At 72.6% G+C, this 223,071-nt stretch carries 204 protein-coding genes and 4 pseudogenes (1 of these 208 only partly in view); 105 read left to right on the top strand and 103 right to left on the bottom strand.

The window, feature by feature from the left end; genetic code table 11:
- The 3 genes from ABZ883_RS08435 to ABZ883_RS08425 all read right to left on the bottom strand — a co-directional run.
- Window positions 1-4 carry the beginning of an alpha/beta hydrolase gene (locus tag ABZ883_RS08435; protein WP_360903583.1) on the bottom strand. The gene continues 785 nt to the left of window position 1, outside the view, so 4 of the gene's 789 nt are visible here — the first part of the coding sequence; the start codon lies at window positions 2-4; its stop codon lies beyond the left edge, outside the window.
- Window positions 5-94: 90 nt separating this feature from the next.
- A complete protein-coding gene (locus ABZ883_RS08430; RefSeq protein ID WP_360903580.1) occupies window positions 95-670 on the bottom strand; it encodes a GNAT family N-acetyltransferase in 576 nt (191 codons plus the stop codon).
- A gap of 27 nt (window positions 671-697) precedes the next feature.
- Window positions 698-1,936: an MFS transporter gene (locus ABZ883_RS08425; protein ID WP_360903577.1), complete on the bottom strand. Its 1,239-nt coding sequence runs from the start codon at window positions 1,934-1,936 to the stop codon at window positions 698-700.
- A gap of 134 nt (window positions 1,937-2,070) precedes the next feature.
- Here ABZ883_RS08425 and ABZ883_RS08420 point away from each other — a divergent pair, with 134 nt between their 5' ends.
- Complete coding sequence (locus ABZ883_RS08420; RefSeq protein WP_360903574.1) at window positions 2,071-3,030, top strand: LysR family transcriptional regulator; 960 nt, start codon at window positions 2,071-2,073, stop codon at window positions 3,028-3,030.
- 12 nt (window positions 3,031-3,042) lie between these two features.
- On the opposite strand, the gene ABZ883_RS08415 is transcribed toward ABZ883_RS08420, so the two are convergent.
- Window positions 3,043-3,261, bottom strand: a complete 219-nt coding sequence (locus tag ABZ883_RS08415) for a hypothetical protein (protein ID WP_360903571.1) — start codon at window positions 3,259-3,261, stop codon at window positions 3,043-3,045.
- Between the two features lie 314 nt (window positions 3,262-3,575).
- Here ABZ883_RS08415 and ABZ883_RS08410 point away from each other — a divergent pair, with 314 nt between their 5' ends.
- Window positions 3,576-4,238 (top strand): methyltransferase domain-containing protein, encoded by a 663-nt coding sequence (locus tag ABZ883_RS08410; protein ID WP_360903568.1) that lies wholly within the window; start codon window positions 3,576-3,578, stop codon window positions 4,236-4,238.
- Between the two features lie 188 nt (window positions 4,239-4,426).
- On the top strand, window positions 4,427-5,593 hold the full coding sequence (locus ABZ883_RS08405) for a CapA family protein (RefSeq protein ID WP_360903565.1): 1,167 nt from the start codon (window positions 4,427-4,429) through the stop codon (window positions 5,591-5,593).
- Between the two features lie 6 nt (window positions 5,594-5,599).
- Here the strand turns inward: ABZ883_RS08405 and ABZ883_RS08400 are convergent, their stop codons facing one another.
- From ABZ883_RS08400 to ABZ883_RS08390, 3 genes are all read right to left on the bottom strand, one after another.
- Window positions 5,600-6,559 carry a GNAT family N-acetyltransferase gene (locus ABZ883_RS08400; RefSeq protein WP_360903562.1) on the bottom strand — a complete coding sequence of 320 codons (960 nt, stop codon included), beginning with the start codon at window positions 6,557-6,559 and terminating at the stop codon, window positions 5,600-5,602.
- Window positions 6,560-6,617: 58 nt separating this feature from the next.
- Complete coding sequence (locus ABZ883_RS08395; protein WP_360903559.1) at window positions 6,618-7,703, bottom strand: hypothetical protein; 1,086 nt, start codon at window positions 7,701-7,703, stop codon at window positions 6,618-6,620.
- 103 nt (window positions 7,704-7,806) lie between these two features.
- Window positions 7,807-8,589 (bottom strand): DUF899 domain-containing protein, encoded by a 783-nt coding sequence (locus ABZ883_RS08390; RefSeq protein WP_360903556.1) that lies wholly within the window; start codon window positions 8,587-8,589, stop codon window positions 7,807-7,809.
- Window positions 8,590-9,056: 467 nt separating this feature from the next.
- On the opposite strand from ABZ883_RS08390, the gene ABZ883_RS08385 reads away from it, so the two are divergent.
- The 3 genes from ABZ883_RS08385 to ABZ883_RS08375 all read left to right on the top strand — a co-directional run bounded on the left by ABZ883_RS08385 (window position 9,057) and on the right by ABZ883_RS08375 (window position 12,861).
- On the top strand, window positions 9,057-11,078 hold the full coding sequence (locus ABZ883_RS08385) for an ABC transporter ATP-binding protein (protein ID WP_360903553.1): 2,022 nt from the start codon (window positions 9,057-9,059) through the stop codon (window positions 11,076-11,078).
- 98 nt (window positions 11,079-11,176) lie between these two features.
- On the top strand, window positions 11,177-12,328 hold the full coding sequence (locus tag ABZ883_RS08380) for an NUDIX domain-containing protein (protein WP_360903550.1): 1,152 nt from the start codon (window positions 11,177-11,179) through the stop codon (window positions 12,326-12,328).
- Between the two features lie 38 nt (window positions 12,329-12,366).
- A complete protein-coding gene (locus ABZ883_RS08375) occupies window positions 12,367-12,861 on the top strand; it encodes an NUDIX hydrolase (RefSeq protein WP_360903547.1) in 495 nt (164 codons plus the stop codon).
- A 661-nt stretch (window positions 12,862-13,522) separates the two neighbouring features.
- On the opposite strand, the gene ABZ883_RS08370 is transcribed toward ABZ883_RS08375, so the two are convergent.
- The 3 genes from ABZ883_RS08370 to ABZ883_RS08360 form a co-directional block, all read right to left on the bottom strand.
- A complete protein-coding gene (locus ABZ883_RS08370; RefSeq protein ID WP_360903544.1) occupies window positions 13,523-13,969 on the bottom strand; it encodes a nitroreductase family deazaflavin-dependent oxidoreductase in 447 nt (148 codons plus the stop codon).
- Window positions 13,970-14,111: 142 nt separating this feature from the next.
- On the bottom strand, window positions 14,112-15,140 hold the full coding sequence (locus tag ABZ883_RS08365; protein WP_360903541.1) for a hemolysin family protein: 1,029 nt from the start codon (window positions 15,138-15,140) through the stop codon (window positions 14,112-14,114).
- Window positions 15,137-16,438, bottom strand: coding sequence for a hemolysin family protein (locus tag ABZ883_RS08360; protein ID WP_360903538.1), 1,302 nt, complete (start codon window positions 16,436-16,438; stop codon window positions 15,137-15,139). The genes ABZ883_RS08365 and ABZ883_RS08360 overlap by 4 nt, the downstream gene beginning before the upstream one ends.
- Before the next feature lie 288 nt (window positions 16,439-16,726).
- On the opposite strand from ABZ883_RS08360, the gene ABZ883_RS08355 reads away from it, so the two are divergent.
- Entirely contained in the window at window positions 16,727-17,797 is a 1,071-nt protein-coding gene (locus tag ABZ883_RS08355) for a sporulation protein (protein ID WP_360903535.1), read from the top strand.
- A gap of 68 nt (window positions 17,798-17,865) precedes the next feature.
- On the opposite strand, the gene ABZ883_RS08350 is transcribed toward ABZ883_RS08355, so the two are convergent.
- Window positions 17,866-18,129 carry a GlsB/YeaQ/YmgE family stress response membrane protein gene (locus ABZ883_RS08350; protein WP_360904050.1) on the bottom strand — a complete coding sequence of 88 codons (264 nt, stop codon included), beginning with the start codon at window positions 18,127-18,129 and terminating at the stop codon, window positions 17,866-17,868.
- A 197-nt stretch (window positions 18,130-18,326) separates the two neighbouring features.
- Between ABZ883_RS08350 and ABZ883_RS08345 the strand changes: the two genes are divergently transcribed.
- Window positions 18,327-19,292: an amidohydrolase family protein gene (locus ABZ883_RS08345; RefSeq protein WP_360903532.1), complete on the top strand. Its 966-nt coding sequence runs from the start codon at window positions 18,327-18,329 to the stop codon at window positions 19,290-19,292.
- Window positions 19,293-19,337: 45 nt separating this feature from the next.
- Here ABZ883_RS08345 and ABZ883_RS08340 read toward each other — a convergent pair whose 3' ends face one another.
- A complete protein-coding gene (locus tag ABZ883_RS08340; RefSeq protein ID WP_360903529.1) occupies window positions 19,338-19,997 on the bottom strand; it encodes a hemerythrin domain-containing protein in 660 nt (219 codons plus the stop codon).
- Between the two features lie 806 nt (window positions 19,998-20,803).
- Here ABZ883_RS08340 and ABZ883_RS08335 point away from each other — a divergent pair.
- The 5 genes from ABZ883_RS08335 to ABZ883_RS08315 all read left to right on the top strand — a co-directional run bounded on the left by ABZ883_RS08335 (window position 20,804) and on the right by ABZ883_RS08315 (window position 24,647).
- Complete coding sequence (locus ABZ883_RS08335; protein ID WP_360903526.1) at window positions 20,804-21,376, top strand: hypothetical protein; 573 nt, start codon at window positions 20,804-20,806, stop codon at window positions 21,374-21,376.
- Between the two features lie 160 nt (window positions 21,377-21,536).
- The gene (locus ABZ883_RS08330; protein WP_360903523.1) at window positions 21,537-22,274 is read left to right on the top strand and encodes a VOC family protein; all 738 of its coding nucleotides are present in this window, start codon (window positions 21,537-21,539) and stop codon (window positions 22,272-22,274) included.
- Window positions 22,275-22,285: 11 nt separating this feature from the next.
- Window positions 22,286-23,035, top strand: coding sequence for an SDR family NAD(P)-dependent oxidoreductase (locus ABZ883_RS08325; protein ID WP_360903520.1), 750 nt, complete (start codon window positions 22,286-22,288; stop codon window positions 23,033-23,035).
- Between the two features lie 104 nt (window positions 23,036-23,139).
- A complete protein-coding gene (locus ABZ883_RS08320; protein ID WP_360903517.1) occupies window positions 23,140-23,712 on the top strand; it encodes a TetR family transcriptional regulator in 573 nt (190 codons plus the stop codon).
- A 134-nt stretch (window positions 23,713-23,846) separates the two neighbouring features.
- The gene (locus ABZ883_RS08315; RefSeq protein ID WP_360903514.1) at window positions 23,847-24,647 is read left to right on the top strand and encodes an SDR family NAD(P)-dependent oxidoreductase; all 801 of its coding nucleotides are present in this window, start codon (window positions 23,847-23,849) and stop codon (window positions 24,645-24,647) included.
- Window positions 24,648-24,711: 64 nt separating this feature from the next.
- Here ABZ883_RS08315 and ABZ883_RS08310 read toward each other — a convergent pair whose 3' ends face one another.
- Both ABZ883_RS08310 and ABZ883_RS08305 read right to left on the bottom strand, forming a co-directional pair.
- The gene (locus ABZ883_RS08310) at window positions 24,712-25,554 is read right to left on the bottom strand and encodes a prephenate dehydratase (RefSeq protein ID WP_360903511.1); all 843 of its coding nucleotides are present in this window, start codon (window positions 25,552-25,554) and stop codon (window positions 24,712-24,714) included.
- A gap of 190 nt (window positions 25,555-25,744) precedes the next feature.
- The gene (locus ABZ883_RS08305) at window positions 25,745-26,446 is read right to left on the bottom strand and encodes an SDR family NAD(P)-dependent oxidoreductase (RefSeq protein ID WP_360903508.1); all 702 of its coding nucleotides are present in this window, start codon (window positions 26,444-26,446) and stop codon (window positions 25,745-25,747) included.
- A gap of 205 nt (window positions 26,447-26,651) precedes the next feature.
- Here ABZ883_RS08305 and ABZ883_RS08300 point away from each other — a divergent pair, with 205 nt between their 5' ends.
- A complete protein-coding gene (locus ABZ883_RS08300) occupies window positions 26,652-27,542 on the top strand; it encodes a helix-turn-helix transcriptional regulator (protein ID WP_360903505.1) in 891 nt (296 codons plus the stop codon).
- A 42-nt stretch (window positions 27,543-27,584) separates the two neighbouring features.
- Complete coding sequence (locus tag ABZ883_RS08295; protein WP_360903502.1) at window positions 27,585-29,597, top strand: prolyl oligopeptidase family serine peptidase; 2,013 nt, start codon at window positions 27,585-27,587, stop codon at window positions 29,595-29,597.
- A gap of 6 nt (window positions 29,598-29,603) precedes the next feature.
- Here ABZ883_RS08295 and ABZ883_RS08290 read toward each other — a convergent pair whose 3' ends face one another.
- Entirely contained in the window at window positions 29,604-30,167 is a 564-nt protein-coding gene (locus ABZ883_RS08290; RefSeq protein ID WP_360903499.1) for a TetR family transcriptional regulator, read from the bottom strand.
- A 263-nt stretch (window positions 30,168-30,430) separates the two neighbouring features.
- Here ABZ883_RS08290 and ABZ883_RS08285 point away from each other — a divergent pair, with 263 nt between their 5' ends.
- Window positions 30,431-30,832 (top strand): VOC family protein, encoded by a 402-nt coding sequence (locus ABZ883_RS08285; RefSeq protein WP_360903496.1) that lies wholly within the window; start codon window positions 30,431-30,433, stop codon window positions 30,830-30,832.
- 50 nt (window positions 30,833-30,882) lie between these two features.
- Here the strand turns inward: ABZ883_RS08285 and ABZ883_RS08280 are convergent, their stop codons facing one another.
- Entirely contained in the window at window positions 30,883-31,773 is an 891-nt protein-coding gene (locus ABZ883_RS08280) for an alpha/beta hydrolase (RefSeq protein WP_360903493.1), read from the bottom strand.
- Between the two features lie 84 nt (window positions 31,774-31,857).
- Window positions 31,858-32,844, bottom strand: coding sequence for a sigma-70 family RNA polymerase sigma factor (locus ABZ883_RS08275; RefSeq protein ID WP_360903490.1), 987 nt, complete (start codon window positions 32,842-32,844; stop codon window positions 31,858-31,860).
- 453 nt (window positions 32,845-33,297) lie between these two features.
- On the opposite strand from ABZ883_RS08275, the gene msrA reads away from it, so the two are divergent.
- Window positions 33,298-33,813, top strand: coding sequence for a peptide-methionine (S)-S-oxide reductase MsrA (gene msrA, locus ABZ883_RS08270; RefSeq protein ID WP_360903487.1), 516 nt, complete (start codon window positions 33,298-33,300; stop codon window positions 33,811-33,813).
- Between the two features lie 106 nt (window positions 33,814-33,919).
- On the top strand, window positions 33,920-34,486 hold the full coding sequence (gene mug / locus ABZ883_RS08265) for a G/U mismatch-specific DNA glycosylase (RefSeq protein ID WP_360903484.1): 567 nt from the start codon (window positions 33,920-33,922) through the stop codon (window positions 34,484-34,486).
- Between the two features lie 12 nt (window positions 34,487-34,498).
- Here mug and ABZ883_RS08260 read toward each other — a convergent pair whose 3' ends face one another.
- Both ABZ883_RS08260 and ABZ883_RS08255 read right to left on the bottom strand, forming a co-directional pair.
- Window positions 34,499-35,110, bottom strand: a complete 612-nt coding sequence (locus tag ABZ883_RS08260; protein ID WP_360903481.1) for a hypothetical protein — start codon at window positions 35,108-35,110, stop codon at window positions 34,499-34,501.
- 259 nt (window positions 35,111-35,369) lie between these two features.
- Window positions 35,370-35,936: a cysteine hydrolase family protein gene (locus ABZ883_RS08255; protein ID WP_360903478.1), complete on the bottom strand. Its 567-nt coding sequence runs from the start codon at window positions 35,934-35,936 to the stop codon at window positions 35,370-35,372.
- A gap of 316 nt (window positions 35,937-36,252) precedes the next feature.
- On the opposite strand from ABZ883_RS08255, the gene ABZ883_RS08250 reads away from it, so the two are divergent.
- From ABZ883_RS08250 to ABZ883_RS08230, 5 genes are all read left to right on the top strand, one after another.
- A complete protein-coding gene (locus ABZ883_RS08250; RefSeq protein ID WP_360903475.1) occupies window positions 36,253-37,365 on the top strand; it encodes a right-handed parallel beta-helix repeat-containing protein in 1,113 nt (370 codons plus the stop codon).
- Window positions 37,366-37,481: 116 nt separating this feature from the next.
- A complete protein-coding gene (locus tag ABZ883_RS08245; RefSeq protein WP_360903472.1) occupies window positions 37,482-38,066 on the top strand; it encodes a CGNR zinc finger domain-containing protein in 585 nt (194 codons plus the stop codon).
- A gap of 255 nt (window positions 38,067-38,321) precedes the next feature.
- The gene (locus ABZ883_RS08240; protein WP_360903469.1) at window positions 38,322-39,338 is read left to right on the top strand and encodes an alcohol dehydrogenase catalytic domain-containing protein; all 1,017 of its coding nucleotides are present in this window, start codon (window positions 38,322-38,324) and stop codon (window positions 39,336-39,338) included.
- A gap of 137 nt (window positions 39,339-39,475) precedes the next feature.
- Window positions 39,476-40,420, top strand: coding sequence for a hypothetical protein (locus ABZ883_RS08235; protein ID WP_360903466.1), 945 nt, complete (start codon window positions 39,476-39,478; stop codon window positions 40,418-40,420).
- Window positions 40,421-40,765: 345 nt separating this feature from the next.
- Entirely contained in the window at window positions 40,766-41,533 is a 768-nt protein-coding gene (locus tag ABZ883_RS08230; RefSeq protein ID WP_360903463.1) for an NPP1 family protein, read from the top strand.
- A gap of 70 nt (window positions 41,534-41,603) precedes the next feature.
- Here ABZ883_RS08230 and ABZ883_RS08225 read toward each other — a convergent pair whose 3' ends face one another.
- A complete protein-coding gene (locus tag ABZ883_RS08225; protein ID WP_360903460.1) occupies window positions 41,604-42,461 on the bottom strand; it encodes an aldo/keto reductase in 858 nt (285 codons plus the stop codon).
- A gap of 171 nt (window positions 42,462-42,632) precedes the next feature.
- Here ABZ883_RS08225 and ABZ883_RS08220 point away from each other — a divergent pair, with 171 nt between their 5' ends.
- Together ABZ883_RS08220 and ABZ883_RS08215 are read left to right on the top strand one after the other, a co-directional pair.
- A complete protein-coding gene (locus ABZ883_RS08220) occupies window positions 42,633-43,508 on the top strand; it encodes a LysR substrate-binding domain-containing protein (RefSeq protein WP_360903457.1) in 876 nt (291 codons plus the stop codon).
- Between the two features lie 35 nt (window positions 43,509-43,543).
- The gene (locus tag ABZ883_RS08215; protein ID WP_360903454.1) at window positions 43,544-43,939 is read left to right on the top strand and encodes a TraR/DksA C4-type zinc finger protein; all 396 of its coding nucleotides are present in this window, start codon (window positions 43,544-43,546) and stop codon (window positions 43,937-43,939) included.
- A 142-nt stretch (window positions 43,940-44,081) separates the two neighbouring features.
- Here the strand turns inward: ABZ883_RS08215 and tkt are convergent, their stop codons facing one another.
- Window positions 44,082-46,304, bottom strand: coding sequence for a transketolase (tkt, locus tag ABZ883_RS08210; protein ID WP_360903451.1), 2,223 nt, complete (start codon window positions 46,302-46,304; stop codon window positions 44,082-44,084).
- Window positions 46,305-46,526: 222 nt separating this feature from the next.
- Between tkt and ABZ883_RS08205 the strand changes: the two genes are divergently transcribed.
- Window positions 46,527-49,019, top strand: a complete 2,493-nt coding sequence (locus tag ABZ883_RS08205) for an excinuclease ABC subunit UvrA (protein WP_360903448.1) — start codon at window positions 46,527-46,529, stop codon at window positions 49,017-49,019.
- 106 nt (window positions 49,020-49,125) lie between these two features.
- Entirely contained in the window at window positions 49,126-50,865 is a 1,740-nt protein-coding gene (gene poxB / locus ABZ883_RS08200) for a ubiquinone-dependent pyruvate dehydrogenase (protein ID WP_360903445.1), read from the top strand.
- A gap of 15 nt (window positions 50,866-50,880) precedes the next feature.
- Here the strand turns inward: poxB and ABZ883_RS08195 are convergent, their stop codons facing one another.
- The gene (locus ABZ883_RS08195) at window positions 50,881-52,878 is read right to left on the bottom strand and encodes a BTAD domain-containing putative transcriptional regulator (protein WP_360903442.1); all 1,998 of its coding nucleotides are present in this window, start codon (window positions 52,876-52,878) and stop codon (window positions 50,881-50,883) included.
- Window positions 52,879-53,041: 163 nt separating this feature from the next.
- On the opposite strand from ABZ883_RS08195, the gene ABZ883_RS08190 reads away from it, so the two are divergent.
- The 3 genes from ABZ883_RS08190 (at window position 53,042) to ABZ883_RS08180 (ending at window position 58,759) form a co-directional block, all read left to right on the top strand.
- On the top strand, window positions 53,042-53,923 hold the full coding sequence (locus ABZ883_RS08190; protein WP_360903439.1) for an alpha/beta hydrolase: 882 nt from the start codon (window positions 53,042-53,044) through the stop codon (window positions 53,921-53,923).
- Between the two features lie 521 nt (window positions 53,924-54,444).
- A complete protein-coding gene (locus ABZ883_RS08185; protein WP_360903436.1) occupies window positions 54,445-54,828 on the top strand; it encodes a VOC family protein in 384 nt (127 codons plus the stop codon).
- Between the two features lie 244 nt (window positions 54,829-55,072).
- A complete protein-coding gene (locus ABZ883_RS08180; RefSeq protein ID WP_360903433.1) occupies window positions 55,073-58,759 on the top strand; it encodes a S8 family serine peptidase in 3,687 nt (1,228 codons plus the stop codon).
- Window positions 58,760-58,912: 153 nt separating this feature from the next.
- On the opposite strand, the gene ABZ883_RS08175 is transcribed toward ABZ883_RS08180, so the two are convergent.
- Both ABZ883_RS08175 and ABZ883_RS08170 read right to left on the bottom strand, forming a co-directional pair.
- Window positions 58,913-59,839: an ADP-ribosylglycohydrolase family protein gene (locus ABZ883_RS08175; protein ID WP_360903431.1), complete on the bottom strand. Its 927-nt coding sequence runs from the start codon at window positions 59,837-59,839 to the stop codon at window positions 58,913-58,915.
- 146 nt (window positions 59,840-59,985) lie between these two features.
- Window positions 59,986-63,228 carry a family 78 glycoside hydrolase catalytic domain gene (locus ABZ883_RS08170; protein WP_360903428.1) on the bottom strand — a complete coding sequence of 1,081 codons (3,243 nt, stop codon included), beginning with the start codon at window positions 63,226-63,228 and terminating at the stop codon, window positions 59,986-59,988.
- 320 nt (window positions 63,229-63,548) lie between these two features.
- Here ABZ883_RS08170 and ABZ883_RS08165 point away from each other — a divergent pair, with 320 nt between their 5' ends.
- Together ABZ883_RS08165 and ABZ883_RS08160 are read left to right on the top strand one after the other, a co-directional pair.
- Window positions 63,549-63,977 carry a MerR family DNA-binding transcriptional regulator gene (locus ABZ883_RS08165; RefSeq protein WP_360903425.1) on the top strand — a complete coding sequence of 143 codons (429 nt, stop codon included), beginning with the start codon at window positions 63,549-63,551 and terminating at the stop codon, window positions 63,975-63,977.
- Between the two features lie 49 nt (window positions 63,978-64,026).
- On the top strand, window positions 64,027-64,782 hold the full coding sequence (locus ABZ883_RS08160; RefSeq protein ID WP_360903422.1) for an SDR family oxidoreductase: 756 nt from the start codon (window positions 64,027-64,029) through the stop codon (window positions 64,780-64,782).
- Window positions 64,783-64,876: 94 nt separating this feature from the next.
- Here the strand turns inward: ABZ883_RS08160 and ABZ883_RS08155 are convergent, their stop codons facing one another.
- Window positions 64,877-65,377, bottom strand: coding sequence for a hypothetical protein (locus ABZ883_RS08155; protein WP_360903419.1), 501 nt, complete (start codon window positions 65,375-65,377; stop codon window positions 64,877-64,879).
- Window positions 65,378-66,361: 984 nt separating this feature from the next.
- Between ABZ883_RS08155 and ABZ883_RS08150 the strand changes: the two genes are divergently transcribed.
- From ABZ883_RS08150 to ABZ883_RS08120, 7 genes are all read left to right on the top strand, one after another.
- Complete coding sequence (locus tag ABZ883_RS08150; protein WP_360903416.1) at window positions 66,362-66,874, top strand: hypothetical protein; 513 nt, start codon at window positions 66,362-66,364, stop codon at window positions 66,872-66,874.
- A gap of 143 nt (window positions 66,875-67,017) precedes the next feature.
- Window positions 67,018-68,856 (top strand): S8 family serine peptidase, encoded by a 1,839-nt coding sequence (locus ABZ883_RS08145; protein ID WP_360903413.1) that lies wholly within the window; start codon window positions 67,018-67,020, stop codon window positions 68,854-68,856.
- 156 nt (window positions 68,857-69,012) lie between these two features.
- The gene (locus ABZ883_RS08140) at window positions 69,013-70,290 is read left to right on the top strand and encodes an aromatic acid exporter family protein (RefSeq protein WP_360903410.1); all 1,278 of its coding nucleotides are present in this window, start codon (window positions 69,013-69,015) and stop codon (window positions 70,288-70,290) included.
- A gap of 119 nt (window positions 70,291-70,409) precedes the next feature.
- Window positions 70,410-71,663 (top strand): SpoIIE family protein phosphatase, encoded by a 1,254-nt coding sequence (locus tag ABZ883_RS08135; protein WP_360904047.1) that lies wholly within the window; start codon window positions 70,410-70,412, stop codon window positions 71,661-71,663.
- Window positions 71,664-71,727: 64 nt separating this feature from the next.
- The gene (locus tag ABZ883_RS08130; RefSeq protein ID WP_360903407.1) at window positions 71,728-72,165 is read left to right on the top strand and encodes a MerR family transcriptional regulator; all 438 of its coding nucleotides are present in this window, start codon (window positions 71,728-71,730) and stop codon (window positions 72,163-72,165) included.
- The gene (locus ABZ883_RS08125; RefSeq protein ID WP_360903404.1) at window positions 72,162-73,148 is read left to right on the top strand and encodes an NAD-dependent epimerase/dehydratase family protein; all 987 of its coding nucleotides are present in this window, start codon (window positions 72,162-72,164) and stop codon (window positions 73,146-73,148) included. Before ABZ883_RS08130 ends, ABZ883_RS08125 begins: the two co-directional genes overlap by 4 nt.
- Window positions 73,149-73,380: 232 nt before the next feature.
- Window positions 73,381-74,250 (top strand): hypothetical protein, encoded by an 870-nt coding sequence (locus ABZ883_RS08120; RefSeq protein WP_360903401.1) that lies wholly within the window; start codon window positions 73,381-73,383, stop codon window positions 74,248-74,250.
- Window positions 74,251-74,304: 54 nt separating this feature from the next.
- Here the strand turns inward: ABZ883_RS08120 and ABZ883_RS08115 are convergent, their stop codons facing one another.
- The gene (locus tag ABZ883_RS08115; protein ID WP_360903398.1) at window positions 74,305-74,907 is read right to left on the bottom strand and encodes an ABATE domain-containing protein; all 603 of its coding nucleotides are present in this window, start codon (window positions 74,905-74,907) and stop codon (window positions 74,305-74,307) included.
- A 77-nt stretch (window positions 74,908-74,984) separates the two neighbouring features.
- Between ABZ883_RS08115 and ABZ883_RS08110 the strand changes: the two genes are divergently transcribed.
- Complete coding sequence (locus ABZ883_RS08110) at window positions 74,985-75,776, top strand: MBL fold metallo-hydrolase (protein ID WP_360903395.1); 792 nt, start codon at window positions 74,985-74,987, stop codon at window positions 75,774-75,776.
- A 114-nt stretch (window positions 75,777-75,890) separates the two neighbouring features.
- On the opposite strand, the gene ABZ883_RS08105 is transcribed toward ABZ883_RS08110, so the two are convergent.
- The gene (locus ABZ883_RS08105; protein WP_360903392.1) at window positions 75,891-76,148 is read right to left on the bottom strand and encodes a helix-turn-helix transcriptional regulator; all 258 of its coding nucleotides are present in this window, start codon (window positions 76,146-76,148) and stop codon (window positions 75,891-75,893) included.
- Complete coding sequence (locus ABZ883_RS08100; protein ID WP_360903389.1) at window positions 76,148-76,639, bottom strand: DUF2975 domain-containing protein; 492 nt, start codon at window positions 76,637-76,639, stop codon at window positions 76,148-76,150. The genes ABZ883_RS08105 and ABZ883_RS08100 overlap by 1 nt, the downstream gene beginning before the upstream one ends.
- Window positions 76,640-76,766: 127 nt before the next feature.
- Between ABZ883_RS08100 and ABZ883_RS08095 the strand changes: the two genes are divergently transcribed.
- Window positions 76,767-77,555 (top strand): hypothetical protein, encoded by a 789-nt coding sequence (locus ABZ883_RS08095; RefSeq protein ID WP_360903386.1) that lies wholly within the window; start codon window positions 76,767-76,769, stop codon window positions 77,553-77,555.
- Here ABZ883_RS08095 and ABZ883_RS08090 read toward each other — a convergent pair.
- Together ABZ883_RS08090 and ABZ883_RS08085 are read right to left on the bottom strand one after the other, a co-directional pair.
- On the bottom strand, window positions 77,542-77,970 hold the full coding sequence (locus ABZ883_RS08090; RefSeq protein ID WP_360903383.1) for a DUF6210 family protein: 429 nt from the start codon (window positions 77,968-77,970) through the stop codon (window positions 77,542-77,544). The two genes, ABZ883_RS08095 and ABZ883_RS08090, sit on opposite strands and share 14 nt — an antisense overlap.
- Window positions 77,971-78,036: 66 nt before the next feature.
- Window positions 78,037-78,564 (bottom strand): hypothetical protein, encoded by a 528-nt coding sequence (locus ABZ883_RS08085; RefSeq protein ID WP_360903380.1) that lies wholly within the window; start codon window positions 78,562-78,564, stop codon window positions 78,037-78,039.
- Window positions 78,565-78,666: 102 nt separating this feature from the next.
- Here ABZ883_RS08085 and ABZ883_RS08080 point away from each other — a divergent pair, with 102 nt between their 5' ends.
- Together ABZ883_RS08080 and ABZ883_RS08075 are read left to right on the top strand one after the other, a co-directional pair.
- A complete protein-coding gene (locus tag ABZ883_RS08080; protein ID WP_360903377.1) occupies window positions 78,667-79,170 on the top strand; it encodes a GNAT family N-acetyltransferase in 504 nt (167 codons plus the stop codon).
- A 103-nt stretch (window positions 79,171-79,273) separates the two neighbouring features.
- A complete protein-coding gene (locus tag ABZ883_RS08075) occupies window positions 79,274-79,711 on the top strand; it encodes a hypothetical protein (protein ID WP_360903374.1) in 438 nt (145 codons plus the stop codon).
- 828 nt (window positions 79,712-80,539) lie between these two features.
- Here the strand turns inward: ABZ883_RS08075 and ABZ883_RS08070 are convergent.
- Window positions 80,540-81,010, bottom strand: a pseudogene (locus ABZ883_RS08070) (IS982 family transposase); the annotation flags it as partial.
- Between the two features lie 730 nt (window positions 81,011-81,740).
- Window positions 81,741-82,262: a hypothetical protein gene (locus tag ABZ883_RS08065; protein WP_360903371.1), complete on the bottom strand. Its 522-nt coding sequence runs from the start codon at window positions 82,260-82,262 to the stop codon at window positions 81,741-81,743.
- A 184-nt stretch (window positions 82,263-82,446) separates the two neighbouring features.
- Here ABZ883_RS08065 and ABZ883_RS08060 point away from each other — a divergent pair, with 184 nt between their 5' ends.
- Entirely contained in the window at window positions 82,447-82,731 is a 285-nt protein-coding gene (locus ABZ883_RS08060; RefSeq protein ID WP_360903368.1) for a hypothetical protein, read from the top strand.
- 690 nt (window positions 82,732-83,421) lie between these two features.
- Here the strand turns inward: ABZ883_RS08060 and ABZ883_RS08055 are convergent.
- Complete coding sequence (locus ABZ883_RS08055) at window positions 83,422-83,817, bottom strand: restriction endonuclease (RefSeq protein WP_360904044.1); 396 nt, start codon at window positions 83,815-83,817, stop codon at window positions 83,422-83,424.
- A gap of 318 nt (window positions 83,818-84,135) precedes the next feature.
- A pseudogene (locus ABZ883_RS08050) lies at window positions 84,136-84,594 on the bottom strand (tyrosine-type recombinase/integrase); the annotation flags it as partial.
- Window positions 84,595-84,664: 70 nt separating this feature from the next.
- On the opposite strand from ABZ883_RS08050, the gene ABZ883_RS08045 reads away from it, so the two are divergent.
- The 3 genes from ABZ883_RS08045 to ABZ883_RS08035 all read left to right on the top strand — a co-directional run bounded on the left by ABZ883_RS08045 (window position 84,665) and on the right by ABZ883_RS08035 (window position 86,549).
- Entirely contained in the window at window positions 84,665-84,973 is a 309-nt protein-coding gene (locus tag ABZ883_RS08045) for a transposase (RefSeq protein WP_360903365.1), read from the top strand.
- Entirely contained in the window at window positions 84,970-85,581 is a 612-nt protein-coding gene (locus ABZ883_RS08040; protein WP_360904095.1) for a hypothetical protein, read from the top strand. The genes ABZ883_RS08045 and ABZ883_RS08040 overlap by 4 nt, the downstream gene beginning before the upstream one ends.
- A gap of 224 nt (window positions 85,582-85,805) precedes the next feature.
- The gene (locus ABZ883_RS08035) at window positions 85,806-86,549 is read left to right on the top strand and encodes a hypothetical protein (protein WP_360903362.1); all 744 of its coding nucleotides are present in this window, start codon (window positions 85,806-85,808) and stop codon (window positions 86,547-86,549) included.
- Between the two features lie 118 nt (window positions 86,550-86,667).
- On the opposite strand, the gene ABZ883_RS08030 is transcribed toward ABZ883_RS08035, so the two are convergent.
- The 4 genes and pseudogenes from ABZ883_RS08030 to ABZ883_RS08015 form a co-directional block, all read right to left on the bottom strand.
- Window positions 86,668-87,906: an IS256 family transposase gene (locus ABZ883_RS08030; protein WP_360903359.1), complete on the bottom strand. Its 1,239-nt coding sequence runs from the start codon at window positions 87,904-87,906 to the stop codon at window positions 86,668-86,670.
- Between the two features lie 526 nt (window positions 87,907-88,432).
- Window positions 88,433-89,363 (bottom strand): annotated as a pseudogene (locus ABZ883_RS08025) (IS5 family transposase).
- Window positions 89,364-89,573: 210 nt separating this feature from the next.
- Window positions 89,574-91,118: a phospholipid carrier-dependent glycosyltransferase gene (locus ABZ883_RS08020; protein WP_360904041.1), complete on the bottom strand. Its 1,545-nt coding sequence runs from the start codon at window positions 91,116-91,118 to the stop codon at window positions 89,574-89,576.
- A 187-nt stretch (window positions 91,119-91,305) separates the two neighbouring features.
- Window positions 91,306-91,473: a hypothetical protein gene (locus ABZ883_RS08015; RefSeq protein WP_360903356.1), complete on the bottom strand. Its 168-nt coding sequence runs from the start codon at window positions 91,471-91,473 to the stop codon at window positions 91,306-91,308.
- Window positions 91,474-91,635: 162 nt separating this feature from the next.
- Between ABZ883_RS08015 and ABZ883_RS08010 the strand changes: the two genes are divergently transcribed.
- Complete coding sequence (locus tag ABZ883_RS08010) at window positions 91,636-92,208, top strand: CGNR zinc finger domain-containing protein (protein WP_360903353.1); 573 nt, start codon at window positions 91,636-91,638, stop codon at window positions 92,206-92,208.
- A 28-nt stretch (window positions 92,209-92,236) separates the two neighbouring features.
- Here the strand turns inward: ABZ883_RS08010 and ABZ883_RS08005 are convergent, their stop codons facing one another.
- Complete coding sequence (locus ABZ883_RS08005; RefSeq protein WP_360903350.1) at window positions 92,237-92,647, bottom strand: SsgA family sporulation/cell division regulator; 411 nt, start codon at window positions 92,645-92,647, stop codon at window positions 92,237-92,239.
- Window positions 92,648-92,853: 206 nt separating this feature from the next.
- On the opposite strand from ABZ883_RS08005, the gene ABZ883_RS08000 reads away from it, so the two are divergent.
- The gene (locus ABZ883_RS08000) at window positions 92,854-93,315 is read left to right on the top strand and encodes a DUF5709 domain-containing protein (protein WP_360903347.1); all 462 of its coding nucleotides are present in this window, start codon (window positions 92,854-92,856) and stop codon (window positions 93,313-93,315) included.
- 16 nt (window positions 93,316-93,331) lie between these two features.
- On the opposite strand, the gene ABZ883_RS07995 is transcribed toward ABZ883_RS08000, so the two are convergent.
- On the bottom strand, window positions 93,332-94,213 hold the full coding sequence (locus ABZ883_RS07995; protein WP_360903344.1) for an SDR family oxidoreductase: 882 nt from the start codon (window positions 94,211-94,213) through the stop codon (window positions 93,332-93,334).
- A gap of 214 nt (window positions 94,214-94,427) precedes the next feature.
- Here ABZ883_RS07995 and ABZ883_RS07990 point away from each other — a divergent pair, with 214 nt between their 5' ends.
- Window positions 94,428-94,853, top strand: a complete 426-nt coding sequence (locus tag ABZ883_RS07990; RefSeq protein ID WP_360903341.1) for an ATP-binding protein — start codon at window positions 94,428-94,430, stop codon at window positions 94,851-94,853.
- On the opposite strand, the gene ABZ883_RS07985 is transcribed toward ABZ883_RS07990, so the two are convergent.
- The 3 genes from ABZ883_RS07985 to ABZ883_RS07975 form a co-directional block, all read right to left on the bottom strand.
- A complete protein-coding gene (locus ABZ883_RS07985) occupies window positions 94,816-95,577 on the bottom strand; it encodes an NUDIX hydrolase (protein WP_360903338.1) in 762 nt (253 codons plus the stop codon). The genes ABZ883_RS07990 and ABZ883_RS07985 overlap by 38 nt on opposite strands.
- 29 nt (window positions 95,578-95,606) lie before the next feature.
- Window positions 95,607-96,380 (bottom strand): hypothetical protein, encoded by a 774-nt coding sequence (locus ABZ883_RS07980; protein WP_360903335.1) that lies wholly within the window; start codon window positions 96,378-96,380, stop codon window positions 95,607-95,609.
- 497 nt (window positions 96,381-96,877) lie between these two features.
- Window positions 96,878-98,185 (bottom strand): PP2C family protein-serine/threonine phosphatase, encoded by a 1,308-nt coding sequence (locus tag ABZ883_RS07975; protein ID WP_360903332.1) that lies wholly within the window; start codon window positions 98,183-98,185, stop codon window positions 96,878-96,880.
- Window positions 98,186-98,359: 174 nt separating this feature from the next.
- Between ABZ883_RS07975 and ABZ883_RS07970 the strand changes: the two genes are divergently transcribed.
- On the top strand, window positions 98,360-99,916 hold the full coding sequence (locus tag ABZ883_RS07970) for a N,N-dimethylformamidase beta subunit family domain-containing protein (RefSeq protein ID WP_360903329.1): 1,557 nt from the start codon (window positions 98,360-98,362) through the stop codon (window positions 99,914-99,916).
- Between the two features lie 20 nt (window positions 99,917-99,936).
- On the opposite strand, the gene ABZ883_RS07965 is transcribed toward ABZ883_RS07970, so the two are convergent.
- Complete coding sequence (locus ABZ883_RS07965; protein ID WP_360904038.1) at window positions 99,937-100,818, bottom strand: ion transporter; 882 nt, start codon at window positions 100,816-100,818, stop codon at window positions 99,937-99,939.
- Window positions 100,819-101,020: 202 nt separating this feature from the next.
- Here ABZ883_RS07965 and ABZ883_RS07960 point away from each other — a divergent pair, with 202 nt between their 5' ends.
- From ABZ883_RS07960 to ABZ883_RS07945, 4 genes are all read left to right on the top strand, one after another.
- Window positions 101,021-101,899, top strand: a complete 879-nt coding sequence (locus ABZ883_RS07960; RefSeq protein WP_360903326.1) for an alpha/beta fold hydrolase — start codon at window positions 101,021-101,023, stop codon at window positions 101,897-101,899.
- Window positions 101,900-101,989: 90 nt separating this feature from the next.
- Window positions 101,990-102,868 (top strand): helix-turn-helix transcriptional regulator, encoded by an 879-nt coding sequence (locus tag ABZ883_RS07955; protein WP_360903324.1) that lies wholly within the window; start codon window positions 101,990-101,992, stop codon window positions 102,866-102,868.
- A 94-nt stretch (window positions 102,869-102,962) separates the two neighbouring features.
- A complete protein-coding gene (locus tag ABZ883_RS07950) occupies window positions 102,963-103,496 on the top strand; it encodes a cupin domain-containing protein (RefSeq protein ID WP_360903321.1) in 534 nt (177 codons plus the stop codon).
- Window positions 103,493-104,266, top strand: coding sequence for an SDR family oxidoreductase (locus ABZ883_RS07945; RefSeq protein ID WP_360903317.1), 774 nt, complete (start codon window positions 103,493-103,495; stop codon window positions 104,264-104,266). Before ABZ883_RS07950 ends, ABZ883_RS07945 begins: the two co-directional genes overlap by 4 nt.
- Before the next feature lie 27 nt (window positions 104,267-104,293).
- Here ABZ883_RS07945 and ABZ883_RS07940 read toward each other — a convergent pair whose 3' ends face one another.
- A complete protein-coding gene (locus ABZ883_RS07940) occupies window positions 104,294-106,213 on the bottom strand; it encodes an FHA domain-containing protein (protein WP_360903314.1) in 1,920 nt (639 codons plus the stop codon).
- 507 nt (window positions 106,214-106,720) lie between these two features.
- A complete protein-coding gene (locus ABZ883_RS07935) occupies window positions 106,721-107,311 on the bottom strand; it encodes a TetR/AcrR family transcriptional regulator (RefSeq protein WP_360903311.1) in 591 nt (196 codons plus the stop codon).
- Window positions 107,312-107,456: 145 nt separating this feature from the next.
- On the opposite strand from ABZ883_RS07935, the gene ABZ883_RS07930 reads away from it, so the two are divergent.
- The 3 genes from ABZ883_RS07930 (at window position 107,457) to ABZ883_RS07920 (ending at window position 110,001) form a co-directional block, all read left to right on the top strand.
- The gene (locus ABZ883_RS07930) at window positions 107,457-108,356 is read left to right on the top strand and encodes an NAD(P)-dependent oxidoreductase (RefSeq protein ID WP_360903308.1); all 900 of its coding nucleotides are present in this window, start codon (window positions 107,457-107,459) and stop codon (window positions 108,354-108,356) included.
- Window positions 108,353-109,219 carry a hypothetical protein gene (locus ABZ883_RS07925; RefSeq protein WP_360903305.1) on the top strand — a complete coding sequence of 289 codons (867 nt, stop codon included), beginning with the start codon at window positions 108,353-108,355 and terminating at the stop codon, window positions 109,217-109,219. Before ABZ883_RS07930 ends, ABZ883_RS07925 begins: the two co-directional genes overlap by 4 nt.
- Window positions 109,220-109,503: 284 nt before the next feature.
- On the top strand, window positions 109,504-110,001 hold the full coding sequence (locus ABZ883_RS07920) for a hypothetical protein (RefSeq protein WP_360903302.1): 498 nt from the start codon (window positions 109,504-109,506) through the stop codon (window positions 109,999-110,001).
- A gap of 159 nt (window positions 110,002-110,160) precedes the next feature.
- Here the strand turns inward: ABZ883_RS07920 and ABZ883_RS07915 are convergent, their stop codons facing one another.
- A complete protein-coding gene (locus ABZ883_RS07915) occupies window positions 110,161-111,135 on the bottom strand; it encodes an NAD(P)-dependent alcohol dehydrogenase (RefSeq protein ID WP_360903299.1) in 975 nt (324 codons plus the stop codon).
- 124 nt (window positions 111,136-111,259) lie between these two features.
- Window positions 111,260-111,877 (bottom strand): TetR/AcrR family transcriptional regulator, encoded by a 618-nt coding sequence (locus ABZ883_RS07910; RefSeq protein WP_360903296.1) that lies wholly within the window; start codon window positions 111,875-111,877, stop codon window positions 111,260-111,262.
- 209 nt (window positions 111,878-112,086) lie between these two features.
- Here ABZ883_RS07910 and ABZ883_RS07905 point away from each other — a divergent pair, with 209 nt between their 5' ends.
- Genes ABZ883_RS07905 through ABZ883_RS07895 form a run of 3 tightly spaced genes read left to right on the top strand, consistent with a single transcriptional unit; the run spans window position 112,087 to window position 113,731 of the window.
- Window positions 112,087-112,704, top strand: a complete 618-nt coding sequence (locus ABZ883_RS07905; RefSeq protein WP_360903293.1) for an isochorismatase family cysteine hydrolase — start codon at window positions 112,087-112,089, stop codon at window positions 112,702-112,704.
- Between the two features lie 49 nt (window positions 112,705-112,753).
- Entirely contained in the window at window positions 112,754-113,434 is a 681-nt protein-coding gene (locus ABZ883_RS07900; RefSeq protein WP_360903290.1) for a flavodoxin family protein, read from the top strand.
- A gap of 42 nt (window positions 113,435-113,476) precedes the next feature.
- Entirely contained in the window at window positions 113,477-113,731 is a 255-nt protein-coding gene (locus ABZ883_RS07895) for a YciI family protein (RefSeq protein WP_360903287.1), read from the top strand.
- A gap of 93 nt (window positions 113,732-113,824) precedes the next feature.
- On the opposite strand, the gene ABZ883_RS07890 is transcribed toward ABZ883_RS07895, so the two are convergent.
- Both ABZ883_RS07890 and ABZ883_RS07885 read right to left on the bottom strand, forming a co-directional pair.
- Window positions 113,825-114,694 carry an alpha/beta hydrolase gene (locus ABZ883_RS07890; RefSeq protein WP_360903284.1) on the bottom strand — a complete coding sequence of 290 codons (870 nt, stop codon included), beginning with the start codon at window positions 114,692-114,694 and terminating at the stop codon, window positions 113,825-113,827.
- Window positions 114,695-114,720: 26 nt separating this feature from the next.
- Window positions 114,721-115,113, bottom strand: a complete 393-nt coding sequence (locus tag ABZ883_RS07885; protein ID WP_360903281.1) for a hypothetical protein — start codon at window positions 115,111-115,113, stop codon at window positions 114,721-114,723.
- 344 nt (window positions 115,114-115,457) lie between these two features.
- Between ABZ883_RS07885 and ABZ883_RS07880 the strand changes: the two genes are divergently transcribed.
- The 3 genes from ABZ883_RS07880 to ABZ883_RS07870 all read left to right on the top strand — a co-directional run bounded on the left by ABZ883_RS07880 (window position 115,458) and on the right by ABZ883_RS07870 (window position 117,510).
- The gene (locus ABZ883_RS07880; RefSeq protein ID WP_360903278.1) at window positions 115,458-116,663 is read left to right on the top strand and encodes a helix-turn-helix domain-containing protein; all 1,206 of its coding nucleotides are present in this window, start codon (window positions 115,458-115,460) and stop codon (window positions 116,661-116,663) included.
- 108 nt (window positions 116,664-116,771) lie between these two features.
- On the top strand, window positions 116,772-117,014 hold the full coding sequence (locus ABZ883_RS07875) for a DUF2180 family protein (RefSeq protein ID WP_360903275.1): 243 nt from the start codon (window positions 116,772-116,774) through the stop codon (window positions 117,012-117,014).
- 40 nt (window positions 117,015-117,054) lie between these two features.
- Window positions 117,055-117,510 (top strand): Fur family transcriptional regulator, encoded by a 456-nt coding sequence (locus ABZ883_RS07870; RefSeq protein ID WP_360903272.1) that lies wholly within the window; start codon window positions 117,055-117,057, stop codon window positions 117,508-117,510.
- A 26-nt stretch (window positions 117,511-117,536) separates the two neighbouring features.
- On the opposite strand, the gene ABZ883_RS07865 is transcribed toward ABZ883_RS07870, so the two are convergent.
- Entirely contained in the window at window positions 117,537-118,451 is a 915-nt protein-coding gene (locus ABZ883_RS07865) for an AraC family transcriptional regulator (RefSeq protein WP_360903269.1), read from the bottom strand.
- A 71-nt stretch (window positions 118,452-118,522) separates the two neighbouring features.
- On the opposite strand from ABZ883_RS07865, the gene ABZ883_RS07860 reads away from it, so the two are divergent.
- Together ABZ883_RS07860 and ABZ883_RS07855 are read left to right on the top strand one after the other, a co-directional pair.
- Window positions 118,523-119,893, top strand: coding sequence for an FAD-dependent oxidoreductase (locus ABZ883_RS07860; protein ID WP_360903265.1), 1,371 nt, complete (start codon window positions 118,523-118,525; stop codon window positions 119,891-119,893).
- Window positions 119,894-120,050: 157 nt separating this feature from the next.
- Entirely contained in the window at window positions 120,051-122,189 is a 2,139-nt protein-coding gene (locus ABZ883_RS07855) for a SpoIIE family protein phosphatase (protein ID WP_360903262.1), read from the top strand.
- A 288-nt stretch (window positions 122,190-122,477) separates the two neighbouring features.
- Here ABZ883_RS07855 and ABZ883_RS07850 read toward each other — a convergent pair whose 3' ends face one another.
- The 3 genes from ABZ883_RS07850 to ABZ883_RS07840 form a co-directional block, all read right to left on the bottom strand.
- Window positions 122,478-123,464 carry an alpha/beta hydrolase gene (locus ABZ883_RS07850; protein WP_360903259.1) on the bottom strand — a complete coding sequence of 329 codons (987 nt, stop codon included), beginning with the start codon at window positions 123,462-123,464 and terminating at the stop codon, window positions 122,478-122,480.
- A 100-nt stretch (window positions 123,465-123,564) separates the two neighbouring features.
- A complete protein-coding gene (locus ABZ883_RS07845) occupies window positions 123,565-123,879 on the bottom strand; it encodes a hypothetical protein (RefSeq protein WP_360903256.1) in 315 nt (104 codons plus the stop codon).
- Window positions 123,880-124,010: 131 nt separating this feature from the next.
- Window positions 124,011-124,847 carry a polysaccharide deacetylase family protein gene (locus tag ABZ883_RS07840; protein WP_360903253.1) on the bottom strand — a complete coding sequence of 279 codons (837 nt, stop codon included), beginning with the start codon at window positions 124,845-124,847 and terminating at the stop codon, window positions 124,011-124,013.
- A 119-nt stretch (window positions 124,848-124,966) separates the two neighbouring features.
- Between ABZ883_RS07840 and ABZ883_RS07835 the strand changes: the two genes are divergently transcribed.
- From ABZ883_RS07835 to ABZ883_RS07825, 3 genes are read left to right on the top strand one after another with little or no spacing between them, the layout of a single operon-like run.
- Window positions 124,967-125,491: a PadR family transcriptional regulator gene (locus ABZ883_RS07835; RefSeq protein WP_360903250.1), complete on the top strand. Its 525-nt coding sequence runs from the start codon at window positions 124,967-124,969 to the stop codon at window positions 125,489-125,491.
- Entirely contained in the window at window positions 125,488-126,174 is a 687-nt protein-coding gene (locus ABZ883_RS07830; RefSeq protein WP_360903247.1) for an ABC transporter ATP-binding protein, read from the top strand. Before ABZ883_RS07835 ends, ABZ883_RS07830 begins: the two co-directional genes overlap by 4 nt.
- Window positions 126,171-128,513, top strand: a complete 2,343-nt coding sequence (locus ABZ883_RS07825) for an ABC transporter permease (RefSeq protein WP_360903244.1) — start codon at window positions 126,171-126,173, stop codon at window positions 128,511-128,513. Before ABZ883_RS07830 ends, ABZ883_RS07825 begins: the two co-directional genes overlap by 4 nt.
- A 42-nt stretch (window positions 128,514-128,555) precedes the next feature.
- Here ABZ883_RS07825 and ABZ883_RS07820 read toward each other — a convergent pair whose 3' ends face one another.
- Complete coding sequence (locus ABZ883_RS07820) at window positions 128,556-129,590, bottom strand: alpha/beta hydrolase (protein WP_360903241.1); 1,035 nt, start codon at window positions 129,588-129,590, stop codon at window positions 128,556-128,558.
- A 239-nt stretch (window positions 129,591-129,829) separates the two neighbouring features.
- Here ABZ883_RS07820 and ABZ883_RS07815 point away from each other — a divergent pair, with 239 nt between their 5' ends.
- Complete coding sequence (locus ABZ883_RS07815) at window positions 129,830-130,513, top strand: histone-like nucleoid-structuring protein Lsr2 (RefSeq protein ID WP_360903238.1); 684 nt, start codon at window positions 129,830-129,832, stop codon at window positions 130,511-130,513.
- Window positions 130,514-130,548: 35 nt separating this feature from the next.
- Here ABZ883_RS07815 and ABZ883_RS07810 read toward each other — a convergent pair whose 3' ends face one another.
- The 6 genes from ABZ883_RS07810 to ABZ883_RS07785 form a co-directional block, all read right to left on the bottom strand.
- Complete coding sequence (locus tag ABZ883_RS07810; protein ID WP_360903235.1) at window positions 130,549-131,289, bottom strand: class I SAM-dependent methyltransferase; 741 nt, start codon at window positions 131,287-131,289, stop codon at window positions 130,549-130,551.
- Between the two features lie 493 nt (window positions 131,290-131,782).
- Entirely contained in the window at window positions 131,783-132,793 is a 1,011-nt protein-coding gene (locus tag ABZ883_RS07805; RefSeq protein WP_360903232.1) for a LacI family DNA-binding transcriptional regulator, read from the bottom strand.
- A gap of 65 nt (window positions 132,794-132,858) precedes the next feature.
- Complete coding sequence (gene yicI / locus ABZ883_RS07800; RefSeq protein WP_360903229.1) at window positions 132,859-135,138, bottom strand: alpha-xylosidase; 2,280 nt, start codon at window positions 135,136-135,138, stop codon at window positions 132,859-132,861.
- A gap of 176 nt (window positions 135,139-135,314) precedes the next feature.
- Window positions 135,315-136,079, bottom strand: a complete 765-nt coding sequence (locus ABZ883_RS07795) for a carbohydrate ABC transporter permease (RefSeq protein ID WP_360904035.1) — start codon at window positions 136,077-136,079, stop codon at window positions 135,315-135,317.
- Window positions 136,080-136,132: 53 nt separating this feature from the next.
- The gene (locus ABZ883_RS07790; protein WP_360903226.1) at window positions 136,133-137,035 is read right to left on the bottom strand and encodes a sugar ABC transporter permease; all 903 of its coding nucleotides are present in this window, start codon (window positions 137,033-137,035) and stop codon (window positions 136,133-136,135) included.
- The gene (locus tag ABZ883_RS07785; RefSeq protein WP_360903223.1) at window positions 137,032-138,327 is read right to left on the bottom strand and encodes an extracellular solute-binding protein; all 1,296 of its coding nucleotides are present in this window, start codon (window positions 138,325-138,327) and stop codon (window positions 137,032-137,034) included. The genes ABZ883_RS07790 and ABZ883_RS07785 overlap by 4 nt, the downstream gene beginning before the upstream one ends.
- 128 nt (window positions 138,328-138,455) lie before the next feature.
- Between ABZ883_RS07785 and ABZ883_RS07780 the strand changes: the two genes are divergently transcribed.
- Entirely contained in the window at window positions 138,456-138,653 is a 198-nt protein-coding gene (locus tag ABZ883_RS07780) for a hypothetical protein (protein ID WP_360903220.1), read from the top strand.
- A gap of 340 nt (window positions 138,654-138,993) precedes the next feature.
- Here ABZ883_RS07780 and ABZ883_RS07775 read toward each other — a convergent pair whose 3' ends face one another.
- Complete coding sequence (locus ABZ883_RS07775) at window positions 138,994-140,094, bottom strand: NADH:flavin oxidoreductase/NADH oxidase (protein ID WP_360903217.1); 1,101 nt, start codon at window positions 140,092-140,094, stop codon at window positions 138,994-138,996.
- A 184-nt stretch (window positions 140,095-140,278) separates the two neighbouring features.
- Complete coding sequence (locus ABZ883_RS07770) at window positions 140,279-140,902, bottom strand: TetR family transcriptional regulator (protein ID WP_360903214.1); 624 nt, start codon at window positions 140,900-140,902, stop codon at window positions 140,279-140,281.
- A gap of 118 nt (window positions 140,903-141,020) precedes the next feature.
- On the opposite strand from ABZ883_RS07770, the gene ABZ883_RS07765 reads away from it, so the two are divergent.
- From ABZ883_RS07765 to ABZ883_RS07750, 4 genes are all read left to right on the top strand, one after another.
- Window positions 141,021-141,614, top strand: a complete 594-nt coding sequence (locus ABZ883_RS07765; protein ID WP_360903211.1) for an ester cyclase — start codon at window positions 141,021-141,023, stop codon at window positions 141,612-141,614.
- 85 nt (window positions 141,615-141,699) lie between these two features.
- Entirely contained in the window at window positions 141,700-142,164 is a 465-nt protein-coding gene (locus ABZ883_RS07760) for a MarR family transcriptional regulator (protein ID WP_360903208.1), read from the top strand.
- 174 nt (window positions 142,165-142,338) lie between these two features.
- Entirely contained in the window at window positions 142,339-143,358 is a 1,020-nt protein-coding gene (locus tag ABZ883_RS07755) for an aldo/keto reductase (RefSeq protein WP_360903205.1), read from the top strand.
- A gap of 71 nt (window positions 143,359-143,429) precedes the next feature.
- Window positions 143,430-143,849, top strand: a complete 420-nt coding sequence (locus ABZ883_RS07750) for an SRPBCC family protein (RefSeq protein WP_360903203.1) — start codon at window positions 143,430-143,432, stop codon at window positions 143,847-143,849.
- 81 nt (window positions 143,850-143,930) lie between these two features.
- Here the strand turns inward: ABZ883_RS07750 and ABZ883_RS07745 are convergent, their stop codons facing one another.
- Window positions 143,931-144,938: an aldo/keto reductase gene (locus tag ABZ883_RS07745; RefSeq protein WP_360903200.1), complete on the bottom strand. Its 1,008-nt coding sequence runs from the start codon at window positions 144,936-144,938 to the stop codon at window positions 143,931-143,933.
- 69 nt (window positions 144,939-145,007) lie between these two features.
- On the bottom strand, window positions 145,008-146,234 hold the full coding sequence (locus tag ABZ883_RS07740) for an MFS transporter (RefSeq protein ID WP_360903197.1): 1,227 nt from the start codon (window positions 146,232-146,234) through the stop codon (window positions 145,008-145,010).
- Between the two features lie 289 nt (window positions 146,235-146,523).
- Here ABZ883_RS07740 and ABZ883_RS07735 point away from each other — a divergent pair, with 289 nt between their 5' ends.
- Window positions 146,524-147,360, top strand: a complete 837-nt coding sequence (locus tag ABZ883_RS07735) for an aldo/keto reductase (protein WP_360903194.1) — start codon at window positions 146,524-146,526, stop codon at window positions 147,358-147,360.
- A gap of 120 nt (window positions 147,361-147,480) precedes the next feature.
- Here the strand turns inward: ABZ883_RS07735 and ABZ883_RS07730 are convergent, their stop codons facing one another.
- Window positions 147,481-147,750, bottom strand: a complete 270-nt coding sequence (locus tag ABZ883_RS07730; protein ID WP_360903191.1) for a hypothetical protein — start codon at window positions 147,748-147,750, stop codon at window positions 147,481-147,483.
- Window positions 147,751-147,951: 201 nt separating this feature from the next.
- Here ABZ883_RS07730 and ABZ883_RS07725 point away from each other — a divergent pair, with 201 nt between their 5' ends.
- Window positions 147,952-148,908: a YihY/virulence factor BrkB family protein gene (locus tag ABZ883_RS07725; protein WP_360903188.1), complete on the top strand. Its 957-nt coding sequence runs from the start codon at window positions 147,952-147,954 to the stop codon at window positions 148,906-148,908.
- Here the strand turns inward: ABZ883_RS07725 and ABZ883_RS07720 are convergent.
- Window positions 148,823-149,275: a DUF3662 domain-containing protein gene (locus tag ABZ883_RS07720; protein WP_360903185.1), complete on the bottom strand. Its 453-nt coding sequence runs from the start codon at window positions 149,273-149,275 to the stop codon at window positions 148,823-148,825. The genes ABZ883_RS07725 and ABZ883_RS07720 overlap by 86 nt on opposite strands.
- Before the next feature lie 94 nt (window positions 149,276-149,369).
- Window positions 149,370-150,506: a PP2C family protein-serine/threonine phosphatase gene (locus tag ABZ883_RS07715; RefSeq protein ID WP_360903182.1), complete on the bottom strand. Its 1,137-nt coding sequence runs from the start codon at window positions 150,504-150,506 to the stop codon at window positions 149,370-149,372.
- 151 nt (window positions 150,507-150,657) lie between these two features.
- On the opposite strand from ABZ883_RS07715, the gene ABZ883_RS07710 reads away from it, so the two are divergent.
- Window positions 150,658-151,326 (top strand): response regulator transcription factor, encoded by a 669-nt coding sequence (locus ABZ883_RS07710; RefSeq protein WP_360903179.1) that lies wholly within the window; start codon window positions 150,658-150,660, stop codon window positions 151,324-151,326.
- Window positions 151,327-151,342: 16 nt separating this feature from the next.
- On the opposite strand, the gene ABZ883_RS07705 is transcribed toward ABZ883_RS07710, so the two are convergent.
- Window positions 151,343-152,614 carry a DUF418 domain-containing protein gene (locus tag ABZ883_RS07705; protein ID WP_360903176.1) on the bottom strand — a complete coding sequence of 424 codons (1,272 nt, stop codon included), beginning with the start codon at window positions 152,612-152,614 and terminating at the stop codon, window positions 151,343-151,345.
- Between the two features lie 144 nt (window positions 152,615-152,758).
- Here ABZ883_RS07705 and ABZ883_RS07700 point away from each other — a divergent pair, with 144 nt between their 5' ends.
- On the top strand, window positions 152,759-153,535 hold the full coding sequence (locus ABZ883_RS07700) for an MBL fold metallo-hydrolase (RefSeq protein ID WP_360903173.1): 777 nt from the start codon (window positions 152,759-152,761) through the stop codon (window positions 153,533-153,535).
- A 218-nt stretch (window positions 153,536-153,753) separates the two neighbouring features.
- Here the strand turns inward: ABZ883_RS07700 and ABZ883_RS07695 are convergent, their stop codons facing one another.
- The 3 genes from ABZ883_RS07695 to ABZ883_RS07685 form a co-directional block, all read right to left on the bottom strand.
- Window positions 153,754-154,020 (bottom strand): DUF4235 domain-containing protein, encoded by a 267-nt coding sequence (locus ABZ883_RS07695; RefSeq protein ID WP_360903170.1) that lies wholly within the window; start codon window positions 154,018-154,020, stop codon window positions 153,754-153,756.
- Window positions 154,021-154,029: 9 nt separating this feature from the next.
- Window positions 154,030-154,359 carry a hypothetical protein gene (locus tag ABZ883_RS07690; protein ID WP_360903167.1) on the bottom strand — a complete coding sequence of 110 codons (330 nt, stop codon included), beginning with the start codon at window positions 154,357-154,359 and terminating at the stop codon, window positions 154,030-154,032.
- Window positions 154,360-154,507: 148 nt separating this feature from the next.
- The gene (locus tag ABZ883_RS07685; RefSeq protein WP_360903164.1) at window positions 154,508-154,756 is read right to left on the bottom strand and encodes a hypothetical protein; all 249 of its coding nucleotides are present in this window, start codon (window positions 154,754-154,756) and stop codon (window positions 154,508-154,510) included.
- 140 nt (window positions 154,757-154,896) lie between these two features.
- Between ABZ883_RS07685 and ABZ883_RS07680 the strand changes: the two genes are divergently transcribed.
- From ABZ883_RS07680 to ABZ883_RS07670, 3 genes are all read left to right on the top strand, one after another.
- A complete protein-coding gene (locus ABZ883_RS07680) occupies window positions 154,897-155,217 on the top strand; it encodes a hypothetical protein (protein WP_360903161.1) in 321 nt (106 codons plus the stop codon).
- Between the two features lie 27 nt (window positions 155,218-155,244).
- Window positions 155,245-156,174 carry a M48 family metalloprotease gene (locus tag ABZ883_RS07675; RefSeq protein WP_360903158.1) on the top strand — a complete coding sequence of 310 codons (930 nt, stop codon included), beginning with the start codon at window positions 155,245-155,247 and terminating at the stop codon, window positions 156,172-156,174.
- A 257-nt stretch (window positions 156,175-156,431) separates the two neighbouring features.
- Window positions 156,432-157,958 (top strand): glycosyltransferase family 39 protein, encoded by a 1,527-nt coding sequence (locus ABZ883_RS07670; protein WP_360904032.1) that lies wholly within the window; start codon window positions 156,432-156,434, stop codon window positions 157,956-157,958.
- A 44-nt stretch (window positions 157,959-158,002) separates the two neighbouring features.
- On the opposite strand, the gene ABZ883_RS07665 is transcribed toward ABZ883_RS07670, so the two are convergent.
- The 6 genes from ABZ883_RS07665 to ABZ883_RS07640 form a co-directional block, all read right to left on the bottom strand.
- Window positions 158,003-158,926 carry an SAM-dependent methyltransferase gene (locus tag ABZ883_RS07665; RefSeq protein ID WP_360903155.1) on the bottom strand — a complete coding sequence of 308 codons (924 nt, stop codon included), beginning with the start codon at window positions 158,924-158,926 and terminating at the stop codon, window positions 158,003-158,005.
- Window positions 158,927-158,982: 56 nt separating this feature from the next.
- Complete coding sequence (locus ABZ883_RS07660) at window positions 158,983-159,987, bottom strand: MerR family transcriptional regulator (protein WP_360903152.1); 1,005 nt, start codon at window positions 159,985-159,987, stop codon at window positions 158,983-158,985.
- A gap of 33 nt (window positions 159,988-160,020) precedes the next feature.
- Window positions 160,021-160,557 (bottom strand): GNAT family N-acetyltransferase, encoded by a 537-nt coding sequence (locus tag ABZ883_RS07655; RefSeq protein ID WP_360904029.1) that lies wholly within the window; start codon window positions 160,555-160,557, stop codon window positions 160,021-160,023.
- Between the two features lie 817 nt (window positions 160,558-161,374).
- On the bottom strand, window positions 161,375-163,027 hold the full coding sequence (locus ABZ883_RS07650; protein WP_360903149.1) for a GMC family oxidoreductase: 1,653 nt from the start codon (window positions 163,025-163,027) through the stop codon (window positions 161,375-161,377).
- Window positions 163,024-163,713, bottom strand: coding sequence for a DUF5987 family protein (locus tag ABZ883_RS07645; protein WP_360903145.1), 690 nt, complete (start codon window positions 163,711-163,713; stop codon window positions 163,024-163,026). The genes ABZ883_RS07650 and ABZ883_RS07645 overlap by 4 nt, the downstream gene beginning before the upstream one ends.
- Window positions 163,714-163,715: 2 nt before the next feature.
- A complete protein-coding gene (locus ABZ883_RS07640; RefSeq protein ID WP_360903142.1) occupies window positions 163,716-164,294 on the bottom strand; it encodes a hypothetical protein in 579 nt (192 codons plus the stop codon).
- Between the two features lie 207 nt (window positions 164,295-164,501).
- On the opposite strand from ABZ883_RS07640, the gene ABZ883_RS07635 reads away from it, so the two are divergent.
- The 4 genes from ABZ883_RS07635 (at window position 164,502) to ABZ883_RS07620 (ending at window position 167,103) form a co-directional block, all read left to right on the top strand.
- On the top strand, window positions 164,502-165,194 hold the full coding sequence (locus ABZ883_RS07635; RefSeq protein ID WP_360903139.1) for an FCD domain-containing protein: 693 nt from the start codon (window positions 164,502-164,504) through the stop codon (window positions 165,192-165,194).
- A gap of 63 nt (window positions 165,195-165,257) precedes the next feature.
- Window positions 165,258-166,145 (top strand): DUF3626 domain-containing protein, encoded by an 888-nt coding sequence (locus tag ABZ883_RS07630; RefSeq protein WP_360903136.1) that lies wholly within the window; start codon window positions 165,258-165,260, stop codon window positions 166,143-166,145.
- Window positions 166,146-166,264: 119 nt separating this feature from the next.
- Window positions 166,265-166,735 (top strand): VOC family protein, encoded by a 471-nt coding sequence (locus ABZ883_RS07625; protein WP_360903133.1) that lies wholly within the window; start codon window positions 166,265-166,267, stop codon window positions 166,733-166,735.
- Between the two features lie 173 nt (window positions 166,736-166,908).
- Window positions 166,909-167,103 (top strand): DUF4236 domain-containing protein, encoded by a 195-nt coding sequence (locus ABZ883_RS07620; protein WP_360903130.1) that lies wholly within the window; start codon window positions 166,909-166,911, stop codon window positions 167,101-167,103.
- 5 nt (window positions 167,104-167,108) lie between these two features.
- On the opposite strand, the gene ABZ883_RS07615 is transcribed toward ABZ883_RS07620, so the two are convergent.
- On the bottom strand, window positions 167,109-167,711 hold the full coding sequence (locus ABZ883_RS07615) for a GNAT family protein (RefSeq protein WP_360903127.1): 603 nt from the start codon (window positions 167,709-167,711) through the stop codon (window positions 167,109-167,111).
- 152 nt (window positions 167,712-167,863) lie between these two features.
- Here ABZ883_RS07615 and ABZ883_RS07610 point away from each other — a divergent pair, with 152 nt between their 5' ends.
- Complete coding sequence (locus tag ABZ883_RS07610; RefSeq protein WP_360903124.1) at window positions 167,864-168,607, top strand: beta-phosphoglucomutase family hydrolase; 744 nt, start codon at window positions 167,864-167,866, stop codon at window positions 168,605-168,607.
- Window positions 168,604-170,946 carry a glycosyl hydrolase family 65 protein gene (locus tag ABZ883_RS07605; protein WP_360903121.1) on the top strand — a complete coding sequence of 781 codons (2,343 nt, stop codon included), beginning with the start codon at window positions 168,604-168,606 and terminating at the stop codon, window positions 170,944-170,946. The genes ABZ883_RS07610 and ABZ883_RS07605 overlap by 4 nt, the downstream gene beginning before the upstream one ends.
- A gap of 15 nt (window positions 170,947-170,961) precedes the next feature.
- On the opposite strand, the gene map is transcribed toward ABZ883_RS07605, so the two are convergent.
- Window positions 170,962-171,729, bottom strand: a complete 768-nt coding sequence (map, locus tag ABZ883_RS07600; protein ID WP_360903118.1) for a type I methionyl aminopeptidase — start codon at window positions 171,727-171,729, stop codon at window positions 170,962-170,964.
- 74 nt (window positions 171,730-171,803) lie between these two features.
- Here map and ABZ883_RS07595 point away from each other — a divergent pair, with 74 nt between their 5' ends.
- Window positions 171,804-172,088, top strand: a complete 285-nt coding sequence (locus tag ABZ883_RS07595; RefSeq protein ID WP_360903115.1) for a helix-turn-helix transcriptional regulator — start codon at window positions 171,804-171,806, stop codon at window positions 172,086-172,088.
- A 116-nt stretch (window positions 172,089-172,204) separates the two neighbouring features.
- Here the strand turns inward: ABZ883_RS07595 and ABZ883_RS07590 are convergent, their stop codons facing one another.
- The 3 genes from ABZ883_RS07590 to ABZ883_RS07580 form a co-directional block, all read right to left on the bottom strand.
- A complete protein-coding gene (locus ABZ883_RS07590; RefSeq protein WP_360903112.1) occupies window positions 172,205-172,600 on the bottom strand; it encodes a hypothetical protein in 396 nt (131 codons plus the stop codon).
- Window positions 172,594-179,313 carry a polymorphic toxin-type HINT domain-containing protein gene (locus ABZ883_RS07585; protein ID WP_360903109.1) on the bottom strand — a complete coding sequence of 2,240 codons (6,720 nt, stop codon included), beginning with the start codon at window positions 179,311-179,313 and terminating at the stop codon, window positions 172,594-172,596. The genes ABZ883_RS07590 and ABZ883_RS07585 overlap by 7 nt, the downstream gene beginning before the upstream one ends.
- Before the next feature lie 193 nt (window positions 179,314-179,506).
- On the bottom strand, window positions 179,507-183,736 hold the full coding sequence (locus tag ABZ883_RS07580) for a LamG domain-containing protein (protein ID WP_360903106.1): 4,230 nt from the start codon (window positions 183,734-183,736) through the stop codon (window positions 179,507-179,509).
- 427 nt (window positions 183,737-184,163) lie between these two features.
- Here ABZ883_RS07580 and ABZ883_RS07575 point away from each other — a divergent pair, with 427 nt between their 5' ends.
- Window positions 184,164-184,868, top strand: a complete 705-nt coding sequence (locus ABZ883_RS07575; protein WP_360903103.1) for a TMEM175 family protein — start codon at window positions 184,164-184,166, stop codon at window positions 184,866-184,868.
- A gap of 22 nt (window positions 184,869-184,890) precedes the next feature.
- Here the strand turns inward: ABZ883_RS07575 and ABZ883_RS07570 are convergent, their stop codons facing one another.
- Window positions 184,891-185,856: a zinc-binding alcohol dehydrogenase family protein gene (locus ABZ883_RS07570; protein WP_360903100.1), complete on the bottom strand. Its 966-nt coding sequence runs from the start codon at window positions 185,854-185,856 to the stop codon at window positions 184,891-184,893.
- A gap of 101 nt (window positions 185,857-185,957) precedes the next feature.
- Between ABZ883_RS07570 and ABZ883_RS07565 the strand changes: the two genes are divergently transcribed.
- Window positions 185,958-186,404, top strand: coding sequence for a MarR family transcriptional regulator (locus ABZ883_RS07565; RefSeq protein ID WP_360903097.1), 447 nt, complete (start codon window positions 185,958-185,960; stop codon window positions 186,402-186,404).
- A gap of 117 nt (window positions 186,405-186,521) precedes the next feature.
- On the top strand, window positions 186,522-188,168 hold the full coding sequence (locus ABZ883_RS07560) for a phosphonate degradation HD-domain oxygenase (protein WP_360903094.1): 1,647 nt from the start codon (window positions 186,522-186,524) through the stop codon (window positions 188,166-188,168).
- Between the two features lie 358 nt (window positions 188,169-188,526).
- Here ABZ883_RS07560 and ABZ883_RS07555 read toward each other — a convergent pair whose 3' ends face one another.
- From ABZ883_RS07555 to ABZ883_RS07540, 4 genes are all read right to left on the bottom strand, one after another.
- The gene (locus tag ABZ883_RS07555) at window positions 188,527-188,946 is read right to left on the bottom strand and encodes a hypothetical protein (RefSeq protein WP_360903091.1); all 420 of its coding nucleotides are present in this window, start codon (window positions 188,944-188,946) and stop codon (window positions 188,527-188,529) included.
- The gene (locus tag ABZ883_RS07550; RefSeq protein WP_360903088.1) at window positions 188,943-189,722 is read right to left on the bottom strand and encodes a GntR family transcriptional regulator; all 780 of its coding nucleotides are present in this window, start codon (window positions 189,720-189,722) and stop codon (window positions 188,943-188,945) included. The genes ABZ883_RS07555 and ABZ883_RS07550 overlap by 4 nt, the downstream gene beginning before the upstream one ends.
- Before the next feature lie 156 nt (window positions 189,723-189,878).
- Window positions 189,879-191,852 (bottom strand): phosphocholine-specific phospholipase C, encoded by a 1,974-nt coding sequence (locus ABZ883_RS07545; RefSeq protein ID WP_360903085.1) that lies wholly within the window; start codon window positions 191,850-191,852, stop codon window positions 189,879-189,881.
- A gap of 25 nt (window positions 191,853-191,877) precedes the next feature.
- On the bottom strand, window positions 191,878-193,644 hold the full coding sequence (locus ABZ883_RS07540) for an endonuclease/exonuclease/phosphatase family protein (RefSeq protein ID WP_360903082.1): 1,767 nt from the start codon (window positions 193,642-193,644) through the stop codon (window positions 191,878-191,880).
- A 435-nt stretch (window positions 193,645-194,079) separates the two neighbouring features.
- Between ABZ883_RS07540 and ABZ883_RS07535 the strand changes: the two genes are divergently transcribed.
- Entirely contained in the window at window positions 194,080-194,661 is a 582-nt protein-coding gene (locus ABZ883_RS07535) for a dihydrofolate reductase family protein (protein ID WP_360903079.1), read from the top strand.
- A 143-nt stretch (window positions 194,662-194,804) separates the two neighbouring features.
- Entirely contained in the window at window positions 194,805-196,037 is a 1,233-nt protein-coding gene (locus tag ABZ883_RS07530; RefSeq protein ID WP_360903076.1) for a SpoIIE family protein phosphatase, read from the top strand.
- Window positions 196,038-196,064: 27 nt separating this feature from the next.
- Here ABZ883_RS07530 and ABZ883_RS07525 read toward each other — a convergent pair whose 3' ends face one another.
- From ABZ883_RS07525 to ABZ883_RS07485, 9 genes and pseudogenes are all read right to left on the bottom strand, one after another.
- Window positions 196,065-197,036 carry an aldo/keto reductase gene (locus ABZ883_RS07525; protein WP_360903073.1) on the bottom strand — a complete coding sequence of 324 codons (972 nt, stop codon included), beginning with the start codon at window positions 197,034-197,036 and terminating at the stop codon, window positions 196,065-196,067.
- Between the two features lie 72 nt (window positions 197,037-197,108).
- The gene (locus ABZ883_RS07520; protein ID WP_360903070.1) at window positions 197,109-199,379 is read right to left on the bottom strand and encodes a serine/threonine-protein kinase; all 2,271 of its coding nucleotides are present in this window, start codon (window positions 199,377-199,379) and stop codon (window positions 197,109-197,111) included.
- Between the two features lie 260 nt (window positions 199,380-199,639).
- Window positions 199,640-200,494 (bottom strand): DUF4232 domain-containing protein, encoded by an 855-nt coding sequence (locus ABZ883_RS07515; RefSeq protein WP_360903067.1) that lies wholly within the window; start codon window positions 200,492-200,494, stop codon window positions 199,640-199,642.
- Window positions 200,478-200,966 carry an RNA polymerase sigma factor gene (locus ABZ883_RS07510; RefSeq protein WP_360903064.1) on the bottom strand — a complete coding sequence of 163 codons (489 nt, stop codon included), beginning with the start codon at window positions 200,964-200,966 and terminating at the stop codon, window positions 200,478-200,480. The genes ABZ883_RS07515 and ABZ883_RS07510 overlap by 17 nt, the downstream gene beginning before the upstream one ends.
- 55 nt (window positions 200,967-201,021) lie before the next feature.
- Window positions 201,022-202,320, bottom strand: a complete 1,299-nt coding sequence (locus tag ABZ883_RS07505) for a hypothetical protein (RefSeq protein WP_360903061.1) — start codon at window positions 202,318-202,320, stop codon at window positions 201,022-201,024.
- A gap of 148 nt (window positions 202,321-202,468) precedes the next feature.
- Window positions 202,469-202,990 carry an AAA family ATPase gene (locus ABZ883_RS07500; RefSeq protein WP_360903058.1) on the bottom strand — a complete coding sequence of 174 codons (522 nt, stop codon included), beginning with the start codon at window positions 202,988-202,990 and terminating at the stop codon, window positions 202,469-202,471.
- 447 nt (window positions 202,991-203,437) lie between these two features.
- Window positions 203,438-203,575, bottom strand: a pseudogene (locus ABZ883_RS07495) (diacylglycerol kinase family lipid kinase); the annotation flags it as partial.
- Window positions 203,576-203,688: 113 nt separating this feature from the next.
- Complete coding sequence (locus ABZ883_RS07490; protein WP_360903055.1) at window positions 203,689-204,570, bottom strand: YegS/Rv2252/BmrU family lipid kinase; 882 nt, start codon at window positions 204,568-204,570, stop codon at window positions 203,689-203,691.
- A 42-nt stretch (window positions 204,571-204,612) separates the two neighbouring features.
- The gene (locus tag ABZ883_RS07485) at window positions 204,613-206,208 is read right to left on the bottom strand and encodes an FAD-binding oxidoreductase (protein ID WP_360903052.1); all 1,596 of its coding nucleotides are present in this window, start codon (window positions 206,206-206,208) and stop codon (window positions 204,613-204,615) included.
- 78 nt (window positions 206,209-206,286) lie between these two features.
- On the opposite strand from ABZ883_RS07485, the gene ABZ883_RS07480 reads away from it, so the two are divergent.
- From ABZ883_RS07480 to ABZ883_RS07460, 5 genes are all read left to right on the top strand, one after another.
- Window positions 206,287-206,889 carry a TetR/AcrR family transcriptional regulator gene (locus ABZ883_RS07480; protein WP_360903048.1) on the top strand — a complete coding sequence of 201 codons (603 nt, stop codon included), beginning with the start codon at window positions 206,287-206,289 and terminating at the stop codon, window positions 206,887-206,889.
- Window positions 206,886-208,484 (top strand): glycerol-3-phosphate dehydrogenase/oxidase, encoded by a 1,599-nt coding sequence (locus tag ABZ883_RS07475; RefSeq protein WP_360903045.1) that lies wholly within the window; start codon window positions 206,886-206,888, stop codon window positions 208,482-208,484. The genes ABZ883_RS07480 and ABZ883_RS07475 overlap by 4 nt, the downstream gene beginning before the upstream one ends.
- 314 nt (window positions 208,485-208,798) lie before the next feature.
- On the top strand, window positions 208,799-208,969 hold the full coding sequence (locus tag ABZ883_RS07470) for a hydrophobic protein (protein ID WP_360903042.1): 171 nt from the start codon (window positions 208,799-208,801) through the stop codon (window positions 208,967-208,969).
- A gap of 200 nt (window positions 208,970-209,169) precedes the next feature.
- The gene (locus tag ABZ883_RS07465; protein ID WP_360903039.1) at window positions 209,170-209,388 is read left to right on the top strand and encodes a DUF5133 domain-containing protein; all 219 of its coding nucleotides are present in this window, start codon (window positions 209,170-209,172) and stop codon (window positions 209,386-209,388) included.
- Window positions 209,385-210,485, top strand: coding sequence for a glutamate--cysteine ligase (locus tag ABZ883_RS07460; RefSeq protein ID WP_360903036.1), 1,101 nt, complete (start codon window positions 209,385-209,387; stop codon window positions 210,483-210,485). Before ABZ883_RS07465 ends, ABZ883_RS07460 begins: the two co-directional genes overlap by 4 nt.
- Before the next feature lie 23 nt (window positions 210,486-210,508).
- On the opposite strand, the gene ABZ883_RS07455 is transcribed toward ABZ883_RS07460, so the two are convergent.
- Complete coding sequence (locus ABZ883_RS07455) at window positions 210,509-210,940, bottom strand: response regulator (protein WP_360903033.1); 432 nt, start codon at window positions 210,938-210,940, stop codon at window positions 210,509-210,511.
- A 321-nt stretch (window positions 210,941-211,261) separates the two neighbouring features.
- On the opposite strand from ABZ883_RS07455, the gene ABZ883_RS07450 reads away from it, so the two are divergent.
- From ABZ883_RS07450 to ABZ883_RS07435, 4 genes are all read left to right on the top strand, one after another.
- Entirely contained in the window at window positions 211,262-212,854 is a 1,593-nt protein-coding gene (locus tag ABZ883_RS07450; protein WP_360903030.1) for an ATP-binding protein, read from the top strand.
- Window positions 212,851-214,029 carry a SpoIIE family protein phosphatase gene (locus ABZ883_RS07445; RefSeq protein ID WP_360903027.1) on the top strand — a complete coding sequence of 393 codons (1,179 nt, stop codon included), beginning with the start codon at window positions 212,851-212,853 and terminating at the stop codon, window positions 214,027-214,029. Before ABZ883_RS07450 ends, ABZ883_RS07445 begins: the two co-directional genes overlap by 4 nt.
- Window positions 214,026-214,376 (top strand): hypothetical protein, encoded by a 351-nt coding sequence (locus tag ABZ883_RS07440; RefSeq protein ID WP_360903024.1) that lies wholly within the window; start codon window positions 214,026-214,028, stop codon window positions 214,374-214,376. Before ABZ883_RS07445 ends, ABZ883_RS07440 begins: the two co-directional genes overlap by 4 nt.
- 121 nt (window positions 214,377-214,497) lie before the next feature.
- A complete protein-coding gene (locus ABZ883_RS07435) occupies window positions 214,498-215,301 on the top strand; it encodes a thioesterase family protein (protein ID WP_360903020.1) in 804 nt (267 codons plus the stop codon).
- 18 nt (window positions 215,302-215,319) lie between these two features.
- Here ABZ883_RS07435 and ABZ883_RS07430 read toward each other — a convergent pair whose 3' ends face one another.
- Window positions 215,320-215,508 carry a hypothetical protein gene (locus ABZ883_RS07430; protein ID WP_360903017.1) on the bottom strand — a complete coding sequence of 63 codons (189 nt, stop codon included), beginning with the start codon at window positions 215,506-215,508 and terminating at the stop codon, window positions 215,320-215,322.
- 218 nt (window positions 215,509-215,726) lie between these two features.
- Between ABZ883_RS07430 and ABZ883_RS07425 the strand changes: the two genes are divergently transcribed.
- Window positions 215,727-216,869 carry a glutathione-independent formaldehyde dehydrogenase gene (locus tag ABZ883_RS07425; RefSeq protein ID WP_360903014.1) on the top strand — a complete coding sequence of 381 codons (1,143 nt, stop codon included), beginning with the start codon at window positions 215,727-215,729 and terminating at the stop codon, window positions 216,867-216,869.
- Window positions 216,870-216,940: 71 nt separating this feature from the next.
- Here the strand turns inward: ABZ883_RS07425 and ABZ883_RS07420 are convergent, their stop codons facing one another.
- The 4 genes from ABZ883_RS07420 to ABZ883_RS07405 form a co-directional block, all read right to left on the bottom strand.
- Entirely contained in the window at window positions 216,941-217,729 is a 789-nt protein-coding gene (locus tag ABZ883_RS07420) for a VOC family protein (RefSeq protein ID WP_360903011.1), read from the bottom strand.
- Window positions 217,730-217,867: 138 nt separating this feature from the next.
- Window positions 217,868-218,974, bottom strand: coding sequence for a nitroreductase/quinone reductase family protein (locus tag ABZ883_RS07415; protein ID WP_360903008.1), 1,107 nt, complete (start codon window positions 218,972-218,974; stop codon window positions 217,868-217,870).
- A 92-nt stretch (window positions 218,975-219,066) separates the two neighbouring features.
- Window positions 219,067-219,351: a hypothetical protein gene (locus tag ABZ883_RS07410; protein ID WP_360903005.1), complete on the bottom strand. Its 285-nt coding sequence runs from the start codon at window positions 219,349-219,351 to the stop codon at window positions 219,067-219,069.
- Between the two features lie 80 nt (window positions 219,352-219,431).
- On the bottom strand, window positions 219,432-222,320 hold the full coding sequence (locus ABZ883_RS07405; RefSeq protein ID WP_360903003.1) for an AAA family ATPase: 2,889 nt from the start codon (window positions 222,318-222,320) through the stop codon (window positions 219,432-219,434).
- A gap of 246 nt (window positions 222,321-222,566) precedes the next feature.
- Between ABZ883_RS07405 and ABZ883_RS07400 the strand changes: the two genes are divergently transcribed.
- On the top strand, window positions 222,567-222,956 hold the full coding sequence (locus tag ABZ883_RS07400; protein WP_360903000.1) for a hypothetical protein: 390 nt from the start codon (window positions 222,567-222,569) through the stop codon (window positions 222,954-222,956).
- Window positions 222,957-223,071 lie beyond the last annotated feature (115 nt).

Raw genomic sequence — 223,071 nt, 5'->3', positions numbered from 1 at the left:
GCATCGGTGTGTCCTTCGGCTCTGCGGCTCTGCGACTCTGCGGCTCTGGGCGGCGGCGTCGATGGCGGCGGGCCGCGCCGGACCGGGGAGGTTGCTAGCGGGACCCTGCGACGGCTCCGGTCCCCGCCGCGTAGCACCGGATCGGCACCGTCCGCCCCTGCCCCCACCGCTGTTCCTGCTCGGACAGCAACTCCCACCCCAGGCGCTCGTAGAGCGCGACCGCTGCCGTGTCGGTGGCCACGACGTCGAGCACCGGATGCAGGCCGAGCCGCCGGGCCTCCCGCTCGGCCCGGCCGAGCAGCAGCGCGCCGAGCCCGTACCCCCTCGCCCCCGGGTCGACGAACAGCCGGCTCACCACCGCGGTCCCCTCCCGGCCGGTACCGTTCCGGTCGCCCCACAGCCCGGGGGCCTCGTCCCCCTCCGCGGGGCGGGAGAGGCCGACATGGCCGGCGAGGCGGCCGTCGAGCACCGCGACCCAGGCCCCCAGCCCGGTGGCCCGTGCGACCCAGTCGCCCGGGCGGTCCGGCCAGTCGACCGGGTAGCCGTCGCTGCGATGCACCCGCGCGAGGACCCGGACGCACTCGTCGACATCGTCGTCGGTCCTGGGCCGTACCGCGCGGTCCGGCCGCCCGTCGCGCGCCGCGGGGCTCTCGGTGCTCTCGGTGGTCATGCCGGAATGGAATCACGAGTCGCCGCGTCAGGTACGGCTCGGCTCCGGAGCGGGGAGACGCGCTGCCGCGCCGCGCGGGAGCAGCAGGGGTGTCGCGAGCAGGAGCACACCGGCCAGGCCGACGGCCGTGCGCGGGCCGAGCAGGGCACCGAGCACACCCCAGACGGCCGTCAGGAGCGCGGTGGACGCCTTGGTGGTCACCGCCCAGGCGGACAGCGTGCGGGCGACCCGGTCGCTGGCGGTGCGCTCGAGGCGGGAGGTGGCGTACACGGGGTTGAAGACCCCGCAGCAGAAGATGAGCCCCAGTTCGACGCCGATCACCAGCAGCAGCCCTCCGGTGCCGGGTCCCGCAAAAGCCAGGCCGACGGGCCAGAGCGCGCGCAGCGTCCCGGTCGCCACGAGGACCCGGTGCCGGCCCCAGCGGTCGACGAGCGGCCGGGCCAGCCGCGAGCCGAGCAGCCCGCCGATCGAGGGCGCCGCGAAGGCGAGTCCGTAACTCCACGGCGTGAACCCGAGCCGGCCGAGCATCAGGACCGCGAGCAGTGGCTGGGTCGCCATCACCAGGCCGTTGAAGAGGGCGGTGTTGAAGAACAGCGGACGCAGTACCGCGTCGGCGAGGATGTACCGCCAGCCGTCGAGCAGGTCCCGCCCCCGCATGCGCGCTCCCTCCCGGCGCGCGGGCCGCGGCTCGTGCCCGCCCGTGGCGCGGATGCCCAGGGCCGACAGCAGGTAGCTGACCGCGTCGGCCACGACCGTCGCCATCGGGCCGAGCAGGCCGATCGCCGCGCCGCCCAGCGGCGGTCCCACGATCGTGGTCGTCCAGGCCGTGGACTCGAACCGGGCGTTGGCGACGAGCAGGTCCCCGGCCGGCAGCAGCGTCTTCAGGTAGGCGCCGGAGGCGGCACGGAAGGTGATGTCGGCGGCCGCGACGACGACCGAGACCAGCAGGAGCTGAAGGAAGGTGAGCACGCCGAGCGCGAACGCGGCCGGGATCGTCAGCAGCGCCGCGCACCGCACCAGGTCCGCCGCGACCAGCACCGGCCGCTTGCGGCGGAACTCCACCCACGGGCCGAGCGGCACCGCCACCGCGGCGCCCACCGCCGCCCCCACGGACGCGAGCGCGGCGACCTCGGCCGGCCCGGCGTGCAGGACCTGGATCGCGATCAGCGGGAACGCGCCGAAGGCGAGCCACGTGCCGAGCGCGCTGGTCCCGTACGCCGCCCACAGCCACCCGAACGGCCGCCCCAGCCGGTGCCCGCTCCTCATGCCCGACGCCCTCCGCCCCTCGCCCGCACCGCGCGATCCGCGGTCGCGAGCATCAAAGCGAACGGCGTACCGGGGGATCAAACAACCGTCGGACCACCGGACACAACCATTGGTTGTGACCTTAGGGTGTCGGCATGGACCTCGACACCGTACGGACCTTCGTCGCCGTCGCCGAGGCGGGGCAGTTCCAGGAGGCCGCCGCCGGGCTCGCGGTCACCCAGCAGGCCGTCTCCAAGCGCGTCGCCGCGCTGGAACGCGACCTCGGCGTACGGCTGTTCACCCGTACCCCGCGCGGTGCCGAGCTCACCATCGACGGGCAGGCGTTCCTGCCCCACGCACGCGAACTGCTGCGCGTCGCCGAGCGCGCGGCCTCGTCCGTGCGCACCGGCCGCCGCCCGCTGCGCGTCGACATCCTCGCCTCGCGCGGCGCGGCGTCGGGCCTGATGCGCGGCTTCCACCGCGCACGGCCCGAGATCGAGCTCGACGTGGTGATGCTGTCCGACATCGACAGGGCGGTCGCCGCCGTCCGGTCCGGCGAGATCGACGCCTCCTTCCGCGCCGTCGCCGCGCCCGGCAGGCCGCTTCCCGAGGACATCGCGTCCGTGCGGGTGCACGACGAGCCCCTGGAACTGCTGACCGGCCCCGGCCACGCGCTCGCGGACATGACGTCGGTGACGGTCCATCAGCTCGTCGGGCACCGCATCTGGATGCCCGGCATCGTCCCCGGGAGCGAGTGGGCCGCCTACTACGACGCCCTCGTGGCCGAGTTCGGCCTCACCATCGAGACGACCGGCCCCAACTTCGGCTCCGACGCGCTGCTGGACACCGTCGCCGGCACCCCGGCACTGGCCACCTTCATCGGCGCGGGCATGCTCCCCCAGTCACCCACCGGAGGCGACCCCATCGGCTGGCCCGCCGGCCACGGCCTGCGCCGCCTCCCGGTGACCGACCCGACGCCCGTCTACCCGCACTCGCTCCTCTGGCACCGCGACAACCCCCACCCGGCGCTGGACACCCTCCGCGCCCATCTGGACACCCCCGCGGGCCACGACGCCGCCGGAACCTGGCGGCCGGACTGGGTGCTTCCGCGCTGAACGCCAACGCGGTCACGCGTCGCCTTGGAGGAACGCGTCGACCCGGACGTCCAGCCAGGCGAGGCACCCCCAGGTGAGCACGGTCAGTACGGCCAGCGCGGCCGCGGCCGCCCCGCCCGACACCGCGGTCCGCGCACGCGCACCGGCCCGTCGCCGGAGCACACCACTGACCACCGCCCACACCGCGAGCGTGACCGCGGGTACCCCGACCAGCATGAGCGGCAGTTCCACATACAGCAGGCTCCAGTCCCGTTGGCCTTCGAAACCCCCCTGAAGAGCCGGCCGGGCACCCCGCAGCCACGCCCCGAACCCGACACACGCACTGGCGGCCGCCACGAGGCAGCCCACGGCACCCATGGGTTCTCTTCGCTCTCTCATGCCCCCACCGACGCACACTTCCCAACGCGCAGTTCCCGCGCCGCGACGCCGACTTGCGCACCGCGGTGAAATGCCCGGCCGGCATGGCGCGAGGTGCCGGGCGGCAGGCGAGGCGGAAGATCGCGAATCCCGCTCCCGCCACGGCGTCACGGGCTAGGGTCGCGGCTATGGCCGAGACCGACGCCCTCAGTGCCACCCGCGAGGCCTACGACGCGGTCGCCGCGCTGTACGCGGAACGGTTCCGCGACGAGCTGCGCAACAGGCCCTTGGACCGCGCCGCCTTGAGCGCCTTCGCCGAGACCGTGCGCGCGAGCGGCGACGGCCAGGTCGCCGATCTGGGGTGCGGTCCCGGCCATGTCACGGCCCACCTGCACGCATCGGGCCTGCCGGTGTTCGGCGTCGACGCCTCCACCGCGATGGTCGCGTCGGCGCGCCGCTCCTATCCGGACCTGCGGTTCGACGTGGGGTCGATGACCGCCCTGGACATCGGCGACGGCGCACTGGGCGGCGTGCTCTCACGGTGGTCCGTCATCCACACCCCGCCGCACGAACTCCCTCCTGTCCTGGCGGAGTTCCACCGCGTGCTGGCACCGGGCGGTCATCTGCTGCTGGGTTTCTCGGCCAGCGAGGACGCGGCCCACCCGACGCAGGTCTTCGACCACGCGGTCGCGCCGGCCTATCGGTGGTGGCCCGATCACCTGGCGGCGATGCTGCGCCGGTCCGGACTGGCCGAGGTGGCCCGGATCGTCCGTGAGCCGCAGCCGGCCGATCTTCGGCAGTTCCGCGAAGTCCACCTGCTCGCCCGCAAGGCCCCGACACGGCCCGCCTGACCGGCGGCGGGACCGCGGGCCTGGTGCGTTGCCGTTTCGCGACCGTACGGGCTCGGGGCGGTCTCATTCGGGTCGCAGGCTGGAGGTCCTGTCCATCCAAGGGCCCCGTGACGCGCGCTGATTCGGCGGCAGCAGCACGTTCTGCGTGCGAGCGGACCCCATGAACGAATCGATCGTACGGTTGTCCGATGCATGAACCGCATACGCGCCATGCCGCCCTCCCCAGCCGGCAGCGGCGTCGCAGACACACCACGCTGGGCGCGGCGATGATCGTCGTGGTGGCCGCGGCGACGGCGTACCTGGTGTCGAGGCCCGGCGAAGCCCCTACCGGCGACGCCGCTCCGCCGCAACTCAAGTCCTCGGCGCTCCCCCGAACTTCCGCCACCACACCCCCCGCCCGCCACCGCGAACCCGGCACGGTCACCCTCGCCTTCGCCGGCGACGTCCACTTCACGCAGCGCACGGCGGTACGGCTGGATGCCGACCCCGCCCTCGGCCCGCTGTCCCCCGTGCTGTCGGCCGCGGACTTCGCCATGGTCAACCTGGAGTCGGCGATCACCACCCGCGGGACGCCGGAGCCCAAGCTCTACCACTTCAGGACACCGCCGCGGGCGCTGGACGCGCTGCGCCGCTCGGGCGTCGACGCGGTCACCATGGCCAACAACCACGCGGTCGACTACGGCCCCGAGGGGCTGGCCGACACCCTCTCCGCCGCACACGACTCGCCGATCCCCGTGCTGGGCATCGGCGCGAACGACACCGAGGCCTACCGGCCGTACGTCACCGAGGTCAACGGTGTCCGCCTGGCCGTGCTCGCCGCGAGCCAGATCCAGGACCTCACGAACGCCACGTTCCGTGCGGGGCCGAACCGCCCCGGGATCGCCTCGGCTCTGGACCGGTCACGGCTCGTGAGCGCGGTCCGCGCGGCACGGGCACGCGCCGATGTCGTCGTGGTCTACCTGCACTGGGGCACCGAGGGGCAGAGCTGCCCCGGGCCCGAACAGCGCTCCATCGCCGCCGACTTGTCCGCCGCGGGCGCCACCGCGGTGGTCGGCACCCATGCCCACGTCATGCTCGGCTCCGGCATGCTCGGGCCGACCTACGTGGCCTACGGCCTCGGCAACTTCCTCTGGTACGGCTCCTCTCCGTACCCGCACTCGGACGAGACCGGCGTGACGACCCTCACGGTGACGCACGGCTCGGTCACGGCCGCCGACTTCGCCCCCGCGCTCGTGGACGGCCACGGCGTACCGGAACCGCGGACGGGCGCCGCGGCGCGGAGCATCAGCGACCGCTACGAGCAGCTGCGGCAGTGCACGGGACTGACGCCGGCTCCCCGGCAGCAGGGCCGTTGACGGCCCTCAGCCCCCGGTCCCGGTCCCGGTCCTGATCAGCGGCGCGTCCCGCGTGAACGGACGGAATCCGACGCCGTAGTACAGCTCACGCGCCTGGGGACGGCCCGCCGCGCCCAGGCAGGCCACCGTCATATGGGTGGCCCCGGCCGCCCGCGCCAGACGCATCCCGTGCAGCAGCATCGCCCGCGCCAGGCCCCGCCGCCGGTAACCGGGGTGCGTCCCGACCGGCTCGAACTCGGCGGTCCTGTTCGCCTCGTCGAGCCACATGATCGTCGAGGACGCCATCGTCCCGTCCGCGGCCTCCACCAGGAGGTGCAGGTCGCCGCGGTACGACGCCGTCCGCCGGACGCCTTCGTAGCCCTCGGCGCCGTACGTCGAGGGGGCCCAGGCGTCCACATGGGCCTGGACCGCGGCGTCCGGCCCGGCCTCCTCGGCGGTGCGGAACCGGAATCCGTCCGGCAGCACGGGCTGCTCCACCTGGTCGAGGTCCCGCTCGTTGAGCTGGGTCCAGGACCCGGCGTCGCCGAGCGCGGCCGGGTCGGTCACGTAGCCGTGCGCGGCCCATCGCCCCAGGGCGAACTCGTCGGCCGCGCTCGGCATCACCGTGCGCTCGATGTCGCCCGCCGTGGCGTCGTACCAGTCGATCACCTCGTCGACCAGGCCCGCGTGGCCGGGATGGACCTGGTACGACAGATAGGCGTCGGTGATGTCCCTGACCGACCCGTCGCTCCGCCGCACTTGGCGCGGGAGACGGGCCCAGCCCCACGCCACCAGGTCCCCGCCGGAGAACCACAGCCGGCACGGCCAGCTCGCGCCCTCCGTGCGGTGCCCCTTGCCCCAGTTCCAGGCCAGCTCGCCGAAGGTGGCGTCGCTGTTCACCAGGTCCGGGCGCACGGCCGTGACATGCTGTGCCAGAGCCTGCATGCGCTGCACGTCCGCGGCGGTCACCAGCTGCGAGTTCGCCATGGTGCGCCACTGTGCCAGCACGCCGCGGAGCCGTCGATCCGTTTTCCGGTCCCGCCGGTCAGCGCATTGACGCGCCGGGGGTCCCCTCGCCGAACGAGGTGCGGGCGAACCAGGTCCGCGTCTCGTCCGCGGACAGGACGCGGGTCAGCTCGGCCGTGCCCGGGAGCAGCGGGAAGAACCGATCGGCGTTCCAACTGCGCTGGTACATCGGCTCGTCCAGGACGAGCAGGCGTCGCCCCTCCACCACGGGGACGTCGTCGGGCAGCCCCTCGTTCCAGATCCGCTCACCGTCCGGGGCGAGGAGTTCGAAGGCACCGGTCGCGGCGGTCTCGGTGCGTCCTCGGGCGGGCCGGGGGTCCGTGGCGAGGCGGACACTCTCCGCCGAAGGCGCCGTGCCCGGCACGTGGCCGCCGCCTATGAGGACATGGGCGAGCAGCGTGTGCAACTGGAAGTTGTCCCCGATGCCGCCGATACGCACCTCGAAGCCGGTCCCGGTGGGCTTGTGCAGCACCAGCAGGGGCTCGTCGTCCAGGACCGCGAGCGCGTACACCAGGCACTTCAGGTCGTGGCATTCCAGGGCCGCGAGTTCGCGCCCGGCCGGGAGCAGCGCGGCCGCGTGCAGGCGGCGCATCTCGGCGCTGCGGCACAGCACGGCCAGCGCGGGCGGCTGCCACTCCTCGACCGAGCACCAGGCCAGTGCCAGCCGCGCGGCCTCGTGCGGGTCGCCGTCCAGGCGGGCCAGGAGGGCGTCGTCGATGATCTTCTGGTCCGGCTCGGGCAGTTCGTCGCCGGTCGCGCCGGTGGCGGTCCAGCGGCGGGCGAACTCCAGGGCGTCGCGCAGGTCCTGGTGGACACCGCCGAGGATCGGCTCCGCACAGGCCGCCGGATCGGCCCCGCTCTCGACGCAGAATCCGGCCGCCATCGCCAGCATCGGACGCGGGCCGGTGGGCGGGAAGGCTGGCAGCAGCGCGGCCAACCGGGGCCCGGCAAGGACGCGTTCGGCTTCCTGGGACGACTGGAGAGTGTTGATCGTGGCTATGAAGGCCCGCTCGGTGCGGGCACCGTCGCGGGCCGCCACGCCCTGCTCGAGCTCGGACACGACAGCGGCGAGGCCGGGGGCCTCCTGCTTCCTCTTGAAGATCACCGGAACACCCTGGCGACGGGCGCTGACAACCGCCGCTCAACCGTCGAGCGGCCACCTCCTGCACGCAAGTGACCGCTCGACGTGCGCCCGGCAGCGGCGTCGGTCAGTGGTGGTGACCGGAGCGGCCGAGGGTCTCCACGGGGGTCGCGCCCGGCCTCGACCACTGCGGCACCGGGCGGCTGGTCGGGCCCCAAGTGGCCTTCCCCTCCGCGTCCGAGCGCCAGTACCAGCACGCGGCGAGCCCCGCGGGCCGGCCCTCGGGGTTGTCCTCCCACGCCTCGCCACGGCCGTACGGCGTCATGTCGAGCAATCCGAAGGACCCGTTGACCGGCTCGTTGCCGCGGCCCGTCGTGGAGTACGTGAGGAACACCCGGTCGCCGTCGCGCAGGAAGCTGGTCAGATAGCCCATGGGACCCCCGATCGGCGCATCCACGCCGCGCACCGAGTACCAGGGCTGGGTGTAGCCCATGAAGTCGACGTAGGGCGCCACTTCCTCCCAGCGGCCGGTGGTGAGGATCGCGAACGAGACGCCGCGCGCGTTGAGGTAGACGGCGTCCTTCAGGTGCCAGGCCGTGGTGGTGCAGCCCTCGCACTGCCCCTGGTGCGGCGCGCCGTCGTGCCACATGTGCTTGTAGACCACGAGCTCGTCGCGCCCCTCGAAAAGGTCCAGGAACGCCACCGGGCCGTCCGCTCCGACGACCTCGGCCGTCCCGTCGAACTCCACCATCGGCAGTGCCCGGCGGGCCGCGGCGATCGCGTCGCCCTCGCGCGTGTGGGCCTTCTCGCGGACGAGCAGTGCGTCACGCGCCGCCTGCCAGGTCGCCAGGTCGACGACCGGCGGCCGGCCGGGAAGCGCGGTGGCCGGGTCACTCGGCGTGGTCGTCATGGTGTCCTCCGTGGTGTGTGGTGCGGCGGCGTCCTGTGCCGGTCACCACAACAGACTCCCGCCGAGGCCGGAACTCATCGGGCCGGGCACGGGGGATCGAATCCGGGCGCGGCCTTCGAGGCACGCCCCGTCCAGTCGTGCGCGGACGAGCGCAGCAGCGCGGGACGTCATCGCTCAGGCGGGTGGTGTCCCCCAATCGAACGAGTTTGAGAACCGCGCGCCGGGACCCGCGCCCCCGAGCCTCCCCACTGGAACATACGTTCAGTAACTGCCTCCGGGAGCGGCCGTAACGGGACCCGATCCGGCGCGTTTTTGGAGCACCAGTGCCACATCGCCGCCCAGATGGAGGACGCCATGCATCCCGTACCCGCCCCCGCGTCTCAGCCCTCCGGATTCGAACAGCGGCGGCGGCCCGTCGCGGGCGCGCCCACCCTCGCGGCGGCAGGACCTGATGCGGGGTGGGCGGCATGAACGAGCCCGCGGAGCCGGCGGCCGGCCGCGTCCCGGAGCCGCGGACCGACCCGCACCCCCTGCCGCCCCCTCCGGCGACGGCCGGGGGCCCGCAGGACGGCGACCGCGACGGCGACATGACCGAGGACATGGAGGAGGCCTACTGGTCGGTCCACGACGGCGCCGCCGCCAGTGCCAGCGTGCGCCAGGTCCTCGTCCGCCTGCCGAAGATCACCGCGCTGATCGGGCGGCTCGCCTGGCAGGCCGACCGCGCCGCCACCACGACCGTCGTCGTCTGCCAGCTCGCGTCCGCCGCCATGAGCGCCTTCGGCCTGCTCGCCTCGGTCGCCGTCCTGCACCACCTGTTCGCCGAGGGCCCCACCCCCGACCGGGTGCGCGCCGCCCTCCCGCAGATCCTGCTCGTGGTCGGCTTCCTCGCCACCCGTGCGCTGCTGGAGGCGGCGGTCGCGACCGCCCAGGCCCGCGTGACCCCCAAGATCCGCACCGCGCTCGAGTGCGACTTCCTCCGGCTGACCGCGCACGTGCGGCTGGAGGCCGTCGAGGACGCCGACTGGCACGACGAGGTCCACCGGGCGAACGACCGCGGCCTGTTCTACGCCCGCCAGATCGTCGGCCAGGTCGTCTCCCTCGCCTCCGCCGCCCTGGGCCTGGCCGGGACCGCCGGCGTGCTCAGCGTCCTGCACCCCGTGCTGCTGCCCCTGCTCCTGCTGTCCGTCCTGCCGGTCGGCGCAGCCGCCGTCCGCAGCGCCCGCGCCCGCTTCCACTCCTTCAAGCGCTGGAACGCCCTGCAACGCCGGATCAGGGTGTTCTCCTGGCTGCTGCTCGACGTGGAGGCGGCGGCGGAACTGCGCTCGGACACCGCACAAGGCGCGCTCCTGGACGAGCACTTGAGGCTGACCGAGAAGATCGCGGAGGAGGACACCCGGCTGGGGGTGCACTCCGCGCTGCTCAACCTGGCGGGCCGTTCCGTGGGCGGTCTGGGCACCGGCATCACCTACACCGCCCTCGCCGCGATGCTGATCGCCGGATGGCTGCCCCTGGCGGCGGGCGCCGGCGCCGTCCTGGCCATCCAGGCCGGGCAGGCCTCCCTGATCCGGCTCGTCGAGGTCGCCCACCTCGTCTACGAGCAGGCCATGTGGGTCGACGACCTCCTCGCCGTCCAGGAACGATGCCGCCGGCTGCTGCCCCGCGAGGCCCGATTGGCCGCGCCGGACCGCGTGGAGACCATCGCCTTGCGGGACGTGCACTTCACCTACCCGGGCAAGACCGCGCCCGCCCTCAACGGCATCACCATGGCGCTGCGCGCCGGGGAGACCGTGGCGTTCGTCGGCCTCAACGGCTCGGGCAAGAGCACCTGCGCCAAACTCCTGGCCGGGCTGTACGAGGCGCACAGCGGCAGCGTGTGCTGGGACGGCGTCGACGTCCGCACGATGGACTCCCAGTCGCTGCACCGCCAAGTGGCCTGCGTCCTCCAGGACCCGGCCCGCTTCCCCTTCAGCGCCCTGGCCAACATCACCGTCTCCACCGGCGAGTTGACCACGGCCGACCCGCAGCGCGCCATGGACGCCTCCCGGGCCTCCGGCGCCGACACCGTCATCGCGGACCTGCCCCGCCAGTGGCAGACGCTGCTGTCCAAGCGGTTCAAGGGCGGCCAGGAGCTGTCCGGCGGGCAGTGGGCGAAGGTCGCGGTGGGCCGCGGCCTGTACAAGAAGGCGCCACTGCTGCTCCTCGACGAGCCCACGGCCAGCATGGACCCGCCGTCGGAACACGCCGTGTACGAGGCGGTGCTGCGCGGCCGGCTCCGCGACGACCAGATCACCGTGCTCATCTCGCACCGGCTGGCCAGCGTCGTCGACTGCGACCGCATCTACGTCTTCGACGCCGGCCGCATCGTCGAGTCCGGCTCCCACGACGACCTCATGGCCGTCGGCGGCGTCTACGCCGGCATGTTCACCCTGCAGGCCGGCGGCTACCAGCCCCGCACCGCCCAGGCGCGGACGGAGGGGGTGGCGCCGTGACGGCGGGAAGTTCCGCGCCCGTGCCGGGGTCGGCGGCTGCCACAGGGGCGGTACGCACCGGAGGAACCGCGGCCGCGTCGACCCGCGAGGCCCGATCGGTGGCACACACCCGGTCCCAGTGGTCCCAACACTACGACGACGGACGCGGATTCAGGTCGCTGGGCGACGAGGAGAAACACCTGCTCACCCGGCATGCCCCGGCGCCCGCGGCTGGTGGGCGGGCGCTGGACGTGGGCTGCGGCACCGGCGAACTCGCCGTGTTCCTGGCCTCCCTGGGCCACACCGTCGACGCGGCGGACTTCGCGGAGGGCGCCCTCGCCCGGGCCAGGGCGCAGCACGCCGACGTGGACGCGGTGCGCTGGCTGTGCCTCGACGTCGAGCACGACAGCCTGCACGGGCTGGCCGAGGACTACGACCTGATCACGATGCGGCTGGCCGTCGCCTTCATCCACGACCGGACCCGTGTGCTGCGCCGCCTGGCCGCGCGCCTGCGGAAGGGCGGCGCCCTCGTGGTCATGACCCCGGTCGCGGAACGGACCCCGGCCGAGCGGCGGCACATCGCTCTGGACGAGGACGAGTTGAGGCTGCTCACCGAAGGCTTCGAGGAGTCCGGGCGGTACGACACCGGGTCCTTGGCGGTGCTCGTACTGCGCGGTCCTCGTGCTTCGTTCACCGCGGTCGAGAAGGGACGGCCCGAGCCGCAGACGGTGTTCGGCGCCGCGACGGTGGTCACCGACGATGCCGGGCGGGTGCTCCTGGGGCGTTCCACCGGGGGAATGTGGGAACTGCCCGGGGGCCGGATCGAGACGCAGGAGTCAGCGACCGCTGCGGCCGTGCGGGAACTGGCCGAGGAGACGGGCCTTCTGGCGCGTGAGGAGAACGCGCGCCTGCTGACGTTTCTCCACGACGATGTGGCGGACGTGCGCCGCGTCACCGCCGTGGTCCGCGTGACCGGCTGGGAGGGCGCGCTCGCCCTGCCCGAACCGCACCGGTTCCTGCGCTGGGAATGGCACGACCTCCCCGCCCTTGCCGGGGTCGGCCCCCTTTTCGCCCCGTTGGCCCACGTCCTCGACGCGGTCTGGCCAGGGCTGCTGCCCGGGCTCCCGGCCGTCCGCTCGTACAGACTGGCCGGCGCTCCTCGGCCGGTGCCCTGGGAGCCATCCCGGGCCGCATGTCTGCGCGAGCGGATGGCGGACGCCGTCGGCTTTCTCTCCCGCCTCCCCGCCGACGCCCGGGACCGGATCCCGTGACCGGGCGCCGCACCATCCCCCTTCCTCCAGGAGGACACATGAGCGGAACCTGGCTGCCGCCGGTGCAGTACGTCGCCCAACTCCCCAAGGCCACCGTGTACGGCTGCTTCTTCATCACCGACGAGGAGGACCGGCCGATCCAGTTGCGTTCGGTCCGGAGCCCGACGACCTGGCAGTGGCCCGGCGGCAACATGGATCCGGGCGAGACGCCCTGGGAGTGCGCCGTCCGGGAGGGACTGGAGGAGACGGGCCTGGAGATCGCGCGGACACCGCGTCTGCTGGGCATCCATGTCCTGATGCCGCGTCCGGACTGGCCCGCCCACAAGATCGGCCTCATCTTCGACGGCGGCCGGCTCACCCCGGAGCAGATCGCCGGCATCGTGCTGGACCCGGCCGAGCACGTCGAGCTCCGTGTGCGGTCGTTGGAGGAGTGGCGGAGGGAGATGAACGACGCCGCTTTCCGGTACCTGGAGGCCGTCTTCCGGGCACGGCGCGACGGCATCCCCTGCTACCACGAGGAGCCCGAGGCCTGAGGCCCGCGCCGGCCGCGCGGCCCGATGCGCGGATCGCGGACAAGGGCCGCGCCCGCGGTCCCGGTGGGGGTCGCGGGCGCGGCAGCGAACCGGGCACCTGCTCCGCGGGCTACGTCCTGGCGGAGGGTCCGGCGGGGGATGCGTAGCGGGCGCCGCCCGGGGGCGGCGCCTCTGCCGAGGTCGGCACCGGTACGGACTGCTCCCCTACGGGCTGGCAACGCGGGCACAGTTCATGGCGGCCGAGGTCGGTGATGATGGTTCCCCATCCGCGACAGTGGGTGCAGTCGCGGGCCAGAGCGGGATCGGCGTGGGGAGCGGGGCTTGCCCCGTGGGTCATACGGCGCTTCCTCCGATGCGTCTCTTGTGTCGCCTTGCATCATGTGTACGTGATCCGCACCACACCCGCCAAATACGCGTTCGACGGCTTCGCGTCGATTCGTATCCGGTCGGCCGCGAGCGCAGCGCGGCGGCGCGGGAAGTCTGCCACGAACGACCGCCATTTGTCCGGGGGGCGGACGGCGCCGTGCGGACCGGCGACGCGCCGGACGGCACTCACCACAGGGCGACAACGGGAGATCCCGCAGGTGGCGCGGGAGGGAGGAAGGGCGGAGTACCCCGGCGCGCACCCGTGGTGGCCACGGGCGCGCGCCGGGGCGCGCACTCAGTGCGGCTTGGGCGCCGGCTCCAGGACGAAGACCGGGATCTCACGGTCGGTCTTCGTCTGGTACCCCGCGTAGTCGGGCCACGTCGCGATCGCGCGCTCCCACCACTCCGCCTTCTCCTGGCCGGTGACCTCCCGCGCCGTCATGTCCTGGCGCACCGGTCCGTCCTGGAGCTCGACCCGGGGGTCCGCCATCAGGTTGTGGTACCAGACCGGGTGCTTCGGGGCGCCGCCCTGGGACGCGACCACGGCGTAGCTCCCGTCGTGCTCCACGCGCATCAGCGGGGTCTTGCGGATCTTGCCGGACTTCGCGCCGAGCGACGTCAGGATGATCACAGGGCGGCCGCGGAGCGTCGTCCCCTCGGCACCTTCCGAACCCTCGTACAGCTCGACCTGATCACGGACCCACTGCTCCGGGCTCGGCTGGTACTCCCCGACCAAAGGCACGCCGTTCTCCAATCTCCGTGTGCAACTGTCCACGCACCAACACCGTGCGCCATCGCGCGCATTCCCGGCCGCACCAGCCGCCACACGCCGTTCACACCGTCCGTCAGCCGGACGGCGGGCGCGGCGGCCGGCGGCGGGCGCCTCAGCCCGCCGGGGCCGGGGCGGCGGGGCCGACCAGTTCCTCCAGGACGTCCTCCATGGTCACGTAGCCCAGGAGCGCCCCGTCCGCATCGGTCACGGCGGCGAGGTGCGTGCCGGCCGACCGCAGGGCGGAGAGGACGTCGTCCAGGGGCGTGGTGGACCGCAGCCGGATGACGGGCCGGAGCGCGGCGCGGGGGAAGGGGCGGTCGCGGTCGGTGACGCCGAGGGTGTCCTTGATGTGCAGGAAACCCAGGGCGTCCCCGTCGGGGCCGGTGACCGGCAGTCGCGAGTAACCGGAGGAGGCGGCCAGCCGCTCAAGGCCGTCCGGGGTGACCGCGGCATCGACGGTGACCATGCGGTCGGCGGGGACCAGGATGTCGCCGACCGGCCGCGTGCCCAGTTCCAGGGCGTCGCGGAGCCGTTCGGTGCCCGAGGCGTCGAGCAGCCCGGCGGCATTGGAGTCCTGCACCAGGCGGGCGAGTTCGTCGTCGGTGAAGGCGGCGTTGACCTCGTTGCGCGGCTCGACGCGCAGCATCCGCAGCAGCGTGTTGGCGAAGGCGTTGATGCCGAAGATCACCGGCCGCAGGGCACGGGTCAGGCCGACCAGCGGCGGCCCGAGGAGCAGCGCGGCGCGCTCGGGCGCGGCCAGCGCGATGTTCTTGGGAACCATCTCGCCGAAGAGCATGTGCAGGTACGTGGCCCCGGCGAGCGCGATGACGAACGCGATCGGGTGGACGAGCCCGTGCGGCACGTGTGCGGCCTCGAAGCCCGGCTCCAGCAGGTGGGCGATGGCCGGCTCGGCGACCGCGCCCAGCACCAGCGAGGAGACGGTGATGCCGAGCTGGGCCGTGGCCAGGAGCGCCGACAGGTGCTCCAGGCCCCACACGACGGTGCGGGCCCGCTTGTCACCGGCCTCGGCCCGGGGCTCGACCTGGCTGCGCCGCACCGAGATCAGGGCGAACTCGCCGCCCACGAAGAAGGCGTTGGTGAGCAGGGTCAGGGCGCCGATGGCGAGTTGCAGTACGGTCATCGCACGTCCTCCGGAATGCGCGCGACACGGACCCGCTCGGCCACGTGGTGGTCGACGCTCAGGACGCTGATGCGCCAGCCGTCGACCTCCGTCTGGTCGCCGCGGGCGGGTATGCGGCCGAGCGAGGTGGCCATCAGCCCGGCCACCGTCTCGTACGGTCCTTCTGCGACGGTCAGGCCGATCTCGGCCAGCTGGTCGATGCGGACGTTGCCGTCGGCCTCCCACGCGCCGTCGCCGGACGGCGCCAGGTCGGGGCATGCCTGCGGGTCGTGCTCGTCGCGGACGTCGCCCACGACCTCCTCCACGACGTCCTCCACGGTGACGACGCCGGCGGTGCCGCCGTACTCGTCGATGACCACCGCCATGGTGCGGCGGCTGCGCAGGCGTTCCAGGAGCCGGTCGACGGGCAGGCTGTCGGGCACCAGCAGCGGCGCGGTGGCCAGGGCCGTGACCGGGGTGCGGCCCCGCTCGGCGGCGGGGAGGGCGAGGACGTCGCGGATGTGCACGGTGCCGACGACCTCGTCGATGCTGTCCTGGTAGACCGGGAAGCGGGACAGGCCGGTGGCCAGGGTGAGGTTCGCGGCGTCGGCGGCCGTGGCACGCGCCTCCAGGGCACGGACGTCCACGCGCGGGGTCATGACGTTCTCCGCGGTCAGCTCGCTCAGGTGCAGGGTGCGCACGAACAGCTCCGCGGAGTCCGGCTCCAGCAGGCCCGCGGCCGCCGAGTGACGGGCCAGCGCCATCAGCTCGTCGGGGGTGCGGGCGGAGGCCAGTTCCTCGGCGGGTTCGAGACCGAAGCGGCGCACGAGGCGGTTGGCCGCCTCGTTCAGGTGCCGGATGAAGGGGCCGAAGACGGCGGTGAACCCGCGCTGCGGACCGGCCACGGCCTTGGCGACGGCCAGCGGGCGGGAGATCGCCCAGTTCTTCGGCACGAGCTCGCCGATCACCATCAGCACGATCGTGGACACGCCCACGCCGAGCACGGTCGCCAGTGAGGAGGCCGCGCCCGCGGGCAGGCCCACGACACGCAGCGGGCCGGTCAGCAGGACGGCGAGGGACGGCTCGGCGAGCATGCCGATGACCAGCGAGGTCACGGTGATGCCCAGTTGCGCGCCGGACAGCTGGAGGGTCAGCCGGCGTACCGCCTTGAGGGCGCCGCCGGCGCCGCGCTCACCGGCGGCCGCGGCCCGCTCCAGTTCGCCGCGTTCGACCGTGGTCAGGGAGAACTCCGCCGCGACGAACACCGCGCACGCCAGGGTCAGCAGCAGCGCCAGCAGCAGGAGGAGGACTTCGGTCACCGTGCCACCCCCGCTCCCCCGCCTCGGCGGATCTCAGGAGGGATGACACGGTCGGTACTGGGAGGGTGGTCCATCGCGGGAACCGCGGCTCCTTGTCGTGCTCGGAACGGTGACGTCTCCCCCAGGGTAAAGGACGAGCAAAGGTAGCCGGTAGGGGCTGCTTCCGGTTGCCGGCGGAGCACCGTTCACCCGTTCGCACCGCCCGGGAACTCCCCGGCCCGGCGGCGCAGTTCAGAAGTCGGCCCGCAGGGGGCCGACAGAACCACAGACGAAGGAGTGAACGCCGCGATGGTGTTCAAACGGCTGCTCGGGGCGCTCGGCGTCGGCGGGCCCTCGGTCGACACGGTCCTGAACGGGGGCCCGGTCATGCCCGGCGGCACGCTGTACGGGCAGGTCCACCTGGAGGGCGGCGACACGGACGCCGACATCCACGCCGTCGTGCTCGAACTGGTCGCCCGGGTGGAGGCCGAGGGCGGGCACGGGTACGGCTACGAGGACGAGGACGGCGAGCACGAGGGCGTCGTGGTCTTCGACCGGACGGTCGTCGGCGGCGGCTTCCGCCTGCCGGCCGGCGCACGGCACACCGTGCCGTTCTCCCTTCCGGTCCCGTGGGAGGCACCGGTCACCGAGTTGCACGGGCAGTCCCTCGGTATCGCGCTCGGCATCCGCACCGAACTGGAGGTGGCCGGCGCCCGTGACAAGGGCGACCTCGACCCGCTGAGCGTCGCGCCGCTCCCCGCCCAGGAAGCGATCCTGGAGGCCCTGGGACAGCTCGGCTTCGGCTTCACCTCGGCCGACCTGGAGATGGGGCATCTCCACGGCACGGGGCAGCGGCTGCCGTTCTACCAGGAGATCGAACTCACGCCGCCCGCACAGTACGCGCACGCGGTCAGCGAGATCGAACTGACCTTCCTGGCCCATCCGGCGGGAGTCGAGATCGTCCTGGAGGCCGACAAGCGCGGCGGCCTCTTCTCCGAGGGCCACGACCAGATCGGCCGTTTCTCCGTCGACCACGCGACCGTGCTCCAGGTCCACTGGACCGCGGAGGTCGACTCCTGGATCCGGCGGCTGGTCGAGCGCCGCGGCGGCTTCGGTGCCCCCGCGGCGCACGGTCACGACCACGGGTACGGACACGGCCACGGCCACCACGACGAGCACCACGGGTCCGGCATGGGCGTGGGCACCGCCGTCGCCGCGGGCGCCGCCGGGCTGGCGGCCGGTGCGGTCGGCGGCTACCTGCTCTCCGAGGCGGTCGACGAGTTCTTCGACGACGAGGACGAAGAAAACGAGGACAACGACGAGGCCGACGACAACGGCGACGACGAGGAGGACGAGGGCGGGGACGACGACTGGTCCTGAGGGGGACGCGAGAAGGGGGCGGGGGCCCGGGCCGCGCGGCCCCTGTGCGCCGTGTCGGGGAACGAAGGTCAGCGATGCGCCTTCGCACGGTCCAGGGCGGCGACGCCCACCGCGGCCAGCGCGATCTGGATGAGCCACTCGATCCAGTCCACGCCCTTGGTGTCCGCGACGCCCACGCCCGCCGCGATGGCCGAGCCGATCAGCGCCGCGACGATGCCGATGAGAATCGTCCAGATCACGCCGATGTGCTGACGTCCCGGGACCACCAGACGTCCCAGAATTCCGATGATCACGCCGATGATGATGGCACTGATGATGCCCGAGATCTCCATGGCCGCCTCCCTGTGAACAAGCTCGTCGCCCGTCATGTGCCCCCGATAGCCCCCCGCATGCCGCCCACTTCCTGTGGGCCTTCCGGGCGGCGGCAGGGGCGACACGGACGACGTCCCGCCCCGGCGGCGAAGGCGGTGCTGTGATCGGTCCGCTCAGTCCGATTTCAGCGTTCAGTTCCGCCGCACCGAGGAGCGCCATGGCCGCCGCAGCACAGGACTTCGCCGGGCTCGGCGGGGCGATCGACGTCCACGCCCACTACATCACCCCGTCCTACCGCAGGGCGCTGGTCGCCGCCGGGCACACGCGCCCCGACGGCATGCCCGCGATCCCCGAGTGGAGCCCGGAGAGCGCCCTGGCGTTGATGGACGCGACCGGTGTCGCGACCGCGATGCTGTCCGTCTCCTCCCCCGGTGTGTCGTTCGGGGACGCGGCCGCACGCGCGGCGCTGGCCCGTACGGTCAACACGGAGGGCGCGGCCGTCGCCGCGGAGCATCCCGGGAGGTTCGGACTGCTGGCGTCGCTTCCGCTGCCCGACGTCCGGGCCGCGCTGGCGGAACTGGGGTACGCGCTGGACGTCCTCGGCGCGGACGGCGTGATCCTGCTGACCAACTACTCCGGTGTATATCTCGGGGACGACGGCTTCGAGCCCTTGATGGCGGAGCTGGACCGGCGCGGGACCGTGGTGCTCCTGCACCCGACGTCCCCCGCCTGCGGCGAGCGGACCGCCCTCGGATTCCCGCGCCCGATGGTCGAGTTCCTCTTCGACTCGACCCGCGCGGTCGCCGAACTCGTCCTGCGGCGCGTGACGGAGCGGTACCCGCGCATCCGGTTCGTCGTGCCGCACGCGGGTGCGGCGCTTCCGGTCATGGCCGACCGGATCGCCGCGTTCGCGCGGATGTCCGGCACGGACGTCGACGTCCTGGCGGCGCTGCGCGGGCTGCACTACGACGTGGCGGGCGCCGCCCTGCCCCGCGCGCTGCCCGCGCTGCTCGCCCTCGTCGCCCCCGACAGGCTGCTGTACGGCAGCGACCACCCGTTCACCCCGGCACCCCTCGTCACGTCCCTGGCCGCCGCACTGGCCGCCACGGACGCACTCGACGCCGCCGGGAAGCACATGATGACCTCGGGCAACGCCCGCGCCCTGTTCGGACGTCCGGCCTGACGACCGGCCGCCGGCCCGTCGTCCCGGGCCCCGTCGGGGCGCGGGTCAGCGGAAGAGGCGCGGCGGGGTGGCGGTGCCGTGCACCCGCTTGGCGTGCTTCGCGTACAGCCGCGGCGCGAGGAACGGCAGGATCAGCCGGGCCGGGCCCGGAGCCTCGGCGAGGACCGCCTTGATCACCTCGGGGTCCCCCTCGTACATCGCCATGCCGAAGGCCAGCGGCAGCGCCTTCTTCGGCATCTCGCTCATGCCGTGCTCACCGAGCTGCCGCCACTCGGCCGCGGTGACGTACTTCTCGGCCAGGGGAAGGATCCGCTGCTCCTCCATCGACATGTGCTCCAGCAGCGCGTCCAGCAGCCGGTCGAACACCTCGGCCAGTTCGTTGCCGCCGCGCGCGGTGGACCGCCACTGCGGGAGCAGGCGGATCGCCTCGGCGTTCGCGGCCTCGATGGCGTGGTGCTGCTCCTCCATCACCGGGACGATGGCCTCGGCCTCCTCCCGGCCCCGCTCCTGGAGCAGCGGCCACAGGATCAGGTCCTCGCCGTCGTGGTGGAAGTGCAGGAGCCGGCAGACGAACTCGGCGTGGGCGCCGACGACTTCCGAGCGCTTGGTGTCGTTCGGCAGCACGTCCCGCACGAGCTGCGGGAGCAGGCCGAATTCACGACGGATCATGGTGTGCGCCATGTACATGTCTCGGACATCGGCCATGGGCTCGCTGCTGGTCCTGCTGGTCGCATTCACTGCTTCTCGGGCCTCCCTGTCTCTGTAGCGGGAACTGCACTGTCACACCATGCGGAGCCGCCGGTGCCGCCGCGTGGGCTGAAACCCGGCCCGTCACCGGCTCCTGGCCGCAAACCGCCCCGTCGCGGTTCGGCCGCAGTCGCGGCAAACAGTGTCAGATGTTGAATCATTTATCAAACATTGCGATCCGCGGGCAGCGCCCGGCCCCGGCCCGCCGGAACGGGGGAACGCCCCGCGCCAAGACCCCCGACAGGCTCAGCACAGGACGCTCCCGTATTCCCGGCATGGGTCTCCCCACAGATCCACACCGGGAGTCTTCCGCGCGGCCCGTCCCCAAGGGGGCACATCACGAGGTCACCGCCACAACGGTGGCGTGATTCCCTCGGTCCGCCCGACCGACGCGAGTGACACCGTAGCAAACCAAAACGTCTTGCAAACACTGTCATCGCGTCGACGCCCGGACGAACCACGCATTCCCTGATGATCAGCCCGGCCGTGCCGGGCGGCCCAGATCAGAAATACACCGTGTCACAGTGGATCGTGTGAACCACTCCCGGCCCTTCAGTGCGGCCTTGTGCAGCCCCGCCGTGCCGGCTCCCTCCGGGGCACCGCGGTGTGGACTGTCACCGTGTCACCACGTCGCGTACTAATCTGGGTACCAGGCGGATCGCCGTGTCCCGTATGCTGCGCGCACTCCTCACGGGTGCGGCGGCAAGGACGCCAGGCCCGCACGACACGGGGACGAAGGCACAGGGCCGAGGATGAGAGGGCGCATGGTCTTCATCACGCACACTGCTCGTGACATCGAGGCCACCGCTCGGGCGCTCCAGGACGAACTCGAGCGCCTGGAAGCCCAGCGGCACGGCCTGGAGCGGGAGTTGGCCGCTGTCGTCGCCCACCTCGGCTCCGTGCGCAGGGCCCTCGGCGCCCTCCACAAGCTGATGCCCGCCGTTCCCTTCGACGGGATCACCGGTGACGTCGCCGCGGACGAAGGGCAGCGTTTCCCCCTCGCGGCCGAGGACTTTCAGGCGCCGGACGAGGACGCGGCAGCGGCAGCGGCAGCTGCGGACGACGCCGCAGGAGCGGCGCCGTCACCCGTCGACACCCGCGGCGACCGCTCCGGCGCGGCCGCCGTACCGGGCAACTACGGCAGGCTGACGGAGCAGATCCTGGAGTACCTGGCCACCACCGGAGGCGCCGAGGTGCGGGCCCGCGACGTCGCCGCCGCCCTGGGCCGTGACGCGAACGCGGGCAGCATCAACGCGGTACGCAGCACGCTGGACCGCCTCGTCGGGGCCTCCCGGGTACGGCGCACCGGACGCGGTCTCTACCGCGCGGCTTCCTGAGCATCCCCTTTCACGATGACGTAGTGCCAGCATGGAGTCATTTGTCATGCGCACGTCATACAATCAATGGCATCCAATGCCTTACTTGTCAGTCAATGACAACCGTGTCTATAGTCGCCGCATGAGTCCGGGCCGCATCCGGACCGCAAGGAGCGCAGACATGAGCACCACCCCCACCCCCGGCAGGCCCTGCTGGATCGAACTCGGGTCGCCCGACCCCGAGGCCGCCGCCGCCTTCTACGGCGCGCTCTTCGGCTGGGAGTTCGCGCGGGACACCCCGCACGTCGGCCACCGCACGGCCCTGCTCCACGGGCGGCCCGTCGCCGGGCTCCGGCCCGTGGGCGAGCCAGCACGGCCGGGCTGGACGATGTTCGTCGCCGTGCCCGATGCCGCGAGGACGGCCGCCGCGGTCGCCGCCGCCGGTGGCAGCGTGCTCCCGTCGCCGGGCGGGGACGACGTGCACGTCGCGGATCCCGCCGGAGCGCGGTTCGCCCTCCGCGCGTCCGGCGCGCGGCAGACCGTCACGCCCGCCCACGATCCCGGCACCTTCGCATGGAGCGAACTCATCACCGACGACGCCGACGCGTCGGCCGCCTTCTACGGCTCCCTCTTCGCGTGGGAGGCGGGCCCCGCCGAAGCACCGCTGGGCCGCCGGGCCTGGCACCTCGCGGACACGCAGGTCGCCCTGCTCCTTCCCCGGCCCCCGGCGATGCCTGCGGAGATCCCGCCGTACTGGGACGCGTATATCACGGTCGCGGACGTGGCGGAGAGCGCGGCCCGCGCCTCGGACGCGGGCGGCACCGTGCTCATGGGGCCCACGGACACCGGCGCGGGCGGCATCGCGGTGCTGCTCGACCCGCAGGGCGCCGTCTTCACCGTCGTCGCGCACCGGAGTTGAGGAGGACCGCCATGTCCGTCACAGGAAAGGCCGGCATCGTCACGGGTGCCGCATCGGGGCTCGGCGAGGCGGCGGCCAAGCGCCTCGCCCGCGAGGGCGCACGGATCGTCGTGGCCGACGCGGACAGCGCCGGCGCGGCGCGTGTGGCCCGTGAGATCACCGCCGCGGGCGGCGAGGCCGTGCCCTTTGCAGCCGACGTCCGGGTTATCGAGGACACCGAGCGGCTCGTCGAGTTCACCGTCGCCGCGTACGGCCGGCTCGACATCGCCTTCAACAACGCGGGGGTCACGCCCGGGCTCGCCGACACCCACGAGATAGCCCCGCCCGACTGGGCTCGCGTCATCGAGGTCAACCTGACCGGCGTCTTCCACAGCATGCGGGCGCAGTTGTCCCGCTTCCTCGCGCAGGGTGACGGTGGGGCGATCGTGAACATGGCGTCCACCGCCGGCGTCATGGCGCATGCCGGACGGGCGGCGTACGCGGCCTCCAAGCACGGCATCATCGGCCTGACGCGTTCCTCGGCCGTGGAGTACGCCGGGCGCGGCATCCGTGTCAACGCGGTCGCGCCGGGTCCGATCGACGCCCCTTCCGCCCGCGCGCTGCCGCCCGAGGTGCGTGCCGCGATCGCGGCGAAGACGGCGATGAACCGCACCGGTGACGTGGAGGAGGTGGCCGCGGTGGTGACCTTCCTCCTCTCCGACGAGGCGTCGTTCGTCACGGGCTCGGTCTACGAGGTCAACGGCGGGCAGGCGCAGCTCTGATCCGGCAGTGCCTGACAGGAATGTCGACGGGCGGCCACGTTGTCAGTGACCGATAGGCTGGGCCCATGAGCAGCGCGGACGCAGCACGATCGGGCCTTCGGGAGATGACGCGGCAGACAGTGCGGTCGCAGATCGCCGACCGCGCGATGGCGCTGTTCATCGAGCACGGCTTCGAGAAGACCACCATCGAGCAGATCGCGGCCGAGATCGGCATGTCCGGGCGGAGTGTCTCGCGCTACTTCGCCAGCAAGGAGGACATGGTCGTCGGGAACCTGACCGCCATCGGTCAGGGGATCGCCGACCGGCTGGCGGCACGGCCCGTGGACGAGCCGCTGTGGCTGGCGCTGCGGCACGCGCTGGACGACCACGTGGACGCCCTGGACCGCGACCCCGACGGCAGTCTCCTGGCCACGTCGGTGATGCTCGCCGGGACGCCCGGGCTGCGCGGCGCGCTGGCGAAGAAGCAACTGGAGTGGCAGGAGCTGCTGGTTCCCCTCGTCGCGGCCCGACTCGACGGCGAGCGGCGGGAGTTGCGGGCACGTGCCGTCACCACGGCCGTACTGGCCTGCCTCAACACGGCCGTCACCGCGTGGACGGAGAGCGGCGGCACCGAGCGCGTAGCGGTCCTGCTCGACGTGACGCTGGAGGCCGTCCGGGCCGCCGCCCAGCCGCGCTGACGCGGTCGCGGTCACCCTCGCCCGCCCTCGGCACACCGAACCCGCCGAACCCGGAATAGGACGTGGCATCTCCGTCTTAGATTGTGGTGAGTATCTAAGGACGCGCTGCGCGTCGACGAACGAGAGGGATCATCATGTCCACAGCATCGGCCGGAACGGCACTCATCACGGGCGCGACCGCGGGCCTGGGCGCGGCCTACGCGGAGGAACTGGCCGCGCGGGGGTACGACATCGTGATGGTCGCCCGGGACCAGGCGCGGCTGGAGAAGGCCGCCGCGAGCCTGGCGGAGCGCTCGGGGCGCGAGGTCTCGGCCGTGAGCGCGGACCTCTCCACCGCCGAGGGCATCAGGGCCGTCGAGGCGCGGCTGGCCTCCGACACGGCCATCGACATCCTGGTCAACAACGCCGGCAACGCGCTGTTCGGCCCGCTGTCCGCGGCGGATCCGGACCAGCTGGAGTCGCTGATCACGCTCAACCTGACGTCCGTCACCCGGATCGCGGCGGCCGCGGCCAAGGCCTTCGCCGGGCGCGGCGCGGGCTCGATCGTCAACATCTCGTCCGCGTTCGCGCTGAACACCCCGCCGGTCGCCGCGGTGTACGGCGCGGCCAAGGCGTACGCGATCACGTTCACTCAGGCGCTGGCCCAGGAGTTCGCCGACTCCGCGGTGCGGGTGCAGGTCGTGATCCCGGGCGCGCTGGAGACGACGATCTGGGACGGTTCCGGCATCGAGCTGGACCAGCTGCCCAAGGAGGTCGTGATGTCCCCGCGCGACGCCGCCCGGGCGGCACTCGCCGGTCTTGACGCGGGTGAACTGGTGACGATCCCCTCGCTGCCGGAGTACGACACCTGGAAGGCCTACGACGAGGCCCGGATCGCGCTCGCCCCTGTGCTCTCTCGGTCGCAGCCGGCGGAGCGCTACGCCGCGCAGGCGTAACGGCACAGCGGGCCCGGTGCCTCCTCGGCGAGGAGGCACCGGGCCCGCGTGCGCGGCCGGCCGGTCAGGCGCCTTCGGCGGCGCGGTGCGCGTGCCCCGGGTACACGCCCATGAAGCGCACTTCGGAGGAGAAGAAGCGCAGCTCCTCCAGGGCCAGGGCGACCCTGCTCTCGTCGGGGTGGCCCTCGATCTCGATGTAGAAGCGGCTGGCCGCCAGCCCGGCGCCGACCTGGTAGCTCTCGATCTTGGTGATGTTGACGGCGTTGCTGGAGAAGCCGCCCAGCGCCTTGTACAGCGCGCTCGGGATGTTGCGCACCGAGAAGAAGAGGCTGGTCATCATCGGCTCGCCGGTGACCTCGGGCAGCTGCGCGTCCCGGGACAGGACGACGAAGCGGGTGGTGTTGTCGTGGGTGTCCTCCACGCCGCTCCGCAGCACCTTCAGCCCGTAGAGGGCGGCGGCGCCGGGCGGGGCGAGCGCGGCGTGCCGCGGGTCGCCCAGCTCGGCGACCTCGCGCGCGGCACCGGCGGTGTCGTCGCTGACGAGGGTCTGCCAGCCGCCCTCACGGATGATCTTCCGGCACTGGCCTAGGGCGTGCACGTGGCTGCGGACGCACCGCACGTCGTCCAGCGACGCGTCCGCGACGCCCATCAGGTCGAAGCGGATGGGCAGGAAGTACTCGGCGATGATCGACAGACCGGAGTCGGGGAGCAGGTGGTGGACGTCGGCGACGCGGCCGGCGGCGGAGTTGTCCATGGGGATCACCGCGAGGTCCGCGGTACCCAGCGTCACCGCCTCCAGGGCCTGCTCGAAGGTCGTGCAGGGCAGGTCGCGGCTTCCGGGGTACAGGTCACGGGCCGCGGCGGCCGAGTTCGACCCCGGCTCTCCCTGGTAGGCGATGGTCACCATGTGCGTGTCGGTATCTCCGGCTCGGGGCTGGCCGCGACCGTCGGTCGGCGGTTGCGGGCGGGACCGGAACGGGTATGCGCCGCTTCGACCCACTCCTGGCATGTTACTGGGATCACCTGCGGAACCGTGCGGGAGGACCGTCCCGGCGGGCCCGCGGCGGCACGCCGGCCGGGCCCGCCGGGACGGCGGGTCACCAGGGCAGCGGGCCGTTGCGGTCCGTGAAGGTGCCGGTGGGGCCGGACCGGCCGATCGTGGCGAGCATCACGATCGCCTCGGCGCCCTGCTCGGGGGTCTGGATGCCCTCGCCGCTCAGGCCGTGCAGGTCGGTGGCGCTGAAGCCGGGCTCGACGGCGTTGACCCGCATGGTGGGCAGGCCCTTGGCGTACTGGACGGTCAGCATGTTCACCGCGGCCTTGGCGGAGGCGTAGACGGGCGTCACGAAGTGGGACTCGTGCCGCGCGGGGTCCTGGACCACGGTGAGGGAGCCGAGTCCGCTGCTGACGTTGACCACGACGGGGCTGTCCGAGGCGCGGAGCAGCGGCAGGAAGGCATGCGTCACGCGCACCAGGCCGATGACGTTCACGTCGAAGACGGTGGTCATGTGGGCGGCCGTGGCCTGTTCTGCGTCGACCATGCCCTCGAAGACGCCGGCGTTGTTGACCAGGACGTCGAGGCGGCCCTCCTCGCGGCGCAGTTCCTCGGCCGCCGCGCCGACGGAGGCGTCGTCGGTGACGTCGAGCCGGACGAAGCGGGCACCGAGGTCCTCGGCGGCGGCCCGGCCCCGTGCGGTGTCGCGGGAGCCGATCCACACGGTGTGCCCGAGCGCGATCAGCCGCCGGGCGGTCTCGCGGCCCAGGCCCTTGTTGCCGCCGGTGACGAGTGTGGTGGTCATGGTGGACTCCTCGGTGGATGTCGGTGTGCTGTCGGGGGTGGAGGGCGGGTGCGGCCCCGCCGGGCGGTGGCTCCGACGGGGGTGCCCGCCGGGGTCCGGCCGACAACCACCCTGCGCGGACGCCGTACCGGACGGCAGTGCCCTCGTGTTCATGGGAGTGAGAGGGCCAGGCACATGGCGGCCCGCCGCGGTTACCGTCGACCGCATGGACGGTACGAACGCACTCGGCGACTTCCTGCGGGCACGCCGGGGCCTGGTCCGGCCCGAGGAGGCCGGCATCACGCCGGTGGGACTGCGGCGAGTGAAGGGCCTGCGCCGGGAGGAGGTCGCCCTGCTCGCCGGCATCAGCTCGGACTACTACCTGCGGCTGGAGCAGGGGCGTGACCGCAATCCTTCGGCGCAGGTGCTCGCCTCGATCGCCCGGGTGCTGCGGCTGGACGACGACGCCACCGCCCATCTGCTGGCGCTGGCGCGGACCGGCGCGGCCGGCAGGGCGCGGGCCCGGTCCACGGCGCGCAGGCCGCGGCTGGAGCACATGCCGCCGAGCATCCGGCAGTTGATCGACAGCTGGCCGGTCCATCCGGCCTGGGTGCAGAACAGGTTCTTCGACGTCCTCGGGGCGAACGCGCTCGGCGCGGCCCTGTCCCCCAACAACACCCGCGGCGTCAACCTGCTGCGGGCCGCCTTCCTCGATCCGGCGGAGCGGGTCCGGCGCAGGGACTGGGAGGCGGTGACACGGGAGGGCGTCGCGACGCTGCGCGCGCAGGCCGGCCCGGGGGCCGAGGACCCCCGGCTGAACGCGCTCGTCGGCGAACTCTCCCTGCGCAGCGAGCGCTTCCGCCAGTTGTGGGGACGCCACGACGTACGGCCCCAGAAGGGCCACCTCACCCGGCTGACCCACCCCCTGGTGGGCGACCTGGATCTGCGGGCCGACAAAATGACCGTGGGCGGCACCGACGGTTTTGTCCTGGTCGTACTGCACGCGGAACCGGGCAGCCGGGACGAGGAACTCCTGCGTCTGCTCGGGAGCCTCGCCGTCTCGGGCAGCGACGACCGGCAGCCCGGACGGGACCGTCCCGTGACCGGCGAATCCTGAACGCCGGACCCGCCCCCGAACCACCCCTCCCGGAAGGACCCCATGACCGGCACCGCCACGCCGTACGGCGCCTGGCCGTCACCCCTCACCGCACGGATCGCGACCGCCGGCACGACCGCGGGGCAGGTGGCCTCGCCGTCGTACCCCGGCCTCGTCGGGGACGAGGTGTGGTGGATCGAACCACGCCCCGCGGAGGACGGCCGCTCGGCGCTCGTGCGGCGGCGTGCCGACGGCTCCGTCGCGGACGTGCTGCCGGTGCCGTGGAACGTCCGGAGCCGTGTCATCGAGTACGGCGGCCGGCCCTGGGCGGCGACGACCGGCGCACGGGGCGCGTCCGCCGTCTTCGTGAACTTCGCCGACCAGCGGCTGTACGCGTACGAGCCCGACGTCCCCGGCGCCCTGCCGCGCCCGCTGACCCCGCTCTCCCCTGTCGGCGGCGGACTGCGCTGGTCGGAGCCGGAGATCGACCCCGGCCGCGGCGAGGTCCGCTGTGTGCTGGAGGAGTTCACCGGCGAAGGGCCCGGGGACGTGCGAAGGGTGCAGGCCGCGGTGCCGCTCGACGGATCTGCCGCCGAGGACCGTGCGGCGGTGCGCGAACTGTGGGACGACGGGCACCGCTTCGTCTCCGGCGCCCGCTGGTCCGCGGACGGGCGGCAGGCGGTCTGGCTCGCCTGGGACCACCCGCACATGCCGTGGGACGCGGCGGAGCTGCGCATCGCCGACATCGGCCCGGACGGCACGGCCCGGAACGCCCGGACGCTCCTCGGCGGCCCCGGCGAGCCGGTGGCGCAGGCCGAGTGGGGGCCGGACGGCCACGTGCTGGCCGCCTGGGAGCACACCGCCTGGTGGAATCTGTACTCCGTCGACCCGGGGACCGGCGCCGCCCGCCCGCTGCGTCCGGCCGAGGAGGACTTCGCGGGCTGCCAGCGGCTCGGCCTGCGCTGGTTCGCGCCGCTCGGCGACGGGCGGCTCGCCGTGCTGCACGGCGTCGGCGGGCAGCGCCTCGCGTTCCTGGACCCCGGGGACGGCGGGCTGACGGACGTGCCGGGGCCGTGGACCGAGTGGCTGCCGCACCTGGACGCCGACGGGACGCGCGTCGTCGGTGTCGCGGGCGGCACCCGCACGCCCTACGAGGTCGTCGAGGTGGACACCGCCACCACGACGGGCCGGGCGACGGGCCCGTCGCCCCGGCTGCCCGTGCCGGACGAGGTGTTCCCGGAGCCGGTGGCGCGGGTCTTCACCGGACCGGACGGACACCGGGTGCACGCCCATGTCCACGCGCCCCGCGGCCCGTTGGCCCACGGCCCCGGCAACGAGCGGCCCCCGTACGTCGTGTGGGCGCACGGCGGTCCCGGGCTGCGGGCCCCGCTCACCCTCAACGCGGAGATCGCGTACTTCACCTCGCGCGGCATCGGCGTCGTCGACGTCAACTACGGCGGGACGCCCGGCTACGGGCGCGCCTACCGCGAGCGGCTGCGCGAGCAGTGGGGCGTGGTGGACGTCGAGGACTGCGCGGCCGTCGCCCGGGCGCTGGTCGAGGAAGGGACGGCCGACGCCGGGCGCCTCGCGATCCGCGGGCACAGCGCGGGCGGCTTCACCGCCGCGCTGTCCCTGGCGGTCACCGATCTGTACGCGTGCGCGGCCCTGTACTACCCGGTCCTGGACCTGCGGTCGCTCGCCGCGGGGCTCACGCACGACTTCGAGTCGCACTACCTCGACGCGCTGGTCGGCCCGGTGCGGTCGGTCCCCGAGCGCTACGAGGAGCGCTCCCCGGCCTTCCGCACCGCCGAGATGACCGTGCCGTTCGTGCTCCTCCAGGGCACGGACGACGTCATCTGCCCGCCCGAGCAGAGCGCGGCGTTCCTGCGCGACCTGCAGGGGCGGTCCGTCCCGTACTCCCACCTCGTCTTCGAGGGGGAGGGGCACGGCTTCCGCCGGCAGAGCACCATGGTCGCCGCGCTGGAGGCGGAACTGTCCCTGTACGGAGGCGTCTTCGGATTCACACCGCAGGGGATCGAGGGCCCGCCGCAACCGGACCCCATCGGCACGCGGTGACGGCCGCTACGCGCCGGCCGCCCCTGCGTCCGGCGTCGTGGCCTCGCGCACGGCCTGAAGGATCTCCTCCGACAGGGGCGATCCCGCGGTGCCCCGGGACAGGAGGATGCCCCCCACGAGCGTGGCCAGGCCCACCAGCCCGGCCTTGCCGGGAGCGACCCAGTCGGCCATGTCGCGGACGCCCGCCGTGTAGGCGGCGCGCCACTCGGGTTCCCGTGCGGCGTCGCCGCCGAAGCCGGCGGCGGGGCACCCGGTGCCGGGGGCGTCGCGGTGGTCGGTGGAGAGGTACATGGCGCGCAGCGCGGACACGGCCGCGTCATGGCCGCCGCTGTCCGCCTCCAGTCCCGCCAGGTACTGGAGCATGTCCGCAAAGCCCTTGGCCTCGGCCTCCGCGACCAGGGCGTCCTTGGAGGCGAACTGCTTGTAGAAGCCGCCCTGGGTCAGACCGACCGCCTGCATGACGTCCGCGACGCTGACGTTCGCCACGCCGCGCTCGCGGAAGAGCCGGGAGGCGGCCTCGACCACGCGCTCCCGATTGGCCCGCGCCTCGGCCTGAGAGACCCTGCTCATGTCCGGTCCACCTCCTGGGGAACCTCCGGTGACCCCTCGCGCTGCCGACGAGTGGCTTTGCCCGTTTCGGTACCGGCCGTCACCCGGCCGTCCTTGCGATGGTACGCGCCATCTATCGGGCGGACGGCCGGCCGGCGGGCCCGTCCCCGGACCGCCTCCCCGCGTCGTGGGCATTAGGCTCGGGGGTACGGCATCGCGTGCCGGTCACCGGCCGGGTGAGGCATGGAGGTGCCCGTGAGATTGCCCATGGAGGCATTCCACACATGCCCGTCGAGTTGAACCACACCATCGTCCACGCCCGGGACAACCGGGAGTCCGCCGCTTTCCTCGCCCGCATCCTGGGCCTCGAAGTCGGCGCGGAGTGGGGGCCGTTCGTCCCGGTCGCCACGAGCAACGGGGTCACGCTCGACTTCGCCACCGTTCCCGCGGAGTCGATCGTCATGCAGCACTACGCGTTCCTCCTCCCCGACGAGGAGTTCGACGCCGCCTTCGCCCGCATCCAGGAGGCCGGCCTCACGTACTACGCCGATCCGCACATGAAGCAGCCGGGCGAGATCAACCACCACCACGGCGGACGCGGCCTGTACTTCCTCGACCCCGCGGGGCACGGAATGGAGATCATCACCCGCCCCTACGGCAGTCACCAGCAGGCGGACGGCGCCTGACGAACCCACCCTGCGGGCGGCCCGGCCGGGCCGCCCGCAGGGCTTCGCGCTCAGCCCGCCGTGACGAAGGCGGCGACGGCGTCCGCGAACTCCCCGGCCTGCTCCAGGTGCCCGAAGTGGCCGCTGTCCTCCAGGACCAGCAGTTCGGCGCCGGGGATCAGCTTCTGTAGTTCCTCCGCCCACCGCACACCGCAGATGACGTCGTGCCGCCCGACGACGACCAGGGCCGGCACCGTCAGCGAGCCCAGCGTGCCGCGGTCGTCGATCAGGTCCGGGGAGAGGTCGGCGTCCAGGCCGGAGATGTACCACCCGGTGACGGTGTCCCGCATCGCGGCGAACTCGCTCTCCCGGCCCCAGTAGTCGGCGAAGTACGCCGGCAGCAGCCCGCGGATCGCGGCCACCACGTCCTCGTCGGACGCCATGGAGGGCACCGACTGGAAGGCCTTCAGGACCTCCGGCAGACCGGGGTGCTCCGCGTGCCGGGTGGCGAACTCCTCGACCTTGCGCATCGCTACGGCGCCGTGCTCGGGTCCGGTCACGGGCGCGCTGTCGTAGAGGACGATCCCGGCGATCCGCCCGGGGCGGTGCAGGGCGTGGTACTGGACGACGAAACCGCCGTGGGAGTGGCCCAGCAGGTGCACCGTGGGCACACCGAGGTGGTCGACGACCGCGTCGAGGTGCCTGCTGTAGAGCTCGCGCGTATAGCCGTGCGGGTGCGTGGGCAGCCGGCCGGAGCCCCCCGTGCCGGCCGGTTCGACGTAGACCATCGTGAGCCGCCGCTCCAGCTCGGGCATGCGCAGGTACTCCCAGGCGATGCCGGGCCCGCCGGAGTGGGCCACGCACACCGGGCCCGTGCCGTGTACGTGGTAACGCTGGTCGACACCGTTCACGGTGATCGTGTGAGTGCCGGTGGCGAGCGGGCCGGCGGTGGGTGCGTTCATCGCGGTTCCCATCGGTGAGGGGGTGAGGACACCGACAGGACGCGGGCGCGGGGAAGGAGTTCGGTCACGGCGGTGTGACCTCGGTCACGCCGCGGCAGCGAGCGGCGGAAGAGGTGGAAGGGGCGGAAGGGGCATCTGCGGCTGGTGGAAGAGGCGCAGCCGCTCCACGCGGCCCCCGTCGAGGGTCATGATCCAGGCGACCGCGGGCGGGCAGTGCTCGGGGTCGTCCGGCGGATTGATCAGATCCATCTCCCAGACGGTGAGCCCCTTGCCCGCGGCCACGTGCACGGGGCGCTGCCGCACCCCGGCGATCAGGTCGCACTCCATCCCGAGCAGGAGCGTCTCGGTGCCGCCCAGCCGGGTGTCGCCCTGCATCAGCGCGGCGGCCGGGCTCCACCGCTCGGCGAGCACCTTGCCGAAGTCGCCGCGCTCGGCGGCCGCCAGTGTGTCGTGGGCGTCCTCCCAGCTGGCCGACGTGCGCCGCGCGGCATCGCTGTGGGCGGACGCCGCCGTCGCGGCCAGCGCCTCGGCGAGCTTGGCGCGCCCCTGGCTGAGCCGGCTGCGGATCGTCCCCACGGGCACGGCGCAGGCCCGGGCGATCTCCTCGTACGAGGTGACACGCGAGCTGAAGTGCCGCAGGACCATCGGTACGCGCAGGGTCGGGGACAGTTGCTCCAGCGCCTCCCAGACCCAGTCGCGCAGCGCGTGGCGCTCCAGGACCTCCTCGGGGCCGGGGCCCGCGGCGACGCGGGTGAGGTCGTCGAGGGGCACGGTGCGCGAGGAGGTCCGCAGGAGGCTGCGGCAGGCGTTGCGCACGATCATGCGCAGCCACGCGCCGACGGCCGACGGGTCGCGCACGTCGCCGATGCGGCGCAGCGCGGTCAGCGCCGCGTTCTGGACGGCGTCGTCGGCGTCGGGCCCGGGGCCCAGGATGCTGAGCGCGACCGCGCGCATGCCGGGCCGGTGGGCCTCCAGCAGCAGCCCCAGGGCGACGATGTCGCCGGCCTGCGCGGCACGGGTCAGGACCACGTCGCCGCCGGGGTCCGTCGTCGGGGAGGGGTCACGCCTCATGCCGCACCTTCCTGCACCCGAGGGCGGCACGTGACGGCCTCCGCCCCGCGGGCACTCACACACCAAGGGCACCACACCGGGCGGCCGCGTCGGCGAACCGGTCGCCCGCGTCCCGGCTGCCGGGGAAAGGTGCGGGACGGGGAGCGCGGGCGGGTGCCGCACCGCGAGCACCGACGGTAACACGGCTCGTCCTGCCGGAGATCACGAAGACCGGCGGACCCGCCTCCGGCGCCCGCGCGGACCGCGCGGCGCACGAGGGCGGGCGAGGGCCGGGCCCCCGCCGTCGCCCGTGCGACCGGCGAGGGCGAATACTGTGGAGCGACCGGCGGGCCGGACCCGTGACCTGCGGCTGGCGGCGAGGAGAGCGCGCACAGAGGCGGCGGGAATCCCCGGCGGCCGCGTTCCGTTGCATGCATAGCGGGAAACGGACACGACGAGAAGGAAGGACCGACCATGACCGCGCCGACGAGCAACAAGGCCACCCTGGCGGGTGGCTGTTTTTGGGGCATGCAGGACTTGATCCGCAAGCAGCCCGGCGTGATTTCGACGCGGGTCGGGTACACCGGCGGCGACGTGCCCAACGCCACCTACCGCAACCACGGGACGCACGCGGAGGCGATCGAGATCGTCTACGACCCCGCGGAGACCGACTACCGGGCGCTCCTGGAGTTCTTCTTCCAGATCCACGACCCGACGACGAAGAACCGCCAGGGCAACGACATCGGGCTGAGCTACCGGTCGGCGATCTACTACGCCGACGACGAGCAGAAGCGGGTCGCCGAGGACACCATCGCGGACGTCGAGGCGTCCGGGCTGTGGCCGGGCAAGGTCGTCACCGAGGTCGAGCCCGTGGGTCCGTTCTGGGAGGCCGAGCCCGAGCACCAGGACTACCTGGAGCGCTACCCCGAGGGGTACACCTGCCACTTCCCGCGCCCGGGCTGGAAGCTCCCGGCCCGCGCCAAGGGCTGACCCCGGCACGACGGACACGGCCCTTCCCCTCCGGGGGCGGGGCCGTACCCGTTCGCCCGCGCAGGGACAGCACTTGCGCAGAAGCAGACCAGCACAGGGAGGACGAATGGCGGACGCTCCCGCCCCGGCCCGCGCGGGCCGGCTGACGGACCTGATCGCCGACGACCTGCCGCTGCTGCTGGTGGGCATCAATCCCGGCCTGTCCTCGGCCAGGGCGGGGCACCACTTCGCCACCCCGGGCAGCCGGCTGTGGCCGGCGCTGTACCGGGCCGGCTTCACCCCGCGGCGGCTCACCGGGCAGGAGGACGCCGAGCTGCTGCGGTACGGCGTCGGCATCACGTGCATCGTGCGCCGGCCGACCGTCCGGGCGGCCGAGCTGTCCAAGGACGAGCTGGTGGCCGGCGGGCGGACGCTGCGCCGCCGGGTGCGCGCCCGCCGCCCGGTGTGGCTGGCCCTGCTGGGCGTCACCGGCTACCGCGCGGCGTTCGGTGTGCCCGACGCCGTGGTGGGCCCGCAGGAGGAGACGATCGGCGGGACCCGGATCTGGGTGCTGCCCAATCCCAGCGGGCTCAACGCCCATTACCCGCCCGCGGCCCTCGCCCGGGAGTTCACCCGGCTGCGGCTGGCCACCGGGATGCCGGACCTGTCCGGCATCCCGGGCAGCGCCCCGTGACCGGCGGAGCCGTCAGAGGCGGCTGGCCACCGTGCGCGCCAGCTCCGTCAGCGGCTGGTCCTCCTGCTTGGAGTCCTCGGTGCGCACCAGCCGGATCGAGACCCACTGCTCGCCGACGCGCAGGAAGACCGAACCGTCCTCCAGGTACGCCTCGTCGCCCACGTCCTTGAGCGGCTTCAGCCTGTCGCCGTGGATCTGGTGCTCGGCGTCGTAGTAGTTCTTGCCGGACTCGCCCACGAACACCTCGACCTGCCCGGTCGGGCCGCTGGGCGGAGCGGTGTAGGTGCAGGTGTCCCCGATGGCCCTTCCGGGGTCCAGCGACATGCCCGCGAGCTGGTCGGCCTCCGTCTGGTTCACCAGGGCACACGGGTCGTCCGCCGCCGAGCCGGCCGAGGAAGTGGCCGAGGACGACGCGGGCGCGGACGACTGCCCGTCCGGCTGCGCCGTGCCCGGGGCCGCCTCGCCCCCCGCGGTGGCGCTCCCGGCGGGCGCGCTCGCCTTGTCGCCGGCGTCCGACGCCGGGTCCTGGCATCCCGCGAGCGCCAGCACCAGCAGCGCCGCGACGGGCGCCCCGAGCAGCGCCGTCCGCGCTCGACCGCGGTTACGGGTACGGGTGTTCACCATCGGTTCGATCCCCCCAAGCTTTCGTTGTACGTCCCCGCCCGGCACGATGCCCCGCGCAGGTGAACCTACAGACGTACGGAATCGGCCATTTGGTTTCGGACGAATTGAAAGCGTGCGTCAGGGTCGTACGGGCGGCGCGCGAAACACCTTTCCCGCCCCGCGGAATGTGACACTCCGTACGGTTCGGCGCATGAGGTTCCCGGGCGGGGGCGGCGGACGGGCCCCGCACGGACCCCGCGCCGCCCCCCGCCCGGCCCGCTCAGTCCTCGGCCACCGCCGCGAAGCTGACGTCCGCCGTGTCGACCGTCCCGCCGCGGCGGCCGGGGGCGCTCTGCCACTTCCAGTACATGTTGGTGTGCGCGACGACCTGCTCCGGGGTGGGTGCCCCGTACGCGGAGAGGTCCTCCGTGGTGTGCGCGTCGCCGACCAGCGTCACGTCGTATCCGCGGACGAGGCCGCCGTGCAGCGTCGAGCGGATGCACGCGTCGGTCTGGGCGCCGGTGACGACGAGCCTTCCGACCCCGCGCTCGGCGAGCAGGGTCTCCAGCTCCGTGTCCTCGAAGGAGTCGCCGTACCTCTTGTGGACGAGGGGCTCGGCCTCCGCCCGGACGAGTTCCGGCACGTACTGCCAGGCCTCGCTGTCGCGCTTGAGGCCGTCGTCGGAGTGCTGGACCCAGATGACGGGCACGTCCTGCGAGCGCGCCGCGCCGATCAGGGTGTTGATGTTGGCGATCACCTCGTCGCGCCGGTGGGAGCCGTCCACCACACCGTTCTGGACGTCGATGACGAGCAGCGCGCTGTTCGGCCGATCGGGCAGGGTCGTCATGGGGAGACCTCGGTTTCTCGTCGCGGATGTGTGCCGCCCCTCACCCTAGGGCGGGGCACTGACAACGGCCCCGGACCGCGCGACAACGCCCGCGGGGCAAGTCGGCTTCTCCCGCTGCGGCCTGACGGACCGGCTCCCGGGCACGCGGCACCGTCCGCGCGGCCCCGGGACGCGGTCGCGATCCGCCCCGGGACCGGAGTCGTCCCCGTCCGGCGGCCGGTACTGCGCGGACCCTCTCCAGTGGCGGGGCTCCATAACCCTCCATAGCGTCTCTTTTCGACGGCTCCCCCAGGTCAGCGGAAAGCAGGTACATGTCATGAAGCATCCTCGGTCTCACCGGGCCGTCGTGGTCACGGCGACCGCGGCGGCGCTCGCCGTGGGCGCGGTCGGCTGCGGAAACGGCAGCAGCGGCGGCACCACCAGCGGCAGCGACATGCAGAAGGTGAGTGCCCACACCGTCCATCCGGGGGAATCGATCCAGTCGGCGGTGGATCAGGCGGCGCCCGGGGACGTCATCGACATCGAGGCCGGCATCTACAACGGGAGCGTGCAGATCACCACGCCGCGGCTCACCCTGCGGGGCGCCGGCACGGCCACCGTGATCATGCCGAGCAAGACCGGCAAGGAGAACGCCTGCGCCAAGGCCGGCGAGGGCCTGTGCATCACCGGCACGGCGAAGAAGAAGGTCACCGACGTGCGGCTGGAGTCGCTGACGGTGACCGGGTTCAAGACCAACGGCATCCACGCGACGCAGGCCGACGGCTTCCAGGCGGTGAAGGTGACCTCCCGGGACAACAAGCAGCAGGGCATCCTGCTCGAGAAGTCCGTCCGCGGGCAGTTCACCGGCAACACCGCCACGAACAACGGCGAGTCCGGGATCTTCCTCGCCAACTCCATGGACACCGAGGGCGGCGCCCTCGACACCAAGGGCGCGCAAGTCAAGGACAACACCCTCAACGGGAACCGGTTCGGTCTCACACTGCGCCGCGTCCGCAACCTCTCCGTCGAGCAGAACAAGATCGGCGCCAACTGCGGCGGCATCTTCGTCGTGGGTGACGAGGGAGTCCCGCGCGGCGGCGCTCTCACGGTCAGCCACAACACCGTCACCAAGAACAACAAGTACTGCCCGGCAAGCACCCGCCTGCCCTTCATCCAGGGCACCGGCATCCTGCTCACCGGCGTGGAGAAGACCGTCGTGAAGGACAACGACGTGCGCGACAACAGCGGCAAGTCGCCCATGTCCGGGGGCATCGTGCTCTTCAAGAGCGTGGTGGGCAAGGCCAGCACCGGCAACACCATCCAGAACAACACCGTGCGCGGCAACAAGCCGGCCGACCTCGCCAACCGCGACACGGCGGGCACCGGCAACACCTTCGCCGACAACCAGTCCGACACCTCCGAGCCGCGGGAACTGCAGGCGATGCACTGACCCCGCGACCCGCCCGGGCGGCGCGCGACCCCGCGGTGACGGGGGTCGCGCGCCGCTCCCCTGTCACCCCTGTAAGGGCATCGACCGGAATGACCATGTCGGTGTACTCTGACGCCATGGCCACCAGGACACCGCGCGCCGCCACCCGGGAAGACTCCGTGCCCGAGAGCGCCGCCGCCCTGGTCGACCTGCTGAACTCGCGCCCCTACGCGGGCATGCCCGACAAGCTCGACGCCCCCGGGTCCGCCACGAGTGTGCTGCGCCCCTTCGGGCAGGAGGACGAGGCACCCTCCGCGCGGCGCGTGGAACTGGTCCGCGCCGTGCGCGACGACCTGCTCGCCCTGACCGAGCGCAACGATCCCGACGACTCCGCCGGCGACTGGGCGGCCTTCTCCGGGCGTGTGTCCTCCGTCACCTTCCAGCAGGACTTCTCCCTGCCCGGCGCGGTGTCCATGCGGCAGGCCTCCGGCGATCCCGTGGTCGGCCGGATCACGCTGGCCGTCGCCGAACTCGTCGGCGCCGGCGCCTGGTCGCGGTTGCGCCTGTGTGCCAGCGAGATCTGCCGCGAGGTGTTCTACGACACCAGCCGCAGCCGGACGCGGCGCTGGCACTCGTACGAGGTGTGCGGCAACCGCGCCAATGTCGCCGCGTACCGGGAGCGCGGCGGCACGTCCGCCCCGGCGGGCGACAGCGCCCGCTGACCGCTCCTCCCCCGCCGCGGCCTTCCGCGCCATGCCCGTGACTCCCCCGGCTCAGCCGTTGCGCGCCAACATGGGCTAAATCCAATAGACCTTTACATCGCTACCTTCACGATGTTAGCGTCGTAAGCGTCATCAGATTCATGGCGCTTACCTGCCGCGTACGCCGCACGCCCGAAGCAGGGCTCCCGCGCGACCGGAGGCGCCACGGCGGGGCGGCACGACGCCCCGCCCCCTCCCCCACCTCTAAGGAAGAACATGTCCGTGTATCGAGCCGTCCAGGTGTCCGGATCCGGCGACTTCGCCTTCGTCGAGCGGGAGTTGGCCGAACCGCTGCCCGGGCAGGTGCGCCTGCGCGTGGAGGCCTGCGGTGTCTGCCACTCCGACAACCTCGCCGTCGCGGGGATGCGGCCCGACCCCTCGGCGCCGATCGTGCCCGGCCACGAGATCGCCGGCGTGATCGACGCGGTCGGTGCCGGTGTCACCGCCTGGCAGCCCGGCGACCGGGTCGGCGTCGGATTCCTCAGCGGCCCCTGCCACACGTGCGACTCCTGCCGCCGGGGCGACTTCGTCAACTGCGCCGCCCAGCCGACGACCGGCACGTCGATCGACGGCGGCTACGCCGAGGTCGCGTACGTGCGGGCGAGCGGTCTCGTGCGCATCCCGGACGGCCTGTCCTCGATCGACGCCGCCCCGCTGCTGTGCGCCGGCCTGACCGTCTTCAAGGCGCTCCAGCAGACCGGCGCCCGCCCCGGCGAACTGGTCGCGGTCCAGGGCATCGGCGGCCTCGGCCACCTCGGCGTGCAGTACGCGCGCAGCCTCGGCTACCGCGTCGCCGCCATCGCCCGCGGCCCGGAGAAGGCCCCGCTCGCGGCCGAACTCGGCGCCGAGCACTACATCGACAGCCTCACCACGGACCCGGCCCAGGCCCTCCAGGCCCTCGGCGGAGCGGCCGCGGTCGTCGCCACGGCGTCCGACAGCGCGTCCATGGGCCCGCTGGTCCGCGGGCTGGCGCCGCGCGGCCGCATGATCGTCGTGGGCGCGGGCGGCGAGCCCGTTCCGGTCGACCCGATCGCGATGATCTTCGGCACCCGGTCCGTCACCGGCAGCCTGACCGGCTCGCCCATCGAGAACGAGGACAACCTGCGCTTCGCCCTGCGCCAGGAGATCCGGTCGATGAACGAGGTCATGCCCCTGTCGGAGGCACCGAAGGCCTTCGCCCACATGATGTCCGGCCGCGCCCGCTTCCGCGTCGTCCTGGACACCCGCGGCTGACGGACGCGCACGGCACCGCCGCCCGGCCCGTCGACCGGGCGGCGGTGCGCGGGGGCCCACCGGATGCGGGGGCCGGGCACCGCGATGATCCTGGACGTGGATTTCTTCGCACTCCACGCGGGCAAGGGCGGGTCCTCATGAAGGTCGGCGTCGTCGGAGCGGGTTCCGTGGGAGCCGCCACCGCGCTCTGCCTGGTCGAGCGGGGCGGCATGTGCCGCGAGATCGTCCTGGTCGACCGCGACACGCAGCGGGCCGACGGAGTCGCGGCCGACCTGCGCTACGCCGCCCCGCTCTCCCCCACCGTGCGGGTGCGCGCGGGCGGTTACGCGGAGCTCGCCGGCGCCGCCCTCGTGGCGATCACGGCGGGCGTCAACGAGCGCGGCGGGGGTGCGACCGACCGCTCGGACCCGGAGGGGCGGCTGCGCCTGCTGGACACCAACACCAAGGTCTTCGCCGACGTGGTGCCCCAGGTCGTGGCCGCGGCGCCGGAGGCGGTCCTCATGGTCGTCACCGACCCGCCCGAGCCCCTCGCCGAGGTCACGCGGCGGCTCGCCGGGCACGACCGCGTCTTCTCCACCGGCACGCTCATCGACAGCCTCCGCTTCCGCGTCCATCTCGCCGACGCCCTGCGGGTGAGAGCGGCCGACGTGCAGGCGATGGTCGTCGGCGAGCACGGCACCTCGGAAGTGCTGCTGTGGTCCTCGGCCACGGCCGGCGGAATCCCCGTCGCGGAGATGCTGCGCCGGGCCGGGACCTCGGTGGCGGACGCACGCGCGCGGATCGAGGACGCCATCAGGTACGCGAACATCACCATCATCGAGGGAACGGGCGCCAGCCAGTACGGCATCGGCGCGGTCTCCGCACGCCTCGTCGAGGCGGTGCTGCGCGACGAGGGCGCGGTCCTGCCCGTCGCCGCGCATTCCGCCGCGTACGGGACGACGCTCTCGCTCGCGGCGGTCGTGGGTGCCGAGGGGGTGCGCGAGGTGTTCGAGCCCGCGATGGACGAGCAGGAGCGCGAGGGGCTGATCCTCAGCGCCGCCGTCCTCCGCAAGGCCGCCGACCGGGCGCTCTGCCTGCTGTGACCTCTGCCACGCCGCGGCGATGACGCGCGGTCCGCACCGCCCTGTCCGCCCGCCCGCCGCACGCCTCTGAGAGCGCCGGCCGGGCGCGTGCTTGAACCCGGCACACCCTGGGGCGGACGCGACCCCGCCGCCGGCCGGACTCCCTTCCCGCCACGGGGCCTTGGGCCCCGCGCCGTCCGGTGCGCCGAACAACTCCCCAGCTCACGGCGGCCGTCCCCGCTATTGGCTGACCCTTCATCACGGTGACACCTGGCAACGCTCGACGCGTCAACACGGTTCGACAAAGCTGATCCGGGCATGTCAATCAGGCCGCGCTCCCCCCGCCGCGGCCGATCGGAGGACGCAGTGAAGAACAGCCCCCGGATCCGCAGAGTCTCCGTCGTCTTCGGCGGCGCCGCCGCGCTGGTGCTCGCCCTGCCGGGCGTGGCGTTCGCCGCCCCGCCGCCGGCCCTCCCCGCCAACGCGGACAGCTTCGAGCAGAGCTTCGAGCCCGCCTTCGACTACGACACCGACGGCTGCTACTCCTCGCCCGCCATCGGCCGCGACGGCACGATCAACCCGGGCCTGAACCCGACCGGCGCCCTCAACGGCAACTGCCGTGACGCCTCGGACCTCGACAACACCAACGGCTACTCGCGCTACAAGTGCAACAACGGCTGGTGCGCGATCATCTACGGTCTCTACTTCGAGAAGGACCAGGCCATCCCGGGCATCAGCCTCGGCGGCCACCGCAACGACTGGGAGCACGTCGTCGTCTGGACGCAGGACAACCAGGCGAAGTACGTGGCCACTTCCGCGCACGGCAACTTCAATGTCTACAGCGCCGACCAGGTCCGCTGGGACGGTACCCACCCCAAGGTCGTCTACCACAAGGACGGCATCGGCACCCACTGCTTCCGGCTGGCCAACACCAACGACGAGCCGCCGGAGAACCACTACCACACCTGGCAGTACCCGACCCTCGTCGGCTGGAACGGCTACCCGGCCGGTCTGCGCGACAAGCTCAGCGCGTACGACTTCGGCAGCGCCGTCTTCGGCCTGAAGGACGGCAACTTCAACGCCCACCTGGCCAAGGCCATGCCGGCCGGGATCCCGTTCAACCCCAACGCCTGATGACGACCGCCGGGGACGGGAGGGCGCCCACGCCGACCGCCGTCCCGTCCCCGGCCCCTTCCGGGCGGGGTCACATCACGTCGAGCGCGGCGAACTCCTCGGCCGTCAGGGTGAGTTCCGCGGCCGCCACCGAGTCACGGATGGTCTCCGGCCGGCTGGACCCCGGGATCGGGACGACGACCGGGGACTTGGCGAGCATCCAGGCCAGGCACACACGCTGCGGGCTGACGCCGTGCGCCTCGGCGACCTGCGCGAACCGCGCGTAGGCGGAGCCCAGTTCACGGGCCTGCGAGATGCCGCCGAGCGGGCTCCACGGCAGGAACGCGATACCGAGCTCGTCGCACAGGCGCAGTTCCGGCTCGCTGGAGCGGAACGCCGGGGAGAACTGGTTCTGCACCGAGACCAGGCGTCCGCCCAGGATCTCGTTCGCCAGCCGGATCTGCTCCGGGTTCGCGTTGGAGATGCCGGCCATGCGGATCTTGCCCTCGTCGAGCAGGTCGCGCACCGCGCCGACGGAGTCGGCGTAGTCCACTGTCGGGTCGGGGCGGTGGAACTGGTACAGCCCGATCGCCTCGACGCCCAGGCGGCGCAGGGAGTCCTCGCACGCCTGCTTGATGTGCGCGGGCGAGCCGTTCACCGTCCAGCTGCCGTCGCCGGGGCGCAGGTGACCGCCCTTGGTGGCGACGAGGACGTCGGAGCCGCGCTCGTGCGAGGCGAGGGCCTTGGCGATGAGCGTCTCGTTGTGGCCGACCTCGTCGGCGTGGAGGTGGTACGCGTCCGCGGTGTCGATCAGCGTCACGCCGGCGTCGAGCGCCGCGTGGATGGTGTCGACGGACCGTGCCTCGTCCGGCCGCCCCTCGATCGACATGGGCATCCCGCCCAGGCCGATGGCGCTGACCTCGATGTCACCGATGCGGCGAGTCTGCATGTGTCCGAGACCTCTCTCGACGTGCGTCCCGGCCGGGGTGCCCGGCTGGCCGTGCCGGCACGACCGGAGGCGTTCCGCGGCCGGGCCGGCACGCCTCACAGCCTGACCGCATCCCGGGCCACACGTCCAACAGGAGAAAGCGAACACATTCAGGAGTTACGCTTCTGAATCATGGAGCTACGGCATCTGGAGCACTTCGTCGCGGTCGCGGAGGAACATCACTTCACCCGCGCCGCCGAACGGCTGATGATCTCCCAGTCGGGCCTGTCCGCGTCGGTGCGCGCCCTGGAGCAGGAGCTGGGCGCGCCGCTCTTCGTGCGCAGTACCCGCAGTGTGGAACTCACCGCCGCCGGCGAGGCGCTGCTGACCGAGGCCTCCCGCGCCCTGTCCAGCGTGCGCGCGGCCAAGGAGGCGGTGGACGCCGTGCAGGGCCTGATGCGGGGCGTTCTGACGATCGGGACGGAGCAGTGCGTCGCGGGAGTGGACCTGCCCGCGCTGCTCGCCCGCTTCCGCTCCCGGCACCCCGGTGTGGAGATCCGTCTGCGGCAGGCCGGGTCCGCCGCGCTCGTCCAGGACATCACCGCGGGCCGGCTCGACGTGGCCTTCACCGCGCTGTGCGGGGAGGCCCCCGAGGGCGTCCGCTTCCAGCCGCTGACGCGCGCCCCGATGGTGGTGCTCTGCCACCCGGACCACCCGCTCGCGGGTGCGGGCAAGGTGGACTGGGACGAGCTGGGCGGCGAGGTGTTCGTGGACTTCCAGCCCGACTGGGGAGCGCGCGGGCTGAGCGACCGGGCGTTCGCGGCCAACCTCGTGCACCGCCGGGTCGCCCTGGAGGTCAACGACGTCCACAGCCTGATCGACCTGGTGCACCACGGGCTCGGCATCGCCGTCGTGCCGCTGCCGATCGCCCGCAAGGAACACGCGGCGGGCCTGTGCACCGTCGACCTGGTGGGCGCCGAGGACCACCAGTGGGAGGTCTCGGCCGCCCTGCCCAAGGAGGACCGGGTCAGCCCGGCCGCCCGCACCCTGCTGTCGTACCTGCACTGATCCCCGCTGGTCCGGGGACGAGGACGGAGCCACCCATGGTCTCTCCCGAAGCACGCAGCGGTTCCGGCCGTACCGGCCCGCGGGCCGTGACCGCCGACGACCGGCGGCAGGCCCGCGCGGCGCTCACCGCCGCGGCCGGCGCCGCACGCGCCGGTCTCGCAGATGCCGAACGCGACCACGCGGCACTCGCCGACGACTGCGTCCTGGACGCGGCCGACGAGGCCGAGCGGACGACCCGGTCCCAGGGGATCGCCGACCGCGCGGAGCACGCCCGCGAGGAACTGCGCCTCGCCGCCGAGGCGCTGGGCCGGCTCGACAGCGGCGACTACGGGACCTGCGTCTCCTGCGAGCGGCCCATCGACCGGGAACGCGTCCTGGCCCTGCCCCTCGTCCGGCACTGCATCGACTGCGCCGCGGCCGCGCGGCGCTGATGCGCGCGAGCCGAGGTGCGTGCGACACGCCGTCCTCACCAGCGCCGACGTAGGCTGGCAGAGCCCGCCCGGCCGGTGTGCGGCCTTCGGACCGCATGACGGCGCCGGCTGGGCGAGCTCGGACCTCCGGAACGGGGGCCGGTCAGCCGCGGTCGGCGGTCCCGCCCCCGGACGGGGCGGAGGTGTGCTGCACGCCGCCGGGACGCGGGGCGCGCCCGGTGTCCTCGACGCTCCGCCGCGCTGCGTCCGCGACGGCCTCGCCCGTGATCCCGAACTCCTGGTAGATCCGCTTGTAGTCGGCCGAGGCCCCGAAGTGCTCCAGGCTCACGATGCGTCCGGCGTCGCCCACCACCTCGCGCCAGCCCTGGCCGACCGCGGCTTCGACACTCACCCGCGCCCGGACGGCCGGCGGCAGCACCTCGTCCTGGTACGCCTGGTCCTGGGCGGCGAACCACTCGCGGCACGGCATCGACACCACCCGTACGGTGCGGCCCTCCGCGGTGAGCAGGCCGCACGCCTCCAGGGCGATCTGCACCTCGGAACCGGTGGCCACCAGGACGACGTCCGGTTCCGGCCCCGGTCCCCGGTCGGTCAGCACGTAACCGCCCCTGGCCGCCTCGCCGGCGGGGGCGAATCCCGCACCGGGGCCGCGGTCCAGGACCGGGAGGTTCTGCCGCGTGAGGATCAGCGCCGCCGGCCGGTCCTTGTGCTCCAGGACGGTACGCCAGCACACCGCGGTCTCGTTGGCGTCGGCGGGCCGCACCACGTCGAGACCCGGGATGGCGCGCAGCGCGGCCAGGTGCTCGACGGGCTGGTGCGTGGGGCCGTCCTCGCCCAGGCCGATGGAGTCGTGGGTCCACACGTAGATCGTGGGCAGCTTCATCAGGGCGGCCAGGCGCACGGCCGGGCGCATGTAGTCGCTGAAGGTCAGGAAGGTGCCGCCGTAGGCACGGGTGAGGCTCTGCAGGGTGATGCCGTTGAGGATCGAGCCCATGGCGTGCTCGCGGATGCCGAAGTGCAGGGTGCGGCCGTACGGTCCGCCCTTCCACATGTCGGTCTGGTGCTCCGCCGGCACGAACGACGGCTCGCCTTCCATCGTGGTGTTGTTGCTCCCGGCGAGGTCGGCGGAACCGCCCCACAGCTCGGGCAGCACCCCGGCGAGCGCGGTGAGGACCTTCCCCGACGCCTTGCGGGTGGCCATGCCCTTCTCGTCCGCGGGGAACTCCGGGATCGCGTCCGCCCATCCCTTCGGGAACTCGTCGGCCAGCAGCCTGCTCAGCAGGCGGTCGTTGTCCGGGTGGGCCGCGCGCCAGGCCTCGAAGCCCTCCTGCCAGCGCTCGTGCTCCTGCCGGCCGCGCCCGCCGACCGCGCGGGCGCGCTCCAGGACGGCGTCCTCGACCACGAAGTCCCTGCCGGGGTCGAAGCCCAGGACCTTCTTCGTGGCCGCGACCTCCTCGTCGCCCAGGGCCGAGCCGTGGGCCTTGCCCGAGTTCTGCTTGGTGGGCGCGGGCCAGCCGATGACGGTGCGCAGCACGATCAGCGACGGGCGGCCGGTCTCCCGCTGCGCGGCGCCGACGGCCGCGAGGACCGCGTCGACATCCTCGACGTACGCGCCGGTACGGGTCCAGTCGACGGTCTGCACGTGCCAGCCGTACGCGGCGTAGCGGGCGGCCACGTCCTCGCTGAAGGAGACGTTGGTGTCGTCCTCGATGGAGATCCGGTTGGAGTCGTAGAACACCACGAGGTTGCCGAGTTGCTGATGGCCGGCAAGGGAGCTCGCCTCGGAGGTGACGCCCTCCATGATGTCGCCGTCCGAGGCGATCACGTACACGTGGTGGTCGAACGGGCTGCTGCCGGGGGCCGCGTCGGGGTCCAGCAGCCCGCGCTCGCGGCGGGCGCCCATCGCCATGCCGACGGCGCTGGCCAGGCCCTGGCCCAGCGGGCCCGTGGTGATCTCCACGCCCCGGGTGTGCCGGTACTCGGGGTGGCCGGGCGTCGCCGAGCCCCAGGTCCGGTAGGCCTCCAGGTCGGAGAGCTCCAGCCCGTACCCGGACAGGTACAGCTGGATGTAGAGGGTCAGGCTGGAGTGCCCGCAGGACAGCACGAACCGGTCCCGGCCGAGCCACTGGTCGTCGGCCGGGTCGTGGCGCATGACCCGCTGGAAGAGCAGGTACGCCAGCGGGGCCAGGCTCATGGCCGTGCCCGGATGGCCGTTGCCCACCTTCTGCACGGCGTCCGCGGCGAGCACCCGGATGGTGTCGACCGCGCGCACGTCCGTCGCGTCCCACCCCGCCTCCGCCGCCACCGGGGTCGGCAGGTCCCGGTCCCGCTCGAAGACCGTTCCCTCGGACTGCCGGCTGGTCATACCACCACTCCCTCGCTCACTGACGGACCCGCGCGGGCGGCGCCGCACACCGCCGCCTCCTGGACGACGCGTACCCCCGCGTCGGGGCCGAAACGTCGGCCCCCTCCATATGACGTGAGGATGCGGCCTCGCGCGACCGCGCGCGGCTCTGCGCGCCGGAGGCCGCGGGCGCACACTGAGGGGGCGCGAGCAGCCGGACGCAGCCGGACGAGATGGAGGGGCATGGACGGCACGGCCCACGACCCGTACATCCGTGTGCGCGGCGCCCGTGAGCACAACCTGCGGAACGTCGACGTGGACATCCCGCGCGACGTCCTGGCCGTCTTCACCGGGGTCTCCGGTTCCGGCAAGTCCTCGCTGGCCTTCGGCACCGTCTACGCCGAGGCGCAGCGCCGCTACTTCGAGTCGGTCGCCCCTTATGCCCGGCGGCTGATCCACCAGGTGGGCGCCCCGGCCGTCGACGAGATCCTCGGGCTGCCGCCGGCCGTCGCGCTGGAGCAGCGGCGCGGCTCCGCGACCTCGCGCTCGTCCGTCGGCACCGTGACCACGCTGTCGAACACACTGCGGATGCTCTTCTCCCGCGCGGGCCGCTACCCCGAGGGCGCGCCGCGGGTGGACTCGGACGCCTTCTCCCCCAACACCGCGGCGGGCGCCTGCCCGGTCTGCCACGGCCTGGGCCGCGTGCACCGGGCGACCGAGGAACTGATGGTGCCGGACCCGTCGCTGAGCATCCGGGAGGGCGCGGTCGCCGCCTGGCCCGGCGCCTGGCACGGCAAGAACCTGCTGGACGTGACGCGCACCCTGGGCCACGACGTCGACCGGCCGTGGCGCGACCTGCCCCGCGCGGACCGGGACTGGATCCTGTTCACGGACGAGCAGCCCGTGGTGACGGTGCACCCGGTGCGCGAGGCGGGCCGGATCCAGCGCCCGTACCAGGGCACCTTCCAGAGCGCCCGGCGGTACGTGATGCACACGTTCGCCGACTCCAAGAGCCAGACGCTGCGGGCCCGAGCGGAACGCTTCCTGGAGAGCTCGCTCTGCCCTGCCTGCGGCGGCAGCCGGCTGCGCCCCGAGTCACTGGCCGTCACCTTCGGCGGACGGACCATCGCCGAGCTCAACTCCCTGCCGCTGGCGGGCCTCGCCGAGGTGCTGCGGCCGTCCGCGCGGGGCCGCGTGGACGACCTTCCCGAAGGCCCCGAGCGGCAGATCGCCACGACCCTGTCCGCCGATCTCGTGGCCCGCGTGGAGGTGATCACCGAACTCGGCCTCGGCTACCTGAGCCTGGACCGGACGACCCCGACGCTCTCCCCCGGCGAGCTCCAACGGCTGCGCCTCGCCACGCAGTTGAGGTCGGGCCTGTTCGGGGTCGTGTACGTCCTGGACGAGCCGTCGGCCGGCCTGCACCCGGTGGACACCGAGGCGCTGCTGACGGTGCTGGTGCGGCTGCGCGAGGCCGGCAACACCGTCTACGTCGTCGAGCACGACATGGACGTGGTGCGCCGCGCCGACTGGATCGTCGACGTCGGCCCGCTGGCCGGCGAGCACGGCGGCCGCGTCCTGCACAGCGGGCCGGTGGACGCCCTGGCGTCCGTCGAGGAGTCCGCCACCCGCCGTTTCCTGTTCGCGTCCGGGCCCGACGCCGCGGCCGGGCGCACCCCGCGCGAGCCGGCGGCGTGGCTGCGCCTGGACGGCGTCACCCGGCACAATCTGCGCGGTCTGGACGTCGCGCTGCCCCTCGGGGTGTTCACGGCGATCACGGGGGTGTCGGGGTCGGGCAAGTCGACGCTGGTCGGCGTCCTCGGGGCGGTCCTGGCCGAGCGCGTGGGGCCGGACGGAACCGGCGCCGCTGACGCGGTCGGCGACGACGGCGGGGCGGACGGCGGCTCCGCCGCTCCCCCGGCCGGTGTCACCGCCCACGGCGTGGAGGCCGTGGACCGCCTGGTGCAGGTCGACCAGAAGCCGATCGGCCGTACTCCGCGCTCCAACCTGGCGACCTACACAGGGCTGTTCGACGCCGTGCGCAAGCTCTTCGCCGCCACCGACGACGCGCGGCGGCGCGGCTGGAAGGCGGGCCGCTTCTCGTTCAACGTCGCCGGAGGACGCTGCGAGACCTGCCAGGGCGAGGGCTTCGTCGCCGTGGAACTGCTCTTCCTGCCCGGCACGTACGCGCCCTGCCCGGTCTGCCACGGGGACCGCTACAACGAGGAGACGCTGGAGGTCCGCTACCGGGAGCGGAACGTCGCCGAGGTCCTGGGCATGACCGTCGACGCGGCGGCCGAGTTCTTCGCCGACGTCCCCCCGGTCGAGCGCAGCCTGCGCACCCTGCGCGAGGTGGGCCTCGGCTACCTGCGGCTGGGGCAGCCGGCGACCGAGCTGTCGGGCGGTGAGGCGCAGCGCATCAAACTGGCCTCGGAGTTGCAGCGCGGCCGCCGCGGGCACACCGTCTACCTGCTGGACGAGCCGACGACGGGGCTGCACCCGGCCGATGTGGAGCTGCTGATGCGGCAGTTGCACGGACTGGTGGACGCGGGCCACTCCGTGTTCGTGGTCGAGCACGAGATGGGCGTGGTCGCCGGCGCCGACTGGGTGGTCGACCTGGGCCCCGGCGGCGGTGACGCGGGCGGCCGGGTCGTCGCCGCCGGACGGCCCGCGGAGGTGGCCCGGGCGCCCGGGAGCCGGACGGCGGAGTACCTGGCGCGCCGGCTCACGGGCTGATGCGCGCGGCGCCGTGTCGCATACCGTCGGACAGTACGACATGACACACAATGTCCCGGTGTCCCGCGGGCGACCCCGACGTCCGCCGACCCCTTGGAGGACCGGCATGGGTACCACCGTCGCGGACGTCATGGTCGCCGCCCTCGCGGCCTCCGGGGTGCGGCGCGTCTACGGCCTGCCGGGGGACTCCCTCAACGGCTTCACCGACGCGCTGCGCCGCAACGGCTCCGTGGCATGGGCCCATGTACGGCACGAGGAGGCCGCCGCCTTCGCCGCCGCCGGTGAGGCGGGCGTCACCGGCCGGCTCGCGGTGGCGGTCGGCAGCTGCGGCCCGGGCAATCTGCACCTGATCAACGGCCTGTTCGACGCACAGCGCAGCCGCGTCCCCGTACTGGCGATCGCCGCGCAGATCCCGCGCGTCGAGATCGGCGGCGGGTACTTCCAGGAGACCCATCCGCAGGACCTGTTCCGCGAGTGCAGCGTCTACTGCGAGATGGCGTCCACGCCGGAGCAGGTGCCCCGGCTGCTGCGCATCGCGATGCGCACCGCGCTGGAGCGCGAGGGCGTCGCGGTCCTCGTCGTCCCCGGTGAGCTCTTCCTCGCCGACGGCTCCCTGCCCGGCACCCCGCGCCCGGTGATCGGCACGCACTCGCACGTACGGCCCGGCGACGCGGCCCTGGCGCGCGCCGCCGAAGTGCTCAACGCGGCGGACCGGCCCGCGATCCTGGGCGGCGCGGGCTGCCGCGACGCCCACGACGAGGCGGTCGCACTGGCCGACGCCCTCAAGGCGCCCATGGTGCACTCCCTGCGCGGCAAGGACTGCCTCGAGTACGACAACCCCTACAACGTCGGCCTGACCGGGCTCATCGGCTACAGCTCCGGCTACCGCGCGATGGAGCACTGCGACGCGCTGCTCATGCTCGGCACGGACTTCCCGTACCGGCAGTTCTACCCGGGCGCCGACGTGCCGGTCGTCCAGGTCGACGTGCGCGGGGAGAACATCGGGCGGCGCACCCAGGTGGACGTGCCCCTCGTCGGCACCGTCAAGGACACCGCCGCGGCCCTGCTGCCGCTGCTCCGGCCCAGGAGCGACCGGTCCTTCGCGGACCGGATGACCGGCCACTACCGCGACGTCCGCGCCCACCTGGGCCATCTCGCCGAGGGCGGTTCGTCGGACGGGCCCATGCACCCGCAGCACGTCGCGGCCGCCGTCGACCGGATCGCGGCCCCGGACGCGGTCTTCACGGCGGACGTCGGCACCCCCACGGTCTGGGCGGCCCGCTACCTGACGATGAACGGGCAGCGGCGCCTCGTCGGCTCCTTCAACCACGGCTCCATGGCCAACGCCCTCCCGCACGCGATCGGCATCCAGGCGTCCCACCCGGGCCGGCAGGTCGTCGCCTTCTGCGGCGACGGCGGTCTGACGATGCTCCTCGGCGAGCTGATCACGCTGCGCCAACTGGACCTGCCGGTGAAGGCCGTCGTCTTCAACAACAGCGCGCTGGCCTTCGTGGAGCTGGAGATGAAGGCCGCGGGCATCGTCAACTACGGCACCGGGCTCGCCGACGCCGACCTCGCCGGAATCGCCCGCGCGGCGGGCCTGTTCGGCGCCCGCGTCGACCGCGCCGACCAGCTCGGCGAGGCCCTGGCGGACGCCTTCGCGCACGACGGACCGGCCGTGGTCGACGCGCGTACGGCCCGTCACGAGCTGTCCATGCCGCCCAAGATCACCCTCGAACAGCTCAAGGGGTTCACGCTGTTCGCCACGCGCACGATTCTGTCGGGCCGCGCCGACGAGATCGTGGAACTCGCCAAGACCAACCTCCGCGAACTGCGGATCGGCTAGCCGGCGCGGGGCGCGTCACCCCTCGCCCAGCGTGCGCAACGCGTCGGACATCCGTCCCAGGTGGAGCGAGATCGGGCCGAGGGTGAACAGACCCCCGCCGGCGCCGGCGAGTTCACCGGCGGCGGGGAGCAGGCGGTCGTGAGCGCGCCGGAGGGCTCCGCGGTCGCCGAGACGGAGGGCGGCGTGGCCCTCCAGGACGCAGCACGCCTCGTACAGCAGGTCGGGCGGCGGTTCGGGGAGTGCGTGGAGGGCGGCGCGGGCATCGGCGGGCCGGCCGTTCGCGAGCAGGGTGAAGGGCTCGGTCCAGGGGCGGAACGGGCCCCAGTCGAGGCCGGGATCGATGTCCGCCGGATCGATGGACGGCGGCTCGTCGGAGGCGAGCCGCAGGGACAGCAGCGCGAGCGGCAGCAGACCGCCCTCGAGGCCCGGCATGCCCGCACCGTGCAGGCGCGCGGCGGCGGCACGGTACGCCGTCGCGGCCTGGCCGGGGCGACCGTGGGCGGCGAGTCGCATCGCCCGGTACCACTGGGTGAACACACCGGCCAGCGGCAGTTCGTGGCGTTCGGAGAGCGCGTCGGTGGCGTCGGCGTGCCGGTCGGCCGTGGCGAAGTCGGCGAGGGCGGAACGGGCCTGGACGCGGATGAGATGGCCGAGCACCTCGTAAGTCACCAGGTCGTGCCGGGAGGCGAGTTCGACGAGTTCGGCGCCGATCGCGTCGCGCCGCGGTGCCAGGCCGGCGCGCGTGCAGGACTGCATGAAGGTGCCGTTGAGCGCGAAGGCCAGGAGCGCCGGGTCGTCCAGGCGGCGCGCGATCGCCTCCGCCTCCCGGGCGGCCTCAGGACCGCGGGGCGAACGGACGCCGCGCGTCTCCACGGCGATCGTGGCGAGCAGGCGGCAGCGCGCGGCGTCCTGCGAAGGGCCGGACGAGGGCAGTCCCGCGAGCGCCCGCTCGGCGGCGGCGACGAGGCGCGCGGCGAGTCCGGGGTCGTCGCCGCGGGTCCAGATCGCGGGGACGTCGTACGCGCCGATGACACGAGCGGTCAGTTCCGGGTCGCCCATCTCCTCGGCGGCCGTGACCGCCGCAAGGCGGTGCTGCCGGGCCTCCTCCAGGCCGCCGCCCCCGGTGACCGCGAGATTCCTGATCAGACCCACGGTCGCCGCCAGCCGGGCCCGGGCGCCGGTGGCGACGGTGCGGTCGTAGGCGGCGGCCGCCCGCGTCCACAGCCGGGCCGCCGTCGCGGCCGGCTCGGCCGGCAGGTCCAGGCCGGGCGCGTGGGCGAGGACGTCCGCCTCCAGACGACGCAGTGCCGGGCCGGGGTCCATGCCCAGCACGTCGGCCGACACGGACCGGGCCTCGCGCAGGGCCGCCAGGGCGTCGCCCTGCCGGCCCTGCCGGTACAGGGCGAGCACCAGCAGCCGCCGCGCCTCCTCGCGCAGAGGATGGCCGGACAGCAGCGCCTCCAGCCCGGGGGCGGCCTCCGCGGCGCGGCCGAGGGCCAGCAGGGCCCCGGCCCGCCGCTCCTCCGCCTGGAGCCGCAGCTCGGCGAGGCGCGAGCGCTCCGCCCGCGCCCAGCCCTCGTCGGCGAACTCGGCGTAGGCCGGACCGCGCCACCACGCGAGGGCGTCCTCCAGCCGGGTCAGGGCCCGCTCCGCCGGCAGACCGGCCGCCGCGGCGACGGCCGCCTCGAACCGCCAGGCGTCCACGGCGTCCGGTTCCGCACGCAGCGCGTAGCCCGGCCCCTCGGTGACCAGCAGGCGGGACGGGGTACGCGGCGGGCGCTCCGGCTCCAGGGCACGTCGCAGGGCACCGACGAACGTCTGCACGGCGCCCACGGCACCGGGCGGCGGATCCGCCCACAGGTCCGCCACCAGGCGGCCGACGGGCACGACACGGCGGCGGGCGACGATCAGCCGGGCCAGCACGGCCCGGTGCCGCGGTCCCTTCAGGGCGAGGGGGCCGGCGCCGCTCTCCGCGACCACAGGTCCCAGCACGCCGAACGCGACCCGTTCCATCGCCACCTCTCCGCATGTCCTGCCGCCACGGTACGCGGCGGACGGGGGCCGCCCGGGCGCGGACCGCTGCGGTCCCGGTGCCGGTCCGGTGCTGACCGGATGCTGATCCGCGCCCGGCAGGCTCAGGGAAGGCACCCCGCCGCACCAGCCGAAAGGACCTCTCATGACACCCGTCATCCCCGGCTTCGACTACCGGACCGTCCCCGCCGCCGACGACGTCGCGCTCAATGTCGCCGTCGGAGGCTCCGGCACCCCGGTCGTCCTGCTGCACGGATTCCCCCAGACCCACCTGATGTGGCGGCATGTGGCCGTCGACCTCGCCGCCGACCACACGGTCATCTGCCCGGACCTGCGCGGCTACGGCGCCAGCGACAAGCCCGCGGAGAACCCGGAGGGCACGGCGTACTCCAAGCGCACGATGGCCGCCGACGTCGTCGCCGTCGCCCGCGCGCTGGGGCACGAGCGCTTCGCCCTGGCCGGGCACGACCGCGGCGCGCTGGTCGCGTTCCGGGCGGGCCTGGACCACCCGGAGGCGGTCACCCACCTCGCCTCGCTGGACGTACTGCCCACCCTCGACATGTGGGACGTGATGCACGGCACCAGCGCCGCCGTCGGCTTCCACCTCTACCTCATGGCCCAGCCGCCCGGACTCCCCGAGCGGATGATCGGCGCCGCTCCGGACGCGTTCTTCGGCCACTTCCTCGATCTGTGGGCGCGTGACCCGCACGCGATCCCCGAGGACGTCCGCGCCGCCTACCTCGCCGCGTCGCGCGCGGCCGTCCCCTCCGTCGTCGCGGACTACCGCGCCTCGGCCGGGATCGACGTCGCGCACGACCGCGCCGACCGCGAGGCCGGCCGTCGGCTGGAGATGCCGGTGACCGTGCTCCAGCAGGACTGGGGCGCCGTGCTCGGCTTCGACGCGGCCGCACGGTGGGCCGCGTGGGCGGCCGATCTGCGTCATGTGAAGGTCGATTGCGGCCACTTCATGGGCGAGGAGGCTCCGGGGGAGGTGGTGAAGGCGCTGCGGGAGCTGCTGGCACGCTGACGCGTGTGACGGTGCGCCCCTTTTCCCGCCCTCCCGCCCGTGTGCCCTGTGAAGTCAGGGCGCCCCGACGCCAGTTGTTGGGGGGCCGGGTGCGGGGCCTCCGGGGCTGCACGTCCTGGACTGGATATTTACGTGCGTTTCCAGTGCCTTCGACTGTTCACCCCGGGTGCCGCACACAAATATGCCGAACGTCCAGGACATCCACCCCTACGGCCCCGCCCCCTCCGTCTCGTCCCGCGCCTGATCCCCGGTGGGTGGGCAGAGACGGCACCGTGCTCAGGCACCCGTAGGCGCAGCGCTGTCCAAGTGCGCAGCCGTCACCGCCAACAGACACCCCACCGGCCGTAAGCCGCCGCAACGACCCCGGGAGGGGGTGCGCCGGGGTCCTCCCCCGGCCGAAGGTTGGGGGAGGGCGGGAGGGAGGGGAAACAACCTGGGGCGTCGGGCGCGCACCGTCGCCGGAGGCGACCACTTGGGCCCGATCACCGGCGGCGGCACGGGGGCCCCGGATAGGCTCAGGCATGCGATCTCGTACGGGCGGTATGTGGTGGGGGACGACGGTCGAGGCGCCGGACCCCGGCGGTTTGGCGCGGTTCTATGCGGCACTCCTCGATTGGCACCTCGGGCACGAGGAGCCGGGCACCGCCGTCGTGGCCTCCTCACCACAGGGACCGTTCCTGGTGTTCCAGAAGGCCGAAGGCTTCCACGCGCCGGTGTGGCCGCCGGCCGGTGGCGATCAGCGCCCGATGATGCACTTCGACTTCCAAGTGGGCGACCTGGACTCGGCGGTGGCCGACGCGGTCGCCCTGGGGGCCACCGTCGCGGAGTTCCAGCCGCAGGAGCACGTCCGGGTGCTGTTCGACCCGGCCGGCCATCCCTTCTGCCTGTGCCGCGACGACGCCTAGCTCAGGCCCACGTCCTGGGGACCACCGTCTCCGTGCGGTGACGACCCGTCAAGTGCCGTCTTTTCTTGCAGGGTTCCGCGGGCGTAAACCTGTTCGACGCGGTCGCGTGGGTGGGAAAGATCACCCCGCAAGGGCTGCCCCTTACTCCGGGTTCTCGCGCCAGGATGCGGTGCCTCCCCACCCGGGCGGTCTCGACATGCCGGCGGGGCTACCGGCCCCCTGGAAGAACCGCAAGGAACGCCCCTTGAGATCATCACCGAGACGCTGGAGCGTGCTCGCCGTCGCCGGCGCCGCCGTTCTGTCCCTGGCACATCCCGCCATCGCGTCCCCCGATTCCCCCACCACCGCCCCGGCACAGAGCAATGTGCCGCCCGGCTCCCATTCCGTCACCCTGATCACCGGCGACGTGGTGACGACCCGTCAGTCCTCGGGCAAGGGCGGCACGGTCGACGTGCGCGCCGCCGCGGGCGGGCCCGCCGAGGCGCACGTCATGGAGTCCGGCGGCGACCTGTACGTCTTCCCCGAGGCCGCGTTGCCCTATGTGGCGGCCGGCACGCTCGACCGGCGCCTGTTCAACATCAGCGACCTGGTCGCCGACGGGTACGACGACGCGCACCGCGACCGGCTGCCGCTGATCGTCTCGTACACCGGCTCCGCCACCGGCCTGCGCGCCACCGCGCCCGCCGGCGCGACCCGCGTCCGGGACCTGAGCAGCGTGCAGGGTGCCGCCCTGACCGAGGACCGCGACCGCTCGGCCGACTTCTGGCGGGCCGTCACCGCGGCACCGGCGGACGTGGCGAGGAAGACGGCCGGGAGCGGCGCGCCGGCCTTCGGTGCGGGCATCGCCCGTATCTGGCTCGACGGCGTGGTGAAGGCGGACCTCGCCGACACCACCGCCCAGATCGGCGCGCCCACCGCGTGGGCCGACGGCGACACCGGACAGGGCGTGGACGTCGCCGTCCTGGACACCGGCATCGACGCCGAACACCCCGACTTCGGCGGGCGCATAGCCGCCACCGACAGCTTCGTCCCCGGCGAGGACGTCACCGACCGCAACGGTCACGGCACGCACGTCGCCTCCACCATCGCCGGCACCGGAGCGGCTTCGGGCGGCAAGGAGCGGGGCGTCGCCCCCGGTGCGGCGCTCCACATCGGCAAGGTGCTGGCCGACACCGGTCAGGGCCAGGACTCCTGGCTGCTGGCCGGCATGGAGTGGGCCGCGGTCGACCAGCACGCCAAGATCGTCAGCATGAGCCTGGGCAGCCAGGCCCCGTCGGACGGCACGGACCCCGTGAGCCAGGCGGTGAACCGCCTGAGCGCCGAGACCGGCACGCTGTTCGTCATCGCCGCCGGCAACTCCGGTGCGCCCGACACGGTCAGCGCGCCCGGCGCGGCGGACGCCGCGCTCACCGTCGGCGCCGTGGACTCCTCGGACGACCTGGCGTGGTTCTCCAGCCAGGGCCCGCGGGTCGGCGACGGCGGTCTCAAGCCGGAGATCACCGCCCCCGGCGTGGACGTGCTCGCGGCGCGCTCGCAGTACGCCGCCGAGGGCGAGGGCAGTTACCAGACCCTCAGCGGGACCTCGATGGCCACTCCGCACGTCGCGGGCGCCGCGGCCCTGCTCGCCGCCGCCCGGCCCGGGCTGACCGGCGCGCAGCTGAAGGACCTCCTGGTCAGCAGCTCGAAGCAGACCCCGCAGTACGACGCCTTCCAGGCCGGCAGCGGCCGGGTCGACGTGCCCGCGGCGCTGCGCGCCGGCGTGTTCGCCTCGGCGACCGCCTTCGCGGGTGCGAGCGACGGCGCGGTGCAGCGCCCGGTGACGTACACCAACACCGGTGGTTCCGCGGTCACACTCGGCCTCTCGGTGCAGGCCCCGAACGCCCCGGCGGGCCTGTTCGGGCTCTCCGCCTCGAAGGTCGTCGTCCCCGCGCACGGCACCGCCGCGGTGACGCTCACCATCGACGCCGCCAAGGCCACGGGCAGCGGCCACTGGACGGGTCAGATCCTGGCCACCGACGCCTCCGGGGCCGTCGCCGCGCACACCGCGGTGTCCCTCGGCGACGCGGCGCACAAGCTGACCGTGGTCCTCAAGGACGGCCACGGGAACCCCATGTCGGGTGTGGTCGAGCTGCTCAGGTCCGGTGAGTTCGGCCCCGAGTTCTGGATCGTCGACGAGTCCGGCGTGCTGGAGACGTACCTGCCCGACGACGTGTACTCCGTGCTGTCGTTCAAGGCCGTGGAAGGCGTGCACGGCCCGCACTCGATGGGCATGGCGCTGCTGGGCGACCCCGAGGTCGTCATGGACCGCGACAGGACCGTGACGATGGACGCGCGCAAGCTCCGCCGGGTCGACATGACGACTCCGCGGTCGACCGAGACGACCTACCAGCGGCTGGAGTACAACCGGTCGATGGGCGGCGGCACCTGGCGCGACTACATGGAGACCCAGACCAGCTACGACAGCCTCTGGGCCCAGCCGACCACCCATGACGTCAAGCACGGCGACTTCTGGCTCGGCGCCCGCTGGCGCAAGGAGCAGCCGGTGCTCGCCGTCTCGACTGCCGGCGGCGCCTTCACCGACGTCCTGCGGCAGGACGCGGTCACCCCGCTGGCCGAGGGCCACTACCGGTTCCCGCTGGTCTCCGCGGGGAACGGCGCGGCCGCGGACTGGGCGCGGATCGACGCGCGCGGCAAGGCCGTGGTCGTCCGCCGCAACGACGCCGTGGGCGACGCCGAGCAGGCGACCGCCGCGGTCGCGGCCGGTGCCAAGCTGCTGCTCGTCGTCAACAACGAGCCCGGCCGCCAGATCCGCAGTTACGGCCCCGACTGGCAGACGGCCGCCGGCCTCGACGTCGCGCTGCTCAGCACGGACGAGGGCGAGCGGCTGCTGCGGCAGGCCACCGCTCGCGGAGCCGTGCTCACGGTGGACTCCCAGCCCAACAGCCCCTACGTGTACGACCTGATGTGGACGTGGCACAACCGTGTCCCGGCCGACCTGGTCGTCGAGGGTTCCTCGAAGAACCTGGCCCGCGTCGACGTCGCGTTCGACAGCCCCGACCCGTCCCTGGGCGGCGGCGAATGGCGCTACGACTGGCCCGTGTACTCGAACTGGGGCATCGGCCTGACGACGCGGGAGGACATGAACAGCGACCGCGTGGACTGGGTCTCCACCGGCAGCGGCAACTCCTGGGGCCAGGAGGCGTACGTCGACGGCCTGATCTACGAGATCGAGCCGCGCACCACCTACCGGCCCGGCAGCACCCAGGCGCAGGAGTGGTTCAAGCCCGTCGAGCGGCCGCACCTGAACGACAACTACAAGCTGCCCACCCGCAGCGGGAGCCGGCTCAACCTCGACGTTCCCGCGTGGGGCGGCTCCGACCACGTCGGCATGTCCATGGACTACGACCGCATGCGGCAGTCCCTCACCCTCTACCAGGGCAGCACGCGACTGGCGGTGGGCTCGTACACCACCGTCGCGGCCGACGCGCCCGCCGCCGGCCGCCTGCCGTACCGCCTGGTGCTGGACGGCAGCCGGGACGCCTCGGTGAGCCCGTACTCCACCGGCACGCACACCGAGTGGGGCTTCACCTCCGCGGCGCCGGCCGGGGACGGCTCGGCGGTCCTGCCGCTGATCCAGCTCGACTACGGGGTCGACACCGACGCGGAGGGCCGGGCCGGCCGCCACGCCGAGGTCGCGGTCTCGGCCGCGCACCTGCCGGGTGCGGCGGGCGCGGGCACCATCGCCCCGGTCACCGTGGAGTTCTCCTACGACGACGGGCGCACCTGGCGGAAGGCCGACTGCGCGCACGACGGCCGCTACGCGGTGGCACCGCCGAAGCACGCCGGCTTCGTCTCACTGCGGGCCACCGCCCGCGACTCGGCCGGGAACACCGTCACCCAGTCGGTGATCCGCGCCTTCGGTCTGCGCTGACGGCCCCGCCCGTACGGGCGTCGGTACGACAAGTCGCCTGTAATCAGACGCACTTGGCCGACGCCCGTACGGCGGTGCCCCCCGAGCGGTACCGTGACCGCGGGTCGGCAGATACGCGCTCCCCCGTCCGTATCTGCCGGCCCGCCTCGCGTGCTACGGGCGGACGGTCTCCGGGGAGACCCAGCGGCTCCAGGCGGGGATGGACTCCCGGGCCTCGGTCCATCCGGCCGGGAGACCCGAGGTCCCGGTGCGGGCCGCGACGACGCCGCCGGCGATGGCGCACGTGGTGTCGCGGTCGCCCCATCCGGCGACCGTCTGCCACAGCGCCTCGGGCAGGTCGTCCAGATGCCCCGCCGCGGACCACAGCGCGAACGGCACCGTGTCCGGGCCCGACATCTGCATTCCCGAGCCCAGGACGGACGCCGCGTGGCGCACCGATGTGTGCCCGGGGAAGCGCGCGGCGACCAGCAGGCCGGAGCGCACGTCGCTGTCGGGCAGGTGCGAGGCGACCTCCCGCAGGAACTCGTCCCGCGGCGGGGCGTCCTGGCCGTCCCCTGCCGCCGCCAGCGCGGCGGCCACCGCGACGGCCTCGGCGCCTGCCACCGCCTCCGGGTGGGCGTGCGTGGTCAGCGCCGACAGCCGGGCCTGCCGGGCGGCCTCCGCCAGGTCGTCCCGGAACCACGCGCCGAGCGGGGCGACCCGCATCGCCGCGCCGTTGCCGTAGGAGCCCTGCCCGTCGAACTGCCCCGTGGTGACGGCCCTGAAGTCCTCGCCGTCGCCGATCCGCCGCAGCACCGCGTGCATCGACCCGCCGTACTTGCGCGCCGGGTCCCGCTCGTACTCGGCGGCGAACTCCCGCGCCAGCTCGTCCGGGCGGACCTCGCCGTGCGCCGTCAGGTGCGCGAACAGCACGAAGGCGGTGGCGGAGTCGTCCGTCCACAGCCACGGCGCCGGGCGCGTCTCCCGCGCGGCCCACTGCTCCTCGGGGGACTCGTCGGAACGCGTGAACCAGCTGTCGCCGAAGGCGTCGCCCATCACCAGACCGTCCAGACTGGCGCGGGCGTGCCACGTACCGCTCATCACAAGAACCTTTCGAACGACTGCCGGAACCGGCATTGTCGTCGCAGGTCCCCCGCGGACGCGAACGGATTCCCGCAGGCCGGGGCCGGTCCGGCGCCCCGCGCGGCTCACGCCGTACGGGGCGCCGCACCGGGCGGCGTCCGCGCCTACCCGGTGACGCGGAACTCGTGGCTCCCCGCGCCCACCGTGAAGTGGGCGTGGCCACCGCTGCGTTCACCGGCCACGGCTCCCGCGGGCGGGTGGACCCGCTGCCGTCCGCTCACCGGTACGAGGACGTCGGCGGTCGACCCCACCGGCACCTCGACGCGCAGGGTGAAGCGATCGTGCGCCCGGGTCCACGACGAGGCGATCCGGCCGAGCGGCGACTGGACGTGGGCGGAGGCGTGGGTCAGGCCGCCGACCGTGTGGGGGCGGATGGTCACCTTCGTGTAGCCGGGCGCCGCGGGTTCGATGCCGGCGACGTCCTGGTAGAGCCAGTCGTCGACCGTGCCCATGAAGGCGTGGTCGTGCGAGCGCGAGTTCGCGTTCCACTCCTCCCACATGGTCGTGGCGCCCAGCCCTTCGAACCAGTAACCCCAGCCGGGGTAGGTCGGGTTGGTGGCGACCGTGTATGCCAGGTCGGCGTGCCCGGCGTCGGTCAGGACGGGCAGGAGCACCTTGGTGCCGAGGGCGCCGGTGTCCAGGTGGTCGCCGCGCGCGTGGATGTCCTCGACAAGGTGGTCGGTCACGGTGCGGCGGTACTCCTCGGGCACCAGCCCGAAGCTCAGCGGCAGCAGGTTCGCCGTCTGCCGGTACCCCGCGGCCCTGTTGTCGTAGTAGACCCCCTCGTCCGGGTCGTAGAAGGCCGCGTTGAAGGTGTCCTTGACCTGCGCGGCGAAGGCGCCGAAGTGCCGTGCGTCGGCGTCGTGGCCGAGCGCCCGCGCCATCGTGGAGAGCCGCGTCGCGGTGAGGTAGAGGTACGCGGTCCCGGACAGCCGGGTACCCTCCGGTGCGCCCGCGCCCTCCGGGGAGAGCCAGTCGCCGTAGCTGAAGCCGGTGTAGATGCCGCCGGTGCCGGCGATGTCGTGCTCGTAGTGCTCCAGCCACGCTTTCATGGCGCCGTAGTTGTCGGCGACCGCCTTCGTGTCGCCGTAGTACCAGTACAGGTCCCAGGTGCCGAGGACGAGGCTGGCCGACCAGATGGGGTCCTTCACCTGCTTGCCGGACTCGGTGGTGGGGACGGTGGGGCCGATCGAACCGTCGGCGTTCTGGTCCTCGCGGTGCGAGCGCATCCAGCTCTCGTAGAAGTTTTGCATGTCGAAGTTGGCGATCGCCGAGTCGGCGTACAGGAAGCCGTCGGCCGTGTAGGGCCGCTTCTCGTACATGGGCGTGTCGGTCGGGATCGAGTGCAGATTGTTCAGGATCGTGTCGGCCTGGGCGTCCTGGTAGCGGTTGAGCAGGTCGCTGGAGCTGCTGAAGTCACCGGTGGACGCCACCGCCGTGTGGACCCGCATGCCGTCGACCGACCGCAGGGTGACCCCGTCGGGAACGACGACCTGGGCATAGCGGAATCCGGCATAGCTGTAGCTGGGCTGGTACTGCTCCATCCCGTCGCCCTTGAGGGTGTACGTGTACCTCTGCAGGGCCATGCCGAAGGCGCCGGTGTTGTCGACAGTGCCGTCCGCGCGCAGCTTCTCGCCGTAGGTGACGGTCACCGTCGCTCCGGCGGGTCCCTGCACCCCGATCCGCGCCCAGCCGGCAGTGGGGCTGCCGTAGTCGTAGACGTGGGTACCGGCGGCCGGCGTCGTGGTGTGCACGGCCGCGATGCGGTCGGTCACCTTGACGGGCGGAAAACTCTCCGAGCGGAGCGTCCCCGTGGGGCCGTCGACCTTCAGCGCAGGACGCCAGGTGCCGTCCTCGAAGCCCGGGCGGTCCCAACCGGGCTGCTCCGCACGGGCGTCGTAGGTCTCCCCGAACCACAGGGACTGGTTGGTCGTCGGCCCGTCCGCCACCTTCCACCCGTCGCCGCTGAGCACCTGCCGGTGCGTTCCGTCGGTGTAAGTGATGTCGAGCTCCAGCTTGAGCTTGGGCTCGCCCCACCAGGACGACGCCTTCCACTCGTCCGGGTCGGTCATCGCGTAGAAGCCGCGGCCGAGGCTGACCCCGATGGCGTTGCCGCCGGTGCGCAGCGCGTCCGTGACGTCGTACGTCGAGTACAGGACGGTCTTGTCGTACACCGTGAACCCGGGCTCGAGTTCCCGGTCGCCGACGCGCCGGCCGTTCAGGTAGAGCTTGTTGTACCCCAGGCCCGCGATGTGGACGCGTGCCGACGCGACGGGCCGGTCCGCGGTGAACTCCTCGCGCAGCAGCGTCTCGGGCGGCGGCGGGGCCGACACCGACCGGCCCCAGGGGCCCGCACCGTAGGCGGCGGCCGCCAGGGCGGACGGCCATGCCGCGTCGTCGTACCCGGGCTGCTCCCAGCCGTCCGGCGCGGAGCCGGAGGCCTTCCAGGCGCTGTCGGTGACGATGTCGGCGGGGGCTCCCGTCCCCTGGAAGTGCAGGCTCCCGAGCACGCCCGCGGGCCCCGGGGCGGTGTTCGCCGCCTCGACCGCCAGCACGTTGCGGCCCGCGCGCAGGTACGGCGCGATGTCGACGACGCCGGCCGTCCGCCAGGAGTCGGCGACGCGCGGCGAGGCGGTCACCTCGGTGCCGTTGACGTAGAGCGTGAAACGGTCGTCGGCGGTGAGCTGCATCTCCGCCGAACCAATCCGGGCATCGGCGGGCAGGTCGAAGGTGCGGCGCACGTAGCGCGTCCCGACGGGGGCCGAGTCGGCGGGGTTGCCCTCGGGATACCAGATCCACCGCGCGTCGTCGAGGCGCAGCGTGGGCGCCTCCGCGTGCGCCCCGATCCATGCCCCGCGGAAGTCGTCCGGATCGACGAACGACGTCTCGAATCGGGCCTCGTCACTCCACGGCGAGGCCTTTCCGAAGCCGTCCCAGACCCGGACACGCCAGTAGTAGCGCGCACGCGAGGCGAGGCCGGGGCCGCCGTACGTCACGTCGAAGGAGCGCGAGGAGCGCACGCGCCCGCTGTCCCAGACGTCCGCCCGGCCGCCGTGGGACGTCGACACCTCGATCTCGTAGGCCGTCTGCCCGGCGTCCGTGCGACCGGCCGCACCGCGGCCCTCTGTCACCTGCCAGCTCAGCCGCGGCCGCGGGACGTCGATGCCCAGCGGCCGGACCTGGTGCTCGACTTCGAGCCCGCTCACCACGAACGCCGTCCCGCCCGAGGTCCGGTCCTGCCGAAGACCGTGGACGGGTGCCCCCACCGCGCCGGGCGTCGCGCCCAGCCCCGAGACGGCCGCCACGAGCGACACCACCAGCCCGGCGGTGATCCTGCGCTTCCTCAACGCTTGCTCCCCTCGATGACGCACGGTTCGGCGCGCGGCGGTATGCGGCCGCACAGAGTGAAACGTTTCATTCGGTTGGCATGCCCACTCAACCACAGGCGTCGGGAGACGGACAAGGTGTCGTCGCCCGGGGGCCCGACGCCGCACGCGATCCCATGTCCGCTTGACCTTCACATTAATGGCAAGGTTTAGCGTCTTCTCCACGAACGGAAGGCGGACCGGACGGCCGGGCGATGGCTCACGGCCGCCTCCGGCGCGGACGGCGGCACCATATCGACCGCGCCTTGGACGCACCCCGGATTGTCGAGAGAGGCGTCACCATGATGACCATCGGCGAGCTTGCCGACAAAACAGGGGTCACCCCGCGCATGCTCCGCTATTACGAACAGCAGGGGCTGCTCACTCCCTGGCGCGGCAGCAATGGGTACCGGCAGTACGGGAAAGCCGAATTGGCCCTCGTCCTGCATCTGCGCGAACTCATCGAGTCGGGACTTCCCACGCGCCTTGTACGTACCGTGCTGCCCTGGATCGGGCCTCAGGACCCGAAATCCCACGCCGCTTGCAGCGGGCTGGACAAAGACGAGGTCACGGCCCTGCGGGAGCACATCGAGAACATCGACCGCCGCATCGAGGTGCTGTCCCGCAATCGCGCCGCCATCAGCGAGTACCTCCGCCTGATGAGCGTGGAACCGCACGGCCGCGGCCGGCACGGCAACCGACTTGACCTTGACACTAACGTCAATCCCTAGCGTCGGCCGAGCAGTGATATTCGGCTGAATCGCAACAGGAGACATTCTCATGCCCAAGGTTTTGACAGGACAGACCGCGCTCGTGACCGGAGGATCGCGGGGCATCGGTGCCGAGATCGCCCGCGGACTGGCACGCGAAGGGGCCAGTGTCGCCATTACCTACCGGAATTCCCGCGAGCAGGCGGAAAAGGTGGTCGCGGAACTGGTCGCCATGGGCGCCAAGGCGATCGCCCTTCAGGCGGACCAGGCCGTTCCCCACGAGGCGTCGACCGCCGTCGAGCAGGCCGCCGAGTTCCTGGGCGGCCGGATCGACGTGCTGGTGAACTCCGCCGGGGTCGCCGTCATGGGCACGGTCGACCAACTGGACCTGGAGCTTCTCGACGGGGTCCAGCGGATGATGGCCACCAACGTCATGGGTACCGTGGTCACCACGCACTCCGCGACCCGCTTCCTCCCCGACGGCGGCCGCGTCATCCTGATCGGAAGCATCGTCGCCCACCGCATCCCCACGCCCGGCGTAGCCGAGTACGCGGCGAGCAAGGCGGCGATCGACCAGCTCGCCCGCGGATGGGCACGGGACCTCGGCCCGCGCGGCATCACCGTCAATGTCGTGCAGCCCGGGGGGACCGACACGGACATGAACCCGGCGGACGGCCCCTTCGCGGCGACCCAGGTGGCGATGACCCCCCTCGGCCGCTTCGGCACCACCGGCGATGTCGCCAAGGCGGTCGTCTTCCTGGCGAGCGAGGACGCCGCGTTCATCACCGGCGCGCTGCTGACCGTCGACGGCGGATTCAGCATCTGAGCCGGGAACCGCGCCCCTGACGCGCGGGGCCCCGGTGCCGGGACGACCTCACCGGCACCGGGGCCCCACCGCGCACGTCAGGCACGGCGCGGGACTACCACCAGAAGACGACGTACCCGTTGCCGCCGCTGGTGGCGGGCGCGGAGGCGACACTGCCGTTCCCGCCCCGGCCCGCCCCCGGCGGTGCGGGCTCGACGATGCCGTCGACCGCGGGGCCGCCCAGGCCGGTGTCGGTGTCGCCCTGCCGGCCACCGGCGCCCGTCCGGACCTCACCGGTGGCGCCGGCCGAACACGAACCGACGCCGCCCGGCAGGCCGTTGGGCCCGGTTCCGCCCTGGCCGCCGGTGGCTGTCGCCGTCCCGCCGCCCACGGCGACCACGCTGGTGACCCCGCCGTCGGCTCCATCGCCGCCGACACCACCGGCGCCGCCCGGGGCGACCGCCACGTTCACCTGCCCGCCGGGAACGACCGGCAGGACGCACCAGGCGAAGCCGCCGGCCCCGCCGCCTCCGCCGCCCCCGCTGACCGGTACCCCGCTCCCGCCGCCGCCGGCACCCCACACCTGGACGAAGACCCGGGTCAGCCCGCTGGGCACGATGAGCTGAAAGACACCGGGCTCGGCGAAGGCCCGCAGGTCGTGCGGAACGCCGGCACCGGGAGGCCCCGGAGGACCAGGGGGACCGGGAGGACCGGGGGGACCCGGCCGGCCCGGACGGACCGGGCAGTAATGGGGCAGGTACGGGATGCCGGAGCACGGATGGGCGGCACCGCCCTGGGAGCCGGATCGCGGGACCGCGGCGTGGCCGGCGTTCATGCCTTCCGCGTACGCCGCTCCCGTCACTCCTGCGGACGCCAAGGCCACGCTCACGGCCACAGCTCCCACCCGTACGCAGCCTCGGCGTCGCCGCGGGGACGCCGAAGGCGTTGCTATTCGGGACAACACGTCACCTCCAGAAAGGGGCTCACGACCTGCGGCGGGGCGCCGCTTCGGGGACCTGTCACGGACCGGGGCGAGCCTCAGCCACCATCACCCTGCGCGAGGGGGCGCGCACATCCGGTGGCCGGTACGGGTGATCGCCGACGACGCGGGGCCCGCGGCGCGGGTCCCCCGTTCGGCCCAGGCGGCGGGTGCCCCGTGATCGGCGCATCGGACGGGGGCGGCTCCGCCGTCGCCGGGTGCGCGGGCCCGTGCGAACCACCCGCGCGCGCTCATCGCCAGGTCACCGCCCGCGCCGCCCGCGTCCACCGAATCCCTCCCCACATCACCTCCCGGAACAGTGACGGACACCGCGCACCCGGCACCGCTCCAGGTCCGGGGCCGCCCCCCTCCCGGCCGTCACCGTCCGCGACGCACCGGGTCCGGAGCACGGCACCGGGCCCGCGCGTGTCAGCCGGACGGCCGACAGCGACGGGCGGCACATGGACCACCCGGGGGATCCGCGGGCCTATGACGGTATGTCACAAGAAGCGGTTTTCATCCCGTAATGGTTTGCTGCCCATGGCGGCGGACCGGCCCTGACCCACGTCCGCTCCGCCGTCGCGATTTCCCTCTCCCACACATCTCCCAAGGAGGAGTTTGATGTCGGTCTACACCCCCCAGCAGTTCGGGCAGCAGCAGCCGTACGCCCAGCAGTTCGGCCAGCAGTCCTGGGGCCAGCAGCAGCCGTGGGCGGCGCAGCAGGGTCTGGGCCAGCAGGCCTGGGGCCAGCAGCACGGCGCGTTCCAGCAGTACGGCCAGTACGGCAACGGGCAGCAGGGTCAGCAGCAGCTGCCGCTCCTGGTGACGGAGGTGGCGCTGCGTTCCGCCGCCACCGCCGTGTCCGCGGTCGTCGAGCAGATGCGCATCGACCCGCAGATCGCGATGGGTATCCAGGCCCAGGGCCAGATCCCCCCGCACGCCTGGAGCGCCGTCGTGACCGAGTGCGCCCGCCGGGTCGCCCCCGTCGTGCACGCCGTTCTCGCGCAGAACTGCCAGGGCCAGCAGTACGGCCAGTACGGCCAGTTCGGTCAGGGCAACCAGGCCGTGTACGGCCAGCACCACTTCGGCCAGCCGCAGTACGGCTACGCGCAGATGTCCCCCATGGGCATCTGATCGGCTTCCCGGCCGGGCGGGAACACCTCGGTGTTCCCGCCCGGCCGGGGCCGTCACCACGGCCGTGCGCGTCCGGCACCGGAACACGCGCGGCCGGTTGTTGAGGGTGGACATGCAGGAACGACCAGGGTGAAGGCGGAGTGATGAGCGAGCAGCACGGCAACGGCGCCGCGGCGAAGGGGACCGGCGGCTCGAGGAACGGTGGCCGCAAAACGGGCCCCGCGCCCGAGACCGGCGGCCCGCGGGAGCCGCAGACCAGCGGGCAGAGCAGCGCCCGGCAGGAGCAGGACCAGGACCAGAGCCGGGGTACCGGGCAGCCGTTCCGGCAGACCCCCGGACGTGACAGCACGCGGCAGACCCGCAGCGGCTGGGGGCGCTACCTCGTCGCGCCGAAGCCCGTCGCCTGGCTGCCCGGCGGCGTGCCGCCGATCGAGGCGTCCGCCCTGTTCGAGCTGCTGGAGGAGGACCCGGACGTCGAGCCGCTGCGCCAGGTCCGGCCCTCGCGGGCCCGCGGGCTCGGGGCCATCGCCGGCCCGCTGCCGATGTGTCCCGCGGTCGCGGTCGTCGCGATGCCCCACGAGCGGGCCCAGGCGCTGGCCGCCAACCCGCAGATCGTGGTGGAGGCCGACCAGCCGCTGTCGTACCCGTCCGCCCCGGCCCCCGCGGCGCTCGCGGCACCGGCCTCCGACCCGTCGGTCGGCGTCACCCTGGGCGAGCCCCAGCAGCTGACCGTGCGCGTCACGGGCAGCGACGGCCAGTCCGTCGGCGGCGCCGAGGTGTGGGCCACGGGCATGACCATGACCTCGTACGCGGTCACCGGGGCCGACGGCCGCGCGCGTCTGACGCTGCCCGCCGACACCCCCGCCACGCTGCGCTCCCTGTTCGTCCGCCCGGCCGGCGGCTACTGGCCGATCCGCACCGGACGTCCGCAACTGCTGGAGGACGCCGCGCAGTCCACGGAGCTGGCGGTCGAGGTCGTGGCACTGTCGGACACCTTCGAGGGCTTCCCCGACCAGCCGCTGGTCGGCTGGGGCACCCAGGCGATGCGCCTGCACCAGATCCCGCCGACGTACCGCGGGCACGGCATCCGCATCGCCCTGCTGGACTCCGGTGTCGACGCCGACCACCCCGACCTGAAGGACACCGTCTGGCACGGTGCCGACTTCACCCCCGGGGCCGAGGACGGCGGATGGCAGGCCGACGCGACCGGGCACGGCACCCGCTGCGCCGGAGTCGTGGCCGCCGCCGACAACCGCTCCGGCATGACGGGCATCGCGGCCGACGCCGAACTCCACGCCCTCAAGCTCTTCCCGGGCGGCCGGGTCAGCGACCTCCTCGACGCGATCGACCGCTGCGTCACCCACGACATCGACCTGGCCCAGATCAACCTGTCCTACGGCCAGCCCTCCCAGCTCGTGGCGTGGAAGCTGCTGGACGCGCACGCGGCCGGCATCGCCGTCATCGCGCCCGCGGGCGACACCAACGCGGCGATCTCGCCGCTGGCGGCGCTGCCCACCGTGCTCGCGGTCGGCGCGCTGGCGCACACCGGCACCTACCCGCCCGGCAGCCCGGTGGCCGCGGTCCAGCCGCCGTGGCCCGGCCCGTTCGCGGCGCCCTTCACGCCGGTCGGGCCCGGGGTCGACCTGATCGCCCCCGGCGCGGCGATCGTCACCACGGTGCCCGGCAACGGGTACTCCGTCGCCGACGGGACCGCGCTGGCCGCAGCGCACCTGACCGGTCTGGCCGCGCTGCTGCTCGCCCACCACGACCAGCTGCGCAGCTCCCCGCACCCCCGGACCGCCGAGCGCGCCGACCACCTCATGGCGCTGCTCCGCACGGCCAGCCGGCCCGTGCCGGGCGCCGACGCGCTGCGGCAGGGCGCCGGCCTCCCCGACGCGCCGATCGCCCTCGGCCTGCCGACGGTGCCCCCGGTGTACGACGGGCAGGAGTACATGCCGTCAGGTCCGGCGTCGCAGAACTGACACCGGCCGGCAGCGCCGGGGCGAGGCGCGTGCCCTCCGCCCCGGCGCTGTGCATTTCACGTCAACGGCCCTTCCCCATCGACTCGTTGACGGAATACCCATTGGGCATGTGCCCAGGTCAGGTGTACGAACGGACGGTGCGGGCAAGGTCAGGGGATGCCTGCACGTGAAGCTGTCGCCGCGCTGCTCAAGCGCGGCAGGGACCCCGTCGTCACGCTGACGCTGCGCGCCACCGTGGCGGCGACCATCTCCTATGTCATCGCGCTCCGGATCAGCACGGAGGCGGCACCGCTCACCGCGCCCCTCACCGCGCTGCTCGTCGTCCAGGTCACGCTCTACTCGACGCTCACCACCGGGATCCGGCGCGTCAACTCCGTGGTGGTGGGGGTGCTGCTGGCCGTCGGTTTCAGCGCGCTGGTGGGCCTGACCTGGTGGAGCCTCGGCCTCGTCGTCCTGGCGGCGCTGGTGGTCGGCCAGTTCGTCCGGGTCGACGAGTTCGTCAACGAGGTGGCGATCAGCGCCATGCTGGTCCTCGGGGTGTCCCAACTGGCGCACCAGGCATGGGACCGGGTGCTGGAGACGCTGATCGGGGCGGGCGTGGGCCTGCTGCTCAACTTCCTCTTCGCCCCGCCGGTGTGGGTCGGCACCGCGGGCGAGTCCATCGAGGACCTGGCCCGCCGCATGCGGCACCTCCTGCTGCGCGTCTCGGAGGAACTGGACGTGCCGACCGCCGTCGAGCACGCCGAGGCCCGGCTGCACGAGGCACGCCGGCTGGACCAGGACGTCTCCGAGGTCGACGTGGCCCTGCGCCGGGCCGAGGACAGCCTGCGCCTCAACCCGCGGGTCAAGGAGGGGCTGCTGTCCCGGGTGGTGCTGCGGACCGGTCTGGACACCCTGGAGATCTGCGTGGTCGTGCTGCGCGTCCTGACCCGGTCGCTGACCGACCTGGCCAGACGGCGCGGCGGGAACGAGCCGCTCTTCGCCCGCGACGTGGCGGTGGGCATGGAGCAGCTCTTCGCCCACCTCGGCGGCGCCCTGGTGAGTTTCGCCGTCCTGGTCACCACCCAGGTGAGCCGCAACGCCGAGGAGGCCGAGGACCGGCTGGCGGCCGAACTCGGCGCCGCCCGCGCGAGCCGTGACAACGTCGCCCAACTGCTGCTGGACCGGGTGCGCGAGCATCCGCACTCCTGGCAGTTGCACGGCGCCGTCCTGGCGGAGGTCGACCGCATCCTGGACGAACTCGCTCCCGAACACCGCGCCCAGCGCCTGATGGAGGAGCTGGACCGGGCCGCACGCGCCCGCCGGGAGCGGTTCGCCGCACTCACCCGCGTCCGCGACGCCCTCCGGGGCGGGCCGGGGACCCCGCGGCCGGCCCCGCGCGGGGAGGGCCTGGTCCTGCGCCGGTTGCAGCGCGGGGTGTGGCCGCGCGAATGAGGCGCACGGCCGTCCGCCGTGGCCCGCGCGGGCCTCGGCGGACGGCCGTGCGACAGGTGGCGGCGGGGCGCACCTTATAAATTGGACGGGTGGGCCTGCCAGGCACGGACAACGGCCGGATGACGGTGCCGGCGGCGGACATCGACTACGAGGCGCTGTTCGCGGCGACGCCGAGCCCGAATCTGGTCCTGGATCCGCATCTCGTCATCGTCGCCGTCAACCAGGCCTACCTGGAGGCGACCGGGCGGACCCGCGACGACCTGCTCGGCCAGTACCTCTTCGACGCGTTCCCCGACAACCCCGCCGATCCCCAGGCGGACGGGGTGCGGAATCTCAATGCCTCGCTGGAACGCGTCCTGGCCTTCCGCACGTCCGACACCATGGCCCCGCAGAAGTACGACATCCCGGTGGTGTCACGGCCCGGCGCGTTCGAGGAGCGCTGGTGGAGCCCGATCAACACCCCGGTCCTCGCCCCGGACGGCAGCGTGTCCTGGATCATCCACCGGGTGGAGGACGTGACCGCGTTCGTGCAGGCCCGCCGCCACCGCCACCACCCGGAGGGCGGGCGGCTGAGCGCGCGCGAGCAGGTGATGGAGGCCGAGCTGTACGCGCGCGCCCGCGAACTGCAACTGCTCAACGAGGAGCTGCGGCAGGCGCACGCCCGGGAACGCCAGGTCGCGCTGACCCTCCAGGACGCGATGCTGCACTCCCCCGACCTCGCCCAGCACGGCGATGTCGCCGTGCGGTACCTGCCGGCCGCGGGCTCGCTGAACGTGTGCGGTGACTGGTACGACGTGGTCGACCTGCCCGGCGACCGCTTCGCCGTCGCGGTGGGGGACGTCGTCGGCCACGGGCTGCAGGCCGCGAGCGTCATGGGCATGCTGCGCAGCGCCCTGAGCGCGGCCATGCGCACCGTCCCCGAACCGGCGCAGGCCCTGGAGATCCTCGGGCAGTACGCCCGCAGCGTGGAGGGCGCCCTGGCCACCACCTCGGTGAGCGTGCTCATCGTCCGGGCGAGCCGGGAGATCAGGTACAGCAGCGCCGGGCATCCGCCGCCCGTCCTGCTGCGGGCCGACGGGGACTGCGTCCTGCTGGACCGGGCCACCGACCCGCCGCTCGGGGCCGGGCCCGCGCATGCGCCACGGCCGCAGGCGAGCGTGACGTACGCGCCCGGCGACGTGCTCGTGCTCTACACCGACGGCCTCATCGAACGCCGCGGGGAGGACATCGACGTCGGCCTGGCCCGCCTCACCGGCGCGCTCGCCGAGGAGGCCCACCTCGGCGCGGAACCCCTCGCCGACACCGTCCTGCACCGCCTCGGCCTCAGCCACGGGGGTGCCGACGACATCGCCCTGGTCACCGTGCGGCTGTGAGCCGCGAGGTCGCGGGGGATCCGGCATTTGCCTTCAAGCGCTTGAGGTCTGTGACGCTGTCCGCATGAAAACTTTCGGCATACAGGACGCGTCCCGGCGCAGCGGGCTGAGCGAGCCGACGCTGCGCTACTACGAGGACGTCGGGCTGCTCGGCCCGATCGACCGCGACGACCGGAACGGCCACCGGCGCTACCGTCCCCAGGACCTCGACGTGCTGGAGGCGCTGGCCTGCCTGCGCGCGGTCGGCGTGGGCATCGAGGACATGCGCGCCTACCAGGCCAATCGGGCGCGCGGGCGCGCGGGGGCCGGTGACCAGCGCGACCTGCTGCTCCGCCACGCCGAGCGCATCGAGGCGGAGATCGCCGCCCAGCACGCACGGCTCGGTTACGTGCGGGAGAAGGCCGCGCTGTGGGAGGCGCGGGAGCGCGGCGACAGCGCCGCGGAGGCCGAGGCGACCCGGCGTGTGGTGGACGCGGCCGGCCGCCTGGGGGTGCCGCGATGAACCCGGTCCTGGTCACGGGCGGGTCCGGCTACCTGGGCACGCACCTCGTCGCGGCACTGCTGCGGGCCGGACGCCCCGTACGGGCCGCGGTGCGTTCCATGGACCGCGAGCCCGAGCTGCGTGCGGCCGTGCGCCGGGGCGGGGCGGACGACGCGGGCCTGGAGATCGTCGCCGTGGACCTGACGGCCGACGACGGCTGGAAGGCCGCCGTCGCGGGCTGCGAGGAGATCCACCACGTCGCCTCGCCCTTCCCCGTCGTCCAACCGGAGAACCCCGACGACCTGATCGTCCCCGCCCGGGACGGCGCGCTGCGGCTCCTGCGTGCCGCACGGGACGCCGGCGCCCGGCGCGTCGTTTTGACCTCGTCGTTCGCGGCGATCGGCTACACCCCCAAACCGGGGTCCGAGTTCACCGAGGACGACTGGACCGATCCCGGCACGCCGGGCCTCGCCCCCTATCCGCGCTCGAAGGCGATCGCCGAACGTGCCGCGTGGGACCTCATGGAACGCGACGGCGGCGACACCGAACTCACCGTGGTGAACCCGACGTTCATCCTCGGGCCCACGCTCACGACCGATCTGCGCTCCTCGATGCAGCTGATCATGGCGATGCTCGACGGAACGATGGGCATCGCACCCCGCGCACGCTTCGGCGTCGTCGACGTACGCGACGTGGCCGACCTGCACCTCCGGGCGATGGCGGCCCCCGAGGCCGCGGGCAAGCGGTTCCTGGCCGTCTCCGACGGCCCGACCACGAGCTTCGTCGAAGTGGCCGCCGTCCTGCGCCGCCGGCTCGGCGCGCCGGCCGCCCGCGTGCCCACCCAGGAGGCACCGGGGGACGATCTCCCCCGCCCGGTCATCCGCAACGACCGCGCCCGCGAGGAACTCGGCTGGCGCCCGCGCCCCTCCGACACGACGATCGCTGATTCCGCCGAGAGCCTGCGCGCCCTCGGCCTCTGGACACCGCCGGCCGACAGCCCCTGACACGGTGCGGCCCCTGGCCGACACACCGTGCGGGCCGACCGCCGGATGACGTGCAGGCGGTGGGCAGGTGAAGGGTGGCTGGATCCGCGGCACGCAGGGATCTTTCTGCGGGGGGATCTTTCGGGGCGTAGCGCGAGCAACGGCCGAGGTCGGGATAAAAGATCGTTGACGCGGCAATGCCGCGGCCGTTGTGATGTTCGGACGCAATGGGGTGACTGGGGAGGGAACGTCCATGGGCGGAGAGCACACGGGGACCGGGGATTCCGGGGCGGCTCGGGAGACTGCCGGGGTCGCGGTCAAGGCCGGTTCCGAGGCCGCGGCGCCGGCCGCCGCCCTGGGAGGGACCGCCCAGGCCGTCACCGGGGCCCAGCAGCAGGTTCCCTGGGTGCCGCAGCCCATCGGGGCCCCGGAGCCTCAGCGCCCCAAGTCCCGCCGTGTGCTCTTCCTCGCCCTCGGCCTGGTGGTCGGCTTCGGCGTCGGCGCCTTCACCGACGCCGGTCCCTGGGCCGATGACGCCGTCTCCGCCCATTTGCCCTGGGCCTCGACGTACCACCTGGTGCCCCGTGCGGAGTTCCGCGGCATGGCGCAGATGGCCGAGGACGATCCGGAGATCGTGCAGGCCCTGGACAACTGGAACGACGACACCGGCGCGATGAAGCAGCTCATCGAGTCCATCCCGGACGTCACGCCGGTCGTGACCGGCTACCGCGACGCGGAGCAGCAGCGCGACGTGTCCTTCCTCGGCTTCGAGGCACGCGAGGACATCGGCCTCGACCCCGACGAGGTTCTCGACACCGCGTTCGGCGAGGAAGAACGCAAGCAGAGCGAGACCGAGCTGGCCGCGATGGCCGGCGGCAAGACGAAGGTGAAGGTCACGTACGGCACGCGGCGGCAGGTCGACAGCGATGTCTTCGACGGCCGCATGCACTGTGCGCTGGTCACCGTGACCGCCAAGGGCACCGCACGGCTCGGTTTCTGCGTGTGGGCCGACCGGAGCACCATCGGCACCGTCACCTCGACGGGGCGCAACGGGCAGATCGACCTCGACTCCCTCGCCGCGGACGCGCGGGCGCTGCGACTGGCCACCGAAGTCCCGCGCTGACGGCGGCCGCCTCCGGCACCGGCACCGGAGGCAGTCCGGCACCGCCGCGTCCGGTCACATGGCGGCGGTGCGGCGCGCGTAGGCGCGTGCCGCGCGGGCGCGGTCGCCGCAGCGGGTGGAACACCACTGGCGGCGGCCGTAGCGAAGCAGGTAGCGGTTGCACGGAGCGGAACCGCACGCGGTGAGGCGGTCCACGTCGGGACCCGTGAGCAGGTCCGAGGCGTCAGCGGCCAGGACGGCCAGGGCGTGGTCCACGATCGCGGTGGTGGGGTGCGGGGTGGCGCGGTAGGGCCCGGTCTCGTCGTCCCACTGCAGCAACGGCACCGTGGGGATCCGGGTCATGGCGTCGTTGACGGCGCCGACCGCGGCGGGGAGGGCGGGCAGCCCTTCGGTCCAGGAGGCGAACAGCGACCTGACCTGTTCGCGCAGCGAGCGCAACTGCGTCGCGCACATCTCCCGCATGCCGGCGTCGACCGGCGCGAGACCACGTTCCGCGAGCCACTGGTTCGCCTGCGCGGGAGTCCCCAGAAGATCGACCATGTGCCCGCCGGGCAGCGCGATCGCGCTGTTGGCGAGGGCGAGAGCGAGATGCTCCGCCTCGCCCTGTGCGGGCGGCAGGCCGGACGGTTCGATCAAGGACTCCTTCACGTGTCTCATGGTACGGCTTGCTTGCATCCGTGAGAGACGGTTACCGTGTTATCACGGTTAAAGCGTGCCCATCCGTGAGGTGCTCCATGTCTTCCCTTTCCGCAGCGACCAACCCCTTCCCCGTCCGCGTCTTCGGCGGCCCGACCGCCCTCTTCGAGTACGGCGGCCTGCGCTTCCTCGTCGACCCGACCTTCGACGCCCCGGGCGACTACCCCCGCCCCGGCGGCCGGTTCCTGACGAAGACCGCCCCCGCCGGCGGGGCCCCAGCCGATCTCGGCCCCGTCGACGTGGTCCTGCTCTCGCACGACCAGCACCCCGACAACCTCGACACCTCGGGCCGGGCCCTGCTCGCCGACGTCCCCCTCACCCTCACCACCCCCGGTGGCGGACAGCGCCTGAAGGAGCGGGCCAAGGGCCTGGCCGACTGGGAATCCATCGAGCTGAACCGGCCCGACGGCGGCACGGTCACCGTGACCGGCGTCCCCGCCGTCCACGGACCCGGCCCGCGCGAGAAGGTCGAGCCGGTCCTCGGGCAGGTCGTCGGCTTCGTCCTGACCGGGGAGGGCCTGCCGGCCGTCTACGTGAGCGGCGACAACGCGTCCCTCGACGCGGTCAAGGAGATCGCCGAGCGCTTCGCCCCCGTCGACACGGCCCTCCTCTTCGCCGGCGCCCCCCGCTTCCCCGAACTCTTCGACAACCAGGCGATCGTCCTGGACAGCACCCAGGCCGCCGAGGCCGCCGGACTTCTCGCCGCCCGCCGCGTGGTCCCCGTCCACTACGACAGCTGGGCCCACTTCACGGAAGGCCGCGACGAACTGACGGCGGCCTTCGCCGCCGCCGGGCTGGCCGACCGCCTGGACTGGGGTCGGCGGGACTGACGCCGCGGTCCGGCGGGCCCCCAACGCGTGGGCGTCCGCGGCCCGTTCCCGCGAACGACAGACCCCCGCCCTTCCCATGCGGAAGGACGGGGGTCTGCTCCTCGGGCGGCGCCGTCAGGCCCCTCGGGGCACCTCGGCCTCAGCCACTGCCGCGTCCCCGGCCTCGGCCTCGGCCTCCCAGCGCAGCAGGTCGCCGGGCTGGCATTCCAGGACCTCACAAAGGGAGGCGAGCGTGGCGAAACGCACCGCCTTGGCGCGGCCGTTCTTGAGGACCGCCAGGTTGGCCGGCGTGATCCCCACGCGCTCGGCCAGCTCGCCCACGGACATCTTCCGCCTGGCCAGCATCACGTCGACGTCGACGACGATCGGCATCAGATCACCTCGTCCAACTCGGCCCGCATCTGCGACGCTTCGACGTCGCGCGCGACGGCCTGGGCGAGCAGCGTCCGCATGACGAGCACGAGGAGTGCGACCCCCAGGATGGCCACTCCGATCCCGCCCATGATGAGCGTGACGCCCGGATCCTCCCGCTGGCCCGGCGCATTGATGATCGTGATCGCGAACCACACGAGGGAGGCCGCCACGATCGCGCCGATCACGATGTCCACGTACCGGAAGGCGGCGTGGGAGAAGACGGTTCCGCGGCGCACCATCGTCACCAGCCGCCAGACGCAGACCAGGGCCACCTGGGCGGCGATCATGCCCAGGATCGTGACCACGCGGAATGCGGTCAGTGGGAGCGTCCCGTCCTCCGGGTCGCTCCCGCTGATCAACACCCACACCAGCAGGGCCTGTACGAACACAGTGCCGGTGAGCACCAGCACGAGCACGGTGCGCAGCGCGGCCACTGTCAGCTTTCCCATGACTCACCCTTCAATCGAGTTACGATGGGAATCTATCGAATATCGATAGGTGAGGCAAGTGGCGCTGTGGCGGGCCGGCCGACCCCCGCAGCAGGGACGGGGAAGGATGCCCCCGTACGCTCCGCACATGGCTGTATCGCTGCGTATCCCGGAGTATTCGGACGGCCGCCCGCTGGCGGCAGGCGAGGACCTCACGCGAGAACCCGCCTTCTGGCTCGCTCACCTCATCCTGACCATGGGCGATCCGGGCGACGATCCCGAACGCTACGGGGTGGACCCAGCCGCCTACGAGGAGATGGTGGAGCGCCTCGGCGACAGCGGATCGCCCTGGCCTGCCCTACGGGTGCCCTTCGCCGGCGGGCACACGGCCTACGTGGTGTACGCCAACGACGAGGACATGAGCGACGTGGCCTTCTTCGTCCGCCACCCCGAGTGGGGACGGCTCGGCCACCTCGGCCAATGCGGCGCCGAGGGAGCCGGCCCCGGACTTTCCTGGTCCGAGCTGGTCGCGGTTGCCGCATCCCCGCTCCACGGCGGCGAAGGCGTGACCGACCCCTCCCAGCGACTTCTGCTGCTGCTTCCCATGCTCGGCGACGCCGACACGCCCGACGAGGCCCGCGACGCCGTGGCGCGTGCGCTGTCGCGCTGCGGCATACCGTCCGACGCGGCCGCGGAATTGACCGAAGCGCTCATGGGCGAGGACACGTTCGACGACGAGCCCGGCTGGCGCGTGACCGATTCCGGCCCGGTGGCGATCTGTTCCTCGCCCTACAGCCCCCGCCGGATCCCGCTCGCCCTCGGCATCACGCCGGACCAGGCCGAGGCCTTGGCCGACGCCCTCAGCGGCGGGAACGGGCCCAACCGGGCTGCCGCCACGGAAACGGGTCAGTCGTCGCGGTCGTTCAGTCCGAGTTGAACCACACCAGCACCCCCGGGCCGTCCGGCGTGATCACCGGCACCCAGGCCTCGTCCGCTTCACGGATCCGGCTCTCGTCCAGCCGGAGGGAATGCGGCTCCTCCACGGAACCGTCGCATGCCCAGTAGACGACAGCCCCGACGATCTCGCCGAGCCTGTCCCGCTCGCCATCCGGCCATGCGTGGTTCCAGGTGCCGGCACCGCGGAAGTCCGTCTCGAACAGCTCGCGCAGCGCGGCCAGTTCATCGGGGCCGAACATCGGCACCAGGAAGCCCTCGACCCGTCCCTGCCGACACGCGGTTCCGCCGTACTGCTGCTGGTAGACGACCCCCGTCTTCGCCTCGACCACCACATACAGCCAGCCGCCGGCACTCATGCCGTCAGGATCGAGGGAGACGAAGCGCCGAAAAGTCATGACCCCAGTCTTCCGAGCCGTGAGCCACGATCTCAACGAGATTCAAGGCCGGGACCCGTACCGCACTCAGAGCTGCGGGAACGGCGACAACGCGTCTATCACCCACAGCAGTTCACGTGCGGGCGCCGCCTCCTCGGGACGCAGGGACGAGGCGAGGCCTTCGACGACTGACCGGCCGAGCAACACCGCCGCCCTGGCAGCCGCCTCCCAACCGCATTGCTCCTGGTAGATCGCCGCAGCGGCAGCAGAGTGCCATTGCTCCGTTCGGCAGATGCTCTTGAGCAGATCCAACAACTCGGACTTGCATGGCGTGTGCGGGGCTCCGGCGAGTTCGAGGATGAACGGCACGGTCGGGGAGGTGGCCTGACCCACGACGAAGCCCATCGCGCAGACCACATCGCCCAGTGCGTCGACGGCGAGACGAGCCGCCTGCTCATCGCCGTACGCGATCCGCGACAACAGCGGCGGGATGCCCCCGGCCGGATCCTGTTGCGCGTCACGCATCTCCCCCCAAGGGATCTTCGAGACACCCTTCAAGAGACCTCCCACTGCCACCCCCTCAAAGCAACGCGCCGGAGCGCGCAGCGCCCGCATGTGGAACCTCCTGCACGCTGCATGGTCCCATCGACACCCCGGAGCGAGCGTTCCCCGAGCCACGTCTGTAATTCGTGATGATCCGTGAGGCAAGGTGGGGGCATGACGACGTACGAGACCATGCCGTTCCACCTCGAGACCGAGCGGCTGATACTGCGGCCGTGGGCCGAGTCGGACGCCGCCGAGTTCTGCGCACTCCTCTCCGAACGCGGCAAGGGGACCCCCACGGTTGAACACATCCGGACGTCCATCGCGGGGCTGCTCACTGCGACGGCGACCACGGGGATCGCCCTGTTGCCCATCCAGCGCCGCGACGAAGGCGACTTCATCGGCTACTGCGGGCTGATCATCGGCCGTTCCACCCTAGAGGAGCCTGAGATCGCATATGAGCTGTTCCGGCGCGCGCATGGGCGGGGCTACGCCACCGAGGCGGCCCGCGCGGTGCTCGATGCCGCTGTCGCGACCGGGCGGAAACGGCTCTGGTCGACTGTCGGTACATGGAACACACCATCGCTCCGTGTCCTGGAGAAGCTCGGGTTCGAGCGGGATCACGTTTCCACGGAAGACAACGGTGAGGTGGTCTGGCTCACACGCTCGTTGCCGTGACGCGTGAGCACGCTCCCGATGCTTGATGCTCCGCATGATCGAGTGTTCGGTCCGCGAGAAACGCGGTATCGCTGCAGGTGGCCGGGCACTTAGCCTGTGGCGCATGCATCAGCCACGAAGGCGCGACCGGCGCCCGGCTCGTCGCGCGCCATCCAGGCCGGCCCAGCGCCGGCCGTTCCGCCTCACGGTCGTGGGCGTTGATGTTGTCCTGGTCGGCTACTTCTCCGCCAAGCAGAAGGACTTCGAAACGCTGATGGCCTCGGCAGCAACAGAACTGGCAGCACGCGGGGCTCGGGTCATCGTGCAGATCGTGCAACGACGAGGCGTCTCGGATGGCGGGGTCCGGAAGATGAGCCGGCCCTACTCCTCGCGGACTCTGCTGAGCCACGGCAAAGTCCGTGAGGTAGCTCAGGCCTGCGACCAGGCCAAAGCCGACGTGGTGATCTTCATCGGCACCTTGACCGAGCGACAGCGGCGTACGCTGACGGACCTGCTCGGCCGCCCCGCGGTGAGTCTCGCCGACATCCTCGCCACCCACTGACTGCGCACGCGAAGCGGCCTTTTGAAACAGGCCCTGGCTAAAGAGCTGTCCCGTAACTGCCAGGAGGGGTAAGAGCCGAGCTCAGACTCCCTCGTGGTCTGCTGCTGTGGCCCAGCGACGGATGTGCGGGTCGGGATGGACCCGGGCGGATGCGAGTGTACTTTCGAGTAGTTCGTGCAGGTATGGCGGGTATGCCGCGCGGGAGGTGGGCAGATCCAGCAGGACACGGTGGCGCATCGGCAGGTCGGTGGCTTCGGCGAACACCCGCAGGGATGCCTCCAGCCAGGCGGCCTTGATGTCCTGTGACTCGTCCAGCGCGGGATCACGTACCCCGCCGGGTGCGTACGCCGGAGACCGGTCTGCACGCAAGGGCACGTGGGTGCTATACCAGGCCCGCACGGCACCAGCTCGCTCGGCATCCGTGCCGACGCGCAGGTAGTCGACCAATGCCGCCATCACACGGCGGCGTCCGAATGCGTAGACCGCTGGCTCGACGAACCAGCGGCAGAAGCTGGGATCCGGGTCGTACACGGCCGCCGCCATCAGCGGGGCGAACCACTTTTCGGGCAGACTTGCACGTTCGAGCAGGGGCTTACGCACCGCATGGGCGAGGTGGCGGGCATGCCGGTCCTTCGGCTCCATGGCGACGTCTCCGATGTCCAGCAGCCGGGCCATCTCTGTCACGCATGTCTGGAATGAACGCGGTTCTATGCCGCTCTGCTCGTCTTCGACCACAGCAGCATTCTGGACTGCCCGGATCGGCAGGCACAGGCCCGATGAGCGTTGGGCGACCAGATCGGCGTCAACCTCCAGCATCGCGGCGAGGACTTCGCGCTCGCCGATCTTAGGGTTGGCCAGCGCCCACATGATCGGCATCCCGGTCGGGGTGCACACCAGGTAAAGGCGCAGGCCCCAGAAGAACCGGGAGTGGGAGGCACAGCATCCGTAGCTGGCCCAGCCCGCCAGGTTGGAGCGCTGCACGGTCGGGCGCGACATGCCGCACGGAACTGGTGTGGAGTCGGTGATCCAGTGGTTGTCGAACCAGAAGTCGCTGTCCATCGCCAGTTCCCGGATCAAGCGTTTGACCAGCCCGAGAGCCGAGCGGAGCCGCTTGTTGTAGCCCGCACGCTGGGGCAGGTACGGGAACATGCCCGACAGGTGCTTGTTCGCGTAGCGCAGCCAGCGGGACTCGGGATGGAAGCCCAGAAGGGCCTGAGCCACGGCCAGACACACGAGTTCGGAATCGCTCAGCAACGGGGGCCGGCCAAGGCTTCGCGTTCCCCCGATTTCATCGTCGATCTTGACATAAAGTGCGGTGACGAGGGTGTGTCCAGATCAGCGTGCACGTGGCCTCCAGGTCATCGTTGCTCAACAGCGCCGATCCTGGACACCCTCACTGTGTCTTGGTGGGGAATCGTGAAGGAGACGGGCATGAACGATCGGCCGGGGTACTGGGATCCGCTCCCGGCTGTGCGCGCGTCAGCGGGGACGACTCTGCCTTGGGAGGGGAAGGTCACTGTCCTTGCTCAGGCAGAGACCTACCTGACGGGCCGCTGGGCCGAGCGGAACTGGCGCAATGTGCCAGGACCGTTGTTTGGAGCGGAGACGGATACCTGCGAGATAGGTCCCGAGGTCGCAGCCCGGCACGTCCTGTGCGACGAGACCGGCCAAGAGTTCGTCTTTCGGCAGCCCCGGAGTCCTGCCGAGGTCAACAGCGTGCTCTTCGCGGCTTGGAACGATCCCTGCCGCGGATACGGCATGGACGGGGACCAGTGGTGGACTACGCAATCCGTTCGGACCTGGTGGCAAGAACGCGCACGGCTCCGGGAGTGGGCCGAGCGCTTCGCCACCGGCCCATCCAGCTCCCACCACTTCCAAGACGGGTTGGCCAACCTGCTGTCCTACCTCGACGGTGACCTCCAGGCCCACCTCCGCAACTATCTCTTCTGGTTGGAAGAGGGACGCCCCCCAGGCAGCTCCGAGGCTCTGCCCAAGCTGTAGACCTCGCAGGCATTCGGAAACACTCGTTTTAGGCCTTGACGATCGCTCCGACCGCAGCTGCCACGTCTCGAGATCCCCCGGCGAGTCCGGCAATCTTCGCAACGGCCTCACCCACCCATTGGGGGTCCCCGAGTCTTGCCGCACGGCCGCATTCCACTGTTTGCTTGAGGAACTCATCCACCTTGCGGATCTCCCTCCTGTCGTACCTCCTGGGGGCATGTGTGAAATACGCGACCCAATCCTCGTACGGGTGGCGCAGCGTGGCGGCGACGAAGGCCTCCCCGCCCCCGAGCCTGGAGATTCCCGCCAGGGCCGCCGAGAAGTCCGTGAACTTGGCCAATGCCTTTGAGTTTCCCAGTCGGCCGGGTTGTGCCGAGAGGTGGAGATTCATGAGCCGCCTCCAGAGGATGACCTGCACCTCGACCCCCTCGACCCAGTAACCGAACCCCTGGTCACGGAGCTTCAGATATTTCCCCTTGCGCGCCGCCGAATCGCCGATGATCCACTCGTCTGCGACGAGTTCCAGAGGACCCAACGTCAGAGCGTTCATCGACCGCCGATCCCTTGCACAGCGACACCCCCGTCGCACGATATCCCGAATTGTACGGGCTTTCGGCACCTGTCCCTTCCGCGAGCGACCCGGGGAGTTCCCGCCTTTCAGACGACGAGGCGGACGACGAGACCGGTCGGGTCCCGCCCAAAGCCCCTCCCCACGTGCGCGATAATGTTCCCGCGTGACTGCCTCGTTCATGCTGATCCCCGGCTTTTGTTTCGTACTCCTGGGCGCCTTGGCCTTGAACGGCCGGGGAAACGCGGCGTACGCGGGAATTCCCATGGTCGCCTGGGGTTGGGTGGCGATGGGTGGTGGCTTCGTCTTGGACGGTGGGCCGACACTCCTCGGGTTCTCGTTCGGAACGAGGGCGACGCTTGCCGGCGTGGGCCTGGTGGTCATCGTGCTCGGTGGGGTGCTTGTGATCTGGGGCAGATCGAGGGCCCGCCGCATCGAGCAAGGCAGCTGAGGCAGGCGTCCGACAGCTGGGCCGCCTGATCGCCTGAGCGAACCCAGGCCGGCGGGCTCCTGAAGCACGCACTTCCCGAAGGACCGGCCGATTCGGGAGACAACACCGAGTCCCTACCAGTGCGTTGACCTACCGGGCTCGAGTGAGGAACATACGCCCGTGATCAGAAACAGTCCCGCAATGGCAGTCTGCCGTCATGTCGGTTGAGCGATGGCACGAGGGGCGTCCGCTGCTGCACACGCGCCCGCTGCCTGCGCGTCTGCGCAACTACCTCCTCGCCGTGCCGTGCTTCGCCGTGCTGGCAGTCCCGGAGCACTGGTGGGGGGATGGATCGTGGTCGTGGGTCATCCGGACTCAAACCGGCATGCTCACAGCGCTTGTGTGCTACGTCGAGGTCCGCGCCTGGCGACTCCGTCGGGCCCTTCGTATGCCCGACGGGGTGGGCAAGCAGTAGCCGTGAGTGCCCGGGCAACGGACCGGCAGCGCGTGGCCGCGGCACACGCGCCGCGGGTCAGATCCAGGAGTCGAGCCACATGCGGGCGTGCCAGGAGGAGTAGGGGATCGTCTGCCCGGTGTAGATCGGGAAGAAGTAGATGAAGTCTCGTCCTGCGGCCAAGACGTCGCACTAACCAGGGTGACTGTCATGTTCGAGGACGACGCGAGCCCCCATGGGCCGTCTCGGGGCCGTGATCAAGGTTGGCGTGACGTGCCGTCGCTCAACCGCTGCCATGGCGGGTTCCCAGTGCGCTCAGCCCAAGCCGCCAGGTGGTGCTTGTCGATGAGCACGATGTTCTGCATCGATGCGTACCTAATTGCTGGCCCGGTGAACACGCTGGTAGTCACGACAACGGCAATGTCGGCGCGATGAACACTGAAGCAAGTGCCACCGAAGCGTTGAAGATCTTGAGACCCGACCTTGCTGCTGGCTCCGTAGCGCTTGCATTGAACGACCAGCCGGCGTCCATCAGGCGTAGTGGCCGTCACGTCGGCGCCGAGGTCACCTGGCCCCCCAACGACGGCGGCATCCTTGCAACCACCCCTCGCGCATAGTCGAGCGATCGCCTCTTCGAACTCTTGGGCGCTCATTCTGTCGTAGGAGATGGGGTTTGCCGGATCGAGCTCGAACTTCCCATCTGAAGAGGCGGGGCCGCGGCGCCTTTCTCGCCTGGGCCAGATACCCCGGGCGAGGGCGAACACGCAGAGACCTACAGCCAGCAGGGTCAAAAGGAACTGTGTAGCCCCTCGCGCAACATCACCTTGCCGCAAGAGGATGATGCCGTTTGCGCCGGACATCAGTAGCAAGACGCTGAAGCAGCCACCAGCGCAGCCGCGACGCTCAGCCGGTGACAGGCTTCGTGAACTTGCCATACGCCCCCCTATACTTCCTGCAGAGTCATCTTGGCATCAGCAACGTGTGGCTGTAAGTGCCTTGGCATACAGGCTGTCGACCGCCTTTCGGGTGCGCCCCTCGCTGCTCGGCATCAGATGCGTGTACACCCGCAGCGTGAACCCGGGATCGCTGTGTCCCAGATAGGTGCTCAGAGCCCGGACATTCTCTCCGGCGTCCAGCAGCACAGAGGCGTAAAAGTGCCTCAAGGCATGCATCCCATGCTCGCGCGCCGAGGCGTGGCGTTGACCCGGCTGCGGCATGGGAATGAGGCCGGCGGCCACAAGTGCAGGCTTCCAGAGATGATCGTCGAAGTAGCTCGCTCGCACGCTGTCTCCAGTGCGTCCCGTGAAGATGAGCTTCCCCGTGACCAGAGACCCATCCGGCGTCTGCCAGGGCAGGGTGATCTCAACCGGAGGAAAGTCCACCACGTGCTTACGCAGCGCGTCTGCCACGCTGCCGGGCAGCGGAACATCAGGGTCTGCCGCACGATCGGGTGACATCTGAACTGGCTTGCCCTGTGGGGCGGGTGGGAAGGATGTCGTTGTGCCCAAGCCTTATCCCGAAGAGTTCCGCCAGGACGTCGTGCGGGTCGCGAGGAACCGTGGCCCGGGGGTGACGGTCGAGCAGGTGGCCACCGACTTCGGAGTCCACCCGATGACCTTGTGGAAGTGGATGCGCCGGGCGGACATCGACGACGGGGCAAAGCCCGGGGTGACCAGCCAGGAGAGCGCGGAACTGCGGGAAGCTCGTCGGCGGATCAAGCTGCTGGAGCAGGAGAACGAGGTCCTGCGCCGGGCCGCGGCCTATCTGTCGCAGGCGCATCTGCCGGGAAAAGGATCTACCCGCTCGTGAAGGAGCTGGCCGCGGGCGGGATGCCCGTCTCGGTTGCGTGCCGGGTGCTGAAGCTCGCCAGACAGCCCTATTACCGCTGGCTCGACAAGCCGGTGACCGACGCCGTGCTGGAGGAGGCTCATCGCGCGAACGCGCTGTTCGACGCCCACCGTGAGGATCCCGAGTTCGGCTACCGCTTCCTGGCCGACGAAGCCCGCAGCTCGGGGGCCGCGATGGCCGACCGGACCGCATGGCGGATCTGCCGGGACAACCACTGGTGGAGCGTGTTCGGCAAGAAGCGCGGAAGGATCAAGAAGGCCGGCCTGCCGGTCCACGACGACCTGGTCCGCCGCAACTTCGCCGCCGACGGGCCGAACCGGCTCTGGCTTGCCGACATCACTGAACACGCCACAGGTGAGGGCAAGTTGTACCTCTGCGCGATCCGCCATCGTGCTGACGGACAACCTCACCATCATGCGCAACGGAACGGAATCCGGAACCCTGCGCACCCACCCGCAGCACGCGATCAACCTAAGCTGCGTCGCCAAGCACCGCAGCCGATGGCGCCAGTAACCCGATGCGGTACAGCAGCGAAATTCCGCAACTACAATAACCGTCCATGGACATAGACACCTGTACACGGCCCGTAAACAGCCGCTATAACCGCAACTGACAGCTCTCGTTCGGTTACGAGTCAGTTGGTGCATGTCGTCTGAGCGCCACGCCAACGGTCAGGACGGACGGAACATGGAAGGTTGTGAGGGACGTCCCGAAGCATCTGCTGGGCCTGGGCGGCCTCGTATCCTACGTGTAGCGAAGTAGGAATCTCACCGTACCGACAGGGAGCTCAAGCGTGGTTGAAAGTGTCGTTGCATCTCTGTTGGTTGCAGCGATCATCGGGGGCTGCGTGGTTCTGCGGCGTTGGGTGAAGCGGGGTGATCCACTGGTCATCATTGGAGAGGTGCTGATCCCCAAGGCTTGGGAGCTCGCCTTGCCTTCAAACGAAGCCCTGCCGCAGCACGTGCCCTCCGACAAGCGCACGTATGTGCCGTTGTATCGGCTGCTTCGCCAACAAGGCGCCGCCGACTTCAAACGGACAACGGCCAAGCTTTTGGTCGAGAACCGCTCAGAGCAACCACTCACGATCACATCAATCAAGGTGCGCCGAAAGCTAGTCGGCGCCCCATACAGCGCGGTTTGGGTCAGGTACCCTCCGGCTGGCGCAGCAGGAGCGATTGTCTTGGACTTTCTGCTTGATGATGATCACCCTGAGGCGTGGAGCGCGACCTACGAGAACTCGATTGAGCAACTGGCTCGCACTGGCAGCCGTCCATATTTTGATGATCACGTCATCACGCTTACTCCGGGGGACTCTCAATCGCTGTTGATCACTGGCCGTGCCGAAGGCGTGCGATGCTCCTGGTGGTTGCAGATTGAAGTCGTCCAAGCGGGGAAGCGACGAGTAGTCGATGTGGTACCAGAAGGCGGCGTTTTCCTGACCTCCGGCACGCCAAACGGAGGGTTCGAACGCCAGCTGGAATGGAGCTGGTATGAGGGGCCGGATGCCAGCTTCGTCACACCGCCCTGGCCCATGTGACCGCATCCCGGTGACCAAATAGCTACTCGGGACGAAGGGGCCGGGCTATCGCAGCTCCTCCGACGGTCACGTCCGCTGGAGTGGTGTATCGACGGCCACTCGGTGATCTCTTTTGAGGCTATGCGGTGAGTGTGGTGGGCAGGGCGGTGTCGCGGGTTTCTGACTCGATCGGGTGGAGGCCGGCTTTGGTCAGCAGGTCGCGGCCCATGTAGCGGCGGGCCTCGGTCCACTCGTCGTTCTGCTCGGCCAGGACCGCGCCAACCAGGCGGATCACGGCGGTGCGGTCGGGGAAGATACCGACCACGTCGGTGCGGCGCCGGATTTCCTTGTTCAGTCGTTCCTGCGGGTTGTTGGACCAGATCTGCCGCCAGATCTCGCGGGGGAACCCGGTGAAGGCCAGCAGGTCGTACTGGGCGGCGTCCAGGTGTTCGGCGGCCTTGGGGAATTTCTTGTCAAGGGCGTCCAGGACCTGCTTCATCTGGGTGTGGACTGCGGTGGCGTCGGGCTGTTCGAAGACCGTCCGCAGCAGCGTGGCCACCCATGGCTGGGCCGATTTCGGGACCTGGGAGAGCAGGTTGCGGGCGTAGTGGGTGCGGCAGCGCTGCCAGGAGGCGCCGGGCAGGACGGCGCCGATGGCGTCGACGAGTCCGGTGTGGGCGTCGGAGACGACGAGTCGGACGCCGCTGAGGCCGCGGGCGATGAGCGAGCGCAGGAAGGCGAGCCAGCCGGCGCCGTCCTCGGCGGTGGCGACGTCCAGGCCGAGGATTTCGCGGTGTCCGTCGGCGTTGACGCCGACGGCGACCAGCGCGTGGACGTTGATGATGCGGCCGCCTTCGCGGACCTTCTGGGTCAGGGCGTCGACCCAGACGAAGGTGTAGGGGCCGGCGTCCAGGGGCCGGTTGCGGAACGCGGCCACCTGCTCGTCCAGGTGCTTGGACATGGAGCTGACCTGGGACTTGGACAGTTGCGTGACGCCGAGGGACTCGGCGAGTTTCTCGACCCGGCGGGTGGACACGCCCAGCAGGTAGGCGGTGGCCACCACCGAGATCAGGGCCTGCTCGGCCCTGCGGCGCCGTTCCAGCAGCCAGTGCGGGAAGTAACTGCCGCTGCGGAGCTTGGGGATGGCCAGCTCGACGGTTCCGGCCCTGGTATCCCACTCGCGCGGGCGATATCCGTTGCGGTGGTTGACGCGTTCGTCGCTGACCTGGCCGTATTCGGCGTTGCACAGGGCATCGGCCTCCGCGGACATGAGCGCGTCGGCAAACGTCTTGACCATCGCGCGGAGCAGATCGGGACTCGCCGCAGCGAGGTTCTCCTCGGTCAGGGCGTGCAAGGGCAGACTGTCTGGTGCGGTCATCGTGCTGATCTCCTTCGAGGCTTCGACACTTCGAAGATCAGCCGGTGGCCGTTTGTCTATGCGGGCACCAACCCGGACGCCGGAGCAAACCCCCACATCAGGTCCAACCCGCTACACCACTTCCAAGGACGCAACCACCACCCCTACCCGCTACCGTCCTCCCATGTCACAAAGTGGCTGCTATGGCCGAGTTGACCGATCCGGCTAGGAGCTGTCCGGTCGATCATGCCTCGGTAGGGTGCCGCTGTGTCGAAGACGAGCGTGAGCAACGAGACCGTCAGCATGTTGTGCCTCTGGGTGGAGCCGTGAGGCACGGATCACTGGATGCGGCCGGGCGAGGAGTTCACCGTAGTCACTGAGCAGGACCCCGAGGAGTCGCCATTTAACGTGGTTGTGCATGCGCAGGGCATAACTGTGTGGGTGAACTCTGCCAACGCCTCGGAGGTCGTCGACAAAGACGGTGCCTCAGTACCGTGTGGACATCAGCGTCCGGCTGACGCATGGTCTTGACAAACTTCCACTCTCATCATGTGCGGAGCCAGATGACGAGGGCTGCTGCGGTGGCGGTGTCGAGGTAGACGTAGCCGCGCTTGTCATAGCGGGTGGCCACGGCCCGGTGCTGCTTGAGCCGGTTGATGGCGCGTTCGATGGTGTTGCGCTTCTTGTACCGCTCTTCGTCGAAGCCGGGTGGCCGTCCGCCGCGTGAGCCTTTACGCAGGCGGGCGGCCTGGGTGTCAGCCTTCTCCGGGATGGTGTGGCGGATGCCCCGGCGTCGCAGGTATTTGCGGATGATTCCGTTGCTGTAGGCCTTGTCCGCGGCGAGGCTGTCGGCTTCTTGCGGGGCCTGCCCGGGCCAAGCTGAGGAATACGGATCTTGTCCAGCACCTGCTTGAACTGGGTGCAGTCCGCCCGCTGTCCCGGTGTGACGATCAGGGACAGCGGGCGGCATCGGCCGTCGGCGCTCAGGTGGCTTTTGCTGGTGAACCCGCCCCGCGAGCGGCCCAGGCCTTCGCTTCCTGCACCACCTCCACCAGGCGGGCATACAGGCTCCGCCACGCGGTCTCGTCCTGGTGTTCTGCCTGCTCGGCCCCCTTTGACGCGGGCGCCGGCGGAGGATCGGTGCGGGCCCCAGCCGCGTGCTGATGCGCGCGGACGATGGTGGAGTCCACCGAGATGTCCCAGTCGATCTCCCCAGCGGCGTCGGCCGCGGCCTGGACCTGCTGCAGCAGACGCTCCCACGTCCCGTCCGCCGACCACAGCCGGTGCCGTTCATAGACCGTTTTCCACGGCCCGAACCGTTCCGGCAGGTCACGCCACTGCACACCGGTCCGCACCCGGTGCAAAATCCCGTCGATCACCTGCCGGTGATCACGCCAACGGCCACAACGCCGGTTACTGACCGGCAGAAACGGCCGCAGCCGTTCCCACTCGGTATCACTCAAGTCACCCCGCCCCATGTCCACATCAACGAACCGTAGTCCGAGTAGTCACATGATCGGCAGGACAAGTCCTAGAGCTACGGCTCAGAAGGTGTGGCGCGCCAGACGTCCTAGCTCCCTGGGCCGTCTGTGGGCCGTGCGAGGGTGACCACGGCCCACAGACAACGACAGACAACGCCCTACAACAACCAGGCCGGCTTGGTGCAGCCACGAGGCGATCGTCCCAGGTCAGATCCAGGAGTCGAGCCACATGCGGGCGTGCCAGGAGGAGTAGGGGATCGTCTGCCCGGTGTAGATCGGGAAGAAGTAGATGAAGTTCCACACAATGAGCAGGACCAGGGTGCCCGTGGCGACCGTTCCCCATACCCGGCGCCGGTCGTCCGAGCCCGGTGGGCCCACGAGCGTGCCCAGCGTCATCGCGATGCTAAGGCACAGGTACGGGACGAAGGCGACGGCGTAGAACGTGAAGATCGTGCGGTCCTGGTAGTTGAACCAGGGCAGGTAGCCCGCCGCCACCGCGCAGAGGACGGCGCCGGACCGCCAGTCGCGGCGCAGGGCCCAGCGGTAGAGGAGGTAGGCCAGCGCGAAGCAGCCCGCCCACCACAGCGCGGGGGTGCCGAGGGCGAGGATCGCCCGGGAGCAGCCCTCGGCGGCGCCGCAGCCGTCCTGGCCGAGTTTCGGGGACTGGTAGTAGAACGAGGTGGGGCGGCCGAGGACGAGCCAGCTCCAGGGGTTGGACTGGTACGGGTGCGGGGTGTGCAGGCCCACGTTGAACTGGTAGACCGCGTGCTCGTAGTGCCACAGGCTGCGCAGTGGGGCCGGGATCCACGACCAGGTGCCGCCGCGGCCGTCCGCCCAGTGGCGTCCGTAGCCGCCGTCGGTGGCGAACCAGCCCGTCCAGGTCAGCAGGTAGGTCACGACGGCGACGGGCAGCAGCGAGAGCACGGAGGGGACGAAGTCCCTGCGCAGTACGGCGACATAGGGGCGGCGGGCACCGGCCAGGCGTCGGGCGCCGACGTCCCAGAGCAGCGTCAGGATCATGAAGAAGGCCAGGTAGTACAGGCCGTTCCACTTGACGGCGGAGGCGAGGCCGAGGAAGACGCCCGCCGCGATCCGCCAGGGGCGTGCGCCCGTGCCGGTGCGGGCCGCGGCCGTGGCGTCGGGGCCGGCGAAGCCGTCGGCGCCCACCGGCAGGGCGGCAGCCAGCCGGGCCCGCGCGTGGTCGCGGTCGATCAGCAGCGAGCCGAAGGCCGCGAGGACGAAGAGCATGACGAACACGTCGAGCAGCGCGACGCGGCTCATCACGAAGTGCAGGCCGTCGACCGCGAGGAGGCCGCCCGCCAGGCAGCCCAGGGCCGTGGAGCGGAACAGGCGCCGGCCTATTCGGCACAGCATCAGGACCGACAGCGTGCCGGCAAGGGCCGCCATGAAGCGCCAGCCGAAGGGGTCCAGGCCGAAGCCCCATTCGCCGAGGGCGATCATCCACTTGCCCATCGGCGGGTGCGCGACGAACGTCCCGGGGTCGGTGAGCGGCAGGTCGGCGGAGTGGCCGAGGATCGCCGGGTCGGCGATCTTGCGGTCGGGCCAGGTGCCCTCGTAGCCGAGGCGGAGCATCGACCAGGAGTCCTTGGCGTAGAACGTCTCGTCGAAGATCACGTCGTGCGGCCGGCCGAGGTCCCAGAACCGGAGCACACCGGCGAACACGGCGACGAGCAGCGGCCCGAGCCAGCCGGCCCGTGACGCGCCGAACGGCGGCACGAGCCGCTCCCGGATGTCCGTCCAGGGGCGCGCCTCGTAGCCGAACGGCCGCAGTCCCCGCAGCCAGGAGCCGGGCCACCCGCCTGCGGGACGACCCTCGCCGGCGGGGGTCTGTGTCGCTGTGTGCGTCGTCACTCGGCCATCGTAGGGATCAGGCAGGGCAGGTACGCCGCCGCCCCCGGGCAACCGGGGGCGGGGAGGGTCACCAGACCTGGGCGAAACAGCCGATCATCGTCGCCACGGCGACGAGACCCACGAGCACGGCGGCGAAGGTACGGGGCAGGGTCATGGTGACTCCTTCGATGGCGGGGGTTGCGGGCCGCGGTCGGCGGCCCGGTGTCGGGTGTCCGGTGTCCGGTGCGTCGATCACGGAGGACCACGGACGGGCGGCTCACGACCCACCCTCATAACCGGTTGGGCTGGTGACGATGCTGCGTCACGCCCCACTTCCCTGTCAAGCGATCGATGCGGGAGGATGAGGGGGCGGCGTACGGTACTTGCCCGGGGAAGCGTCACCTGTCAGAATGGTGACATGGTACACGCCTTCCCGTGCGGGACCCCGGCACTCGATTTCGTCGGCACACTGCGGGCCCGCCGCAACCCGGAACCCCGCGAGATGCTCACGTCGCCGGAGAGCCTCGACGCCTGGTTCCGGGAGTCCGGGATGGTGCACGCCGACACCAAGTGCGACCAGGACGACCTGGACACCGCGATGGGCCTGCGCGAGGCCGTGTACTCCCTCGTCCGCGCGGGACTGCTGGGCCAGGACCGCGACGCCGCCGCGGTCGCCCTCGTCAACGACACGGCGCGGACGCCCTCCGCGGTCCCGCAGCTCACGGCCGAGGGACGGCGCGTCGAGGCGACCCCCCGGCAGGCCCTCTCCTCCCTGGCCCGCCAGGTCATCGACATCCTCAGCGGTCCGGAGGGGTCCCTGCTCAAGGAGTGCGGCCGCCCCGAGTGCACGCAGGTCTACATCGACCGCTCGCGCGGTTCGCGCCGCGAGTGGTGCGCCATGGAGACCTGCGGCAACAGGGTGAAGGCCGCCGCCTACCGCGCCCGCAAGAAGGCCTCCGGCGACCCGGTCCCGGCCGGCGGCGACCGCTAGGACGAGACAGCCTGGGTCAGTTGCACACCTAGGCCGACAGCAGCCCGCTGATGCAGGCGTCCCAGTCGATGCAGCCCGACTCGGTGCCGAGGGGGACGAGAGCGATGGCGGCCGCCAGGAACGCGGCCAGCACCCCCGTCCCCACCCGCAGCACCGCCGTGCCCGACTCCCCGCCCAGGCCGATCAGGGTGTCCCCGTCGGCTCCCGGGCGGACGTGGACGTCACCGGCCCCCGAGGGTCCGCGCAGTCCCGCGAGCAGCAGGTCGCGGGAGACCACCCACACCGCGTCCCCCGTGCCGGACACCCGGCCGAAGCGCATGTGCACCGCGTAGGGCTCGTCGGGGCCGTACCGGCACTCGACGGACAACTGGAGCATCGGCCCGGGGCCGGCCCTCAGGCGCATGGGCAGCCGCTCGACGATCGATTCCGTTGCTTCCATGCGGGTGCCCTGTCTCCTGTGCGTCTCCCGGGCCGGCACGTGCCGGCCCCACCACGACGATGGAGTGCGTCTGCCCCCGCCCCCCGTGCGGCGCGATGGAGGAACGGCGGGGATCGTGGGGAGGAACGGCGTGTGCCCCCCGGCCGTGGGGGTAGGCGCACCCGCCCCGGAAGGGACGGGACCCGGCGGAGGCGGAGGAGGCGGTCATGACCGACGACCCGATGGCGGACGACGTGTACCAGCCCACCGGCGGCAACGAGGAGCAGGAGGACGCGGCACCCCTCGACATGGAGGACGCGCTCGACGAGCGCGACTACGACGACATCCTGGACGAGGGCTACTCCCCGCCCGAGCGGCCGCTCGGTCTGGACAAGGTGGGGGTCACCGCTGCCGAACAGCGCGCCGGGGAGAGCCTCGACGAGCGCCTTGCCGAGGAGGTCCCCGACGACACGGTCTACCCCGGGGACGACATCGGCGACCTGGCCGGCGGGGACGGCGAACCGGTCGACCGGCAGGCCGGGGCGGAGCGGGCCGGACGTCTCGTGGCACGGAATGCGGGCGCGGACGGTGACGACCTCCTCGCCGAGGACGTCGGCGTCGACGGTGGCGCGGCGGGCGCCGAGGAGGCGGCCGTGCACATCGTCCCGGAGGACACGCCCTGGGAGTGAGGAAAGAGGCGCCGGCTCAGGGGGTCGTGCCGTCGCCGGGCATGTCGGCACGGCCGCCGGGGCCCAGCAGGCCGGTCGCCGTGAACGGCGCCCGCTCGGCCAGCCGCGGCAGTTCCCGGCGCGAGAACCGTACGACGAAGGACGGCAGCAGCGCGCGCACCGGCTGCGCCGCCCGCAGCCACGGCGGGGCGTAGACCGCCGGGACGCGGCGTTCCACGGCGTCGGTCAGGCGGGCGGCCACCGACTCGACCGGGTACACCTTCCGCGCCGGCGGCGGCATGTGGGCCCGCAGTTCGCGCAGCACCGCGTACTCGTCCGCGTCGCGGATCATGTCGGTGTCGGTCCAGTTCAGGTAGGCGATGCCGACCGCCACTCCCTCGTGGGCGACCTCGGAGCGCAGCGACTGCGCGAAGGACTCCACGCCCGCTTTGGAGGCGCAGTACGCGCTCATCATGGGCGCGGCGCCGATGGAGGCGAGCGAGGCGACCTGGAGGAGGTAGCCCCGGGTGCGCAGCAGGGACGGCAGGAAGACCCGGGCCGTGGTCGCGCTGCCGATGAGGTTGACCTCGATGACCCGGCGCCAGACGGCGGGGTCGGACTCCACGAACGGGCCGCCCTCGGCGATGCCGGCGTTGGCGACCACCACGGCCGGGTCCCCCATGCGGGCGGCCACCTCACCGGCGACCTGTCGCATGGTGGCGTCGTCGGTGATGTCGGCCTCCCAGCACAGGGCCTGGGTGGGCAGTGAGCCGGCGACGGCCGCAAGGGTCTCCTTCTCGCGGCCGAGCAGGGCGACGCGGGCTCCGCGCCGGGCCAGTTCTCTCGCCATGCCTGCCCCGATACCGCGCGCGGCCCCCGTCACCACGGCCACGCGGTCCCGCAGGACGGACTGCTTCACCGGTACTCCCCCGTCCTCGCCGTCCCCGCCGGGCGCGCCGCCCGCCGGGGTCGCTCGCGCCGTACGGCCCGGGTGGGCGTCGTCGGCCGGTCCCCACCCACGATCCGCCCCCGGGCCGCGCTCCGCATCACGGGCCGCCGCGGCCCCGTGCCGCGGCGAAAGCGGGGTAGACGGGAGATGCGGGCCCCAGAAGACCGTAGAAGGGAGAAGCGCGGTGGCCGACACATCGATGAAAGCCGTGGGCTGGGCGCGGTCCTTCCCGGTGTCCGGCGGGGTGCGGGCGGGCCGGCGCTGGACCCGCGAGCACCTGGACAGCCTGGAGTGGACCAAGGACGCCCCGGGAACGGTGGACGACATCCTGCTCACGGTGTCGGAACTGATCACCAACGCCCATGTGCACGCCCGCAGCGACGCCGAACTCGTGCTGACCTGGGACAGCCGGTGCCTGCACGTGAGCGTCCACGACTCGGGCGGCGAGCTGCCCGCCCGGCGTCAGGCCGGGACAACGGCTACCGGCGGCCGCGGGCTCGCCCTGGTGGAGGCGGTGGCCGACCACTGGCACACCCACACCCGGCCGGACGGCAAGACGGTGACGGCCTGCTTCACCCCGCCCGCCCGGCCGGAGGGTCCTCGCTCCTGAGGCCGTCCTCCGGCCCACCGGTCCAGCGGTGCACGACCGCGTCCAGATAGTCCACCGCGCGGGCGCCGAGGGCGGCGACATCCGCCGGGGACCCGACGAACGCGATGCGGTCGAACTCCGGCTCCAGGCCCCGCGCGGTCTCCGAGGCCACCAGCTCCGCGAAGCGCTCCCGCAGCAGGGCCTCCGGGCGAGACGGGGCGAGGAAGAGGACGCCCACCGTGCCGTTGGCGGCGTGAGTGACGAGCCAGAGCGCCAGGTCGCCGGGCGGGACGAGGGTGCCGGTCTCCTCGGCCAGTTCGCGGGCCGCGTGCCGGCGCAGGGCATCCAGGTCCAGCGTCCCGTGGTCCTCGGGGGGTTCGGCTGATCCGCCGGGCAGTTGGACCCGGCTGAGCGTCGCGGTCCAGGGCGCCATCCGGCCGACGAGCAGGCGCCCGTCCTCGTCGGGTTGCAGTACGGCGACGAACAACGAGGGGAGCCAGCCGGTCGCCCCCGGGAAGCGGCGCAGGACGTGCCGCCGGTACGTCGTCCTCGCCCAGGACAGGACCAGGGAGTCCGGCGCGTCGCGCGCGAGCCCGACGCAGGCCGCCACCGGCCCGTCGAAAAGGGCCGGCGCCGCCGCCACGGCCGCGTCCCAGGCCCGGTCCATGGCCGACCGCACGCCCTCCGGCAGCTCCGGCGTACCGACCTCGACCAGGCGGATCCGGCGGGCCTCCCGGAGTGCCACCCCGCGGGCGGGCGGCGGCACCGGCCCTGTCACGTGCCGGTCGCGGGCGCCCGGACGGGGACCGGACCCGCAAAGCCGGTGAACGTCATGACGCTCTGGTAGCGGCTGTCGTCGGGGTAGACGAGGTCCTCCTCGAAGCGGGTGACGCGTCCTTGGGCGTCCACCCAGGCCGTGCAGGTGACGCCCTTCGTCCCGGGGACGTCCTCGCGGGGCACGAGCGTCGCGTAGGTGCGCGGGTCGACGCCCTCGAGGGCCGCGGTGGGGATCCAGCCGGAGAGCCGGTACAGCGGGGGGCCGCCGGCGTCCGCGCGGAGCCGCTGACGGGCGTTGGCGGGCTGGCGGGCGAGCAGTTGGGCGACGGCGTGGACCTGCATGATCTGATTGCCGGGCGGCGCCTTGGCGAGCGGGTCGTGCCACCAGCCGCGTACGGTCCGGCCGTTGCCGTCGACCTCCCGGACCCAGGCGCCGGTGGGCAGCAGCACCTCCTGGGCCTCCTTGTACCGGTCGGGTTCCACGGAGGACACGGTGAACTCGCCGGTCGTCCGGGCGCCGAGGTTGACGGTCCCCTCGATCCGCTGCACCGGCGAGGAGTCCGCGCCGGGCGGTCGTTCCGTGTGGAAACGGGCCGAATAGGGGTGGACGGCGCGCTCGGCCAGCACCTTTCCCACGGCGGAGTCCGGCAGCGGTGCGACGGTGCGGAGCGGGTCCGGGGCCGCCGCGCCGGACGGCCCGCCGCAGCCCGCCAGGACGAGGAGCGCGGCCAGGGCCGCGGGGCCGGTGAGGCGCAGGGCCGACGGTGTCATGGGCGCAGTATGACGGGCCCGGCTGTGCGCCAGGTGAGCCGCCGGCAACGGTTCCGGACCCGGCCGCATGCTGCGGCAGACGGCCCGGACCGCGTTCCGCCGGACGCTGCGCCCCCTTCCTTGCGGGATCCGGCCTTCCGGCGCACAAGCGGGCTGCCACGGGCCCGTGGGGCAGGTGGCCCAAGCCGCGCTGCACCGGGCAGTCCCGCCCCCGTCCGCCCTCCGGCGCGCAAGCGGGCCGGCGCGCCGGGTCAGGCCGCATTCCGCCGGACGCTCCCGCCCCCGTCGCCACGGCGGCGCGGGACGCCAGAGCGCGAGCGGCTGCCACGAACCCCTGCGGCAGACAGCCCAGACCGCGTTCCGCCCGGCGGTCCCACCCCCCAGCGGAAACCCGCCCCGGCGCGCACGCGAGCCGCGACAAACCGGCGCGGCAGACAGCCCGGACCGTCCGCCCGCCACCGTGCAAGCGGCTCCCACGGGCCCGTGCGGCAAACGGCTCAGGCCGGGTTCCGACGAGCGGGCCCGTCCTCCTCGTCGGCGCGGCGGCGCGGGACGTCGGCGCGGGCCGCGGTCACCTGGACGGCGGGGGCGCGCCGTTCCCGGGGGACCGTCGTCGGCGCGCCCAACTTCCGTTCGGCGGAGCGGGCGTCGGCGCAGCGGCGGCGCACCGCCACCAGGGCGACGTCGTCGTCGAGGTGCCCGCCGGCGTAGCCGGTGACGTCGTCCAGCAGGCGCTCGATGACGTTGTCGGGGGCGCCGCTCTTGGACAGCGAGGCGAACCGGTCCAGGGCGGGGTAGAAGACGCCCGCGCGGTCACGGGCCTCCAGCAGCCCGTCGGTGTGGAGGAGCAGGAGGTCGCCGACCTCGAACACGAAGGTGTCGACGCGGTAGTCCTGGCCGGTGTTCACGACACCCAGCGGGGGCGCGGGGTGGGTCAGGTCGAGGAGGTCCACGTCGTGGCCGCGCGCGAACATCGGCTGCGGGTGGCCGCAGCTGATGACCCGGACCACGGGGAGGTTGTCGGGGATCTCCAGCACGAGCGCGGTCACGAAGCGCTCGCCGGCATGCGCGTCCCGTTCTCCGGCCTGCCCGAAATGGCGGGCGACGCTCGCCTCCAGCGCGATGGCGACCCCTTTGAGGAACATGTCGCGGTGCGCGGCCTCGCGGAAGGCGCCCAGGACCGCGGCGGCGTCGTCGACCGCCGCGAGGCCCTTGCCGCGTACGTCGGCGATCAGCAGGCGCACGGCCCCGTCGACCCGCTCCGCTGCGTACAGGTCGCCGCCGATGCGCGCGTGGGCGGCGGCCGAGCGGTAGGCGGTCGCCATGTCCACGCATCCCACACGGCACGGCAGTGGCCTCAGCAGGGCGCGTTGCGCGGTCTCCGCGACCGAGCGGACGGCTCTGAGGGTCCTGCGGTCGCTGTCCCGCGCGCGCCAGAAGACCAGCACGAGACCGCAGACCACCAGCAGGTCCAGCACGTGGATCGGCAGGATGAGGGAGTGGCCGAGGCCGTCGTGGACGTCCACCGCGACGGCGCCCGCGCAGGCCAGCACGGTCATATGGATGGTCGCGAGCGCGCTGTACAGGGTGGCGGTGAGGGCGGGCACCGCCACCAGCAGCGAGGACAGGTGGACGCTCATGGGGACGAGCAGGCCCAGGAGGACGATGACGAGCAGCGCGGCCGCGGCGGCGACGAGGGGCAGCCACCGTCGCAGACCGGGATCCAGCGCCCGGAACGCCGGTCGCCTGGGTGCGACGGGCCGGGCGCGGCCTGTCGCGAGTCGTGCCTGACCCGAACTCCTCATGGGGACCTCCGACCGCGCGGTGAGGGCGGTTCCTTTGGTCAGCACGGCGGAATGTCGGAAATATTTCCTTTGAAGATATTTGCCGGTGCAAGTCCCCTCGGATGCCCGGCACGGCGTCCTCCGCCCGGCCCAGTCCGGCGGGCCGCGTACGGCGTCGCTGTCTAGCCTCGCGGTGTGATCGCGCCCTGGGACCGCAGACGTTTCCTGGAGGGAGTGTCGGCGGTGGGGGCGGCGGCCGTCGCCGGGGGCTGCTCGGCCTCCGGTGCGCCGCCGCACGACCGCGCGGCCGGCGGTCTGGACGTCCGCGCCGAGAACGCGCGACCCGGCGACCGGGACTGGGGACTGCGGTCCCGCGGCGGCGACCGGGCGATCGAGGGCTTCGCCGACCGGGTGAGCGTGCTGCCCGGCGAGGAGTTCCGGCTTCTGGTGTCGACCACGGACCGTACGTACCGCGCGGAGGCGTTCCGCATGGGCTGGTACGGGGGCGCGCAGGCCCGCCGGGTCTGGGCGTCGGGCGACCTGCCCGGGCGGCGGGAGGAGGTGCCGGGACCGCAGGGGGCCACCCGTACGGTGTCGGCGGCCCGGTGGGGCCCGGGGGTCGCCGTCCGCACCCGCGGCTGGCCCGAGGGGGCCTACCTGGTGCGGCTCACCGCGGGGGAATCGGGGGCGCAGCGCTACGTCCCGCTCACCGTGCGGTCGCGGGCGGCGGCGGGGCGGGTGGTGCTGGTCAACGCGGTGCCGACCTGGCAGGCGTACAACACCTGGGGCGGGCGGAGCCTGTACCACGGCCCCGGCGGCGCGGCGGACTACGCGGGCCGCTCCCTGGCCGTCAGCTGCGACCGTCCCTACGACCGCGACGGGGCGCCGCTGTTCCTGACCTACGAGCAGCCCGCCGTCGCGCTGGCCGAGAGCCTGGGGCTGCCGCTCGCGTACGCGACCGGCATGGACGTGGACCGCGAGCCGGAACTCCTGGCCGGGGCGCGCGCCGTGGTCTCGCTCGGCCACGACGAGTACTGGACGCCCGCCATGCGCGGCCGGGTGACGGCGGCCCGCGACAGCGGGACCAACGTGGCGTTCCTCGGCGCGAACGCCTGCTTCCGGCGCATCCGCCTGGAACCGACCGCCCTCGGCGAGCGGCGGCTCGTCGTCTGCTACAAGAGCGACTGGCCGCGCGACCCCCTGAATGGCAAGGACGACGCCGCCGTCACGACGGACTGGCGCGAGCCGCCGCACCCCCGGCCGGAGAACGCGCTCACCGGCACGCTCTACGAGTCCAACGGCACCAGCGCCGCGTACGCCGTCGCCGAGCCGGGCCACTGGCTGCTGGAGGGGACCGGAGCCACGAGCGCCACCCGCTTCGCGAACCTCGTCGGCACGGAGTACGACCGCGTCACCGGCGCGCCGCCGACGCCCCGGCCGATCGAGATCATCGCCCACTCACCGCTGGTCTGCCGGGGCGTGCGCAGCTTCCACGACACCGCGTACTACACGGTCGCGGGCGGAGCGGGCGTGTTCAACGCCGGCACCATGCGCTGGGTCGGCTCGCTGAAGGGCGACGGCGGCCACGGCACGTCCCGGGCGGCGACGCGCTTCACCCGGCGCGTCACCACGAACCTGCTGCGCGTCTTCGCCGAGGGCCCGGCCGGGCGCCGGCACCCCGCCCAAGACAACCTCGACCGCTTCCGTCCGTACGCGGGCGACGCCGTGGCGGAGCGGCACGACCTGTGGTGAGCGCGGTCCTGCCGGGGCTCTCAGGCGTCCTGGCGTGACGTGGCGGTCGCCGCCAGGCCGGATTCGAGATCGTCCAGTGCCCGGCGCAGGGCGTCGATCCGCTCCCGCAGCGCGTGCTCGTCCGACGGCGGGTCGGGCGGACCGGCGGCGGCCGTCGCCGCCTCGCGCTCCAGCTCGCGTGCCTCCTCCAGCGAGTTGATCACCACGCCGACCAGAAGGTTGACCAGGACGAAGGAGCCGAGGAGCACGAAGGAGCCGAAGTACAGGATCGACCAGCGGGACACCTCCAGCCCGGCGCGCACCGCGTCGCCCAGGCCGTCGAGGGTGATGAGCAGGAAGAGCGTGAGCACGGCCCGCCCGATGGAGCCGTAGTGCCCGGGGTCGGCGGCGGCGAAGAACACCCAGCCGACCATGGCGTACACGTACAGCAGAAGGGCACCGACCAGGAGGAAACTGGCGGTGCCCGGAAGGCTCTTCCCGACGGCCACGATGATGATCCGCAACTGCGGCAGGAACCGGGCGGCCCGGAACACCCGTGCCAGCCGCAGCAGGCGCAGCACGGTGGCGTTGTCCCGCGCGACGGGCAGGAACGCGAGTGCCACCACGGCCAGGTCGAACAGGTTCCACGGGTCGCGCAGGAACTCCCGGGGGCGGTCGGCGTGCGCGGCGGCCCGTAACAGGATCTCCGCGGTGAAGACCGCGAGGAAGCCGTGCTCCAGGCCCTTCAGGGGTCCGTGCCAGCGGTCGGCGAGTCCGTCGTAGGTCTCCACGCCGAGGACGGCGGCGTTGGCCAGGATGACCGCGAAGACCGCGACGCCGAACCAGTCGGCGTCGACGACGCGGCGGCAGCGCGCGGCGACCGCGTGGGCCGGCGGAGGGGGACCGGGGGTGTGGTCGGCCATGTGCTGGTACTCGTTCCTCCGTGCCACTGCCCGTACGCCAACTGAGCAGGATCTTAGCCTGCGTTGGCGTGCGGGGAGGGAGGTACGCGGACACCGCGCCCGGCTGCCGGTACCGTACCGACTGGACGGTACCCGGACCGGCGGCCCGCGGTCGGTGGTCCACCGTCCGACCGACCCGACCGACCCCAGCGAGGAGCCCGGCATGCCGCGTGCGAAAGCCAACGGGATGGAGATCGAGTACGACACCTTCGGCAGCTCCGGGCGTCCCGCCCTGCTGCTCGTCATGGGTCTCGGCGCACAGCTGACCACATGGCGGCCGGAGTTCTGCACCGCCTTGGCGGACCAGGGCTTCTTCGTGGTCCGCTTCGACAACCGCGACAGCGGCCTGTCGACCGGCCTCGACGGGCACACTTTCCCCGACATCGGCACGATCCTGCGCGGCGACACCTCAGGCGTGCCCTATCTGCTGGCCGACATGGCGCAGGACACCGCCGACCTGCTGGGCGCCCTCGGCATCCCGGCCGCGCACGTGGTCGGGGCGTCGATGGGCGGCATGATCGCCCAGCAGCTGGTGATCGACCATCCGGAGCGCGTGCTGTCGCTGTGCTCGATCATGTCGACCACGGGCGCCCGGTCCGTGGGCCGCGCCTCGGAGCGGGCCCGCGCCGTCATGCCCGGTCCGGAGGCCGCGGCCCTGGACCGCGAGGGCGTGATCGCCGCCGGCGTCCGGCGCTACGAGGTGATCGGCTCGCCCGGTTTCCCCGTCGCGCGGGACGTGCTCCGTGAACGCGTCACCGCGGCCCACGACCGCGCGCACCGCCCGGAGGGCTACGCCCGCCAGTACGCCGCCCTCCTCGCCTCGCCCGACCGTACGGCCGCGCTGCGCTCGGTCGCCGTCCCCACCCTGGTCGTCCACGGCGAGGACGACTGCCTGGTCGACCGCAGCGGGGGCGAGGCGACGGCCGCCGCGATCCCCGGCAGCGAACTCCTCCTCGTCCCCGGCATGGGCCACGACCTGCCGGAGGCGGTCTGGCCGACGATCGTCGCCGCGATCGCGCGCAACGCCTCCCGGGCGGTGTGACGGCGCGGCCGCCGGGGGCTGCGGCAAGGGGGTCCGGCAGTACCCCTCTGCCGCCCGGGCGGAGGGGGCGGCGCGGCGTAGCGTGGGGACATGGACGACCGAGCGGAGCACCGAGGGGGCGAACTCGGCGAGTTCCTGCGCTCCCGCCGGGCGAGGATCTCCCCCGAACAGGCCGGTCTGACGCCGGCCCCGACGTCGCGCCGGGTGCCGGGACTGCGCCGCGAGGAGGTCGCCGGGCTGGCGGGGGTCAGCGTCGACTACTACGTACGGCTGGAGCGGGGCCGCGCCGTCAACGTCTCCGAGAGCGTGCTCGACGCCATCGCCCGCGCGCTGCACCTGACCGGCGACGAGCGCGGCCACCTGTTCCGCGTCGCCAAGCCGGTGCGGAGCCGTCCGCGTCCGGTGCCGGCGCAGCGGGTCCGCCCGGGGCTGTACCGGATCCTCGACACGCTGACGGAGGTCCCCGCCCTCGTCGTGGGGCGCCGCACCGATGTCCTGGCCACCAACCGGCTGGCCCGGGCCCTCTACACCGACTTCGACGCGCTGCCGCAGCGCGAGCGCAACATGGCGCGGTTCATCTTCCTCCACGACGAGGCGCGGACGCTGTACGAGGACTGGGAGGGCGTCGCCCGCACCACGGTCGCCGCCCTCCACCTCTACGCGGGCGAGCACCCCCACGACGCCCGCCTCACCGAACTCGTCGGCGAACTCTCCCTGCGGGACCGGGACTTCCGCACCTGGTGGGCGGCGCACGACGTGGAGCGCCGCACCTTCGGCAGGAAGCTGTTCCACCACCCGGTGGTGGGCGATCTGACCCTGGACTACGAGGCGCTGGCGGTGACCGGGGACGCCGACCAGGTCCTCGGCATCTACACCGCCGAGCCCGGTTCCGACTCCGCGCAGGCCCTCGCCCTCCTCGCCTCCTGGAGCGGCGAAGCCGCCCCGCGGCCCCGCCTCACGGGTTCCTGAGCGCGCCGGGGCCCGGGGCGCGCCCCCGTCTCGTAGGGTCGGCACCGACAGCGACGGCCGGGAAGGCCGGGGTCCGGGACCGGCGAGGGGGACGATGCCGCAGCACCGCGACGACGAGAGCGCCGACGAGGTGGCCGCCCGCTACGGGCTGGAGCCGCTGCCGTTCGAGGGCGGCCGGTTCCGCCGCACGTGGGCCGGGCCGCCCGACGGAACAGGGCGCCCGGCGGGCTCCGCGATCCTTTTCCTGCTCAGCGCCGACGAGGACGGCTCCTCCACGCCGCACCGCCTGCCCTCCGACGAGGTGTGGCACTTCTACCGGGGCGACCCGGCCGAACTCCTGCTGCTCGAACCGGACGGCCGCTCGCACATCGTGCTGCTCGGCGACGACGCCGGCCGGCGCGTGCAGGCGACGGTGCCGGCCGGTACGTGGATGGCCGCACGGGTGGCGCCCGGCGGGCGCTGGTCGCTGTGCGGGACGACGATGGCGCCCGGTTTCGTCCCCGCGGACTTCGAGGGCGGCGACCCCGAGGCGCTGGCCGCCCGCTACCCGGCGCACGCGGAGCTGATCCGCACTTTCGGGCCTCCCGGGCGCGCGGCGTCCGACGGCACGCACGGGGAGCGGTCATGACGGGCGGCCCCGGCTTCGGCCTCACCGGACAGGTTGCCCTCGTCACGGGGGCCGGCGGCGGCATCGGAACGGGCGTCGCGCGCGGCCTCGCGGACGCGGGGGCGGCGGTCGTCCTGCACGCCCGCCACCGGACGGACGCCGTCGAGGCGCTCGCCGCCGAGATCGCCGCCGCGGGCGGCCGGGCCCACACCGCGAGCGCGGACCTGACCCGGCCGGACGCGTCCCGCGGGCTCGTCGGGGCCGCGGCCCGCTGGGGCGGACGGCTGGACGCGGTCGTCCACTGCGCGGGGGTCCAGCCCGTGCGGGAGCTCGCCGGGATGGACGACGCGGCCTGGCGCGAGGTGGTCGACGTGAACCTCCACGCCGCGTTCGGGGTGGTGCAGGCCGCCGCCGCGCACATGTCAGGGCGGGGCGGCGGTTCGATCACCGCCATCGCGTCGGTCGAGGGCAGCCGTCCCGCCCACGGGCACGCCCACTACAGCGCCGCCAAGGCCGCGCTGATCATGTTCGCCCGGGCCGCGGCGGGCGAGTACGGCCCCTCGGGCATCCGCGTCAACACCGTCTCCCCCGGCCTGGTCGACCGCCCGGGCCTGGCCGGCGACTGGCCCGACGGGGTGCGCCGCTGGACCGCGGCCGCGCCCCTGGGCCGCCTCGGCACCCCGGCGGACATCGGCGCGGCCTGCGTCTTCCTCGCCTCCCCCGCCGCCTCCTGGATCACCGGCCATGACCTCGTGGTCGACGGCGGGGTCGGTACGCGCCCCGCCTGGTGAACCCTGGGCCGGTCCCGTACGGCGCCCTCACGCCGTGGCGGCGGGCACCGGTTTCGTGGGCGGCGCGGGGGTGGATGCCGAGGACTGCTCGTCGCGGTAGAAGATGTCGATGTCGACCTCCTCGCCGCCGACGATCAGCGTGTCCCACGGCCCGCTGTCGAGGAGGGTGCGCAGGGTCTCGCTCCTGAGCGTCTCCAGGTGCGCGCGCAGCGTCTCGTCGTCGGGCATGCCCGGGATGCGCGGCGCGAGGCGGTCCCGGATCGCGCGAAGCTGCTCCATGAGGCCGTCGACGCAGGCCTCGCGGTCCGGTCCGCCCTCCAGGGCGGCGGACTCGGCGATGCTCTGGGCGATGACCTCCTTGATGGCACGGCTGACGCCGTCCTCGTCCGTGGTGATCATCGCGTTCCAGGCACGGCTCTTGTGCCGGTACTGGAGCATCGACATGGCCGCCTCGTGCCGGACGAAGTCGGCGTCGCGCAGCGGCCGGCCGCGCCACGTCCCGCTGAGCGTCCGGGCGAGCGAAATGGCCGAGCCGAGGCCGCTGTTGAGGCCGCGTCCGGGCCAGAAGTGGATGGCGTTCGCGGCGTCGCCGAGCAGGAAGCCGTACGTGCCCGGGGTGGAGGAGGTGGCCGGGTGCAGGCGGGCGGTGAAGCGGGGGCGCTGCACCATGTCCAGCCGGAAGGCGGTGACCGCGCTCAGGTCGTCCTCGGCGACACCGAAGAGCGCCAGTCCCTCCTTGACCCGCTTCCACAGCGCCGAGCCCCTGATGAGCGCGGGCAGGAAGAGGGTGCTGTGGGTGGAGCAGTGGAAGTCGCCGTCCTCGTCGCGTCCCATCACGCAGGGGCGGGAGGCGATGCACTCCTCGAAGACCTGCCGGACGGGGTCGATGCCGACGACCTCCTTGGCCTCGGCGTCGGTGAGGCGCATGTTGAGGAAGCCCTCGCCGCGCAGCGCGTTGAGCAGGAAACGGTTCTGCGCCACGGTCAGCAGCACCGTCATCGGGTCGGACAGGGCGGACTTGACGCGCAGTCCGAGGACGACGTCCTGGAGGTGCTCGCCGGCAAGGGAATAGATCGACTTGTCGGCGGTGCCGAACTTCTCGGTGAAGTACTCGCGGGTCCGGGAGCGGCCGCCCTCGCAGATCGCCAGCACGTGGTCCCCCGCGACCGAGGCGTGGTGCTCGACCGCGTCGAACCGGGCGGGCACCAGGCGGATGCGCTCCGGCTTCTCGTTGGCAAGGGCGAGCAGGGTGTCCTCGATGTAGGCGATGCGTATGTTGCGGGGGCTGAAGCCGCGGATGGAGTCGGGGCCGGCCGGCCACATCTCGGTGTAGGTGCCCTCCGTGAACAGCCGGGCCTGGACCTCCTCGGGCAGGTTGAGGTACTGGCGGCTCTGCACCGTCACGACCTGCTGCCGCCGGACGTTGCCCTGCCCCTCGCTCTTCCACACCACCCGGTCGCCGTCCTGCGTCCAGCGGCCGTCGTACACGGTGACGGAGACCCGGCGGCCCATCAGGTGCTCCAGCAGCAGGGCGAACGACAGGCCCACCGGGCCGCCGCCCGCCACCGTCACGTTCAGCACCGGGCCGGGCTTTTCCGGCTCGGCCGGCGCCATCAGCGACTGGAGGAGGGAGAGGTCGAGGATCGTCTCCATCGGGTCGGCGGCCTCGAAGCAGAACGTCTCCTCGCCGATGGCGATGATGTCGCCGGGCTGGAGCACGTGCGAGGTCACGCGTTCCCCGTTGACCCGCGTCCCGTTGCTGCTGCCGCGGTCGTACAGCACGAACCCGTGGTTCTCGCGACGCACCTCCGCGTGGAACCGCGAGGCGCTCACACTGGCGATCACCACCGTGTTCCCGGACTTGCGGCCGAAGGTGAGGGGCTTCTCGCCGATGCCGAACCTCTCGCCGGCCAGAGAGCCTTGACGCCCAACAATCTCAGGAGGCATAGGTCACTCATTTCCACGTCACAGTACCGATGAGACCAACGCGAACACCGGCCGCCGAACCGCTGCGCACCGCGTCGCGCCACACGCCGACCACCCCCCGTGCACGGGGCCCGCAGGCACCCGGAACCGCACTGATCATCCCGCACCGCGGAAGTCCTGCCCACCTCCGCGGCGCCGCCACCCGTCAGTTCTGGGCGTCAGTTTCCTCCGAAGTGGCGCCAAATCGACTTATCGAAGCTCCAGTTGTCCGAAAGTCGACAAGCGCGCTGCCCGGAACCCGTCGTCGCGCCACGGCCATGTGCCCTGTGGTAAGCGCGGCATGGATGCGCCGGAGGACGGCCGGGCTCCGGGAGCGTCCGGTGGGGCGTCGTCACACCGGAAGTTGGGGGAAGGACCGCACCGGCAACCGGGGGGGGTGGGTAGCCGCCGGTGCGGTCCTGCGGCACGTCTGCCCCCGTTCCGTCCTTCCACTCCGGACACTCCGGACACTCCCGAAGACGCCCGCCCTCAGCGCGCGACGGCCGCGTCCAGGAGGGGGGCGAGCTCGGCGGCGACAGTGGTGAGAGCGCGTACGTCCTGTTCCGCACGGGCGATCACCAGCGCCCCCTCGATGGCGCTGATCATCAACGTGGCCAGCGGTTCGGCCCGTTCCGACGGCACGCCCATGTCGCGCAGCGCCGCGGCGACCGGCCCGGTCCAGGTCGCGAAGGCGTCGGCTGCGGCCGCGCGCACGGAGTCGGCGGAGGCGGCGCAGTCCACCGTGGCGGCGGCGACGGGACATCCCGCGTCGAATCCGGACGCACGGTACTCGTCGGTCCACTGGGCGACCATGGCGGCGAACAGGCCCCCGGGCGTCGGCTCGGGCAGACCGGCGAGGAACCGGGCCACCCGGTTCCCCGCGTACCGGCCCGCCCACGCGACGGCCTCACCGACGACCTGGTCCTTGCCGCCCGGGAAGTAGTGCTGCAGGGACCCGCGGGGCGCCCGGGCGTGGGCCGCGACATCGCGCAGGCCCGTCGCCGTCACACCGCCCCGCCGGATGAGCTGCGCCGCACTGAAGACCATGCGCTCGCGGGGCCCGCGTACGGATTCCGCCATGACCGACCTCCCGGCTTCGTTCGTGACAGGCCCCGCAGCCCGGCGCCGCGGGGCGGCGCGCGTACGGGGTGGCGGCGCGCGCCGCGCCCCCTATTATGACAGCTGTCATAGCGGCGGGATGGACCGGTCGGAACGGCGGTGCGTGATGGACGTGGGATTCATCGGCCTGGGGATCATGGGACAGCCCATGGCCCTGAATCTGGCGGGCTCCGGAGTACCGCTGACCGTCTGGAACCGCACCGCGGAACGCTGCGAGCCGCTGCGCGCGGCCGGCGCCCACGTGGCCGCGGGGCCCGACGAGGTCTTCGCCCGGTGCCGGGTCGTCGTCCTCATGCTGGCCGACGGCCCGGCGACCGACGCCGTGCTGGACCGCGGCGGGCCCGCCTTCGCGTCCCGGGTCGGCGGTCGTGTCGTCGTCGCCATGGGGACCACCTCGCCCGAGTGGTCGCGCGCCCTGGAGGCCGACGTCCGCGCCGCCGGCGGCACTTATGTGGAGGCGCCGGTCTCCGGCTCCCGCAAACCCGCCGAGGCCGGGCAGTTGGTGGGGATGCTCGCCGGGGCGCCCGCCGCCGTCGAGGAGGTACGGCCGCTGCTCGCCCCCCTGTGCCGGGAGACCTTCGTGTGCGGGCCGGTCCCGGGGGCGCTGCTGATGAAGCTGTCGGTCAACCTGTTCCTCATCACCCAGGTCACGGGCCTCACCGAGGCCTTCCACTTCGCGGAGCGGCAGGGCCTGGACACCGGGCAGTTCCTGGACGTCCTCGACGCCGGGCCGATGGCCAGCGGCGTGTCCCGGATGAAGGCGCCGAAACTGAGGGAGCGGGACTTCGCGGCCCAGGCGGCGGCCTCCGACGTGCTCCACAACAACCGCCTCATCGCCGAGGCCGCACGCAGGGCGGAACTCGCCTCGCCCCTGCTGGACGTGTGCCACGCCCTCTTCGAGGAGACCGTCGAACAGGGCGACGGGCAGGAGGACATGGTGGCCGTGCTCCGCGCGATCGAGGCCCGCACCACCGCCGCAGTGGAGGAAACGGGTGCGCGGCGGTGACCGGCACCGGCACCACCGCGAGCGCGACCGCGACCGCCCGGCGGATGTGGCGGCTGCTCGAAGCCGTCCACTCCGTCACCTACTTCACCTCCGAGGCACGGGCCGCCTCGGAGGAAGCGGGCCTGCGCGGCTTCTGGCGCGGCTACTTCGCCTGCCGCGCGGCACCCCTCGGCGCCGTCGGCCCGGCGCCGGTCACCGCCGCCTTCTTCTCCTTCGCCCCGGGGATGGTGGCCCGCGCCCTGCCCGGCGTGTGGCAACTCGCCTCGCCGGAGGCGGCGCTGGCGGTACGCGAGCGCGGCGCCGGCGCGGCGCTGCGCCGGCTGCTCGCCGGGCACGAGGCCGCCGCCGAGGAGGCGGCGGCGCTGCTGCGGCCGGTCAGCGGCGGACTCGACATCGCCGGCCGCGTCCTGGCCGCCGCCAACGCGGCACTGCCGTCGCCGTCCGACCCGCTCCACGAGCTCTGGCACCACGCGACGCTGCTGCGTGAACACCGCGGCGACGGCCATGTCGCCGCCCTCGTGGCGGCGGACCTCGACGGCTGCGAGGCCCTGGTCCTACGTTCGGGCATCGACCTGCCCCGCGGCGAACTGCAGCCGCACCGCGGCTGGACCGACGACGAGTGGGCCGCGGCCCGGGCCCGCCTCACCGCCCGCGGTCTGCTCGGCACCGACGGCTCCGCCACCGACGACGGGCGCGCCGCCCGCCGTTCCCTCGAAGCCGCCACCGACCTGGCCGCCGCCCGCCCCTGGTCCGCGCTCCCCGCTGACGCCCTCGACCGGCTCCTGGCCGTCCTCTCCCCCGCGGCCCACGCCTGTGCCGCGGCGCTCCCCTACCCCAACGCCACGGGCGCCCCCGCGCCTTGAGGGTGGGGCCGACGCGCAGCCGGGCCGGCGGCGTCCTTTCGCCCAGGACACCCCGGGACGAGATCAGATCGCAGCGGTCGAGGTCCTCGCCCTCGACGCTGCCGCGGCCGTCCCCATCGGCCGCACCGTCCTGGTCCGGTGCCGGGCAGGTACAACCGCTCGGGACTGGTCGTGGTGCGGACACCCGTCGAACTCGGCCATGAGGCCGCCCCCGCGTGAACGCTCTTGTAGGTTCTTCCGGACTCGCGCGGGTGGGTCACCGGCGGAGGCGAAAGGGAGTGACCGTGGCTGACGAGCGGCTTGATGCCGAGTGGCTTCGCGGCTGGTGTGAGCAGGCGGACGCTGCGCTCGCAGAGCTGATGCGGTCGTTCGAGGCACGACATGGCTTCGCGCCGGGCACAAACGTTGTCACGCTCGCTACGGAGGCAAGCCATCAGGCCACCGACGCGCTCGTGGAGCTGACACCGATTCCCTCCGACCTGACCACGATGTACTGGGTGATCGACGAAGTCTCCTTGCCTGACGTGGGGAACGGCTACTTCGTCCATTCCGCCTCGCTGGTCGCGGACCACTTCCGCGCGTACGGGGCCGTCCAGATCGACGGGGAAGAGCCTGCCGTGGTCTTCGCCAGCGACGGCGGCGGCCATCTGTTCGCGCTGGCCGGCTCCGGGCGGGTCTGGATGTCCACCACCGCCTCGTGGTTCGATCAGTTCGACCTTGCCGCGGCCAGTCTTGAGGAGTGCTTCGAGAGGCTCTCTCGGCGGATCGCCGGTCAGCTCTGACCGCCGGCCGAAGGGCAAGCCGGCTCACAGCCGGGTGAGGATCCGCACGCGGAGGAGCCTGAACCGGCTCGGCCGTACACGGGCCTCTTGATCGCGGCGGCGTCCTGACGTCGCCGGGCTCCTGGCCGGGCTGGAGGCGCCCCCGTAGCGCCCGTGGCGTCACACCGTCACGACCACCTTCGCCCGGGCGTGCTCCACCTCCAGGTAGCGGATGGCCTCCGGCGCCTCCGCCAGGGGGTAACTGCGGTCGATCACGGGGGAGATGACACCCGACTCGGCGAGTTCGCGCAGCGTCGCGAGGTTCTCCGGGCCGGGTTGGGCGACCAGGACGCGGACGCGCCGGCGCCCGAGGCGCGCGACGATCTGCCCACGCATCAGCAGGCCCATCGGCCCGACGAGGCTGCCGCCCTTGGACACGCCGCCGCCGGACAGGACGAGCGTGCCGGCGGGGTGGAGCACGCGCAGCAGGGCGGTGAGCGAGCGGTTGCCGACGAGGTCGAGGACGAGGTCGTGGCGCCGCCCGTCGCGCGTGAAGTCCTCACGGGTGTAGTCGACGACGTGCCCGGCGCCGCAGGACCGGACGAGATCCGCGTTGCGGGTGCTGCACACGCCGGTCACCTGCGCCCCGTAGCCGGCCGCCATCTGCACGGCGAACGGCCCTACGCCGCCCGACGCCCCGTTGACCAGCACTTTCTGGCCCGGTCGCACCTTGCCCAGGTCGCGCAGGCCGACGAGGGCGGTGTTCGCCGCCAGGGGCAGGCACGCAGCCTCCTCGAAGGAGAGGTTGGCGGGCTTGGCCGCGACCACGTCCTCCGGGGCGCAGACGTACTCGGCGAAGGCACCGTCCGCCTCGCCGAACACCTCGTCGCCGGGGCGCAGCCGCCGCACGTCCGGGCCGACCGCCTCGACCCGGCCGGCGAAGTCGGTGCCGCGGACCTTGACCTTCGGGCTGCCGAAGCCGATCGAGGGGCGCGCCAGGTAGGGGTCGCCGCGCATCAGATGCCAGTCGCGCGCGTTGACCGAGGCCGCGTGAACACGGACGAGTACCTGGGCGCCGGTGGGGGTGGGGGTGGGAATCTCCTCGACCTGCAGGACGTCGGTCGAGCCGTACCGGTCCTGGACGACTGCCTTCATCGGGACTCCGTGACGGGTGGGTTCGGAAGTGCCGCGTCAGCGAAGACGATAGGGGCAGGGCCCGCGCCGGGGCATCAGGGGCGAACCCCCGGATTTCTCCGGGGCGCCCACGACGGCCGGAGGATCACTCCCCCGGTGCCGCGGCCCGCTCCCGCGCCGCCGCGAGGATGCGCTCGGAGAGTTCCGGGTCGGCGGCCGCCACGGCCCGTGACAGGATCACGGCGCCGACCATGGTCGACAGGGTCGCGAAGTCGGGTCCGGACTCCCCCGCCGGGTCCGGTGAGTTCGCCCGGCGCAGCCCGGCCAGCGAGTCGGCCATGCCGGTGATGCCGGAGACGAACAGGTGCTGGAGGTCGGGCCCACTGCGGCCGGCGTCGCAGGCCAGGGCGGCGACGGTGCAGCCCTCCTCGGGCGCGTCGCGGTGCCGCGCGGAGACGTAGTCGTCGACGAAGCGCCGCAGCGGTGCCTCGACGGCGGCGCTCCCTTCGCCGTCGCCTCCTCCCTCCTCGCCGCGCACCGCGTCGACCGCGGCCACGCTCTCCGCGAGACCGCGCTCGCAGACGGCGGCCTCGAGGGCCTGCTTGGAGTCGAAGTAGCCGTAGAAGCCGCCGTGGGTCAGGCCCGCCGCCTTCATCACGTCCGCGATCGTCACGTCGCCGAAGCCGCGCCGCCTGAACTGCTCGGCCGCGTTGGCGACGATCCGCTCGCGGTTCGCGGTCACCTGCTCACGGGACACACGCATGGCCACACCTCCGGGGAACGTCTCGCTTGACACTTTACATGACGAGCATCATGATTAAATTATTCATGATGGCCATCATGAAAAAATGGCCCAGCGGAGCGCCCGGCACACACCGCCCCGGCGCACACCCTGTCCCGGCGGACGACGACGTCCCGGTGACGGCGCCGCGGGCGCAGCGCAGCAGCTCCCCCCTTGAGAGGACTCCCCCCATGCACACCCCCGCCTATCCCCCGGACCGGACGGCCCTGGTCGTCATCGACCTCCTCAACGACTTCCTCGCGGAGGACGGCAAGCTCAGCGGCCAGATCGGCCCCATGTTGGACGCGCTGGACCTGCGGCCCCGGCTGGCCCGCCTGCTCTCCGGCGCCCGCGCAGCGGGAGTCACCGTCTTCCACGCCCCGCACGGTCTGCACGACGGCGTCTTCGCGGACGTCGAGCACGTCCTGCCGCGCTTCCAGTTCGCCGTGGACCACCAGGTGTTCTGGGAGGGCGGTCCCGGCGCCGACTTCCACCCGTCGCTGCGGCCGCGGGACGGGGACGTCGTCGTCGGCCGCCACCGCATGTTCGACGCGTTCGCCGGGACCGGCCTCGACGAGCAGTTGAAGGCCCACGGCACCGAGAAGGTCGTCCTCGCCGGGCTCACGTCCCAGACCTGCGTGGAGGGCACGGGCCGGCACGCCCTGGAGGCGGGCTACCACGTCACCTTCCTGACCGACGCGGTCGCCGACTTCACCGAGCAGGCCCATCGGGCCGCACTCGAGATCTCGTATCCCACCTTCGGGCACGAGGCGATCACCGTGGACGAGTTCCTCGCCGCGACCGCCTGATCCCCGGCCCCCACGGCCGCGCCCGCACCACCGATCCGAAAGCACCACCATGGCAACCCTGACCGTCGTCCACCACTCCCCCCACGGCCACACCCGCGCGCTCGGCGGGCACATCGCCCGCGGCGCGCGGACCGTCCCCGGCGTCGAGACGCACCTCGCCGAGATCACCGGCGAGCAGGTCACCGCCGGCCGCTGGGCCGACGCCCCCACGATGGAACTGCTCAAGGCCTCCGACACGATCGTCTTCGGCGCGCCCACCTACATGGGCAGCCTGTCCGCCGTGTTCAAGTCGTTCCTCGAAGCCGCCTTCCACCCCTTCCTCGGCCAGGAGTGGAAGGACAAGCTCGCCGGCGGCTTCACGCACTCCGCCGCCCAGAACGGCGACAAGCTGTTCTCGCTCCAGCAACTCGCGGTGTTCGCGGCCCAGATGAACATGCAGTGGGTCTCGGTCGGCGACACCGCCGGCGACAACTGGACCGGCGGCACCCGCTACGACGTGAACCGCCTCGGCTCCTGGCTCGGCGTGATGGGCCAGACCAACGCCGACGAGGGCCCCGACGCGGTGAGTTCGCACGGCGACCGGGTCACCGCCGAGCGCTACGGCGAGCGCCTGGCCGAACTCACGGCCCGCTGGGTGCACGGCACGCCGTACGCACCCCGGCGCCACACGCCGGAGGACTTCCGCGCGCTGTCCGCCCGCAGCGCGGCCGAGGCCAGGGCCCGCGCCTGACGCGCGCCAACCGCCGCACCACACGAGAGGTACGCACCAACCATGATCCTGCACGTCACCGCCACAATGGACGAGTCGGCCGACCCGGCGCCGTTCCGTGAGGAGGAGCACCGCGTCCTCGAGGAACTGCGCGCCGAGGGCACCGTGCTCGCGGCCTTCCGCCGCCACGACCGCCGCGGCGCCTTCCTCGTCGCCGAGGCCGCCGACCCCGCCGACGCCCGCGCCCGGCTCGGCCGCCTCCCCTTCGTCGCCCACGGCATCCTGACCCTGGAGTACACCGAGGTCAGCCCGCTCTGACCTGCGCCGGTCCGAGCGCGGCACGGGAGGGGCGGGACCGCCGCAATTCGGCCCCGCCCCGCCCGTCCGCCGCCCGGGGGCCGGCCCGGACGGTCAGTGGAAGGCGCCGGTGCGCTCCTCGACGCGGCGCAGCGCCTGCTTGAGGTACCCGGCGAAGCGCGGGTAGTTCTCGCTCATCGGGAAGTGCCCGATCTCCTTCATCTCGATGAACTCCGCCCCGCGGATCTGCCGCGCGGTGCGCGCGCCGTCCTCGGGCGTGGTGAGGTAGTCGTACTCGCCGGTCATCATGATCACCGGACAGCGCTCGCCGTCGATGTCCCCCAGCCGGCCGCGCAGGTCGTGGTCGACGGAGTAGAAGTACAGGTCGCCCTTGAACGCCTCCGAGCCCTGGCTGTAGTAGAACCAGGTGGCCCACCGGTCCTTGTCCGGCGACTGAGGGGCCATCAGGTCCCACACGCCGCTGGCGCACACCTGGGCGGCGTTGGCGTGCGGGTGCTGCCACCAGTCGAGGTAGAAGCCGGGCGAGTAGTCGGCGCCCTCCACCGGGATGACGGCCTTGAAGCGGTCGGGGTGGCGCAGCGCGAGTTGCAGCGCCACGTTGCCGCCGAAGGAGGACCCCATGAAGATCGGGTCGTCCAGGCCGAGGGCGTCGCAGAAGGCGGTGACGAAGGCGACGTAGTGGTCGGCGGAGAGCTTGTACTCCTCCTTCCACCACTCCTTGTTCAGCGGCGGGTCGGTCTTGCCGTGGCGCGCGAGGTCGTAGGCGATGACGCGGTGGTCCGCGGTGATCTCCTCGTCCTCCAGGAGACCCATCCACTGGTGGTTGTGGCAGCCGGCCGTGTGCTGGCACACCAGCGGCTGGCCCTGGCCGCTCTCCAGGTAGAACACCTTGTACTGGACGTCCTCCACGTCGATCGTGACGTAGTGGCCGGTCACCGGGGAGATACGGGACGGAGTGCTCATCGGGGGTCCTCTCGGCAGGCGGCGGGTCAGCCCAGTGGCCCGGTGACGCGGAGCAGTTCGAGCTGCCGGGTCAGGCAGCGCAGGTTCTGCATCAGGACCAGCAGGTCGCCCTCCAGGCGCATGTCGCGCTGAAAGGTCGCCGCCCAGATGCCGTGGTACATGGGCTTGGGCATCGGGGCGCAGAACTCCGCCCACGTCCCGGCGCTCGCCCTGATGGCGAAGTCGTACCCCTCCAGGGGCTCCGGGTCGGTGACCAGTTCCTCGACCCGGCCGCGGTGCATGCGCACCAGGAAGCGGTGCCGCCCCATGTCGAGCAGGTAGCTGCAGGAGAAGTGGGCGCCGTGGGCCTGCACCTCGGCGTCCCCGTCGCTCAGCCGGCGGAACTCCGCCACCGGGCCGCTGTCCGTCACTGTCGTCATCGGTCCGCTCCTCCGTCGCACCCCGTCACTTCCGCCGTCGAGGGCACCCCCGCACGGGCCCGTCCGGGGGGCCGCATCCGGACGGGCCCGCGGTCGGGGGTGTGCCGCGGCGCGGGCCGGCCGCCCCGGGTGAGCTGCGCCGGTCCGTCCGCGTCGCCTCCGTGGGAAGAGGAAGTGCCGTCCAGCTTTCCCCGTCGCCGGGCCACGGGGCTCACCGAAAGCGAGAATTCCACCGCCGGCACCCTGTGGAATGCGCAAAGGCGCAGGCCACAGCACATGAACACGGGCCGTGGGCGGGCTTATGGTGGGAGGGCGCCTGTTCGCGGAAAGAGCGGTGAGCCGTCATGACGACTGCATCCCTGCCCGCGCGCCCGGTACGGGAGGACTGGCGGGCCCTCGCCGATCTGTGCGCGTCGGTGCGGGCCGAGGTGCCCCGTCTGGCCGGGGGCATCGTCGACGCCATCCGTGAGGAGATCCCGGACTACCACGTCGTGCCGCGCGACGAGCAGGAGGCCGCCGTCGGCGAGCAGTTCACCGGGCTGCTCACGGGCCTGATCACCCGGCGCGGTCCCTCCCCCGAGGAGAGCGGGCACGCCCGTGCCCTGGGCCGCGACCGCGCCCGCGAGGGGCTGCCGCTGCACGCTCTGATCGGCGCCTTCCACGTGGGCTACCGGGAGATCTGGAACGTCCTGCTCACCCGCGCCGACGCGCGCGGCGGGGACCTCAGCCGGCAGCTGGTGCGCCTGGTGGGCACGGTGTGGACCTGGGTCGAACAGGCCACCGGCGCCGCCGCCGAGGCCTACAACGAGACGATCCGCGCCCAGGAGGCGGCCCAACTCGGCCTGACGTACCGCTTCTTCGAGGCCCTGTACACCTCGTCCCCCATCGAGGTGGACGTGGCCCGGCTCGCGCACTCCCTGGGCTTCGACCCGGCCGGGACCTTCCAGGCTGTGTGCGCCCCGTCCGCGGCATGGGCCGACGAGCAACTCGCCGACCTGCGCGGGCGCGTCGGGCGCCGGACGGGCAACATGCGGTGCGCCAACCGGGGCGCGACCATGGTCGCGGTCGTGCAGTCCATGCCCGTCGACGTCCTGATCGAGGCGATGCGCCGCCACGACCCGGAGCTGCGGATCGGCTCCGGCCTGGTGCGCTCGGGACTGGCCGGGGCGGCCGCCAGCATCGTCGACGCACAGGAGGCGCTCGCGCTGGCGACCGCCGACGGCGAGGCCGTGGCCTTCGGCACCGCCTGGCTCACGGCGACGCTGCTCCCGCAGGCCGGCCGGCTCATGCCGCTGCTCGACGCCGCCGCGGAGCCCGCCGCGTCCCACCCGGACCTCGCCCTGACGGTGCGGGGCTTCGCCGACAACGGCTTCTCGCTCACCGCGACGGGCCGGGCGCTGCACCTGCACCCCAACACCGTGCGCTACCGCTTGGAGCGCTGGCGGGAGCTCACCGGCTGGGACGTGCACACCTGGCCCGGCCTCTCGGCGAGCCTGCTCGGACTCGGCCTGGTGGAGGCCGGGGCCCTCGGGGGCGACGGCCACGGATGACCGTCCTAGATTTGACTCAGTCCATTCTGCGCCGTACGTTCGCCATATCGCCACAAAAGCACCCACCCGCACGTGGCCCCGCCGCCCCGATCCCCCCACGGAGCCGATGTGAAGTGTTACGACTGCCTCCAGGAAGCACGCACGGACGCCGACGGAATCGGCATCTGCTCCCGCTGCAACCTGTTCGTCTGCGCGGACCACGCACAGGTGGTCCGCCAGCTCCTCCACCAGCCGAACGGCCTGGGGCGCTCCACGAGCCGCCTTCCGGCGCGCCGGCTCGTCTGCACCACCTGCCGCGCGGCCGAAACGTCCGCCACCAGCGGTGACTTCGCCGGAACGCGTCAGAAGTGACGTCCCCCGCACCGTCGCGCCCGGCGATACGCCGAGGGGCGTGACCGCCGCCGTGGAGCAGCCGGCCGGCGAACTGCTCAGGGGCAAGGGGCTGCGCAGCACCGCGCAGCGCCGGGCCGTCCTGACCGCGCTGCGGGGGCACCCCCACTCCACGGCCGCCGAACTGGAGGCCCGTACGGGCCTCGCCCGGTCCGGCACGGGTGCCGGTCTGTCGCGGCAGGGTCTCTACAACGTGCTGGACGACCTGACGCGGGCACGGCTGATCCGCTGCATCGAGCCCGCCGGTTCGCCCGCGCGGTACGAACTGCGCGTCGGCGACAACCACCACCACCTGGTGTGCCGCGGCTGCGGGCTGATCGAGGACGTCGACTGCGGCGTCGGCGCCGCTCCCTGCCTGGACCCGGTGGACGACAAGGGCTTTGTCATCGACGAGGCCGAGATCGTCTGGTGGGGCCTGTGCCCGTCGTGTCGGCACGCCGCCGCCGCGGAGTCCTGACCCTCACGGACCCGTCCGCCCCGGGCTCAGCGCTCCCGTTCGCGGGCCGACCTGCGCAGTTTGGCGGGGGTGATGCCGGTCGAGGTCCGGAACGCCCGGCCGAAGGCCGACTCGGAGGCGTATCCGACGGCCGCGGCGACCGCCCCCACCGGGCGGTCGGTGCCGGTGAGCAGGTCGGCCGCGAGCAGCATGCGCAGCCGTGTGACGAACTCCCCGGCGTTCATGCCCGTTTCGCGGGCGAAGTGCCGGATGAAGGTGGCCCGGGACATCGCGTTGAGGGCCGCGAGCCGCTCGATGCCCCAGTCGCCCGCCGGGTCGCCGAGCACCGCCTCGGTCACGCTCCGTACGACGTCCTGGGCCGAGGCCAGCCACACCGCCGCGCCCAGGCCGGGGGTGTGGCGCAGCGCCATCGTCAGCAGCACGTCGCACAGCGCGTCGAGGATGGCCTCGGTGCCCTGTCCCGCGGCGGCGGCCTCGCCCCTCATGAACGCGCTCAGCGGTCCCAGGGGCCCGTCCGGCACGGCGCCCAGCGGCACATGGACCACCTCCGGCAGCATGCCCATCAGGATCTGCCCGGGGCCGGGCCCCCAGGTGTAGTGGCCGCAGAACAGGTCGACGGTCCCGCTTCCCGCCGCGGGGTCGTTGCCCAGCAGTTCGTAGGAGCCCGCGTCCCGGCGTTCGACGTCCGTGGCGTCCCGGGCGCCGCGCACCCGCATACGGTGCGCGGTCCCGCGCGGGAGCAACACCATGTCGCCGGCGCGCAGATCGAGGTGCCGGTCCGGCAGTTCGAGGGTGCACTCCCCGCTCAGCAGCAGGTGGAACGGCGATCTGCCGGTCCCCTCCGCGGGGTTGTCCAGCGTGTACCGGCCCGCGATCAGGCAGCGTACGTCGACGCCGCCGCGCAACCGGGCCAGCCGGATGAGGCGGCTGAGAGCGTCCATGAGACTTTCTCGACAGGAAATGCGACTTCTTCAGCTTGGCATCTCGCCACGCACGCGGCAAGGTCGGAGTCATGGACACCATGCACGTCGATCTCCTGGTCATCGGATTCGGTAAGGGCGGCAAGACGCTCGCCGCACGGCTGGGCCGCCTCGGGCGGCGCGTCGCCGTCGTCGAGCAGTCGTCGCAGATGTACGGCGGCACCTGCATCAACGTCGGCTGCGTACCGACGAAGTCGCTGATCTTCCACGCGGAGCGGCGCCGCCCCGGCGACCGGCCCGAGGACACCTTCCGCGAGGCCGTGGCCGGCACGGACTCGCTGACCACGATGCTCAGGGCGGCGAACTTCGAGAACCTCGACACCCTCGACACGGTCACGGTGATCACCGGCCGCGCGCGCTTCCTCGACGCGCACTCGGTGGAGGTGACCGGGGGCACCGACCGCATGGTCGTCACCGCCGGGACGATCGTGGTGAACACCGGCGCGGAACCGGTCTTCCCCGACGTCCCGGGCCTGCGCGACAGCGCGTACACCCGGACCAGCACCGACCTGATCCGCGGCACGGACCTCCCCTCCCGCCTGGTCGTGCTCGGCGCCGGGTACCTGGGGCTGGAGTTCGCGGGCATGTACCGGGGGTTCGGCTCCGAGGTGACCGTGCTCGAAGCGGGACCGCGGGTCATGCCCCGCGAGGACGCCGACGTGGCGGACGCGGTCGTGCGGATCCTGGAGGACGAGGGCGTCACCTTCGTCACCGGCGCCCAGGTCACCGGGGTGACCGACGACGAGGGCCACGCCACGGTCCACTACCGCGTCGGCGGCGAGGAGCGCACCGTCGCCGCGGACGGTGTGCTGGTCGCCACCGGGCGCAGGCCCGCCACCGCCGGCCTCGGCCTGGAGGCGGCGGGGGTCCGCACCACCGCCTCCGGTGCCATCGAGGTCGACGAGCACCTGCGCAGCAGCCAGTCGCACATCTACGCCGTCGGGGATGTCAACGGCGGCCCGCAGTTCACCTACATCTCGCTGGACGACAGCCGGATCGTGGCCGACCACATCCTCGGCGCCGGCGAGCGCACCACGGCCGACCGCGTCGCCGTGCCGTACACCGTCTTCACGACCCCCGCGCTGTCCCGGGTCGGCCTCGGCGAACGCGAGGCCCGCGACCGCGGCCACGAGGTGCGCATCGCCGCGAAGCCCGTGGCGCAGATCGCCGCGATGCCCCGGGCGAAGATCGTCGGTGAGACCCGCGGGCTGATGAAGTTCGTGATCGACGCGGCCACCGACCAGGTCCTGGGCGCGGCACTGCTCAGCGTCGACTCGCAGGAGCTGATCAACACCGTCGCGCTGGCCATCCGCCACGGTGTCACCGCCAGTGAACTGCGCGACGCCGTCTACACCCACCCCAGCTCCACCGAGGCCTTCAACGAAGTGCTCGCCTCGTCCTGACCGGCCCCGCCCCGCGCCCGGTCGGCGGGGGCCCGCGGCCCCGGATGCCCGCGGGCGGGTGCCGGGGATATCGTCCCGGTATGGGAGACCCCCGGCCGCGCCGGACCGGCGCTCCCCGGCGGCGGGCGGCCGCGGCGCCGTCGCCAGGGGCGGGTGGATGATGGCCGGGCACGGGGCGGAAGCGGGCGACGCGGCGCAAGCGGCGGCCGAGCTGGACCGGGCACTCACCGAGGTGGTACGGGCGACCGGGTCGCACGCGGCAGCCGTGTTCCTGCTGGTCCGCGAGGAGCAGGCGCTGCGCATGGAGGTGGTGACCGGTCTGTCGTCCGGCGTGGTCAGACCGTGGACCCGGCTGGCGCTGGCCGCACCCGTACCGGTGGCCACGGCCGTCCGCGAAGGGCGCCCGGTGTGGGTACGCGGCCATGCCGAACTCGCCCGGCGGTTCGCGCGCACGGCGTACGCCCTGCCGTACGAGCTGGCCATGATCGTCATGCCGCTGGCGTCCGGCGACGAGAAGTGGGGCGCGCTGCAGATGCTCTGGCCCGGCAACCGGTCCGAGCGGCTCACCCCCCGTGAGGAGTCCGCGATCGGCGCCGCCGCCGACCGGATGAGCCGGGCGCTGGCCCGCGCCGCCGCGAGCGGTACGCCCTTGCGCCCGGCGGACGCGCCCCGGGTGCTGCCCCCCGAACCCACCGTCCGCCGCCCGCCCGCGGAGGCCCAGGCGGCCGCCGATCTCACCGAGCGCCTGGGGGTGGGGGTGTTCTCGCTCGACCTGGAGGGGCACATCACCTTCCTCAACGACCGTGCGGCGGAACTGCTGGGCCGGGCCAGGAAGGACCTCCTGCACACCCGGCCCTGGGAGGCCCTGCCCTGGCTCGACGACCCGGCGTTCGAGGACCCCTATCTCGGGGCGCTGTTCAGCCGGCTGCCCTCGCGGTTCACCGCCCTGCGTCCGCCGGACCACTGGCTGTCGTTCCTGCTGCGCCCGGACACGACCGGCGTCAGCGTCCGCGTCAAGCCGGCCGGGGCGCCGACGGCCGACCCCGGGCAGCCGGAACTCCCGTCGGCGGTGGCCCCCACGCGGGCCGGCACGCTCTACCACCTGCTGTACATCTCCGCCGGGCTCACCGAGGCGGTCGGCCTCGGGGACGTCACGGCGGCCGTCACCGACCAGATCGTGCCCGTGCTCGGGGCCTCGGGGTTCGGGCTGCTGACCGCCGACGAGGGGCGCTTCGAGGTGCTGGCCACCCGGGGCTTCTCCGCCCGCAACACGGCGTACTTCGACCGCCTGCCGATGTCGGCGGCGACCGCGGGGGCGCGGGTGGTCGAGACGGGGGTGCCCGCCTTCTACCCCCACCCGGAGGAGCTGCGCCGCACCCATCCCCAGGTGGCCCTCTACCGCGAGATGGAGAGCTGGGCCTTCCTGCCGCTGAACGCCTCGGGCCGGACGATCGGCTACTGCGTCCTCGGCTACGCGCAGCCCCGCACCTTCGGCCCCGACGACCGCGCCGCGCTCACCTCGCTCGCGGGCATGATCGCCCAGGCGGTGGAGCGGGCCCGGCTGTACGACGCCAAGAACCGGCTCGCGCACGTGCTGCAGAACGCGCTGCTGCCGCGGTCCCTGCCGGACGTCCCCGGACTGCGCGTGGCCGCGCGCTATCTGCCGGCGACCCGCGGCATGGACATCGGCGGTGACTTCTACGACCTGATCCGGCTCGACGGCTCTGCGGCGGACGCGGTGATCGGCGACGTGCAGGGGCACAGCGTCGGTGCCGCGGCGCTCATGGGCCAGGTGCGCACGGCCGTCCACACCCACGCCAGCACGGGGGCGCCGCCCGGCGAGGTCCTGGCGCGTATCAACCGGCTGTTCGAGGACCTGGAGACGGACCTGTTCACCAGCTGCCTGTACGCGCGGCTCGACCTCCCGCGGCAGCGGGTCACCCTGGCCAGCGCGGGTCACCTGCCGGCGATCGTGCGCCACCCGGGCGGCGGGGCGGACATCGTGGCGGCGCCGGCGGGGATCCTCCTGGGCATCGAGGCCGACGCCGCGTACCCGACCACCGAGATCCCGCTGCCGCCGGGGGCGGTCCTCCTGCTGTACACCGACGGTCTCGTCGAGCGCCCCGGCACGGACCTCGGCACCGCCGTGCACGAACTCGCGCACCGTCTGGCCGACGCTCCGGCCGACTCACTCGACGTACTCGCGGACAGCCTGGTCCGTGAGGCCCAGACCACCGGCCAGGGCCGCGACGACATCGCCCTCCTGCTCGTAGGCCCCGAGAACCGCGGCCAGTGAGCCCGCCCCGATCAGGAGGGCCGAACCGCTGGACGCGGGGAGGGGCCGACCTCGGGGACCGTCCGGCCGACTCCCTCGACGCGGGCCAGCGCCGCGACGACATCGCCCTCCTGCTGGTCGGCCCTGCCGTCAGCGCGAACGGCGGCGCAGTCGGCGGCCGATGAAGTGGGCCGGAACCGGTGGCGGCCAGGCAGGCACGGACCTCGGCAGCGCCGTGCACGGCCTCGGGCACCGTCGTACTCGCGGACAGCCCGGTCCCCGGAACCGCGGCCGGTGAGGCCGCCCCCGTCAGCGCGAACGGCGGCGCAGGCGCCGCCCGATGAGGACCGCACCCGCGCCGGCGACGAGGGACACGCCGGCGACACCGCCGAGGCGGGACTGGGCGGAACCGGTGGCCGCCAGGGAGGGGCCGGCGGAGCCCGACCCCGAGACGGTGGCGGTCGCGGCCTGCTGGATCAGGTCGGCGACGGCCTCGGGGTGGGCGATCAGGGAGACGTGACAGGAGTTGATCTCCACCGTGTGCGAGTGGGCGCGGCGGGCCTGGAAGCGTTCCTGCTCGGGGTTGATGGTCATGTCCTGGCGGCCGATCATGGCCCAGGACGGGATGGTCTTCCACGCCGCGACCTGGGCCGTCTCGGAGAACGCGGTGGTGGCCGCGGGCCGCTGGGTGATGCCCAGCAGGTCGGCCTGGCTCTCGGGCAGGCAGGCGGCGAAGACCGGGTGCACCTTGTCGCGCTTGAGGTAGAGGTCGGTGCCGCTCCGCCCGTTGCCCTCCTGGTAGGGGACGGACCTGGTCGCGGTGGCGAGGGCGCTGGGGAACCGGGCGGCCAGCGACGCGCCGCTCTCGCCCACGTCGGGCATCAGGGCGTTGATGTAGACCAGCGCCTTCACCTGGGAGTGGCCGGCCGCGGCCGAGCTGATCACGGCGCCGCCGTAGGAGTGACCGGCAAGGACGACGGGGCCCTTGACGCTGTCCAGCACCGACGAGATGTAGGTCGCGTCGTTGTGCAGGCCGCGCAGCGGGTTGGCGGGCGCCATGACGGTGTAGCCGCGCTGTTCGAGCCGTTCCACGACGCCGTTCCAGCTGGAGCCGTCGGCGAAAGCCCCGTGGACGAGGACGACGGTGGGCTTGCCACCGCTCGTGCCGCCTCCGCCGTCCCCGTCGGCAGCGGCGGGGGCCGCGGCCGCCGCGCACAGGACGGTTGCGCACGCCGCCGCGGTGAGGTGGGAGCGCCGGGCACGCCGCCGCGAGCTGAGGACCGGAGATGCCGTCATGCCGTTCTCGCTTCCCTTGAGGCCTGTGCCCCACCAGCGTTCAGGCAGCGGCGGGGCCGGGCCCGGCCCCACGGTCCGTCCGGGTGAAAACGGCGGGGCATCAGGGTGAGAGCGGCGCGCCGGGAGGCCCGGGGAAGGGGTGACTGAGCTCCATGTGCCCGAGCAGGTCCCGCCGCAGGCGCCGTACCTCGGTCCAGGACGCGTCGAGCAGCGCGTCGCGCCACCGCTCGAACTCGCCGGGCCGGGACGCCCGCAGCCGGGCGCAGCGCACCGCCTGCACGACGGTGGCGTCGCCGGCGACCAGGAAGTAGACGCGGACCAGCGGGTCGTGGGGGCGCCGCAGGCGGAGCCCGATCAGCCACAGCGCGCCGTGCCCGCCGGGCCGCTTGCGCGACGCGGTCTCACTGCCGGCCATCCACCTCACTCCCCGACGGCGGATCACACCCGAAAGGATCCACGGTGCCTCCGCAGGGCCGGCAGCGGGCGTCCGCATCCGGCCGAGGTCCCCTCGGATCCGGTCATGGGCTCCGGCGGGGACGGCGGGGGTCAGGGCCGGTAGACGGCGCCCGGGGCGGGGACGGCCGGGGCGAGCAGCTGCGGGACGGTGACGAAGGTGAACCCGCGGCGCCTGAGCTCGTCGATGATGCCGGGGACGGCGGGTACGGTCCCCCGGTACCCGGGGGAGCCCGCGGCGGGGACGAGGTCGTGGAGCAGGATGATGCCGTCGCGTCCCGCCTGGTCCAGGACGCGCTTGGTGATCAGGGCGGAGTCGTTGGTCGCGAAGTCCTTGGCGGTGACGCTCCACAGGACCTCGGAGAGCCCCATCTCGCGGGCGATCCCCTGGACGGTGTCGTTGGTGCGGCCCTGCGGCGGGCGCACCAGGGTGGGACGGCGGCCGGTGAGCCGCTCGATGGCGTCGTCGGGCCGGCGGAACTCCTCGCGTATGCCCTCGGGGTCGAGGTCCGTGAGGATCTTGTGGTCCCACGTGTGACTCGCCACCTCGTGGCCCTCGGCGGCCATCCGTTCGACCGTCTCCGGGTAGCGCTCGATGTGCTTCTTCCCCAGGAGGAAGAAGGTGGCGTGCACCTTCTTCTCCTTCAGGATGTCCAGCAGCCGTCCGCTGTCGGGGCTCGGCCCGGCGTCGAAGGTCAGGGCGATGCACTTGGCCTTGCGGCAGTCGACGCTCCCGAACTGCCCGGCGCCGTGGCTTCCCGCCGCGTCGCGCGCCTCGCTCGGGGAGGTGGTGTCCACCCGTGTGCAGCCGGTCAACGTCAGTGTGAGGGCCACGGCGGCCGCGGACAGGGCCGTCGCGGCGCGGCGCACCGTCGGCGCGGCGGACTGCGGACGCGCGGACGACCGTCCGCGCAGGCTGGGGAAGTACATGCCGGGGAATATACACACCCCGTATACATGGAATTCATAGTGGGGTCGCCGGACGGTTCCCGAGGGCCGGGACAGCCCTGTCTACACGAGGTGTATACCTCGTATGTACAGTGACGGCCATGTCCATCGGTCACGCCCTCCTCGGGCTCCTCGAATCCGGCCCGCGCCACGGCTACGACCTCAAGCGCGCCTTCGACGAACGCTTCGGCCACGACCGCCCGTTGCACTACGGGCAGGTGTACTCGACGATGTCACGGCTGCTCAGGAACGGCCTGGTCGAAGTGGACGCCATAGAGCCCGGCGAGGGCCCCGAGCGCAAGCGGTACGCCATCACCGACGCCGGGGTCACCGACGTCCGGCGCTGGCTGGGGACTCCCGAGAAGCCCGAGCCCTACCTGCAGTCGACGCTCTACACCAAGGTCGTCCTCGCGCTGCTCACCGAACGCGACGCCGCGGGCGTGCTCGACGTGCAGCGCTCCGAGCACCTGCGGCTCATGCGGACGCTCACCGAACGCAAACGCACCGGGGACCTCGCCGACCAGCTCATCTGCGACCACGCCCTGTTCCACCTGGAGGCCGACCTGCGCTGGCTGGAACTGACCGCCGCCCGCCTGGACCGGCTCGCCCAGGAGGTCCGCGCGTGACGACCCCTCAACCCCTGCTCACCGCAACGGACCTGCACAAGAGCTACGGCAGCACGCCGGCCCTCGCCGGGGCCGACTTCGCCCTGCGCGCCGGCGAGGTCGTCGCGGTGCTCGGCCCCTCCGGCTCCGGCAAGTCCACGCTGCTGCACTGCCTCGCCGGCATCGTGCCGCCGGACTCCGGCACGATCACGTACGACGGGCGCGAGGTGTCCGCGATGAACGACACCGCGCGCAGCGCGCTGCGCAGGGCAGACTTCGGCTTCGTCTTCCAGTTCGGGCAGTTGGTGCCCGAACTGACCTGCGCCGAGAACGTGGCACTGCCCCTCCGTCTGGGCGGCACCCCGCGCAAGGAGGCGGCGCGCACGGCCGTGGAATGGCTGCGCCGGCTGGAGGTCGACGACGTGGCAAGCCGTCGGCCCGGCGCGATATCCGGCGGACAGGGACAACGCGTGGCGGTCGCCCGCGCGTTGGTCACCACCCCGCGCGTGCTGTTCGCCGACGAGCCGACCGGCGCCCTGGACTCCCTCAACGGCGAACGCGTGATGGAGGCGCTCACCGGGGCCGCCCGCGACACGGGGGCCGCGGTCGTGCTGGTCACCCATGAGGCGCGGGTCGCCGCCTGGTCCGACCGCGAGGTCGTCGTGCGCGACGGCCGGGCCCGCGCCACGGAGCGTGCCGTATGACCGGCGCGGGCCGTCTGCGGGGCCTGGTCCGCGACCTGGTGATGGGGATGCGGTTCGCCGTGACCGGCGGACGCGAGGGCTGGGCCCGCACCGCGCTCACCGCCGTCGGGGTGGGTCTCGGGGTGACCCTGCTGCTGCTCACCTCCGCCGTGCCCAACGCGCTGGCCCACCGCCACGACCGCGAGCGCGCCCGCAACGACATGACGTCCCGTTCGCTCGCCCGCGACCCGGCCGCCGACACCATGCTGATCGCCGTCACCGACACCAGTTGGCGCGGCGAGGACATCCGGGGCAGGCTCGTCCAGCCCGAGGGGCCGCGCGCGCCCCTGCCGCCGGGTGTGGACCGACTGCCCGGCCGCGGCACGATGCTGGTCTCCCCCGCGCTGCGCCGGCTGCTGCACTCGCCCGGCGGTGCCCTGCTGGGGGAGCGGCTGCCGTACCGCGTCAGCGGGACCATCGGCGAGGACGGACTGGTCGGGCCGGGCGAGCTCGCCTATTACGCGGGCGTGTCGGGGCTGCGCCCCGGCGCGGCCCTCGGCCGGGTCGAGCGCATCCACGCCTTCGGTTCCCGCGACCCCGGTCTCGGACCCGACCCGGTGCTGGTGCTCCTCGTGCTGATCGTCTCCGTGGTCCTGCTGGTGCCGGTCGGGGTGTTCATCGCGTCCGCCGTGCGCTTCGGCGGGGAGCGGCGCGACCGCCGGCTCGCCGCCCTGCGCCTGGTCGGCGCCGACGCGCACATGACGCGGCGGGTCGCCGCGGGCGAGGCGCTGGCCGGGGCGACGGGCGGACTCGCCGTCGGCGGCGCGCTGTTCGCGCTCGGCCGCTCGGTGGCCGACCGGTTCACGGTCTTCGGCGTCGACGTCTTTCCCGGCGACCTCGATCCCGTACCCGCGCTCGCCGGCCTGGTGGTGGTCGCGGTTCCCGTGGCCGCGGTCGTGGTGACGCTGTCGGCCCTGCGCGGCGTCGTGGTGGAACCCCTGGGTGTCGTCCGCACCGCCAAGCCGCCGCGGCGCCGGCTGTGGTGGCGGCTGCTGATGCCGCTGGGCGGTCTCGGCCTGCTCGCCCCCATGACGGGCCAGGGCCGGAACAACGGTGACTTCAACCAGGCCATGGTCATCGGCGGCACCGTGCTGCTGCTGGTCGGGGTCACGGCCCTGCTGCCCTGGATCGTGGAGGCCGTCGTCTCCCGCCTGGGCGCCGGCTCCCCGTCCTGGCAGCTCGCGGTGCGCAGACTCCAGTTGAGCAGCGGCACCGCGGCACGCACGGTCAACGGCATCGCGGTGGCGGTCGCGGGCGCCATCGCGTTGCAGATGCTGTTCGCGGGCGTCCAGGCCGACTACACCCGGCACACCGGCAACGACCTGACGCGCGCCCAGATGGCGGTCGCCCTGCCCGCGGCCGTTCCCGTGGCCGACGCGACACGCACCCTGGAGTCCACCCCGGGCGTACGGGGTGCGACCGGGCTCTCCGAGGGCGTACTCGGCGAACGGGCCACCGCAGCGCAGCGCTACGTCGAACTCACCGTCGGCGGCTGCGCCGCGCTGCGCGAGGTCGCCACGCTGCCCTCCTGCCGGGACGGGGACACCTTCGTGATCGGGAACCGGGAGTACGACCAGGACACCGCCGTACTCGCCCGCCCCGGCAGGACCGTGTACGTGGACCCCGGCTACGGCGAGGACGCCGCCGCACTGCGCGTCCCCTGGCGGCTGCCGCGCACCCTGAAGGCGGCGTCCCTGCGCAGCGACCCCTCGGGATACAAGCGCGGCGGTGTGCTCGTCACCCCGGGCGCCTTCCCCGCTGCGGCCAAGGCGGCGCTCACCGGCAAGGTGTACGTCTCCCTCGACCCTGCCGTGCCCGATGCCCGGGACCTGCTGCGCAACGCCGCAGCCCGGATCAACCCCTTGGCGTTCCCGGCGGCCTTCGCCGCCACCGAGCAGAACCGGCGCTTCTCCACCATCCGCACCGGCCTGCTGGTCGGCGCGACGTGCGTGCTGCTGCTGATCGGTGCCAGTCTGCTCGTCTCCCAGCTGGAGCAACTGCGCGAACGCCGCAGGCTGTTGTCCACGCTCATCGCGTTCGGCACCCGGCGCAGCACGCTGAGTCTGTCCGTCCTGTGGCAGACGGCCCTGCCCGTCGGCCTCGGCCTCGCGCTGGCCTCCGCGGTGGGCATCGGCCTGGGCGCGGTCCTGCTCCGCATGGTCGACGCGGCGGTCGGCGTCGACTGGCCGGGCGTCGCCTCGATGGCCGGCATCGCGGCGGGCGTCGTCCTGCTGGTCACCGCGCTCAGCCTGCCGGCGCTGGTGCGGATGATGCGGCCGGACGGACTGCGCACGGAGTAGCCCGGCGGCCGGGCCGCCCCCTCGCGGGCGGCCCGGCCGGGACTACTTCTGCAGGAAGGACTGCAGCAGGTTCGTCACGTCCTGGGGCTGCTCCTCGGTCACCCAGTGGCCGGAGCCCTTGACGACCCGGCCCTCGACGTTCACCGCGTAGGTGCGCCACTGGTCGGCGATCGCGCCGCCCAGCGACGACTGGCCGCCCACCGCCAGGACCGGCATCCTCAGCTTGCCCTGGGCCAGGAACTTCTTGTTCTGCTCGACGTCCCCGCGCAGCTCGCGGTACATCTTCATCCAGGCCACCGTACGGCCCGGTTCCTTCAGGTAGTGGGCGTAGAAGTCGTAGTCGGACGGCGTGAACGCGGACGTGTTCTGCAGGAACTCCCCGACGAAGCCCTCGACGAAGACGCGCTCGTGACCGGCGATCAGGTGCTCGGCGAGGGGCAGTTGGAACAGGCCGAAGTGCCACACCGACGGGACCTTCGGGTTGGCGTTCAGCGCGGGGAAGCTGTAGAGGCTGTCGTCCGGGACGGGCGCTTCCATCACGGCCAGCCGGCGCACCTCCCGCGGCCACTGGGCCGCGTAGGCATAGGCGACCCACAGGCCGACGTCGTGCCCGACGACCTGCACGCCGTTGTTCAGCTTCAGCTGCTTCAGCAGCTCGTGCACGTCCCGGGCCATCTGCGCCTTCGCGTAACCGCCCTCGGTGACCTCGGAGTTGCCGGCGCCCCGCAGGTCGACCGCGATCACCGTGTGGTTCTTGGCCAGGGGGCCCATCTGGTCCCGCCACTCGGCCCACGACTGCGGGAAGCCGTGGATCAGGACGACCGGCGAGCCCTTGCCGCCCCGCAGGTAGTGCATGCGGAAGCCGTTCACCTCCGCGTACTGGGACGTGAAACCCGCAGGCGGCCGCCCCTGCGGGAAGGACCGCGGCGACGGCGACGGGGACTGCTCCGCCGCCGTGCCCCGCCCGCGGCTGTCGCCCCTGGCTCCGGCGCCCGCACTGAAGGAGACCAGCAGGACGACCGCCAGCGCTGCCACGAGCGCCACGAGCCTGCCGGCCCTGCCTGCGGAGATGTCCATGACTCACCTGCCTGACGTGATACGTCTGCGGGAGCCGCCGGTGCACGCGGACGTGGCGGCCTGTGTGCCCTGGTCGCCCCCCATGGGCAGCGTGCGCTCGCGGGCACGGCTGAGCGGAGTCCCTGTCGCACCATCATGAGCACAGCACGCGGGACTGCGCCATCGGGAGGACGGCCCGGCGGACCGGGTCCGGGCTGCCGGGGCCCCGGCTTGTCAGTGGGCCCGCGTACGGTCGCACCATGGACGAGCAACGGACGTCGCCCCCGACGCAGGGGACGGCAGAGGTACGCGAGGCGTGGGGCCGGGTGACGGCGTGGCTGCGGCGGCACGATCCCGCCGGTTTCGCCGCCCTGGGCGGTCCCGGGAGCGAGGCGGCCATCAACCGGGCCGAAGGGCGCATGGGTCTGAAGCTGCCAAGCGACATGCGGCAGTGGCTTCTGGCGAACGCCTTCGATGCGTGCGACGCGGTCTTCCCCGACGGCCATCTCCTGCTCGGCCTCAAGGACATTGAGTGGGTCTACCAGAGCCGGACGGGCCTGGCGGACGCCTGTCCGTCCGAGGATCCCGACGACCAGCTGTGGCGCCGTGAGTGGGTACCCATCGCCGCGGAGACGGACGGTCACTACGGAACGTTCCTGGACACGGTCGACGGAACCATCGGCACCTGGAGCGAGGCGGAATTGCCCCGGGAAAGCGAGTACGCCTCGTTGTCCGCCTTCTTCCACGATGCGGCCGACCGGCTCGAAGGGGTCTCCACGGGAGAATGGAGAGGCCCTGGCGGGCTTGCCAGAGCCCGTGCGCTCGAACCCCGTCCCGAGGACGAGCCGGTGCGCCTCTGGGCCCGCGCCAACGGCTACGAGGTGAGCGATCGCGGCCGTGTCCCCACTGCCTTCCGCGAGGCCTACGAGGCGTCACGGAGGTGAGACGGCCCAGCCGGGCCTGACCGGCGCGGCGGGGCCTACGGTTTGTGGGTGACCCAGAGCAGTTCGGCCGGCCAGCGGTGTGCCCAGTCGGGTGGGTCGGTCTCGTTGTAGCCGTTGGGAGTTCCGGGATCGGGCCGCGGCTCGATGAGGTCGTCGATGACGAGACCCGCGCCGCGCAGGACCCTCACCCAGTCGCCGTAGGTGAGCTGATAGCTGGTCGCGCCATCGCCCTCGGCGATGGTGTTGAGCCCGAAGTAGTCCTGCTGCAGCGTCGTGGTCACGCGGCCGGCGGCTTCGTCGTAGCACGCCTCGAACCATGGGCTGGCCACGTTGAACACCAGGCGCCCGCCTCGGCCCAGGACGCGTGCGGCCTCCGGGACGGCCAGCTGCGGGGGCGCCCAGCTGAGCCCGCCGAAGTCGCAGAACACCAGGTCGAAGCTGTCGGCGGCGAAGGGGAGGCGTTCGGCGGCGCCTTGCACCAGCGGGTAGCGGGCCGCTCCCATCGCGTCGGCCGCCGCCGCGAGTTGGGCTTCGGACAGGTCGATCCCGACCACGGCGGCACCCTCGGCGGCGAGCGCCCTGGACCACTGGCCGGCGCCGCACCCGAGTTCGAGGACGCGCTTGCCGGTGACGTCGCCGAGGGCGTGCAGGTGCGCGTCGGGGATGGAGTACATGCCCCACAGCCGGGGTGCGGCGCCGATGTGCGGGTCGTGCTGGTGCTGGTAGTCGCTGCTGATCCGGTTCCAGAGCCGCCGGTTGGCGGGAATGCTGTCCACGCGGCGACTCCAGCACTTCCTGCTGGGGCGGTCAACACGAGGCGAGCCCCGGCCGGGCGTCGGCCTGGGCCGTCCCCCGTACACGCGTAGGTCGGCCTGCCTGGTCGGGATCTTCCACCGACGCGTGTCGTCCTCGACCCCGAGCGGCCAGGGAGAATCGTCCGGGTCGGCGACGAAGCGCACGACGCGCTGCTGCCGTGGCCGGGCCGGCCGGCATGGCGTCGACCGTCCGGAGCGTCGCGGCCTCGGGTGGCTCCGCCAGGGCCGTCGCCGCGAGGCCGCCGTAGGAGCCGCTCAGGTACGTCATGGGCCCGGACCTCTCCGGCGGCCGGGCGACGACCTGGGTCATGGCCCGCGGGTGTCCGGGAACGTCGTCGGCCGTGCCGTAGGAGTGCCGCAACCGGGCCCGGGGCACCTCGTCCGGGCCGGCCGGCGGGTCATGGTCCGTCACGACCGCAGACCTGGCACACCAGGATGCCGGCCTGTGGCCGGACTACCCGGCGGGTGGCGGCGCCGTGGTGGCCCGGGGGGTGAGGTGGGCCGGGAGGACCGTGGTCTCCGGGACCTCCTCGCCCGTGAGCTTGGCGATGAGCAGGCTCACGGCGCGCGTGCCGATCTCCGCCGTCGGGAGGGAGACGGACGTGATGGGCAGCGGGGTCTGCTCGGCGATCTCGTCGGGGCAGATCGCGGAGACGGAGATGTCCTCGGGCACCCGCAGTCCCATGGCGGTGAAGGCGTCGATGAGCGGCTGGGTGATGGGTTCGTTGTGGACCACAACGCCTGTCAACGACGGCTGTTCCCGGAGCAGTTGCTCAGCCATCGCCCGGGCCGCGGCCGGTGTCTCCGGGCACGGGTGCACGCAGGAGCGCAGGCCAAGCCGGTCCGCGGCGGCCGTGAAGCCGGCCGCGACCCGGCGGGCGAAGCCGGTGCCGCGGACGTAGACCTCGGGGGGCGAGCCGACCAGCGCCACCGTGCGATGCCCCAGCGCGGCCAGGTGTTCCACGCAGGCCTCACCGGCCCCGGTGAAGTCCAGGTCGACGCAGGTGAGTCCGGCAGGGTCGGACGGGAAGCCGATGAGCACCGACGGGCGGTCCATGGTCCGCAGCAACGGGAGCCTGCGGTCCTCCAGTTCGACGTCCATGATGATGAACGCGTCCGCCATGGCGCTCTCGGCCACCCGGATGATCCCCTCCTCACCCTCGCTCTGGGTGAGGAGAAGGACATCGTGGTCGTGCTCGCGGGCGGCGGTGAGCACGGAGGTCGCGAACTGCATCACCACGGGCACGTGGATGCCCTTGCGCAGCGGCAGGACGAGACCCAGCACCCGTGACCTGCTGCTGGCCAGCGACCGGGCACCGGCGTGCGGCCGGTAGCCCAGTTCACGGATGCTGTTCTCGATGCGCTCGCGGGTCTCGGGCGAGATCGGCCGCTTGCCGCTCAGCGCGTAGCTGACCGTGCTCGGCGACACGTTCGCGTGCCGTGCGACATCGGTGATCTTGACCATGCGACTCCCTCGTCCCCTTGCCCTGCCTCCCCCGCCTCCCGCCGCTCACCGCCGCGAACCGCGGTTCAGGATCCCGGCAGCTCCAGCGTGAGCACCGTCGTGCCCGCGGCCGCGCGCGCGGCCGGCCCGCCCGCGACCTCGACGCCCCACGCCCAGCGGGCGTCGGAGGTCTCCGCCCGCAGGGTGGCGCCGTCGCGCACGATGGTGATCTCGGCCGCGGCCGGGCCGTCCTGACCGGGGACCCGGACGGTGGTCCGCGAGCCGTCGGCGGGCTCGAAGACCCGGACGGTCACGTCGTCCGCCCACACGTAGTCGGGGCGGTCGTCGACCGCGCCGACGGCGATGGCGGAGCCGGGCCGGGCCAGCAGCGGCACGCTGAGGTAGTCGTGGGTCTCGCGCACCCACCGCGGGCCGGTGACCTGCTCGCCGGTGGTGAAGTGCGTCCAGGTGCCCTCGGGCACGTAGTACGACACCTCCCCGTCCTCCGAGAACACCGGCGCCACCAGCAGGTCGCCGCCGAGCATGTACTGGCGGTCCAGCGGCGCGCAGCCCGGGTCGTCGGGGAACTCCAGCACCATGGCCCGCATCACCGGGACGCCCTCGGTGTGCGCCTGGTGGGCGGCACCGTAGAGGTAGGGCATCAGGCTCAGCTTGAGCTTGGTGAAGTGCCGCAGGACGTCGACGGCCTCCTCGTCGAACAGCCACGGCACGCGGTAGGACGAGGAGCCGTGCAGCCGGCTGTGCGAGGAGAGCATGCCGAAGGCGGTCCAGCGCTTGAACAGCCCGGCGTCGGGCAGGCCCTCGAAGCCGCCGATGTCGTGGCTCCAGTAGCCGAAGCCGGACAGGCCGAGGGAGAGGCCGCCGCGCAGCGATTCGGCCATCGACTCGTACGTGGACTCGCAGTCGCCGCCCCAGTGCACCGGGAACTGCTGGCCGCCGGCCGTGGCCGAGCGGGCGAAGACCACGGCCTCGCCCTCGCCGCGGTGCTTGCGCAGCACGTCGAAGACAGTCTTGTTGTAGAGCTGGGTGTAGTAGTTGTGCATGCGCTCGGGGTCGGAGCCGTCGAAGTACGCGACGTCGGTGGGCACGCGCTCGCCGAAGTCGGTCTTGAAGCAGTCCACTCCCATCTCCAGGAGCGCTTCGAGCTTGGCGGCGTACCAGGCGCAGGCGTCGGGGTTGGTGAAGTCGACCAGGGCCATGCCGGGCTGCCACAGGTCCCACTGCCAGACGCTGCCGTCGGGGCGCCTGAGCAGGTAGCCGGCGTCCCTGCCCTCCGCGAACAGCGGGGAGCGCTGCGCGATGTAGGGATTGATCCACACGCAGATGTGCAGGTCGCGCTCCTTGAGCCGGCGCAGCATCCCCTCGGGGTCGGGGAAGACCCGCGGGTCCCACTCGAAGTCGCACCAGTTGTACTCGCGCATCCAGAAGCAGTCGAAGTGGAAGGCCGACAGCGGCAGGTCGCGCTCGGCCATGCCCTCGACGAATCCGGTGACGGTCTGCTCGTCGTAGGAGGTGGTGAACGAGGTGGTCAGCCACAGGCCGAAGGACCAGGCGGGCGGCAGGGCCGGCCGACCGGTGAGCGCGGTGTACTTGCGCAGGATCTCCTTCGGCGAGGGGCCGTGGATGACGTAGTACTGCAACTGCTGGCGCTCGGCGCTGAACTGGACGCGCGAGACCTGCTCCGAGGCGACCTCGAACGAGACCTTGCCGGGGTCGTCGACGAAGACGCCGTACCCGGCGTCGGTCAGGTAGAACGGGACGTTCTTGTAGCTCTGCTCGCTGCTGGTGCCGCCGTCGGCGTTCCAGATGTCCACGGTCTGGCCGTTCTTGACCAGCGGCCCGAAGCGCTCGCCGAGACCGTAGACGGAGGTGCCGACGCCCAGGCGCAGCTGCTCGCGGACGTGGTGGCCGCCGTCGGCGGTGCCCATCAGCGCCATCGCCTTGACGTCGCTGCTGGTGATCGTGCGGCCGTCGGCGTCGCGGAACTCCATCCGCCACTCGCCGTCGCGGGCGAAGCGCACGCTCAGCTCGCCGGAGGTGAGAACGGCCTCCTTGTCGTCGACGGTCACGACGGGCTCGTGCGGCTGCTCGTGCAGTGCGAAGTGCGGGCCGGTCTCGACACCGCCCTCGAAGTGCGTGATGCGCACGCCGATCACGCCGGGCATCGGCGCGGTGCAGTCGACGGTGACGACCGGGCCCTTGAGCGTGTCGCCGCGGTGCCGGATGTGCTGGGTCGGTGCGTAGATCCGCAGCGTGCCGTTTCCGGGGACGGCATCGAGGACCTCTGCCGGATACGCCGCCGTGACGCCTTCGCGCAGCAGCCAGTACCCGTCGGTGAACTTCATGGCGATGCCTTTCCCGGTGGGTGCCCACCGGCGTTCTCGGTACGTGTGGGAAGCATGGGGGGCTCTGCCTCCGGCCCGGGGAGGCGGGGCGGGAGGCAGAGCGGCGGGGCGGGGCCCGCGGGGCGGTCAGCCGCCCCGCGGGCGGGCGGTGGTGGCGGGACCGGCCGGCGGCCGGGTCACTTCACCGCGCCCACGGCGATGCCGCGGGTCAGGGTCCGCTGGAAGACCAGGAAGAAGACGATGGCGGGCAGCGCGCCGAGCAGGCCGGCCGCGTTGGTCATCGTCGCGTCCATCAGCCGCTGGCCCTGGAGGACGCCGAGCGCGACCGAGACGGTCTGGTTGTCGTTCGACGGCAGCATGACCAGGGGCAGCAGGAACTCGTTCCAGGTCCAGATGAAGAAGAACACCATCAGGACGCCGAGGGTGGGCCGGCTCATCGGGACCACCATCCGCCACAGGACTTGCCAGCTGTTCGCGCCGTCGATCCGGGCGGCCTCGATGACCTCCTTGGGGAAGGCCCCCAGCACCGAGGAGAGCAGATAGGTGCCGAACGCCGCCTGGATGACGCTGAAGACGATGATCAGGCTGACCCGGGTGTCGTACAGCCCGACCTGCTTCGACAGGTAGTAGAGCGGGTAGACCAGGGCCTCCTGCGGCAGCACGTTGGCCAGCACGAAGAAGCCGAGGATCCACGCGCGTCCCTTGATCCGGCCGATGCCGATCGCGTACGCGTTGAGCACCGAGAGGATCACGCCGAACACCGCCACCAGGCCGGAGATCAGCACCGAGTTCAGCAGCATCTGCCCGAAGTCGACCCGCGTCCAGAAGTCGGAGATGGCGTCGAAGTGCAGGCCGTGGGGCAGGGCGAGCGGGCCGTGCGCGGAGTAGTCGGCGGGCGACTTCAGCGCGTTGTTGAGCACGATCAGGAGCGGCAGCACCATGAAGATCGCGCCGAGGATGATCGCCACCAGTACGGGGTAGCGCTTTGCCGCGGTCACTGGGCGTCCTCCGCGCGGGTCTGGAAGCGCAGGCCGACCATGGTCAGCGCCAGGATGAGCAGGGTGAGCACCGTCGCGATCGTCGAGCCGTAGCCGACGTCGGTCTTCTCGAAGAACGTGGCGAACGAGAAGTACGACGGGACGATGGTCGCGTCGGCCGGTCCGCCCTTGGTGAGGACGTACACGGCGCCGAAGACCTTGAGCGCGGCAATGGTGCACCAGAGCATCACCACATAGATCTCGGGGCGGATCTGGGGCAGCGTCACGTGCCAGAAACGCTGCCACCAGTTCGTCCCGTCCAGCTCGGCCGCCTCGTACAGCGCCGGATCGGCCCGCTGGAGCCCCGCCATGAAGATCACGACGGGGAAGCCCAGCTGCACCCACACCATCACGGCCATCACGCTCCACAGCGCGAACTTCGGGTCGCCCAGCCAGTCCTGCTGGAGCGAGCCCAGGCCGACCGCCTTCAGCACCTCGTTGAGGGAGCCGTTCTCGGGAGCGAGGATCCAGCTCCAGACGATGCCGGCGACGGTGATGGGCAGGACCTGGGGCAGGTAGAAGCAGGCACGCAGCACGCTGGCCAGCTTCGATCCGAAGTGCTTGCCGATGAAGTCGAACAGGGCCGCGGCGACGACGAGTCCGACGGCGGTCGGGATCACCGCCATCGCCACGACCATGGCGAGGCTGTGCCGGAAGGACTCCCAGAAGCGCTCGTCCTTCATCAGTTCCCGGTAGTTGTCCAGGCCTGCCCACTGCGGGGAGCCGACGCCCTGCCAGTGCGTGAAGCTGAACCAGATGTTCATCACGAACGGCACGACGATGACCGCCAGGAAGGCGATGACACCGGGGATCAGGTAGAGCGCGTACGGGTTGCGCAGCCGGAGCGGTCGGGCACTCATGACGTGGGCGCACCCGCGTCATAGGCCTTCTGGAGGTCGTCGAGCACGTCGTTGGGGCTCGCGCTGCCGGTGATCAGCTTCTGCGTCTCGGTGACCAGGACGTCGTAGAAGCCGGGGACCGGCCAGTCCGGGTAGAAGGCCAGACCGTCCTGGGACGAGACCTTGTTGAAGTTCTCGATCAGTTCCTTGGAGCTGGGGTCGGTGATCGCGGTGGGCTCGGCGGCGACGGGCACGCCGCCGTTGTTGCCGAGGGTGTTCTGGATCCCCTTCTTCATCGTGATGTCGATGAAGTCGTAGGCCAGCTGCTTGTTCTTGGCGTTCTTCGGGACGACCCAGAGGTTGCCGCCGGAGCCGAGGGTGAGCTTGGAGCCGGGGAAGAGGAACGAGCCCCACTGGAACTTGTTCTCGTCACGGAAGCGGCCGTACCACCAGCTGCCGGAGAAGAAGATCGGGGACTTGCCGCTGATGAAGGAGACACCGGCGTCCTCGGCCTTGGCGCCGCTGCTCGTCTTGGCGATGTAGCCCTTCTTCACCCAGTCCGAGAGGGTGTTGGCGGCGTACGTCCAAGCGGCGTCGTGGAAGTCGGTCTTGCCCTTGTAGAGCTCGAAAGCGTCGACCCAGCTGCGGTCGGCCTTGGTCAGCGCCAGCTGGTACAGGTACTGGTGGGCCGGGTACTCCGCGCCTCCGTTGGCGAGCGGGGTGATGCCCTTGGCCTTGAAGGCGGCCAGTGCCTGCTCGAACTGCTCGAACGTGGTGGGGACCTGGACGCCGTTCTTCTGGAACAGGTCCTTGTTGTAGTACACCATCGTGTACTCGCCGAAGTTGGGAACGCCGTACCAGTTCCCGGAGCCCATGACGCCCTTGGCGTCGTAGCGGCTGGTGGTGGTCACGCTGGGGCTGAGCAGCTTGTCCCAGCCGTGCTTGGTGACCTCCGGGGTGAGGTCGGTGAGCAGGCCCTGCTTGGCCAGCAGGCCGGCGGTGGCGTTGCCCTTGTTGTACTCCATGAGGTCAGGGGCGTTGCTGGAGTTGAGCACCATCGAGGCGGTCTTCTGGACCTGCTCGAAGCCCTTGGCCTCGAACTCCACCTTGACTCCGGGGTGCGACTTCTTGAACTCCGCTATCGCCTGGTCCCAGGCGACGCCCATCGCGCTGTTCGGGGCCTCGTAGTGCCAGAGCTTGAGGGTCTTGCCGTCGCCTTCCTCACTGCCGCCGGAACTGCCGCACGACGTGATGAGCAGGACGCCCGCCAGGGCAGCTGCCGCGAGAGCTGCCGGTCTGCGCACCTTCAACATTGAAGTGACCTCCACCTGGGCTGTACGAACGGAGAGACGCCTCATCGAATGGATTCGATGCGACGCGTCGAAGCGCTTCGACGCAGGACCGTATGAGGGGGCGGGTCATATGTCAATGGTGTTAACAAATGAACGACCAGCGCTTGCCGGCGGGCAGCCGGAAGCAGGTGAAGGGCCTTGCCGGCATCGAGGCCGCCGCTGCGGAACCCCGTGGGACGTACCCCGCCGCGGCGGCGAAGCGCTTGCCGCGCGGCGCGGCCCGCGGGCGTGGGCGCACCTCCGAGCGGGTCGGCGAGGCCGCCGACCAGCCCAACGCGATTTCCTGACAGGGCAGTTGGGGTCAGGCGGCGAAGCCGAACGAGGGGACCCTCCGGCAGTGCCGCGTGAGGTCCACGGGCTCGGCCGCGGCCTCACCGACAAGCGGCCGGGACGGGCGTCATGTCGAGTCGGCGATCTCCCGGCCCCCACGCGGCGGGCGGGCACCGAGGAATGCGTGCCGACGGTCGGTCGGGACCACCCCCGGGCGAGCCGGACGCGGTCCGCCCCGGAACGACTGACGGGGGCCGGGCCATGCCCACAACGGCATACGGCGGGCGGTGCCCGGGGCGGCACGTGTGAGGGGCGGAGCGCGCCAAGCGCTCCGCCCCTCACGTGTCGGGCCCGGTCCTACGCCCGGTGGTACTGCACGGGCGTGGCGACCTCGCCGCCGAGCTGTCGCGCCGCGTGGCGGGCCCAGTACGGGTCGCGCAGCAGCTCACGGCCGAGGAGCACGGCGTCCGCGCGGCCCGAGGCGACGATGGCCTGCGCCTGCTCGGGATCGGTGATCAGGCCGACGGCGGCGACCGGCATGCCGGTCGCCGTGCGCACCTGCTCGGCGTAGGGCACCTGGTAGTCGGGGGCGGCCTCGATCCTGGCGTCCGGCACGTTGCCGCCCGTGGAGACGTCCAGCAGGTCCACGCCGCGGGCGTGCAGTTCCTTGGCGAAGCGGACGGTGTCCTCGCCGGTCCAGCCCTCGCGGTCGTCGTCCGCGTTCTCGGCGAGCCAGTCGGTCGCGGAGGTCCGGAAGAAGACCGGCAGTTCCTCGGGCCACACGGACCGGACCGCGTCGACGACCTCCAGGGCGAAGCGCGTGCGGCCCTCGAACGAGCCGCCGTAGGCGTCGGCGCGCCGGTTGCTGTAGGGCGAGAGGAACTGGTGGATCAGATAGCCGTGGGCTCCGTGGATCTCGGCGACCTGGAAGCCGGCCGCCAGCGCCCTGCGGGCCCCGTCGGCGAACTGCCGGACGATGTCGGAGATCTCATCGGTCGTCAGCTCCGCCGGGGTGGTCGAGCTCCCGGCGAAGGGAACGGGGCTCGGGCCCACGGGCGTCCAGCCGTGCCCCTCGCCGGGCGGGATCGGCGCGCCCCGGTCGACCCAGGTGCGCTCGGTCGACGCCTTGCGGCCCGCGTGGGCGAGCTGGATGCCGGGGACGGTGCCCTGGGACTTCAGGAAGTCCGTGATGCGGCGGAACGCCGCGACCTGCGTGTCGTTCCAGATGCCGAGGTCGTAGGGGCTGATCCGCCCCTCGGCGGCGACAGCGGTGGCCTCCGTGATGATCAGGCCGGTGCCGCCCGCCGCGCGGGCCGACAGATGGGCGAAGTGCCAGTCGTTCGGCATGCCGGCCTCGGGGCCGTCCGGTGCGGCGCTGTACTGACACATGGCCGCCATCCAGATGCGGTTGGGGATGGTCAGCGACCTGAGGGTGTACGGCTCGAACAGGGTGGTCACGCGGGGTGTCTCCTCTGATGGCGTCGGGGGGCCTGGGGCATTCGGCGCGGGCGTCCAGGCCGCCATATCAGTGCAACAGCGCCTTACAAGCAGAGACAATAATTGCACGCGCCTATAAATGCAAGCGCATGATAATTGCACGCACAACCAACCCGCCCCAGCCGCCGGCGGCCGCGGCGAGCGGTCAGTAGAGGGTCGCGACGGCCGTGCGGTGCAGCATGTCCTCGGCCCGCTCCCACGGCCAGCCGTTCTCGACGACGAGGGTGCGCCAGCCAGTGGGCCCGAACCAGAACCACAGAAGGTCGGCCGTCTCCTCGACAGCGCAGTGGCGCGGCGGCTCGTCGAGCCCGTGCAGATGGACGGCGACGGTGCGCAGCGCCTCGCGGTACGCGGCGGTGGCCCGCTCCCACAGCGCCTCGCCGTTCTCGTGCACCGGCAGCGCCTTGTGGATGGCCTCGTGGACCCGGAACTGGCTCTCGTTGCCGGCCCGCGTGCCGTGCGCGACGGCGCGCAGTGCCTCGGCCGGGGTGCGCAGCGCGAGCACGCGCGCGACGGCGTCCCCGTACCCGGACTCCACAACGGCGGTGTCGACGATCCGGTCCAGGATGTCGCCCTTGCTGCCCACGCTGGCGAACACCGTCTTCGCCGCCACACCGGCCGCCGCGGCGATGTCCGCGACGGTCACGCGCGCGTAGCCGCGCTCGGCGAAGAGCGCGGCGGCCCGGTCGAGAATCAGTTCGCGGGTGCGTGCCGCGGCCTGCTCGCGGAGCGGTGAGACGTATGCGCGCTTCTGGGTCACGGGGATCATCCTAGTCAAAATGAGACCCGCTTTGACCTATTCATTGGGTGCTCAGTAACCTCAATATGCGCGGCCCACGATCACCCGCGCCACCGAACCGACCGACGCGGGCGAAAGGCACACGACAATGGCGATGGACGCCGTGGAACTGGCACACGGGCTCTTCCGGATACTCGAGACGGGCGACGCCGCCCTGGCCGCCGAGGTCGTCGGCGCGGACAACCACAACCGCGAGGCCGCGGTCGCCCCCGCGGCCTGCGCGATCCCGGGCCCCGCCGGGACCCTGGCCTCGGGCGTGTGGCTGCGGTCCGCCTTCGACGGCCTGCGCTTCCCGATCCTCGGGGTCGCGGCCAACGACCACCAGGTCTGGGTGCGGCTGCGCATGCAGGGCAGGCACACGGGCCCGTTCGTCCGCTTCAAGGACGGCGCGCTCGACCAGGCCGTCCCGCCCACCGGCCGGGAGGTCGACTTCGAGCAGGTGCACCTGCTCGACATCCGCGACGGCAAGGTGGTCCGCCACGAGGCCCTGCGCGACGACCTGACGATGCTCGGCCAGCTCGGCGTCTTCCCGCCCTCGCCGGCCGTCGCGCTGCGGGTCGCGGGGTGGAAGATCTCCGGGCGTGCCGCGCGCGCCGCCGCGGAGGTCACGGCGGCGGCCGAGAAGGCGGCACGCGCCCTGGACACCGCGGACACCGCGGGCGCCGCCGGCGGCCGGGGCTGACCAGGATGCTTGCGCCGCGGCAAGACGACGTTCACAATAGTTGCAGACGTTGACTATTGCAGACGTAGACGACTGGGAGGCCGCGATGACCGCGACGGATCCGGCCCTGACCGCACTCTCGCAGAGCTGGTACGCCCTCTCGGCCCTGCACGGCAGGATCGAGGCGCACATCGAGCGCGCCCTGCAGACGGGACACGAGCTGAGCGTGCGCGAGTACTCCCTGCTGGAGGTCCTCAGCCGCCAGCACGACGGACCGGGCGGCCACCTGCAGATGAAGCAGGTGGCCGAGGCCGTGGTGCTCAGCCAGAGCGCGACGACCCGCCTGGTGACCCGCCTGGAGGACCGGGGGCTGCTCAGCCGCTACCTGTGCGTCACCGACCGCCGCGGGATCTACACCGACGTCACCGGGCCCGGCCTGGCGCTGCTGGCCGAGGCCCGGCCGACCAACGACGCCGCGCTGCGCGACGCGCTGGACGAGGCCGCGAAGAATCCCGGCCTGGCCCCGCTGGTCAGGACGGTCGAGGAGTTGCGCCTCCCGGCCTCCGCCTGAGCCCCGGGCAGCACGCGGAGGCCGGTCGCGTTGCGCGACCGGCCTCAACTCACCGTGAGAAGCGCCGACGTTCACGGCACTACCAGGCACTAAGTCCCTTTTGCCGTCCCTTTTGCGGTCGTTTGTTCAGTCGTGTCAGGCTGGAATGTCCGGACATCGCCGAAGGGACACGTCATGAGGCTTGCCTCGATCCTTCCCGACCGCATCGGCCTGGGCACCGCCCCACTGGGCAACATGTTCCGCGCCGTACCGGACGAGGAGGCACGGGCGACCCTCCGTGCGGCCTGGGACCAGGGCATCCGCTACTACGACACAGCGCCGTTCTACGGAGCGGGCCTGGCCGAACTGCGCCTCGGTGAACTGCTGTCCCGGCAGTCCTCGGACACCTACGTACTGTCCACCAAGGTCGGACGGGTCGTGTTCGACGAGATGGGCGACCCCAGCGCCCGCGAGCACGAACTGGGCGACAAGGGCGGCCTGTTCGAGCACGGCCGGCCCAAGACGATGGTGACCGAGTACACCGCGGGCGCCACCGAGCGCTCGCTCGACGACAGCCTCAAGCGGCTGGGCACCGACCGCATCGACATCGTGTGGGTGCACGACATCGCCCAGGACTTCCACGGCGACGCGTGGCTGGAGAAGTTCGACGAGGCGCGCACCGGCGCCTTCCGGGTGCTCACCCGCCTCCGCGACGACGGTGTCATCAAGGCGTGGGGCATCGGCACCAATCGTGTCGAACCCATCGAGCTCGCCTTGGACTTGCAGGAACCGCAGCCCGACGGCTTCCTGCTCGCGGGCCGTTACACGCTCCTGGACCACGAGCGCGCCCTGCAGCGACTGCTGCCCGCCGCCCGGGAACAGGGCCTCGGCATGGTCGTCGGCGGACCCTACAGCTCAGGAGTGCTGGCCGGCGGCGACCACTTCGAGTACCGGCCCGCCTCCGCCGAAGTGCGCGAGAAGGTCCGGCGGATCAAGGAGATCGCCGACCGGCACGGCGTGGGGATCAAGGCGGCCGCGCTGCAGTTCCCGCTTGCCCATCCGGTCGCGTGCGCCGTCGTGCCCGGGGCGACCCGGCCGAGCCGCATCGCCGAGGACATCGCGGCGGCCCGGGAGGAGATCCCGGCCGCGTTCTGGCACGACCTGCGCGAGGCGGCGCTCGTCAGCCCCTTCGCGCCCCTGCCCGGCGGCGCCTGAACCGCCCGCCCCGCCGGACGTCCCGTCCCCGTGCACCGGTGCACCCAGCCGACGACACCAGGAGAACCCCCATGGCCTCGACTTCGGTGAGCCAGGTCGTCCCCGCGTCCCCCGAGCGCGTGTGGCAACTGATCGGCGGCTTCGGCTCGCTGTCCGAGTGGAACCCCTCCATCACCGAGACCGTCCTCATGGAGGGCGGGCGGGTCCGCCGCCTCCGCACCGCCGACGGCGAGGTCGTCGTGGAACGCATGCTGTCCTTCGACGAACAGCAGCGGACCTACGCCTACACCTTCGTGGAGACCCCGTTCCCCGCCACTGGGTACCTGGCCACGCTGCGGGTGCACGCGGTCCCCGGCGAGAAGGACGCGGCCGAGGTCCAGTGGTCCGGCCGCTTCGTCCCGCAGGGGGTCGCCGACGACGACGTGGTCGCCCTTTTCACCGGGGTCTACCGCGACGGCGTGGACGCCCTCCTCGAGGCACTCCAGGGCTGACCCGGCCCACGGACCACCCTGAAGCGGGACGGGCACCGGCGGTGTGTGCCCGCCGGTGCCCGCCCCGCCGTACGCCGCCGGTCAGGCGGCGGGCAGCGGCGCGTCCTGCGCCACCAGGCCCTGCGCCCGCAGGTCCTGCCAGAAGGCGGCGGGGACCGGCTCACGGAGGGCGGCGAGGTCCTCGGCGATACGGCCCGGCTTGGTGGCGCCCGGGATGACCGCGGCGGTCGCCGGATTGGCGAGCGCGAACTGCAGCGCCGCGGCCTTTATGCCGATGCCGTGCCGGTCGGCCAGGTCCCTGATCCGCCCGACCTTGGCGAGGATCTCCGGGGAGGCCTCCGCGTACTCGAAGTGCCGGCCGCCGGCCAGGACGCCGGAGCTGTACGGGCCGCCGACCACGATGCCGACACCGGCGGCCGCGGCGGCGGGCATCAGCCGCTGCAGGGCCCGCTCGTGGTCGAGCAGGGTGTAGCGGCCGGCCAGCAGGAAGGCGTCCGGGCGCGGTTCGTCGAGGTCGAGGGTGGTCTCCAGCGGCTCGACGCGGTTGACGCCGATGCCCCAGGCCTTGATCACGCCCTCCTCCCGCAGCCGGGACAGGGCGCGGAAGGCGCCGGTGCGGGCCTGTTCGAACATCTCCAGCCACGCGTCGCCGTAGAAGTCCTGCGCGATGTCATGGACCCACACGATGTCGACGCGGTCGGTGCGCAGGCGCTTGAGGCTCTCCTCGACGGAGCGCAGCGTGGCGTCGGCGGTGTAGTCGTTGACGATGGTGTTGGGGCGGCCGTGCTCGAAGAGGTTGCCCTTCTCGCCCAGTTCACGGGCCGCCGGTTCGACCTCGTCGAGAATGATGCGGCCGACCTTGGTGCTCAGCACGTACTCGTCGCGGGGCTTTCCGGCGAGGGCGTCGCCGAGCCGGATCTCGGCCAGGCCGGCCCCGTACAGCGGCGCGGTGTCGTAGTAGCGGATGCCCTGGTCCCAGGCCGCCTGGACGGTGGCGGCGGCCTCGTCCTCGGGGATGGCCCGGAACATGTTGCCCAGCGGGGCGGTACCGAAGCCGATCCGGTCGGGGAGGATACGGGCGACGTTCATGGGGGTCCTTCCGGGATGCGGTGGGGGTGGGGTGCGGTGGCGCGGGTGCCGCGGCCGCGGTGGGACGGGTCAGTGGCGGCCGGCGAGCGAGGGCCGCTCGTGGCCCCGGGAATCGGCGACGACCCTGCCGCGGCCGGCCCGGCCGTGTCCGCCGCGGCGCCGGTCGAGGCTCGCGGAGACCACGGCCAGGACCAGGGCGGAGCCGGTGAGCGCCGCGCCGACCAGGTTGGGCGCGGTGTAGCCGAGTCCCGCGGCGATGACGATGCCGCCCAGCCACGCGGACAGGGCGTTGCCGAGGTTGAAGGCGCCGATGTTCACGGCCGACGCGAGGGTCGGCGCCCCGGACGCCTGGTCGAGGACCCGCTTTTGGAGCGGCGGTACGGTGGCGAAGCCCAGGGCGCCGATCAGGAAGACCGTCACGGCGGCGGCGGGCCGACTGTGCGCGGTGAGGGTGAACAGGGCGAGCACGGCGGCCAGGGAGCCGAGCGCCGAGAAGAGCATCGGCATCAGGGCCCGGTCGGCGTACCTGCCGCCGATCAGATTGCCGACGACCATGCCGGCGCCGAACAGGACGAGCAGCCAGGTGATCGACGAGTCCGCGTAGCCGGCCACGTCGGTCATCATCGGCGCGATGTAGGTGATGGCCGCGAAGACGCCACCGAAGCCCAGCACGGTCATGGCCATGGCCAGCACGACCTGCACATTGCGGAAGGCGCCCAGTTCGTGCCGCAGGCTCACGCCTTCGGGCTTGGGCAGGTCGGGGACGAGTTTGGCGACGCCGGCCAGGCCGAGGACGCCGAGGGCCGCGACGAGCACGAAGGTCACCCGCCACCCGGCGCTCTGGCCGATGAACGTTCCCAGCGGCACGCCGACGACGTTCGCCACGGTCAGCCCGGTGAACATCAGCGCGATGGCGCGGGCCTTCTTCTCCGGCGCGACCAGTTCGGCGGCGACCACCGAGCCGATGCCGAAGAAGGCCCCGTGGGTGAAGGAGGCCAGGATGCGGCCGGCCAGCATGACGCCGAAGACCGGGGCGAAAGCGGACACCAGGTTGCCGGCGACGAACAGCGCCATGAGCAGCATGAGCATGTTCTTGCGCGACATCTTGGTGCCCAGCAGCGTCATGATCGGCGCGCCGAGCATGACCCCGAGGCCGTAGCCAGTCACCAGGAGGCCGGCGGTGGGAACGGACACGCCGAAGTCGGAGGCGACCTGCGGCAGCAGGCCCATGATCACGAATTCGGTGGTTCCGATCCCGAAGGCCCCGATGGCGAGGGCCAGGAGCGCGATGGGCATGGTGGGGACCTCTCAAAGATTGCGATGGCGCCTAGCGTGCGTCCACAATATTTGCACGCGCCGCATAACGTCAAGCGCGGCCCATCCGTAGCGGCGCAACCGCCCCGTACGCGCACATGCGGCGCACGCACCCTGCCCACGATCCTACATATACGGCGTTTGCAAATACCGGTGAACGCAAATAGCGTGGAGCCGGAAGCGCGGAAGGTTCCCCCCTCCGCCCGGACGTTCACCCGTCCGCACTCGCCCCCACGGTTCCGCCGGGCCGTGACGCGAAAGGATCAGCGCCATGACCACACCCATCCCTCACGTCCCTCACATCACGCTCAACAACGGCGTGACCATGCCGCAGCTCGGTTTCGGCGTCTTCCAGGTGCCCGACGACGAGACGGCCGCCGCCGTGACCACCGCACTGGAGAGCGGCTACCGCAGCATCGACACCGCCGCGATCTACGGCAACGAGACCGGCGTCGGCCGGGCGCTCGCCGCCTCCGGCATCCCCCGCGACGAGCTGTTCGTCACCACCAAGCTGTGGAACGCCGACCAGGGGTACGACAGCACCCTGGCCGCCTTCGACGCCTCCCTCTCCCGGCTGGGCCTCGACCACGTGGACCTCTACCTGATCCACTGGCCCGCGCCCGCCCACGACCGCTACCAGGACACCTGGCGCGCCTTCGAGAAGATCCACTCCGAGGGGCGGGCACGCGCCATCGGCGTCTCCAACTTCGAGCCCGCCCATCTGCGGCGCCTGATGGACGACAGCGCCGTCACCCCGGCGGTCAACCAGGTCGAGCTGCACCCGCGGCTGCAGCAGCGCGAACTGCGCGCCTTCCACGCGCGGCACGGCATCGCGACCGAGGCCTGGAGCCCGCTCGCGCAGGGCGCGCTGCTCGGGGACCCGGCCGTCACCTCCATCGCCGGCCGCCTGGGCAGGACGCCCGCCCAGGTGATCCTGCGCTGGCACCTCCAGCTCGGCAACGTCGTCATCCCGAAGTCCGTGACGCCCGAGCGCATCCGCGAGAACCTCGACGTCTTCGGCTTCGAGCTCACCGACGCCGACATCGCCGCGATCGACGCCCTCGACGACGGCGGCCGCATCGGGCCGGACCCCGACACCTTCAACTGACCGGCGCGAGGCCCCGCACGGGGCCGCCCGAGCGCTTCCGCCACCGGCGACGCACCGTCCGCCGCCCGCCCCCGACGGCGGGCGGCCGTCGTTCCGGCGCCGCACGGTGCGTGGATGCGGTCACCAGCGCAGCGCGTCCTGTCCGCCGACGTGTCCGACGCGACGCTGGTGCGGGATCTGATCGGGACGCCGGGCCCGCCGCGCAGCGCGGCGGCGCGACCCGCCGGCCCCGTGCGCAGGGGCGACGCCGGCGATCACCGTGGTGGCACAGAGCAGCGCCGCGGAGAAGGTGTTGACCGCGCCGCCCGCCAACACGGCGCCGATGAGGGCACCGAGCGCACCGCCGGTCAGTGCCGCGCCGAAAACGATCCCGCGAGTCTTCAATTCCACGAAGAATCACTCCCTTTCGCCTTCGTCACCACATTTGCCCCGCTCTGGGGCCGGTTATTCCAAGGATCGTCTCCCCGGGTGAACCTGTGGGCGGCGCCCGTCGAACGGGGGATCCGGCGCATGCCGCTCCCCGGCCAGGGCAGACGCGTCACGCGGGACGGGCCCGCCCGGAGCCCCGGAACACAGCGGACGGGAAACGCGATGGAGGAGCAGCGTACGGTGACGGGCGGCGGACTCCCCGGCGGCCGGGGCCCGCGGCCGGCGGACGGCCGGTACAGGGCGGCGGAGTTGCTGGTCGTGGCGCGCCGCACCGCCGTGGCGCTGTGGGACGAGGACGCCTCGGAGAAGGCCGCAGCCCTCACGTACTACGGCGTACTGACGCTCTTCCCCGGCATGCTGCTGACGGTGTCGGTCATCGGCCTGGCCGACGCGTCGGCCACGGGCGACCTCATCGCGCGGGTGAGCGCCCTCGCCCCCGCCGGGTCCGGGGAGATGCTGGCGCACACCATGCGGGACGTGGCGCGGGAGCGGTCGGCGGCCTGGGTGCTCGCCATCGCCGGCGCGACGGCCGCGTTGTGGTCCGCGGTGAGCTATCTGGCCGTTTTCCGGCGGGCGTTGCACGCGATGAACCGGGTGCGGGACCACCGGCCGTCCTGGCGCACGGCGCCGCGCATCGCGGTGACGGCCTCGGTGCTGCTGACCCTGCTGGCCCTGGGCCCGCTGACCCTGATGCTCACCGGCCGGCTGGCCCGGCGGTCCGGGGAACTGCTCGGGGTGTCCGGAGTGGCGGTGACAGCGTGGAACGTCCTCAAGTGGCCGTTGCTGCTGTGCCTGACGACGCTGCTGGTGCTGGTGCTGTTCCGTTCCGGGCCGCCGCAGGTCCGGCCGGTGCGGGTCATGCTGCCCGGTGGTGTGCTCGCGGTCCTGCTGTGGCTCGCGTCGACCCCCGTGCTGACGCTGTACGTGTCGCACGTCGGGACGTACAGCCGCCTGTACGGGCCGCTGGCGGGCACGGTGGTGTTCCTGATGTGGCTGTGGGTGTCCAACCTCGCGCTGCTGAGCGGCGCGCACTTCAACGCGGAGCTGCGGCGCCACCGGACGGCCGCGGCCGGGTCCGCGCCCGCGCCCCGGGACGCGGCGCGATCACGTCGGCCCTGATCTGCCGCATGGGGCTGCTGACCACGCGGTAGCGGCCGTTGGGCAGCCGGGCGGCGCGGGTGATGTGCACGGTGAGCGGGCCCGCCCACTCGTAGTCCCGGCGTTCGGCGTGCCGCTGGAGCGCGTCGGTGAGCGCCTCCCCCACCCGTTCGCGGTCCGGGCCCAGTTCCTCGTGGACGGGGGCGGCCAGTTCGACGGTGTAGACGTTGGGCACCACCACCCGGCTGGCACTGCACACCACGGCGTGGCCGTCGCACTCGCGCCGCAGCGCGTCGAGGAGTTCCACGGGCTCGTGATCGAAGACCTTGGCGTGCAGCGCCTGCTCCCAGCGCTCGATCGCCCTTTCCCAGCGTCGCAGCATCCCCATGTCCTCGCGCCTGCCCGGCAAGGCGGTCCTGATGCCGCCGGCCCGCGACAGCGGCCGGAAGCAGGCGGTGGTACGACGGGCCGCGGGCGGGGCGTCAGTGCTCGCGCCGGAGGGCGACGACGGCCATGTCGTCGCCCAGCGGACCGTGGGCGTGGCCCAGCAGGTCCCGGGTGACCGCCTGCACCAGGGTGGCCGGACCGCCCGAGCAGTTCAGACCGGCGGCGCGTTCCAGCAGCGGGTAGAAGCCGCCCTGGGCGTCCCGGGCCTCGGTGAGCCCGTCGGTGTAGAGCAGCAGCTGGTCGCCGCGGACGAACGGGAAGGTGCTGGGGTCGTACGTGCTCTCGACCAGGGCGCCGAGGCCCAGCGGTGGGGCGGGGTCCGCGACGGCGAGGAGGGTCGCCCGGCCCTCGTGCAGCAGCAGCGGGGGCAGGTGGCCGCAGCTGACCACATGGACGCAGGGCTCGTCGTCGGGGATCTCGACGACCGCGGCGGTCACGAACCGCTCCCCCACGTCGGCCTCGGCCGAGGCGTCGACGAACTCGGCCAGTCCCCAGCGCACGCTGCCCTCCAGCGAGGCGACGAGTTCCGGCAGCGGCTCCTGGCGGTGGGCCGCCGCGCGGAAGGCGCCGAGCACAGTCTCGGTCTCGCCCAGCAGGTTCAGTCCCTTGCCGCGCACGTCCCCGATGAGCAGGCGCGTGGCGTTCGTGGTGCGGGCGACCGCGTACAGGTCGCCGCCGACCCGGGCGCCGTCGCCGGCCGAGCGGTAGGCGGAGGCGATCGTCAGCGGCCCCGAGCGGCCGGGCAGCGGCCGCATGACGACCCGGTGGGCCGCCTCCGCGATCCGGCGCTCACCGGCCAGCTCGTGCCGTCCCCGCTCGGTCGACAGGGCGAAGACCACCAGCAGCACCGACACCATCACCAGGGACGCCAGCTGGACCAGGACGTTCTCGGTGGTCAGGGCGGACCGCTCGGCGCCCGCGGCGATCAGGGCGAGCACCGCGAGCAGCGCGGTCAGCGCGCCGCGCAGGGGCCCGGCGAAGGCGGCGACCAGCGCCACCGGCACCACCAGGACGTGCGCGATGTGGATGTTCATCGGGAGGAAGAGATCGGCCACCGGCACGGCCACGATCAGCAGCGCTGCCATGACGGTGATGACGCCGTCACGGGAGCACGCCGCGGTGGCCTCCCCGCTCCCCGCGTCACGGGGACGGTCACGCCACCACGCGTCCATCCTGGCTCCTTCCCTGCCGGTCCGGCCCGGGCCCGGTGCGACGGCACCAACCATCGTGCAGGGCATCCCACACATTGGCCAAATGTTTCTGTTCCCGGCAAAAAACACCATATCCGGCAGCCCTGGGGGCGCGGCGGGGTAGGGATCGAGCGTGATCCGGGTACTGGTCGTCGACGACGAGGCACTGATCCGCACGGGTTTCCAGCACATCCTCGACGCGGCGGACGACATCGAGACGGTCGCCGCGGTGCCCGGGGGACGGGCCCTGCGGGCGGTGGACGAGCTGCGCCCGGACGTCGTGCTGCTCGACATCCGCATGCCCGACGTGGACGGGCTCACCATCCTCGCCGAGATCCGCAGGATGCCCGCGCCCCCCGTGGTGGCGATGCTGACCACCTTCGACACCGACGAGTACGTCACCGCCGCCCTCCGGGCCGGGGCGGCCGGCTTCCTGCTCAAGGACACCGACCCCGAGCAGCTGGCGTACCTGGTGCGGAACCTGGCCGCCGGCGGGGTGGTGCTCGCCTCCGCGGTCACCCGTACCGTCGTGGACGGCTACCTGGAGGGCGAGGAGCAGACCACCGCGGCGCACGCGGTCGCCGGGCTGACCGACCGGGAGCGCGATGTGCTCGTGCTGGTCGCCGAAGGGCTCTCCAACGCCGACATCGGCAACCGGGTGCACCTGAGCACCGGCACGGTGAAGGACCATGTCAGCGCCATCCTGACCAAGCTGGGGGTGGGCAGCCGTGTGCAGGCCGCGCTGCTGGCCGAGCGCGCGGGACTGCTGCGGCACCGGCACGGGGAAGGGCGCACACCGTGAATCGGGCTGCCGGCACTCAGGCCACGTAGCGGCTGACGCGGGTCGCCCTGTTCAGGACGGACTCCAGGGGCCCCCGCCGGAAGAAGGACATCCAGACCACGGCCAGCAGCACGGCCGCAGCGCTGAACGCCAGCAGGACGCCCATCGGCGGACCGGGCAGGTCGCCTAGGTTCAGGCCCAGTGCCGTGACGGCGAGGATGTGCAGGACGTAGACCGTCAGCGACATCGAGCCGACCGCGACCACCGGCATCGCCACCCGCCGGACGGCGCGCCACCGGGCGACGGCGTCCGTGCAGACCACGAGCACCAGCAGGGCGACACCCGTGCCGGCGATCGCCGAGAGGGTGGTCTCGCTGTGCGGGGAGGCCGCCCACAGCCACGACGCGCTGTCGCCGTCACGGCTCGGGAAGCCCGCGGCGTCCGACCACCAGGCCGACCGCGCGCCGCCGCGCACCGCGTCCTGCCCGAACATGGAGATTCCCGGCACCACGCCGGGAATCAGGTGCAGCGCCAGCCATGATCCGCCGTAGCCGACCAGGGCCAGCGCTCCACCTGCCATCGCCAGCCGCGCACGAACGGCCGCCGACCGGAGGTCGAGACGGGCAACCGCCATGCCGGCGATGAGGAACGGCACCCACGCGAGGACGGGATAGTCACCGGTGAACATCAGCCCGATGACACCGTCCGTGCCGCCGACGTGGGCCAGGGGGTCGTGCCGCATGACCGCCTCGGCCCACGAGCCCTGATCGATCGAGCGCTGCACCACGAAGAGCACCTGGGGCAGCACCAGCACACTGCCCGCCGCGATCGCCGCGAGAGCGGCGGGGCGCAGCCGGTACAGCGGGAGAACGAGCAGGAAGCACACGCCGTAGTACGCCAGGATCACCTCGATCGAGGTGCCGAGCATCGTCAGCGCGGTGCCCAGGGCCACCAGGACCACAGCGCGGATCACCACCCGGACGACCGCCTGCCGGCCGGCCCTGCCGGTCGCGGGGGTCTGCCGCCCGGTGAGGAGGACGACCGAGAAACCTGCCAGGAAAGCGAAGAGGGCCGACGACCGGCCCTGCGCCAGTTCCATCAGCCAGCCCCGGAATCCGCCGACCTCGGGGTCCGGGCCCACATGGGCCGCGTACATTCCGAGGACCGCGAGTCCACGCGCGAGATCCACACCCACCATGCGCCCCACCGGAGTCTTTCCGGAGATGGCTTCCGGGGCGCCGGTGGGAGCCGCCCGCTCCGCTACCGGTCGCCCCGGGGCCGACACGGTGAAGAGAACATCGTGCGCCATGTCTCGATGGTCCCCGGGCGGGACCGCCGGCCGGTATCCGGCAGGCGTCCGGTCCTGCCCCGCCGGGCGGAGGGTGCCCGCCCCCCGCCGCCTGGCGGGACCCCGCGGCGGGGGCCGGGCGCGCGCCGGGCACAATGGCCGCGCATGAGCCCTTGGTTCGAGCAACAGCCGTACGGGGACGGCCTGATCCGCCTCACCGAGCCGCATGTCCACGAGATCCTCAAGGCCAATGTGTGGTGGCTCCGGGGCACGGACCGCGATGTCGTGGTGGACGCCGGCCTGGGCGTCGTCGCGCTGCGTGACGGAGTGCCCGCGCTCTTCGCGCGCGACCCGCTGGCCGTCCTCAGCCACGCGCACCTGGACCACGTCGGCGGGGCGTACGAGTTCCGCGAGCGGGCCGGGCACCCCGCCGACGCCGCCGCCCTGGCTGCGGGCGTTCCGGCGAGCCTGGACGGGCCGGAGCTGGCGCGCCTGCTCGGCGCCGGCGAGGTGGGGGCGGACTTCCCCGACCGGATGATCGACGCCCTCCCCGGGCCGGGGTACGACCCGGCGGCGTACCGCGTCGCCCCGGTGACGCTGACCCGCACCGTCGAGGACGGGGACCGCATCGACCTCGGCGGCCGGTCCCTCACCGTCCTGCACCTGCCGGGGCACACCCCCGGGTCCGTCGCGCTGCTGGAGGAGCACACCGGGGCGCTGTACTCCGGTGACGTCGTCTACGACGGACACCTGGTCGACGACCTGCCCGGGTCGGACGTGGCCGCCTACCGGCGCAGCGCGGAGCTCCTGTGCGGGCTGGAGGTGTCCGTGGTCCACCCCGGCCACGGCCGCAGCTTCGACCGGGAGCGGCTGCACCACATCGCGCGGACGTACCTGCGCAGGACGGCCGGGGACGGCGAACAGCCCCTGACCGCACAGTAGGCCGTGTCCTCACTCCCCAGCCACCGCTGGGAGGTGCCCCCACCCCAGCCACCGCTGGGCGGCGCGCCCGGGCACGGCACTCAGCCGGCCTTCGGCCCGGGGGGAGTTGCCGCACCGTCCGAGCCGCCGGACCGCGCCGACCGCGAAACGGCTCTGCGTCCTGCGATGCACCCCACCTGGGGGCACCCCGGAACTCATGTGGGGCCGCGGCCTCGCCGTCACCCGGGCCAGGTGCCCGTCAGCCGCCGCACGCCTGTCGCGCCGGCCCGGTCGACGGCGGCCTTGACGGTGGCGAAGACCGCGCCGCGCAGGGCGGCGGCGATCAGGACCTCCCGCCACCCGCGCTCCTCGTCGGTGGCCTTGGGCGCCTCACCCTCATGCCCGAGCAGCTTCCACGCCCTCGTGAACAGCGCTCCGGCCACGGCGCCGCCGAGGGCACCCAGGGCGAGCCCCACCGGCCGGTACAGCATCCCGGATGCCCTCATGACCCGGCCTCACCGCCCGGTGCGGCGCACGGCCAGGTAGATCAGCACGATGCCCGAGACGACGGCGAGGATCCGGTCGCGGTGGCGGCCCGCGACCACAACGGCCTTCCGGGCCCGCTCCGGTGTGTGCTCGTGCACGCGCTCCAGCGCCTGGGCGAGCGTGTCCTCGGCCTGCGCCGCCTGTTCGCCGATCCGCTGCCGCGTGGCGGCAGCCCGTTCCCGCGGGTGCGCCGTCGCTTCGGCACGGGCCGCGAACCGGGCGACCGCGCCGCCGAGTTCCTGCCGGGCCCGCGCGGCGTCCGCGCGCCATCGCCCGGGCGCCTCTTCCCTGTCCGGCATGGCTCCGCCCTTCCCGTGGTCCCGGCCGAACCGGCCCTCGCACCGCCGGCCGGACGGTACTGACGGATCGTCAGCGGAGATTCCCCGCCCCTCGGCCCTCACTGCCCGGCTACCCCTGGCCGGGCACGGCATGCGGGGGGAGGCGCCACTACGGGCGCAGCTCCGGCGGCTCCTTCTCCCGGCCGAGGTCGGTCTCCACGTCGTAGCCGACCGGCCCGTGCCCCGAGCCGGGGTGGGCGATGTCCGCGCCGAGGTCGAACGCGGCCTCGTCGACCGTCTCCGTCAGCTCGTCCTCCTCGTGCTTCCGCACGGCCTCCCAGTGGTGTTCGGCGATCCGCGCGACGAGGCCGCGGACCCCTTCGTGGTGTCCGTCGGCGGGACGTTCGTCATGGCTCATGCCCCCATGTTCCGCTGCCGTACCGGAGCGGAACAACCAACCCCCGGTGAAACTCCCTTCCGTCTCCGGCCCTGCAAGCCCGGCGTCGGTGCCGTGGCCTACGCTCACCACGCAGGGATGATCAAGGAGAGGGGCCAGGGGTGGGGAACGACGTGCGCGGGCGGTGCCCGCAGTGCGGGGCGGAACTGCCGTCGGACGACCGGTTCGTGGTGTGGTGCGTGGAGTGTGCGTGGAACGTGCGGGGCGGAGCCGACGAGTCCACGGACGACGCCGGCCGCATCGACAGGTTCCGGCGGCGTCTTTCACGGGCCTACGGCGAGGAGTTGTTCGGCCGGATGACGTCGGCGCGGCCGCCGCGCCCGGGACGAGGCGCCGCGTACGCCGCGGCGCTCGCGCTCTCCGCCTTCATCCACCTGCTCACACTGGCCATCGCGGCGAGCGGCGTGTGGCTCGCGGTATAGGGCTGGGAGGCGGGTGTCCCGGTCGTCGTGGGGACCCTGCTGCTGGGACTGGCATGGCTGATGTGCCCGCGGCCGGCACGCATGCCGGACGGCATACAGGTGCACCGTGCGGACGCGCCCGCGCTGTACGCGCTCCTGGACGAGGTCGCCGACAACCTGGGGGCTTCGCGCGCGCACGTGGTCGTGGTGGATCCGGCGGCGAACGCCTCCGTGACGGTGGTGGGGGTGCGGCGCCGGACGGTCCTGACGATCGGACTCGGGCTGTGGGACCCGCTGACCCCGCAGCAGCGGGTGGCGCTGCTCGGCCACGAGTTCGGACACCTGGTCAACGGCGACTCCCGGCACGGGCCGTTCATCGGCTCCGCGTGCAAGGCCCTCGCACAGTGGTACTACCTGCTGCGCCCGAGCCGCGACACCAGGGGCATGGGGCCGGTCGAGTACGTTTCGCGGCTGTTCCTCTTCCCTCCCGCGTACGCCGCGCTGCTGCTCCTGTACGTGCTGGACCACCTGACGCTGCGCACCTCCCAGCAGGCCGAGTACCTCGCGGACGACTTCGCCGCACGAACCGGCTCCTCGGCGGCCGCGATGGAGTTGATGGACCGCCTGTTGCTGGCCGACGCCTTCCAGTTCTGGCTGGAGCGGCAGAGCGTCTCGGCCAGGACGACGCACCAGGGCACGCGCGGCCCCGGGGAACCCGACGAGGCGGTCTGGGAGCGGCTGGCGGCATACGTGGCCTCGATCCCCTCGCACGAGGTCGAACGGCGCCGCCGGGTGTCGGTCCTGACCGCCCACGCCCAGAACAGCACGCACCCGCCGACCCACCTGCGCAGGGCCGCCCTGGCCTCCCGGGAGCACCGGGATGCCGCCATCGTGCTGGACGTCGCGCGGGCCAAGGAGATCGACGCGGGGCTCGCGCCGGCGCGCCGGGAGCTCGGCCGGAAGGTGCTGCGCGGCTGAGAAGGCAGGGCGCGGCCGCGGCGCGTGCCATGATGCGGGGCGGACAGGCACAGGGACGGCCCTGTGCGGCGCGCGGCATTGCACGGGGTGCGGACATCATGGGACCAGGGCCGGCACGACAACAGCCGCCGGCGGCCGCCGACGCGGCCGCGTCCTCGGTCGCCGCACCGGTCTCCGGCCGGACAGCGCGCCCGTGGGACCGGGGACGGTGGCGGACTTGGCTGTTCGTCCTGGCCGTGGTCGCGCTGCTGGCGCAGATGGCCGTCGCGATGGTGACGACCGCCGTGCAGCAGACCCCCACGATCGACGAGCCCGTGTACGTGGGCACGGCGGAGGTCTACCTGCACGAGCACAGCCTGCGCTTCAACCCCGAGCACCCGCCGCTCGGCAAGCTCGTCGTGGCGAGCGGGCTGGCGTTCACCGACGTGCACTTCGACGGCGGATTCACCGGGAACCAGACGCAGCTGGGGCGCCGCGTCCTGTACGAGTCGGGCAACGACCCGTGGCGGGTGATGCTCGCGGCGCGCCTGCCGGTGATCGTGCTCACGCTGCTGTTCGGGCTGGTGGTCCTGGCGTTCGCGCGGGACCTGTTCGGCCCGGCGGGAGCACTGCTCGCCGTGGCGCTGTACGCCTTCTCCCCCGATGTCGTCGCGCACGGCTCGCTGGCCACCCTGGACGTGCCCGCGGCCGGATTCGTACTGACGGCGGCCTGGTGCCTGTGGCACGCCCGCCAACGGCCGCGCCTGTGGCTGCCCTTCGCCGGCGCGGCGCTCGGCGCGGCCCTCGCCACCAAGATGAACATGCTGGCCGTGGTGCCGGTGGTGCTGCTGCTGGCCGCCGTCGACCAGGCGAGGAAGGGTCGCTGGGCGCGCGGTCTCGTGGCGGCGGCGGGCGTCGCACTGGTCGCGGTGGCGGTGGTGTGGGCCGCCTATCTCGCCGTGGACCCGCGGCTGCGGTGGACGACGCCGGACGGGGTGCCCGCGGTCCACGGACTGCGCGGGCTGGTGACGTCGCTGCTGCCGTTCCCCGAGGCCTACCGGGACGGGATGCGGCTCCAGTTCGGCTTCGAGAACGCCACCTGGGACGGCTTCCTCTTCGGCCGGCACTATCACGGGGCGCTGTGGTACTACCTGCCGGCGGCGCTGCTGGTGAAGACGCCGCTCGGCATGCTGGCCCTGTGGGCGGCGGGTGCCGGCGTGCTGCTCGCCGTGCGCCGGCTGCGGCCCGCCGCGGCGTACGTGCTGCTGCCGCCGCTGGTGCTGCTCGCCGCGGCGATGACCGGGTCACGGGATCTGGGCGTCCGCTACGCGGTGTTCGTGCCGGTGTTCGGGGCGGTGGCGGCCGTGGGGGTCACGGCCGTGCGGCGGCGGTGGGTCGGGCCGGCGGCCGTCGCGCTGGCCGCCTTCACCGCGGTCAGCTCGCTGCGGACGTTCCCCCTCTACCTGCCGTACTCAAACGAGGCGTTCGGCGGTCCCGCGGCGACGCATCTGCGCCTGCACGACTCCAACGTCGACTGGGGCCAGGACCTCGGGCGGCTCGCGGACCGGCTGAGGGAACGCTATCCGGGCGAGCGGGTCTGGCTGGTCTACAAGGGCAGCGGCGTGCCGTCGTCCTACGGCATCACGTCACGGTTTCCGCTGGCCGTGCCCCCGGACAAGGTGCACGGCCTGCTCGTCGTGTCCGACTCCTCGGTCGCCAAGGCCGAGGGCCCGCTCGCCGTGCTCCTGGCGGACGCCGTGCCGGTCGACGAGGTCGGACACTCCATCACCATCTACCGGCGCTGAACGCCGGGCCGTGGGCCCGGCGTCCGGCGTCCGGGCCGCTCGGCTCAGGGCTTGCGGGCCACCATGCCGTAGACGTTGATGTCGGCGTCCGTCACGTCGTTGATGTCGTTGTAGCGGATCTTGTCGATGTCCTCCATGCCCTCGATGAACGCCGGGTCCATGTCCGTGGTGGAGGCACCGGTGTCCGGGGAGTGGTCCGGACGCCAGTGGTGGACGGGGACGAGCCCGGGCTCGATCAGTTCGAGGCCGTTGTCGCTCACGAAGCGCAGGACCTCGGCGTGCGGCCGGAGCACGAAGGAGAAACCCCGGTCCTGGTAGGTCTTGGCCACCTTGGCGATCTGCTCGGCGTTCAGGTCGGAGGTGAGGTGCGTCAGGATCACATGGCTGCCCGAGGGCAGGGCGTCCACGAGGTGCTTGACGACGCCGTACGCCTCGTCGTCCTCGACGAAGTGCAGCACGGCCACCAGCACCAGGGCGATCGGCTGGTCGAAGTCGAGTGTGCGGGCGGCCTGTTCGAGGATGGTGGCCGGGTCGCGCAGGTCCGCGTCGATGTAGTCGGTCCGGCCCTCGGGGCTGGAGGCGAGCAGGGCGCGGGCGTGCGCGAGGACGACGGGGTCGTTGTCGACGTACACCACGCGGGCGTCGGGGCTGATCCGCTGGGCGATCTGGTGGACGTTCTCCTGGGTCGGCAGACCGGTGCCGATGTCCAGGAACTGACGGATGCCCACCTCGCCCGCGATGTGGTGCACCGCGCGGCGCAGGAGGTCCCGGTTGTGCCGGACGTCGAGGTAGCCGCGCGGGTTGGCGGCGAGGGCGGCCGCCGCGGCGTCGCGGTCGACGGGGTAGTTGTCCTTGCCGCCGAGGAACACGTCGTAGACGCGGGCCGGGTGGGCCTTCGTCGTGTCGATGCGCTTGCGGAGCTGCTCGGCGGACTCGTAGGCGGTGGAGGCCTCGCTGTCATTGCCCATGGGACCATCCCCTGAAACTCGAAAAATCGAAAAAACCGATCCGATCAACAGACAACTTACCCGGTCTGGCCGCGAGTTGGTGCCCCGCCTCCCCCACTGGTCACAGCGGTGCCCGCGGGATCCACGGCACCGGCACGACGGGCGGCGAGGGCCTTCAGCGACCAGGCCAGTTCGGGAGCGGCGGACTCCGGCGCCGGCCAGCCGTTGACCGTCGCGAGCAGCGTGGCGTAGCGCTCCCGACGCGGGTCGTCCGCGGCCGCCAGCAGGGCGGGCAGCCGGCCGCTCAGGACGCCGTCGTCCGCCGCGCCCAGCGCCTCGGCGCAACCGGCGGTCAGCGCCGCCACGACCGGCTCGGCCCCCGCGGACAGCGGATCGACTCCCGCCGCGACCGCCGGGCCCACCCGGTCCCGGACCACCGCGACCAGGTCGCGGCGCGGCAGCCCGTCACCGGCGCGGGCACGCCGGGCCGTCAGGTCCTCGGCCAGGGCGCGCAGCCGCGCGCGGAAGGCCTCGTCCTCGGCGAGTCCGGCCAGTTCCACCCACGCGCGGAGCTGTTCCGGCGTGGGGTCGTCGGGCAGTTCGGGCGTCAGCGTGCGTCGGACACCGGCGACCGCGGGGTCCGTGAGGCCGCCGAGCACGGCGTCCAGGAAGCCCTCGATCACCCGGTTCCGCTCCTCGGCGGTCAGCATGGCCAGTCGGTTCAAGCGATCCATCTCCTCGGGTGTGGCCCGGTGTTCGGCGACCGTCGTCAGCACGGCACGCCGCAGGTGCAGCACCCGGATCTGCGCCGCCAGCGCCTCCGCGTGGGCAGCGGCCACCTCGGGAAGCGTGAGTTCGCGGTCCACGACCTTGCGGATCGTGGCGAGGTCCAGTCCGAGGTCCCGCAGGGTCCGCACCAGCTCCAGGCGGGCGAGTGCCCGCGCGTCGTACAGCCGGTAGCCGGCCGCGCTGCGGCCGGCGGGGACCACGATCCCGCGGTCGGACCAGGACCGGACGGTCTTGACCGTCAGCCCCGTGTGCCGGGCGAGGTCGCCGATCGTATGGAACGTGCCGTCGTGCATGCCCCCACCCTCGCGTCTCCCCCAGGGGGAGACTCAAGCGGTTTGGGGGACGCCGTCCGGCACGTCGCGCTGCCAGCGGCGCTCACCGTCCTGCCAGAGGCCGGTCGGGGCGAGGCCGCACGCGCGGGCGACGGAGGCGGAGGCGTGGTGGTCGGGGTGGATGTACGCGACGACCGTGCGGACGCCACGGGAGACCAGCCGGCCGGTCAGGGCCCGGGCGGCCTCGCCGGCGAGGCCCCGGCCCTGCCAGGGCGTGCCGACGACCCAGGCGATCTCGGCCTCGGGGCCCACGGCCCCCGGGGACAGCGTCGCCTGGACGTAACCGGTCAGGCACCCCTCGTCGCGCAGGCGGAGCACCCAGGTGAGCCAGGAGACCGCCGGGTCGGGGGAGCCGGCCAGCACGCGCCGGTAGCGGGCGCGCAGTTCGTCGAGCGTCTCGGGCCTGCCACCGATGAAGGTGTGCAGGGCGGGGTCGGACAGCACGCGGGCCATCTCGTCGGCATGGCCGGCGCGCAGCGGCAGCAGGTCGAGGCGGGCGGAGCGCGGGACGCCGTCGACGGCGACGCACACGCCGACAACCCGCTCGCCGTCCACCCACCCACGGGCGCCGAACCGCACGCGGCGGCCGTCCACGGCCGTCACCAGGTGCAGGCCGGACACGCCCGTGCCGCGGGCGAGAACGATGTCCCCTGCCGCGACCCGCGCCGGATCGGCCGGGGCCACGACCACCCGCTCACCGCCGTGCAACGGCGGCGGCACGGCGCCGGCCGCGCAGCCGAACTCCACGGTGTGCCCGGCGGCGACCCGCTCCGCGACGTCCTCCAAGGTACCCATGACCCCGATCATGCCCGGTCCCCGCGGGCTCCCGCGGCGGCACCGCGCCGGGCGAGCGGAGCGCACGCGGCGCGGTTACCGGGACCGCCCGCCATCCGCGTGCGGCACAGGCCTCCAACGCCCGCACCCCGACAGCGACGGCACCACCCTGAGCCTGCCCGCCAGCAGAGCCACACTCGCCGGACAGGCACATCCCAGCCACGCACGGCCCGGCCCGCCGACTCCCAGGGCGGCACCACGCCCAGCGGGCGAATCGCTCGCGGCGCGGTTACCAGAACCGCCCGCCACCCGCGTGCGGCACAAGCCGCCAACGCCCGCACCCCGACAGTGACCGCACCACCCTGAGCCCGCCCGGCAAACGGATCGCCCGGGGTGCCGGCACATCGGGCCGCGATCACTGGACGGGTACGTCCGGGTACGGCGGAGCCGCCCGTCATCCATGCCGACCCGGGCGGCCAACTCCCGCGCCCGGACGGCGACGGCACCGCCCCGTCAGCGGAACCGCACCCCACGCCCGCGCGACAGGCACCTCCCGGCACAGCGGAGCCGCCCCTCACCCGCGGGCGGCGCGAGCCGCCAGCTCGCGCGCCGCGGCGGCCACCGCGCCGCCCTGGGCACGCCCCGTCAGCGGATTGCTCGGGGTGTAGTTCAGCGTGACGCCCGCCTGGGCGCAGCGGGCCGCGATCGCCGGGGAGGCGCGTTCGGCGAGGGCGGCGATGGTGAGCGAGGGGTTGACGGTCAGGGAGGTCGGGACGGCGGAGCCGTCGGTGACGAAGATGCCCGGGTGGGAACGGAGTTCGTGCAGGTCGTCGAGGGCGGACAGGGCGGCGGAGTCGCCGGTGCGGCACGAGGCGAGGGGGTGCGCGGTCACCGTCCCCGTGACGTGCTCGTCCCAGGGGCGTACGGTCGCGAGCCCGTCCTTCTCCAGCACGGACCGCAGATGGGCGTCGGCCGCGTCCCAGCCGCGGCGCGTGCCGGCGCCGGGGGCGAAGCGCATGGTGCCCAGGCCGATCCCGTTGGCCAGGCGCGTGAAGCTGCCGGTGAGGGGCGGCGCGCCGAAGCGGCCCTCGGTCTCGTCCTCCGTCATGGCGAGCACGGTCAGCCAGGAGCGCCACCGCGCCCGCATCCGCTTCTTGTCCACGCCGGACCACAGCCCCGCGGCGGTCTGCGCGAGGGTGTTGGTGACGGTGGGGAAGTAGATCTGCTGGAGCGTGAAGCGGGTGAACTCAGGTGCGGCGGCGTCCAGTCGGTCGTAGGAGGCGGCGGTGATCGGCATGCCGATGGGCAGGCCCTCGTACGCCACGGTGGAGCTGCGTGCCAGCCCGAGCAGCGAGCGGACCTTGCCCTCGTCGAGTTCCGCGACGCTGACACGGTCGCCGTTGCCGGAGAACCAGCCGCCGACGGCGGCCGGGACGCCGCCGAGGAGCGGTGCCGAGCGCTGGAGCAGGACGGGGGTGCCCACGGCGCCCGCGGCCAGCACCAGGGTCCTGGCGTGGAGGGTGCCCACCCCGGTGGGACACGTGTAGTCGTCCGCGTCGAGCGTCATGTAGTCGACCGCGTAGCGGTAGCCCGGCTCGGTCGACGGCCGTACGAGCTGGACCTCGTGCAGCGGCCGGATCTCCGCGCCGTGCGCCTCGGCGGCGGGCAGGTAGTTGAGCAGCATGGAGCGTTTGGCGCCGAACCGGCAGCCGGACAGCATCCAGTTGCAGTCGGTGCAGCGCGCGCGGTCGACGGCGACCGGCACCGGGTTGCAGGTGTGCCCCGCGCGGTCGCACGCGGCGGCCAGGACACCGCCCGCGTACGACACGTCCGGCCAGTCCAGCCGGGTCACGGGCAGGGCCTGCTCCACCTGGTCGTACCAGGGGTCGAGGGTGGCCCGGGTGATCGTCGCGGGCCACAGCCGGCGCCCTGCGGGGTCGCGCCGCCCGAAGACGAAGGACGGCGCGCGCAGCGACGCGGCGAAGTACACGACGCTGCCCCCGCCCACGCAGTTGCCCGCCACGACCGAGATGCCGTCGCCCTTGATGACGTCCACGATCCGGGGGTACGCCCCGAGGTTGAGGTCGTGGGTGAAGTCCTCGGTGGCCAGGCGGGGTCCGCGTTCCAGCACGGTGACCCGGGCGCCGGCGGCGGCCAGGTGGTAGGCCGGGATGGCGCCGCCGAAGCCGCTGCCGACGACGAGGACATCGGTGGTCTGCGGGCTCATGCGGGGCTCCCGGAGGGGGTGGTGGCGGGGTGCGGCGCGGCCAGGGCCCTGCCGTACGAGTGGTCGGGGAAGCGCCACAGGCCGTCCGGGCCGGGCGGCGGGAAGCCGATCCAGGTCAGGCCGGGGTGGCCGCCGGCCAGGGCCTGCGCGGTGTGCAGGTGGGCGGCGGTGTCGAAGGCGAGCCCGACCAGGAAGGACAGCAACTGCCAGACCGGCCGGTCGGGGTCGTCGGACTGGAACAGCCCCGCGACCACGGCGGTGCGGTGCGGGAAGGCCAGTCCGACGAAGGGCGGCCGGTCCAGGGGCAGCAGGATCAGATGGGTGACGGCGTACGAGGTGGCCCGTGCGTCCAGCAGCGTGGCGATGCCCGGGAGCAGCGGGGCAAGGGGGAGTTCGGGTGCCGTCAGCAGGGTGACGGCACCCGCCTGGACGGCGCCGGGGCCCGCGGCGGCACCCGCGACGGCGCGGTCGGAGGGACCGCGCCGCTCCCCCGGCACCAAGGTGTCGGCGAAGGCCTCCAGTGTGGATATCGGCCAGGAGCCGTATGCCGATGTCACGGCCGTGGCCGCGGTGGCCGCCGTTGCCACCCCGGTGCCCAGGACGGGCAGGGCGGGCAGGGCGGGCAGGGCGGCGACGGCGGCGGCGAGGCCGCGCAGCAGGGCGCGGCGGTCGATGCCCGCGTCCACCGCTACCGCGCCGGGCAGAACAGGCTGTAGGGCAGCGCTATGGACAGGCCGGTCTCGCCGGCCTCGTCGCCGTACGCGGCGAGGACGTCGGCGACCTCGGGCAGCCGGGGCCGCAGTGCGGTCACGACGTCGCCGATGCCGACGCTGACGCCGTCGACGCGGAAGTCCGTCAGCCGCATCGCGGCCCGCCGCGCGCGCTTGTCGAACCAGTAGCGGCCGTTCCACGTCACGTACGGGACCGCGCCGGTCGTCGCCTGCACGCTCCAGTGGTCGCGCTGGTAGTAGCGGCAGACGGGCAGCGCGAGGGCGAAGCGGGAGGGCTCGGCGAGCAGGAAGCGGACGGCGCCGCCGTTGTCGAGGGTGATGTCGCGCTTGGAGTACTCGACGCACACCGGGTCGGTGAGCCACAGCCAGGGGTCGGGCGTCTCGCCCTCCCCGTAGGAGTGCCAGGCGCAGGAACCGGCGAACCCGGGCTCGGTGTACGGCTCCGTGGCCGCGGCGGGGCCGGCGGCGACGGTGAGCGCGACGAGGGCGGCGGCGACCGCCGTCAGCAGGCGGGCGGGGCGGGGGAACGGGGACACGGGCACACTCCGGTGGTCAGAGGGGACGGGCCGGGGGCACCACCGAAGAATGCTCCTGACGTGACGTCAGGGCAAGAGGTTGTACAGAGACTCATTGAATCAGTGGCTCAGCCACTGCTCCTGTGTGTTGACGCGCCGCCCCCGGGACGGCTGGGCTGGGACCGCACACCCGCACACGCGGTACGCCTGCTCGAGAGGACGGCCCCGGTGGACCCACTGACCCGCGAGACCCTCGTCGACGTCCTGGAGCGCCGCCTCCAGGACGACATCCTGGGCGGGGTGCACCCCGCAGGCGCCCTCCTGCCGCCCGAACAGCGCCTCGCCGAGGGCTACGGCGTCACCCGCACCACCGTGAAGCACGCCTTCGGCCGGCTCACCCAGGCCGGGCTGCTGGAGACCCGGCACGGCGTGGGCACCCGCGTGCGCGACTACCTCCGCCTGGGCGGCGCCGACTTGCTGCCGATGCTCGTCCGGCACAATCCGGGCTGGCTGGCCGACATCTTCGAGGTCCGCGCCGGCGTCGGGGCGCTCATCGCCGAGCGCGCCGCCGTCGCCGCGACGGCGGTCCAACGCGCCCGGCTGCGCGAGCTGTTGGACACGGTCGCGGCCGCCCCCGACCCGGACGCGGCGCAACTCGCGGACGCCGAGGTGCACCGGGCGCTGGCCCACGCCACCGGCAACCGCGTCTACGTCCTGCTCACCAACACCCTCTTCGCGGCCTACCTCCCCCTGCGGGCGCGGCTCGTCGCGCCCTTCCGCGACCCCGCCGAGGCCGCGGCCCGGCTCGAACCCCTGGTCGCCGCCGTGGAGTCGGGGGACGGCGCGGCCGCGCGGACGGCCGCGCAGACGTATCTGGACGAGACGCGCCGGATCATGCTGGCGGCGCTCGACCCGGCCTGACCACCCGCCCCGCCGCGGAAAACCCCGGTGCGGTGCCGTCCGGCGCCCGGGCAGACTGGCTCGATGAACGCCCGTGCCGCCGCCCGCACACCGCAGGAGAACGCCCTGCGCCACGTCGCCGCGCGCTCGTCGGGTGGCCCGCTCGACCCGCGCCTCCCCGTCACGTTGAACTTCCACCCCGACCGGGACGCAGGCGGCGTGCCGACGCTGGCGAGGATCGCCCAGGACGGCGTCTACCGCTCGCAGTTCGTGACGGGCACCGGCAACGGGGGCCTGACCGCGCACCCCGGCGGCGACCGCTGGCGCTGGGAGAGCCGCATCTTCGACGGCGCCTACGACCGCGCCGCCGGCCACGAGCGTCCGGTGTACGGGGCGCTGAACCACCGGCGCGACCCCGCCGGCGGCGCGCCCCGCTTCGGCTCCTGCCATTTCCGGCTCGCCCCGCCGACCCTGGCCCGGACCACGTTCTGCTACCCCGACAGCTCCACGGAACCGGAGCTGTTCGCGGTGGCGGCCCGCTTCGCGCTGCTGGAGCCGGCGGCGGCCGACGGCCTCGACACCCTGGACGGACACATCGAGGCCCAGGTGCACGGTCCGGTCCTGCTCGACGGCGACGTGGAGGCGCTGGTGCTCGACCCCTCCTTCCGCGGCACCGCCGTCGAGGACGCCGCCCGGCGCCTGCCCTGCCCCGTCGAGTGGCACGGCGGTTTCCGGCTGAGCGCGGAGCATCTGGCGCGCCACGCGGACTACCGCGGCCGGGAGTACACCGACCTGGGCGCGGCCCTGTCCTCCGGCGGGATGCTGGTACCGCGCACGATCGGGGACGCCGCCCGCAGCGGGCGCCACGACCCGCAGGCGCTCAAGCGGCTCTGGCACGTGCTCGCGCGCTTCGGAGCCCCGGAGGGTGCCGGCGGCGAGGCCGTCGCGTGCGCGTCCTGCCGGGCGGCGTGAGCACGCGGCACCTCGCGCGGGGGGCGACCCGGCGTCCGGGCGGATAGCGTGGACAGGGCACCGGCCGCGGCTCCGCGACCGGTGGCCGTTCCGTACGGGCCGTTGAGACGGGAGCCCCGATGACGCCTTCGTCGCCGCACACGGGCGCCCCCGCGCCCTCCGGTGGCCAGGACCCCGCGGACGGGCGGCCGCGGCTGTCGGCGCTCGTGATCTACGTACGCGACCTGGACCAGTCGGCAGCGTTCTACGGCGACCTGCTGCGGATGGGGATCGCGACCCGGGACACCACGGCCCTGCTGCTGACGGACGCCGGGGGCTCGATGGTGGTGCTGCGGGCGATGCCGCGCGGCGAGCACTCGCTCGGCGGGGTCGGCGTCCAGGCGACGGTGTGGACCGCGCGGGACGCCGAGGACCTGGACCGGTGCGAGCGCCTGCTCAGGGAGCGCGACGCGCACGTGGAGACCACCTCGGTCGACGGACGCACCGTGGTGGAGGGACGCGACCCGAACGGCCTCACGGTGCTGATCGCGTATCCGCGGCTCGAACCCGTCGTCGCCCAGTTGATCATGAACCGCGCCTACGGGTGGTGACGCCCCCGGGCGGGACGCTGCCGGCGCACGCACGGCGGGACCCGGCGCGGCTTCCCCACCGGCGGCGCAACGGAAGCGAGCTGACGACTCGTCGGTCATGAAAGCCCCTCCGGGGGGGCAGGCGGTCACGAGACGACAACGTCACGTTCCGTACTGCCGTGAGGAGAGCTCCCATGCCCTTGAACTTCCGGAAGTCCTTCCGGATCCTTCCCGGCGTCCGCCTCAACATCAACAAGAAGTCGCTGTCGATCACGACCGGCGGTCCGCACGCCCACCACACCGTGAACACGCGCGGAGACCGCACCGAGTCCGTCGACCTGCCGGGCCCGTTCTCCTGGCGCCGCACCACGCGCCGCAAGCGGCGGTGACCGCACTACTCCAGAATCCACCCGGACATCCACCGCTCCTTGACCGCGGGCCATTCGGCGGCGACGAGGGAGTAGTAGACGGTGTCGCGCCATGTGCCGTCGACGCGCCGGCAGTGGCGGCGCAGCACTCCCTCGCGGATGCCGCCGATCCTGGTGACGGCGTCCTGCGTGGGCCGGTCGAGGCCGTCCAGCCGCCATTGCACGCGCCCGAAGCCGAGGTCCTCGAAGGCGTAGTAGACCAGCATGAAGTGGGTCTCCAGGTGCACGGGGGTGCCCCAGAGCGCGGGGTCGAGCCAGCTCCAGCCGATGTCGACGCGTTCGTCGGCGGGCGCGATGCCCACGTAGGCGGCCCAGCCCGAGGGGCGGTCGGTCGAGCGGGGCACCACGGAGAAGGCGACCGCCTCGCCGGCCGCCGCCTGGGCGAGCCGCTGGTCGACCACGGCGCCCATCTCGGCGTTCGAGCGTGGCGGGGTGGTCGACAGCCAGCGCCACACCTCCTCGTCGCCCCGGGCCGCCTGGTACAGGTCCGGGACGTGGCTGCGCGACAGCGGTACCAGCCGTGCGTACCGGCCGTCGATGGTGACGGAAGCAGGGAAGCGTACTGCCATGCCCGAACGCTAAACCGAACGGGCCCGCGGCGGCACCCGGTCGCCGATTCCGGCACGGCGTACCGCCGGTACGGCCGACCGGCGCTCCCGCGTCCGGCTGGTAGAGGGCCCCGGCAGGCATGCCGGGGTGTCCGGGCGGGGAGGCGGGTTGCATGACGAAGACCGGTCTCCCGGAGGGCATCCGGGCCTGCCTTTTCGATCTCGACGGTGTGCTGACGAAGACCGCGCTGGTCCACGCCGCCGCCTGGAAAGAGACGTTCGACGACTTCCTGCGCCGCCGCGACGGTGCGGACTTCCGCCCCTTCGACAAGGTGGCCGACTACGACGAGTACGTCGACGGCCGCCCGCGCGCCGACGGTGTGCGCACCTTCCTCGCCTCCCGCGGCATCGAGCTGCCCGAGGGCACGCCCGACGACCCGCCCGACCGCGACACGGTGAACGGGGTCGGCAACCGCAAGAACGTCATCCTCCTGGAGAAGATCCGCACCGACGGCGTGGAGGCCTACGAGGGCTCCGTCCGCTATGTGCACGCCGTGCGCGCGGCGGGGCTGCGTACCGCCGTGGTCTCCTCCAGCGCCAACTGCCGCGACGTGCTGGTCGCCGTCGGCATCGAGGACCTGTTCGACGTCCGGATCGACGGGATCGTGGCCGCCGAGCGCAAACTGCCCGGCAAGCCGCACCCCGACACCTTCCTGGAGGCGGCGCGCGACCTCGGTGTCGAGGCGGCCGCCGCGGTCGTCTACGAGGACGCGCTCGCCGGGATGGACGCGGGCCGCGCCGGGCGGTTCGGGTACGTGGTGGGGGTGGACCGGGTCGGCCAGGCGGACGCGCTGCGCGAGCACGGGGCCGACATCGTGGTGCAGGACCTCGCGGAGCTGCTGGAGGACCACGCGTGATCACCCATTCCGCGTTCTCGGTCGAGCCGTGGACGCTGCGCGAGACCGGGCTCGACTTCGACGTGCTGGCGCAGAGCGAGTCCGTCTTCGCGCTGTCCAACGGCCATGTGGGCTGGCGCGGCAACCTCGACGAGGGCGAGCCGCACGGACTGCCCGGCTCCTACCTCAACGGCGTGCACGAGCGGCATCCGCTGCCGTACGCCGAGGCCGGCTACGGCTACCCGGAGGCCGGGCAGACGGTCATCAACGTCACCAACGGCAAGCTCATCCGGCTGCTGGTCAACGACGAACCCTTCGACGTCCGCTACGGGCGGCTGCGCTCCCACGAGCGCGAGCTCGATCTGCGCACCGGGCTGCTGAAACGTACCTGCGAGTGGACCTCGCCGGCCGGCTGCACCGTGCGCGTCCGCTCCACCCGCATGGTCTCCCTGACCCAGCGGGCCATCGCCGCGGTGCTGTACGAGGTGGAGGCCGTCGAGTCCACGGTCCGGCTCGTCGTCCAGTCCGAGCTGGTCGCCAACGAGCAGTTGCCCCAGGTCTCCGGCGACCCGCGCGTCTCCGCCGTGCTGGAGTCCCCCCTGGTGCCCGAGGAGAACGTCGCGGTCAACACCCGGCTGCGGCTGGTGCACCGCACCGCCGTCACCGGGCTGCGGGTCGCGGCCGCCGCGGACCACCGGGTGGAGGGGCCGGAGTCCACGGAGAGCTTCAGCGAGAGCAACGAGGAGACCAGCCGGCTCACCATCACCTGCGATCTGTCCCCCGGCGAGACGCTGCGCATGGAGAAGATCGTCTCCTACGGCTGGTCCGGGGTGCGCTCGCTGCCCGCGGTCCGGGACCAGGTGGAGGCCGCGCTCGCCGGTGCCCGCTCCACCGGCTGGCAGGGCCTGGTCGACGAACAGCGCGCGTACCTGGACTCGTTCTGGTCCCGGGCCGACGTCGAGATCGACGGCGACGCCGAGATCCAGCAGGCCGTGCGCTTCGCCCTCTTCCACGTACTGCAGGCCGGCGCCCGCGCCGAGCAGCGCGCGATCCCGTCCAAGGGCCTGACCGGGTCGGGGTACGACGGCCACTCGTTCTGGGACACCGAGAGCTTCGTGCTGCCGCTGCTCACCTACACCTCCCCCAACGCCGTCGCCGAGGCGCTGCAGTGGCGGCAGGCAACGCTGCCCGCCGCCCGGGAGCGGGCCGCACAACTCGGCCTGAAGGGCGCCGCGTTCCCCTGGCGGACCATCGACGGCTCCGAGGGGTCGAGCTACTGGCCCGCCGGAACCGCGGCCTTCCACATCAACGCCGACATCGCCGACGCGGTGGTGCGCTATGTCGCCGTCACCGGCGACGAGGTCTTCGAGCGCGAGACCGGTGTGGAACTGCTCGTCGAGACCGCCCGGTTGTGGCTCTCGCTCGGCCACCACGACCACCACGGCCGGTTCCACATCGACGGCGTCACCGGACCGGACGAGTACAGCGCGATCGCGGACGACAACACGTACACCAACCTCATGGCGCAGTCGAACCTGCGCCACGCCGCCGACGCGGTCGAGCGCCACACGGAGCAAGGCGCGGCCCTGGGCGTCGACGACGAGGAGACCGCCGCCTGGCGGGACGCCGCCGAGGCCATGACCGTGCCCTACGAGAGCTCCCTGGGCGTCCACGAGCAGTCGTCCGGCTTCACCCGGCACCAGGTGTGGGACTTCGCGTCGACCCGCCCCGACCAGTACCCGCTGATGCTGCACTTCCCGTACTTCGACCTCTACCGCAAGCAGGTCATCAAGCAGGCGGACCTGGTGCTCGCGATGTTCGTGCGGGGCGACTGCTTCGACGACCGGCAGAAGGCGCGCAACTTCGCCTACTACGAACCGCTCACGGTCCGGGACTCCTCCCTGTCGGCGTGCGTCCAGGCGATCATCGCGGCCGAGGTGGGCCATCTGCGCCTGGCGTACGACTACCTCGGCGAGGCCGCGCTGATGGACCTCAAGGACCTGGAGAACAACACGCGCGACGGGCTGCACATCGCCTCGCTGGCCGGCACGTGGATGGCCCTGGTCGCGGGGTTCGGCGGGATGCGGCGCCACGCGAGCGGGGTCCGCTTCGCCCCGCGGCTGCCGGAGAAGGTGCGCCGGCTGGCCTTCACGGTGCAGGTGCTGGGGCGGCGGCTGCGCGTCGCGATCACCGACTCGGTGGCCACGTACACGCTGCTGGAGGGCGACCCGCTGGAGATCCGGCACTTCGACGAGTCGCTGACGGTGTCCACCGCCGGTCCGGAGAGCCGCCCCGTGCCGGCGGTGACCGCGCGCCCCGAACCGGAGCAGCCCCCGGGCCGCCGGCCGGCGAGGCGGTGAGACCGGCAAGGCGGTTCAGAGCGCGGTGAGGATGCGGGGGCCCTCCTCGGTGATGGCGACGGTGTGCTCGATGTGGGCGGCCCGGCTGCCGTCGTCGGTGCGCAGGGTCCAGCCGTCGGCGGCGGCGTGGTAGCCGTCGTGACCGCCGGCCATCAGCATCGGCTCGATGGCCAGGGTCAGGCCGTGGCGCAGGGGGAAGCCACGGCCTGGCCGCCCGTGGTTGGGCAGGTGGGGGTCCTCGTGCATGCGGCGGCCGATGCCGTGGCCCCCGAAGTCCTGGGGCATGCCGCACCGGGCGCCGCGGACCACGCGGCTGATGGCGTGCGAGATGTCACCGATGCGGTTGCCCACAGTGGCCGCGGCGATCCCGGCGTCCAGCGCGCGCTGCGTGGCCTCGATGAGCTCGGCGTCGCCGGGGCGCGGGGTGCCGACGATGAAGCTGATCGCCGCGTCCCCGGTCCAGCCGTCGAGTTCCGCGCCGCAGTCGATGCTGACCAGGTCGCCGTCGCGCAGGCGGTAGTCGTCGGGGATGCCGTGGACGATGGCGTCGTTCACCGATGCGCAGATCACCGCGGGGAACGGTGTCGGCGCGAACGACGGGCGGTACCCGAGGAACGGGGACCGGGCGCCGGCGTCATTGAGGACGGCGCGCGCCGCCTCGTCCAGCTCGCGCAGCGACACGCCGACGCGGGCCGCCTCGCGTACGGCGGCCAGTGCGTGGGCCACCACGCGGCCGGCTTCCCGCATGGCCTCCAGGGCCGCATCGGTCTTGATCTCCACCATGTGCCGTGTCCTCTTTTCTGCGTTTCCAGGGGGTCGCCTGGCCCAATACTTATACCGGTATTAGTATCACGGTCATGGTGAGAACGCCCCTGACCCCGTGGGAACGCGAACGCGGCGAGCGCTTCGGCGCGCTGCTGCGGGAGGCCCGCGGCGACCGCAGCATGGTGGACGTCGCCGCGGCGGCGGGGGTCTCCGCGGAGACCCTGCGCAAGATCGAGACCGGCCGCGCCCCGACCCCGGCCTTCTTCACGGTCGCGGCCCTGGCCGCGGCCCTCAGCATCTCCCTGGACGTCCTGGTCGCGGCGTGCGCGGCGGCGGAGCCGGGTGCGGGGGACGCGGGGGAGGCACTGTCGGCCTGAGAACGGTCCCGGGACCCTCAGCCTGAGGCATTGCGCGATTTCCCGTTCCCAGAATCACGCGGGCCTCACCCGAATTCTCGAGTGAGGCCCGCGTGGGTGCACTGAAGTGGGACTACCTAGACCGCCACCGACACGGTCAAGACTCCGGCTGCCGCATCGAGCCAGAAGGGGCCAGCAAGCCGGACGAGGTACAGGTCAGGAAGCCCAGGGTGCTTTTTCAAGAGCCCCTCCGCACCTTCCGGCCACGGAGTGTCACCGGCCGGCAGGTGAGTCACTGCGAGGGAGTCGAGGAACGCGCCGTCCATGTTCGTTGGCTTCTCCAGCGAGTAGGCGTGCACTCCCTCCAGATGCAAAACCAACGAAGGCCGGTCCACCTCTCCGAGGAGACGCACTTCCAGCACGTCTCTGTCCCCCGATGCAAAGAATGAGACTCCGTCGACGAAATGCCCTTCGTATGCCGACAGGTATCGGTTGAGACGAGCACATTCAGCCCGCATCTCGTCATTCAGCATGTGACATTTTCTCCGTGGTCGTGGTCCAGCGTCTTGTTTCCGTTCTCGTCCCAGCGCTGAACCCCGTTCTTCTTGTTGGGGCCATTATCAATGACGGAAGTGCGAGTCACTCGACCGTCGCTATCACGGATAGTGATCTTACTTCCGTCACTGCCCTGATAGGTCATGTACCCACCGTTGCCGCCCTTTCCGTCGGACCAACTCTTAAGAGTGAATCCATTACTCTCCAGGTAATCGTTCACTTCATCCAGCGGCATTCCCTGAAGATTTTTTATACGACTGACATCCGGAGATCCCCCATCATTGTGAACCAAGATGGGAGTACCTCCGGCCAGCACATAGTACGTGTGGAGGTCAGTGACGGTGAGGTTGTAGGCGGTCTGAAGCCGATGGAAGTGCCTGACCCCGGAAATCTCCAGGGTCCGGCCGTCGTCGGTCCGGAGCGTCATTCCGGGCGTCACCAAGCCGGCGTCGACCCAAGCATGTTCACTGGGTGACCACAACGGGTGGTGATCAGTCGCCGTGACGGTCTGGCCGTTTTCCCCATCCTTGGCGCTGAGGGTGATGGTGGTGAAATCCGTGTCGTCGGGAGTGCGAATGGTGGCGGTTACCGCTTCAGCCCGCGTCTCACCGGTCTCCGGGTCGGTGGCGACCACCTTGTCGCCAGGTTCCAGCTTCTCGATCGGCTTGGTCGTGCCGTCCGCCATGAGGACCCTGGTGCCGGCCGGGAAGCTGTTCGGCACACGTTTGCACACCTGCTTGAGCAGCTTGCCCAGGAGGCGCATCTTGGACTTGATGATTGCGTCCTCTGTAAGTTGGACGCACGCCTCCATATCGCCGTCCTTGCAGTCCCGGTACTGCGTGATCCCGAGCAATTCCTGTTCGATCTCCCAAGCCTGCCGGGAAGCACGCTCAAGCGCGGGACCATGCTGCATTACCTTGCAGAGAATGATGTTGCGATAACACCACGCTGCCGCGGTATCACTGCTCGTGAATTGGCTGCATCCAGGGACCCCACACTGCAGTAGTTCCCGAACGCGGATGCGCTCCTGCTGCGCCTCTACTTCCTCCTGCCGCTTCTTCCGGAAGTACTCCTCGGTGTCCCGATTGGCCTTGTCGACCCGGTGGATGTTTTTCTTGACGCAGGCCGCGTCGCAGCGGTTGTCGTGGTGCCCGCACAGCTCCGGCTCCACGTCGCATTTAGTGCGGCCGGTGGGGTCGCTGTAGGTGACCGGGTTGTTCTCGGTGTAGGCGTAGCCGTTCATCTGTTGCGGGTCGCCCGTGTCCATGACGGGGTCGACGCTGAGGAAGCGGCCGGTGGTCTGGTCGTACTCGCGGGCGCCGAGGTGGGTGAGCCCGGTGGCGGGGTCGTCGGTACCACCGACGAAGCCCTTCTGGCCCGGCCAGTTGTCCGGGGCGTCGCCGCGGGGGCCGCCGAAGGGGGTGGCGCGGCGTTGCTGCATGGTCAGGTCTGTGGCGTTGACGGCGAGTTCGGAGGTGCCGTGGTGGTCGCCGAGGAGGAAGGAGAGTTTGCCGTCGTCGGTGCGGATGGCCTGGTTGCCGCCGCCGAGGTCGTAGTAGCGGGTCGCCTTCGCCGCCGAGGCGCCCTTGGCGAGACTGAGTTCGGTGGAGCCGAGGTAGAGGGTGGTCTCGTTGTCGGTGCGGCGGATCAGGCGGTTGCCGTCGGCGCCGTAGACGTACGAGGTGGTCTTCGACCCTTCGGTGACCTTGGCGAGGTGGCCTTCGGCGTCCCAGTCCAGGACCTGCTGGTCGCCACCGATGGTGCGGGTGTGGGTGTTGCCGACCGTGTCGTAGGAGTACGAATCGACCTCGGTGGTGTTCTGCGTCTTCGTCGTGACCTGGGTCAGGCCGTGCGGGCGAGGTGCCTTGGCCGGCGGGTAGTCGTAGGTGCGGGTGACGTCCTGCGCAGAGTTGCCGGCGGGGTCGTGCTGGGTCTCGGTGCGCCGGTTTCCAGTGACGTCGTAGGTGTAGGACTCCCAGTACGGAGCCGGGCCACCGAGCAGCGAGCCGGCCGTCGAAGAGCAACCGCCGCTGCCTTGGGCCCAGGCTTCGGTGAGACGGCCGAGGTGGTCGTAGTGGAAGCACTGGTTGTCGGTGCCGTCGCGCGAGGTGTCGGCGATCGAGGTGATGTTGCCGGCCTGGTCGTAGCCGTAGGTGGCGTACTTGTCGACGCCGGGCACGCCCTCACGGTCCACCCGCGAGGTGTCCAGCCGTTGGGTACCCCACTGGTAGGTGTTCGTGACCTGGGTCTTCTTGCCGCCGCTCTGGTAGGTGAACTGCAGCGGCTTGCCGGTCAGGCTGTAAGCGGTGTCCGTGATGTAGGTGACATTGCCGGTGCCGGTGAGCTTGACCGGCCGCAGGATGTCGTCGTACGTCGGGGTCAGCACATCGGAGGCCAGGGAACCGGCGGCCGGGTAGCTGCTCGACTGGACCGTCTCGTCCAGGTTGTACTTGACGTTCGCCTGGTAGGTGCCGGCCAACGCGCTTTCCGACGCCGGCAGAGAGGCAGCCGGGATCGTGGTCGTGACACGGTTCGGCCGGTACAGCGTGTCGTACACGTTGTACGTCGTGGTGAACGCCTGCCCGGACGCGCCTCCGACATAGCGGGTCGCCGAGGCAAGCTGACCCTCGAAATTGGTCGGGTCCCAGACGTGCTTGGTCAGCAGCGGCCCGCTCACCGCGCCGTCGTGCGTCTCCAACTCACGGCCGATCCCGTCGTAGACGTAGCTGATGGTCTGCTTCGGGCTGCGCGCATCCGTGCTGGAGATCAGCAGGTTGCGGTCGTCGTAGACGTAGTCGGTGTGGCCCTTGTCCGGGTCGTCGTCGGCGGTCTTGTTGCCGCGCTGGTCGTAGGTGTACGTCCACTGGTTGCCGACCGGGTCGGTGATGCTGGTGAGACGCCCGGCCGGGTCGTAGCCGTAGTGCGTGGTGGACGGCGTGCCGGTGGGGGTGGCGGCGTCGTACTGCATCAGATCGGTCGTGCGGCCACGGGCGTCGGTGACAGTCGTCGACGGCGTACCCCCGGCGGGAGGTGTCACGGTGACGCGGTCACCGCCGTAGAGCGTGCTGGTGGTGGCCAGCACCGTGCCGCCATCACTGTTGCCCGCCACCTGCTGGGACTTCACCACCCGGCCCATGCCGTCGTAGGTCGTCCAGCTCTGGGACTCCACCGCCAGGGCGTCATCGAGCTTGAGCAGCGCAGTGGAGGGGGCCGCGGTGTTGTAGTACGGCACGAAGACCTTCGAGGTCAGGCCGCGCTCGTCGTAGAAGGTGTCACTGACCAGCCGCCCGCCGTTCGGGCCGGGTGCCTGGGTCTGGCGGGGCCGCAGGAAACCGTCGTAAATGCTGTAGGCCGTCCGCTGCGTGCCGTCATTCGTCAGGGTCTTGGTGGCGACCGCGACGGCCTTGCCGTCGGTCACGGAGTAGGCGAACTCGTAGTTCGGCGTCTCGCTGTTGGCCTGAGAGCGGTTGGGCAGCCAGACCTTGAGGTTGCGACCGAGTGCGTCGTAGGTGGAGTCGGTGCGCCGGTTGTTGGTGTCAAGCACGCTGATCGCCAGACCGCGCGCCGTGTCGTAGGTCGTCGTCGTGGACTGCGCCGTTGTCGTGACACCCGCAGTGGCCGGTGCTGTGGTGACCTTCACCGTCGTGGGGAAACCGGTGGTGGGTGAGTAGGTCACTGTTGCGGTGCGGCCGTCGGAACGGTCGGCGCGGGTGGGCGTGCCGGTCTCGGTCGAGGTGACTGTGCCCGTGATGTCCGTGGTGCTCACCTGACGGCCGTACACCGGGTCGTAGCTGACGCCGGACTCCAGATAGGTCGCCGTGGTCCCGTTGTGCGAGTTCAGGGTGGCGATCCGGGTGGGGTCGCCCTTGGTGGGGGCGGCGTTGTAGGCCAGGCCGTCGTAGGCGGTGCGGACGTCGGAGATGACGTCCTTCTTGCGGTCCGGGGTCGCGTCGCACTTCACCGCGACCGTCTCCACCCGCGAGGGCTCGGTCAGGATCCAGGCTGTGGTGTTGTCGGCGTACGTGGTGCGGGTGCACTGGTCGTCGGCGGACGTGCCCGTGTCGCCGAAGTCGTCGGTGACGGTGACCCGGCCGGCGGTGTTCTCATGGGTGCTGGTCTGGTACGTGGTGCGCCACTTGGTGCCGACGCCGTCGTCCAGCGAGGTCCAGGTCCGGGTGGAGGCGGTGCCGGTCAGGTTCGCGGTCGTGGTGCCCCAGGACCGCACCCGGGTGGCGGTGGTGTAGTGCCACGGAGTGGTGACCGTCTTGTTCAGCACCCGACCGCTCGGCCCGCTGTACTCCTCGGTCTTGTACTCGAACCCGGACGCCGAGTCGTGGTCGGTGATCGTGCCGCCGTTGTCGTCCGACACCGTCACCGACTTGGTGCCGTCATCGGTGGAGGTGCCCTTGCGGTCCCCGTCCATACCGCGCAGGAACCAGTGGTCGGTCTGCGACCGCATGACGTCCTGGCCGCCGGTCAGCTCCCGCACATGCCCGTAGCCACGCCACTGCGACCAGGTCTTGTACTTCTCCTTCGTCAGCCCGTCGTCGTCGGCGAAGTGCCACGCACCCCCGTCCAGGTACTGGTATCGGGTGACCATGTCCGGCGAGGTGTTCGTCCGGTCGGTCTCGGTCACCGAATCGACCACGTACTTGTTGAACCACTGCAACGACGGATCCGCGTCACCGGACTTGGTGAAGAACACCGGGTAGCAGCGCGTCGTGTTGGTCTGCGGGGTGGGCAGGTGGTCCGCGTCGCACTCGGCCGCCGAGTAGTTCACGTCGATCTGCCCGCCGGACTCGTCGGCAACCGTCGACAGGCGTTCCTTGATGAACGGCGCGGTGTCGTCCCCGGGGATGTCCAGGCGGTTCGCCGCCTGGCTGTAGCCGAAGGTGACCTTGGGCAGGGTGATGTTCGGCGTCGCCGACTTGCCCGTGTGCTGGATCGAGTCCAGCAGCAACTGGTAGTCGATGTCCGCCATACCCCAGTGGTGCCCCAGCGCCCACGTGTCGATCGGCGCGTACGTGCCGTCCGACTTCAGTACCTGTGTCGTGACACCCGTCAGCCGCTTGCGCGTCCAGAACGTGGGAGAACTTGCCTTGGTGCAGTCAGCTCCCGACTTGCAGTTCAAGTCCCACGGCGTGTCGTACCAGTAGAACTTCTTGTCGTCGATCGTCGACGCATCACAGGTGACACCGGTCTCCGGCAGACACCGCTCCGCATTGGCGAACGTCACCTGCCCCAGCGCCTTCGCCGAGTAGACCGTGTCCTTGCGCAGCCCGTAATCAATGTGATCGACATAGCCACCGCGGTCGTAGACCGTCTCGTCGGCGGCCTTCAGGTTCCGGGCGTAGTAGTTCGATTCCTTCTTGTAGTAATAGGCGATCGCGTTGCCGTGCACGTCGACCGCGTAGTCCAGGTTCCATCGGTACGCCTGCTGGCACCAGGAATCCGCGAACGCGGACTGGTGGCACGGCTCGCCCGCATCGTCACCGAAGACCGGAACCGTCCACGTCGAATCCGTGGTCGTCTTGCCCGACGCCCACCCTGGCAGACGGTTGTAACCGAAGAAATACTGGGTGCCGTCGGTCGTCGTCACCTTCCAGTACTCGTCGTTACGCGCACCATTGCCACGGACATCGCTTGTCGAGCCGTAGACCCGCTCGACCTTGGTGCCGTCGTCACCCTTCAACTTGAACGAGTTCGTGCCGTCCGGGATCAACTCACCGGCGTGACCGTTGAACGACAGCGTGGCGTTGTCGTACGCCCAGCACAGATCACCCGGCTTGTTACCGTCCGCGTTCTTCACATCGTCGTCGGCACACGGCTTGTAACTACGGTCGATCGAACCCGGCCACAGGTCGAAGCCGTCGCCCACCCACGAGGACTGGTTGTTGGACGTGGAGGTGCGGCCGTCGATGCCGCCCGATGAGTAGGACAACCCCACACTGGGCGCGAAATTGCCGGGAACACCTGGCACCGGCATGTCGTAGGACCAGGAGAAACTGCCCGAGCTCAGATCGGTTGACCAGTTGTCCGACGACGACAGCTTGCTGGCCGTGTAGTCGCCGTGGTCACTCGACGTGCCGCCAGCAGCGGCCGTCGTCGCCGCGAACAGCACCGGACCGGCGGCGGAGAGAGTCGTGGTGGCGGACAGCTTCCCGCCCTCATTACGGGCAGCCACCGGCTGACCCGTGCGACACTGCGCGAGCTCCGGCGTCGTCGCCGCACACGCCGGCAACCGCACCAGCTTCAGACGGGACGCGTACGCACCGCCGTAGCTCTGGGCGAAGGAGGACGTGTCCACGTCCACACCCACCTGGCTGCCCGTCGCGCCCGGCTCACGACCGACCGAGAACAGCAGGCCGTCCACGCCGGCCTTCCGCGCAGTAGCGGAATCCAGCACGCGGACGGTCGCCCGCCCGTCGATGACGCCCGAAGTCCTGCCGGCCGCGGGCGTCGTCAGCGACACCGGCAGCGAACCCGCCCGCCACGTCGCCGCCTTCGCACCCGCGTGCAGGGTCACCGTCGCCGAACCTGCCTTCGGCAGCGCGTGCCGCGGCGCACCCAACGGCATCCGGCGCTGACCGTCCGTCCCACGCGGCGACGACGCCACCCCGTGCCCGCTCAGCGGCTTCTCCGACGCCGGGATCCCCGGCATGTCGTCGGCCACCGCCGTGGACGTCGCCACGGCTTGGAGCAATGTCCCCACCAACACTGCGGAGACGGCCACCGCGATTCTGCGGCGCAACCGAAGCCTTGACTGCCTGCGCATTCCCCACCCCTCCTGTCGAATTCCGTGCATGCTCGAGAAGCCCCCCCCGCACGGGGGGACCCAGTGGGTCCACCCCGCGCGGGGAGGATGGTGCGGTGATTCCGGCTGGTTACGGCCCAGGGACCGTGGCCAGGTCCTCGCCGTTGGCGAGGCGGGCGATCTGGTCGTCGGAGGCGACGCCCTGGAATGTCCACACGTCGTCGATCACACCGGGCCAGTACTCGCCCCACGTGCCGTCGGTCTTGCCGCGGCCGAGCTGGAGTCCGGCGGTGGCGTTGAACGGCAGCACGTTGGAGTTCCAGGACACCGCGTCCGTGCAGCCGGGCACGTCGGGGTCGCCGTCCTGGTTGTCGTCGGCGCACACGACCTGTTGCAGGTTGCCGTCGACGTACAGCCGCATCTGGTCGGCGAAGGCGTCGTAGACCACGGCCAGGTGGTTCCAACTCGTGTTGTTCATGAAGTTGGGGTGCTCGGCCGTCGCCACCGTGGCGCCCTTCACGTCCGAGCCCGGCATCGCCAGCTGCCATCGCCCGGCGTTCGCCGGATCGGTGGCACTCGGTACGTAGCGCACCGAGAAGCCGCTGTTGACCGAGCCGGCCTGGGAGAACACCGTGACGGGGTGATCGGGGCGGGCCGCGGTGCTGACCCACGCCGCCGCAGTGAAGCTGGTGCCCGTGGACACCGGCGAGGTGGCGGTGGAGGCGTAGTCGCCGTCACCGTCCAGCGACAGGCCGCCCGTGCCGACCCAGTTCGAGTTGCCGGAGGTGTCGATGGTGGCGTTGCCGCCGAGCGTCAGCGCGCGCTTGCCCGAGGAGTCGTCCGGGGAGGTGACCGGCGTTCCGGAGCCCGCGTCGAGCTTCCAGCGGCCCTGGACCACCGGGCGTGCCTTGTTGAGGTCCTTGACCTCGTCGTCGGACAGAGCTCGGTCGAACATCCTCACGTCGTCGAGGTCGCCCTGGAAGCGGGCACCACCCGTGGACTTGTACCCGAGCATGACCGGCCCCGTGGCCAGCCACGGAGTGGTGAACGGCTGCGTGTCCTTCAAGACGCCGTCGACGTACAGCCGCATCTGTGCGGCATCGAGGTCGTACACGCCCACAACGTGCGTCCACTCCCCGAGCCGGGCCGCCGCGCAGTTCACGTTCGGATCACATGCGTTCTGCTGCGCCCTCACCAGTTCCGCGCCGGCCATGTCCTCCTTGGCGCGCATGAACACCCAGCCGCCCAGTGCCGACGAGTGATACAGCTCGAAACCCGAGGTGTTCGTCGCACTCTGCGTGGCAACCGTCATCGCAGTCTGCGGCTTGTCCTTGGGGAGTCGGGCCCACAGTGAGACCGCGAAGCTCTGGTAGGTGTCCAGGACCGGTTGCTTGGTGGTGATCCCGTCGTCGACGCCGTCGAATGTGGCCGCCGTTCCGTCCACACCGGCCGACCCCAGAACAGTTCCACCGTCCACGGTGGCGCTCACCTGCTGTGCACGGCCCACGACCGAGGTCGCGCTCGCATCCTCGTCCAGCGGCCAGACCAGCTTGGCCGGACGACCGGTGCTCACCGGCTGCTTGGCGTACAGCTTGGAGATCTGCGTGGGCGTCACCGCGTAGTCGAAGAGCTGGGCCTCGTCCAGATCACCGCTGAACCAGCTACCGACCACACCGTAGTGCTGTGCGGCACCCAGGATCGTCCGCCCGCGGGCGTCCCACGGAGTGGTGAACGCCGCGGAGCCGGCCAAGGCCCCGTTGACGTACAGCCTCAGCTCCTTGGCGGTGTTGTCGAAAACGCCTGTCAAGTGGGTCCAGGTCCCCAGGCGGGCGGCGGCGCAAGCGGTGTCACCCGCCGGGCAGGCCGGCTGCGATGCCCGGATGGTGGCCGTACCCTGCGCGTCCACCGAGTGCCGCAGCAGCTGCCAACCGCCCATAGCCGACGAGTAGTATATCTCGAAGCCGCTGGTGTTGGCACCCGCCTGCGAGATGGCGACCGCGGCCCCGCCGGGGTAGTCGGCGGGCAGCTTCGCCCAGACCGACACCGAGAAGCCCTTTCCGGTGTTCAGAACGGGTGAGACCGTGGCGGCGTAGTCGTCGACGCCGTCGACGTGCAGGCCGTGACCGGACACGCCGTCGCCGCCCGGCGTCGCTCCACCGTACAGCTGGGCCGGCCACTCGCCGCCGGAGCCGCCGACCGTGGTCGCACCGGCGGCCTCGTTGAGCTTCATGTTCAGCCGATCCGGCTGACCGGCGTTGACACGGAACTGGTAGGTGCGGATCTCACTGCCGTTGCCTGCCGCGTCGAAGGCCTGGGCGGTGATGAAGTTGACGCCGGACTTCGTCGGCATGAACTTGGTGCTCTGCGCCGCTCCTGCGGTCGTCGTGAGCGTGTGTGCGCTGGTGGGATTGCCGTTGATCCCGAACCAGTACTTCACCACATCTGTCGCGGTGGAGTCGATGGTGAACGTGCCGTACCGGCCCACACCGTCGAACCAGGGGTCGTTCGGATCCTCCGCGTCGGAAGCCGGGTACTGCGTGGAGGTGATGGAGGGACCCGCGGGCGCGCTCGGGTCGTACGTCGTGAAGCAGTCGACGGCCGAGCCCGCGTCGCTCCAGGGCGACCACTGCGCGCTGTCGAACGAGCGCACATGCCAGCCGACCTTCGTGTTCTTGGGGAAGTTCGTCGGCAGTTTGATCGAGAAGTCCGATCCCGACTTCTTGTACGTCGTCGTAGCGGACGTCCAGTGCGGTGCGTACTTCTTGCCGTCACCGGCATCCCACGAGGCCTGGAACTGCACTGCGACGTTGTCGCCGTCCGGGTCGGTGACATCGTTGGCACGGATTGTCGGCAGTGTGCGGACCAGCTTCGTCGTCGACGAGCACGCGCCACCCGGGTCCTGCGTCAGCTGCGACGTCCGGATCTGCGTCGGCGGACGGTTGTACTCCACCCGCAGGAACGCGTCGTCGGAGAAGCGCTTCCATCCCGAGGAGGAGTTCTCGTCCTTCGCCCGCAGGCCGAACGTCGTGGTCGACCATCCGTTGGCCGCCGCCTGCTGCACCGCACGCGCCGCCCAGAACTCGACGGTTCCGCCGGGGCACTTACTGCCCCAGCCCTTCGCCTCGCTGAGCGTCTGCTGCAGGTCGATCCAGAAGCTGTCGTTGTTCTGCGTGTTCCACGTGGTCGAGGAGTTGACACCCTTGGTACGCCACAACTGCACGTCGGACTTGGTGCAGCTGTCGGAGTACGTCTCGTTGGCCACGAACGTCGCCGACAGAATCGACTTGCCGGCGAACTTCGACGTCGGAATCGTGTAGAAGATCCGCTTCAGGTCTGCGGGAGCACACCGCACGTCATCCGCGCAGTAGCCCATTCCGGAATCGGGGTTGCCGTTGAACTTCCACTGCGGGGAAGAAGCCCAGAAGCGGGACACGAACGTCCAGTTGGACGCCTTGGGGCTGTACCACTGCGGGTCGATGAAGACGGGGAACGTGGCCTTCTTCAGCAGCCCCTGGTCGGGCCTGAGCACGAGCTGGTCGTCGGCCGCGGGCACGCTCACCGCGATCGGGGCGACGTTCGCGGAGGAGTCCGGGCCGTCGGCGGGGTTGGCGGGAGCGTCGGCCACGGCCGCCTTCGCCGACCGCGCGGCGGCGGCCGGGGCGGCGGGGGCCGAGGCGGAGTCCCACATCACGGGCCGCGGCGCCACGAAGACGGGGCCGCCGGCACCCTTGTCGACGGCCTCGAGGCCGCCGTCGGCGGTGGTACGCACGTCCATGCCGTCCGCGTCCATCGCGAGCTTCAGCTCGGCCAGCTTCGGGTCGGTCGCCGCCTGCGGGGTCTTGACGACCAGTACCTCCGAGGCGCCGTCGACGCTCGCCTTCACCTGGAGGTCGACGTCCTTGAGCACCGACCGGTAGGTGGCGGTGCTGCCGTCGATGACCGGCTCCGGCAGTGCCGTCGGCCAGGACAGCGACAGGGTCCTTCCCGCCCGGCCCAGGGTGATCAGCGGCTGCTTGTCGCCGCCGCCGGAGAAGGCGATGTCCATCGTGGCCGCCTTCGGCCCGACGGAACCGTCCGCGCGCTTCTCCAGGCCGGTGTCGACCGGCTTCCACGCGCCGTCCACCCGTGCGCGGACCGGACGCACATGCTCGACCGCCTCGAAATTGCCGTTCGGCAGCGCGTACGTCTCACTCGTCTCGCCCCGGAGGGAGGCGATCTCCACCTTCTTGCCCGAGCGCGCCGCCTGGCTGAAGGCGGCGTGCTCGGAGGCCGTCCCCGCCACCGGGGTCTTCGCCGGCGCGGCCGCCTGCGCGGCCGGGGCGGAGAACCCCAGAGCCGGCAGCGCAGCAAGGAGCGCCAAAGACGTAGCGGCAGATGTCCAACGTTTCGCCGTGCCCGGCTTCACGCCGTCAGCACGGCGTGACTTGTCCCACTTCATATCCCCCACCCTGGACTCACAAGATCTACACAGCAGCGGCTGATCAAACCCTGGGCCTCTTCGGACGGTCAACGGCCAACCGGCGGTACGCGGTGACCTGTAAGGGCCATGACCGGATCAGGAAGAGGAATTGTGAACATCCCGTTTTTCCTGCCTGAACGTGCGGCGAATGGGCGAGGTCCGGTGGATGGCCAATCGGAGGTGAAGCCCCGTCCGACCTGGGAGGATCCGTCCGGCGTGGTCCCCGCGACGTTGCGACGGGCACTCCTGGTCGGCACGGACCGGATCACCCGGGCGACGGTTCGCGGCGCGCCCGGCGCGCCGCGAACCTGTCCGTAAGATCCCTTGCATGACGGGCCAACACCATGGTGACCATGCGTCGGATCCGTCCGGCAAGGACGGTATGCGCCTGTCGGACACCGGCCGGGTCGAGGCCTTCAGCGACGGCGTCTTCGCCATCGTGATCACACTGCTCGTACTGGATCTCTACGACCACGACATCCGGCCCGGCGACCTCGCGTCGGACCTGCTCGCGCGGTGGCCCGCCTATGTGGCGTTCGTGGTCTCGTTCGTGTACGTCGGCGTCATCTGGCTCAACCACCACGCGCTCTTCCGCCGGATCCGCCGGATGGACAGCGGCCTGCTGTGGATCAACCTCGCGATCCTGTTCAGCACCGTGATCGTGCCCTTTCCCACCTCCGTGCTCGGGGACGCCGTGGCCGAGGGCGGGGGCACCGACGACCAGCGGGTCGCCGTCGTGCTCTACGCCCTGGTCGCCGCCGTCATGTCGGCACCGTGGTGGGGGGTGTTCTCGTACCTGTGCCACCACCCGGACCTGCTGGAGCCCGGCGTCCCGACCGCCTACCTCCGGGCGCAGCGGATCCGGCCGCTGACCGGTCTCGTGCTGTACGTGGTCTGCGGGGTCGGGGGGTGGTTCGTCGGCCCGGCCGTCGGCGTGGCCTGCATCGCCGTGGTGATCCTCTATCACGCCCTCACCAGCGAGGGCCTACGGGAAGGACCGGCCGGCCGGCTCCTCGGCGCCTTCAGGCGCTGACCCCGGTCGTACGTCGGGCGAGTCAGGCGTCCGGGGTCAGCACGGTGCGCTGTCCGGGGGCCTCCGGGGCGGTCCAGGCGTGCTCGACCCGGGAGAGCGGGACCGGCAGCGTGTCGAGGGCGAAGGTGCCGGAGTCGATGAGGCCCGCGAGGGAGGGGAGTTCGGCGAGGATGCCGGCGGTGCTGACGGAGCCCTGGCCGCTGCCCATGAGCCGCAGGTTCGCGCCGCGCAGGTAGGCCGAGGGCAGGGTGATGTCCGGTCCCGCGACGGAGCCGATCTGGACCCAGGCAAGGGGCTTGGCACGCTCGGCGCGGGCGCTCAGCACGGCGGGCAGGGCGTGTTCGGTGGCGGCGCCCCACAGGTAGTCCAGGACGACGTCGACGTCGCCGGCGGCGCGCCCGAGCCGGCCGGCGGTCTGCTCGGGGTCGCCGAGGAGGGGGACGGTCTCGTCGGCGCCGAGACCGGGGAGGAGCGCGAGGCGTCCGGGGTCGCGGCCGGCGGCGACGACACGAGCGGCGCCGAGGTGCTTGGCGACCTGGACGGCGAGCCGGCCGGCGCTGCCGGTGGCGCCCAGGACCAGGACGGAGGCGCCGGACGGCAGGGGGGCGCGGCGGCGCAGGGCGACCCAGGAGGACATCGCGGGGTTCATCGCGGCGGCCACCGCCACCGGGTCGGTACCCGCGGGCAGGCCGACGGCCCGGCGGCGGTCGACCACGGCCCGCTCGGCCATGGTGCCGGCCACCCCGTCCGGGGCGACGAAGTAGAGCAGTTCGCCCTGCGGGGTGCGGCCGACCGCGTCGATACCGGGGACCAGCGGCAGGACGCCCTCGGAGGTGTAGTGGCTGCCGTCGGCTCCCGAGCGCACCCGGGGGTGGAGCCCGGCGGCCAGGACGTCGACGAGGATCTCGTGCTCCCCGCGCGGCTCGGGTTCGGCGACGGTGCCGTAGCGGGGCGGTGCGTCGAAGGAGTGGACGACGGCTGCGTGCATGACGGCCTCCAGAGAGGTGGGAGGGGCGGGCGCATATAGTTTGTATCGCGTACCACTTTCAAAGTAGTTTGCGTCACGTACCAAGTCAAGCGGAGGCAGCCATGACCGAGCAGCGCGAACCGGACCTCACCGACGGCCCCACGAACACGACCGACGCGCTCGTCCAACTGTCGTTCCTGGTCCACGGAACGCTGGCACGCGTCGCGGCGCGGCACGACCTGTCCCTTGTCCAGATCCACCTGCTCGGCATCCTGCGCGACCGCCGGCCGGGCATGCTCGAACTGGCCCGCCACCTGGACCTGGACAAGTCCTCGATGACGGGACTGGTCGGCCGCGCCGAGAAGCGCGGGCTGGTGGAGCGGCTGCCCTCGCCCCACGACGGGCGCGGCGTCCTGGTCGCCCTCACCCCGCTCGGGCGGCGGCTCGCGGAGCAGTGCACCGCCGAGATGGACGAGCACATCGCCGCGCTGACCGACGCCCTCACGTCCGGCGAGCGCTCGGCGATCCGCGCCGTGAGCACAAAGCTCCTGCGTGCTGCCGGAAAGTGACCGAGTCCGGCGGGTCGGCGGGGCTTCGCCCCACGGACACCTCGCGGTCACCGCGGGGTCGTGTCGCCCTGTGACGGTCGGGGAAGTTGGCTATACAACTTTCGCCGAGGAGTGAGCATGACCCCCCTGACCGTCTTCCCGGTCGCCGAGCTGCCCGCGATGTGGCTGCGCGACAACTGCCCCTGCACGGACTGCCGCGACCCGCGGTCGGGCCAGAAGCTCTTCCAGATCGGCGCGCTGCCCGCCGGGCTCCGCGTCGAGACGGCAACCGATGCCACCGACGTCACCGGCCCCGCCGGGGAGCCCGCGATCGAGGTCGTCTGGGCGCCCGACGGGCACCGCTCGGCTTACCCCGTCAGCTGGCTCACGGCCCACCGGCCCGGCGGCACCTCGTACGGCGACCGGCGCACCGAGGACGGCAAGGAGCTGTGGAAGGCCCGCGACCTGTCCGGGCGGCTGCCCGAGGCCGACTGGGACGCCTACATCGCCGAACCGGGCCTGCGGGCGCGCCTGCTGGAGTCCGTCCTGCGGCTCGGCTTCATGCTGCTGCACAAGGTGCCCGAGCGCGACGAGCAGGTGCTCGCCGTGGCCGAGACGTTCGGCTTCGTCCGTGAGACCAACTACGGCAAGCTCTTCGACGTGCGCGTCGAGCCCGACCCGAACAACCTCGCCTTCACCTCGGTCGCCATCACGCCGCACACCGACAACCCGTACCGCGACCCGGTCCCGACGATCCAGCTGCTGCACTGCCTGGTCAACGACGCCGAGGGCGGCGACTCCGGCCTCGTCGACGGCTTCGCCGCGGCCGCGCTGCTGCGCCGCGAGGACCCGGAGGCCTTCGCCGTCCTCAGCCGGACGCCCGTGCCGTTCGTCTTCCGCGACGCCGGGACCGAACTGCGCGCCGACCGCCCCCTGATCGGCACCGACGGGCTCGGCCGGGTGCGGGAGGTGCGCTTCAACAACCGCTCGATCAGCGCGCTGCGGCTGCCGGCCGCCGAGCTCGACGCCTTCTACGCGGCGTACCGCACCTTCGCGGAGCTGCTGCTCCGCCCCGAACTGCAGCTGAACTTCCGCCTGTCGCCGGGCGACTGCCTGGTCTTCGACAACTCCCGCCTCCTGCACGCCCGCACGGCCTTCGCCCAGGACGGGGCGCGCCACCTCCAGGGCTGCTACGCCGACCTCGACGGCCTCGCGAGCAGCCTGGCCGTGCTGCGGCGCGCGGACACCGTGGAGCCGCTGGCCGAGCTGTTCGCCGGGGCGGGATCGGCGGAGTACCTGGGCGAGGCAGTCTCCATGGCCGAGCACATGCTCCAGGCGGGCGCTCGCGCCGAGGCCGCAGGCGCCCCGCCGCACCTGGTGGCGGCCGCGTTGCTGCACGACGTCGGGCACTTCGCCGGCGAGGTCACCGGCCAGGACCTCATGGACGGCACCGACAACCGCCACAGCCACACCGGCGCCGACCTGCTGGCCCGCTGGTTCGGGCCCGAGGTCACCGAGCCGGTGCGGCTGCACGTCGCGGCGAAGCGCTACCTGTGCGCGGTGGAGCCGGAGTACTACGACCGGCTGTCGGAGGCCTCCAAGCACACGCTGGCGGTCCAGGGCGGCCCGATGACCCCGGAGCAGGCGGCCGTTTTCGCCGCCCTCCCGGGCGCGGCCGACGCGGTCGCCGTCCGCCGCTGGGACGAGGCGGCGAAGGACCCGGAGGCCTTCACGCCTGCGTTCGAGCACTTCGTCCCGCTGCTTACCGCGCTGATGCGCGGCTGAGGTTGCGGTGCCGGTTCGCCGGGTGGGTCGGGTGTGGGTGCGTGGGTGGCTGGTCGCGCAGTTCCCCGCGCCCCCAGCCGGCACGGACCCGCGCCCGTGCAGCTTGAGCTGCCCCAAGGCCCGTGGGTCCAGTGCGGGTGCGTGGGGGCTGAGCGCGCAGTTCCCCGCGCCCCCACCCGGCACGGACCCGCCGCGCGGCCACGCCACGAGCCGTCCCCGGCCAGTGGGTCACGTGCGCGTGCATCGGGGCTGAGCGCGCAGTTCCCCGCGCCCCTACGGGGCACGGACCCGCCGCGCTGCCACGCGTTGTGCTGCCCCGGCGCGGGTGCGTCGGGGCTGAGCGCGCGCTTCCCGCCGGTTACGGGGCGCGCCCGGAAGCCAGGCGGCGGATGCGGTTCGTGCGGCCTGCGGTGGCGAGGCGGTGCAGGACGGCGGGTTCCTGCGTGGAGGCGGCGAGGCGGAGTGGGAGCCAGTCGGACCAGGAGTCCTGGGCCGAGGGGTCGTCGAGCAGGGCGGACACCGACGGGCTTTCGAGGACGCCGAGTTCGCGCGCACGGCGCGTGGCGTAGGCGCGGGCGCGCCCGGTGCCGAGGCGGTCCGTCCAGGCGGGGCGTTCGGCCGCCGGGACATGGGCGAGGGCGTGCAGGACGATGCCGAGCGCGATGGCGTCGTCGGGCTCCGCAGCCACGGCGTCGAACAGTTCGGGCAGGCGCGCGGGGTCGTCCATGGCCAGGCGGTACCGGGCCCACCGTTCGTGCTCGCCCGGCGGCCCGGTCATGCCCGGTCCGTGCGCGGGCTGTGCTGGCGGCCGAGGGTGGAGGCGGCGACCGAGTTGTGGACCGTGAAGGCGATGGTGCCCGGCAGGTAGCGGTCCTCGGACCACTCGACCGGCACGCCCGCCGGGTCCGTTGTGCGGCGTCGCTCGCGCAGCAGGACCTGGCCGGCCGGGCACTCCAGGAGCCGGACGTCGTCCTCGTCGGCCCACGCGATGTCAATGGTGTGGTCGGCGTCGGTGAAGAGCACCCCGTGCCCCACCAGCGCCTCGGTGTGCGACACGACGTCGGGCGCCAGTTCGGCCACCAGGGCGCCCACCCGCGCCGGGTAGAGGGAGCGCTCGACCATGACCGGTTCGCCGGACAGGGTCCGCACCCGCAGGACGAGGTGGACCTCCGCCCCGGGTTCCAGGCCCAGTTGCGCGGCCTCGGCCGGTTCGGCCGGCCGCCGTACGACGCGGTCGACTCGCCCGCCCGGCGTCTCGCCCAGGGAGCGGGCCCAGTTGGTGAAGCTCAGCAGTTCGGAGAAGCTCTGCGAGCGCGGGCCGCCGAGCACCGTGCGCGGGGTGCCGCGCCGCGAGGTGACCAGGCCGTCCGACCGCAGCACGGCCAGGGCGTGCCGCACCGTGCCGCGGGAGACCCCGTAGCGCTCGGCCAGTGTGCCCTCCGGGGGCAGCTTGGAGCCGGAGGCATACTCGCCGGCGATGATCGCCGCGCGGAGTTCGGCGGCGACCCTGCGGTACCGCAGGTCGCTGTCGCCGCTGCCCTGGTCCTCACGCAACGTGTCTCCCGGCCGCTCTCGTGTCCACCGGGCCGGCGGTCCGGCCGGCCCCGGACAGACCTTATCCGGCCCGGACCGCCGGTCCAGGCGCAGGTGGGACACGGCGAGGGTCCGGGCCGGGGCGAGCGCCCCGGCCCGGACCTCACGGGACGTCGGTCACACGGCGTGGACGGTGCCCGCGTACCGCTGGACGAAGCGGGTGCCGGTGCCCGCCGTGACGGTCACGTCGTACCGGCCCTCGTCGGTGCGCCACTTCACGGTGTCCTGGTGACCGGCCCGGACCCAGACGACCTCCTCCTCACCGTCGAAGTCGTTCGGCGTGACGGTGAAGGCCACGTCGGAGCCGCCGTCGTTGCGCAGCTCCAGCTCGACCGTGGTGTGGCCCGGGTCGTCGGCACGGCGCAGCGCCGCCCCGACGAGGGGCGCGGCCACGTCGTCCTGGCCGTCGCGGACGACGGTGCCCGCGAAGCGGCGGACGAAGCCGTCGGCGCCGTGCACGGAGAAGTCGTAGCGGCCGTCGGTGGCCGCCGCGTCCCACACGTAGGTGCGCGACGAGTGCGGCTGCACCGTGAACGGGGTGCCGACGCGCGGCAGGGCAATGTTGGGCAGCACGGTGAAGTGGTAGCCCACGGTGCCGTCGTTGGTCAGCGTGCAGGTGACCTTGCCGGTGGCCCGGTCGACCGTCACGTCGGCCCACGGCAGGTACGGCAGCGGGCGGTGCGGCCGCTCGCCCTCCTCCTGCGCCGGCATCGACTGCGCGGTGGGGATCTTGACGCCGGGCAGGGAGTTGCCGGCGTCCGCCTTCGCCATCAGCGCGACCGTGTCCGGCAGGGCCGGGATGCTGTAGTCGGGCTTGGTGAAGTCGAAGGCGCTGGTGAGGTCGCCGCAGACGGTGCGCCGCCAGTCGGAGATGTTGGGCTCCCGCACACCGGTCACGCGCTCCAGGAACTGCACCACCGACGTGTGGTCGAAGACCTGGGAGTTGACCCAGCCGCCGCGCGACCACGGCGAGACGACCCACAGCGGCACCCGGCTGCCCAGGCCGATCGGCTTGCCGTTCGCGAACTCGTCCTTGGTGCCCGGCTCGGGCATCGGCGGGATGACGTGGTCGAAGTAGCCGTCGTTCTCGTCGTACATGACCAGGAAGACGGTGTGCTTCCAGACCTCGGGGTTGGAGAACAGCGACTGGAGCGCGGTGTTGACCCAGTGGGCGCCGTAGTCGGGGCCGGCCGACGGGTGCTCACTGAACAGGTACGGCGCCACCAGCCAGGAGACGGTGGGCAGGGTGCCGTCCTTGCAGTGCTTGTCGAACGCCGCGGGGTCGAACTTCGTCATGGCGTTGACGTAGCGCGGGTCGTCCTTGGGGAACGCGTGGAACTGCCTGAAGTACGACAGCGCGTTGTCGTCGTAGTCGCCGTAGCGGTCGTCCGAGCCGTCCGGGTTGTGGTAGACGCGCCAGCTGACGCCGGCCTCCTCCAGCCGCTCGGCGTACGTCGTCCAGTCGGCCACCGGGTTGTCGGTGACCGGGGTGTTGTCGGTCCAGGGGCCCGTGGTGCCGTCGACGCCGGGGCCGGCGGTGCCGGTCCACAGGTAGAGGCGGTTGGGGTCGGTGGGGCCGTTCAGGGAGCAGAAGTAGCCGTCGCAGAGGGTGAAGGCGTCGGCGAGGGCGAACTGGTAGGGGATGTCCTCGCGGTTGAAGTAGCCCATGGTGCGCTCGCCCTTGGCGGAGACCCACTTGTCCATGGAGCCGCTGTTGACGGCGGAGTGGCCGGTGTCCCAGTCGTGCGGGAGGCCGCCCGCGTTCTGGGCGTTGTACTTGGTGGTGTCCATCCGGAAGGGCAGCAGGTAGCCCTCGGAGCGGCTGCGGTCGGGCTGGCGGAACACGGAGTCGCCGCTGGGCAGCACGACGGCCTGGCGGTCGCCGAAGCCCCGCACGCCGTTGAGCGTGCCGAAGTAGTGGTCGAAGCTCCGGTTCTCCTGCATCAGGATGACGACGTGCTTGACGTCGGCGATGCTGCCGTCCCGGTCGTCGTGGCTCGATGCCTCGGCCGTGCCGGGCAGTCCGACGGCTGCGGCGGCAGCCCCGGCGGCGGCGGTGCCGATGAAGGCGCGGCGGCTGAACTGGGTCATGGGGTGGTCCTTCGGGTCGTTCGGGTCAGCCGCGGGCGGACAGGGAGAAGGTGACGACGGCGGCGGCGTGGTCGGAGGGCCAGCCGTTGGCCGCCGTGCCGGGCACGGGCTTGGGCCAGCCGGTGACGAGGCTGTGCGCCTCAACGACGCGCAGCGGTCCCGCGTACTGGATCTGGTCGACGCGGTCCTGCGGCTCGGCACCGCTGCCGCCGTCACGCTGCGGCCTGACGGGGGACCAGGTGGTGCCGGGCACCGCGACCGGGTCGGTGTGCACGGCGCGGAAGGCGTCCGTGAGCCCGGCCTGCTCCAGGGTGCCGGTGACGGGCCAGCGCAGGCGGCCCACTCCCCCGTGCTGGTCGGCCGTCTTGGCCGTCCAGTCCAGGTGCGAGGGCGAGGCGAGGCCCGCGGCCAGGACGACCGCGCCGCGGGAGGCGATGTCCGCCCGCATCGCGGCGACCAGCGCCACGGCCTGCCGGTAGCGGAGCGTCTGCTCCTCCGCCGCCTCGACCTGGGCGGCGCTGCTGCCCGCGAGGAGCGCGTACGGCCCGTAGTCCGCCTCGTCCAGCTGGGCGGCCCACAGCCGCACCGCGGGGCCGCCGGGCGGCTGCAGCGTGGCGGCGGCGGCCGGCAGGTCCGCGGTGGGGGCGACGACGTCGGTGAGCGGGTAACGGCTGACGATGCCGAGGCCGCCGGCCTGGTGGACGTCCCAGCCGAGCGCCTTGGCCAGGTTGCCGGCCGCGGTGCCGCCGGACTCCTGGAGGGCGACGACGTCGAGGCCCTGGGTGAGCACCAGGCTCAGCAGCTTCTCCGCGAAGCCGTCGATGTGGGTGCCGGCGTCCCAGAGGTTCAGCGAGGCGACCTTGAGCGGGATGCGGTCGCGGTTGTCGCGGACCGGCACCTGGACGGTGATCGTGTCGCTGCCCGCCGCACTGTCGGTGACGGAGACGACCACGCGCCCCGGGTTCTTGGGCGTCGAGGCCGGCGCCTTGCCGGTGACGGTGCCGTCCGCGGCCACCGACAGCCAGGAGTCGCCGCCGGTGCGCCGGAACGTCGCGCTGCCGGCGGGGTTGCCCTCGGGGCGCGCCCACAGGCCCGCCAGCGGCACGGAGACGTCCGTGCCCGTCAGCTGCGGGGCGGTCGTGAGGGCGTCCACCACCGCGTGCGGCCGCGGGATGACGGGGCGGGGGACGAAGCTGAACGGCGCGGTCTTGGCGAGGATGCCGTAGCCGTCCTTCGCGAGCAGGTAGCCGGTGTAGGGGCCGCCGGTCAGGCCGGCGGTGTTGATGGTGATGTCGCCGGAGGCGGCGGGCGTGTACTCCCAGGCCAGCGAGCCGCCGTTGCCGGGCTGCCGGTTGCCGTCGTAGACGCCGACCCAGTTCGTGGCGTACGGCGTGTCGGTGGTCCAGTGGAAGACGACCTGGTCGCCCTCGTAGGGGTTGGGGGTCTTGAGCGTGATGGAGTCGCCGGTGGGCGCACCGGCGAAGCTGAACGGCGCGGTCTGCGCGAGGATGCCGTAGCCGTCCTTCGCCAGGAAGTAGACGGTGTACGGGCCGCCGCTGAGGCCGGAGGTGTCGAGCGTCGTTTTGCCGGAGGTACCGGTGACGTACGTCCACACCAGGGAGCTGCCGCCGGCGCCCGGCTTGCGGTTGCCGTCGTAGACGCCGATCCAGTTCTTCGGGTCGGGGGCGTCCGTCGTCCAGGTGAAGGTCAGCTTGTCGCCCCGCTGCGGGGACGTCGTGGAGCTGAGCGCGATGGTGCTCCCGGACGCGGCGTCACGAGTGAGAGGTGGCACGGTGATGGGTCCTCTCCGCCCGGGGACCGCCGCGGCGGGACCCGGGTGAGCAAAGTTGTCTATATAACTTCGCTCCAGCAAGCCGTCTCGTGGCGACGGCCCGGTGAACGAGGGATTGCCGTTCGCGGGGCGGCAAACGGAATTCTCGCCTCGCGCCGCGCGCGCCCCGCCGTGCCCGAGAACGCGGTGAAACACCAGGCCAACTGCGGTGGTCGGGCCGGAGGTGGGGCCCGCCGGGGGCGCGTCGGCACATGGCGCGCCCGCATCCGGGATGCGGGTGCCGGGGGACGGGGTGGCGGGGCCCGGTCGAGCGCACTGTGCGCAGCGGGCCGTTTCCGGGCGACGGTCCTGCCACGTTCCCGCCGATTGGTTTCCTGCACGTGCGCCGGCTCACCAGAGCTGATTCGGGGGCATCCCGAAGCAGAGGAGAGCGCCGTGGGCAAGGTGGTCATGTACAGCACGGTGTCGGTGGACGGCTTCGTCGCGGACGAGAACGACCGGCCCGGACCGCTGTTCGACTGGCTGGTCGGCGGTGACGTCCCGTTGGACGGGAGCGGGGCGCTGAAGGTGTCGCAGACGTCCTACGACTACACCCGACCGTACTGGGACCGGATCGGGGTGACGGTCGTCGGCCGCCACGTCTTCGACATGACGGACGGCTGGGACCGGAAGCCTCCGGGCGGGATCGAGCACGTCGTCGTCGTGACCCACCGGGGCAGGCCCGAGGGATGGCACCCCGAGGCGCCGTTCCACTTCGTCGACGGCGTCGAGGCGGCCATGGCCACGGCGCAGGAGCTCGCGGGTGACCGCGTGGTCGAGGTCGCCGCCGGCGACGTCGGTGGCCAGGTGCTTGCCGCGGGCCTGGTCGACGAGGTGCGCATGGACGTCGTACCCGTGGTGCTCGGGTCGGGCAAGCGCTACTTCGGTTCGGTCCAGGCGCAGCACCTGCTGGAGGATCCCGACGTGGTGATCCGGGGCAACCGGGTACTTCACCTGCGCTATCGGGTGCGCCGTTGACCGATCCGAGCGCGAACGGTGACACCGGACCGGAGGCCCGCCCGTGTGGACTCGCGCGGCGCGCGCCCCGGGATGAGCGCCGCACCGGGGTCCCGTTCGTATGATCGCCAGGCTCAGGACGTCGGCACCGAGGCGGTCGGGACGTGGCACAACCGGGAATCGACTACGAGGCGGTCTTCCGCGGACTGCCCAGCGCGGTCGCGCTCCTGACGCCGCAATTGTTGTTCGTCGACGCCAACGAGGAGTACCTCGCCCTGTCGGGCCGGCCGGCCGCGGAGGTGATCGGGCACTTCCTCTTCGACGTGTTCCCCGACAATCCCGACCACCGCGGGGCGTCCGGGATGCGCAATCTCGGGGCCTCGCTGCGGCGCGTGGCGTCGACGGGCGAACGGGACGCCATGGCGCTGCAGCAGTACGACGTCGAGGACCCCGAGCATCCCGGGCGGTGGGAGGAGCGGTACTGGAGCCCGGTCAACATGGCGGTGTTCGGGGACGACGGGCGCGTGGCGCTGCTGGTGCACCGGGTGGAGGAGGTCACCGAGCTCATCCGCGCCCGGGGCGGCCCCGACCGGGACCGCTCCAGGGTGCTGGAGGCCGAGCTGTACGGCAGGGCCCGCGAGCTGCAGGAGGTCAACGAGCGGTTGCGGCGCGCGCACGCCCGCGAGCGGGAGGTGGCGCTCGCGCTCCAGTCGGCGATGCTGCCCGCCCCGCAGCCGCTGCGGCAGCACCGCGTGGCGGTGCGCTACCGGCCGGCCACGGGGGCGCTGAATGTGTGCGGCGACTGGTACGACCTGGTGGACCTGCCCGGCGGGGGCGACCGGATCGGGGTCGCGGTCGGCGACGTCGTGGGGCACGGCCTGCCGGCGGCGTGCGTCATGGGGCAGTTGCGCAGTGCGCTGAGCGCGGCCTCGCGGGTCGCGGACGGCCCGGCCGGCGCCCTGGAGGTCCTGGGGCTGTACGCGCGCTCGGTGCCCGGCGCGGAGTCGACGACGGCGGTGAACGCCTTCGTCGACTGGGACGAGCGGACCGTCACCTACAGCAGCGCCGGGCATCCGCCGCCGGTCCTGCTGCACGCCGACGGCACCGTGGACTTCCTCGACCAGGCCACCGATCCGCCGCTGGGTGCCCGTCCGGAGCACGACTCCCGGCCCCAGGCCGTGATCCCGTTCACCGAGGACGACACGCTCGTGCTCTACACCGACGGCCTGGTCGAGCGGCGCGGCGAGGACATCGACGCGGGTCTCGCCCGCCTCGCCGGCGTCCTCGGCCGGCACCACGGCGCCGGGCCGGAGCGGCTCGCCGACGCGGTGCTCGGCGAGCTGCTGCCGCCCGGCGGGATCACCGACGACACGGCACTGGTGGTCGTCCGCCTGTGAGCGGCGGCGCAACTCCCTGACGGGCCGTCAGTTGAAGCCGACGACGGAGTGCGGCCGGTAGGGCTCCTCCAGGGACTTCGCTTCCGCCTCGTCCAGGGACAGGTCGAGCGAGGCCACCGCGTCGAGCAGGTGCCGCTCCTTGCCGACGCCCACGATGGGCGCGGTCACCCCCGGTTGCCGCAGCAGCCAGGCCAGGGCCACCTGGGCGCGCGGCACGCCGCGCCGCTCGGCGACGGCCGCCACCGCGTCGACGACGACGCGGTCCTGCTCGTCGTACAGGCCCCGCCCGTAGTCGTCGGTCTCCTGACGGGCGGAGCCCGCCTCCCAGTCACGGGTGAGCCGGCCGCGGGCCAGCGGGCTCCACGGCGTGACGCCGACGCCCTGGTCGGCGCAGAGCGGCAGCATCTCGCGCTCCTCCTCGCGGTAGAGGAGGTTGTAGTGGTTCTGCATGCTGACGTACTTCGTCCAGCCGCCGCGCTCCGCGGTGTGCTGGGCCTTGGCGAACTGCCAGGCGTGCATGGAGGACGCGCCGATGTAGCGGGCCTTGCCCGCCTTGACCACGTCGTGGAGTGCCTCCATCGTCTCCTCGACCGGCGTGTCGTAGTCCCAGCGGTGGGTGATGTACAGGTCGACGTAGTCGGTGCCGAGGCGGCGCAGGCTGGCGTCGATCTCGGTGTGGATCGCCTTGCGCGACAGCCCCGCGCCGTTGGGCCCGGGGCGCATGCGGCCGTGCACCTTAGTGGCCAGGACGATGTCCTCGCGGTTCGCGTGCTCGGCCAGCACCCGTCCCACGATCTCCTCGCTGGTGCCGTCGGAGTAGACATTGGCGGTGTCGAAGAAGGTGACGCCCGCTTCGAGGGCGGCGCGGATCAGCGGGCGCGCGGCGTCCTCGTCGAGCGTCCACGGGTGGTTGCCGCGCTCGGGCACGCCGTAGCTCATGCAGCCGAGGCATATGCGCGAGACGTCAAGACCGGTGGAACCGAGTTTCGTGTACTGCACGTTGCTGCTACCTCCGCGAATGGGGTGTCGTCCGGGGCGGACAGGACGGGCGTGGGCCTGACGGCCTGGGGGTCATACGCGCACCGCCCAGAGGGTGCCGCCGCCGTCGAGGACGGCGATCACGTCGCCGCTCGCGGCGGGCGCACTCACGGACGTGCCGTCGAACTGGCCCGACCAGAGCGTGCGGCCGTGCTCCACGTCGACGATCCGCGCGCTGGTCCATCGCTGGAACACCCGCGCCCGAACCGTGTCGGAGAGCAGGGCGTAGGGGCCGGTGGCCCGCACGTTCCGGGTGCCGGCGTGCCACCGTTCCGTGCCGTCGGCGGCGGCCAGGCAGACCGGTCCCGACCCGGCGAACACGACGAACCCGCCGGCCACACTCGTCGTCCACTTCTCCTTCAGGCCGGCGTCCTCGTACGAACTGCCCCAGGTCCAGGCCGGCTTGCCGGTGCGTCCGTCCAGCGCGGTCGGTTTCCGGCGGGAGCCCGCCTCCAGCGGGAGGAAGACCGTGGTACCGGACACCAGCTCGGCGAGCGGCTGATAGGCCCCGGAGACGAGAGTGTCCGGCTTGGTCTTCTGGAACGGGCTCCGCCACATCACCGCTCCCGTGTCCGCCGCCCGGCAGACGAGGTCGACGGGTTCCGTGCGGCCGGCCTCGTAGCAGAGCAGGCCCTTCCCCAGGGGCTGCGCCGAGTCGCCCTGCGGCTGGAAGTCCTTGCGCGTCCACAGCTTCTCGCCGGTCCTGCCGTCCAGGGCGGTCCCGCCGCAGAGGATCAGGTCGCCGGCCAGCATCCACGTGGCGCTGTACGGGGAGGACACATCGGCCGACCATCGCTGCTCGCCGGTGCGCGGATCGGTCGCGGTCACGTAACCGTCCTCCCCGGAGATCAGCAGGCCGCTGGGCCGGTGCACATCCAGCCCCATGGCGCTGCCGTAGGCCACCGATCGCTGCCACCTGCGAGCGCCGGTGGCGGCGTCGAAGGCCTGCACCTCCCCGCTGTCGGCGTCGTGCTCGTCGGTCAGCGCCAGCACCGTGCCGCCGGCGACCGTGAAGCGTGTCTCCCGGGCCCATGTCGTGTTGAGGGACACCTTCCACAGCGGCTTGCCGGTGGCCAGGTCGAAGGTGTGGAGCGCGGCGGTGTCCCTGTAGTAGTGGCCGGCGGCCACATGGCACCGGCCGTCGGCCACGACGACGTCGGGGCCGTCGGAGTTGATCAGATCGACGTCCGCGATCTTCTGCGACCAGGCGACCGGGCCGCGCTCGGGGTCACCGGTCAGGTACACCGCCGCCGCCCCTCCGGCGACAACGGCCGCCGCCCCTCCGGCGACAACGGCCGCCGCGACGCCGGTGCCGCGCACGAGCAGGCTGCGGCGGCTCATGCCCGGGCCGCCCGTCGGCCCGGCGGGCGCGTCGGCGGCCGGGGGCGGTGAACCAGCCCCGTCCCCGTCGAGAGCGGTCGGGGTGTAGCGGCGGGCCGCGGGTACGGACTGCCGCGCACCGGCCAGGCGCCGCAGGTCGTCGGCGAGCGCGGCGGCCGACTCGTGCCGCTCGCGCGGGTCCTTGGCCAGCAGCCGGCCGACCAGGCGGTCCCACGGCGCGGGGACGCCCGGCACGAGGCTGCTCGGCGCGGGGGGCTGGTCGTGGAGGTGCGCCGTGACGTACCCGAGGGAGTCCGGGGCGTCGAACGGCAGCCGCCCGGTGAGCAGTTCGAACAGCACGCAGCCGAGGGAGTACAGGTCGCTGCGCTGCTCGGGGCGTCCGCGCGCCTGCTCGGGTGCCATGTACGCGGCCGTGCCCACCATGAATCCGGTGTGGGTCAGCCGGCCGTCGGTGGCCGAGGCGTCGGCGGCGCGGGCGATCCCGAAGTCGAGCACCTTCAGGCCGCCCGAGGTGGTGACGAACAGGTTCGCGGGCTTGATGTCGCGGTGCAGGACGCCGGCGCCATGCGCCTCACTCAGCGCGTCGCAGACCTGCGTCCCCCAGCGCGCCGTCTCCTCCTCGCCGACGGGTCCGCGCCGGACGACGGCGTCCAGGCCCTCGCCCCGCAGCAGTTCCATCACGAGGAACGGCGTCGTGCCCTCACCGGTGTCCGCCTCGCCGAGGTCGTGGACCGTCACGATGTGGGGGTGCTGGAGCGCGGCGGTGATCCGCGCCTCCCTCAGGAAGCGGGCGCGTGCCTCGTCGGCCCGGCTGCCGCCACCCGCGAGGACCGAGATCACCTTGACCGCGACGGGCCGGCGCAGGCTGACGTCCCGCGCCTCCCAGACCTCCCCCATGCCACCGCGCCCCAGCGGGCGTACGAGGCGGTAGCGGTCGGCGAGTATCGGATCCTGGTCGTCCACAGCCCCAAGTCCCCCGGTGGTGATCGGTTTTCACGCGGCAGCGTTGATCGTAGACCGTGCCCCCCGGCGGCACAGGACCCGGGCGGGAACGCACCCGACCGGTTCAGTGCGGCGCGGGACCGTGCACAGCGGTGACGGACAGGGTGCTCACGCCCGTCGCGGCGCAGCCCAGCAGGCACATCCGGATCCTGGTCGGCAGCGTTGATCGTGGACGGTGCCCCCGGCCGCACAGGACCCGAGCGCGAACGCACCCGACCGGTTCAGTGCGGCGCGGGACCGTGCACAGCGGTGACGGACAGCGTGCTCACACCCGTCGCGGCGCAGCCGAGCAGCGGCTCGTCCGGCAGGAAGAGCGCGTCACGCTCGTCGGGCGGATAGACCCGCAGGCCCCGCGCCTTCTGCGGGTCGCACGCCTTCTGGTCGTAGTTCTCCACCTGGGCCATGCGCAGCAGGGCCTCGGCGGAGCCACCGCTCGGCAGCAGGACGGCCTTGCCCGGACCGCCCGTGCGCTGGGCCGGGTTGCCGATCTGCCGGCCCTCGGCGCCGTCGGCCAGGGAGACCCCCGGGAAGCCGTAGAGGGTGCAGGAACGCGGTCCGGAGTTGACGAAGACCAGCACGCGCTCCACCGAGCCCGCGGCGCCCTGGGAGCCGCCGAAGGCGATCTTGAGCTGTGCGGACCGGCAGCCGGTCACCTGGGAGACCGACGTGGACGAGGGGGACGAAGGGGACGCATCGGACGCGGTGGAGGGCCGCACCGAGGGTGACCCCGTCGTTCCGGACGGCGCGGGCGCGGCGGTCGCCGTACCCCCCTCCCCGGAGGGCAGCCCGCTCACGGGCGGCGCGGCGGGCCGCACCGTCGAGACGCCACCGCCCCCGCCGGGTACCGGCACCAGGAACGCACCCGCCGCCACGCAGCCGGCCACCGCGGTGCCGAGGGCGAGCGCCCGGCGCCGTCGCACCGACCGGGCCCGGCGCCGGACGGCGTCGAAGGCACCGGGCGGCGGCGCCAGCAGGACGACGGGCTGCCGGAACACCTCGGCGATCTCGCTCGGCTCGTCCTCGGCGCGCCCCGCGCGGGGCCCGGCGAGGTCGCCCGGGTCAGACGGTCGTTTCATGAAGCCCCCTGAGAGAGGCCCGCAGGTGCTGCCGGGCGGCGTGGAGATCGCTCTTGATGGTGCCGGGCCGGCGGTGGAGGGCCACCGCGATGTCGTTCACCGACAGGTCGGCGTAGTAGTGCAGCAGGACGGGGACGCGCAGCCGTCCCGGCAGGGCCTCCACCAGGGCGCGGATGTCGGTGCCGTGGTCGGCGGCCGGGGCGTGGTCCACGGTCACGACCTCCAGCTGCCGCACGGTGGCCTTCTCCCGCTCCTGCCGGCGCCAGTGGTCCTTGACCAGGTTCGCCGCTATGGAGAACAGGTACGGCGCGGGCTCCCGGACCGTCGTCCACCGGGACCACAGTCTCGTGAACGACTCGGACGCGATCTCGTGCGCGACGGAGTCGCTGTCCACGAGCTTGCGGCACCAGCCCGCCAGCCGCGGGTAGAAGGACTCGAAGAACTCCTCCGCCTCCTCCGCTGCGCTGCTCACACCGAACCCGCCATTCCTGATCTCGCTCCCCCTCACCCGTGCGACGGCACCTCCGTCAGACGGTGACGACGCTCTTCCAGCCGCCGACGGGGCGTTCTCCCAGGTTAAGGCCCTGCAGGTTGCGCACGACGGTGGGGTGCTGTGCCTCCAGCCAGTCGCAGAACTGGCGGAAGGACACCATGCGGACGTCGTCCTTCTCCGCCATCTCGCCGATCACCTGCTCGACGGCGTCCATGTAGATGCCGCCGTTCCACTGCTCGAAGTGGTTGCCGATGAAGAACGGGGCGCGGTTGGTGGTGTAGGCGCGCTCGAAGCCGGCCAGGTAGGCGCCGCGGGCCTGGTCGCGCCACGCGGGGCGGCGTGCCGGGTCGCCGTGGGTGGTCCCGGACTGGTTGGCGAGCATGTTGTAGTCCATCGAGAGCACTTCGAAGCTGTGCCCGGGGAACGGCACGGACTGCAGCGGGAAGTCCCATATGCCCAGTTTGCGACGGGGCCAGACCTGGAGTCCGCCCGGCGAGCTGGCGTCGTACCGCCAGCCGAGGGAGGCCGCCGTGGACAGCAGGTTGAACTGACCCATCAGGCAGGGAGTGCGGCCGCCGACGAGTTCCTTGGTGTAGTCGAAGGGCAGCGGCTCCAAGTCGTCGAAGCCGGTGTTGGTCCGCCACTCCCGCACGAAGCGCGTGGCCTGCTCTATCTCGCTGCGCCACTCCGCGGACGACCACCGCTTCACCGAGCCGGAGCCGCCGCAGAAGTGGCCGTTGAAGTGAGTGCCTATCTCGTGGCCCTCCAGCCACGCGGCCCGCAGCTGCTCCAGTGTCAGGCGTATGTGGGCGTCGGTCAGGTAGCCGATGTCGGAGGCGCCGACCGGATTGCGGGGCGGGTCGTACAGGTGCTTCTTGGACTCGGGCAGCAGGTACAGCCCGGAGAGGAAGAAGGTCATGGCGGCGCCCGCCTCATCGGCGATCTTCCGGAAGCGCGCGAAGAGGCCGTTGTCGAGTTCACCGGCGCCGTCCCAGGAGATGACGACGAACTGCGGCGGCCGCTCCCCCGGCTCCAGCCTGCGCACCTCCGGCTGCCGCGGCTGGGCACCGGTCAGCGAGGTCGAGCCGTCCCCTATCAGCCGCGGCGACTCCACGCTCGGGGGCAGCGGGCGGGGCGGCGCGGAGGACGCGGGGGCGGAGGGCGCCGAGGGGGACGGCGACGGGGAGGAGTTGCCGCGTGCGAAGGCCTCGCCGCCGGCGCCGCGGTACAACGCGTAGCCGCCGGCCGACAACAGGCCCGCGGCTCCCAGTCCCATGAACGCCCTGCGGGGCAGCCGGGACGGTTCCTCGTGCGGAGGGTGTGACGCGCTCACTTTGTCTCACTCACTGTTGACGGCCGATCACCGGGAGCCATCGCTTTTTTGCGACGCCACTGGTATAGAGACCGGTGCGGTACCCATGGTTGTCACGGAACGGCAAAAACGCGGTCCGCCCGTTCAGGGGCGGGCTGTTGCGGGCTGTTCACCCCGTGGCGCCGAGCCAGTCCCGCGCCGACCGCGGACTGCGCAGCCGTACGACGCGCAGCGGCGCGAAACGCCGGTCCAGGGTGCGCCGTTCGATCTCGGCGCGCCGGGCCGCGTACTGGGACCAGGCCCACCACACCGGGTGGTCGGCGCGGAACCAGGAGGCCGCGGTCTCGACATTGCCGCCGAAAATGCGCTCCCGCAGCACGGTCCTGCGCAGCGACCTGCGCAGGACCCGGGGCATGACGACCGACCGGGGGTAGTCGAGCCAGACGACGGTGTCGGCGTGCGTCCACACCAGGTCCCGGACCTCCGGGTAGCCGAAGGAGTCGAAGACCCACCCGGGGCCGGCGGTGATCTCCGCCACCCGCTCGCGGAACGCGGGGTCGGCGGCCCATCCGGGCCCGGTGAACCTCAGTGCGTCCATCTCGTGGAACGTCAGGTCCAGGCGCGCGGCGAGCGCACGGGCCATGGTGGTCTTGCCCGCCCCGCTGATGCCGACGACCAGGATGCGTCTCATTCCGCGAAGGCTATCCGGGGCGTTGCGGCCGCCGGCCGGCGCCCCGTCGCCCGGCGGCCGCCTCCCTCCCGGGGCTTCGGCGTGAGCGGTCTCCTCGCCACACCGGCCGGTGGCGACGCGAGGGTCCTCGGCGGGGGGCTGCTGCCGATGCGGTGCCGGACGGCGCCCGAACGCCCTTCGCGGGCGGGGCGCTGCCGGTGCGCCGTCGTCCTGCGGGACGGCGGTACCAGGCGCGGCTGCGCAGCGCCCCGCCGTGGCGATCACCGTCAGGCCTACCAGTCGCACCACCGGCGCAACTGCCGTGCGCCCGGCGGCGCACTGCCGAACGGACGCGACGCGTGAAACGACCGCGCCCCGCCACCACCCGTGCGGCCGGGCGGCCCGGCCCCGTGAGTACCGTGGCCCGCCACCCCGACAGGCGTGCGCGCCGGATAGCGAACTCCGGCCTCAGCACAGCACCTTGAGCGCACCCGGCCGGATTCGCACGGTGACCGGGAGGACCGCGTCGACCTCCCCGTCCGCGCCGTAGGGGACATCGCGGTCGGCCTCGATGCGGATCTCCCTGCCGCCCACCGGCACAACTTCGCGCGGCCACCCGTGCGGCCGGGCGGGCCGCAGTCGCATGAGCCGCGTGGCCCGCCACGCCTGTCAGGCGTGCGCGCCGGCTCCGTCGAAGCGCGGGTGAGCGGACTCCGGCCTCAGCACAGCACCTTGAGCGCACCCGGCCGGATGCGCACGGTGACCGGAAGGACCGCGTCGACCTCCCCGTCCGCGCCGTAGGGGACATCGCGGTCGGCCTCGATGCGGATCTCCCTGCCGCGGAGGATCTCGACCTCGGGCCGGTGCACGTGGGCGCCGGTCTTGAGTTCGTTCATCAGGGCGAAGAAGAGCCGGCGCGGCGCGTCGCGGATCATGACGACGTCGAGCAGGCCGTCGTCCACACGGGCGCCGGGCGCGATCGCCCGACCGGAGCCGTAGAAGCCCGAGTTGGCCGCCACGACGGTGTAGCCCCGACGCTCGTGGAGCTCCCCGTCGACGGTGACGCGGTAGGCGGCCGCGCGCCAGCCGGCGACCGCGCGCAGCCCACCCGCGTAGTACGAGGCGGCGCCGCTCAGCAACCGGGAGGCGTTGGCGTGGCGGTTGGCGAGGGCGTCGACTCCCGCATAGACACTGCCCAGCACGACGGTCCGGTGGTGGACAGCGGAGTCGATCTCGATGGTGTCGACCGCGCGGGGGTCGCGGTCGAGCAGGACGCGGGCGAGTTCCTCCTGTCCCGCGGGCAGGCCGAGGGCGCGGGCGAAGTCGTTGCCGCGACCGGCGGGCACGAGGCCGAGGACGGCGTCCGTGCCGCTGAGAGCGCCGCCGATGCCACCGACGATGCCGTCCCCGCCGACCGCGAGCACGACGCGGCCCCGCTCGCCCGCGCGGCGGGCGAGTTCCCGCGCGTGCGCCAGGCTGGTGCTGTACTCCGTCTCCAGCCCCGCTCCGGCCTCGCGCAGCAGCCGGGCGAGCGGAAGGAGGGCGGCGGCCCCGGTGGAGCCCCCGGCGGTGGGGTTGACGACGGCGGTGAACTGTCGCATGCGCGTACCTCCGTGGTGGGGGCGGACGGAAAGGGACGGGGCTCAGCGGCCCGGGAGGAGGATGCCGGGGTTGAGCAGCCCGGCCGGGTCGAGCGCGTCCTTCACGGCCCGCAGCGCGGCGATGCCGAGCGGGCCGGCCTCGCGGACGTACCAGTCGCGGTGGTCGCCGCCCACGCCGTGGTGGTGGCTGATGGTGCCGCCCGCGGCGATGATCGCCTCGTTCGCCGCGGTCTTGGCGGGCGCCCAGTGGGCGACGGGGTCCTCGCCCTGCGCGGAGACGACCGTGAAGTAGAGCGAGGCGCCGTTCTCGTACACGTGCGAGATGTGGCACATGACCAGGGGCGGTGTGCCGGCGCCCGCGAGCGTGGCGGTCAGGGCGTGGCGCACCGAGTCGTACAGCTCGGGCAGGCGCGACCAGAACGTCGCGGTCTCCAGGGTCTCGGCGAAGGCGCCCGCGTCCAGCAGGGCGTCCCGCAGATAGGGCGCGGAGTAGCGGCCGTGGGCCCAGCGGCGGCCGGGCTCCTCGCCGAGGTACTCGCCGCCGCAGTCGCGCAGCACCGCCGCGGCCCGCGCGCGGCGGTAGGCGGTGTCCTCCTCGGTGCCCTCGTAGCCGGTGATCGCGACGCAACCCGCCGTCGAGGGGCCGCCGGAGGCGCCGATGGCGTCGGGCTGGGCCAGGCCGATCATGGTCTCCGTCTCGTCGGACAGCCGCAGCACCGTGGGGCGGGGGCCGTCCTGGGCGAGCCGGCGCAGCGCGGCCGTGCCCTCGGCGAACCCGGGGAAGCGCCAGCCCTCGTAGACCGTGACCTGCGGGACCGGGCGGATGCGCACGGTGACGGAGGTGATGACGCCGAGCGCGCCCTCGGAGCCGAGGACGAGCTGACGCAGGTCGGGGCCGGCGGCGGAGCGCGGGGCGCGGCCGGCGTCGAGGGTCCCGCGCGGGGTGGCGACGGTCAGGCCGAGCACCATCTCGTCGAAGCGGCCGTACCCGGCGGACGCCTGGCCGCTGGAGCGTGCCGCGGCGAACCCGCCGATGGTGGCCCATTCGTAGGACTGCGGGAAGTGGCCCAGGGTGAAGCCGTGTTCGGCCAGCAGCGCCTCCGCCTCGGGGGCGCGCAGGCCGGGTTGGAGGATCGCGGTGCGCGACACCGGGTCCAGGGAGAGCATCCGGTCCATGCGGCGCAGGTCGAGGGCGACGAAGGGGCGGCCGCCCTGCGGGGCCAGGCCGCCGACGACGGAGGTGCCGCCGCCGAACGGCACGACGGTCAGGTCGTGTTCGGCGCACACGGCCAGTACGGCGAGCACCTCGTCGTGGCCGGCGGGCAGCACGACGGCGGCGGGGACGTCGGCGACGTCGCCGGCCCGGATGCGCAGCAGGTCCGGCGTGGACTTGCCGCGGGTGTGCCGGATGCGGCTCTCGGGGTCGGTGCGGACGAAGGACAGGCCGCCGACGGCGTCGGCGAGCGCCTCGCGGGCCTCGTCGCCGAGCGGGCTCTCCGGGACCTCGATGTCGGCCAGGCCGGCCGGGGCGGCCTCCCGGGGCTTGACCCCGAGCAGATCGCGCAGCAGGGCGATCACGCTGTCGGGCAGTGGGGCCGCCTTGGCCGGGTCGCCCCAGCCGCTCCACAACATGTCCACGTCGTCGTCCTCATCGGTCGCGGGGCCGGGGTCAGAGGGTCATCTCCCGTTGTTTCCAAGGGCGTTACACTGTGACACATGACGCCTATTCGTCACAACACTCGGACAGCGGTGGATCCGGTGCTCGACGCGGTCCGCGACTGCGTCCTGGCCGTCGGCGTGCGCCGCACGACCCTCACCGACGTGGCCCGCCGCGCCGGTGTCTCGCGCATGACGCTGTACCGGCGCTGGCCCGATGTGCGCACCCTGGTCGGGGATCTGATGACCCGTGAGTGGGTGAACGTCGCGACGGACGCGATCCCCGGGCACGCCGGCGACCACGACGTCCGGTCGCGGCTGGTCGGCGGGCTGGTCGACGGCGTCCGCGCGTTCCGGGCGCACCCCCTTTTCATCAAGATCGTCGATGTCGATCCCGAACTGCTCCTCCCCTACGTCCTGGACCGCCGCGGCGCCAGCCAGGACGCGTTGCTGCAGCTGATCACCACCGCGCTGGAGGAGGGCCACGCCGACGGCTCCGTCCGCCGCGCCCACCCCGGCCGGCAAGCGCGGGCGGTGCTGCTGCTCGCGCAGTCGTTCACGCTCTCGCTGCGCACCATGACCGACGAGGACGACCCCGACCTGAACTCGGCCGCGTTCCTTGAGGAGTTGCGGACCATGCTGGAGAGGATCCTGACGCCATGAGCCCCACGAGCAGCCCGGTTCCGGCCCGCCCCGCCGTCTCCCCGGCCCCGCCCGGGTCATCGCTGTCCGCGGCCCGGCGCGCCCGTGAGCTGGCCGAACTCGCCGACGGTGGCGGCGTGGTGGACGTCCTCGTCGTCGGCCTCGGCGCCACCGGCGCGGGGGCGGCGCTGGACGCCGCCTCGCGCGGTCTGTCGGTCGCCGCCGTCGACGCCCACGACCTGGCCTTCGGCACCTCCCGCTGGAGCTCCAAGCTGATCCACGGCGGTCTGCGCTATCTCGCCTCCGGTCAGCTGGACGTCGCGCACGAGAGCGCCGTCGAGCGCGGCGTGCTGATGGAACGCACCGCCCCCCACCTCGTCCAGGCGCAGCCGTTCGTGCTCCCGCTCACCCCGCTGGTCTCCCGCGGCCAGGCCGCCGTGGCCTGGACCGGCCTCCGCGCCGGCGACGCGCTGCGGCTGGCGGCCCGCACCTCCCGCGCCACGCTGCCGGCCCCGCGCCGGCTCTCCGCCGTGGAGACCCGGCACTTCGCCCCCGCGCTGCGCCCGTCCGGGCTGCGCGGCGGACTGCTGTCCTGGGACGGCCAACTCGCCGACGACGCCCGCCTGGTGACGGCGATCGCCCGTACCGCCGCGGCGCACGGCGCACGCGTCCTGACCCGGGTCCGCGCGGTCGCGCTCACCAGCGCCGGTGCCCTGATACGCGACGAACTCACCGGCGAGGAGACCACGATCCGCGCCCGCGCCGTGATCAACGCCGCCGGCGTGTGGGCGGGCGGGCTGGTGGACGGCATCCGGCTGCGGCCCTCGCGCGGCACCCACCTCGTCCTGCGCTCGGCACCGCTGGGCGACCTCCCGGCGGGCCTGCACATCCCGATCCCGGGCGAGTCCAACCGCTTTGTGCTCGTCCTGCCGCAGGGCGACGGGCGGGTCTACGTGGGGCTCACCGACGAGCCGGTCGACGGCGGCATCCCCGACGTCCCGGAGGTCCCCGAGACCGACATCGGCTTCCTCCTCGACGTGCTCGGCACCGCGTTGGACACCACGGTGGGACGTGAGGACGTCGTCGGTGCCTTCGCCGGGCTGCGGCCGCTGCTGGACACCGCCGCGGACGGCGCCGGGAACACGTCCGACATCTCCCGCAAGCACGCGGTCCTCACCTCGGGCGACGGTGTCGTCACCGTCGTCGGCGGCAAGCTGACCACCTACCGCCGGATGGCGCAGGACGCGGTCGACGCCGCGGTCTCCGCCCGCGGCCTGGGCGCCGGGCCGTCCCGTACGGCGTCCCTGCCGCTGGTCGGCGCGGCCCCGGCCGCGGAGCTGACCGGACTCGCGGCGCCGCGCCGCCTGGTGCGGCGGTACGGCACCGAGGCCCCGGCGGTGCACGCCCTCGGCGCGGCGGAACCGGCCCTGCGCGAGCCCGTCGTGCCGGGGCACCCGGTGACCCGGGCCGAACTGGTGTGGGCGGTACGCCACGAGGGCGCGCTGGACGCCGCCGACCTCCTCGACCGGCGCAGCCGCATCGGCCTGGTCCCCGCGGACCGCGAGCAGGCCGTCAAGGCGGCGGAGGAGGCACTGGCCCGCCCGGCCGCGGAATGACGCCGCCACCCCCGGCGGGGCGCGCAATTCACCGGGCCGCATTCCCTTGCCGCGCGACCCGCCAATTCCGGGGCGGAATTCCGGTGTCGGGCCCGTGCGGCCGGCGCGGCGGAAAGGGCGGGCGGGCGCGCGACGTGAAACAGCCCGCGGCGGTGGGTGTTTGCGGGCCGGCATCCGGGGCACCCGAAAACAGCGGTGAACGGTGCAGCCGGGTGCCGGACACCTCTCCGGCCGGCACCCGGCTGCTCACCCGGATCGTCCGGTCGCGTGTTCACCGCGTCATATCGTCGTGCATTCGCTCACGGGAGGCGCACGTGGTTCCCCTTTTGCTGGTTCTGCTTCTGGCCGTCATTCTTTTCGGGGCCGGATTCGCCCTCAAGGCCCTGTGGTGGGTCGCCCTGATCATCCTGGTGCTGTGGCTGCTCGGGTTCGTCATGCGCGGCACCTCCTCGGGTGGCGGCAGGTCGCGCTGGTACCGGTGGTGACCTCCTGCTGACCCCTCGCGGACGGGGGGGGGGCCCCCGGCCCCCCCCCCCCGGGGGGGGGGGGGCGCCCCGGGGCCCCCCCCCGTCCGCGTGTCCGCGTGTCCGCGTGTCCAAAGGGCCGCGTGATACCCCGAAACGGGGGTAAGCGGCTCTCGGACACACCGTTCGGCCCAGTGCCGCGGACTATCGAGGAGAGAACCATGCTCATGGCCCACCCCGCTGTGCTGAACGACCTCGTCGACCGCTACGAGACGCTGCACGTGCTCGACCCGGCGGACCCCGAGGTCCGGCGCCGGCTGGAGGACGTCTCGTACACACTGTGCGTGGCGACGGGCACCGGCGACGTGGACGCCGCCCTCGTCGCGGCGCGGCTGCGCCTGCCGGGAGCGAGGCCGCTGGACGACTCGGCCGTCGCGTGAGAGCGGTCCGCACCGTCGGCGTCGAGGAGGAACTGCTCCTGCTGGACGCCGAGTCCGGCGAACCCCGCGCGCTGTCGACCGCCGTCCTCGCCTCGGCGCGCCGCGACCCGTCGGCCGGGGAGGACGTGTTCGAGACGGAACTCCAGCGGCAGCAACTGGAGTTCGCCACCCGGCCGCAGGTGCGGATGGAGGACCTGGGCGCCGAGATCACCCGCTGGCGCGGCGAGGCGGCCCGGCACGCCGAGGACCTGGGCGCCGATGTCGCCGCGCTCGCCACGTCCCCGCTGCCGGTGGACCCCGCCCTCAGCGCGGGGGAGCGCTACCGGTGGCTGGGCGAGCGGTACGGGCTGACCACACAGGAACAGCTCACCTGCGGCTGCCACGTCCATGTGTCGGTGGACTCCGACGAGGAGGGCGTGGCGGTCCTGGACCGGATCCGCCCGTGGCTGCCCGCCCTGCTCGCGCTCAGCGCCAACTCGCCCTTCTGGCAGGGCCAGGACAGCGGGTACGCCAGCTACCGCAATCGCGTGTGGGGCCGGTGGCCCTCGGCGGGCCCGGTCGAGGTCTTCGGTTCCGCCGACCGCTACCACGCCCTGGTGGCGTCGATGGTCGGCACGGGCGCGCTGCGCGACGAGGGCATGGTGTACTTCGACGCCCGGCTGTCCCGCAGCTGGCCGACGGTGGAGGTCAGGGTCGCCGACGTCTGCCTCGAGGCATGGCACACGGCCCTGGTCGCCACCCTCGTGCGGGCCCTGGTGGAGACCGCGACCCGGCAGTGGGAGGACGGCGAGCCGCCGCCCCGGCACAGCGTCGCGCTGCTGCGGCTGGCGACCTGGCGGGCGGCCCGCGAGGGACTGGGCGGGCGGCTGCTGCACCCGCTCGGCATGGAGCCCGTGCCCGCGGAGGCGGCGGTGCGCGCCCTGTTCGAGCACGTACGCGACGCCCTGGAGGACAACGGCGACCTCGTCCCGGCGCAGGAAGCCCTCGCCGGCCTGCTGAAGGCGGGCAACGGCGCCTGCTTCCAGCGGGACCGGCTGGAGCGGGACGGCGACCTGCGGGCCGTGGTCGCCGCCTGCGTCCGGCGCACCCGGGGGTGAGCCGCGACGCGGCCCCGCGGCGGTCAGTCGCGCGGCAGCTTGGTCACGGTGTCGAGGTAGAAGGCGTCGATGCTCTGCACCGCGCGGTTGAAGTCGTCGAGGTTGACCGGCTTGGTCACATAGGCGTTGGCGTGCCGCTGGTAGGCGCCGGCGACGTCGTCCGGCGCGGCGGAGGTCGTCAGGACGACGACCGGGATGGCGCGCAGGTCGTCGTCGGCCTTGAGGATCGCCAGCAGCTCGCGGCCGTTCATGCGGGGCATGTTGAGGTCGAGCACGATGAGGTCGGGGCGGGCGTTGTTCTCGTCGCGCAGGTAGTCCAGGGCGGCGACACCGTCCTCGACCTGTGTGAGGTTGCGGGCGCCGCGCTCGGACAGGGCGTCCCCGATGAGCATGGCGTCGGCGAGGTCGTCCTCGACCAGGAGCACGTCGTAGGGGCGGGGTGAGGCGATCATCATCGTCGGCTCCGGGTGCGGTCGGTGCCTCGCACGAGGCGGTGGGGGGATGGTGCGGGCCCGGCCGGTCCGCGGACGGCCCGTGCCGGCTGCCGCGGGCGCGCCGGTTCGTGGAGGTGGGGCGGCGCCTCCGCGGCGGTCCCCCGCCCGGCGGGGCGCGGGGGGAAGTCGATGCCAGGCATGGCTCCCACCCTAGGGGGTCGCGATCAACCAGGACAACAGACGTTGTCGCGAGGACGGCTACAGTGAGTGCCTGCCGCACGGATTCCGGGCGGACGCTGCGGCGGGCAGAGACACGGATCCGGCATCAGAAGGGGCTGCGACGTGGTGGACGAGACGGGCCGGCTTGCGCGGTGGACCACCCGCCGCTGGCTCCGCGTGGGGGTGAGCGCGGCCCTCGCGGTGCTCACCGTCCTCGGGGCGCTGGGCATATGGTCGCTCGACCGGAGCACGACCCTCACCCGCCAGTTGGTCGACACCCGCTCCCCCGCCCTGGTCAACGCGGTACGGCTGGAAGCCGCCCTGGTCAACCAGGAGACCGGTATCCGCGGTTACGGCCTCACCGGGCAGCAGGACTTCCTCACCCCGTACACCGAGGGCCTGGCCGCCGAGAAGACCGCGCTGGAGCGGCTGCGCCCCCTGGTCCGCGGAGACGCGACGGCGAACGCGGACCTGGCCGGGGTGGTGACCGCGGCGGACGTCTGGCAGCGGACCATCGCCGGCCCCATCGCCGACGCCCCGGCCGGCCAGGCCGTCCGGCTGGCCACCGACCGCGCGGACGCGGGCAGGACCGCCTTCGACGCCGTACGGAAGGCCATGACCCGCCAGCAGAACCATCTGCGGGACGCGCGCCTGGAGGCCGGGACCAAGCTCGACCGGTCCATCGTGCTGCGCAACTGGGTGTTCGCCGCGGCGGCCGTGCTGATCGTGGTGCTGGCCGCGCTCGTCTTCGAGGGCCTGCGCCGCGGCATCACCGACCCCCTGACCCGGCTCAGCGACGACGCCCGCAAGGTCGCGCGCGGCGACTTCGCGCACCCGATCACCCCGACCGGCCCGGCCGACCTGCGGCTGCTGGCCCACGACGTGGAGGCGATGCGGCGGCGCCTGGCGGACGAGCTCACGTTCGCCGAGCGGGCCCGGCAGATGCTGGACGAGCAGTCCGCCGAACTCAAGCGCTCCAATGCCGAGCTGGAGCAGTTCGCGTACGTGGCCTCGCACGACCTCCAGGAGCCGCTGCGCAAGGTGTCGAGCTTCACGCAGCTGCTGCAGCGCCGTTACGGCGGCCAACTGGACGACCGGGCCGACCAGTACATCGGTTTCGCCGTGGACGGCGCGAACCGCATGCAGACCCTCATCAACGACCTGCTGGCGTTCTCCCGGGTCGGGCGGATCCACAACGAGCACAGCACCGTGGACCTGGACGCCGTCGTCGACCGCACCCTGGACTCGCTGAGCGTGGCCGTCGAGGAGTCCGGCGCCGAGGTCACCAGGGACCCGCTGCCCAGCGTCGTCGGGGACACCACCCAGCTCGGCATGCTCTGGCAGAACCTGGTCTCCAACGCCGTCAAGTTCCGCCGCACCGACGTCCCTCCGAGGATCCACCTGGAAGCGGTCCGCGACGGCGACCTGTGGCGCTTCGCGGTCGCCGACAACGGGATCGGCATCGACCCGGAGTTCGCCGAGCGGGTCTTCGTGATCTTCCAGCGCCTGCACACCAAGGACGCCTATCCGGGCAACGGCATCGGCCTGGCGATGTGCAAGAAGATCGTGGAGTTCCACGGCGGGACGATCGGGGTGGACCCGGAGCACACGCCCGGCACCCGCATCACCTTCACCCTCCCCGTTCCGGTCCACGCCACCGCGGTCTCCGCCGCGGACTCCGGTGCGGACGACACCGGGGAGCCCGACGCCGGATGAACCCCGCCCCCGCTCCCGTACAGGAGCCGCGGTACCGCATCGTGCTCGTGGAGGACGATCCCGGTGACGCGCTGCTGGTCACGGAGCTCCTCGCCGACACCGGTCTGCGGTACGAGCTGACCTGGCACAAGACGCTGGCCGAGGCACGCTCCGAACTCGCCGCGCAGGCCGCCGACTGTGTCCTGCTCGACCTGCACCTGCCCGACGCCAGCGGGCCCGCGGGCGTTTCCGCGGTGCAGGGCGCGGCGCCGGGCGCCGCGGTCATCGTGCTCACCGGTCTCGCCGAGTCCCAGGCCGGCGCCGGGGCCATGGCGGCGGGCGCCCAGGACTACCTGGTCAAGGGCAAGGTCGAGCCCGAACTGCTGCAGCGCGCCGTGCGCTACGCGGTCCAGCGCAAGCAGGCAGAGCGCGCGGCCGTCGCCCTGCAGGCCGGTGCCCTGCGCGCGGAGGAGAACTCCCGTCTGGAGCGCGGGCTGCTGCCCCAGCCCCTGCTGACCACGGACGAGGTCACCGCCACCACCCGCTACATCCCCGGCCGTGAACGCGCCCTGCTCGGCGGCGACTTCCTCGATGTCGTGCAGACCGGCGACGGGCTCGTGCACGCCGTCATCGGGGACGTCAGCGGCCACGGCCCGTACGCCGCCGCGCTGGGAGTCTGCCTGCGCATCACCTGGCGGGCGCTCACCCTCGGCGGCCACCGGGGGCACGACCTGCTGCGCCTGCTGGAACGGATCCTGGTCGCCGAGCGCGCGCAGCCTGACCTGTTCGCCACCTGCACCCTGCTCACACTGGACCTGCCCGCGCGGACGGCGACGCTGCACCTCGCCGGGCACCACGAACCGCTGCTGACCGCGGACGGCGCCACGGGACCGGTCGAGGCCGGGCACGGCATCGCGCTGGGCATCATGCCCGACCTGGCCCACTGGCCGTCCACCACGTTCGCCCTGCCCGCGCGGGGTGCGCTGACCCTGTACACCGACGGCCTCGTCGAGGGCCACACCGGTGAGGACGGCGAGCGCCTGGGCGCGGAGGGCCTGCTCACGCTGATCGGCCAGTTCTCCCAGGCCGACCCGGACGCCCATCTCGACCGGCTGATCGCGCGGATCCGCGATCTCGACGCCGACCGCCACACCGACGACCTGGCCGTGCTGCGGCTGGACTGGAGCGCCCCGTGACCGCCCCGCCGACGACGACCCTCTGGCGCCCCACGGGCCCCGTGGAACTGGACCTGGTCCGCGAGCTCGGCTGGCGCGCCTGGCCGCCCCGCCTTCCGGAGCAGCCGATCTTCTACCCGGTGCTCAACGAGGACTACGCGATCAGGATCGCCCGGGACTGGAACGTCCAGCACAGCGGAGCCGGTTTCGTCACCCGCTTCGAGGTCGACACCGCGTTCCTGGCGCGCTACCCCGTCCAGCAGGCCGGCGGGCGCACGATCCTGGAGCTGTGGGTGCCGGCCGAGGAGCTGCCGGAGTTCAACGCGCACATCGTCGGGGAGATCCAGGTCGTCCACACGTTCCGCTGACCGCCACGGCGGACGGGGAACGGGGCGGAGCCTTGCCCGCCGGCCGGGGGCACTGATCTACTGGCCCCGCAGGTTCTACCGGCGAGTAGTTTCGTGCCGTCCATGGACAGGAGAGAGCGTCGTGACCGTCCCGTCCAGTGCCGAGGCCTTCTTCGAGCGGGTGGCCGAGGAGCGCTTCGCCCCCACCGCGTACACCCGGGGCCCGTGGGACGAGCACAGCCAGCACGCCGGGCCGCCGGCGGCACTGCTGGGCCGTGCGGTGCGCGAGCGCCCCGGAGCGCGCGAGGACATGCGGCTGACGCGGATCACCTTCGAGATCCACCGGCCCGTGCCGCTGCTGCCCCTCACCGTGACCACCCGCGTGCTGCGCGAAGGCCGCAGTGTGGAGCTGACGGAGGCGTCGCTCGCCGCGGACGACGGCAAGGAGATCATGCGGGCCAGGGCGCTGCGCATCCGGACGGAGCCGGGCTCGGTGCCCGAGGTGGCGCCCGGGCCCTCGGTACCGGGGCCGCAGGAGTCCCGGACGGTGCCGTTCTTCCCGGTGCCGTGGGACGTCGGCTACCACACGGCGATGGAGTCGCGCTTCGCCGCGGGCTCCTACCGGGAGCCGGGTCCCGCGACGTGCTGGCTGCGGATGCGGGTGCCGCTGGTCGTGGGCGAGAAGACGGCCCCGCTGGACCGGGTGCTGGTGGCGGCGGACTCCGGGAACGGGGTGAGCAATGTGCTGGACTTCTCGGCCCATCTGTTCGTCAACCCGGACCTGACGGTGCACCTGCACCGCCATCCGGTCGGCGAGTGGGTCTGCCTCGACGCCCGCACCGTGATCGACGGGGCGGGGATCGGCATGGCCGAGGCCGCGCTGCACGACGAGCGGGGGCCGATCGGCCGCGGCGTGCAGAGCCTCTTCGTGGCCCCGCGCGGCTGACCGGGCGGGGCGGCGGCGTCAGAGGTCGGTCGCGTCCTCGGCGTGCCCCTCGGAGAACTCCCACCACGCGAGCGGGAGCCAGTCACCGTCCACGAAGGCGTCGACCGACGACCCGCGCCCGTTGATCACGACGGACGTGCCCACCGGGTAGGTCGTGCCGGACAGGCCCGGCACGGGGACCAGGAGGGTTCCCAAACGCTGCGCCACTGTTCCCGCCTTCCTTGGAAAACAAACCGAAATCAGGCAATACGGGGTAAAGATTAGCTGGCTTGTCCCATTCCTCCCACGGGGGCAGCATGAGAAATAGGTCACGCGGGGCGAAACGCCGCGGCCCGCCCACCGTCCGCTCCCGATGCGACACGGTGGGCTGACGGCGGCGTTCCCCTCCGGAACGTACGAGAGCACGACACCAACGGAGGTGTCAGGTGAAGGCCGTAGTCTACAAAGCACCGTTCGAAGTAGCAGTGGAGGAAGTCGAGAAACCCCGGATACAGCACCCGAACGACGTGGTCGTACGGGTGACGTCCACCGCCATCTGCGGGTCCGACCTGCACATGTACGAAGGACGCACCGCCGCCGAGGCGGGAATCGTCTTCGGGCACGAGAACATGGGGATCATCGAGGAGCTCGGGCAGGGCGTCACGTCCCTGAAGAAGGGCGACCGCGTGGTCATGCCCTTCAACGTCGCCTGCGGATTCTGCAAGAACTGCTCGGACGGCCTCACCGCATTTTGCCTCACCGTGAATCCGGGATTCGCCGGCGGAGCCTACGGATATGTCGCCATGGGCCCCTGGCCCGGCGGCCAGGCGGAATTCCTGCGGGTGCCGTACGCGGACTTCAACTGCCTGAAGCTGCCCCCCGGTTCCGAGCACGAGACGGATTTCGTCCTGCTCGCCGACATCTTCCCGACCGGCTACCACGGCAACGAGCTCGCCGACGTCAAACCCGGCGAGAGCGTCGCGGTGTACGGCGGCGGACCGGTCGGGCTGATGTCCGCGTACTCGGCCCTCATCCGCGGCGCGTCCAAGGTGTTCGTCGTCGACCGGGTGACCGAGCGGCTGCAGAAGGCCGAGGAGATCGGCGCGGTCCCGGTCAACTTCGCCGAGGGCAACCCGGTGGAGCAGATCAAGGAGCACACCGGCGGCGCGGGTACCGACAAGGGCATCGACGCCGTCGGCTACCAGGCCCAGGCGAAGAGCCAGGACCGCGAGGAGCCCGCGGCCGTGCTGAACTCGCTGATCGACACGGTCCGCGCGACCGGGGCGCTCGGCATCCCGGGCCTGTACGTGCCCTCGGACCCCGGTGGCCCGGACGCGCAGGCCAAGAGCGGCCGGCTGCTGGTCGCCATCGGCCGGCTCTTCGAGAAGGGGCTGCGCCTGGGCACCGGCCAGTGCAACGTCAAGCGGTACAACCGGCAGTTGCGCGACCTCATCATCGAGGGGCGGGCCAAGCCGAGCTTCGTGGTCTCCCACGAACTGCCGCTGTCCGACGCCCCCTCGGCGTACGAGAAGTTCGACAAGCGCATCGAGGGCTACACCAAGGTGGTCCTGCACCCCGGTCAGAAGTAGTCGCGGGGCGCACGACCGTCACGGCCGGGGCCGCCGCCCCGCGATGGGCGGCGGCCCCGGCCGGTGCGCGCTCAGGGCAGTTCGGGGCCGGCGGCGTCGATGAGCCCGAACACCGCGCCCTGCGGGTCCTGGACGACCGCGAGGCGGCCCGCCGACATGTCGAACGGCGGGGCGAGCACATTGCCGCCCGCGCGGACGAGGGCGTCCACGGTGCTGTCGGTGCTGTCCACGCAGAAGTACGCCAGCCAGTGCGGCCCCGCCTGCGGCGGCAGGTTGTCCAGCCCCTGCGCACCCCCGACGACCCGGCCGTCCACCGTGAGGGAGAAGTAGTCGGAGGCGCCGTCCATCGGCTCGGTCTCCAGGCCCAGGGCCGCGGAGTAGAACGCCGAGGCGGTCTTGAGGTCGCCGGAGGCGAGCTCGCTCCACACCAGCGACCCGGGCTCGTTGACGATCTGGGCGCCCAGGAACTCACCGGCCTGCCACAGCCCGAACACCGCGCCGGTGGGGTCGGCGGCGATCGCCATGCGGCCGAGGCTCATGACGTCCATGCCGGGGGAGAGCACGGTGCCGCCGTGCTTGGTGATCGCCTCCGTCGCCGAGTCGGCGTCCGCCGTGGCGAGGTAGGTGGTCCACGCCGTGGGCGGGGTGGGGGCGCCGTCGGGCGCCATCGTCGCCATGATGCCCGCGACGGGCCTGTCCTTGAGCGTGCAGACCGAGTAGCCGCCGGTCTCGGGCGGTCCCACTTCGCCCTGCCAGCCGAAGAGGTCGCGGTAGAAGTCGAGAGCCGCCTGCTGGTCGGGGACCATGAGGTCGATCCAGCAGGGCGTTCCGGGCCGGTAGGGGGACGTGGCGTACGGCATGGGGCCTCCAGTGCGTCGGGGTCAAAGGTGCCGCCGTTGCGGTCATTCTGCGCCGTACGTCACGGTTCGCGGGTGCGCCCCGCCGGATGCGTCCGCTCCCGGCCACGCGCGGCCGCCGGCACCGGGCCCCGGCGGGCGTCAGTCGCCCGGTCGCAGCACGGCGACCGGGATGACGCGGCCGGACTTCTCCTGGTACCGGCCGAAGAACGGCGCGCGGGCCAGCACCACCGTGGTCCACAGATGGTCGCGCGTCACCCCTTCGGTGATGCGCGCGCTCATCACATGCCTCTCGCCGCCGAGTTGCACGCGGGCCTGCCGGGCCGCCCTGAGGTTGGAGATCCAGCGCGGATCCCGCTTGGCGCCCCCGGCGGACGCGGTGACCACATATCCGCCGTCGTGCCGGAAGTACCCCACCAGGACGCTGCGAGGCCTGCCGGTCCTGCGGCCGGGGACGGTCAGCAGCAGGAGCGGAACGCCCTTCGCGCTGCCCGCGACCCGGCCGTTCGTGGTGCGGTAGAGCCAGACGGCGACCGCGTTGGCCGCTCGCGCCGCCATCCTCAGCGCCGGGTGCGTGCCGCGGGGCGGTGCGCCGCGCACGCGCCGGATGTAGCGGGCGTACTGCCCGCGGCCCACCAGGTGCCACATCGCGCGTGCGGGCAGCGGAAGCCTGCCGAGGAACTGCTCGCGTTCGGATGCCGTGGCGACCTCCAGCAGCTGGCCGACCGCGACGGGCAGCGCGCTGCGGGGAAACTTCTCGAACGCCTTCTGCCCCACCTCCTCCCACTCCGTGACGGTGAGATGGGTGCGCACCAGGGGGAGGATGTGCCGCTCCTCGTCGTCGAGGTGCTCGCCGAGGGCGTCGCGGAGCCCGGTCAGGGCCACGTCCAGTTCGTACCCCAGCGCGAGGGTCGGATCGCCGCGCCATTTCAGCGTCAGCTGCCGTACGGCCTCGAGGGACGTGTCGACGGTCTCGTGCTGGCGCTGCATCCGCTGGACGAGGTCGGCCCGCGGCTGCGCGCGCTCCAGCAGCCGGGGCCACAAGTACGCGTCCTCGGCGCCGTGATGGTGGTGCAGGACGTCGAGCGTGAACTCCAGGTGCCCGGCGATGTCGGCGGCACGCCGGGTGTCACCGGCCGGTGCGCGCAGGATCAGATCGGCGAGCAGCCGGAATTCCCGGCGGAAGATCCGGTGGACGACCACCATGTCGTGGGTGTCGGGTGCGGTGTCGCGTGCGGTCTCGGTCATGACGTCCGTCCTCGTTCGTTCTTGAGGGTGGGAGAGGGAGGCATGCGGGCGCGGCCGGCGGGCCGGTGCCGACCGCCGTGGTGCCGCCGCGTTCACAGGGCGAGCAGGTCGACGTCCACGTCGTCGGTTTCGAATTCGATGTATGTGGCGTCGCTGCCCGGCGCCAGGTCCAGCTTCCGGAAGGCGGGGAACAGCACCTCGGCCGCGAAGCGGTCGGCCTGGCCCCTGGACTGCCAGACGTCGATGACATGCAGGGCCGCGTCGGCCTCCCCGGCGATGCTGACGAGCTTGCCCTCGGGCCGTCCGACCAGGGCCTGGACGGCGTGATGGTCGGCGAGCGTACGCCCGGGTGTGCGGCTGACATGGATGTACGGCATGGGTCCTCCTCCTGCGGTGCGCCGAAGAGGATTCTTCGGGCCGTCGCAGGGTCCGGGCGTCCGCCGGATGACTTATCGCCCTACGTATTGCCGGGGTCGGCGCCCGCCCCGGGACCCGTGTGACTCAGCGGCCCGGCGGCAGGACGGTGGACCCAGGCGGCGATCTGCGTGCGGGTGGAGAAGCCGAGCTTGGTGAGGATGTGCTGGACATGGGTCTGCGCGGTGCGTTCGGAGATGAACAGGGCGCCGGCGATCCCGCGGTTCGTCATTCCCTGGGCGACCAGTTCGGCGACCTCGGTCTCCCGGGGTGACAGCGGACTGGTCTGCGGGCTCGGGGCGATCGCGCCCAGCAGGTCCCGGGCGCGTTGCGCCCATGCCGTCATGCCGATGCGCACCGCGGCCGGTCCGGCACTGTCGAGGAGGACGCGTGCCCGGTCGACGTCGCCGTCGGCCGCCCGGCGGACGAGGGCGGCGGCCAGCTCGTACTCCGCTTCGACGGCGAACCCGGTCGCGCCGGCGCCTTGCGCGTGGGCGAGCGCGGTGCCGAGGTGGACGACGGCCTCGTCGAGCCGGCCGAGGAAGGCGGCGGTGCGCCCGAGGTGCAGCTCCACGGGACCCAGGTAGCTGGCCGTGCCGGCGCCCGCCACCACGAAGCGCCCTTGTTCGGCGAGCAGCAGGTCGTGGAAGCGCTCGGCGTCGTGGACCTGGCCCAGGGTGACGGCCAGCAGGGATCCGTAGGCCCAGGCCAGCACCCGGAAGTACGGCGGCGGCCACCAGGCGTGGACGGGGCCTGCACCGCGGTAGGCGCCGAGGGCCGCGTCCCGCTCTCCGCTGAGGGCGAGCAGGAACGCGGCCCCGATGTGGCCGAAGATGGCGTCGCGCACTTCGCCCCCGTCGGCCGGCAGGTCGCTCGGCAGGTCCGCCGGCAGACCGGCTGCCACACGGTCGTGGCCGGCATGGTGGGCGACCGCGCACAGCAGGGACATGTACGCGCCGAACGCGGTCGGATGGTTCGTGGCCCGGATGGTGTCGAAGGCCGCCCGGCCGAGGTCGAGTGCTTCGTCGAAGCGGCCGTGGGCGGCGGCGAGTGCGGCGCGCACCGTGAGCAGGTGCCAGCGGGCGATCGGTCCGCCGACATGCTCGGAACACCAGCGCAGGCGCGGGAGTTCGGCGGCGACGGCCGCCAGGTCCCCCCGCTCCCAGTGGGTGTCGATCTGCCACAGACGCCCCAGCATCTCCTCCCGGGGACGGCGCAGGGTGAGTCCGATCTCGGTCATGCGGCGGGCGAGAACGCCGCGCTCGTCGATGTTCTCCGGCCCGGCGAGGCAGAGTTGACGGGCCTTCAGAGCGGCGATGGCCGCTGCGGGATCGGCGGTCCCGTCGGCGAGGGCGAGCGCCCGGCCGCTGGCCGACTCCGCGGCGGCGAACTCGTTCGTGTACACCGCGGCCTCGGCCGACCTGCCGAGCAGGCGCGCTCTCAGGGCGACCTCGGCCGGGTCGACTCCGGCGAGCGCCTCCTCGCACCACTGGCGCAGACCGAGGTCCCAGGACATCGACCCGATCGGTTCGACGCCGAGTGCGGCTTCGGCGATCAGGTCCGGCCGGCCGATCCGGCGGGCGATGGTGACGGCCTCGGCGAGGGCCGTGCGGCACGGCTCGATGGCCGTCGCCCGCCAGTGGGCATGGGCGAGGTCGATCAGCAGCCGGCACCGGAGCCGCTGATCGATCGACGGCCCCCCGGCCTCCAGTGCGAGCCGGTACAGGCGCGCGCTCTCCTCATAGGCGAGGGAGCGCAGCGCCGCGTCGCCCGCCCGGCGTCCCCAGGTCACCGCAGGGGCCGGATCGTCGAGCGAGGCCGCGGCCCAGTGCCGGGCGATGTCCGCCGAGCGGTCGTCGATCTGCTCGGCGTAGATCCGTTCGATCGTCTCGGCCGCCGCCCGGTGGAGCCGGGCCAGCTCCTCGCCCGGCGTGCGGGCCTCGATCGCCTCGCACAGCAGCGCGTGGGTGAAACGCCATTCGCCCAGGGTGTCCGCGGCCGCGACGAGCCCCGCGCGGGCCGCCTCCTCGAGCAGCGGCAGGCAGCTCATCGCGGGTCTGCCGGCCATGGCCGCCATGACCGCCACCGGGAACTGCTCACCGAGCACCGCCGCCGCGGTGAGGATCCGGCGCGCCGGGTCCGACAGGACGGCCGTGCGCTGCGCGATCACGTCCACGAGGGACGCCGGCAGGCGCCGGTCCGGCGCGTTCCCTCCCGCCGCCCACGTCCCCGCCAGCTCGCGGGCGAAGAACGGATTGCCGCCGCTCAGCCGGTACACCTCGCCCGCCGCGTCGCCGGCCGCGGCCTCACCGGTCACCGCCTCCACCAGGCGTGCGGTCTCCTGACGCCCCAGTCCGGCCAGCGGCAGGGGGACCGTCACCGCCTCCCGGCCCAGGTCCGGCAGTACGCTCCGCCAGGCCGCCCCGTCCGGGACCCCCACAGTCCGGTACGTGACGAGGACGAGCACCCGTGCGCCCCGCAGCTCACGCGCCAGGTAGCGCAGCAGGAGCAGCGACGGCTCGTCCGCCCACTGCGCGTCCTCGACCACCAGGAGCAGCCCGGAACGCTCGGCGCGTGCGAAGACCTGGCGGACGACGGCGTCGAACAGCACGAACCGGTCCGCGTCCCGGTTGGCCTCGATCATGTCCAGGACGTTCCCCGATCCGGCCCCGGGCAGCGCCGGGTCGGAGCGCAGCAGCTGCCGCCACAGCCAGAACGGGGGTGTGCCGATGCCTTCGTGCGCCCGGGCCCAGCAGCTCGCGGCACCCGCCGCGGACGCCAAGGCGGCCGTCTCCACGGCCAGCCGCGTCTTGCCGATTCCCGGTTCTCCCCCGCAGAGCACCAGCCTCGGCTCACCGCCGAGCGCCGCGTCGAGCCAGCCGGACAGCGCCGTACGCTCCCGCCGGCGCCCCACCAGACCCCCGTCGCCCACACCCGCCCCCTCCGCCGGCTTCCCCCGCATCGCACAAGGTCGGTCGCCTCACGCCACTCTACGATCTTCCGGGCGGGGTACGCCGGTGCGCGCATCGGCCCGCTGTGGCTGCCGCTCACGAGCCCGCGGCCGGGCGGGGGCCGGAACATGTCGTGGGTCACATCCGCAACCTCGGACGGCTCCGCGCGTCTGTGGGAGTGAAGGCGCCTTCGACCCCGCTCTCCCCCTGATGATTCGAGGAACGGTATGACCGCACGTCACGCCATCGCGGGCCTGGCCCGCCGGCACCGGGCACGTATCGTGGTCGGCACGTCCACGGTCGCGGCGGCCCTGGCCCTCGGCGGCGCCGCCATGACCGCGAACGCCGCCACGCCGAAGCCGGCGCCCGCGCCCGCCGCGCAGGCCGACACGGACACGGAGGCGTCCGCGCCCGCGCAGGCGCAGGCGCAGGGCAAGGGCCGCACCGCCCCGGCCCCCGCGACGGCTCCGGCCCACCACCGTGCCGCCCCGGCCCCCGCCGGTGCCCCGGGTGCCCCGAAGCCCGCCACGGCACCGGCGCCCGCGAAGGGCGGCACGGCGCCCGCTCCGGCGCAGGCCGGGACCGGCACCGTGCCGGCGCCCGTCCCCGCGCGCTGATCAAGGGCGGTGGCCCGGCCCGGGCCGGGCCCGGGGCCCCCCTGCGATCCCCGCGCCCGGGCAGACAAGTGGCCCCCGGGGGGGGGGGGGCGCCCCCCCCGCCCCGCCCCAGCCC

The sequence above is a fragment of the Streptomyces sp. NPDC046977 genome, from assembly GCF_040644455.1.
Classification (GTDB): domain Bacteria; phylum Actinomycetota; class Actinomycetes; order Streptomycetales; family Streptomycetaceae; genus Actinacidiphila.
This window is presented reverse-complemented; position numbering and strand designations above follow the sequence as displayed.

What these genes read in the sequence shown, in the direction of transcription:
- ABZ883_RS07695 (WP_360903170.1), bottom strand. Translation starts at nt 154,020, where the DNA reads ATGAGGGCATCCGGGATGCTGTACCGGCCGGTGGGGCTCGCCCTGGGT.
- ABZ883_RS07965 (WP_360904038.1), bottom strand. Translation starts at nt 100,818, where the DNA reads ATGGCCGACCACACCCCCGGTCCCCCTCCGCCGGCCCACGCGGTCGCC.
- ABZ883_RS08225 (WP_360903460.1), bottom strand. Translation starts at nt 42,461, where the DNA reads ATGCAGACTCGCCGCATCGGTGACATCGAGGTCAGCGCCATCGGCCTG.
- ABZ883_RS07805 (WP_360903232.1), bottom strand. Translation starts at nt 132,793, where the DNA reads ATGGTCAAGATCACCGATGTCGCACGGCACGCGAACGTGTCGCCGAGC.
- ABZ883_RS07590 (WP_360903112.1), bottom strand. Translation starts at nt 172,600, where the DNA reads ATGCTGAATGACGAGATGCGGGCTGAATGTGCTCGTCTCAACCGATAC.
- ABZ883_RS08220 (WP_360903457.1), top strand. Translation starts at nt 42,633, where the DNA reads ATGGAGCTACGGCATCTGGAGCACTTCGTCGCGGTCGCGGAGGAACAT.
- ABZ883_RS08215 (WP_360903454.1), top strand. Translation starts at nt 43,544, where the DNA reads ATGGTCTCTCCCGAAGCACGCAGCGGTTCCGGCCGTACCGGCCCGCGG.
- ABZ883_RS07825 (WP_360903244.1), top strand. Translation starts at nt 126,171, where the DNA reads ATGACCGGCGCGGGCCGTCTGCGGGGCCTGGTCCGCGACCTGGTGATG.
- ABZ883_RS07400 (WP_360903000.1), top strand. Translation starts at nt 222,567, where the DNA reads ATGACCGCACGTCACGCCATCGCGGGCCTGGCCCGCCGGCACCGGGCA.
- ABZ883_RS08290 (WP_360903499.1), bottom strand. Translation starts at nt 30,167, where the DNA reads ATGAGCAGGGTCTCTCAGGCCGAGGCGCGGGCCAATCGGGAGCGCGTG.
- ABZ883_RS07980 (WP_360903335.1), bottom strand. Translation starts at nt 96,380, where the DNA reads ATGACACCGTCGGCCCTGCGCCTCACCGGCCCCGCGGCCCTGGCCGCG.
- ABZ883_RS07465 (WP_360903039.1), top strand. Translation starts at nt 209,170, where the DNA reads ATGCTCATGGCCCACCCCGCTGTGCTGAACGACCTCGTCGACCGCTAC.
- ABZ883_RS07820 (WP_360903241.1), bottom strand. Translation starts at nt 129,590, where the DNA reads ATGGACATCTCCGCAGGCAGGGCCGGCAGGCTCGTGGCGCTCGTGGCA.
- ABZ883_RS07625 (WP_360903133.1), top strand. Translation starts at nt 166,265, where the DNA reads ATGACGCCTTCGTCGCCGCACACGGGCGCCCCCGCGCCCTCCGGTGGC.
- ABZ883_RS08285 (WP_360903496.1), top strand. Translation starts at nt 30,431, where the DNA reads ATGCCCGTCGAGTTGAACCACACCATCGTCCACGCCCGGGACAACCGG.
- ABZ883_RS07670 (WP_360904032.1), top strand. Translation starts at nt 156,432, where the DNA reads ATGGCCGTCGCGATGGTGACGACCGCCGTGCAGCAGACCCCCACGATC.
- ABZ883_RS07835 (WP_360903250.1), top strand. Translation starts at nt 124,967, where the DNA reads ATGTCCATCGGTCACGCCCTCCTCGGGCTCCTCGAATCCGGCCCGCGC.
- ABZ883_RS08205 (WP_360903448.1), top strand. Translation starts at nt 46,527, where the DNA reads ATGGACGGCACGGCCCACGACCCGTACATCCGTGTGCGCGGCGCCCGT.
- ABZ883_RS07935 (WP_360903311.1), bottom strand. Translation starts at nt 107,311, where the DNA reads ATGGCGGAATCCGTACGCGGGCCCCGCGAGCGCATGGTCTTCAGTGCG.
- ABZ883_RS07750 (WP_360903203.1), top strand. Translation starts at nt 143,430, where the DNA reads ATGGCCTCGACTTCGGTGAGCCAGGTCGTCCCCGCGTCCCCCGAGCGC.
- ABZ883_RS07610 (WP_360903124.1), top strand. Translation starts at nt 167,864, where the DNA reads ATGACGAAGACCGGTCTCCCGGAGGGCATCCGGGCCTGCCTTTTCGAT.
- ABZ883_RS07955 (WP_360903324.1), top strand. Translation starts at nt 101,990, where the DNA reads ATGGACGACCGAGCGGAGCACCGAGGGGGCGAACTCGGCGAGTTCCTG.
- ABZ883_RS08125 (WP_360903404.1), top strand. Translation starts at nt 72,162, where the DNA reads ATGAACCCGGTCCTGGTCACGGGCGGGTCCGGCTACCTGGGCACGCAC.
- ABZ883_RS07415 (WP_360903008.1), bottom strand. Translation starts at nt 218,974, where the DNA reads ATGACCGAGACCGCACGCGACACCGCACCCGACACCCACGACATGGTG.
- ABZ883_RS07975 (WP_360903332.1), bottom strand. Translation starts at nt 98,185, where the DNA reads ATGAGGAGTTCGGGTCAGGCACGACTCGCGACAGGCCGCGCCCGGCCC.
- ABZ883_RS07690 (WP_360903167.1), bottom strand. Translation starts at nt 154,359, where the DNA reads ATGCCGGACAGGGAAGAGGCGCCCGGGCGATGGCGCGCGGACGCCGCG.
- mug (WP_360903484.1), top strand. Translation starts at nt 33,920, where the DNA reads ATGGCGGACGCTCCCGCCCCGGCCCGCGCGGGCCGGCTGACGGACCTG.
- ABZ883_RS07720 (WP_360903185.1), bottom strand. Translation starts at nt 149,275, where the DNA reads ATGGGGATGCTGCGACGCTGGGAAAGGGCGATCGAGCGCTGGGAGCAG.
- ABZ883_RS07755 (WP_360903205.1), top strand. Translation starts at nt 142,339, where the DNA reads ATGAGGCTTGCCTCGATCCTTCCCGACCGCATCGGCCTGGGCACCGCC.
- ABZ883_RS07575 (WP_360903103.1), top strand. Translation starts at nt 184,164, where the DNA reads ATGACGGGCCAACACCATGGTGACCATGCGTCGGATCCGTCCGGCAAG.
- ABZ883_RS08350 (WP_360904050.1), bottom strand. Translation starts at nt 18,129, where the DNA reads ATGGAGATCTCGGGCATCATCAGTGCCATCATCATCGGCGTGATCATC.
- ABZ883_RS08345 (WP_360903532.1), top strand. Translation starts at nt 18,327, where the DNA reads ATGGCCGCCGCAGCACAGGACTTCGCCGGGCTCGGCGGGGCGATCGAC.
- ABZ883_RS08340 (WP_360903529.1), bottom strand. Translation starts at nt 19,997, where the DNA reads ATGGCCGATGTCCGAGACATGTACATGGCGCACACCATGATCCGTCGT.
- ABZ883_RS07475 (WP_360903045.1), top strand. Translation starts at nt 206,886, where the DNA reads ATGAGCCCCACGAGCAGCCCGGTTCCGGCCCGCCCCGCCGTCTCCCCG.
- ABZ883_RS08065 (WP_360903371.1), bottom strand. Translation starts at nt 82,262, where the DNA reads ATGAACGCTCTGACGTTGGGTCCTCTGGAACTCGTCGCAGACGAGTGG.
- ABZ883_RS07760 (WP_360903208.1), top strand. Translation starts at nt 141,700, where the DNA reads ATGACCGCGACGGATCCGGCCCTGACCGCACTCTCGCAGAGCTGGTAC.
- ABZ883_RS08115 (WP_360903398.1), bottom strand. Translation starts at nt 74,907, where the DNA reads ATGAGACACGTGAAGGAGTCCTTGATCGAACCGTCCGGCCTGCCGCCC.
- ABZ883_RS08085 (WP_360903380.1), bottom strand. Translation starts at nt 78,564, where the DNA reads ATGCGGGCGCTGCGCGCTCCGGCGCGTTGCTTTGAGGGGGTGGCAGTG.
- ABZ883_RS08110 (WP_360903395.1), top strand. Translation starts at nt 74,985, where the DNA reads ATGTCTTCCCTTTCCGCAGCGACCAACCCCTTCCCCGTCCGCGTCTTC.
- ABZ883_RS08310 (WP_360903511.1), bottom strand. Translation starts at nt 25,554, where the DNA reads ATGGTGACCATCGCCTACCAGGGAGAGCCGGGGTCGAACTCGGCCGCC.
- ABZ883_RS07950 (WP_360903321.1), top strand. Translation starts at nt 102,963, where the DNA reads ATGCCGCAGCACCGCGACGACGAGAGCGCCGACGAGGTGGCCGCCCGC.
- ABZ883_RS08000 (WP_360903347.1), top strand. Translation starts at nt 92,854, where the DNA reads ATGACCGACGACCCGATGGCGGACGACGTGTACCAGCCCACCGGCGGC.
- ABZ883_RS07885 (WP_360903281.1), bottom strand. Translation starts at nt 115,113, where the DNA reads ATGACGACAGTGACGGACAGCGGCCCGGTGGCGGAGTTCCGCCGGCTG.
- ABZ883_RS08390 (WP_360903556.1), bottom strand. Translation starts at nt 8,589, where the DNA reads ATGACGACCACGCCGAGTGACCCGGCCACCGCGCTTCCCGGCCGGCCG.
- ABZ883_RS07410 (WP_360903005.1), bottom strand. Translation starts at nt 219,351, where the DNA reads ATGCCGTACATCCATGTCAGCCGCACACCCGGGCGTACGCTCGCCGAC.
- ABZ883_RS08295 (WP_360903502.1), top strand. Translation starts at nt 27,585, where the DNA reads ATGACCGGCACCGCCACGCCGTACGGCGCCTGGCCGTCACCCCTCACC.
- ABZ883_RS07735 (WP_360903194.1), top strand. Translation starts at nt 146,524, where the DNA reads ATGACCACACCCATCCCTCACGTCCCTCACATCACGCTCAACAACGGC.
- ABZ883_RS07565 (WP_360903097.1), top strand. Translation starts at nt 185,958, where the DNA reads ATGACCGAGCAGCGCGAACCGGACCTCACCGACGGCCCCACGAACACG.
- ABZ883_RS07745 (WP_360903200.1), bottom strand. Translation starts at nt 144,938, where the DNA reads ATGAACGTCGCCCGTATCCTCCCCGACCGGATCGGCTTCGGTACCGCC.
- ABZ883_RS08400 (WP_360903562.1), bottom strand. Translation starts at nt 6,559, where the DNA reads ATGGCGAACTCGCAGCTGGTGACCGCCGCGGACGTGCAGCGCATGCAG.
- ABZ883_RS07765 (WP_360903211.1), top strand. Translation starts at nt 141,021, where the DNA reads ATGGCGATGGACGCCGTGGAACTGGCACACGGGCTCTTCCGGATACTC.
- ABZ883_RS07725 (WP_360903188.1), top strand. Translation starts at nt 147,952, where the DNA reads ATGGAGGAGCAGCGTACGGTGACGGGCGGCGGACTCCCCGGCGGCCGG.
- ABZ883_RS07545 (WP_360903085.1), bottom strand. Translation starts at nt 191,852, where the DNA reads ATGACCCAGTTCAGCCGCCGCGCCTTCATCGGCACCGCCGCCGCCGGG.
- ABZ883_RS08430 (WP_360903580.1), bottom strand. Translation starts at nt 670, where the DNA reads ATGACCACCGAGAGCACCGAGAGCCCCGCGGCGCGCGACGGGCGGCCG.
- ABZ883_RS07790 (WP_360903226.1), bottom strand. Translation starts at nt 137,035, where the DNA reads ATGAGTGCCCGACCGCTCCGGCTGCGCAACCCGTACGCGCTCTACCTG.
- ABZ883_RS07960 (WP_360903326.1), top strand. Translation starts at nt 101,021, where the DNA reads ATGCCGCGTGCGAAAGCCAACGGGATGGAGATCGAGTACGACACCTTC.
- ABZ883_RS08255 (WP_360903478.1), bottom strand. Translation starts at nt 35,936, where the DNA reads ATGACGACCCTGCCCGATCGGCCGAACAGCGCGCTGCTCGTCATCGAC.
- ABZ883_RS08130 (WP_360903407.1), top strand. Translation starts at nt 71,728, where the DNA reads ATGAAAACTTTCGGCATACAGGACGCGTCCCGGCGCAGCGGGCTGAGC.
- ABZ883_RS07705 (WP_360903176.1), bottom strand. Translation starts at nt 152,614, where the DNA reads ATGGCGCACGATGTTCTCTTCACCGTGTCGGCCCCGGGGCGACCGGTA.
- ABZ883_RS08145 (WP_360903413.1), top strand. Translation starts at nt 67,018, where the DNA reads ATGAGCGAGCAGCACGGCAACGGCGCCGCGGCGAAGGGGACCGGCGGC.
- ABZ883_RS08420 (WP_360903574.1), top strand. Translation starts at nt 2,071, where the DNA reads ATGGACCTCGACACCGTACGGACCTTCGTCGCCGTCGCCGAGGCGGGG.
- ABZ883_RS08375 (WP_360903547.1), top strand. Translation starts at nt 12,367, where the DNA reads ATGAGCGGAACCTGGCTGCCGCCGGTGCAGTACGTCGCCCAACTCCCC.
- ABZ883_RS08300 (WP_360903505.1), top strand. Translation starts at nt 26,652, where the DNA reads ATGGACGGTACGAACGCACTCGGCGACTTCCTGCGGGCACGCCGGGGC.
- ABZ883_RS08320 (WP_360903517.1), top strand. Translation starts at nt 23,140, where the DNA reads ATGACGCGGCAGACAGTGCGGTCGCAGATCGCCGACCGCGCGATGGCG.
- ABZ883_RS07915 (WP_360903299.1), bottom strand. Translation starts at nt 111,135, where the DNA reads ATGAAGGCAGTCGTCCAGGACCGGTACGGCTCGACCGACGTCCTGCAG.
- ABZ883_RS07700 (WP_360903173.1), top strand. Translation starts at nt 152,759, where the DNA reads ATGAGCCCTTGGTTCGAGCAACAGCCGTACGGGGACGGCCTGATCCGC.
- ABZ883_RS08425 (WP_360903577.1), bottom strand. Translation starts at nt 1,936, where the DNA reads ATGAGGAGCGGGCACCGGCTGGGGCGGCCGTTCGGGTGGCTGTGGGCG.
- ABZ883_RS07900 (WP_360903290.1), top strand. Translation starts at nt 112,754, where the DNA reads ATGGCAACCCTGACCGTCGTCCACCACTCCCCCCACGGCCACACCCGC.
- msrA (WP_360903487.1), top strand. Translation starts at nt 33,298, where the DNA reads ATGACCGCGCCGACGAGCAACAAGGCCACCCTGGCGGGTGGCTGTTTT.
- ABZ883_RS07455 (WP_360903033.1), bottom strand. Translation starts at nt 210,940, where the DNA reads ATGATGATCGCCTCACCCCGCCCCTACGACGTGCTCCTGGTCGAGGAC.
- ABZ883_RS08235 (WP_360903466.1), top strand. Translation starts at nt 39,476, where the DNA reads ATGAAGGTCGGCGTCGTCGGAGCGGGTTCCGTGGGAGCCGCCACCGCG.
- ABZ883_RS08140 (WP_360903410.1), top strand. Translation starts at nt 69,013, where the DNA reads ATGCCTGCACGTGAAGCTGTCGCCGCGCTGCTCAAGCGCGGCAGGGAC.
- ABZ883_RS08305 (WP_360903508.1), bottom strand. Translation starts at nt 26,446, where the DNA reads ATGACCACCACACTCGTCACCGGCGGCAACAAGGGCCTGGGCCGCGAG.
- ABZ883_RS07945 (WP_360903317.1), top strand. Translation starts at nt 103,493, where the DNA reads ATGACGGGCGGCCCCGGCTTCGGCCTCACCGGACAGGTTGCCCTCGTC.
- ABZ883_RS08195 (WP_360903442.1), bottom strand. Translation starts at nt 52,878, where the DNA reads ATGGAACGGGTCGCGTTCGGCGTGCTGGGACCTGTGGTCGCGGAGAGC.
- poxB (WP_360903445.1), top strand. Translation starts at nt 49,126, where the DNA reads ATGGGTACCACCGTCGCGGACGTCATGGTCGCCGCCCTCGCGGCCTCC.
- ABZ883_RS07480 (WP_360903048.1), top strand. Translation starts at nt 206,287, where the DNA reads ATGACGCCTATTCGTCACAACACTCGGACAGCGGTGGATCCGGTGCTC.
- ABZ883_RS07770 (WP_360903214.1), bottom strand. Translation starts at nt 140,902, where the DNA reads ATGATCCCCGTGACCCAGAAGCGCGCATACGTCTCACCGCTCCGCGAG.
- ABZ883_RS07845 (WP_360903256.1), bottom strand. Translation starts at nt 123,879, where the DNA reads ATGGCCGGCAGTGAGACCGCGTCGCGCAAGCGGCCCGGCGGGCACGGC.
- ABZ883_RS08190 (WP_360903439.1), top strand. Translation starts at nt 53,042, where the DNA reads ATGACACCCGTCATCCCCGGCTTCGACTACCGGACCGTCCCCGCCGCC.
- ABZ883_RS08105 (WP_360903392.1), bottom strand. Translation starts at nt 76,148, where the DNA reads ATGCCGATCGTCGTCGACGTCGACGTGATGCTGGCCAGGCGGAAGATG.
- ABZ883_RS07855 (WP_360903262.1), top strand. Translation starts at nt 120,051, where the DNA reads ATGATGGCCGGGCACGGGGCGGAAGCGGGCGACGCGGCGCAAGCGGCG.
- ABZ883_RS07815 (WP_360903238.1), top strand. Translation starts at nt 129,830, where the DNA reads ATGGACGAGCAACGGACGTCGCCCCCGACGCAGGGGACGGCAGAGGTA.
- ABZ883_RS08315 (WP_360903514.1), top strand. Translation starts at nt 23,847, where the DNA reads ATGTCCACAGCATCGGCCGGAACGGCACTCATCACGGGCGCGACCGCG.
- ABZ883_RS08185 (WP_360903436.1), top strand. Translation starts at nt 54,445, where the DNA reads ATGCGATCTCGTACGGGCGGTATGTGGTGGGGGACGACGGTCGAGGCG.
- ABZ883_RS07930 (WP_360903308.1), top strand. Translation starts at nt 107,457, where the DNA reads ATGGACGTGGGATTCATCGGCCTGGGGATCATGGGACAGCCCATGGCC.
- ABZ883_RS08090 (WP_360903383.1), bottom strand. Translation starts at nt 77,970, where the DNA reads ATGACTTTTCGGCGCTTCGTCTCCCTCGATCCTGACGGCATGAGTGCC.
- ABZ883_RS07595 (WP_360903115.1), top strand. Translation starts at nt 171,804, where the DNA reads ATGGTGAGAACGCCCCTGACCCCGTGGGAACGCGAACGCGGCGAGCGC.
- ABZ883_RS07570 (WP_360903100.1), bottom strand. Translation starts at nt 185,856, where the DNA reads ATGCACGCAGCCGTCGTCCACTCCTTCGACGCACCGCCCCGCTACGGC.
- ABZ883_RS08280 (WP_360903493.1), bottom strand. Translation starts at nt 31,773, where the DNA reads ATGAACGCACCCACCGCCGGCCCGCTCGCCACCGGCACTCACACGATC.
- ABZ883_RS08165 (WP_360903425.1), top strand. Translation starts at nt 63,549, where the DNA reads ATGATGACCATCGGCGAGCTTGCCGACAAAACAGGGGTCACCCCGCGC.
- ABZ883_RS07890 (WP_360903284.1), bottom strand. Translation starts at nt 114,694, where the DNA reads ATGAGCACTCCGTCCCGTATCTCCCCGGTGACCGGCCACTACGTCACG.
- ABZ883_RS07555 (WP_360903091.1), bottom strand. Translation starts at nt 188,946, where the DNA reads ATGACCGGGCCGCCGGGCGAGCACGAACGGTGGGCCCGGTACCGCCTG.
- ABZ883_RS07740 (WP_360903197.1), bottom strand. Translation starts at nt 146,234, where the DNA reads ATGCCCATCGCGCTCCTGGCCCTCGCCATCGGGGCCTTCGGGATCGGA.
- ABZ883_RS08330 (WP_360903523.1), top strand. Translation starts at nt 21,537, where the DNA reads ATGAGCACCACCCCCACCCCCGGCAGGCCCTGCTGGATCGAACTCGGG.
- ABZ883_RS08325 (WP_360903520.1), top strand. Translation starts at nt 22,286, where the DNA reads ATGTCCGTCACAGGAAAGGCCGGCATCGTCACGGGTGCCGCATCGGGG.
- ABZ883_RS07685 (WP_360903164.1), bottom strand. Translation starts at nt 154,756, where the DNA reads ATGAGCCATGACGAACGTCCCGCCGACGGACACCACGAAGGGGTCCGC.
- ABZ883_RS08005 (WP_360903350.1), bottom strand. Translation starts at nt 92,647, where the DNA reads ATGGAAGCAACGGAATCGATCGTCGAGCGGCTGCCCATGCGCCTGAGG.
- ABZ883_RS08120 (WP_360903401.1), top strand. Translation starts at nt 73,381, where the DNA reads ATGGGCGGAGAGCACACGGGGACCGGGGATTCCGGGGCGGCTCGGGAG.
- ABZ883_RS07780 (WP_360903220.1), top strand. Translation starts at nt 138,456, where the DNA reads ATGAACGACCAGCGCTTGCCGGCGGGCAGCCGGAAGCAGGTGAAGGGC.
- ABZ883_RS08135 (WP_360904047.1), top strand. Translation starts at nt 70,410, where the DNA reads ATGACGGTGCCGGCGGCGGACATCGACTACGAGGCGCTGTTCGCGGCG.
- ABZ883_RS08075 (WP_360903374.1), top strand. Translation starts at nt 79,274, where the DNA reads ATGCATCAGCCACGAAGGCGCGACCGGCGCCCGGCTCGTCGCGCGCCA.
- tkt (WP_360903451.1), bottom strand. Translation starts at nt 46,304, where the DNA reads ATGACCAGCCGGCAGTCCGAGGGAACGGTCTTCGAGCGGGACCGGGAC.
- ABZ883_RS08080 (WP_360903377.1), top strand. Translation starts at nt 78,667, where the DNA reads ATGACGACGTACGAGACCATGCCGTTCCACCTCGAGACCGAGCGGCTG.
- ABZ883_RS07795 (WP_360904035.1), bottom strand. Translation starts at nt 136,079, where the DNA reads ATGGTGCTGCCGCTCCTGATCGTGCTCAACAACGCGCTGAAGTCGCCC.
- ABZ883_RS08250 (WP_360903475.1), top strand. Translation starts at nt 36,253, where the DNA reads ATGAAGCATCCTCGGTCTCACCGGGCCGTCGTGGTCACGGCGACCGCG.
- ABZ883_RS08245 (WP_360903472.1), top strand. Translation starts at nt 37,482, where the DNA reads ATGGCCACCAGGACACCGCGCGCCGCCACCCGGGAAGACTCCGTGCCC.
- ABZ883_RS07515 (WP_360903067.1), bottom strand. Translation starts at nt 200,494, where the DNA reads ATGAAACGACCGTCTGACCCGGGCGACCTCGCCGGGCCCCGCGCGGGG.
- ABZ883_RS07895 (WP_360903287.1), top strand. Translation starts at nt 113,477, where the DNA reads ATGATCCTGCACGTCACCGCCACAATGGACGAGTCGGCCGACCCGGCG.
- ABZ883_RS08240 (WP_360903469.1), top strand. Translation starts at nt 38,322, where the DNA reads ATGTCCGTGTATCGAGCCGTCCAGGTGTCCGGATCCGGCGACTTCGCC.
- ABZ883_RS08030 (WP_360903359.1), bottom strand. Translation starts at nt 87,906, where the DNA reads ATGACCGCACCAGACAGTCTGCCCTTGCACGCCCTGACCGAGGAGAAC.
- ABZ883_RS08100 (WP_360903389.1), bottom strand. Translation starts at nt 76,639, where the DNA reads ATGGGAAAGCTGACAGTGGCCGCGCTGCGCACCGTGCTCGTGCTGGTG.
- ABZ883_RS07865 (WP_360903269.1), bottom strand. Translation starts at nt 118,451, where the DNA reads ATGGACGCTCTCAGCCGCCTCATCCGGCTGGCCCGGTTGCGCGGCGGC.
- ABZ883_RS07650 (WP_360903149.1), bottom strand. Translation starts at nt 163,027, where the DNA reads ATGAGCCCGCAGACCACCGATGTCCTCGTCGTCGGCAGCGGCTTCGGC.
- ABZ883_RS07665 (WP_360903155.1), bottom strand. Translation starts at nt 158,926, where the DNA reads ATGGGCAATGACAGCGAGGCCTCCACCGCCTACGAGTCCGCCGAGCAG.
- ABZ883_RS07620 (WP_360903130.1), top strand. Translation starts at nt 166,909, where the DNA reads ATGCCCTTGAACTTCCGGAAGTCCTTCCGGATCCTTCCCGGCGTCCGC.
- ABZ883_RS08260 (WP_360903481.1), bottom strand. Translation starts at nt 35,110, where the DNA reads ATGGTGAACACCCGTACCCGTAACCGCGGTCGAGCGCGGACGGCGCTG.
- ABZ883_RS08385 (WP_360903553.1), top strand. Translation starts at nt 9,057, where the DNA reads ATGAACGAGCCCGCGGAGCCGGCGGCCGGCCGCGTCCCGGAGCCGCGG.
- ABZ883_RS07715 (WP_360903182.1), bottom strand. Translation starts at nt 150,506, where the DNA reads ATGGACGCGTGGTGGCGTGACCGTCCCCGTGACGCGGGGAGCGGGGAG.
- ABZ883_RS07840 (WP_360903253.1), bottom strand. Translation starts at nt 124,847, where the DNA reads ATGTACTTCCCCAGCCTGCGCGGACGGTCGTCCGCGCGTCCGCAGTCC.
- ABZ883_RS07615 (WP_360903127.1), bottom strand. Translation starts at nt 167,711, where the DNA reads ATGGCAGTACGCTTCCCTGCTTCCGTCACCATCGACGGCCGGTACGCA.
- ABZ883_RS07500 (WP_360903058.1), bottom strand. Translation starts at nt 202,990, where the DNA reads ATGAGACGCATCCTGGTCGTCGGCATCAGCGGGGCGGGCAAGACCACC.
- ABZ883_RS07490 (WP_360903055.1), bottom strand. Translation starts at nt 204,570, where the DNA reads ATGCGACAGTTCACCGCCGTCGTCAACCCCACCGCCGGGGGCTCCACC.
- ABZ883_RS08365 (WP_360903541.1), bottom strand. Translation starts at nt 15,140, where the DNA reads ATGACCGTACTGCAACTCGCCATCGGCGCCCTGACCCTGCTCACCAAC.
- ABZ883_RS07940 (WP_360903314.1), bottom strand. Translation starts at nt 106,213, where the DNA reads ATGCCTCCTGAGATTGTTGGGCGTCAAGGCTCTCTGGCCGGCGAGAGG.
- yicI (WP_360903229.1), bottom strand. Translation starts at nt 135,138, where the DNA reads ATGAAGTTCACCGACGGGTACTGGCTGCTGCGCGAAGGCGTCACGGCG.
- ABZ883_RS08175 (WP_360903431.1), bottom strand. Translation starts at nt 59,839, where the DNA reads ATGAGCGGTACGTGGCACGCCCGCGCCAGTCTGGACGGTCTGGTGATG.
- map (WP_360903118.1), bottom strand. Translation starts at nt 171,729, where the DNA reads ATGGTGGAGATCAAGACCGATGCGGCCCTGGAGGCCATGCGGGAAGCC.
- ABZ883_RS07905 (WP_360903293.1), top strand. Translation starts at nt 112,087, where the DNA reads ATGCACACCCCCGCCTATCCCCCGGACCGGACGGCCCTGGTCGTCATC.
- ABZ883_RS08410 (WP_360903568.1), top strand. Translation starts at nt 3,576, where the DNA reads ATGGCCGAGACCGACGCCCTCAGTGCCACCCGCGAGGCCTACGACGCG.
- ABZ883_RS07420 (WP_360903011.1), bottom strand. Translation starts at nt 217,729, where the DNA reads ATGCCGTACGCCACGTCCCCCTACCGGCCCGGAACGCCCTGCTGGATC.
- ABZ883_RS07860 (WP_360903265.1), top strand. Translation starts at nt 118,523, where the DNA reads ATGGACACCATGCACGTCGATCTCCTGGTCATCGGATTCGGTAAGGGC.
- ABZ883_RS07445 (WP_360903027.1), top strand. Translation starts at nt 212,851, where the DNA reads ATGAACCCCGCCCCCGCTCCCGTACAGGAGCCGCGGTACCGCATCGTG.
- ABZ883_RS08335 (WP_360903526.1), top strand. Translation starts at nt 20,804, where the DNA reads ATGGTCTTCATCACGCACACTGCTCGTGACATCGAGGCCACCGCTCGG.
- ABZ883_RS07560 (WP_360903094.1), top strand. Translation starts at nt 186,522, where the DNA reads ATGACCCCCCTGACCGTCTTCCCGGTCGCCGAGCTGCCCGCGATGTGG.
- ABZ883_RS08010 (WP_360903353.1), top strand. Translation starts at nt 91,636, where the DNA reads ATGGTACACGCCTTCCCGTGCGGGACCCCGGCACTCGATTTCGTCGGC.
- ABZ883_RS08150 (WP_360903416.1), top strand. Translation starts at nt 66,362, where the DNA reads ATGTCGGTCTACACCCCCCAGCAGTTCGGGCAGCAGCAGCCGTACGCC.
- ABZ883_RS07850 (WP_360903259.1), bottom strand. Translation starts at nt 123,464, where the DNA reads ATGACGGCATCTCCGGTCCTCAGCTCGCGGCGGCGTGCCCGGCGCTCC.
- ABZ883_RS07630 (WP_360903136.1), top strand. Translation starts at nt 165,258, where the DNA reads ATGAACGCCCGTGCCGCCGCCCGCACACCGCAGGAGAACGCCCTGCGC.
- ABZ883_RS08355 (WP_360903535.1), top strand. Translation starts at nt 16,727, where the DNA reads ATGGTGTTCAAACGGCTGCTCGGGGCGCTCGGCGTCGGCGGGCCCTCG.
- ABZ883_RS08275 (WP_360903490.1), bottom strand. Translation starts at nt 32,844, where the DNA reads ATGAGGCGTGACCCCTCCCCGACGACGGACCCCGGCGGCGACGTGGTC.
- ABZ883_RS07880 (WP_360903278.1), top strand. Translation starts at nt 115,458, where the DNA reads ATGACGACTGCATCCCTGCCCGCGCGCCCGGTACGGGAGGACTGGCGG.
- ABZ883_RS08095 (WP_360903386.1), top strand. Translation starts at nt 76,767, where the DNA reads ATGGCTGTATCGCTGCGTATCCCGGAGTATTCGGACGGCCGCCCGCTG.
- ABZ883_RS07910 (WP_360903296.1), bottom strand. Translation starts at nt 111,877, where the DNA reads ATGCGTGTGTCCCGTGAGCAGGTGACCGCGAACCGCGAGCGGATCGTC.
- ABZ883_RS07785 (WP_360903223.1), bottom strand. Translation starts at nt 138,327, where the DNA reads ATGTTGAAGGTGCGCAGACCGGCAGCTCTCGCGGCAGCTGCCCTGGCG.
- ABZ883_RS08055 (WP_360904044.1), bottom strand. Translation starts at nt 83,817, where the DNA reads ATGAGCGCCCAAGAGTTCGAAGAGGCGATCGCTCGACTATGCGCGAGG.
- ABZ883_RS08160 (WP_360903422.1), top strand. Translation starts at nt 64,027, where the DNA reads ATGCCCAAGGTTTTGACAGGACAGACCGCGCTCGTGACCGGAGGATCG.
- ABZ883_RS07660 (WP_360903152.1), bottom strand. Translation starts at nt 159,987, where the DNA reads ATGCACGACGGCACGTTCCATACGATCGGCGACCTCGCCCGGCACACG.
- ABZ883_RS08405 (WP_360903565.1), top strand. Translation starts at nt 4,427, where the DNA reads ATGCATGAACCGCATACGCGCCATGCCGCCCTCCCCAGCCGGCAGCGG.